This window comes from Aureimonas ureilytica DSM 18598 = NBRC 106430 (assembly GCF_000382705.1).
In the GTDB taxonomy this organism is placed as follows: domain Bacteria; phylum Pseudomonadota; class Alphaproteobacteria; order Rhizobiales; family Rhizobiaceae; genus Aureimonas; species Aureimonas ureilytica.
Window position 1 is genome coordinate 1 of sequence record NZ_ARQE01000001.1, and the last position, 225776, is coordinate 225776.

202 protein-coding genes, 4 tRNA genes, 11 pseudogenes and 1 other annotated feature (1 of these 218 running past the window's edge) are annotated in these 225776 nt (G+C 68.3%); of the genes and pseudogenes, 119 read left to right on the plus strand and 98 right to left on the minus strand.

Annotation, left to right across the window (positions count from 1 at the left end):
• Positions 1-78: 78 nt before the first annotated feature.
• Positions 79-792, minus strand: a complete 714-nt coding sequence (gene bdcA, locus B146_RS0100005) for an SDR family oxidoreductase (protein ID WP_019994348.1) — start codon at positions 790-792, stop codon at positions 79-81.
• Between the two features lie 73 nt (positions 793-865).
• On the opposite strand from bdcA, the gene B146_RS0100010 reads away from it, so the two are divergent.
• Positions 866-1459 (plus strand): TetR/AcrR family transcriptional regulator, encoded by a 594-nt coding sequence (locus tag B146_RS0100010; protein ID WP_019994349.1) that lies wholly within the window; start codon positions 866-868, stop codon positions 1457-1459.
• Positions 1460-1533: 74 nt separating this feature from the next.
• Here B146_RS0100010 and B146_RS24515 read toward each other — a convergent pair.
• From B146_RS24515 to B146_RS0100035, 5 genes and pseudogenes are all read right to left on the minus strand, one after another.
• A pseudogene (locus B146_RS24515) lies at positions 1534-2096 on the minus strand (recombinase family protein).
• A gap of 172 nt (positions 2097-2268) precedes the next feature.
• Positions 2269-3000 carry a Qat anti-phage system TatD family nuclease QatD gene (gene qatD, locus B146_RS0100020; protein ID WP_019994350.1) on the minus strand — a complete coding sequence of 244 codons (732 nt, stop codon included), beginning with the start codon at positions 2998-3000 and terminating at the stop codon, positions 2269-2271.
• Positions 2997-4268 (minus strand): Qat anti-phage system QueC-like protein QatC, encoded by a 1272-nt coding sequence (gene qatC / locus B146_RS0100025; RefSeq protein ID WP_019994351.1) that lies wholly within the window; start codon positions 4266-4268, stop codon positions 2997-2999. Before qatC ends, qatD begins: the two co-directional genes overlap by 4 nt.
• Positions 4262-4936 (minus strand): hypothetical protein, encoded by a 675-nt coding sequence (locus B146_RS0100030; RefSeq protein WP_019994352.1) that lies wholly within the window; start codon positions 4934-4936, stop codon positions 4262-4264. The genes qatC and B146_RS0100030 overlap by 7 nt, the downstream gene beginning before the upstream one ends.
• Before the next feature lie 179 nt (positions 4937-5115).
• Positions 5116-6882 (minus strand): KAP family P-loop NTPase fold protein, encoded by a 1767-nt coding sequence (locus tag B146_RS0100035; RefSeq protein WP_019994353.1) that lies wholly within the window; start codon positions 6880-6882, stop codon positions 5116-5118.
• 432 nt (positions 6883-7314) lie between these two features.
• Between B146_RS0100035 and B146_RS0100040 the strand changes: the two genes are divergently transcribed.
• Complete coding sequence (locus tag B146_RS0100040) at positions 7315-8646, plus strand: DNA cytosine methyltransferase (protein ID WP_019994354.1); 1332 nt, start codon at positions 7315-7317, stop codon at positions 8644-8646.
• A gap of 113 nt (positions 8647-8759) precedes the next feature.
• Here the strand turns inward: B146_RS0100040 and B146_RS27450 are convergent, their stop codons facing one another.
• Positions 8760-10445 (minus strand): recombinase family protein, encoded by a 1686-nt coding sequence (locus tag B146_RS27450; protein ID WP_162141916.1) that lies wholly within the window; start codon positions 10443-10445, stop codon positions 8760-8762.
• A gap of 37 nt (positions 10446-10482) precedes the next feature.
• On the opposite strand from B146_RS27450, the pseudogene B146_RS24525 reads away from it, so the two are divergent.
• Positions 10483-11382, plus strand: a pseudogene (locus tag B146_RS24525) (YifB family Mg chelatase-like AAA ATPase); the annotation flags it as partial.
• 195 nt (positions 11383-11577) lie between these two features.
• Here B146_RS24525 and B146_RS0100055 read toward each other — a convergent pair.
• Positions 11578-12579: an adenosine kinase gene (locus B146_RS0100055; protein ID WP_019994357.1), complete on the minus strand. Its 1002-nt coding sequence runs from the start codon at positions 12577-12579 to the stop codon at positions 11578-11580.
• A 104-nt stretch (positions 12580-12683) separates the two neighbouring features.
• Here B146_RS0100055 and B146_RS0100060 point away from each other — a divergent pair, with 104 nt between their 5' ends.
• On the plus strand, positions 12684-13463 hold the full coding sequence (locus tag B146_RS0100060) for a sulfate transporter family protein (protein WP_019994358.1): 780 nt from the start codon (positions 12684-12686) through the stop codon (positions 13461-13463).
• Here B146_RS0100060 and nth read toward each other — a convergent pair.
• Entirely contained in the window at positions 13393-14115 is a 723-nt protein-coding gene (gene nth / locus B146_RS24530; protein WP_407638535.1) for an endonuclease III, read from the minus strand. The genes B146_RS0100060 and nth overlap by 71 nt on opposite strands.
• A gap of 410 nt (positions 14116-14525) precedes the next feature.
• Between nth and B146_RS0100070 the strand changes: the two genes are divergently transcribed.
• Entirely contained in the window at positions 14526-15017 is a 492-nt protein-coding gene (locus tag B146_RS0100070; RefSeq protein WP_019994360.1) for a DUF2244 domain-containing protein, read from the plus strand.
• A 194-nt stretch (positions 15018-15211) separates the two neighbouring features.
• Here the strand turns inward: B146_RS0100070 and B146_RS0100075 are convergent, their stop codons facing one another.
• Both B146_RS0100075 and B146_RS0100080 read right to left on the minus strand, forming a co-directional pair.
• Positions 15212-15709: a cyclic nucleotide-binding domain-containing protein gene (locus B146_RS0100075; RefSeq protein WP_019994361.1), complete on the minus strand. Its 498-nt coding sequence runs from the start codon at positions 15707-15709 to the stop codon at positions 15212-15214.
• Between the two features lie 203 nt (positions 15710-15912).
• Entirely contained in the window at positions 15913-16596 is a 684-nt protein-coding gene (locus B146_RS0100080; protein ID WP_019994362.1) for a response regulator transcription factor, read from the minus strand.
• Positions 16597-16732: 136 nt separating this feature from the next.
• Here B146_RS0100080 and B146_RS0100085 point away from each other — a divergent pair, with 136 nt between their 5' ends.
• A complete protein-coding gene (locus B146_RS0100085) occupies positions 16733-17236 on the plus strand; it encodes a L,D-transpeptidase family protein (RefSeq protein ID WP_019994363.1) in 504 nt (167 codons plus the stop codon).
• A 61-nt stretch (positions 17237-17297) separates the two neighbouring features.
• Entirely contained in the window at positions 17298-19643 is a 2346-nt protein-coding gene (locus B146_RS0100090) for an FdhF/YdeP family oxidoreductase (RefSeq protein ID WP_019994364.1), read from the plus strand.
• 94 nt (positions 19644-19737) lie between these two features.
• Here B146_RS0100090 and B146_RS0100095 read toward each other — a convergent pair whose 3' ends face one another.
• Complete coding sequence (locus tag B146_RS0100095; protein ID WP_026358193.1) at positions 19738-20631, minus strand: hypothetical protein; 894 nt, start codon at positions 20629-20631, stop codon at positions 19738-19740.
• A 304-nt stretch (positions 20632-20935) separates the two neighbouring features.
• Between B146_RS0100095 and rpmI the strand changes: the two genes are divergently transcribed.
• The 12 genes from rpmI (at position 20936) to B146_RS0100155 (ending at position 33269) form a co-directional block, all read left to right on the plus strand.
• Positions 20936-21136: a 50S ribosomal protein L35 gene (gene rpmI / locus B146_RS0100100; RefSeq protein ID WP_019994366.1), complete on the plus strand. Its 201-nt coding sequence runs from the start codon at positions 20936-20938 to the stop codon at positions 21134-21136.
• 40 nt (positions 21137-21176) lie between these two features.
• Entirely contained in the window at positions 21177-21596 is a 420-nt protein-coding gene (gene rplT, locus B146_RS0100105; protein WP_019994367.1) for a 50S ribosomal protein L20, read from the plus strand.
• A 249-nt stretch (positions 21597-21845) separates the two neighbouring features.
• Entirely contained in the window at positions 21846-22928 is a 1083-nt protein-coding gene (gene pheS, locus B146_RS0100110; RefSeq protein ID WP_019994368.1) for a phenylalanine--tRNA ligase subunit alpha, read from the plus strand.
• Positions 22929-22993: 65 nt separating this feature from the next.
• Positions 22994-23407, plus strand: a complete 414-nt coding sequence (locus tag B146_RS0100115; protein ID WP_019994369.1) for a hypothetical protein — start codon at positions 22994-22996, stop codon at positions 23405-23407.
• Between the two features lie 61 nt (positions 23408-23468).
• On the plus strand, positions 23469-25886 hold the full coding sequence (gene pheT / locus B146_RS0100120) for a phenylalanine--tRNA ligase subunit beta (protein ID WP_019994370.1): 2418 nt from the start codon (positions 23469-23471) through the stop codon (positions 25884-25886).
• A 54-nt stretch (positions 25887-25940) separates the two neighbouring features.
• On the plus strand, positions 25941-26930 hold the full coding sequence (locus B146_RS0100125) for a Gfo/Idh/MocA family protein (RefSeq protein ID WP_019994371.1): 990 nt from the start codon (positions 25941-25943) through the stop codon (positions 26928-26930).
• Positions 26931-27079: 149 nt separating this feature from the next.
• The gene (mepA, locus tag B146_RS0100130; protein ID WP_019994372.1) at positions 27080-28192 is read left to right on the plus strand and encodes a penicillin-insensitive murein endopeptidase; all 1113 of its coding nucleotides are present in this window, start codon (positions 27080-27082) and stop codon (positions 28190-28192) included.
• A gap of 122 nt (positions 28193-28314) precedes the next feature.
• Entirely contained in the window at positions 28315-29337 is a 1023-nt protein-coding gene (locus B146_RS0100135; RefSeq protein ID WP_019994373.1) for a glucokinase, read from the plus strand.
• Positions 29338-29421: 84 nt separating this feature from the next.
• Positions 29422-31236 carry an ABC transporter ATP-binding protein gene (locus B146_RS0100140; protein WP_019994374.1) on the plus strand — a complete coding sequence of 605 codons (1815 nt, stop codon included), beginning with the start codon at positions 29422-29424 and terminating at the stop codon, positions 31234-31236.
• On the plus strand, positions 31233-32048 hold the full coding sequence (dapB, locus tag B146_RS0100145; protein WP_019994375.1) for a 4-hydroxy-tetrahydrodipicolinate reductase: 816 nt from the start codon (positions 31233-31235) through the stop codon (positions 32046-32048). The genes B146_RS0100140 and dapB overlap by 4 nt, the downstream gene beginning before the upstream one ends.
• Positions 32049-32111: 63 nt before the next feature.
• Entirely contained in the window at positions 32112-32732 is a 621-nt protein-coding gene (locus tag B146_RS0100150; RefSeq protein ID WP_019994376.1) for a 2,3-bisphosphoglycerate-dependent phosphoglycerate mutase, read from the plus strand.
• 114 nt (positions 32733-32846) lie between these two features.
• Positions 32847-33269 (plus strand): DUF4864 domain-containing protein, encoded by a 423-nt coding sequence (locus tag B146_RS0100155; protein WP_019994377.1) that lies wholly within the window; start codon positions 32847-32849, stop codon positions 33267-33269.
• A 40-nt stretch (positions 33270-33309) separates the two neighbouring features.
• Here B146_RS0100155 and B146_RS0100160 read toward each other — a convergent pair whose 3' ends face one another.
• On the minus strand, positions 33310-34326 hold the full coding sequence (locus tag B146_RS0100160; protein ID WP_019994378.1) for an aldo/keto reductase: 1017 nt from the start codon (positions 34324-34326) through the stop codon (positions 33310-33312).
• A gap of 151 nt (positions 34327-34477) precedes the next feature.
• On the opposite strand from B146_RS0100160, the gene B146_RS0100165 reads away from it, so the two are divergent.
• Both B146_RS0100165 and ppk2 read left to right on the plus strand, forming a co-directional pair.
• Positions 34478-35374 (plus strand): AraC family transcriptional regulator, encoded by an 897-nt coding sequence (locus B146_RS0100165; protein WP_019994379.1) that lies wholly within the window; start codon positions 34478-34480, stop codon positions 35372-35374.
• 95 nt (positions 35375-35469) lie between these two features.
• Positions 35470-36411: a polyphosphate kinase 2 gene (ppk2, locus tag B146_RS0100170; RefSeq protein ID WP_019994380.1), complete on the plus strand. Its 942-nt coding sequence runs from the start codon at positions 35470-35472 to the stop codon at positions 36409-36411.
• 177 nt (positions 36412-36588) lie between these two features.
• On the opposite strand, the gene B146_RS0100175 is transcribed toward ppk2, so the two are convergent.
• Together B146_RS0100175 and B146_RS0100180 are read right to left on the minus strand one after the other, a co-directional pair.
• A complete protein-coding gene (locus tag B146_RS0100175) occupies positions 36589-40032 on the minus strand; it encodes a S8 family serine peptidase (protein ID WP_019994381.1) in 3444 nt (1147 codons plus the stop codon).
• A 546-nt stretch (positions 40033-40578) separates the two neighbouring features.
• The gene (locus B146_RS0100180) at positions 40579-40899 is read right to left on the minus strand and encodes a hypothetical protein (RefSeq protein ID WP_019994382.1); all 321 of its coding nucleotides are present in this window, start codon (positions 40897-40899) and stop codon (positions 40579-40581) included.
• Positions 40900-41630: 731 nt separating this feature from the next.
• On the opposite strand from B146_RS0100180, the gene B146_RS30150 reads away from it, so the two are divergent.
• On the plus strand, positions 41631-42668 hold the full coding sequence (locus B146_RS30150; RefSeq protein WP_026358195.1) for a methyl-accepting chemotaxis protein: 1038 nt from the start codon (positions 41631-41633) through the stop codon (positions 42666-42668).
• A gap of 133 nt (positions 42669-42801) precedes the next feature.
• On the opposite strand, the gene B146_RS0100190 is transcribed toward B146_RS30150, so the two are convergent.
• From B146_RS0100190 to B146_RS0100215, 6 genes are all read right to left on the minus strand, one after another.
• Entirely contained in the window at positions 42802-43548 is a 747-nt protein-coding gene (locus B146_RS0100190; RefSeq protein WP_019994383.1) for an SDR family NAD(P)-dependent oxidoreductase, read from the minus strand.
• Positions 43549-43603: 55 nt separating this feature from the next.
• Positions 43604-44038, minus strand: a complete 435-nt coding sequence (locus B146_RS0100195) for a MarR family winged helix-turn-helix transcriptional regulator (RefSeq protein ID WP_026358196.1) — start codon at positions 44036-44038, stop codon at positions 43604-43606.
• 117 nt (positions 44039-44155) lie between these two features.
• A complete protein-coding gene (locus tag B146_RS0100200; RefSeq protein ID WP_019994385.1) occupies positions 44156-44824 on the minus strand; it encodes an endonuclease III domain-containing protein in 669 nt (222 codons plus the stop codon).
• A 271-nt stretch (positions 44825-45095) separates the two neighbouring features.
• Positions 45096-45989, minus strand: a complete 894-nt coding sequence (locus tag B146_RS0100205) for a methylated-DNA--[protein]-cysteine S-methyltransferase (RefSeq protein WP_019994386.1) — start codon at positions 45987-45989, stop codon at positions 45096-45098.
• 170 nt (positions 45990-46159) lie between these two features.
• On the minus strand, positions 46160-48328 hold the full coding sequence (locus tag B146_RS0100210) for a TonB-dependent siderophore receptor (protein ID WP_019994387.1): 2169 nt from the start codon (positions 48326-48328) through the stop codon (positions 46160-46162).
• Between the two features lie 260 nt (positions 48329-48588).
• A complete protein-coding gene (locus B146_RS0100215) occupies positions 48589-49392 on the minus strand; it encodes an exodeoxyribonuclease III (protein ID WP_019994388.1) in 804 nt (267 codons plus the stop codon).
• Positions 49393-49595: 203 nt separating this feature from the next.
• On the opposite strand from B146_RS0100215, the gene B146_RS0100220 reads away from it, so the two are divergent.
• The 4 genes from B146_RS0100220 to B146_RS0100235 all read left to right on the plus strand — a co-directional run bounded on the left by B146_RS0100220 (position 49596) and on the right by B146_RS0100235 (position 52026).
• Positions 49596-50477 (plus strand): alpha/beta fold hydrolase, encoded by an 882-nt coding sequence (locus tag B146_RS0100220; RefSeq protein ID WP_019994389.1) that lies wholly within the window; start codon positions 49596-49598, stop codon positions 50475-50477.
• A gap of 76 nt (positions 50478-50553) precedes the next feature.
• The gene (locus tag B146_RS0100225) at positions 50554-50868 is read left to right on the plus strand and encodes an ArsR/SmtB family transcription factor (protein WP_019994390.1); all 315 of its coding nucleotides are present in this window, start codon (positions 50554-50556) and stop codon (positions 50866-50868) included.
• Positions 50865-51254, plus strand: coding sequence for an SRPBCC family protein (locus B146_RS24540; RefSeq protein WP_019994391.1), 390 nt, complete (start codon positions 50865-50867; stop codon positions 51252-51254). Before B146_RS0100225 ends, B146_RS24540 begins: the two co-directional genes overlap by 4 nt.
• A 148-nt stretch (positions 51255-51402) precedes the next feature.
• A complete protein-coding gene (locus B146_RS0100235) occupies positions 51403-52026 on the plus strand; it encodes an ATP-dependent Clp protease proteolytic subunit (RefSeq protein ID WP_019994392.1) in 624 nt (207 codons plus the stop codon).
• A gap of 8 nt (positions 52027-52034) precedes the next feature.
• Here B146_RS0100235 and B146_RS0100240 read toward each other — a convergent pair whose 3' ends face one another.
• From B146_RS0100240 to B146_RS0100255, 4 genes are all read right to left on the minus strand, one after another.
• On the minus strand, positions 52035-52286 hold the full coding sequence (locus B146_RS0100240; protein ID WP_019994393.1) for a hypothetical protein: 252 nt from the start codon (positions 52284-52286) through the stop codon (positions 52035-52037).
• Between the two features lie 174 nt (positions 52287-52460).
• On the minus strand, positions 52461-53117 hold the full coding sequence (locus B146_RS0100245) for an outer membrane lipoprotein carrier protein LolA (protein WP_019994394.1): 657 nt from the start codon (positions 53115-53117) through the stop codon (positions 52461-52463).
• A gap of 247 nt (positions 53118-53364) precedes the next feature.
• The gene (locus B146_RS0100250) at positions 53365-53775 is read right to left on the minus strand and encodes a Cif family virulence factor (protein ID WP_019994395.1); all 411 of its coding nucleotides are present in this window, start codon (positions 53773-53775) and stop codon (positions 53365-53367) included.
• A gap of 35 nt (positions 53776-53810) precedes the next feature.
• Complete coding sequence (locus tag B146_RS0100255; RefSeq protein ID WP_019994396.1) at positions 53811-54017, minus strand: ParD-like family protein; 207 nt, start codon at positions 54015-54017, stop codon at positions 53811-53813.
• 443 nt (positions 54018-54460) lie between these two features.
• Here B146_RS0100255 and B146_RS0100260 point away from each other — a divergent pair, with 443 nt between their 5' ends.
• Positions 54461-55453 (plus strand): GGDEF domain-containing protein, encoded by a 993-nt coding sequence (locus B146_RS0100260; protein WP_019994397.1) that lies wholly within the window; start codon positions 54461-54463, stop codon positions 55451-55453.
• A gap of 202 nt (positions 55454-55655) precedes the next feature.
• Here B146_RS0100260 and B146_RS30155 read toward each other — a convergent pair.
• Positions 55656-57353: pseudogene (locus B146_RS30155) on the minus strand (DNA translocase FtsK); the annotation flags it as partial.
• Between the two features lie 1083 nt (positions 57354-58436).
• Positions 58437-58928, minus strand: a pseudogene (locus B146_RS30160) (DNA translocase FtsK 4TM domain-containing protein); the annotation flags it as partial.
• Positions 58929-59193: 265 nt separating this feature from the next.
• On the opposite strand from B146_RS30160, the gene B146_RS0100270 reads away from it, so the two are divergent.
• Entirely contained in the window at positions 59194-59505 is a 312-nt protein-coding gene (locus B146_RS0100270) for a GNAT family N-acetyltransferase (RefSeq protein WP_019994399.1), read from the plus strand.
• Positions 59506-59644: 139 nt separating this feature from the next.
• On the opposite strand, the gene B146_RS0100275 is transcribed toward B146_RS0100270, so the two are convergent.
• From B146_RS0100275 to B146_RS27460, 4 genes are all read right to left on the minus strand, one after another.
• Positions 59645-61033 (minus strand): ammonium transporter, encoded by a 1389-nt coding sequence (locus B146_RS0100275; protein WP_019994400.1) that lies wholly within the window; start codon positions 61031-61033, stop codon positions 59645-59647.
• Positions 61034-61050: 17 nt separating this feature from the next.
• On the minus strand, positions 61051-61389 hold the full coding sequence (locus B146_RS0100280; protein WP_019994401.1) for a P-II family nitrogen regulator: 339 nt from the start codon (positions 61387-61389) through the stop codon (positions 61051-61053).
• Between the two features lie 258 nt (positions 61390-61647).
• Positions 61648-62517: an acyl-CoA thioesterase gene (locus B146_RS0100285; RefSeq protein ID WP_019994402.1), complete on the minus strand. Its 870-nt coding sequence runs from the start codon at positions 62515-62517 to the stop codon at positions 61648-61650.
• Between the two features lie 194 nt (positions 62518-62711).
• Positions 62712-63896 (minus strand): GGDEF domain-containing protein, encoded by a 1185-nt coding sequence (locus B146_RS27460; protein WP_155897281.1) that lies wholly within the window; start codon positions 63894-63896, stop codon positions 62712-62714.
• A 270-nt stretch (positions 63897-64166) separates the two neighbouring features.
• Between B146_RS27460 and B146_RS0100295 the strand changes: the two genes are divergently transcribed.
• The 8 genes from B146_RS0100295 (at position 64167) to B146_RS0100330 (ending at position 72000) form a co-directional block, all read left to right on the plus strand.
• Entirely contained in the window at positions 64167-65408 is a 1242-nt protein-coding gene (locus B146_RS0100295) for a ubiquinone biosynthesis hydroxylase (protein WP_019994404.1), read from the plus strand.
• Between the two features lie 220 nt (positions 65409-65628).
• Positions 65629-65967: a DUF2849 domain-containing protein gene (locus B146_RS0100300; protein ID WP_019994405.1), complete on the plus strand. Its 339-nt coding sequence runs from the start codon at positions 65629-65631 to the stop codon at positions 65965-65967.
• Positions 65968-66052: 85 nt separating this feature from the next.
• Positions 66053-67744 (plus strand): nitrite/sulfite reductase, encoded by a 1692-nt coding sequence (locus B146_RS24550; protein WP_019994406.1) that lies wholly within the window; start codon positions 66053-66055, stop codon positions 67742-67744.
• Positions 67741-68259, plus strand: coding sequence for a DUF934 domain-containing protein (locus B146_RS0100310; protein ID WP_019994407.1), 519 nt, complete (start codon positions 67741-67743; stop codon positions 68257-68259). Before B146_RS24550 ends, B146_RS0100310 begins: the two co-directional genes overlap by 4 nt.
• Positions 68256-69035 (plus strand): phosphoadenylyl-sulfate reductase, encoded by a 780-nt coding sequence (locus B146_RS0100315; protein ID WP_019994408.1) that lies wholly within the window; start codon positions 68256-68258, stop codon positions 69033-69035. The genes B146_RS0100310 and B146_RS0100315 overlap by 4 nt, the downstream gene beginning before the upstream one ends.
• Before the next feature lie 42 nt (positions 69036-69077).
• Positions 69078-70049, plus strand: a complete 972-nt coding sequence (gene cysD / locus B146_RS0100320; protein ID WP_274532737.1) for a sulfate adenylyltransferase subunit CysD — start codon at positions 69078-69080, stop codon at positions 70047-70049.
• The gene (gene cysN, locus B146_RS24555; protein ID WP_019994410.1) at positions 70049-71821 is read left to right on the plus strand and encodes a sulfate adenylyltransferase subunit CysN; all 1773 of its coding nucleotides are present in this window, start codon (positions 70049-70051) and stop codon (positions 71819-71821) included. The genes cysD and cysN overlap by 1 nt, the downstream gene beginning before the upstream one ends.
• Positions 71821-72000 carry a hypothetical protein gene (locus B146_RS0100330; protein WP_019994411.1) on the plus strand — a complete coding sequence of 60 codons (180 nt, stop codon included), beginning with the start codon at positions 71821-71823 and terminating at the stop codon, positions 71998-72000. The genes cysN and B146_RS0100330 overlap by 1 nt, the downstream gene beginning before the upstream one ends.
• A gap of 13 nt (positions 72001-72013) precedes the next feature.
• Here the strand turns inward: B146_RS0100330 and B146_RS0100335 are convergent, their stop codons facing one another.
• From B146_RS0100335 to B146_RS0100355, 5 genes are all read right to left on the minus strand, one after another.
• Entirely contained in the window at positions 72014-72478 is a 465-nt protein-coding gene (locus B146_RS0100335; protein WP_019994412.1) for a nuclear transport factor 2 family protein, read from the minus strand.
• Between the two features lie 85 nt (positions 72479-72563).
• Complete coding sequence (locus B146_RS0100340; RefSeq protein WP_019994413.1) at positions 72564-72758, minus strand: Trm112 family protein; 195 nt, start codon at positions 72756-72758, stop codon at positions 72564-72566.
• A gap of 132 nt (positions 72759-72890) precedes the next feature.
• The gene (locus B146_RS0100345; protein WP_155897344.1) at positions 72891-73568 is read right to left on the minus strand and encodes an LON peptidase substrate-binding domain-containing protein; all 678 of its coding nucleotides are present in this window, start codon (positions 73566-73568) and stop codon (positions 72891-72893) included.
• Between the two features lie 87 nt (positions 73569-73655).
• Positions 73656-74642 carry a thioredoxin gene (gene trxA, locus B146_RS0100350; RefSeq protein WP_019994415.1) on the minus strand — a complete coding sequence of 329 codons (987 nt, stop codon included), beginning with the start codon at positions 74640-74642 and terminating at the stop codon, positions 73656-73658.
• On the minus strand, positions 74639-75235 hold the full coding sequence (locus tag B146_RS0100355) for a prolyl-tRNA synthetase associated domain-containing protein (RefSeq protein ID WP_019994416.1): 597 nt from the start codon (positions 75233-75235) through the stop codon (positions 74639-74641). Before B146_RS0100355 ends, trxA begins: the two co-directional genes overlap by 4 nt.
• Positions 75236-75554: 319 nt before the next feature.
• On the opposite strand from B146_RS0100355, the gene B146_RS0100360 reads away from it, so the two are divergent.
• Positions 75555-75629 (plus strand) — tRNA-Gly (locus B146_RS0100360).
• Positions 75630-75747: 118 nt separating this feature from the next.
• Here B146_RS0100360 and B146_RS0100365 read toward each other — a convergent pair.
• Positions 75748-76695 carry a LysR family transcriptional regulator gene (locus B146_RS0100365; protein ID WP_019994417.1) on the minus strand — a complete coding sequence of 316 codons (948 nt, stop codon included), beginning with the start codon at positions 76693-76695 and terminating at the stop codon, positions 75748-75750.
• A gap of 105 nt (positions 76696-76800) precedes the next feature.
• Between B146_RS0100365 and B146_RS0100370 the strand changes: the two genes are divergently transcribed.
• Positions 76801-77814, plus strand: coding sequence for a zinc-dependent alcohol dehydrogenase family protein (locus tag B146_RS0100370; protein WP_019994418.1), 1014 nt, complete (start codon positions 76801-76803; stop codon positions 77812-77814).
• Positions 77815-78107: 293 nt separating this feature from the next.
• On the opposite strand, the gene B146_RS0100375 is transcribed toward B146_RS0100370, so the two are convergent.
• The 3 genes from B146_RS0100375 to B146_RS0100385 all read right to left on the minus strand — a co-directional run bounded on the left by B146_RS0100375 (position 78108) and on the right by B146_RS0100385 (position 79757).
• A tRNA-Met gene (locus B146_RS0100375) sits at positions 78108-78184 on the minus strand.
• A 42-nt stretch (positions 78185-78226) separates the two neighbouring features.
• A tRNA-Met gene (locus B146_RS0100380) sits at positions 78227-78303 on the minus strand.
• 203 nt (positions 78304-78506) lie between these two features.
• Positions 78507-79757: an MFS transporter gene (locus B146_RS0100385; RefSeq protein ID WP_019994419.1), complete on the minus strand. Its 1251-nt coding sequence runs from the start codon at positions 79755-79757 to the stop codon at positions 78507-78509.
• A gap of 100 nt (positions 79758-79857) precedes the next feature.
• Between B146_RS0100385 and B146_RS0100390 the strand changes: the two genes are divergently transcribed.
• Positions 79858-80778 (plus strand): LysR family transcriptional regulator, encoded by a 921-nt coding sequence (locus B146_RS0100390; RefSeq protein ID WP_019994420.1) that lies wholly within the window; start codon positions 79858-79860, stop codon positions 80776-80778.
• A gap of 19 nt (positions 80779-80797) precedes the next feature.
• Here the strand turns inward: B146_RS0100390 and B146_RS0100395 are convergent, their stop codons facing one another.
• Positions 80798-81316, minus strand: a complete 519-nt coding sequence (locus tag B146_RS0100395; protein ID WP_019994421.1) for a DUF3617 domain-containing protein — start codon at positions 81314-81316, stop codon at positions 80798-80800.
• Between the two features lie 147 nt (positions 81317-81463).
• Positions 81464-86713 carry a DUF4011 domain-containing protein gene (locus tag B146_RS0100400; protein WP_019994422.1) on the minus strand — a complete coding sequence of 1750 codons (5250 nt, stop codon included), beginning with the start codon at positions 86711-86713 and terminating at the stop codon, positions 81464-81466.
• A 215-nt stretch (positions 86714-86928) separates the two neighbouring features.
• Between B146_RS0100400 and B146_RS24560 the strand changes: the two genes are divergently transcribed.
• The 12 genes from B146_RS24560 (at position 86929) to B146_RS0100460 (ending at position 97616) form a co-directional block, all read left to right on the plus strand.
• The gene (locus B146_RS24560) at positions 86929-87648 is read left to right on the plus strand and encodes a GntR family transcriptional regulator (protein ID WP_019994423.1); all 720 of its coding nucleotides are present in this window, start codon (positions 86929-86931) and stop codon (positions 87646-87648) included.
• A gap of 15 nt (positions 87649-87663) precedes the next feature.
• The gene (locus B146_RS0100410) at positions 87664-88452 is read left to right on the plus strand and encodes a transporter substrate-binding domain-containing protein (RefSeq protein WP_019994424.1); all 789 of its coding nucleotides are present in this window, start codon (positions 87664-87666) and stop codon (positions 88450-88452) included.
• Between the two features lie 82 nt (positions 88453-88534).
• On the plus strand, positions 88535-89206 hold the full coding sequence (locus B146_RS0100415; RefSeq protein WP_019994425.1) for an amino acid ABC transporter permease: 672 nt from the start codon (positions 88535-88537) through the stop codon (positions 89204-89206).
• Complete coding sequence (locus B146_RS0100420) at positions 89203-89862, plus strand: amino acid ABC transporter permease (protein WP_019994426.1); 660 nt, start codon at positions 89203-89205, stop codon at positions 89860-89862. Before B146_RS0100415 ends, B146_RS0100420 begins: the two co-directional genes overlap by 4 nt.
• On the plus strand, positions 89840-90571 hold the full coding sequence (locus tag B146_RS0100425) for an amino acid ABC transporter ATP-binding protein (RefSeq protein ID WP_019994427.1): 732 nt from the start codon (positions 89840-89842) through the stop codon (positions 90569-90571). The genes B146_RS0100420 and B146_RS0100425 overlap by 23 nt, the downstream gene beginning before the upstream one ends.
• Before the next feature lie 116 nt (positions 90572-90687).
• Positions 90688-91584, plus strand: a complete 897-nt coding sequence (locus B146_RS0100430) for a DMT family transporter (protein WP_019994428.1) — start codon at positions 90688-90690, stop codon at positions 91582-91584.
• Positions 91585-91674: 90 nt separating this feature from the next.
• Positions 91675-92601, plus strand: a complete 927-nt coding sequence (locus B146_RS0100435) for a dihydrodipicolinate synthase family protein (RefSeq protein ID WP_051091479.1) — start codon at positions 91675-91677, stop codon at positions 92599-92601.
• Positions 92602-92614: 13 nt separating this feature from the next.
• Positions 92615-93304, plus strand: a complete 690-nt coding sequence (locus B146_RS0100440) for a GntR family transcriptional regulator (RefSeq protein ID WP_019994430.1) — start codon at positions 92615-92617, stop codon at positions 93302-93304.
• Positions 93305-93431: 127 nt separating this feature from the next.
• On the plus strand, positions 93432-94766 hold the full coding sequence (locus B146_RS0100445) for an ABC transporter substrate-binding protein (protein ID WP_019994431.1): 1335 nt from the start codon (positions 93432-93434) through the stop codon (positions 94764-94766).
• Entirely contained in the window at positions 94766-95692 is a 927-nt protein-coding gene (locus B146_RS0100450) for a carbohydrate ABC transporter permease (RefSeq protein WP_019994432.1), read from the plus strand. The genes B146_RS0100445 and B146_RS0100450 overlap by 1 nt, the downstream gene beginning before the upstream one ends.
• Positions 95693-95703: 11 nt before the next feature.
• The gene (locus B146_RS0100455) at positions 95704-96522 is read left to right on the plus strand and encodes a carbohydrate ABC transporter permease (protein ID WP_019994433.1); all 819 of its coding nucleotides are present in this window, start codon (positions 95704-95706) and stop codon (positions 96520-96522) included.
• A 23-nt stretch (positions 96523-96545) separates the two neighbouring features.
• Positions 96546-97616, plus strand: coding sequence for an ABC transporter ATP-binding protein (locus B146_RS0100460; RefSeq protein WP_019994434.1), 1071 nt, complete (start codon positions 96546-96548; stop codon positions 97614-97616).
• Between the two features lie 134 nt (positions 97617-97750).
• On the opposite strand, the gene B146_RS0100465 is transcribed toward B146_RS0100460, so the two are convergent.
• The 5 genes from B146_RS0100465 to B146_RS0100485 form a co-directional block, all read right to left on the minus strand.
• Positions 97751-98839 (minus strand): ABC transporter ATP-binding protein, encoded by a 1089-nt coding sequence (locus B146_RS0100465; protein ID WP_019994435.1) that lies wholly within the window; start codon positions 98837-98839, stop codon positions 97751-97753.
• 90 nt (positions 98840-98929) lie between these two features.
• Positions 98930-100279, minus strand: coding sequence for an alpha-glucosidase/alpha-galactosidase (gene melA / locus B146_RS0100470; RefSeq protein WP_019994436.1), 1350 nt, complete (start codon positions 100277-100279; stop codon positions 98930-98932).
• A gap of 188 nt (positions 100280-100467) precedes the next feature.
• Positions 100468-101781: an ABC transporter substrate-binding protein gene (locus B146_RS0100475; RefSeq protein ID WP_019994437.1), complete on the minus strand. Its 1314-nt coding sequence runs from the start codon at positions 101779-101781 to the stop codon at positions 100468-100470.
• 52 nt (positions 101782-101833) lie between these two features.
• Positions 101834-102706, minus strand: coding sequence for a carbohydrate ABC transporter permease (locus B146_RS0100480; protein WP_019994438.1), 873 nt, complete (start codon positions 102704-102706; stop codon positions 101834-101836).
• Positions 102707-102716: 10 nt separating this feature from the next.
• Positions 102717-103622, minus strand: a complete 906-nt coding sequence (locus B146_RS0100485) for a carbohydrate ABC transporter permease (protein WP_019994439.1) — start codon at positions 103620-103622, stop codon at positions 102717-102719.
• A 209-nt stretch (positions 103623-103831) separates the two neighbouring features.
• On the opposite strand from B146_RS0100485, the gene B146_RS24565 reads away from it, so the two are divergent.
• The 3 genes and pseudogenes from B146_RS24565 to B146_RS28150 all read left to right on the plus strand — a co-directional run bounded on the left by B146_RS24565 (position 103832) and on the right by B146_RS28150 (position 106245).
• Positions 103832-104875: a LacI family DNA-binding transcriptional regulator gene (locus B146_RS24565; protein ID WP_019994440.1), complete on the plus strand. Its 1044-nt coding sequence runs from the start codon at positions 103832-103834 to the stop codon at positions 104873-104875.
• A 276-nt stretch (positions 104876-105151) separates the two neighbouring features.
• Positions 105152-105241: transfer RNA gene (locus tag B146_RS0100495), tRNA-Ser, on the plus strand.
• Positions 105242-105489: 248 nt separating this feature from the next.
• Positions 105490-106245: pseudogene (locus B146_RS28150) on the plus strand (IS5 family transposase).
• 98 nt (positions 106246-106343) lie between these two features.
• On the opposite strand, the gene B146_RS0100510 reads toward B146_RS28150, so the two are convergent.
• From B146_RS0100510 to B146_RS0100525, 4 genes are read right to left on the minus strand one after another with little or no spacing between them, the layout of a single operon-like run.
• Positions 106344-107333, minus strand: coding sequence for an ABC transporter substrate-binding protein (locus tag B146_RS0100510; protein WP_019994443.1), 990 nt, complete (start codon positions 107331-107333; stop codon positions 106344-106346).
• Between the two features lie 21 nt (positions 107334-107354).
• The gene (locus B146_RS0100515) at positions 107355-108158 is read right to left on the minus strand and encodes an ABC transporter ATP-binding protein (RefSeq protein ID WP_019994444.1); all 804 of its coding nucleotides are present in this window, start codon (positions 108156-108158) and stop codon (positions 107355-107357) included.
• 8 nt (positions 108159-108166) lie between these two features.
• Positions 108167-108979: an ABC transporter permease gene (locus tag B146_RS0100520; RefSeq protein WP_019994445.1), complete on the minus strand. Its 813-nt coding sequence runs from the start codon at positions 108977-108979 to the stop codon at positions 108167-108169.
• 26 nt (positions 108980-109005) lie between these two features.
• Positions 109006-110148, minus strand: a complete 1143-nt coding sequence (locus B146_RS0100525) for an aryl-sulfate sulfotransferase (RefSeq protein WP_019994446.1) — start codon at positions 110146-110148, stop codon at positions 109006-109008.
• A 171-nt stretch (positions 110149-110319) separates the two neighbouring features.
• Between B146_RS0100525 and B146_RS0100530 the strand changes: the two genes are divergently transcribed.
• From B146_RS0100530 to B146_RS0100550, 5 genes are all read left to right on the plus strand, one after another.
• Positions 110320-111360, plus strand: a complete 1041-nt coding sequence (locus B146_RS0100530) for a LacI family DNA-binding transcriptional regulator (RefSeq protein ID WP_155897283.1) — start codon at positions 110320-110322, stop codon at positions 111358-111360.
• A 184-nt stretch (positions 111361-111544) separates the two neighbouring features.
• Positions 111545-111597, plus strand: a sequence feature (sul1 is cis-regulatory element that is thought to sense ions involved in sulfur or methionine metabolism; They are found in Alphaproteobacteria).
• Positions 111598-111667: 70 nt separating this feature from the next.
• Positions 111668-113149 (plus strand): SulP family inorganic anion transporter, encoded by a 1482-nt coding sequence (locus B146_RS0100535; protein WP_019994448.1) that lies wholly within the window; start codon positions 111668-111670, stop codon positions 113147-113149.
• Between the two features lie 14 nt (positions 113150-113163).
• Entirely contained in the window at positions 113164-114018 is an 855-nt protein-coding gene (locus B146_RS0100540) for a universal stress protein (RefSeq protein ID WP_019994449.1), read from the plus strand.
• The gene (locus B146_RS0100545; protein WP_019994450.1) at positions 114015-114572 is read left to right on the plus strand and encodes an NYN domain-containing protein; all 558 of its coding nucleotides are present in this window, start codon (positions 114015-114017) and stop codon (positions 114570-114572) included. Before B146_RS0100540 ends, B146_RS0100545 begins: the two co-directional genes overlap by 4 nt.
• 57 nt (positions 114573-114629) lie before the next feature.
• Entirely contained in the window at positions 114630-115829 is a 1200-nt protein-coding gene (locus B146_RS0100550) for an MFS transporter (RefSeq protein ID WP_019994451.1), read from the plus strand.
• Positions 115830-115893: 64 nt separating this feature from the next.
• Here the strand turns inward: B146_RS0100550 and B146_RS0100555 are convergent, their stop codons facing one another.
• Positions 115894-116610 (minus strand): L,D-transpeptidase, encoded by a 717-nt coding sequence (locus B146_RS0100555; protein ID WP_051091487.1) that lies wholly within the window; start codon positions 116608-116610, stop codon positions 115894-115896.
• A gap of 147 nt (positions 116611-116757) precedes the next feature.
• On the minus strand, positions 116758-117090 hold the full coding sequence (locus B146_RS0100560) for a hypothetical protein (RefSeq protein WP_155897285.1): 333 nt from the start codon (positions 117088-117090) through the stop codon (positions 116758-116760).
• 282 nt (positions 117091-117372) lie between these two features.
• On the opposite strand from B146_RS0100560, the gene B146_RS0100565 reads away from it, so the two are divergent.
• The 13 genes from B146_RS0100565 (at position 117373) to B146_RS24580 (ending at position 129915) form a co-directional block, all read left to right on the plus strand.
• Positions 117373-117708 (plus strand): ArsR/SmtB family transcription factor, encoded by a 336-nt coding sequence (locus tag B146_RS0100565; protein ID WP_019994454.1) that lies wholly within the window; start codon positions 117373-117375, stop codon positions 117706-117708.
• 45 nt (positions 117709-117753) lie between these two features.
• Positions 117754-118179: a YeeE/YedE family protein gene (locus B146_RS0100570; protein WP_019994455.1), complete on the plus strand. Its 426-nt coding sequence runs from the start codon at positions 117754-117756 to the stop codon at positions 118177-118179.
• 3 nt (positions 118180-118182) lie between these two features.
• Positions 118183-118641 (plus strand): YeeE/YedE family protein, encoded by a 459-nt coding sequence (locus B146_RS0100575; RefSeq protein WP_019994456.1) that lies wholly within the window; start codon positions 118183-118185, stop codon positions 118639-118641.
• Positions 118638-119438: a sulfite exporter TauE/SafE family protein gene (locus B146_RS0100580; protein ID WP_019994457.1), complete on the plus strand. Its 801-nt coding sequence runs from the start codon at positions 118638-118640 to the stop codon at positions 119436-119438. Before B146_RS0100575 ends, B146_RS0100580 begins: the two co-directional genes overlap by 4 nt.
• 43 nt (positions 119439-119481) lie before the next feature.
• Positions 119482-120387 carry an MBL fold metallo-hydrolase gene (locus B146_RS0100585; protein WP_026358209.1) on the plus strand — a complete coding sequence of 302 codons (906 nt, stop codon included), beginning with the start codon at positions 119482-119484 and terminating at the stop codon, positions 120385-120387.
• A 17-nt stretch (positions 120388-120404) separates the two neighbouring features.
• On the plus strand, positions 120405-120791 hold the full coding sequence (locus B146_RS0100590; protein ID WP_019994459.1) for a rhodanese-like domain-containing protein: 387 nt from the start codon (positions 120405-120407) through the stop codon (positions 120789-120791).
• 118 nt (positions 120792-120909) lie between these two features.
• A complete protein-coding gene (locus B146_RS0100595) occupies positions 120910-121263 on the plus strand; it encodes an ArsR/SmtB family transcription factor (protein WP_019994460.1) in 354 nt (117 codons plus the stop codon).
• The gene (gene arsC / locus B146_RS28155) at positions 121254-122108 is read left to right on the plus strand and encodes an arsenate reductase (glutaredoxin) (RefSeq protein ID WP_019994461.1); all 855 of its coding nucleotides are present in this window, start codon (positions 121254-121256) and stop codon (positions 122106-122108) included. The genes B146_RS0100595 and arsC overlap by 10 nt, the downstream gene beginning before the upstream one ends.
• A complete protein-coding gene (gene arsH / locus B146_RS0100605) occupies positions 122105-122830 on the plus strand; it encodes an arsenical resistance protein ArsH (protein ID WP_019994462.1) in 726 nt (241 codons plus the stop codon). Before arsC ends, arsH begins: the two co-directional genes overlap by 4 nt.
• Positions 122831-122852: 22 nt before the next feature.
• On the plus strand, positions 122853-124163 hold the full coding sequence (locus tag B146_RS0100610; protein ID WP_019994463.1) for an arsenic transporter: 1311 nt from the start codon (positions 122853-122855) through the stop codon (positions 124161-124163).
• Positions 124160-125407 carry an arsenite efflux MFS transporter ArsK gene (gene arsK, locus B146_RS0100615; protein WP_244498137.1) on the plus strand — a complete coding sequence of 416 codons (1248 nt, stop codon included), beginning with the start codon at positions 124160-124162 and terminating at the stop codon, positions 125405-125407. Before B146_RS0100610 ends, arsK begins: the two co-directional genes overlap by 4 nt.
• 311 nt (positions 125408-125718) lie before the next feature.
• Positions 125719-128880, plus strand: coding sequence for a sensor domain-containing protein (locus B146_RS27465; protein ID WP_162141918.1), 3162 nt, complete (start codon positions 125719-125721; stop codon positions 128878-128880).
• Between the two features lie 15 nt (positions 128881-128895).
• Complete coding sequence (locus B146_RS24580; protein ID WP_060577651.1) at positions 128896-129915, plus strand: HD-GYP domain-containing protein; 1020 nt, start codon at positions 128896-128898, stop codon at positions 129913-129915.
• Positions 129916-130286: 371 nt separating this feature from the next.
• On the opposite strand, the gene B146_RS24585 is transcribed toward B146_RS24580, so the two are convergent.
• A complete protein-coding gene (locus tag B146_RS24585) occupies positions 130287-130604 on the minus strand; it encodes a nuclear transport factor 2 family protein (RefSeq protein ID WP_155897289.1) in 318 nt (105 codons plus the stop codon).
• A 38-nt stretch (positions 130605-130642) separates the two neighbouring features.
• On the opposite strand from B146_RS24585, the pseudogene B146_RS28160 reads away from it, so the two are divergent.
• Positions 130643-131151: pseudogene (locus tag B146_RS28160) on the plus strand (IS5 family transposase); the annotation flags it as partial.
• A 79-nt stretch (positions 131152-131230) separates the two neighbouring features.
• Here B146_RS28160 and B146_RS0100640 read toward each other — a convergent pair.
• The 4 genes from B146_RS0100640 to B146_RS0100655 are packed head-to-tail and all read right to left on the minus strand — an operon-like array spanning position 131231 to position 134653.
• Entirely contained in the window at positions 131231-132205 is a 975-nt protein-coding gene (locus B146_RS0100640) for a branched-chain amino acid ABC transporter permease (RefSeq protein ID WP_019994469.1), read from the minus strand.
• Complete coding sequence (locus tag B146_RS0100645) at positions 132202-133110, minus strand: branched-chain amino acid ABC transporter permease (RefSeq protein WP_019994470.1); 909 nt, start codon at positions 133108-133110, stop codon at positions 132202-132204. The genes B146_RS0100640 and B146_RS0100645 overlap by 4 nt, the downstream gene beginning before the upstream one ends.
• Positions 133107-133847: an ABC transporter ATP-binding protein gene (locus tag B146_RS0100650; protein WP_019994471.1), complete on the minus strand. Its 741-nt coding sequence runs from the start codon at positions 133845-133847 to the stop codon at positions 133107-133109. Before B146_RS0100650 ends, B146_RS0100645 begins: the two co-directional genes overlap by 4 nt.
• Positions 133844-134653, minus strand: coding sequence for an ABC transporter ATP-binding protein (locus tag B146_RS0100655; RefSeq protein WP_019994472.1), 810 nt, complete (start codon positions 134651-134653; stop codon positions 133844-133846). The genes B146_RS0100650 and B146_RS0100655 overlap by 4 nt, the downstream gene beginning before the upstream one ends.
• Before the next feature lie 97 nt (positions 134654-134750).
• Here B146_RS0100655 and B146_RS0100660 point away from each other — a divergent pair, with 97 nt between their 5' ends.
• The 5 genes from B146_RS0100660 to B146_RS0100680 are packed head-to-tail and all read left to right on the plus strand — an operon-like array spanning position 134751 to position 138672.
• Positions 134751-135515, plus strand: a complete 765-nt coding sequence (locus B146_RS0100660) for a GntR family transcriptional regulator (RefSeq protein WP_019994473.1) — start codon at positions 134751-134753, stop codon at positions 135513-135515.
• Positions 135512-135883, plus strand: a complete 372-nt coding sequence (locus B146_RS0100665) for a TIGR04076 family protein (RefSeq protein ID WP_019994474.1) — start codon at positions 135512-135514, stop codon at positions 135881-135883. The genes B146_RS0100660 and B146_RS0100665 overlap by 4 nt, the downstream gene beginning before the upstream one ends.
• 5 nt (positions 135884-135888) lie before the next feature.
• Positions 135889-136938, plus strand: coding sequence for an aldo/keto reductase (locus B146_RS0100670; protein ID WP_019994475.1), 1050 nt, complete (start codon positions 135889-135891; stop codon positions 136936-136938).
• Positions 136939-136943: 5 nt separating this feature from the next.
• Positions 136944-137369: a hypothetical protein gene (locus tag B146_RS24590; protein WP_019994476.1), complete on the plus strand. Its 426-nt coding sequence runs from the start codon at positions 136944-136946 to the stop codon at positions 137367-137369.
• A 34-nt stretch (positions 137370-137403) separates the two neighbouring features.
• Positions 137404-138672, plus strand: coding sequence for an ABC transporter substrate-binding protein (locus B146_RS0100680; RefSeq protein WP_019994477.1), 1269 nt, complete (start codon positions 137404-137406; stop codon positions 138670-138672).
• A gap of 45 nt (positions 138673-138717) precedes the next feature.
• On the opposite strand, the gene B146_RS0100685 is transcribed toward B146_RS0100680, so the two are convergent.
• The gene (locus B146_RS0100685; RefSeq protein WP_019994478.1) at positions 138718-140025 is read right to left on the minus strand and encodes an NAD(P)/FAD-dependent oxidoreductase; all 1308 of its coding nucleotides are present in this window, start codon (positions 140023-140025) and stop codon (positions 138718-138720) included.
• Between the two features lie 148 nt (positions 140026-140173).
• Here B146_RS0100685 and B146_RS0100690 point away from each other — a divergent pair, with 148 nt between their 5' ends.
• A complete protein-coding gene (locus tag B146_RS0100690) occupies positions 140174-140917 on the plus strand; it encodes a GntR family transcriptional regulator (RefSeq protein WP_019994479.1) in 744 nt (247 codons plus the stop codon).
• A 64-nt stretch (positions 140918-140981) separates the two neighbouring features.
• On the opposite strand, the gene B146_RS0100695 is transcribed toward B146_RS0100690, so the two are convergent.
• Together B146_RS0100695 and B146_RS0100700 are read right to left on the minus strand one after the other, a co-directional pair.
• Entirely contained in the window at positions 140982-142151 is a 1170-nt protein-coding gene (locus B146_RS0100695) for a pyridoxal phosphate-dependent aminotransferase (protein WP_026358211.1), read from the minus strand.
• A gap of 34 nt (positions 142152-142185) precedes the next feature.
• Entirely contained in the window at positions 142186-142572 is a 387-nt protein-coding gene (locus tag B146_RS0100700; RefSeq protein WP_019994481.1) for a RidA family protein, read from the minus strand.
• A 284-nt stretch (positions 142573-142856) separates the two neighbouring features.
• On the opposite strand from B146_RS0100700, the gene B146_RS0100710 reads away from it, so the two are divergent.
• The 3 genes from B146_RS0100710 to B146_RS0100720 all read left to right on the plus strand — a co-directional run bounded on the left by B146_RS0100710 (position 142857) and on the right by B146_RS0100720 (position 145601).
• Complete coding sequence (locus tag B146_RS0100710) at positions 142857-143984, plus strand: aminotransferase class V-fold PLP-dependent enzyme (protein WP_019994483.1); 1128 nt, start codon at positions 142857-142859, stop codon at positions 143982-143984.
• A gap of 57 nt (positions 143985-144041) precedes the next feature.
• On the plus strand, positions 144042-144839 hold the full coding sequence (locus B146_RS0100715; protein ID WP_019994484.1) for an ABC transporter substrate-binding protein: 798 nt from the start codon (positions 144042-144044) through the stop codon (positions 144837-144839).
• An 87-nt stretch (positions 144840-144926) separates the two neighbouring features.
• Entirely contained in the window at positions 144927-145601 is a 675-nt protein-coding gene (locus B146_RS0100720) for an amino acid ABC transporter permease (RefSeq protein ID WP_019994485.1), read from the plus strand.
• 515 nt (positions 145602-146116) lie between these two features.
• Here the strand turns inward: B146_RS0100720 and B146_RS28165 are convergent.
• Positions 146117-147218 (minus strand): annotated as a pseudogene (locus B146_RS28165) (IS3 family transposase).
• Positions 147219-147540: 322 nt separating this feature from the next.
• Between B146_RS28165 and paoA the strand changes: the two are divergent.
• The 5 genes from paoA to B146_RS0100750 all read left to right on the plus strand — a co-directional run bounded on the left by paoA (position 147541) and on the right by B146_RS0100750 (position 154160).
• Positions 147541-148188 (plus strand): aldehyde dehydrogenase iron-sulfur subunit PaoA, encoded by a 648-nt coding sequence (paoA, locus tag B146_RS0100730; protein ID WP_081630865.1) that lies wholly within the window; start codon positions 147541-147543, stop codon positions 148186-148188.
• The gene (locus B146_RS0100735) at positions 148185-149135 is read left to right on the plus strand and encodes an FAD binding domain-containing protein (RefSeq protein WP_019994488.1); all 951 of its coding nucleotides are present in this window, start codon (positions 148185-148187) and stop codon (positions 149133-149135) included. Before paoA ends, B146_RS0100735 begins: the two co-directional genes overlap by 4 nt.
• A 4-nt stretch (positions 149136-149139) precedes the next feature.
• A complete protein-coding gene (paoC, locus tag B146_RS0100740) occupies positions 149140-151350 on the plus strand; it encodes an aldehyde oxidoreductase molybdenum-binding subunit PaoC (RefSeq protein ID WP_019994489.1) in 2211 nt (736 codons plus the stop codon).
• Positions 151351-151927: 577 nt separating this feature from the next.
• On the plus strand, positions 151928-153751 hold the full coding sequence (locus B146_RS24595) for a PAS domain-containing sensor histidine kinase (protein ID WP_205753716.1): 1824 nt from the start codon (positions 151928-151930) through the stop codon (positions 153749-153751).
• Between the two features lie 16 nt (positions 153752-153767).
• Positions 153768-154160: a response regulator gene (locus B146_RS0100750; protein ID WP_019994491.1), complete on the plus strand. Its 393-nt coding sequence runs from the start codon at positions 153768-153770 to the stop codon at positions 154158-154160.
• A gap of 43 nt (positions 154161-154203) precedes the next feature.
• On the opposite strand, the pseudogene B146_RS28170 reads toward B146_RS0100750, so the two are convergent.
• Together B146_RS28170 and B146_RS28815 are read right to left on the minus strand one after the other, a co-directional pair.
• A pseudogene (locus B146_RS28170) lies at positions 154204-154960 on the minus strand (IS5 family transposase).
• 921 nt (positions 154961-155881) lie between these two features.
• Positions 155882-156292: a hypothetical protein gene (locus tag B146_RS28815; RefSeq protein ID WP_155897291.1), complete on the minus strand. Its 411-nt coding sequence runs from the start codon at positions 156290-156292 to the stop codon at positions 155882-155884.
• On the opposite strand from B146_RS28815, the gene B146_RS0100775 reads away from it, so the two are divergent.
• Positions 156291-157190 (plus strand): polysaccharide deacetylase family protein, encoded by a 900-nt coding sequence (locus tag B146_RS0100775; protein ID WP_019994495.1) that lies wholly within the window; start codon positions 156291-156293, stop codon positions 157188-157190. The two genes, B146_RS28815 and B146_RS0100775, sit on opposite strands and share 2 nt — an antisense overlap.
• 79 nt (positions 157191-157269) lie before the next feature.
• Here the strand turns inward: B146_RS0100775 and B146_RS0100780 are convergent, their stop codons facing one another.
• Positions 157270-157884, minus strand: coding sequence for a helix-turn-helix transcriptional regulator (locus B146_RS0100780; RefSeq protein WP_019994496.1), 615 nt, complete (start codon positions 157882-157884; stop codon positions 157270-157272).
• Between the two features lie 57 nt (positions 157885-157941).
• On the opposite strand from B146_RS0100780, the gene B146_RS0100785 reads away from it, so the two are divergent.
• Both B146_RS0100785 and B146_RS0100790 read left to right on the plus strand, forming a co-directional pair.
• Positions 157942-158676, plus strand: coding sequence for a CoA transferase subunit A (locus B146_RS0100785; protein ID WP_026358213.1), 735 nt, complete (start codon positions 157942-157944; stop codon positions 158674-158676).
• Positions 158676-159317, plus strand: coding sequence for a 3-oxoacid CoA-transferase subunit B (locus tag B146_RS0100790; protein WP_019994498.1), 642 nt, complete (start codon positions 158676-158678; stop codon positions 159315-159317). The genes B146_RS0100785 and B146_RS0100790 overlap by 1 nt, the downstream gene beginning before the upstream one ends.
• Positions 159318-159440: 123 nt before the next feature.
• On the opposite strand, the gene B146_RS0100795 is transcribed toward B146_RS0100790, so the two are convergent.
• The 7 genes from B146_RS0100795 to B146_RS0100825 are packed head-to-tail and all read right to left on the minus strand — an operon-like array spanning position 159441 to position 167388.
• Complete coding sequence (locus tag B146_RS0100795; protein WP_019994499.1) at positions 159441-160619, minus strand: hypothetical protein; 1179 nt, start codon at positions 160617-160619, stop codon at positions 159441-159443.
• 14 nt (positions 160620-160633) lie between these two features.
• A complete protein-coding gene (locus B146_RS0100800) occupies positions 160634-161944 on the minus strand; it encodes an alanine racemase (RefSeq protein ID WP_019994500.1) in 1311 nt (436 codons plus the stop codon).
• Positions 161941-162885 carry an amidohydrolase family protein gene (locus B146_RS0100805; protein ID WP_019994501.1) on the minus strand — a complete coding sequence of 315 codons (945 nt, stop codon included), beginning with the start codon at positions 162883-162885 and terminating at the stop codon, positions 161941-161943. Before B146_RS0100805 ends, B146_RS0100800 begins: the two co-directional genes overlap by 4 nt.
• On the minus strand, positions 162882-163832 hold the full coding sequence (locus B146_RS0100810; protein WP_019994502.1) for an ABC transporter permease: 951 nt from the start codon (positions 163830-163832) through the stop codon (positions 162882-162884). Before B146_RS0100810 ends, B146_RS0100805 begins: the two co-directional genes overlap by 4 nt.
• Positions 163829-164779 (minus strand): ABC transporter permease, encoded by a 951-nt coding sequence (locus tag B146_RS0100815; RefSeq protein WP_019994503.1) that lies wholly within the window; start codon positions 164777-164779, stop codon positions 163829-163831. The genes B146_RS0100810 and B146_RS0100815 overlap by 4 nt, the downstream gene beginning before the upstream one ends.
• Positions 164779-166296 (minus strand): sugar ABC transporter ATP-binding protein, encoded by a 1518-nt coding sequence (locus B146_RS0100820; protein WP_019994504.1) that lies wholly within the window; start codon positions 166294-166296, stop codon positions 164779-164781. Before B146_RS0100820 ends, B146_RS0100815 begins: the two co-directional genes overlap by 1 nt.
• Before the next feature lie 27 nt (positions 166297-166323).
• Positions 166324-167388: an ABC transporter substrate-binding protein gene (locus B146_RS0100825; RefSeq protein ID WP_019994505.1), complete on the minus strand. Its 1065-nt coding sequence runs from the start codon at positions 167386-167388 to the stop codon at positions 166324-166326.
• Between the two features lie 218 nt (positions 167389-167606).
• On the opposite strand from B146_RS0100825, the gene B146_RS0100830 reads away from it, so the two are divergent.
• The 9 genes and pseudogenes from B146_RS0100830 (at position 167607) to B146_RS0100875 (ending at position 174898) form a co-directional block, all read left to right on the plus strand.
• A complete protein-coding gene (locus B146_RS0100830; RefSeq protein ID WP_019994506.1) occupies positions 167607-168275 on the plus strand; it encodes an amino acid ABC transporter permease in 669 nt (222 codons plus the stop codon).
• An 11-nt stretch (positions 168276-168286) separates the two neighbouring features.
• Entirely contained in the window at positions 168287-168937 is a 651-nt protein-coding gene (locus B146_RS0100835; protein ID WP_019994507.1) for an amino acid ABC transporter permease, read from the plus strand.
• The gene (locus B146_RS24605) at positions 168924-169658 is read left to right on the plus strand and encodes an amino acid ABC transporter ATP-binding protein (protein WP_019994508.1); all 735 of its coding nucleotides are present in this window, start codon (positions 168924-168926) and stop codon (positions 169656-169658) included. The genes B146_RS0100835 and B146_RS24605 overlap by 14 nt, the downstream gene beginning before the upstream one ends.
• A 34-nt stretch (positions 169659-169692) precedes the next feature.
• A complete protein-coding gene (locus B146_RS0100850; RefSeq protein ID WP_019994509.1) occupies positions 169693-170475 on the plus strand; it encodes a transporter substrate-binding domain-containing protein in 783 nt (260 codons plus the stop codon).
• 46 nt (positions 170476-170521) lie between these two features.
• Complete coding sequence (locus B146_RS0100855) at positions 170522-170866, plus strand: RidA family protein (RefSeq protein WP_019994510.1); 345 nt, start codon at positions 170522-170524, stop codon at positions 170864-170866.
• Between the two features lie 52 nt (positions 170867-170918).
• On the plus strand, positions 170919-171935 hold the full coding sequence (locus B146_RS0100860; RefSeq protein ID WP_019994511.1) for a succinylglutamate desuccinylase/aspartoacylase family protein: 1017 nt from the start codon (positions 170919-170921) through the stop codon (positions 171933-171935).
• A 27-nt stretch (positions 171936-171962) separates the two neighbouring features.
• Complete coding sequence (locus tag B146_RS0100865) at positions 171963-173078, plus strand: LacI family DNA-binding transcriptional regulator (protein ID WP_019994512.1); 1116 nt, start codon at positions 171963-171965, stop codon at positions 173076-173078.
• A 172-nt stretch (positions 173079-173250) separates the two neighbouring features.
• Positions 173251-173385: pseudogene (locus B146_RS28180) on the plus strand (haloacid dehalogenase type II); the annotation flags it as partial.
• A gap of 178 nt (positions 173386-173563) precedes the next feature.
• Complete coding sequence (locus B146_RS0100875; RefSeq protein ID WP_019994514.1) at positions 173564-174898, plus strand: NAD(P)/FAD-dependent oxidoreductase; 1335 nt, start codon at positions 173564-173566, stop codon at positions 174896-174898.
• Between the two features lie 50 nt (positions 174899-174948).
• On the opposite strand, the pseudogene B146_RS29655 reads toward B146_RS0100875, so the two are convergent.
• From B146_RS29655 to argE, 6 genes and pseudogenes are all read right to left on the minus strand, one after another.
• Positions 174949-175098: pseudogene (locus B146_RS29655) on the minus strand (aminotransferase class III-fold pyridoxal phosphate-dependent enzyme); the annotation flags it as partial.
• A gap of 103 nt (positions 175099-175201) precedes the next feature.
• Positions 175202-176665, minus strand: a complete 1464-nt coding sequence (locus B146_RS0100885) for an NAD-dependent succinate-semialdehyde dehydrogenase (protein WP_019994516.1) — start codon at positions 176663-176665, stop codon at positions 175202-175204.
• 15 nt (positions 176666-176680) lie between these two features.
• Positions 176681-177724 (minus strand): tartrate dehydrogenase, encoded by a 1044-nt coding sequence (locus B146_RS0100890; RefSeq protein ID WP_019994517.1) that lies wholly within the window; start codon positions 177722-177724, stop codon positions 176681-176683.
• Positions 177725-177791: 67 nt separating this feature from the next.
• On the minus strand, positions 177792-178148 hold the full coding sequence (locus B146_RS0100895) for a cupin domain-containing protein (protein ID WP_019994518.1): 357 nt from the start codon (positions 178146-178148) through the stop codon (positions 177792-177794).
• A 29-nt stretch (positions 178149-178177) separates the two neighbouring features.
• Positions 178178-179113, minus strand: a complete 936-nt coding sequence (locus B146_RS0100900; protein ID WP_019994519.1) for a 2-hydroxyacid dehydrogenase — start codon at positions 179111-179113, stop codon at positions 178178-178180.
• On the minus strand, positions 179110-180231 hold the full coding sequence (gene argE / locus B146_RS0100905) for an acetylornithine deacetylase (RefSeq protein WP_019994520.1): 1122 nt from the start codon (positions 180229-180231) through the stop codon (positions 179110-179112). The genes B146_RS0100900 and argE overlap by 4 nt, the downstream gene beginning before the upstream one ends.
• A gap of 280 nt (positions 180232-180511) precedes the next feature.
• Here argE and B146_RS0100910 point away from each other — a divergent pair, with 280 nt between their 5' ends.
• From B146_RS0100910 to B146_RS0100920, 3 genes are read left to right on the plus strand one after another with little or no spacing between them, the layout of a single operon-like run.
• A complete protein-coding gene (locus B146_RS0100910) occupies positions 180512-181378 on the plus strand; it encodes a GNAT family N-acetyltransferase (RefSeq protein ID WP_019994521.1) in 867 nt (288 codons plus the stop codon).
• Positions 181379-181389: 11 nt separating this feature from the next.
• Positions 181390-181572 (plus strand): hypothetical protein, encoded by a 183-nt coding sequence (locus B146_RS0100915; RefSeq protein ID WP_019994522.1) that lies wholly within the window; start codon positions 181390-181392, stop codon positions 181570-181572.
• A complete protein-coding gene (locus tag B146_RS0100920) occupies positions 181569-183035 on the plus strand; it encodes an aldehyde dehydrogenase family protein (protein ID WP_019994523.1) in 1467 nt (488 codons plus the stop codon). Before B146_RS0100915 ends, B146_RS0100920 begins: the two co-directional genes overlap by 4 nt.
• A gap of 243 nt (positions 183036-183278) precedes the next feature.
• Here the strand turns inward: B146_RS0100920 and B146_RS29660 are convergent, their stop codons facing one another.
• Positions 183279-184226, minus strand: a complete 948-nt coding sequence (locus B146_RS29660; protein ID WP_244498143.1) for an autotransporter outer membrane beta-barrel domain-containing protein — start codon at positions 184224-184226, stop codon at positions 183279-183281.
• Positions 184227-184685: 459 nt separating this feature from the next.
• Positions 184686-186527: pseudogene (locus B146_RS29665) on the minus strand (phosphatase PAP2 family protein); the annotation flags it as partial.
• Between the two features lie 495 nt (positions 186528-187022).
• On the opposite strand from B146_RS29665, the gene B146_RS24615 reads away from it, so the two are divergent.
• From B146_RS24615 to cyoD, 4 genes are read left to right on the plus strand one after another with little or no spacing between them, the layout of a single operon-like run.
• Positions 187023-187985 carry a cytochrome ubiquinol oxidase subunit II family protein gene (locus B146_RS24615; RefSeq protein WP_019994525.1) on the plus strand — a complete coding sequence of 321 codons (963 nt, stop codon included), beginning with the start codon at positions 187023-187025 and terminating at the stop codon, positions 187983-187985.
• On the plus strand, positions 187966-190038 hold the full coding sequence (locus B146_RS24620; protein WP_019994526.1) for a cbb3-type cytochrome c oxidase subunit I: 2073 nt from the start codon (positions 187966-187968) through the stop codon (positions 190036-190038). The genes B146_RS24615 and B146_RS24620 overlap by 20 nt, the downstream gene beginning before the upstream one ends.
• On the plus strand, positions 190035-190661 hold the full coding sequence (locus B146_RS0100940) for a cytochrome c oxidase subunit 3 (protein WP_019994527.1): 627 nt from the start codon (positions 190035-190037) through the stop codon (positions 190659-190661). Before B146_RS24620 ends, B146_RS0100940 begins: the two co-directional genes overlap by 4 nt.
• The gene (gene cyoD / locus B146_RS0100945) at positions 190658-190984 is read left to right on the plus strand and encodes a cytochrome o ubiquinol oxidase subunit IV (protein ID WP_019994528.1); all 327 of its coding nucleotides are present in this window, start codon (positions 190658-190660) and stop codon (positions 190982-190984) included. The genes B146_RS0100940 and cyoD overlap by 4 nt, the downstream gene beginning before the upstream one ends.
• A 50-nt stretch (positions 190985-191034) precedes the next feature.
• On the opposite strand, the gene B146_RS0100950 is transcribed toward cyoD, so the two are convergent.
• Positions 191035-191817, minus strand: a complete 783-nt coding sequence (locus tag B146_RS0100950) for an IclR family transcriptional regulator (RefSeq protein ID WP_019994529.1) — start codon at positions 191815-191817, stop codon at positions 191035-191037.
• Between the two features lie 98 nt (positions 191818-191915).
• Here B146_RS0100950 and B146_RS0100955 point away from each other — a divergent pair, with 98 nt between their 5' ends.
• The 9 genes from B146_RS0100955 (at position 191916) to B146_RS30220 (ending at position 204466) form a co-directional block, all read left to right on the plus strand.
• On the plus strand, positions 191916-193370 hold the full coding sequence (locus B146_RS0100955) for an NAD-dependent succinate-semialdehyde dehydrogenase (protein ID WP_026358216.1): 1455 nt from the start codon (positions 191916-191918) through the stop codon (positions 193368-193370).
• Positions 193371-193462: 92 nt separating this feature from the next.
• Positions 193463-194623 carry an iron-containing alcohol dehydrogenase gene (locus B146_RS0100960; RefSeq protein WP_026358217.1) on the plus strand — a complete coding sequence of 387 codons (1161 nt, stop codon included), beginning with the start codon at positions 193463-193465 and terminating at the stop codon, positions 194621-194623.
• 46 nt (positions 194624-194669) lie between these two features.
• Entirely contained in the window at positions 194670-195461 is a 792-nt protein-coding gene (attM, locus tag B146_RS0100965) for an AttM family quorum-quenching N-acyl homoserine lactonase (RefSeq protein WP_019994532.1), read from the plus strand.
• A gap of 256 nt (positions 195462-195717) precedes the next feature.
• Positions 195718-196569, plus strand: coding sequence for a formate/nitrite transporter family protein (locus B146_RS0100970; protein WP_019994533.1), 852 nt, complete (start codon positions 195718-195720; stop codon positions 196567-196569).
• Between the two features lie 338 nt (positions 196570-196907).
• Positions 196908-200414: a flagellin N-terminal helical domain-containing protein gene (locus tag B146_RS29670; RefSeq protein WP_019994534.1), complete on the plus strand. Its 3507-nt coding sequence runs from the start codon at positions 196908-196910 to the stop codon at positions 200412-200414.
• Positions 200415-200674: 260 nt separating this feature from the next.
• On the plus strand, positions 200675-201733 hold the full coding sequence (locus B146_RS24625; RefSeq protein ID WP_162141919.1) for a helix-turn-helix domain-containing protein: 1059 nt from the start codon (positions 200675-200677) through the stop codon (positions 201731-201733).
• Positions 201730-202716 (plus strand): hypothetical protein, encoded by a 987-nt coding sequence (locus B146_RS0100985; protein WP_019994536.1) that lies wholly within the window; start codon positions 201730-201732, stop codon positions 202714-202716. Before B146_RS24625 ends, B146_RS0100985 begins: the two co-directional genes overlap by 4 nt.
• A 175-nt stretch (positions 202717-202891) precedes the next feature.
• The gene (locus tag B146_RS28830) at positions 202892-203053 is read left to right on the plus strand and encodes a hypothetical protein (RefSeq protein WP_019994537.1); all 162 of its coding nucleotides are present in this window, start codon (positions 202892-202894) and stop codon (positions 203051-203053) included.
• 348 nt (positions 203054-203401) lie between these two features.
• Positions 203402-204466, plus strand: a complete 1065-nt coding sequence (locus B146_RS30220; RefSeq protein ID WP_019994538.1) for a methyl-accepting chemotaxis protein — start codon at positions 203402-203404, stop codon at positions 204464-204466.
• A gap of 313 nt (positions 204467-204779) precedes the next feature.
• Here the strand turns inward: B146_RS30220 and B146_RS0101000 are convergent, their stop codons facing one another.
• From B146_RS0101000 to nikA, 10 genes are all read right to left on the minus strand, one after another.
• Positions 204780-205706 carry an ABC transporter ATP-binding protein gene (locus B146_RS0101000; protein ID WP_019994539.1) on the minus strand — a complete coding sequence of 309 codons (927 nt, stop codon included), beginning with the start codon at positions 205704-205706 and terminating at the stop codon, positions 204780-204782.
• A 79-nt stretch (positions 205707-205785) separates the two neighbouring features.
• Positions 205786-206574, minus strand: a complete 789-nt coding sequence (locus tag B146_RS0101005) for an ABC transporter permease subunit (RefSeq protein WP_019994540.1) — start codon at positions 206572-206574, stop codon at positions 205786-205788.
• The gene (gene ssuD / locus B146_RS0101010) at positions 206571-207752 is read right to left on the minus strand and encodes an FMNH2-dependent alkanesulfonate monooxygenase (protein WP_019994541.1); all 1182 of its coding nucleotides are present in this window, start codon (positions 207750-207752) and stop codon (positions 206571-206573) included. Before ssuD ends, B146_RS0101005 begins: the two co-directional genes overlap by 4 nt.
• Before the next feature lie 14 nt (positions 207753-207766).
• Positions 207767-208723, minus strand: coding sequence for a sulfonate ABC transporter substrate-binding protein (locus B146_RS0101015; RefSeq protein WP_019994542.1), 957 nt, complete (start codon positions 208721-208723; stop codon positions 207767-207769).
• Positions 208724-208749: 26 nt separating this feature from the next.
• The gene (locus tag B146_RS0101020) at positions 208750-209277 is read right to left on the minus strand and encodes a flavin reductase family protein (RefSeq protein WP_019994543.1); all 528 of its coding nucleotides are present in this window, start codon (positions 209275-209277) and stop codon (positions 208750-208752) included.
• 185 nt (positions 209278-209462) lie between these two features.
• Positions 209463-210257: a nickel import ATP-binding protein NikE gene (gene nikE, locus B146_RS0101025; protein ID WP_019994544.1), complete on the minus strand. Its 795-nt coding sequence runs from the start codon at positions 210255-210257 to the stop codon at positions 209463-209465.
• On the minus strand, positions 210254-211042 hold the full coding sequence (locus B146_RS0101030) for an ATP-binding cassette domain-containing protein (protein WP_019994545.1): 789 nt from the start codon (positions 211040-211042) through the stop codon (positions 210254-210256). The genes nikE and B146_RS0101030 overlap by 4 nt, the downstream gene beginning before the upstream one ends.
• Positions 211039-211908, minus strand: coding sequence for a nickel ABC transporter permease subunit NikC (nikC, locus tag B146_RS0101035; RefSeq protein ID WP_019994546.1), 870 nt, complete (start codon positions 211906-211908; stop codon positions 211039-211041). Before nikC ends, B146_RS0101030 begins: the two co-directional genes overlap by 4 nt.
• Positions 211905-212849, minus strand: coding sequence for a nickel ABC transporter permease subunit NikB (gene nikB, locus B146_RS0101040; protein WP_019994547.1), 945 nt, complete (start codon positions 212847-212849; stop codon positions 211905-211907). Before nikB ends, nikC begins: the two co-directional genes overlap by 4 nt.
• A 3-nt stretch (positions 212850-212852) precedes the next feature.
• Positions 212853-214421, minus strand: coding sequence for a nickel ABC transporter substrate-binding protein (gene nikA / locus B146_RS0101045; RefSeq protein WP_019994548.1), 1569 nt, complete (start codon positions 214419-214421; stop codon positions 212853-212855).
• Positions 214422-214517: 96 nt separating this feature from the next.
• Here nikA and nikR point away from each other — a divergent pair, with 96 nt between their 5' ends.
• Together nikR and B146_RS0101055 are read left to right on the plus strand one after the other, a co-directional pair.
• On the plus strand, positions 214518-214979 hold the full coding sequence (gene nikR, locus B146_RS0101050; protein ID WP_019994549.1) for a nickel-responsive transcriptional regulator NikR: 462 nt from the start codon (positions 214518-214520) through the stop codon (positions 214977-214979).
• 103 nt (positions 214980-215082) lie between these two features.
• Positions 215083-215901 (plus strand): alpha/beta fold hydrolase, encoded by an 819-nt coding sequence (locus B146_RS0101055; RefSeq protein WP_019994550.1) that lies wholly within the window; start codon positions 215083-215085, stop codon positions 215899-215901.
• Between the two features lie 263 nt (positions 215902-216164).
• Here the strand turns inward: B146_RS0101055 and B146_RS0101060 are convergent, their stop codons facing one another.
• Entirely contained in the window at positions 216165-216788 is a 624-nt protein-coding gene (locus tag B146_RS0101060; protein WP_040408154.1) for an NUDIX domain-containing protein, read from the minus strand.
• Between the two features lie 123 nt (positions 216789-216911).
• Here B146_RS0101060 and B146_RS0101065 point away from each other — a divergent pair, with 123 nt between their 5' ends.
• Together B146_RS0101065 and B146_RS28185 are read left to right on the plus strand one after the other, a co-directional pair.
• Complete coding sequence (locus tag B146_RS0101065) at positions 216912-217667, plus strand: DeoR/GlpR family DNA-binding transcription regulator (RefSeq protein ID WP_019994552.1); 756 nt, start codon at positions 216912-216914, stop codon at positions 217665-217667.
• 248 nt (positions 217668-217915) lie between these two features.
• On the plus strand, positions 217916-218059 hold the full coding sequence (locus tag B146_RS28185; protein ID WP_019994553.1) for a DUF1127 domain-containing protein: 144 nt from the start codon (positions 217916-217918) through the stop codon (positions 218057-218059).
• Between the two features lie 373 nt (positions 218060-218432).
• Here B146_RS28185 and B146_RS24635 read toward each other — a convergent pair whose 3' ends face one another.
• The 6 genes from B146_RS24635 to B146_RS0101100 form a co-directional block, all read right to left on the minus strand.
• Complete coding sequence (locus B146_RS24635) at positions 218433-218750, minus strand: formate dehydrogenase subunit delta (protein WP_019994554.1); 318 nt, start codon at positions 218748-218750, stop codon at positions 218433-218435.
• A complete protein-coding gene (gene fdhF, locus B146_RS0101080) occupies positions 218747-221620 on the minus strand; it encodes a formate dehydrogenase subunit alpha (protein WP_019994555.1) in 2874 nt (957 codons plus the stop codon). The genes B146_RS24635 and fdhF overlap by 4 nt, the downstream gene beginning before the upstream one ends.
• Before the next feature lie 13 nt (positions 221621-221633).
• Positions 221634-223211 (minus strand): formate dehydrogenase beta subunit, encoded by a 1578-nt coding sequence (locus B146_RS0101085; protein WP_019994556.1) that lies wholly within the window; start codon positions 223209-223211, stop codon positions 221634-221636.
• Entirely contained in the window at positions 223208-223693 is a 486-nt protein-coding gene (locus tag B146_RS0101090) for a formate dehydrogenase subunit gamma (RefSeq protein ID WP_019994557.1), read from the minus strand. The genes B146_RS0101085 and B146_RS0101090 overlap by 4 nt, the downstream gene beginning before the upstream one ends.
• 62 nt (positions 223694-223755) lie before the next feature.
• Entirely contained in the window at positions 223756-225417 is a 1662-nt protein-coding gene (locus tag B146_RS0101095) for an OFA family MFS transporter (RefSeq protein ID WP_026358222.1), read from the minus strand.
• Between the two features lie 126 nt (positions 225418-225543).
• On the minus strand, positions 225544-225776 hold the end of the coding sequence (locus tag B146_RS0101100) for a LysR family transcriptional regulator (protein WP_019994559.1). Its footprint extends 694 nt past the window's final position; the window shows 233 of its 927 coding nt (coding positions 695-927); its start codon lies off the right edge, out of view; the stop codon is at positions 225544-225546.

Consider the following 225776-nt stretch of genomic DNA (forward strand, 5'->3'; position numbering starts at 1 on the left):
GGGTGGAAAGGCGACTGTCCGCTTTCCGCCGACCGAGGCAGAAAGCGGACCATTTCCTCACTGGTTGAGGGAGAACTGCTAAGCGCCGAAGGCCCCGTCTATCGTATGCATGGCCCCTGTCACGAAGCCAGCCTCTGGACCGGCGAGCCAGGCGACCATGGCGGCGACCTCTTCGGGCCGGCCGTGGCGTTTGATCGCCATGAAGCCGTGCATGAGGTCCCGCATCGGTCCGTCCGCCGGGTTGGCATCGGTGTCGATGGGGCCGGGCTGCACGATGTTGATCGTGATGCCGCGTGGCCCGAAATCGCGGGCTAGACCCCGGGCCAGCCCCTGAAGGGCCGACTTGCTCAGCGCATAGGAGGCCATGCCGGGCACGGGCATGCGGTCGCCGTTCACCGAGCCGATCACGACGATCCGCCCGTCCGACGGCATGTGTCGCGCCGCCTCGACCGAAGCATGGTAAGGCGCATGGACGTTGACACGGAACAGGCGGTCGATCTCGTCCGGGTCTTGGTCCAGCGCATCGCCGAAGATCGCGAAGCCGGAATTGACGATCAGGACGTCGAGCGGACCGCTTTCGCGCACGGTCGCAATCACCGCGTCCCGGTCGGCGCTGTCGGTTCGAAGGGTACGGCTTCCGGTCTCGGCAGCCAGCACCTCGGCCGCGGCCTGTGAGCCGCTATAGGTAAAGGTCACGGCCGCGCCGTCGGCTGCAAAGCGCCGCACGATCGCGGCGCCGATCCCGCGGCTTCCACCCAGAACCAGAACCGTCTTGCCTTGAAACGTCGTCACGTCCGCCTCCTTGAGGAATAACTTAGGAGTCGCTACATAAATATGGGCCTTTAGGCCGTCAACGAGTTCTGTAATGTCTAATACAAAAATACCCCGGTCCCGCGGACGGCCCCGCGGCTTCGACACGGAGCAGGCGGTCGCGGTCGCCGCCGATCTCTTTCGCGCCCGCGGCTTCGATGCCGTAAGTGTTGCCGATGTCATCGATGTTCTGGGCATCAAGCCGCCGAGCTTCTACTCGGCCTTCGGCAGCAAGCAGGGGCTCTACGCACGGGTGCTGGAACGCTACGCAGCGATGGGAGCAATCCCGCTCGACGATATCCTGAGACAGGACCGTCCCGTGGCAGACAACCTGACGGCGCTGTTGGATGCAGCAGCCCACCACTATGCCGCCGATCCGGAGACAGCCGGTTGTCTTGTGGTGGAAGGCACCCGCTGCAACGATGCGCAGGCCCGCGAGGCGGCTCTGGCCTACAACCTTGCCGTGGAAACACAGATCCGGGACCACATTGCGAAGCGCCATGCAGCGGAAGCGGCGGTCCTGACGGACTTTGTGGCGACGACCCTGTTCGGCCTGTCGGCCAAGGCACGCAGCGGCCACCGTCTCGACCAGCTTCGCACGACGGCACGCCTAGCGAGTTCGGCGATCCGGTCCGCGCTGATGGAGTAGGCTCGGTTCGAACGACCGCTTTTGATCGCCGTGTGTAACGAAGTGGATGTCTGCGAAGGGTCGAAAGCAGCGGTTCAGCGCGACCGCGCGTCGGCGACGATTCGGCTGACGGTGGGCTGCGACACCCCGTAGAGCCGCGCCATGTCCGCCGCCGTTCGCCGGCCCGACACGACGCTCTCAACGATCTCGCGACGTTGAGCCGCTGTGAGCTTCGGGCGCCGCCCGCCGACGCGTCCCTCGGCTCGAGCCTGACGGAGACCGGCAGAGGTTCGCTCGCGGATCATGGCGCGCTCGAATTCGGCGAAGGCGCCGATCATGTGCATGAGCATCCGCCCCGGAGCGGTTGAAGTGTCGATGGCCTCGGTGAGGGAACGGAAACTCGCGCCGGCCGCCTCGACCCGTTCCATGACAGTCAAGGCATCCTTAAGGGACCGCGACAGGCGGTCGAGTTTCCAGACTACGAGCGTGTCGCCCGGCCGCAGGTGATCGAGGAGGCGTTGAAGCTCCGGGCGGTCCCAGCGGCCGCCGGACGCGACCTCCTCGAACACCCTTTCGCACCCAGCCTCGCGCAGCGCGCCCGCTTGGCCATGGTGGACTGATCGTCGGAGGTGGATACGCGGGCGTAGCCGAGGAACATGGTACGGGATGCCTTTCGCAAACGGCCGTTTCCCCATGCGATCGGCAGGGTGCGGTCGCGTCGGGCGTTCGGCCTTTCACAATCCTCTTTCGCTGGCGGCGCATCTTGCAAGAGGTTTGCGAAGCCCCTCTTCGATGCGAAGGCAGGCCGTCCTACTCATCATTCGGATGAGCTACTTCTCGGCCACAATCTTCCGGAAGTTCGACACAAGGCGCGACTGGACCTCTTCCCGACTTGCGTTCCAAAGCTGGGCAAGCCCCTCCACGGTTGCCCAGGCATCCCATGGCTTAGTAGGTTGTCCCTGGTACTGCCCGAATGGCCCGTCGGATTCCGTGAGGACCCGATCCCAAGGCATCGCACGCACGGCTGTCCGTCCACGCTCCCCGAGCAGCACGCTTGGGCCGACGGAGAACCAGCAGCCCATTTCAGCGGCACGCTCCACTTGGCGTTTCGTGCCCACGAACCAATGCAGGATCGGGCGGCCGGCGCTTGGCTCGGCCTCCAGGGCGTCAAGCACGCGGTCGATGGCGCCCCTACTGTGCATGGACATCACCCGCCCACCTGCGAGCGAGCACATTCGGAGGATGTCCCGCAACACCCCGAGCTGGGCATCCATCGTGTCGCGGTGCTCCCGCGATCCGTCGAGCCCAATCTCCCCAACGTAGTCCGTTCGGGGCAGCAGGCGCTCGAACAACGGCAACTCCCGGGCTCGCGCGGCGGCGAGTTCCGGATGCAGTCCGAGCGCCGTCTTGATCCTGCTTCCGTCGGGCGCCAGCGCTGCGGTGCCCTCGAACGCGCTGGGAACAGTCGTCACCGACAGGACGTAGAGGCGCCGTGTGATGCACTCCGCGACCATTCCCGACGGATCGGGATACAGGTCGAGATGGCAGTGCAAGTCGATCAAGGCCAGGCGATCGCGTCGAGGAACGCCTTCACCTCCGCGGTGCCCCTGCGCACCACGTCGACATGGCCACGCCGCAAGTCCGGATCCGTCGGGAGCGGGCCTGCCTCGCTTGCCCAACGTGCCACGTCGCGGCGCTCAAGCGTCGCCGCCGCGAACCTCGCCGCCGCCACGTCCTCGTTCGACGCGTGTTCGGAAAGGTCGTTCGCCCAGTAATCCGTACCGTCCCGCATGCCCGCTGCCTCGAAGGAAGCCCGGCGTATAAGGCATGGCACGCAGCGACCGCAATGTTGGTTGAGGCGTTTTCCCTTCCCACACGAATAGGAGCGGTGCGCGAGCTCGTGGATAAGTTCGTCTCGGCATTCGGCAAGCATCTGCCCCTTAGTCTTGAGGGCGTAGGGCGTGCGAATGCGCGCAGGCAGGCCTACTCCGTCGAGGACACGTTGGAGGGACGAGATGAAGTGCGGGTGCGTCGTCCGCGTGCTGAGGCTCGCCATGCGCCGATGCGTCAGCGGCGCGTTGATCGAGATCAGTCCGTTCTCGGGAACGAAGAGGTCGACCGGCGCCCCATCCCGGGCGAGCGACGCCGCCGCCACGGCCCCGTAGCCGAGGAACAGCATGGATCGTGCCCGTGACGACGGTTCGTACGGCTGCCGCCAGCGCTCCGAGGCACGCGCCGAGAAACGTTCAGCGTCCATGCCGATCAGCCCTGCCAAGGTGCGCTGGACCGACCCCTCCTTCGGCGACGCCTGGCTGACGAGGAGGGGCCTCCGGCCTTCCGCGCGTAGGTCGAGCGCGCCAATCAGGCTGTCGAGGCCGCCGGAGAACAGGCATGCGCAATCCCGGTCTGTCGGCCGGTCTGCGACGGCCGGAGGGCGTGCGCCCCCGCCGCGGAACCTGACGCTCCATATATCGCTCGAAAGGAAGCGAAGAGTGTCCTCGATCGCCCCGGCCTGGGCCGCCCACGGCTCGGGATCGGCAAGCTCGACCTCCAGCGCGATCATGCGCGTCCAGGAGTCGGCTGCTTCCTTGCGGATGACGAAACGGTCGGCGGCATGGACCGCCAGGGCGATGGAGAGGAAGTCCCACGCCAGGACCGACGGGGTTCTCGGGAGTGCGGCCGCCGCTTGGTTAAGCGTGCCGCCGAGGCCGGCGAGTTCAGGGCGACCGATGTGATGCAAGGCAACGCCGACGTCGCCGTGGGCGACCGCGGCCGTCGCGCGCATGGCATTCGGCGTGGCGAGCACGCGGGTAGGGATGCGGGTCACCATGTCGAGATCTCCTCGAGCGCGACCTGCACGGTCCGCGCGACCAACGCGGACATCCGCTGTCCGCTAAGGACAGCTCCCGCGGCGACCAGGATCGGAGCGCCGACCAAGTCGACAACCTCTTTCACGAGAGAGCGGATGTCTGCCTCCCGTTGTGCCGCCGCCACGGGGCCGATCGCGGCCAGGGCCTTGCCGGCGTCGCCTGCGACCTGCGTGAACACGAGCTCTGCCACGAAGGCCAGGGTGGCGGTCTGCACCGCCTCGGCGTCGAGCGCGGCGGGATCGAAGGCCCCCGCGTTGCCTAGCGCTTCCGCGACGGCTACCTCCATCGAAAGGCGGGCTGTTACCTCGTCAATGATGCCGGCCGGCATGAACGCGTCGACGATCGCCGCGACTGCCACGTCCAAAGGCTGTCCCGCGAGTTCGCGGATGTCGATCTGGCCGGCCTCGGGCGGTTCTCCCGCGCCGGCGCGCGCGAGGCCCGCCAGCGCGGATCCACCGGTGCGCGCTGCCCGTGCGACGCGCCGGGCTCCGGCTGGACCGCCCCCAACGGACTTGTTTGCCCATCGGCCCAGGGCCGCCCTGGCATCCGCACGATCGTTCGACGCCCCGAACCTACTCAGCGCCATCCGGAAGGGGCGGAACCGAGCAGGCTCGGCAACCTCCTCCACCTCTTCTCCGTCGACGACGTCGTCGGCCAGCGGGCCGGGGTCGTCGTCCTCCGGCTCGGGGACGGGATCTTCCGGAAGAGGATCCGGTAGCGGCGGAGGTGGTGCTGGGTCTTGGTCGGCCCATGGCGGAACGAGGGGAGCCGCCGGAGGAGCGTCAGGCTTAGAGCGCGAGGTTCCCATCACTTGGTCTCCAGCATGCCGGTCTTGCGAAGGAGGAACTGAATCCCCTTGGTCATCTCGCCGGTGTTGAGGCTGCCAATGAAGGCCTTGAGTTCCGTCTTGGTCTCCGGAAGTGCCTCCGCGATCATCAAGGCGCCGTAGAGGCCCGGGACCGCCGAGGTCCAGTCGGCTTCCCGCATGGTCGCCACCAGCCCGGACATGACGGCGCGCTTGTCGTCAGGCGTCAGGCCGGCGACGATCCTCTTTCCGACCGGGGACGCGATGCCGTCGATCTTGAGCAAGGCATCGATGGCGGTTCGGGCCGCTTCGCTGATGTCCGAGCGTGCCCGCGCCGGTGCCATGACGTCGCGGCTGAGGAAGACGGCCGGCCTCAGTCTCTCGGCGTTCTCGAACGGCGGGTCGAGCTTTCGCCACTCCTCGACGAAATCGGCATGCGGCTCCCACTCTTTGGGCAACGGGGACGGCTTGGCCTTATCCTTGCCGCCCGGCAGGAGGACCTTCTCGACGTCCTTTCCATCCATGATGAGCTGGAACAGCGCGAGCGTTGCCGGACCGTCGGTGCAGCGCTCGAAGATGGCGAGCTTCGCCAAGGTCGCGAAGTCGACGTTCATCTGCCGTTTCGCGGCCAGGGTACGCCGGAGCGACACGGCGTTGAGAAGCCGCTTCACGATGCGGGGGTTGCCCTGGATCTTCGGCGCCGACGCCATCATCGGCGCCAGCCTGTCGGCGATGGCGAGGTTGTCCAAGAGGTCGGGAGGGTTTCCCGCGAGTCCTGCGATCTCGGCCTTCTCGAATGTCTCGTTGCGCCATCCTTCTTGCAGTGCGGAAAGGAGCCGCTCTTGCACGGCGGGCAGGCGGTCGGGCGCGGCTAGGCCGACGAAGAGCGAGTACATGTAGGCTCGCAGGTCCTCCGCCCCGACCCTCGGTACGCGCATCGGCACCTGGATGACCTTATCGAGATAGTCGCGCACGTGGGACGCGTTGGGATCGTCGAAGTGCTTCGCGACCGAATGGCGGATCATATCCTCGTCGGCGGCGATGACGAACGCCGTCTGAGGCATGAACAGGAACAGCCGGATCGCCTCAAGCGTGCCGATCGCGACGTCGGGAAGGCATCGGTCAAGGTTGTCGACGAAGACGACCAACGTCGTCTCTAGCCCCTCTAGCAAGGAGCCGAACTCCTCGCGGAAGGCCACGATCTCCTTTGGCGGCGTCCGCTTCTCGGCGGGCTTGATCAGTTCGCCGAGCCCCTTCCGAGCCTCGGCCGCGTCCTCCTTAGCCGTACCGTATTGCTCCTCGGTCAGACCGCCCGCAAGAGCCGAGGACACTGCGGCGCCCGCCCTCGTCAGGAGGCCCGGGGGGATGCCGAGGGCCATCCCGACGCCGAAGTCGGCGATCATCCCCAAACCACGGAAGTAATTGACCCGTCCCGCGAACTCCTTCGCCTTCTCGACAAGGGTCTTCTTCTCCTCCGCCAACGCGAGAAGCTCGGTGGCGACCACCTCCATCAGGGCGGCACGCGCGTCGTCGAATCCTTGGTACATCCAGGCGTCGAACCTGACGACGACGGCAGCCGCGTCCCCGTCTCTCGGGGCGGGCAGGCGTGCCTCGACGAGCTTCAGCACGGTCGACTTTCCCGTGCCCCACGTTCCGAACACGCCGATCGAGATGGGCAACAGGGATGGAGTGGTCGCGAGGGTGGCGATCTGGTCCGCCACCTCGGTAAAGTTCAGGAAGTCCTGCTCGCTCTCGCTGTCGCGCCACATGATTCGGATTGCCGCTCGGGAATCTAGGTTCGATGATTATACACAACCCACACTCGTAAGCAGCGTGTCGTTTGATCCGTTCGATGCCGTTGCGACAATCAGTTCTTTGTGTTGCAGGGAATCGTTGGGTCGTCCGTTGCGACTCAGGGGTGTGGCACCACAAGGAAGTTGCTCCATCCCTCTGACTAGCTGACCCTCAGTTGCGGAAGGCTACGGCCGTCCCCGTTTTCCAGCCCGAACGGGCCGAAGCCGAAGGCGGAGCAGGCGGAGGGGCGCAGCGCCCCTCAACTGGCGCCGAAGGTGCCCCGGAGCCTGTGCGTCAACGGGGGCGACCGGGTCGTCGGTCACCGACCGTTCACCTGATTCCTTGACCCGAAACGAACGGACCACGCGGTAGGCAACTGTCACGAGCAACAACGTGACGGCGAACCAATGCGGGCAATCGATCTCTTCTGCGGTGCCGGGGGCATGTCCCTCGGTCTGACACGGGCTGGCTTCCAGATCGTCCAGGGGTACGACGCGAACGAGAAGGCCCTGAGGGTCCACGGCGCGAACCTCCGCCGGCCGCTCGATCGGCTTTTCAAGCGCGACCGCCACCGGAAGGCGGACCTTGCGGACCTCCTGACGATGGCGCCCACCATCGCCGCCCTGGAGCCCGACATCATCGTCGGCGGCCCGCCGTGCCAGGACTTCTCCTCGGCCGGCAAGCGTCAGGAGGGACGCAACGCGTCCCTGACGCTCGGCTTCGCCGTGGCGATCATCACCGCAAGGCCCGCGTGGTTCGTCATGGAGAACGTTCCCCGCGCCCGGAAAACGAAGACGTACGCGAAGGCGCGCGCCCTGTTCGTCAAGGCCGGCTACGGACTGACGGAAGTCGTACTCGACGGCAGCCGCTACGGCACGCCGCAGATGCGCAAAAGATTCTTCGCCGTGGGAAGGCTCGGGGAGGCCGACGGCTTCCTCACGTCGGCCATCGCCGAGGCCGCCTCTCCCCGTCGCATGTCGATCCGCGATGCCCTCGGCGACGACGTGGGCGTTCACCCGGGCGGGGACCATCCGCCAGAGGCCCGCGCATTCTTCATGCGGCCCTACACAGGGCATTCGGGCGTCCGGTCGATCGACCTCCCGTGCCCAACGCTCCTGCGCAGTGCGCATGAGGGACCGCAGAACTGGTACACGGACCACGAGCGCGACATGGCGCCGTCGGCACTCGTCGACCCGCTGCCGATGGATGTCCTTTCCCGCATCCAGGGCTTCCCCGCGGACTGGGACTGGCTCGACATCCCGGCGACCAGGCAGAGGATGTTGATGATCGCCAACGCGGTCCCCCCTCCGTTGGCGGAGGCAGTCGGGCGGGTAATCCTCGCACGCGAACGGGGCGAGTCGATCCCGACGACGGAGAAGGCATTCGACGCCTGGCTCCAGAAGGGTCGCAGGGGTCTTACCGGGCAGTCCCTTCGGAACCGGCGGCTGCACCTGAAGCAGGCACGGAAGCTGTTGGGCGGTCGAATCCTTGCGGACCTCGACGCCGAGCTGGCGCTCCTGGAGCGCGCCGAAGGTTTCTCGACGCTGTCGACGAACGCGAAGTCGGACCTGCGGCGCGCATTGCGCTCGCATGCCAAGTGGCGCGCGGAGGTTGCCGCGAAGCGCAAGGCTCGGGCCGAGGCAAGGCTTGAGAAGCTGCGCACGCCTGTCCCGCGCCGCCCGCTCGGCGCGCCTGTCCGCGTTCCGGCGTCGGCGGCATTCCTCGAAGCGGCCGAGTAGGGCCCGGGTCGCCGAACCCCCACCCGGTCCTTCGGACCAGCTCCACCCCTCCCCGCGGGGAGGGGTTCACGCCCCTCGCAGGGGCGTTGCCGGGTGCGGGCGGGTCGCGCCGGCTACGCCGACGCTCTCCGCCCGCGCATCTTCGCAAGGGTACGGAGGTTGCGGGTCTCCTCGTCGGGGTCGGGTGTGTCATCCATGCCGACGAACCCGGACGGGTCCGTGTCGTCGTTGAGCCACATCTGCCAAGCCAGCATGTGGCGGGCGCCGACGATCGCGGGCACGTCCTCGGCGGGGACGCCCGGCCGCGGGGTGAGGTACGCGAGCACCCCCAAGTCGGGATCGAATCGAACCTCGGCCACAAGTTGGCGAAGCTGTTCGGCGAGACGCGTCCTGATCGCGTGCCGGTCGTCGCCCTCCGCTTCCTCCATCGCCCGTGACAGGTCCACGGCCTCACCGAGACGGGCGCGTAGGCCGGGGTCGGCGGCGGCCGTCGCGGCGGCCTTCTCGGCCTCGCGGAGCTCGCGCTGGATGGTCTTGGCCTCCTCGCCGAGCGCCCGGTAGCGGTCGGCCGCCCCGTCGTCCCCGTCCTCGACCAGTCCGAGGAGGCGCTTGCGGCGGCCCTCGACCTCGACGAGGCGAGCGCCGAGGATGGTCACGCGATCGGCCTCGGCGGTGGGCTGCGCGCCGCGGAGGACCGCCCCTGCGTCGAGGTAGGCCAGCCCCCGGAGGAGGCGGCGTTCGATGCGGTCGGCACGCCACCTCGTGCCGTTCTCGCACCCCGCGCCGCGCCGTTGCGTGGCGCACTCGAAGTACGTCCCGCCCTTCGGTGGCGGTCCCTTGTCGATCACGTACATGGACCCGCCGCAGCGGGCGCACTTGCCAAGCCCGAGGAGAAGGTGAGCGACGCCGCGTCCCCGTCGACCGGCTGCGATGCGGCGGCCCTTCGATGCCTGCCGGGCCCGCCAGTAGGTCTCCTCGTCCACGACGGCGGGGTAGTAGCCCCTGATTGGGTTGCCCTCGGGCTGGCGGTTGCCGCCGCGGTGGGTGCCCGAATGCGGCTGGTACTCGCCGAGCGCGAGGCGTCCGCTGAGAATCTTGGCGACGGTGGACGTCTGCCAGCCGATGCCGCCTCGCCATGTCGGGGTTCCGGCCGCGTTGAGCCGAGATACGATCTGCCGTTGCCCGTAGCCCTCGATCGCCATGTGGTAGATGCTGCGCACGATCTCGGCGCGGTCCTCGCGGAGGACGAACTTGCCGTCCTCGATCGCGATCCACTCGGGACAGCGCAGCGTGAGGGGCCGGCCCTCATCGCGTGCCGCGGCCTTCTTCCTTGCCCAGGCGGCCCCAACTCGCTCTCCCTTCGTCCGGGACTCCTCGTGGGCGCGAGCCATCACTGCGATCGACACGATCAGCGGCGTCCAGTCCGTGCGCAGGCGCTCCTCGGAGTAGACCTGACCGTCGGAGAGAGTCACAACAATGACTCCCGCGCGGATCAGGTCGAACAGCCGCGCCGCGGCATCCAGAACAGCCTCTCGGGACAGACGGTCCAAGGACTCGACCACTAAGTACGAGCCGTGCGGGACCTCCCCCGCCTCAACCAAAGCAAGGAATCGCTTGAGGGCGCCGATGTCCCGGTGAGCGCCCTTGTACGCAGATATGCCCAGGTCCCGGAGGCTGTCGTCCAACTCCAGCCCGCGAGCCTGGCACCAGTCCCTCGCCCTAGATAGCTGACGACGGAGTGAGTCGCCGCGTGCCTGCTCCGGCGACGAGAAGCGTATGTAGCTGAAAGCCTTGGGCATCGGTAACCGTCCGTCGGGTTCGATGCTGTTAATGTAGCATACCTTGCTGATGGTCGGCCCGCCCGGATCGGGCAAGTCCATGCTGGCGCAGCGCCTGCCCTCGCTTCTGCCCCCGCTCGGGCCGCGCGAGCTGCTCGACGTCTCCATGATCGCCTCGGTCGCGGGCGAGCTTTCCGAAGGCCGCCTGTCGGCCCGCCGCCCGTTTCGCGCCCCGCACCATTCCGCCTCCATGGCCGCCATGGTGGGCGGCGGGCAGCGCGCCCGGCCGGGCGAGGTCTCGCTCGCCCATCACGGCGTCCTGTTTCTGGACGAGTTGCCCGAATTCACGCCCGCCGTTCTCGACTCGCTGCGCCAGCCGATCGAAACCGGCGAAAGCGTCATCGCGCGGGCCAATCACCGCGTCACTTATCCCGCCGCGTTCCAGCTCGTCGCCGCCATGAACCCGTGCCGCTGCGGCATGGCCGGCGAGCCCGGCCATCAATGCGCGCGCGGCCCCCGCTGCGTGTCGGACTATCAGGCCCGCCTGTCCGGCCCGCTGCTCGATCGCATCGACCTGCGCGTCGACGTGCCCGCCGTCACCGCGCTCGACCTGATCCAGCCCGGCCCCTCAGAAGATTCCGTCACCGTGCGCGCCCGCGTCGAGGCCGCACGCCTTCTCCAGAGCCGTCGCTACGAGGCGCTCGGCCTGCCCGCCGGCACCACCAACGCCCGCTGCCCGCCCGACCGGCTCGAACAGGCCGCTGCGCCCGACCAAGCGGGCGTCGCCCTCCTGCGCGACGCCGCCGAGCGCATGCGCCTTTCGGCCCGCGCCTATCACCGCGTCCTGAAAGTGGCTCGCACCATCGCCGATCTCGCCGGTGCCGAGACGATCGGCCGCCCGCATCTCGCCGAAGCCCTGTCCTATCGCAGCCTGCCGGAGCGGTTGCAGGCGGCTTGAGAGGGTGGCGGGGCTGCCGCCCCGTGCCCCGCCCGGGAAAGACTTCCCGGACCCTTCCTTCCTTTTGGGAACCTTTCCGAGATCGGGGAGGGCCGTTGGCCCTCCCCGATCTCGGACACAGCTCCAAGAGAAGAGGGGTTCAGGGGAAATCATTTCCCCTGACGGGGTGCAGGGGCAGCGCCCCTGCGTCTCCCCTCACGCCCCCAGCAGCGCCCGCGCGCCGGGCAGCTCGACCAGCGGCGCCTGCGGGCGGGGGCCGATCTGGGTGATGATGTGGCCGGCGGCGAGCGCGCCGAGCGCCGCGCTGGTTTCGTGGGGGAGGCCGGCGGTGTAGCCGCGCAGGAAGCCGCTGGCGAAGAGATCGCCCGCGCCGGTCGTGTCCACCAGCGCCTCGACGGCGGTGGCCGGGTAGGCCTTGGCCTCACCGTTCTCGACCACGACGCAGCCGTCCGGCCCGCGCGTGACGATGGCGAGGCGCTTGGTGTCCTCGCCGATCCGGCGGAGGGCCTCGTCCAGATTTTCGGTCTCGTAGAGGGCGAGGGCTTCGGCCTCGTTGGCGAAGACGATGTCGACCGTGCCCGAGCGCATGAGATCGAGGAACTCGGCGCGGTAGCGGTGGACGCAGAAGGAATCCGACAGGGTCATGGCCATCTCGCGCCCGTTGCGATGGGCGATTTGGGCGGCCTGGAGAATGGCGTCCTTGGCGCGCGGCGGGTCCCAGAGATAGCCTTCGAAATAGGTGACGAGACTGTCGGCGACGACGGCCTCCTCGATGTCCTCGGGGCCGAGTTCGACGCAGGCGCCGAGATAGGTGTTCATGGAGCGCTCGCCATCGGGCGTGACGAGGATCATGCAGCGGGCGGTGGGCGGCCCCCCTACCAAGGGTGCGGTCTGGTAGTGGACGCCGAGCGCGCGGATGTCGTGGGCGAAGATCGTGCCGAGCTGGTCGTTCGAGACCTTGCCGAAATAGGCGCCGCGCCCGCCGAGCGAGACGAGGCCGGCGGCGGTGTTGGCGGCGCTGCCGCCCGACATCTCGATGGCCGGGCCCATGCGGTCGTAGATGGCGAGGGCGCGGTTCGCGTCCACCAGCGTCATCGCGCCCTTCTCGATCTCCGCATCGCGCAGGAAGGCGTCGTCGGTGCGCGACAGGATGTCGACGATGGCGTTGCCGATCGTCAGGAGGTCGAAACGGGACATGGGCAGAGTTCTTCGCGCAAAGGAGTGGAGCCTCGCGCCTTATCGCATTGCCGCGAAGCCGAGGCCATCCCATCTTTGGGCGGCGCCCCCTCTGGAGCCTGCCGATGATCCTGCGTGCCGCCTTTCTCGCCCTTCGGGATGTGTTCTCGCCGCCCTTCCGCGCCGTGTTCTGGAAAAGCCTGGGGCTGACGGCCGTGGTGCTGGTGGCGCTCTGGTTCGCGGTGCGCTGGCTGTTCCAGACGGTGGCGATCCCCTTTTTCGAGGGCTTCGCGCCGGACATGCCGGCCTGGGTGAACAATGCCGAGACGTTTGCCGGCTGGGCGGCGGGGCTGCTTCTGGCGCTGCTTCTCGCCTTCCTGATCGCGCCGGTCAGCGCGGTGATCGCCGGCCTGTTTCTGGACGACGTGGCCGAGGTGGTAGAGCGCGATCAATATCCGGGCCTGCCGGTCGGCCGCGCCCTGCCGCTCGGGCGAAGCGTCGTCCTGTCCTTGAAGTTCTTCGGTGTGGTGATCCTCGGCAATCTCCTCGCCTTCGCGCTTCTGCTCGTCCCGGTGGTGAATTTCGGCGCGTTCTTCGTGGTGAACGGCTATCTCCTCGGGCGCGAATATTTCGAGTTCGCGGCGCTGCGCTATCGCTCGGAAGAGGAGGCCAAGGCGCTGCGCAACCGGCATGGGGCGACGATCTTCCTCGCCGGTCTCGTGCTCGCGGCCTTCCTCGCCGTGCCGATCCTCAATCTCCTGACGCCGCTCTTTGCCGCCGCCACCATGGTGCACCTCCACCAGCGCATTTCGCAGCGGGAAACCTCGCCCGAGTTCACCCGCCTGGGCGCGTCGCCCCCGGCGGGAGAGGTTGCGGCCCGGGCGGAGCATCCGGCAGGGCGATGAGCGGGGCCGGCTGGTCGCACCATTTCTCGTCGGCCTGGCAGAGGTCGGCGATGATGCAGTGCTCGCAGTCGGGCTTGCGCGCCTTGCACACGAAGCGCCCGTGCAGGATCAGCCAGTGATGGGCGTGGCGCAGGAAGCCCTCGGGAATGATCCTGAGGAAGCCCTCCTCCACCGCTTCCGGCGTCTTGCCGGGCGCGATCTTGATGCGGTTGCCAATGCGCAGGATGTGCGTGTCGACCGCCAGCGTCTCCTCTCCGAAGGCCGTGTTCATGATGACATTGGCCGTCTTGCGCCCGACGCCGGGCAGCTTCTCCAGGGCCTCGCGCGAGCGCGGCACCTCGCCGCCATGCTCGTCGCGCAGCATTTCGGACAGGCGCTGAACGTTCTTGGCCTTGGTGCGGAAGAAGCCGATCGTCTTGATCGCCTGGCGGATTTCGTCCTCGCCAAGGGCCGCCATGGCTTGCGGCGTCGAGGCGCGGGCGAAAAGGCCGCGCGTCGCCCGGTTGACGCCGGCATCCGTCATCTGAGCGGAGAGCACGACCGCGACGAGCAGCGTGAAAGTGTTCACATGCTCCAGTTCCGAGGTCGGATGCGGGCGCTGCACGGCGAAGCGGCGGAAGATTTCGGCGATCGCGTCGGGCGAATAGGGGATGGGAGGCTGCGCCGCCTCGGCCTTGCGGCGCGTCGCCACCGCCACGCCGGCACCGGCCTTGGCGGGAGCGGCGGCCTTGGAAGCGCGCGTCTTCGCGATGCTTGTTTTGGTCGCTTTGATGCTGACCGAACCCGTCTTGGGCGTTCTGGTCTTGGGCGCACCCGCCCCGGCGGATATGTCGGCCCCCCTCCCCGCCGGCTTGCGGACCGTCTTCGCGGCAGCGCCTTCGGCGCTCGCGCCCTCTGCGACGCGGGTTTTCGTCGCGCCGGGCTTCGCCTTGCGCGCGGGGGCTTTCGGGGACGCGTCGCTGTCTGCCATGATCGACCTTCGGAGCGGAGCGGCGGAACGGCGCCGGGGGCCGCTCGGACCGCCATTTCTTGGAACGAATCCAGCGTGGGAGGCAAGAGCCGATGACGACACGCCCAGCGCAGGACGCCGACGCGCCGCTCTTCGAGGCCCTGCTCGTGCCCTACCGCTCGCTCGGGCGGCGCGGCTTCCATGTCACCATGGCGCTGTTCGGCGGCGCGAGCCTCGTCTCGGGCCTCGCCTTCCTTGCCAACGGCGCCTGGCCCATCGTCGGCTTCTTCGGGCTCGACGTCCTCCTCCTGTGGATCGCGCTGCGCGCGTCCTTCCGCTCCGCCCAGGCGCGCGAGGAAGTGTCGGTGTCGCGCACCGACCTGTCGATCCGCAAGATCTCGCCGCGCGGCGCCGTCAGCGAAACCCATTATTATCCCGGCTGGAGCCGCTTCCTCGTGCGCCGCCATCCCGAATTCGGCGTCACCCATATGAGCGTCACCGGAGAAGGCCGCGCCACTGAACTCGGCGCCTTCCTCAACCCCGACGACCGCGACAGCTTCGCCAAGGCCTTCGGCCAGGCGCTGGCGGACGCCCGGCGGGGGTGAAAGCGTGAGACGCAGGGGCGCCGCCCCCGCACCCCGTCAGGGGACATGATGTCCCCTGAACCCCTCGTTCGTTTGACATGTGTCCGAGATCGGGGAGGGCCAATGGCCCTCCCCGATCTCGGAAAAACGTTCCAAACGAGAGGAAGGGTCCGGGAACTCGTTCCCGGGCGGGGCTCGGGGCGGCAGCCCCGGCTCTATTCCTCGCCGCGCGGCTCGCCGGGCGTGTCGTCTTCGTCGTCGTAGTCGAAGATGTCCTCGAGGGCGAGGATGCGGCTGGCCATGGCGAGGAAGTCGTCGCGGATGCGCTGGTGCATGACGACGGCGATGTCGGGATATTCCTGCAACATGCGGCGGAAGAGCGGGCGGGAAATGCGGATGAAGTCGCAATCGGTCGCGGTGACGGCCGAGGACGGGCGGCGCGTGTCGGCCATGAGGGCCATTTCGCCGAGCAGCGTGCCGCGCCCGACGGTCATGGAAATGCGGCGCCCCTCGCCCTCGCCTTCCACGAGATGAACCTCGCCGGACGCCACGACGAAGCCGGCATCGGCGCGCGCTTCGGCGCGGAAGAGGATTTCGCCCGCCCGAAGGCTGCGATGCTCGGCGCCGAAGGCCAGAAGGCGCAACTGGTCGCGCGAGAGCTCCCGAAACAGGGGCACCTCGCTCAAAACCTCCATGTCGCTTTCCAGGCTCATGCCACGCGGTTCGCTTCTCCCGCGCCACGCGGCGGTGCGCGGGGGCGGGTCTCGAGGACGGGAAACAGTCGGCGGCCAGGGAGACCGCGCTCGTTTCTCCGACATCGCAAGAAATGCGACGGGACGAAAGCCCCAGCCGCACCGGCCGGGGCCGATTGGGGGTCAAAGCCCCGCTCGACGTTTCCCGAAGGCCACAGATGCCTTTACGGCATGAGCTTGTAACCACCAGACTCCGTGACGATCAGCCGGGCATTGGAAGGCTCGGGCTCGATCTTCTGGCGCAGGCGATAGACATGGGTTTCGAGCGTGTGGGTGGTGACGCCCGAATTGTAGCCCCAGACCTCTTCGAGCAGGACATCGCGCGTCACGACGCGGCGATCGGCCCGGTAGAGATAGCGGATGATCGCGGTTTCCTTTTCGGTCAGCCGGATCTTGCCGCCCTTGTCGTCCACGAGAACCTTCTGGCTCGGCTTGAACACATAGGGGCCGACCTGGAAGGTCGCGTCTTCCGACTGCTCGTGCTGGCGCAGCTGGGCGCGGATGCGGGCGAGGAGGACGGCGAAGCGGAAGGGCTTGGTGACGTAGTCGTTGGCGCCCGCCTCGAGACCGAGGATCGTGTCGGCGTCGGCGTCCTGACCCGTCAGGATGATGATCGGCGCCTTGAAGCCGGACTTTCGGAGAACCCGCACCGCCTCGCGCCCGTCCATGTCCGGCAGGCCGACATCCATGATGACGAGATCGGTGAGACCGCCGCGCGCCGCGTTGATGCCCTTGGTCGCGTTGTTCTCCTGGGAGACGATGAACTCCTCATGGAGGGACAGCTGATCGACGAGGGTGGTGCGGAGATCGTCGTCATCGTCCACGATCAGAATGCTGCGTGCGCTCATGAAGGGGTCCTGTTCAGATGACGATGCGGTCGGATTGCCATATTTCACCGGGTTCCGTTTGAAACAATTTGTGAGCGCTATGTCGTTTTTTCCAGTCCGCCCTCGCAGGAAAGCGCGCAAATCCCCTCAGATTCTGGTGCGCACCCTGCCGGGCGCCCCCCAGAAGGGGATTTTCCAGTTCGGATCGTTGCGGCTTCGCTGCGCGCTCGGCAAGGGCGGCGTCACGAGCGGCAAGCGCGAGGGCGACGGCGCGACGCCGCTCGCCTCGATGCGCCTTCTTTCGGCCTATCGGCGGCCGGGCGGGCGCGGCGGCCCGCGCTTCGCGCTGCCGACGCTGCTCACCCATCCCGATGCGGGCTGGTGCGACGCGCCGGGCCACGGCGCCTATAATCGCCCGGTGCGCCTGCCCTTTCCGGCGAGCGCGGAGCGGATGCGGCGCGAGGACCGGCTCTATGACGGGGTCGTGGTGCTCGACTGGAACGTGACGCGCCGCGCCCGAGGGCTCGGCAGCGCGATCTTCCTGCATGTGGCGCGGCCGGGCTTCGCGCCGACGGAAGGCTGCGTCGCGCTCACGCGGCGCGATCTCGACCGGCTGGCCCCGCACTTGAGGCGCGGCATGCGACTGACGGTCCGACGATAGGGCGGAACCTCGCGCGGTCTGGACCTTTTCCAAGGTTGAGACGATGCGACGGAGATCGGCCATGGAACGCAGCGAGCAACAACCCTTCCCGGTTGTCGAACCCTATGACGAGCCGACCGGCGGCTGGGGTTCGGTCAAGTCGTTGGCGGAAAAGAGCATGGCCGAAGGGCTCGCCGTCTCGACCATCTGGAACACCTTGTTCAAGCAGAACAAGCCCGACGGCTTCATGTGCGTGTCCTGCTCCTGGGCCAAGCCCGCCGACAGCCACGCCTTCGAATTCTGCGAGAACGGCGCCAAGGCGACGATCTGGGAGCAGACCAAGAAGCGCACCGACCGCGACTTCTTCTCGCGCCACCGCGTCAGCGAGCTGCTCGACTGGACCGACCACGATCTGGAGAAGCACGGCCGCCTGACGAGCCCGATGCGCTACGACGCCTCGCTCGATCAATATGTGCCGGTGACCTGGGAGAGCGCCTTTCGCGAGATCGGCGCCGAGCTGAACAAGCTCGACCCCAAATCCGTGATCTTCTACGCCTCGGGCCGGGCCTCGCTGGAAACGAGCTACATGTACCAGCTCTTCGCCCGGGTCTACGGCTCGGCGAACCTGCCCGACTCGTCGAACATGTGCCACGAATCGACCTCGGTCGGCCTGCCCTTGTCGATCGGCTCGCCGGTCGGCACGGTGCAGTACGAGGACTTCCAGAAGACGGACATGATGTTCTTCTTCGGCCACAACACGGGCACCAACGCGCCGCGCCTTCTTCACCCGCTCCAGGAAGCGCGCAAGCGCGGCGTGCCGGTCTATACGTTCAATCCGGTCGAGGAGCGCGGTCTCGTGCGCTTCAAGAACCCGCAGGCGCCGACCGAGATGCTGTCCCCCGACGAGGGGACGAAGATGTCGACGGAATATTTCCAGCTGCGCTGCGGCGGCGACATCGCGGCGATGACGGGCATCGCCAAGGCCGTGCTGGCGCTGGACGATGCGGCGAAGGCGTCCGGCGCCCCACGCGTTCTCGATGTCGAGTTCATCGCCGAGCACGGGCACGGGTTCGAGGAATTCGAGGCCTATCTGCGCGCGGCCGACTGGAGCGAGATCGAGCGCTGCTCGGGCCTGAAGCGCGAGGATCTGGAAGAGGTCGGGCGCGTCTATGCCCGCTCCAACGCCGTGATCGCGCATTACGGCATGGGCCTGACGCAGCACCGGCACGGCGTCCAGAACGTGCAGATGCTGGTGAACCTCCTGCTGATGCGCGGCAATATCGGCAAGCCGGGCGCGGGCATCTCGCCTATCCGAGGCCATTCCAACGTGCAGGGGCAGCGCACGGTCGGCATCACAGAAAAGCCGGAACTCGCCCCGCTCGACAAGTTCAAGGCCTTCTACGGGTTCGAGCCGCCGCGCGAGAAGGGCAAGGCGACGGTGGAGGCCTGCGAGGGCATTCTCGACGGTTCGGTGAAGGCCTTTATCGGCCTCGGCGGCAATTTCTCGCGCGCCGTGCCGGAAACCGAGCTGATCGAGAAGGCGTGGCGCAAGATGCGCCTGCATGTGCAGATCTCCACGAAGCTGAACCGCAACCATCTTCTGCCGGGCGAAGTCACCTATATCCTGCCCTGCCTCGGGCGCATCGAGCGCGACACGCAGGCGACCGGCGACCAGACCGTGTCGATGGAGGATTCCACCGCCTGCATCCACGGCTCCAAGGGCTGGCGCCCGCCGGCTTCGCCCGAGCTTCTGTCCGAGCCCAAGATCGTCGCCGAACTCGCCAAGACCACTGTGCCCGGCCGCTCCACGATCCCGTGGGACGATTGGGTGGCCGATTATTCGCGCGTGCGCGACGAGATCGAGCGCGCCTATCCCGACGACTTCAAGGACTTCAACGCGCGCTTCCTCCAGCCCGGCGGCTTCCACCGCGACCTGCCGGCCTGCAAGCGCGTGTGGAAGACGGAGAGCAAGAAGGCGAACTTCCTGGTGCCGGAGGGCTTCGACACCGACCCCGACATCGATGTCGAGGGCCGCGACGTCTTCAAGCTGATGACGCTGCGCTCCAACGACCAGTTCAACACGACGGTCTATGGCTATGACGACCGCCTGCGGGGCATTTCCGGCTCGCGCATGGTGCTTCTGATGAACGCCGAGGACATGCAGCGCCTCGGCCTGCGCGATCAGGACCTGATCGATCTCGAAACCCATGCGGACGATGGCGTCGAGCGGCGCGTCGAGGGCTTGCGGGTGCATTCCTACAAGCTGCCGAAAGGCGATGTCGGCGGCTATTATCCCGAGCTGAACAAGCTGATCCCGCTCTGGCACCACGAGAAGACGGCGCATGTTCCCGCCGCCAAATCCGTGCCGGTGCGCGTGTCGCGCAGCAAGGGCGAGACGGGCGCGACGCGCGCCGCCGAGCCGGCCTGACAGAGCGCGCCCCGCCCTCTCGCGAGAGCGGGCGGGGCGCTTGTGACTTGGCGGAGCGTGCGCCACGCTTCGCCGGGTCGCTGGCCGGGCGAGGTCAGAACCCGGCGTGGGTCTCGCTCGCGCGGCCCGCTTCCGCGCCGACATGGGCGGGGAGCGACAGCCGGGCCGGCGCGCCGCCCGCAAAGGAGCGCAGCGTCACCACGAGATGATCGCGCGCGAAGCCGCTTTCGCCGCGCCGCGACAGGCCCGGCAGGCCGTGCGGCGAGATCACCGTGATCTCGGCGCAGGATTCCCCGCTGCGCGAGGCCATGTCGAAGCTCACGCGGTCGCCCGCGCCGTCGCGCAGCATCTCGCAGGCCTGCGTCAGGGCCAGGAAATTTTCGCCCAGCGCCGGCTGCACCCGCCCTTCGCGCCCGAAGGGGCGGAACAGCGTTCGCGTGTGAAGGAGGTCGTCGGCGGTCATGTTGGCAAAGCGCAGGCGCAGCGTCGGGTCGAGCAGCATGATGCCGTAGGGCAGCGGGTCCCACAGCTCGCTCAGCGTCGCGCCGTCCAGCTCGCCGCCGCCCTGCAGCGCGAGGCAGGTGCGGAAGGCCGGGAGGAGGGTCGGCATCGCGGCGGCCAGTCGCCGCTGCGCCTCGCCGGCGGAACGGCCGCCATCGGCGCGGTTCGACCAGAGCTCGATCCGCCAGACGCCGTGAAGGGTCCGCGCCAGGGTCAGCGAGGCGGCGGAGGACGGCGGCACCGCATGAGGCGAGGCCATGAAGTCGGTCGCCCCGGACACCGCGCTCCACGGATTGAGACGAATCGTCGGCGCGCCGCTGTGATGAGGGTGGAAGGCGATGTGGCAGCCGCCGGGCGCCAAAGGCTCGGCCAGGGCGTGGGCGACCTTGCCCCACAGCCGGACCTCGAAGGTCGCCTCTCGCATCGCATCCGAGAGGGAAGCGAGGCACAACTCGGGCTCGAACGGGACAGTCGCGAAATGGCTCATGAAAACAATCGATTCCACAAGCTCGTTAGCTGCACAACGAGGGGACCACACTCTTGAGACGATAAGATGGGTTATTGGGATATTTTGGCTTGAAAAGTGATCGACACGACCCAGGCAACGATTGGGGTTGCATCCCGTGCGCCTCGCCTTTATAAGCCGCCCGTTCGTATGAACCGGCCGGCAGGGCATGCCGTGCCTGTTCGAATGCTGACGCGACCTTCGAGATCCTTCGATGCGTGGCTGGCACGACCCTGCAAGGGGGCGGCGTCCGGCCTGTTCGCGGTCCTATACCCAGGAGAGCAAAATGCCCAAGATGAAGACCAAGTCGGCCGCCAAGAAGCGGTTCCGCATGACCGCCTCGGGCAAGGTCAAGGCGGGTGCCGCCGGCAAGCGCCACGGCATGATCAAGCGCTCCAACGACTTCATCCGCAACGCGCGCGGGACGATGATCCTCAGCGAAGCCGATACGAAGATCGTCAAAGTCTACATGCCCTACAACCGCTAAGCGGTTCGAAGGCCTCACGATTTTTTAAGGAGACAAGATCATGGCACGCGTCAAGCGGGGCGTTACGTCCCACGCCAAGCACAAGAAGACCCTGAAGGCTGCCAAGGGCTTCTACGGTCGTCGCAAGAACACGATCCGCGCCGCCAAGGCTGCGGTGGACCGCTCCAAGCAGTTCGCCACGCGCGATCGCCGCGCCAAGAAGCGCAACTTCCGCGCTCTCTGGATCCAGCGCATCAACGCTGGCGTGCGCGAGCACGGCCTGACCTACGCGCGCTTCATCGACGGTCTGAACAAGGCCGGGATCGAAGTCGACCGCAAGGTCCTGTCGGACATCGCGATCCACGAGCCCGAGGCCTTCACGGCCCTGGTCGAGCAGGCCAAGACGGCGCTCGCCTACATCAAGGACGGCCAGTTCCCGGGCGCTTACGAGCGCGCCGTGGGCGAGAAGCAGGCCGCCTGATCGGCGCTTGAGCGCTTTTCCAGACGCCTTTCCAAAGGCCCGCCCGGCATCCGCCCGGGCGGGCCTTTTCGCGTGGCGCGCCGGCATCGCGCGCTTTGCGGGCCGAAGGCTTGCGTCGCCCGGTCCGCGCTTCTAGGAAGGCGGCTGAAACGCGTTCGCGCCGCCCGCCCTGCCATAGAGCGCATCCCGGCGCGCCCCAGCCTGCCCGGCGCGGTTTGCCCCGCGCCCGTTCCAAGGAGTTCAACGGCCGTGACGGATCTCGACCAGCTCGAACGGCGCTTCGGCGAGGATATCGACGCCGCTTCCGACGAGGCCGCGCTGGAGGCCGTGCGCCTCAGCGCGCTCGGCAAGAAGGGCGAGATTTCCGAGCTCCTGAAAGGGCTCGGCAAGATGAGCCCCGACGAGCGCCGCGACCAGGGCCCGCGCCTCAACGGCCTGCGCGACCGCGTCCAGGCCCGCCTCACCGAGAAGCGCGACGCGCTGGCGGAGGCTGCCATCTCGGCGCGCCTCGCCGCCGAGCGCCTCGACGTCACGCTGCCGCTGCGCTCCAGCCCCCTGTCGCGCGGGCGCGTCCATCCGATCAGCCAGGTCGTGGACGAGATCACCGCGATCTTCGCCGACATGGGTTTCTCGATCGCCGAAGGGCCGGACATCGAGACCGACCATTACAATTTCACCGCGCTGAACTTCCCCGAAGGCCATCCGGCGCGCGAGATGCACGACACGTTCTTCCTCCAGGCGCCCGAGGGCGGCGAGCGTCGCCTGCTGCGCACGCACACCTCGCCCGTGCAGATCCGCACGATGGAGGCGCAAAGGCCGCCGATCCGCATCGTCATCCCCGGCAAGACCTACCGGCAGGATTCCGACGCGACCCACACGCCGATGTTCCACCAGGTGGAAGGGCTCGTGATCGACAAGTCGGCCAATATCGCCAACATGAAGTGGGTGCTGACCGAGTTCTGCAAGGCCTTCTTCGAGGTGCCCTCGCTCCGGATGCGCTTCCGGCCGAGCTTCTTCCCCTTCACCGAGCCCTCCATGGAGGTCGACATCCAGTGCGACCGCTCCGGTTCCGAAGTGCGCTTCGGCGAGGGCACGGACTGGATGGAGATCCTGGGCTGCGGCATGGTTCACCCCAACGTCCTGCGCGGCGTCGGGCTCGACCCCGACGAGTATCAGGGCTTCGCCTGGGGCATGGGCATCGACCGCATCGCCATGCTGAAATACGGCATGCCCGATCTGCGTGCCTTCTTCGACGCCGACTCGCGCTGGATCGAGCATTACGGGTTCCGCCCGCTCGACCTGCCGACCCTGTTCGGCGGCCTTAGCAGCTGAGCTGACGGGGGCGGTTCGTCCGCCCCGGCAAACTAGACATCGCAACCCGACGAGAACAGGACGCCATGGCCCGGACCGCCGCAGACACCGCCCGCTTCGCCGTCGTGGAGACGATTTCGGTCCTGGCCGGGGGCGTGATCGGCACGCTCGCCACGGCCCTGTTCGGCTGGCTCTTCCTGTCGCTCGACTTTGCCGGCATCGCCACCTCGCCGGGATTCTACGTTCTCGGCGTGGTGACCGTGGCGCTCTTCGCCCTGTTCTACGCCAAGCTGCCGGGCACGCCGGCGACGCTTCTGTCGCTCGGCGTCGGCGTTGCGCTGCCGGTCGTGATCGTGCGCTTCGCCTTCGACCGTTCCGACACGTTCGCGACGCTCGTCGTGCTTGAACTCGCCTTCGCCATCGTGGCGCTGTCGGTCTACCGCTTCGTCCATGCCAGCGGCCTCGTGCGCCGCGCCGCCGACGCGGCGGACGGGCGCTGATCCGAGCCCTTCTTCTTTCGCCGCATTTCCCGCCGCCGTTTCCAATTCCGTTAGGCCCGTCATGAAGTTCACCCTGTCCTGGCTGAAGGACCATCTCGACACCGACGCCACGCTGGAAGAGATCGCCGAGCGCCTGACCTCGATCGGCCTCGAGGTCGAAAGCCTCGACACCAAGGCGGCGCTGCGGCCCTTCACCATCGCCCGCGTGCTCGACGCCAAGCGCCACCCGGACGCCGACAAGCTCCAGGTGCTGAGCGTCGATGCCGGCCCGGACGTCAACGGCGGCAAGCCGCTCCAGGTCGTGTGCGGCGCGCCCAACGCCCGCGCCGGGCTCGTCGGCGTTCTCGGCCTGCCGGGCGCCTATGTGCCGGGCCTCGACGTGACGCTCGGCGTCGGCAAGATTCGCGGCGTCGAGAGCTTCGGCATGATGTGCTCGGAGCGCGAGCTCGAACTCTCCGACGAGCACAACGGCATTATCGACCTGCCCGAGACCGCGCCGGTCGGCACCGCCTTCGCCGACTATGCGGGCCTGTCCGATCCGGTGATCGAGATCAACCTGACGCCGAACCGCCCGGATGCGACGGGCGTCGCCGGCATCGCGCGCGATCTGGCCGCCTCCGGCCTCGGCCGGCTTAAGACGCCCGCCGTCGAGCGCATCGAGGGCGAGGGCGACTGCCCGGTCGCGGTGCATGTCGAGAGCGCGACCTGCCGGGGCTTCGCGCTGCGGCTCGTGCGCGGCGTCAAGAACGGCCCCTCGCCCGAGTGGATGCAGAAGCGCCTGCGCGCCATCGGCCTTCGCCCGATCAACGCGCTGGTGGACATCACCAATTACATCACCTTCGACCGGGGCCGCCCGCTTCACGTGTTCGACGCGAAGAAGGTGACGGGCGACCTCACCGTGCGCGCGGCCAAGCCCGGCGAGGAACTCGCAGGGCTCAACGGCAAGACCTACACGCTCGATCCGAGCGTCTGCGTCGTCGCCGACGAGCATGGCGCCGAGTCGATCGGCGGCATCATGGGCGGCGAGGCTTCGGGCTGCGACGAGACCACCACCGACGTTCTCATCGAATCGGCCAATTGGGAGCCGATCGACATCGCCCGCGCCGGCCGCTCCCTGGGCATCATCACCGACGCGCGCTATCGCTTCGAGCGCGGCGTCGATCCGTTCCTGATCGAGCCGGGCCTCGATCTGGCGACCCGCCTCGTGCTCGACCTGTGCGGCGGCGCGCCGACGCGCCGCACCGTCGCCAAGCTCGCGCCCTTCGAGCCCCGGCAGTTCGACTTCCCCTTCACCGAGGTGAAGCGCCTGACCGGCCTCGAGGTCGAGACCGACAGGCAGATCGCGCTTCTCGAAACGCTCGGCTTCACCGTGGAGCGCGAGGGCGAGGCGCGCGCCCGCGTCACCGCGCCGTCCTGGCGGCCGGATATCGAGGGCAAGGCCGATCTCGTGGAAGAGGTCATGCGTCTCGTCGGCGTGGACCATATCGAGCCGCAGCCCTTGCCGCGCCTGTCCGGCGTCAACGGGCGCATCCTGACGCAGGCGCAGCTGCGCGACCGCGCCGCGCGCCGCACGCTCGCCGCGCGCGGGCTCAACGAGGCCGTCACCTACTCGTTCCTGTCGGCCTCGGCGGCCGAGGCCTTCGGCGGCGGCACGCCGGCGCTGAAGCTCGAAAACCCGATCGCGGCCGATCTTTCGGACATGCGCCCCTCGCTTCTGCCGAACCTTCTTCAGGCGGCGCAGCGCAACGCCCAGCGCGGCTTCGGCGACACGGCCCTCTTCGAAGTCGGCGCGATCTACCGCTCCGTCGAGCCGGACGGGCAGCGGCGCGTGGCGGGCGGCGTGCGTCGCGGCACGGCGGGTCTCGGCGGCGCGGGCCGCGACTGGAGCGGCCATGCGGCCCCGGTCGGCGTGTTCGACGCCAAGGCCGACGCCATCGCCGCGCTGGAAGCGATCGGCGTTCCCGCCGAGCGGCTCCAGTTCGAGACGCCGGCCAGCGACTGGTATCACCCCGGCCGCTCGGGCCGCATCAAGATGGGGCCGAAGACGGTTCTGGCCGAGTTCGGCGAGTTCCATCCGCGCGTTCTGAAAAGCCTCGACCTCAACGGCGCCTATGCCGGGTTCGAGGTCTTCCTGGACGAGGCGCCCGAGCCCAAGCGCAAGGCGACGCGCACCAAGCCGGTGCTGCAACTGTCGAGCTTCCAGCCGGTGCGGCGCGACTTCGCCTTCGTGGTGCCGTCCGAAGTCGAGGCGATCAAGCTCGTGCGCGCGGCCGAGGGCGCCGACAAGAAGCTGATCGGCGAGGTCCGCGTGTTCGATATCTTCGAGGGCGCGGCGCTCGGCGAAGGGCGCAAGTCCATCGCCATCGAGGTGACGCTGAAGCCGGCCGACCGCACCCTGACCGACGAGGATCTCGACGCGGTGTCGAACAAGATCGTCGCCGCCGTCACCAAGGCGACCGGCGGCACGCTGCGCGCCTAAAGCCATCCAAGGCCCGCCCCGCGCGGGCCTTTCTTCATTTCGGGAGGCATAGCCATGTTGCGTTGGGGCATTCTGTCGGGCGCGAAGATCGCGCGCGAGCAGGTCATTCCGGGGATCGTGAAGGCGGAAGGCTGCGTGCTGTCGGCCATCGCCAGCCGCGACCTGTCGCGGGCGGAGGACCTCGCGCGGCATTTCGGCGCGCGCCACGCCTTCGGCTCCTACGACGCGCTTCTGGCAAGCCCCGAGGTGGACGCGGTCTATATTCCCCTGCCGACCAGCCAGCATGTGGAATGGGCGCGCCGCGCGATCGAGGCCGGCAAGCATGTTCTGGTGGAAAAGCCGCTGGCGCTGCGCGCCGAGGACATCGAGCCGCTGATCGCCGCCCGCGACAGAGCGGGCGTGGAGGTGGCCGAGGCCTTCATGGTGCGCTACCACCCGCAATGGGCGCTGGTGCGCGACTGGATCGCGCAAGGGCGCATCGGGCGTCTGCGCCACGTGCAGGGCGCCTTCTCCTATTACAATGTCGATCCCGCCAACATGCGCAACCAGATCGAGCTCGGCGGCGGCGCGCTGCCCGATATCGGCGTGTATCCGGTCGTGACCACGCGGCTCGCCACCGGCACGGAAGCGCTCTCGGCCCGCGCGACGATCGAGCGCGACCCGACATTCGGCACCGACATGTTCGCCGACTGCTCGGTGGACTTCGCGGATTTCCGCCTGAGCTTCTACGTGTCGACGCAGATGGCGGCGCGCCAGACCATGGTGTTCCACGGCACGGACGGGTTCATCGAGGTGGACGGCGCCTTCAATGCCGGGCTCTACGCCCAGAGCGCCGTGCATTGGCACGACCGCTCGCATGGCCGCGCGGAAACCGCCCGCTTCGGCGCGGCGGACCAGTACCGGCTCCAGGCCGAAGCCTTCGCGCGGCGCGTGGCGGGCGGCTCGGACCCCCTGTTCTCGCTGGAGGAGTCGATCCTCAACCAGCGGGTGATCGACGCCTTCTACCGCTCGCACGAGGCGGGCGGCGGCACCGTGGCGGTCTAAGGCGGTCTGAGGCGGTCTGAGGCGGAGCCCTCAAGCGAAGCCCGCCGCTCGCAAGCCCCGGTCCATCCCTTTGCCTTAGTTTCGGCCGATCCGTCCGGCTTGGCTCTGGCCACCGGCGCGTGGCCGGTGCCGGCCCGGAGGGTTTTTGGATGAAGCTTGGATCTCGCCCACGCCTGTCGCTCGCCGCGCTCGGGGTCGTCTCGGCGCTCGCCGGCCCGGCCGCGGCGCAGCCGGCCGCCAAGGATCTGTTCGGCGCCGAGACGAGCCCCAGCGCCGGCCCGGCCCAGAGCATCGGCTTCTATTCCAAAGGGTGTCTCGCCGGCGGCATGGCCATGCCCAAGGACGGGCCGACCTGGCAGGTGATGAAGCCCTCGCGCGACCGCGCCTATGCCCATCCCGCCATGATCCGGCTGCTCCAGCGCCTGTCGGCCGACGCCAAGCGGGAGGCCAACTGGCGCGGGCTTCTGTTCGGCGACATGGCGCAGCCGCGCGGCGGCCCGATGAAGGACGGCCACGCCTCGCACCAGATCGGCCTCGACGCCGACATCTATCTCACCGAAATGCCGACGCGCCGCCTGAGCCCGCACGAACGCGATACGATGCCCCTGCCCTCGGTGATCGACAAGCGCACCAATCGGATCGACCTGTCGCGCTGGCGGCCGGAGATGCTGAAGCTCATCCGCACCGCCGCGCAGGAGCCGGAGGTCGAGCGCATCTTCGTGCATCCCGGCATCAAGGAGCAGCTCTGCAAGACCGCCGGGCGCGATCGCGGCTGGCTCAACAAGGTGCGCCCGATGTTCGGGCACGACTATCACTTCCACGTCCGCATGGAATGCCAGCCGGGCTCGCCCAACTGCAAGCCGCAGGAATCCACCGGCTCGGGCGATGGCTGCGACAAGCTCGACTGGTGGTTCAACGTGGCGCTGCGCCCGCCGCCGCCCAATGCCAAGCCTTGGAAGAAGCCGCCTCCGATCTTCCTGTCGGCCCTGCCCAAGGCCTGCAACGCGGTTCTGAACCAGCCGGCGGGGAAGGGCGGCGCGGTGATGGCCGCCTCGCCCGCGCCGAGCCTCCCCGAGCCGAGCCTGGCTCCGCCACCGCCCGCCGCTGCCCTTGCCCCGGCCCCGGCCGCGATGGCGGACGAGTTCGACGACGGCTCGCAGCGCGCGCCCGCCTTCGCGCCGCAGCCCTCCGCCAGCGCGCCGGCCGCTTCGCCCTCGCCCGCCAAGGCGCTGCCCATGCCGCGCTTCCGCCCGGCGAACTGAAGGGAGCGTTCGAAGGCGCGGTCTGGCCGCGCCTTCGCACCGGCGCGCGCCGCCACCGTCTTTTTCCCGGCATCCTGCGATGCTATGGCTCGGCGTCTTCAAACGATTGAAATCGGTCCGGCATGACTCCGACTCACGAATCCGCCGAAACGCTGAAGTTTCCGATCCTGATCGGCGACATCGGGGGCACCAATGCCCGGTTCGCCCTTCTGGTCGACGCCTTCGCCGAGCCGCGCCCCTTTCCGGTGGTGCAGACGGCCGACTTTCCCAATATCGACGACGCGATCCAGGCCTGCGTCCTCGACAAGACCTCGATCCAGCCGCGCTCGGCGGTTCTGGCGCTGGCCGGGCCGATCCGGGGCGAGGAGATCGAGCTGACGAACTGCCATTGGGTGGTGCGTCCCCGAAAGCTGATTTCCGATCTCGGCTTCGACGAGATCATCCTGGTCAACGATTTCGAGGCGCAGGCGCTCGCCGTGTCCGCCCTGCCGGAAGCCGGCCGCGAGGCGATCGGCCATCCCGGCACGATGGGCGAAGGGGCGCGCGTCGTGCTCGGCCCCGGCACCGGGCTCGGCGTCGCCGGCCTCGTGCGGGCCAAGCGCATGTGGATTCCCGTGGCGGGCGAAGGCGGGCATATCGACCTCGGCCCGCGCACCGCGCGCGACCTCGCGCTCTGGCCACATCTGGAGACGATCGAGGGCCGCGTTTCGGCCGAGCAGGTCCTGTGCGGGCGCGGCCTCGTCAATCTCTACAACGCGCTCTCGCGCGCCGACGGGCGCGAGCCCGAGCCGCATACGCCCGCCAGCGTCACGGCGGCGGCCGGGGCGGGCGACGCGGTCGCGCGCGAGGCGATCCAGCTCTTCGGCACCTATCTCGGGCGCGTCGCGGGCGATCTCGCCCTCCTCTTCATGGCGCGCGGCGGCGTCTATATCGCGGGCGGCATTTTCGGCCATATCGCGCCCTTCGTGGACAAGGCCGCCATGCGCGCCGCCTTCGAGGACAAGGCGCCCCATTCGGCGCTTCTGCGCGAAGTGCCGCTCTTCGCCATCACCCTGCCGCTCGCCGCTCTCGCGGGTCTGGCCACCTTCGCCCGCGCGCCCCGCTTCTACGGGCTCGAGACCGTCAACCGCCGCTGGCGGCGGTGAGACACGCTTCGCACCGCCGCCCGGTAGGCAGGGGCGGCGGCAACGGCTATAGAGCGAGCCGACGATGAACCGGCCGGCCGATCCTTGACGAAGACCAGTCTTTCCCTGTCCGAACCCCGCGAGCGGGGCGAGGCCCTGACGCTCCTGCGCCGCGTGATCGCCGAGAACGGGCGCGAGCATGTCGGCGGCTATGCCGTGGCTGTCCTCTGCCTCGTGGTCGTGGCGCTGACCACGGCCTTCATGGCCTGGGTGATGCGCGACGTGATCGACGAGATCTTCGTCGCCGGCAACCGGGCCGTGCTGTTCACGCTGCCGATCGCGATCTTCCTCGCCTTCTTCCTGCGCGGCATCGCCTCCTATGGGCAGGGCGTCATCCTGGCGCGGATCGGCAACGACGTCGTGGCGCGCTACCAGCGCCGGCTCTTCGCCCATCTGACCGAGCTTTCGGTGGACTTCTTCGGCGACACGCGCTCGGCCCAGCTCGCCGCGCGCATCAACCAGAACGTCTCGGGCGTGCGCGACACGCTGAACCTCACCGTCACCTCGCTGGCGCGCGATCTTCTGACCCTGATCTTCCTGATCTTCGCCATGGTCTGGCAGGACTGGGTCCTGTCGCTGATCGCGCTCACCGCCGGCCCGCCGATCGCCATCATGATCTCGCGCCTGTCGCGCAAGCTGCGCAAGGCGACGCGCCAGTCGATCGACCTCAACTCGCGCGTCCTCGGCTCCATGCAGGAAGCGGCGCAGGGCATTCAGGTGGTGAAGGCCTTCACCATGGAAAAGCTCCTGCGCGCCCGCACGGACGACCTGATCGAAAAGGCCGAGGAGCGCTCCAACCGCATCGCCGTCATCACCGAGCGCTCCGGCCCGATCACCGAGACGGTGGCGGGAATCGCGGTCGCCGCCGTGATCGCCTGGTCGGGCTATCGCTCCATCGTCTACGGCTATTCGCCGGGCTCCATGTTCGCCTTCATCACGGCGCTGCTTCTGGCCTACGACCCGGCTCGGCGCCTCGCCAAGCTCCAGGTGCAGATGGAGCGCGCGCTGGTCAACGTGCGCATGATCTACGAGATCCTCGACGAGACGCCGCGCCAGCCGGACGCGCCGGGCGCCAAGGCCCTCACCGTTTCGGGCGGCGAGATCCGCTTCGAGACCGTCTCCTTCGGCTACCATGCCGACGAGCCCGTCCTGCGCGATCTTTCGCTGGTGGCCCCCGCCGGCAAGACCACGGCGCTGGTCGGCGCGTCGGGCGGCGGCAAGTCCACGATCATCGCCCTGATCGAGCGCTTCTACGACACGTCGGCGGGGCGCATCCTGATCGACGGAACGGATATCGCGACCGTCACCAAGCAGTCGCTGCGCCAGTCGATCGCCTATGTGCCGCAGAGCCCGACCCTCTTCGAGGGCTCGATCCGCGACAATATCCGCTTCGGCCGGCCGGAAGCCTCCGACGCCGAGGTCGAGGAGGCCGCGCGTCAGGCGCAGGCCGAGGAGTTCATTCTCGCCCAGCCGCTCGGCTACGAGACCCCCGTCGGCGAAAACGGCGTGACCCTCTCGGGCGGCCAGCGCCAGCGCCTGTCGATCGCCCGGGCGCTCGTGCGCAACGCGCCGATCCTGCTTCTCGACGAAGCGACCTCGGCGCTCGACACGCGCTCCGAGGTGCTGGTGCAGCGCGCGCTCGAAACCGCGATGCGCGACCGCACCGTGGTGGTCGTCGCCCACCGCCTGTCCACCATCGTCGGCGCCGACCAGATCCTCGTCGTGGATCGCGGCCGGATCGCGGAAAGCGGCACGCATTCCGAGCTCCTGGCCCGGCCGAACGGCCTCTATGCCCGCCTGCACGGCTTCCAGGGCGCGGCGGACGCATCGGAAACGAGAGAACCGGAGACCTTGCCATGAGCGAGCCGATGAAGCTGGTGATCCTCGGCGCTGCCGGTCGCATGGGCCGCACGCTGGTGCGCGTCGTCAAGGAAACCGAGGGCGCCAGGGTCTTCGCCGCCATCGAGCGCGAGGGATCGCTGGCGCTCGGCAGCGATTGCGGGGAACTCGCCGCGAGCGGGCATCTGGGCGTTCGGGTTTCGAGCGATCTCGGTGCCGCGCTCGATGGCGCGGACGGCGTGATCGACTTCACCGCCCCCGCCTCCAGCGTCGCGGTGGCCCGCGAAGCGGCGCGGCGCGGTCTCGTCCACGTCATCGGCACGACCGGCTGCTCGGCCGAGGACGACGCGGCGATTGCGCAAAGCGCCAGCGCCGGCGCGCGGATCGTGAAATCCGGCAATATGAGCCTCGGCGTCAATCTCCTCGCCGTTCTTGCCGAACAGGCGGCACGCGCGCTCGGACCCGATGCGTTCGACATCGAAATCCTGGAAATGCACCACCGCCACAAGGTGGACGCGCCCTCCGGCACGGCGCTGCTCCTCGGCGAAGCGGCGGCGGCGGGTCGCGCGGTGGCGCTGAAGGACACGTCCGTGCGCGTGCGCGACGGGCATACCGGCGCGCGCGAGGCCGGCACGATCGGCTTCGCGACGCTGCGCGGCGGCTCGGTGGTCGGCGAGCATCAGGTGATCCTGGCCGGCGAGGGCGAGCGCATCGAGCTCGGCCATCGCGCCGAGGACCGCGCCATCTTCGCGCGCGGGGCGGTGCGCGCCGCGCTCTGGGCGCGCGGCCAGGCGCCGGGCCTTTATTCCATGCGCCACGTTCTCGGCTTCTGACGCGGCGGTCCACAGCTTATCCCCACCTCGTCCCCATCTCGTCCACCAAGGGAGTTCGCCTTCATGTCCCGCACCCTCGTGCTCGTCCGCCACGGCCAGAGCGACTGGAACCTCAAGAACCTCTTCACCGGCTGGCGCGACCCGGACCTGACGGACCTCGGCGTGAAGGAAGCGAGCGCGGCCGGTCAGCGCCTCAAGGCGGCCGGCCTCCATTTCGACATCGCCTTCACCAGCGCCCTGTCGCGCGCCCAGCGCACGCTGAAGCTCATCCAGGCCGAGCTCGGCCAGGAGGACCTGGAGACGATCCGCGATCAGGCGCTGAACGAGCGCGACTATGGCGATCTGTCGGGCCTCAACAAGGACGACGCCCGCGCCAAGTGGGGCGAGGAGCAGGTCCATGTCTGGCGCCGCTCCTACGACGTGCCCCCTCCGGGCGGCGAGTCGCTGAAGGACACGGGCGCCCGCGTCTGGCCCTATTACATCCACCGCATCCAGCCGCATGTTCTCAACGGCGGCACGGTGATCGTCGCCGCGCACGGCAATTCGCTGCGCGCGCTGATCATGGCGCTGGACGGCCTGACGGGCGAGGAGATCGTCGCGCAGGAACTCGCGACGGGCGTGCCCATCGTCTACAAGCTGAACGCCGATTCCACGGTGGCGTCCAAGGACGTTCTGGCGGGCTGAGCGACGGCGCGGGCGGGGGTCGCGCCCCGCCTCGCCTCCGCCGCGTCAAGATGGCGCTTGCGGGACGCAAATTTGCGGCTGATGCTGACGGCCTTCCCTGGAAGGAGGTATCTCATGCGCCGCGCTTTCCTTGGACTTCTCGCCCTCGCAGCGCTCGCCCTGCCTGGGCTGGCCGCCCCGGCGCTCGCCGACGACGCGGGCGACGCGCGGGCCGCGATCGGCGCGCAGCTCGACGCCTTTCGCGCGGACGACGGAGCGCGGGCCTATTCCTATGCCGCGCCCAACATCCAGCGCCTGTTCCCTTCGCCCGACATCTTCATCGGCATGGTGGCGAAGGCCTATCCCGCCGTGCATCGGGCCCGCAACGTCACCTTCGGCCCCTTGAAGCCGGAAGGCGCGGGGCTTCGGCAGGAGGTCTTCCTGTCGGACACCGACGGTCAGAGCTGGATCGCCAGCTACACGCTGGAGCGCCAGCCCGACGGCTCCCTGAAGATCACCGGCTGCCAGATGCGCAAGGGCAGCGATATCGGCGCCTGAGGGGCGGACCGAAGTCCGCCCCCTGCGCTCTCCGCAGCCCTCAGGCGCGATAGGCGCCCTGGCGCTCCAGCATCCAGCCGGGATATTCGGCCGGCAGGCGCGACACGGCGTCGAGCTTGGCGAGATCGCCCGCATCGAGCTCGACCTTCGTCGCCGCGATATTGTCGGCGAGCTGCTCCGGCCGCTTGGCGCCGATGATGACGCTGGTGACGACGTCCTGATGCAGGAGCCAGCTAAGGGCGACCTGCGCCACGGTGCAGCCCCGGCTTTCCGCCACCTCGCGCATGGCCGCGATCACGGCGCTGCCGCGCGTGCGATCCACCGGCGGGAAGTCGAAGGTCGCGCGCCGCCCGTCCGCCGCCTTGCCCTCGCCGTCGTATTTGCCGGAGAGATAGCCGCCCGCAAGCGGGCTCCAGACCATGAGGCCGATGTCTTCCGACCGGAGCATGGGCGCGATGTCGCGTTCGAGATCGCGGCCGACCAGCGTGTAATAGGCCTGAAGCGACAGGATCGGCGCCAGGCGGCGCATCTCGGCGATGCCGACCGCCTTCATCACCTGCCAGGCCGCCCAGTTGGACAGGCCGAGATAGCGCACATGCCCATGGCGCACGAGCGTGTCCAGCGCCTCCAGGGTTTCCTCGATCGGCACGGCCTTGTCGAATCCGTGGATCTGGTAGAGGTCGATATGGTCCAGCCCGAGCCGCCCGAGGCTCTGCTTGCACTGGGAAAGGATATGGGAGCGCGAGGCGCCGCGCGCGTTCGGGCCCGCGCCCATGGGTCCGAGCACCTTGGTCGCGATCACGACATCGTCGCGCGCGACCCCGAGATTCTTCAGCGAGCGGCCGAGAATGCGCTCGCTCTCTCCGCCCGCATAGACATTGGCCGTGTCGATGAAATTGATGCCGGCGTCGAGCGCGGTCTTCACGAGCGCGTCGGCCTCGCTCTGGCCGAGCTGCCCGATCTGGCTCCACATTCCCTCGCTACCGCCGAAGGTCATGGTGCCCAGGCACAGTTCCGAGACGAAAAGGCCGCTCCGGCCGAGTGAACGCATCCGCATGGCGTGTCTCCTGTGGGAAGTTTCGATGGGGTCGAAGCTAGGGCGCGAAGACCTGGGAGCGCGACGCCGATCCTCTCAAGCTCTTGCCCGATCCTCTCAAAGCGTGCGGGCGGCGGATGCGCGCGGCGCGCCGCTGGCGTAGACAGGGGGCATGACCACGCTCGCCGACCTCGCCCCGCTTCTCGAACGGCAGTTCCTGCGCTTTGGCCGGGAAACCCCGATGGACGGCTTGCTGCTCAGTCTCGCGCGCGAGCCGAGCGGCCTGATCCGCTCGGTCTATCGCCCCTCCTTCTGCCTGGTGGTGCAAGGCGCGAAGGTCTCGATGCTCGGGTCCAACGCCTTTCGCTACCGCGCGGGCGACGGGCTCATCGCCTCGCTCGACGTGCCCGTGACGGCGCGCATCACGCAGGGCACGCCGGACGCGCCCTATCTGGCGCTGAGTCTGGCCATCCCGCCCCAGGAGGTCGCGACGCTTCTCGCCGAACAGGCCGAGGCGCTGGACGCCGCACCCGGCGTGGAGGCGCTCGGGGTCGGGCGGGCGGACCCGGCCTTGTTCGATCCTCTCAGGCGACTTCTGGAGCTGCTCGACAACCCGCGCGACCGGCCGGTTCTGGAGCCGCTCGTCCGGCGCGAGATCGTGTGGCGGCTCCTGCAGGGAAGCTTGGCGCCCCTCCTGCGCCAGATCGGGGCGAAGGACAGCCAGACGGCGCGCGTCGCGCGCGCCTGCGCCTTTATCCGCGCCCATCATGCCGAGCCGCTGCGCGTCGCCGATCTGGCGCGGCTGGCGGGCATGAGCGTGTCCGGCTTCCACCGCCATTTCAAGGCGGCGACCACGCTCTCGCCCGTGCAGTTCCAGAAGCAGGTGCGCCTTCAGGAAGCGCGGCGCCGGCTGATGGCGGCCGAGGAAGTGGCGAGCGTCGGCTATGCGGTCGGCTACGAGAGCGCCTCTCAGTTCAGCCGCGACTATCGCCGCCTGTTCGGCGCGCCGCCCGGCCGCGACGGCGCGGCGATCCGCGCCCGCCTCGTGCCCGAGCCGGCCCTTCCCTGATCTCACCGGGCGCCGACCGCGCCCGCCAAACGGATGTCACCGAGTTGCGGCAGGGTGCCGCGCGGATCGAGGGTTCCGGAAACAAGAGGATCGACATGGACAGCGAAGACCTGAAGCGCGACGCGGCGGCCGGAAGCCAGACGGCGGCCGACTGGCTGCGGGCCGAGATCGAGGATTCGCTGGACGAGGATTACGAGCTGGAGCTTTCGCCCCCGGACCTCACGGGCGAACTCGCCAAGGTCTACAAGAGCGCCCATCCCCAGGCGCTCGACCGGCTCGGCTATTTCCGCGAGCTCCTGCGCCTCCAGTCGGAGCTGATCAAGCTGCAGAACTGGGTCGCCCATCGCAAGGAAAAGGTCGTCGTCCTGTTCGAGGGCCGCGACGCGGCCGGCAAGGGCGGCGTCATCAAGCGCATCTCGCAGCGGCTCAATCCGCGCATCGTGCGCGTCGTCGCGCTGCCCGCGCCGAGCGACCGCGAAAAGACGCAATGGTATTTCCAGCGCTACGTGCCGCATCTGCCGGCGGGCGGCGAGATCGTCCTGTTCGACCGCTCCTGGTACAACCGGGCCGGCGTCGAGCGCGTCATGGGCTTCGCCAAGCCCGACGAGGTCGAGCAGTTCTTCGAGGACGTGCCGGAATTCGAGCGGATGCTGGCGCGCTCCGGCATCCGGCTCGTCAAATACTGGTTCTCGATCACCGACGAGGAGCAGCAGATGCGCTTCATGATGCGCATCCACGATCCCTTGAAGCAGTGGAAGCTCTCGCCGATGGACCTTCAGTCCCGCGTGCGCTGGGAGCAGTACACCAAGGCCAAGGAGGACATGTTCGCCCGCACGAGCATTCCCGAGGCGCCCTGGTACATCGTGGAGGGCAACGACAAGAAGCGCGCCCGCCTCAACTGCATCAGCCACCTCCTGAGCCTCATCCCCTACGAGGACGTGCCCTACGAGGAGATCACCCTGCCCGAGCGTGTGTTCAACCCGGAATACGAGCGCCAGACGCTGCCGAGCGAGCTCTACGTGCCGCAGCGCTACTGACGGGCAAGGGGCGATCCCTCGCCCGCCCGAAACCCGAACGCCCGCAGACAGCCTTGAGGGCTGAGTGAGCAGGAGAGCCGGACGCGGATCGGGCACCCCGATCCGCGTTTCGCGACCGAGCCCGGCGGCCGGGCCGCGAGAAGGACCGGCCGCCGGGCTCGAAGCCTGCGAAGGCGCTTACCAGGAGACGCGCAGCGTGCCGGACACGCCCTGGGCCGTCAGGTTCTCCCGGATTTCGGCGTCGTAGGCCGCCGTGAACGACACGTTCTCGCCGCGCGCGACTTCCAGCGACAAGCCGCCGACAAGGGCGCTGCGACCGATGTCCACGCCCGCCACCGGAAAGCCGACGCCCAGAAGCTGCTGCCGGCTCGTCTGCGTGACCTCGATCAGGTCGGCGCGATAGCCGAGACTGGCGGTCGGCCGCACCAGAACGCCGCCCTCGAAGGTGAAGTCGCGCGTCAGCCCCAGGGAGGCGGTGACATGGGCTTCCTCGAAACTGCGCTGGTCGGTCGAGAGGGCGAAGGCCGAGCCCGCCTCGCTCGTGCCGTCGCGGCGAAAGGTGCGATAGCCGGCGCCGAGCGTCGGCAGAACCGTGGTCTCGCCCAGAGCGAAGGCGCGCGAGATGCGCCCTTCCACGAAGCCGCCGACGCCCTTGTCCCGGCTCGTCAGGCCGGACGTGCCACCAAGACCGAGGCCGACCGAGCGCGCCGTGTCGATCTCCCCGTAGGACAGGCCGGCGGAGCCGCCGTAGTCGAACCCGTTCCTGCCGAGCGATCCATAGAGAGCGCCCGAATAGGTCTCCACGTCGGCCGAACCGGCCGCATAGGACTGGACCTCCTCGCGGCCGATGCGGAACGCGCCGCCCACCCGGCCGTCGTCGATGCCCCGTTCGATGCCGAACGTGCCGCCATAGCCTTTCACGCGATAGGCCGACACATCGGAATAGGAGGTGTCGCCAAGGGTCCAGAGGCGCGTCGCCCCGGCCTGCGTTCCGCCATGAAGCGCATCGGTGGTCTGGCGCATGGCGATCTGGTCGGCCAGGCGGCCGACCGAGCGAACCGCCGTCTGTCCCGCATCCACATGCACCCGGCCCGTGGCCTGTTCGAGACCGCGCTGGAGACTCCCGGCGTCGGCAAGATAGAGCGAGGTGAAGAGGCCGGCGGCAGCGGAGGAGGGCCGGACGCCCGCCGCCGGGCGGAGCGACTGGATCGCCTGACCGAGCGAGCGCGCATTGGCGCTCTGCGCCAGCCCGAGCGCGGCGAGATTGGCGTAGTCGGCGGGCGTCGCGACCAGCGAAAGCGTCTGCTGGCCATAGAGCAGGTCGAAGCGCGAGCCCGGCAGAAGGCCGGCGGCAGGCTGCGCCAGTCCGGAGAAGGACCCGGCGATCCGACCGTTCTCAAGCTGCACGAAGGCGAAGGATTGGCCGAGCGTGGGCGTGAACCGGTTGGTGGCGGAGCCGGTGATGCCGCGAAGAACCGGCTGCAGGATGCCGCTGGCGGTGAAGGTCCGGTTCTGCCCGGCGACCGCGATGCGGTCAAAGCCGCCCGCGCCGACCACGGGAGCCGCGCCGTCGATCTCGATCCGGGTCGTGGCCGTGCCGGTCAGCGTGAGATTGCCGTTCACCGTCAGGAGGCCGGGCGAGCGTCCGGGCGAGAGCGTGCCGTCCACCAGGACATTGCCGTTGACGAGGCCGTTGCCCGACAGGCGAGCGTCCTTGAAGACATGCAGGTTGGATGTCGTCAGGCGGCCATCCACCAGAAACTCGCCGCCGGCGACATCGGCACCGCCGCCGAAGCGGGCGTCTCCGAGAAGCTCAAGCGTGCCGCCCCCTTCCTTTCTCAAGGTGCGGTCGCTCTGCACCGGCAGGGTCCAGACCGTGCGCATACCCGGCGTCTGGCCGGTGCCCACGACATAGGGACCCTTGATGGTCGGATCGAGCGTGGTGGGCCCCGAGTTCAACGCGCGATCGAGGCGCAGGAAGCCGCGCCCGTAAATGGCGTCCGTGCCGCGATCCCCGAGATCCTCGGCCGTTTCCAGAAGGATGTTGGTGATCTGGGCCGGCGTATAGGTCGGAAAGGCCTGAATGAGAACCGCCACCGCGCCCGCCACGTGCGGCGTGGCCATGGAGGTTCCCTCCAGCGCCTTGTAGCTGTCGGTCGAAACGGTGGAATAGATGTTGCGCTGCGTCTCGTTGCCGGCGCCGCCGGGCGCGGCGATGCACCATTCGGCCGCCACGCCGCATGTGTTGGAATAGTCGGCGATCTGCTTGTTGGCGTCGGTGGCGACGACCACGAGAATGCGACCGCGCTGGATGCCGTCCTGCGCCTCGGCCTTGGCCAGAGCCGTCGCGTTCATGTCCGAGAAGTCGGCGGTGTCGGACCCCGTATAGATCTGCGCGCCGGACGAGTTCGTCCGCGACGCGTTGCCGGGCGCGATAAAGGGAAACAGGCCGATGCCGGACGGGCTTTCGGCGGCGATGGGCGCACCCTGTCGATCGTTGCCCGCCGCGATCACCAGAATCTGGCCGGCCTTCAGCGAGGCGCGAACGGCGGTCGCTTCGCTGTCCAGCGAGCCGGTGTTCCAGGTCTTGTCGCCCGGGCTCAGACTGGGGCCGAAGGAGCCGTTGATGACGCGAACCCGATCCTCTTCGGGAAGATCCTTGCCGTTCTGGGTCGCGAGATAGGCGATGGCGGCCGTGGGGTCGGAACCGAGACCGCTTATGGCCGCATCGCAGGCATTGGGATCGCGAAGAACGGCCGGCCCGCACGTCGCCAGTTGGGCGGCGTTGTACTGGACGCCCTTGATCGTGAAATTACCGCCTTCGTCGATCTCGTTCTTATAGAGATCGGCCAGATAGGGCAGAGACCCGACGCTGAGCAGCTTGACGCCGGGGGCGATACCCTGCATCCCCGCGCCGTCGGCGGCCGCTCCGATAATGCCCGCCACGTGGGTTCCGTGACCATCGGGGTCCTCGGTCGCGTTGCCCCGCACGAAGCCGGCGCTCACGTCGTCCTGATCGATGGCCTGGCGCGGATCGAACCAGTGCAGCAAGGACATGGAACGGGCGTCGAGCCGTCCGGCGAATTCGGGATGGACGGAGCCGTCCGGCCGACGGTCGATGCCGGTGTCCACCACCGCGACCGTGACGCCCTTGCCCGTCAGGCCGCGTGCCACCGCCACGTCGTCTCCGATGGCGCCGAGACCCCAGTTGCGCTGGAATTCGGTCAGCGTGGCGAGATCGACATTCGGCTGCGCGCCGGGCGGCAGGGCGCGTGAACCTTCGAGGACCGGCCCAGGCGTAGAGGACGCCATGCCGAGCCGTGCGTGGTCGAGGCCGAGCGCGACCGCACGCGTCAGTCCGTCTTCGAGCGCGGGGCGAAGGCGCCTGGCTTCGCTCAGCACGGCCTCGCCGCGAAACGGCGTCAGCCGCGCGTTCTCATAGGCGGTGGCCAAGAGCGAGGCGTCGCCGGAGGCCGCTGCCTTCGACAGGGCTCGTGAGAGTTCGGGCGAGACGACCGCCGCCGCATCCTGCGCGCGGGCCGGAATGGCGGCGGCGGGCGCCAGGGCGGTGGCGGACAAGAGAGCAACCATCAGGCTGCGGGCGGCGATCTGGCGTGACATCGGTTTCCTTGGGAGCGGCAGGACGGGTGAAAGAAAGGGTCTGAATCCGCCGCCATTCGAGCGGCAGGTGAAGGGCAAGAGGGGGCGTCCCGCCGCGCCCCTGTCGGGACAGGCAGCGGCGCATCCCCACTTGCGGAAGCGTGGCGGGCAGCGTTGCTCGATCCGAGCGCAAGGATGCGCCCGGCTCGAATGGGGACTATCGAATTCTCAGGCGGAAAATACGGTTACATTCCCTAGGGGAATTTAGGCTTTTTGCAATCAGAATTCGATTTAAGATCCTATTTATCAATATAAAATCCGAGAATTCGCAATGATTTCCTGAGGAATCATTCGTCTCATCCTCCCGAAAATCCATCGCCATTCGAATGCACCCGCATCAATTCCGGGGCTCCGAATGGAAAGCCCCCAAGACCGGCAGGTGCGAATTGCCGGACTGTCGCTCGGAACGGGTCCGAAACGTCTGGCATGGCCGCTCGCCCTCACCCTTGGCAGGGGCTCCGAAGGGTTGACCGGGCCCGCCGGCCGGCCCGCCGGCGCCCGACGGCTTCAGCGGCTGTAGGTGTAGGTCGCGATCTTGCAGACGTTGATATTGCGTTTCATCAGGACGTCGCCGTCCTCGAACACCGCCTTGAAGTCGTAGCGGCAGCTTCCGCTGCCGTCGTCGATGTCGATATTGAACGTCTCGCCGTCCTCGATCATGTCGGCGCCGAGAATGTCCTCCTCCCAGTCATCCGTGCTGGTGACGGACGCATAGAAATGCGTGAGCGTCTCGCCGGTCTGGTTTTCGATATCGACGCGGCGGTCCGCGGCCCGGGCGCCGACCGAGAGCCCGAGCACCAGCGCCAAGCCGATGGAGAATGTTCGCATTGCCGACCCCCTTCCAAGAAACCTGCCCGCATGTTCGATGGGCGGCGCGGCGTGTCCAGCCGGCCTGAAGCGTCTGGGACGAAGCGATGGCAGTGTGGGACGCTTTCGCGCGCGGGCGTTGGGCCACGACCCTGCGGCCTGCGCCGCCGGACATTCGGGCGCCTGGTTTCGGGAGGCGGCCGGAGCAGGGCGCCGCGCTCCGCGCGCTCCGCGCGAACCCGCTGCCTCACCCGCGCCGGCCGCCCCGCCCTGGTGGCGATCGGCCGGCCGCAGCTTGCGGACGTGGATTGAGCGTCCGGCCCCGAGGAGCAGAGCGGCGCGAGGACGACGGTCATCGGGCATCGGGCACTCGCGGATCATGTCGGCGACGACCCGGATGCCACGATCTCCCGCAAGAAAGGCCCTGCGTGTCGCTGGACCGCCTGAAACGATCGATGTCGATCAGGACGACCGCGACAGAGGTTTTCGAAGATCCGGCCGATTGTTCCTGTCTGCGGCACGGAGCGGAGCGAGTTGTCGAACATCCGGCCCACCGCTTCGTCTCCTCTTGGCGTTCATTACGGACGGAGATGTTCGCAATCTTGTAAAGCTCGTCCGCCTGCGCCTTTCTGGCGCAGCGAATACAGGTCCGTGTTCCGGCTTTTTTAATGGTAGGCACATAATGTTCGGCCTTCGTAGATTTACCATTCAGAGGCAGAATGCGTTCCTTCTGGAAAACCCCGTCGTCCCCCATGGGCGAACTCGAGGATCTTCGTGAATTCACGGATATCCTGAATGAAACGGGTGGTGTCGGCCTCTGGAACTGCACGATGCCATCAGGCGATCCGGGCGATCCGACCAGTTGCTGGCGCTACTCGAACGAGTATCGCCGCATCCATGGCTACCGTGACGAAACGGATTTTCCCAACATCATGGCAAGCCTGGTCGAGGGTTTTCATCCCGACGACGCCGGAAGGGCATTGGGAGCGTTCGGGGAATATCTGAAAGGCCCCGAGGACGGCTCCCGCTTCTCGATCGAGTATCGGGCGCGCCACAAGGCGGGCCATTACATCTGGCTGCTCGTGACCGGCGGATGCAAGCGCAACGCCGAGGGCGTCGCCGTGCGGGCGGCGGGGACGGTGACGGACATCACCCGAATGAAGTCCGGCCAAACGGACATGGAAGCCTTGCTGCGCCATCAGGCGAGCGCCGTCGAGACGGCGACGAGCGCCGTGGTGCAGATGACGAGCAACATTCGACAGAATGCGGACAACGCGTCGAGCACGATGCAGATCGCCGACGCCGCCGCGACGAACGCGCGTCGCGTGAGCGAAGTCGTTCGGCAGGCCGTCGATGCCATCCAGGAGATCACGGACAAGATCCGTGTCGTGCAGGAGATCGCCCGCCAAACCGATCTCCTGGCCCTGAACGCCGCCATCGAAGCGGCGCGGGCGGGCGCGCATGGCAAGGGCTTCGCCGTTGTCGCCTCGGAAGTGCGCAAGCTGGCCGAACGCTCGCAGGACGTGTCGAAGCAGATCGGCGGTCTGTCGATGTCCACGTCGTTGATCTCGCGAGACGCGGGCGCCATGCTCGAAAAGCTCGTTCCCGAAATCCGCAAGACGGCGGAGTTGATCGGAGAGATCACGGCCGCCTGCCGCGAGCAGACGATCGGGGCCGAACAGATCAACGACGCCATGCACAAGCTCGGCAATGGCTACGATCCCGTCACCGCCGGACAGGGGCAAAGCCCTGCCGAAACGGGTCGCCCCAAGCGCTACGCCCGGGCCTGACCGGAGGCTTCGCGCCTTCAAAGCCGCGCAGGACGCCGGAGCCTCCCGCGTCCTGCGCCCCGATCGGGGAAAGACCCGCTCGCGATGGTCTGCCCCTGACGGGTCGCGGCGAAACCCGACCTTCGAGGCTTCGTCACCACCGGACCGGAACGAGCTCGCCTGCGGGCGAGGAAGCGTAGAAGCCGGCCGTCGGGCCGTAGGCATGGGTGGTCGCCAGGGCGACGGCGGGTCGCGCGCCCACCTCCGGCGCGTGGCCGGCGCCGTTGCCGGTCATGTCGGTCGCGGTGAGACCGGGATCGACCGCGTTCACCTTGATCCCCTCGCTCGCCAGTTCCTTGGCGAGCTTGACCGTCAGCATGTTCAGCGCCGTCTTCGAGGCGCAGTAGCCGCCGAGGCCGACCGTCCAGGTCTCGCTGCGCAGGTCGAGCGCGTCGCCGAGGGAGCTGAGGCCGCTGCTCATCATGACGATCCGCGCCCCCTTCGATCGGCGGAGCAAGGGCAGGAAGCGCTGTGTCACCCGCAGGGCGCCGAGGACATTGGTCTCGAACATCCGGCGGATCTCGTCGAGCGGCTCGGCTTCCAGCGAGGGGGACGAGGCGAACATGAGGCCGGCATTGTTGACGAGAACGTCGAGCCGCCCCTCCGCGTCTTCGAGCACCGCCACGGCCGCCGCCACGCTCGCATCCTCGGTGACGTCGAGGAGTACCGATCGCACATCGAGGCCCTCGCCCCGCAACGCCCGCGCGGCCGCCTCGCCGCGCCCGGCATCCCGGCAACCCAGCCAGACCCTGTGGCCCTCTGCTGCGAGCTGACGCGCGATCGCAAGGCCGATGCCTTTGTTGCCGCCGGTGACGAGGGCGATGCGGGGAGCTGTTGTCATGGCTGGTTTCCTGGTTGGGAACGTCGCCATGCCAATACTACGAACTTCGTATAATTCAAACGTCGGAGTTTTCGATCTTTCGGGCGAGGCGAACGAACTCGGCCCGCTCCTCCGTATCGAGCGACACGAGCATGGCCCGGCACGAGGCCTCGTATCCCTTGACATAGGCGGCGACGGCCTCCTCGCCCTTCGCCGTGATCGACAGCGCCACGGTCCGCCGGTTCGCCTCCGACCGCTCGCGCCGGGCCATGTCCCGCCGCACGAGGCGATCGACCGACGAGGACATGGTGGTCAGCGCGACATGGAGATTTCGGGCGGCGTCGCCGAGCGTGCATCCGGAGTGATCGTTCACGAACAACAGCGTCTGGATGTCGAGGGCGGTCAGCGAACGCTCCAGCGCGGTCGCGGCTTCCGCGACCTTGAAGCGGCGGGTGAATCGCTCGAAGGCGAGCGTCAGTTGTTCGACCTGTTCGGCGGTGGGCTCTGTCATGGCCGTTTGAAGCATCTTCCGACGGGCGAGGCTACCGGCGTGCCACGTCTTCGGCCGAAGTGAAGGCGCTGGCCCGGCCGGATGCGCCGTTCACGAGGGCCTCCCCGCGGCCCTTCCTCAGGGCGCGGCGGGTGCCGGCCCGCCGCCGGTGGCGGAGAAATATCGGCAGAGATCGTTGAGGAAGCAGGTCTCGCAGCGCGGGCGGCGGGCGAGGCACACGCTCTTGCCGAACTGGATCAGCCAGAAATGCCCGTCGCGGCGCGCCCAGTCCGGCGTGTCGCGCTCCAGCGCGGCGGCGGTCTTGTCGGCGGTCTTCTCGGCCGTGAGGCCGGTGCGGTTGCAAACGCGGAAGACATGCGTGTCGACGGCGATCACGTCCTCGTCGAAGGTGAAGCTCATGACGATGTCGGCGCATTTGCGCCCGATGCCGGGCAGGCTCATCAGGCCTTCGCGCGTCTGCGGCACGATACGGTCGTGCTCCTCGATCAAGGCGTGGCACAGGCGCCGGATGCTGCGCGCCTTCATGTTGTAGAGGCCGCAGGGCTTGATGGCGCGGGCGATCTCGGCCTCGTCCAGCGCCAGCATCGCGTCGGGGGTCGTGGCGAGCGCGAAGAGCCCGCGCACGGCGGCGGCGGTGTTGACGTCCCGGCTCTGCGCCGACAGGAGGCAGGAGACCACCGAGCGGAACGGATCGGGCTGGTCCTTCGGACCCTTGGCCGATGGCGTGCGGCCGGGCATGTGCGCGGCGAGCCGGCGAAAGGCCTCCTCGCGCTCAGGCGCGCTCAAGGGGACGGGATCGACTGAAGGGGCGAGGTCGGCGGCCGGCGCATCCGCCGGGCGAGTGGCCGCGCGGGCGCCCGCACCGGCCGCGCGTCTCGGGGTGCGGGGCGGTGCGCCCTTCGCTCTTGCCGCCGCGCCTCGCGCCTCGCCCGCCGCCTTCGCCATCGCGTCCGCCTCCCGATCACGAGGGGAGGACGTGGAGCCGGCCAAAGAGTTCCGGCCCGCGACGATCCGGCGGGGGCGGGCCGGCCAGGGTGGGCCGGTTGGGACGGGCCGATCAGCCGCTCTTCAGGCCGAATTCCCAGCCGAGCATGGCGCGCTTGCGGGTGAGGCCCCAGTGATAGCCGGTGAGCGCGCCGGACTTGCCGACGACGCGGTGGCAAGGCACCACGAAGCTGAGCGGGTTGCGCCCGACCGCCGCACCGACGGCGCGCGAGGCCGTGGGCTGGCCGATGTCGCGGGCCACCGTCGAATAGGTCTCGGCCGCCCCCAGCGGGATGTCGAGCAGCCGCTGCCAGACCCGCACCTCGAAATCCGTGCCGATCAGGACGATGCGCAGGGGCTGGTCGGCGCACCAGCGCTCCGGCGAGAAGACGCGCGCCACATGCGCCGCCGCGCCCTCGTCGTCGCGCTCGGCGCGGGCGCGCGGCCAGCGCCCGAGCATGTCGGCGAGCGCATGATCGTCGCCGCCCCGATCCTCGTCGCTGAAGGCGAGCCCCGCGAGCCCGCGCTCGGTCCAGGTGGCGAGCGTGCGGCCGAAGGGGCCGTGCGCGAACCCGTAGAGCAGGGTCATGCCCTCGCCCTTGCTCTTGTGCGTGCCCGGGCTCACCGCCTCGTGCTTGACGAAGAGATCGTGCAGCCGCGAAGGGCCGCTGAGCCCCACCTCGATCGAGGCGTCGAGAAGCGGCAGGCCCTCGGCGAGAAGGCGGCGGGCGTGATCCAGCGTCACCGCCTGCAGAAAGGCCTTGGGGCTGAGCCCCGCCCAGCGCGCGAGCGCCGCTTCCAGTTCGCCGACGCTCGCGCCGACGCCCTCGGCGACCTCGGCCAGACTCGGCTGGACCTGATACTCCCGCGAGATGAACTCGATCGTCCGGCGCACCAGCGGATAATCGGCGGGCGGGGCCAGTTCCCGGAAGGTCGTATCGCCGGGAATGCGGGCAAGAGCGGTCATGGCGCGGGTTCCTTGGTCTCGCACGACCATGCCCCTGCCGCCCGCGCACCGCCACCCGTTTTCCCGCCCTATGCGTCACCCTGGCCTTGGAAAAAGACGAAGGCGCCGGGGGATCGTCCCGACGCCTTCGCACCCCGCCCGGCTGGAGAGACCCCGGGCGGTTGGGCGTGTCAGAACCGGTAGCGCACCGAGCCGATGACGTTGCGCTCGGGCTCCTTGTAGCAGAAGCCCGAGGAGCAGATCTGCGTGTCCTCGTCGAAGAGGTTGGTGGCGTTCACCTGGAAGCGCAGGCCCTCGACGCTGGGCACATCGTAATGAGCCGTGGCGTCGATGAAGACGCGCGCGTCGTTCTCGAAGCTGTTGGCGTCGTCGCCGAAGCTCTTCGACAGGTATCGAAGCCCGGCCCCGAAGCCGAGCCCCTCCAGCGCGCCCGTCTGGACGGTGTAGTCGCCCCAGAGCGAGACGGTGTGGCGCGGCGTGGAGGAGAGCGTGTTGCCGGTGGTGGTCTGCGTCCCCTCGACGATCTCGACATCGGTATAGGCGTAGGCGAGCGTGACGTTCAGGCCGTCGAGAAGCGTCGCCGTGCCCTCTAGTTCGACGCCGCGCGAGCGCAGCTTGCCGCGCTGCACCTGCTCGTTGGTGCCGGTCAGAGGGTTGACGTCGAAGAAGACGCCGTTCCGCTGGTCGATGCTGAACACGGCGGCGGTGAGAAGCGTGCTCCAGCCGGGAAGGGCGTATTTGACGCCCGCCTCGGCCTGCTCGGCCTCGGTCGGCACGAAGGCCGCGCCCGTGCGGCTCGTTCCGATATTGGGCGTGAAGGCGGTGGAATAGCTGACATAGGGCGCAATGCCGCTGTCGAAGAGATAGGACAGGCCGGCGCGGCCGGACCATTGGGCGTCGCGCTGTTCGGGCGCATCGGTGAGCGCGCCCGGCGCGCCGGAGGCCGTATCGGTCCACACCCAGTCGTGCCGGCCGCCGAGCGTCAGCGTCAGGCGGTCATAGGCGATCTCGTCCTGAAGGTAGAGGCCGAGCTGGGCCTGTTCCTGATCGGCGGCGACGGAATAGGCGGGCGTGGCGATGGGGCTCGCATAGACCGGCGCGGAGAAGCGCAGGGTGGAGGCCGAGCCGTAGCCCTCCAGATTGGTATAGAGCGCGTAGGACGCGTCGACGCCGCCGAGCAGCGTGTGCTTCAGCGGTCCCGTCTCGGCTTCCACCTGAAGCTGCGTGTCGGAGACCGCGCCCTTCAGCGTCTGCTTCACATTGCCCGAGCCGCGCGGCACCAGTCCGTTGACCGGGCCGCCGATCGCATAGGCATATTCGCCATAGACATCGAGCGCCTGATAGCGCGCCTTCTGGCGGAAGGTGACGCCATCCCCGAGCTTCTGCTCCAGCTCGAAGCCGATGCGCCCCTGCGTCTGGTCGAGATCGTTGAAGGACGGATCGCCCGCCGCGACGTCGGTCACGCGGTTGTTCTCGTTGACATAGGCGAAGGTGCCGCCCGAGCGGGAGCGTTGCAATTCGCCCAGAATCGTCAGCGACGTGTCGCCGTCCGGCGCGAAGGTGATGGCCGGCGCGACGCTCAGCCGATCGTCGGAGGCGAAGGGATAGTCGGTGTCGCCGTCGCGTCCGACGGCGGTCAGGCGATAGAAGACGCCCTGCGACGACCCGAGCGGGCCGGAGGCATCGCCGTTCAGCTGGATGCGGCTGTTGGACCCGACCTGCGCCTCGATTTCGCGCGCGGCAGCCATGGTCGGCCGCTTGGAGCGCAGGTCCACGATGCCGCCGGCATTGGACGAGCCGTAAAGGCCGGCCGCCGGCCCTTTCAGGATGGTCAGACCTTCCAGCCCGTAGGGCTCGATGTCGAAGGTCGAGAAGCCGTTGTTGAACTCTCGCAACCCGTCGCGGAAGAGGCCCGTGTAGGTGGCGGGCAGGCCACGGATGAAGAAGGCGTCGAAGCGCGGGTCCAGCCCGTAGGCGCCGATGCGAACGCCCGGCGTGTAGCCCACCGCCTCCTGCAGCGTCTGCGGATTGCGGTCTTCCAGCTGCTCCTCGGTCACGACGGACACCGACTGGGGCACGCGCACGAGCGGCGTGTCGGTCTTGGTGGCCGCGCGCGTCGTCCGGGCGACATAGCCTTCCGTCTGGAAGCCGCTGGCCGAAGCGCCGGCGACGCCGCCGCCTTGCGCCGTCAGCCCCTCGCCCGCTGCGCCCGAACCCTCCACGGTCACCGTGTCGAGCACGACCGTCTCCTGCGCGCCGGCCGGCCCGGCCAGAAGCGAAAGCGTCAGCGCGCTGGCGGTGGCGGCGAACCGAAGACGGGAACGGAGGGTCGAACGCATGGAGACGGGCCTGAACTGTGTCGGCACCCCTCGCGCCGATCGTCCGGTCCTTGCTAAATAAACTTGATTACATGAGTCAACTTATTGCCCGGACGGGCCTCTGCCTGTGAACAAGCGCCGCAAAGCCCTTCGCAGCGGGAAAACGGGACGTGTCCTCGCGCCGGTCGCCGCCGGCGGAAAAGGCCGCCGGCTTGCGGCTTTGCGGGCAGAGATGCAGCGCGGCCACAGGTTCTGGAGCGATTCCAGAGAGTTGGGGACCGTCAGCCCTCCAGCCGGACGATCACCGGCACATGGTCGGACGGGCGGTCCCAGCCGCGCGCCTCGCGCAACACGCGCACGTCGCGCACCATGGCCGGAAGCGTGTCCGAGCCCCAGACATGGTCGAGGCGGCGGCCCTTGTCGGCCCCGTCCCAATCCTTGGCGCGGTAGCTCCACCACGTGTAGAGCTTCTGCGGCACGGGGATGTGATGGCGCACGAGATCGCGCCAGTTGCCCTCATTCAGGATGCGGATCAGCCCCTCCGTCTCGATCGGCGTGTGCGAGACGACCTTCAGGAGCTGCTTGTGGCTCCAGACGTCCTCCTCGTAGGGCGCGATGTTGAGATCGCCGACGAGGATGGAGGCGACGCCGGGCTCGGCGTCGGCGCGCATCAGGCGCATCTCCTCCAGGAAGTCGAGCTTGTGGCGGAACTTCGGATTGATCTCCGGGTCCGGTTCGTCGCCGCCGGCCGGAACGTAGAGATTGTGGATGCGCAGGGGCGTGCCCAGCGCCTCCACCCGCACCGACAGGTGGCGCGCGTCGCCGATCGCGCAGAAATCCTGGCGCAGGATGTCGTGGAAGGGCAGGCGCGAGATCGTCGCCACGCCATGGTAGCCCTTCTGCCCGTGCAGGGCGACGTGCTCGTAGCCGAGGGCGCGGAACGCCTCTTCCGGGAAGAGCTCGTTCGGGCACTTGGTTTCCTGCAGGCACAGGACATCGGGCGCTTCCCGGCGCAGGAACTCCTCCACGATCGGCAGGCGCAGGCGCACCGAATTGATGTTCCAGGTGGCGATGGTGAAGGACATGGGCAGCTTTCGCAGGGTCGGCGGGCTGGGAAGGGCTCGCGAGCGACACGAAAGCCCCTGACGGGACGCGCTCCGAGCGGGTCCCCTCGGCTCTAAGCGATGCGCCCTCGCCTCGCAAGGCAACGGATCGGCGCTCCCATGCGTTGACGCCGCGCGACGGGGCCGGCACTCGGCCGGGCGGGTTGCGAGGGGAGCGGCAGGTCATGTTCGAGGGCTTCGAGACGCGCGAGATCGCCGGCGAGGGCGCGACGCTCTTCTGCCGCATCAAGGGATCGGGCGCGCCGCTTCTGCTGCTCCACGGCTATCCGCAGACCGGCGCCATGTGGGGGCCGGTCGCCGAACAGCTGGCCGAGCATTTCACCACGATCGTCCCGGATCTGCGCGGCTACGGCCGCTCCAGCGCGCCGGAATCCTCGGGCGGCGAGAACTATTCCAAGCGCCACATGGCGCGCGACATGATCGCCCTGATGCGGGCGCTCGGCCATGAACGCTTCTCGCTCGCCGGCCACGACCGGGGCGGGCGCGTCGCCTATCGCCTGGCGCTCGACCATCCCGAACGCGTCGAAAAACTGGCGCTTCTCGACATCCTGCCGACCGTCGAGATGTGGGAGCGGGTGGACGCCGGGCGGATGCTCTCCTCCTACCATTGGGCCTTTCTGGCGCAGCCCAACCCCATGCCCGAGCGGCTGATCGCGAGCGATCCGGTCTTCTATCTCGACCACACGCTGGCGAGCTGGACGCGGGACAAGTCGACCGCCGCCTTCGCGCCGGAAGCGCTCGCCGAATATCGCAAGGGCTTTTCGCGCCCCGGCGGCGCGCACGGCCCCTGCGAGGACTATCGCGCCGGGGCGACCATCGACCCGGCCGACGACGAAGCCGACCGGCAGGCCGGGCGGCGCATCACCTGCCCGACGCTGGTTCTCTGGGGCACGGACGGCACGCCGGCGCGAAGCGGCGACCCGCTCGCCATCTGGCGCGACTGGGCCGACGCGGTCGAGGGACAGGCGATCGAAGCGGGGCATTTCCTCGTGGAGGAAGCCTCGCAGCCGGTGCTCGACGCGCTGATGGCCTTTCTTCGAAAGTAGGCTCCCCCTCCCCTTCGCCGCTGGAAGCGCGAAATCCGCGCTTGCCAATCGTATAAGTCGATGCTTATGTATCGACATGAGCGAGGACGATATCTTCAAGGCCCTTTCGGACCCGACGCGGCGCGCGATCTTCGAGAAGCTCGCGGGTGGACGGCTGAACGCCAGCGCCCTGCGCGAGGGCATGGCGATCAGCCAGCCCGCCATGTCGCAGCATCTCTCGGTGCTGCGCGGCGCGGGTCTGGTGCGCGAGGAGCGGCAGGGGCGCTTCGTCCATTACGAGGTGGACCCGGCGGGGCTCGGCTGCGTGGCGTCCTGGCTCGCGAAATACCGCGCCTTCTGGCCGGCGCGCGTCGACGATCTCAACGCGCTTCTGAAGGAGATGGACCAATGAGCGACGGGCGGGACGGTGCGGCACCGCGGGGTGAGACACAGGAGGACGAGCCGCACGAGGGCGGGGGGGCGCTGGACCTCACCTACGATCTCGACGCGCCGCCCGCGAAGGTCTGGCGGGCGCTCAGCATCCCCGCCTTTCGCGAGCGCTGGCTGCCGGATGTCGCCGATCCCGAGCCGGACGCCGGCTCCGTGGTGCCGGGCGAGGCGCTGCGCTACCGGCTGCGCGAGAGCGAGCCGCCCTTCGAGACCAGCGCCGTCACCTTCCGCATCAGCCCCAACGAGACCGGCGGCACGCGCCTTCGCATTCTCCACGAGCGCGGCAAGGCGGCGCCTCCCCTGATGGCGGCGAACACCAACCAAGCGGCCCGCGCCCGCGTGGCCTGACGCCTTCCCGTCGGGCTCCGTCGCTTCGGCGCCCGCCAAGGCCATTTCGAGAATGGAAGCCTGCTGGCCGATCCGGTTTCCGCCGGACGGGTTCTCCACGCCTGGCTCTTCCCCGCTTCCCCCAATCCAGATCCAAAGGAATTCGCCCATGCGCGAAGCGATGCAACTCGTCCCCATGGTGGTCGAGCAATCCAACCGGGGCGAGCGCGCCTTCGACATTTTCTCGCGCCTCCTGCGCGAGCGCGTCATCTTCCTCAATGGCGAGGTGAACGATCAGGTCTCGGCGCTGGTCTGCGCGCAGCTTCTGCTTCTGGAGGCGGAAAACCCGAAGAAACCGATCCATCTCTACATCAACTCGCCGGGCGGCGTGGTGACGAGCGGGCTCGCCATGTACGACACGATGCAGTTCATCGAGGCACCGGTTCACACGCTCTGCATGGGCACGGCGCGCTCCATGGGCTCCTTCCTCCTGATGGCGGGCGAGGCGGGCGAGCGCTGCGCCCTGCCCAACAGCTCGATCCATGTCCACCAGCCGCTCGGCGGCTTCCAGGGACAGGCCTCCGACATCCTGATCCACGCCGAGGAAACGCGGAAGGTGAAGCATCGCATGACGCGGCTCTATGCCGAGCATTGCGGCCGCACTTACGAGGAGGTGGAGCGCAAGCTCGACCGCGACTGCTTCCTATCGGCCGAGGAAGCGCTCGAATGGGGCTTGATCGACCGGATCGTGGATAAGCGCGTGGCCACGACGCGCGCCGCGGGTTCGGCCTGACGCAGCGCCTACCAGACGCGCCCGTAGCCCCCGCCCGGCACGACGCCGCCCACATAGAACGGGTCGTCGTAGAGACGCGCACGCCGATCGACCTGCCGTGCGAGGTCGATGCGCTGGAGGCAGGCGGCAAATGCGTCCGTGCCGCGCCGGAAGCCATAGTCGGCGCAGCGCGCCTCGTCGGCCGCGCGCCGCGTTTCGGGCGTCACGGTGGTGCAGCCGGCCACCAGAAGCACAGGCAGAACAAGCAGGATCGGACGCATCGTGACGGACTCCTCGGCGAGGCCTCGGCGTCCCCTCCGTGGGAGGACGCCTCGCTCTTCCCAAAGCTCGACGACGGGTCCGAGGTTCCCGGCCCCCGAACGGCGCCGGCAACGCGCGGAGCGCCGCGCCCTTCCCCTCGTTGTTGGCGCGCGTTGTCGGCGCCCAGGCGCGCCTTAGCGCTTGCCGCCGGTCTGGCCGGTGGCGATCTGCGAATAGGGGATGGTGAAGAGATCGTCCTTCACCGATGCGCCGTCCTGGACATTGTAGACCATGACGGTGGTGTCCTTGCCCTGCGCGTCGCGGATCGTCCATTGGCGCAGGTCGTAGGTCGTCGGGTCGAACATCATGGTAATGCGCGACGTGCCGAAGACCGACTTGTCGCCCATCACGATCGTGGTGAGGTCCGCCCCTTCCTTCACGCTCTGGATATTGGCGGCCGACAGGTCGATGCGCTGGTCGAGCAGGAGCTTCAGCGGCGTCTTGGACAGGGGATAGAGGTCCCAGGTGTTGAGCTTGCGGTTGTTCACCGCGACCTGGGAGCCGTCCGAGATGACGCGCACGGGCGAGCCGGAATAGTCGAAGCGGATCTTGCCGGGGCGCTCCAGATAGAACGTGCCCTCGGTCTGATTGCCGGCCGCGTCGAACTGGACGAACTGGCCCTTCATGGAGCGCACGCCCGAGAAATGGTCGGCGACGCGCTGGGCCGTGGCCGTCGCATTGGCCGCCTGCGCGAAGGCCGGGCCGGCGGTCAAGGCGGGGCCGAGCGCGGCGCCGAGAAGCAGCGTGGCGGTCAGTCCGGCCTTGGCGATCCGGGAAAAGCTCGTCGTCATGTCCGTTTCCTTGTTCGTCTCGTCGCGCGCCGCGCCGGGGACGGCCCCTCCCCGTGGCGCTTCGCCTCTCTCGTTCCTTCGCGTCCCGTCTAGCCCATCGCTCTGGCGGCAATGCGGCACGGGCGCTTCGGTGTCCTGGTTTCGAAATGGCGTGGAACAGGCCCGATGCCAAGGCCGGATCGGACGGTTGATGAACCGCCCGGCGACATGAGAGCGTTTCTCAGAGGGTCACATGCGATGCCTGCCGTTAAAGCTGCGCGCCCAACGCGGCCCAGGCGGCCATTTCGCCGTCGGCGATCGTCAGCGAGACGCGCCAGCGCTCATCGCGGCGCAGGATGTAGACATGCTCCCATTGCGCGATCAACGTGTCCGCCTCGCCGAGCATCCGGTAGGCCATGCGCGCCTCGGCGACATCCGGGAAGAGCTCGGAGGCCGACAGCAATTCGCCCGAGGGTCGCACCACGCCTTGCCGGCGATAGAAGTCCATCAGCGTGACGCAATGGTCGCGAAACGCCTCGCGCGGCATCGCGAAATTGCCGCCGGGCGAGGGAAACAGGCCGACCGGCTCCCAAAGCTCGCTCAGCGCCTCGGCGTCGCCCCGCGCGAACGCGTCCACGTAGTCGGCGAAGAAGGCCGCGATTTCGTCCTGAAAGCTCATGACCGTCCGGCCCCGCGTGCGCTCGATGCCATTCGTCAGGCCGCCGTGGCGGACGGATGGGCGGCCTCCGCCGCCTCCATCTGCGCCTTGACGATCTCGTTGAAGGCCAAGGTGGGATTGGCCTCGGCGAGCATCCCCATCTTCATCCAGAACTCGGCCTGCGCGTTGATCGAGCGGCACATGACCGCGCTCGCCCGCCGGACCTGTTCGTGCAGATCGTCATCGATTTTCACGAGACCCATATTGCCTCCCATCCTATATGAATCGTTTATGATCCATATATAGGCGCGTCAAGCGTGGCCTGAGGCCGCGTTGCAGTTGTCAGCGGTCGCGGGCACCCCGCGCGAATGCCGGGGAGATCGAAGCCGTTGACCGAGGCAACCGTCCCGTTCCGCTGCGACCATCGCCTCCCTGACAGGACACGCCTCCGGTCTTCGTTCGGATAAAGGCAACCATCGCCCGCGCTCGGGCTTGCCCGAAGCTTTCCGGCCCAATTCGTTAGCCAGGACATTAACCGCGCGCGTCTATACCTTGGTCGGGTTGATCGGAGGGGCGGATGTTCGTCGGCTTACAGAGGGTCGGTGATTGGCTTCTGCGACTCGGGAGGGAAGAGGATTCGTTTCTCCGCTCCGCGCTTGTTCGAACCCTTGTCGACGATACGTGGCTTGCCCTTTCGACGATCGCATTGACCCAGATCGGTTGGGCGATGGTGATCGCGACGACCGGCAATTTCCTTTTCCTGCTTTTCATGCCCATCGATCTCGCGCTCTGGGTGGGACGCCGACGCCTCAGGCACCGCATCGTCCTTCCGCGTTCGGCGGAAATCGAAACCGCGGGTGCAACGCTTGCCCTTCTCAATGTCGGCTGGTCGGTTCTGGTCGCCACGCAGGTCATCCTTCTCCTGCAGGCCGGCAACCTTCGCGCGCTCGTTCTGGGCATGATGTTGTCGGTCGGGGAGCGGAGCTATACGAGCACGCTTTACGCCGGGTTCCCTCGGCTGACCCGCGCTTGCGCCGCCATTTCCACGCTGGCGCAGATGATCGGCTTGTGGTTGGCGTTCAACCCGCAACTCGTGCCCATGGTGCCGATGGCCGTGGCGCTCAGCCTGGCGTTCCTGCTCCTGGGGCGCCGCGCGCACGCGACTCTTCTGGAGGCCGTCAAGGCGCGGCAGATCGCCCACCGTCAATCGCGTCTGGACCCGCTCACCGGCCTCGGAAACAGGCTGGCCAAGCTGGAACGCCTCGAGGCCATCTGCGAAGCGGCCGGCGCGGGCGAGCGGTTCGGCAGCCTCCTTTATATCGATCTCGATGGGTTCAAGCTCGTGAACGACCGGTTCGGCCATGCCGTCGGCGATCGGGTGCTGGTGGAGGTCGGACGCAGACTGTCGGCCTGTCTGCGAAAGCACGACATCGCCTGCCGAACGGGGGGAGACGAGTTCGCCGTTCTGGTGACGGCGATGGACGAATTCTCCCTGCGGCACCTCGCCTCGACCATCGTGTCCTCGGTTCAGGAGCCGATCGCGATCACCGAGCAAACCAGCGTCAATGTCGGCGCGAGCGTCGGCATCGCCACCACGTCGCCCGAGACGACCTCTCCGGCCTGTCTGATGGAAACGGCCGACGCCGCCCTCTACGACGCCAAACGAAGCGGCAAAGGACGCTTCGTCATCGCCTCGTGACGCCGATCGGACGTCCGGCCTCGGTGGCGAGCGGCCGGACCGGCATAGGCGCGCAGTTCGGCACCGAACGAGCATGTTCGGCACGACGGGAAGGGTCCGGGCGCGTCTCGACGAGCCCCAAACGCAAAAACGGGCGCGATCGCTCGCGCCCGTCCCGTGTTCTCGAAGCTCGCGCCCTTTGCCGGGCGCGCCGCCCTCGCCCTCAGGCGTTGTCCGTCGGCACCAGGATCTCGCGCTTGCCGGCGTGGTTGGCGGGGCCGACGATGCCCTCGCGTTCCATGCGCTCGATGATCGAGGCCGCGCGGTTGTAGCCGATCTGGAGGCGGCGCTGGACGTAGGAAGTGGAGGCCTTGCCGTCGCGCAGGACGATCGCCACCGCCTGGTCGTAGAGATCGGCGCTTTCCTCCATGCCGCCCGCCGAGCCGCCGGACGCGGCGGCCGGAGCCTCCTCGTCCTCGTCCTCCAGGATGGCGTCGAGATATTCCGGCACGCCCTGCGTCTTCAGGTGCTTGACGATCTCCTCCACCTCGTCGTCGCCGACGAAGGGGCCGTGGACGCGCTGGATGCGACCGCCGCCGGCCATGAAGAGCATGTCACCCATGCCGAGCAGCTGCTCGGCGCCCTGCTCCTGCAGGATGGTGCGCGAGTCGATCTTCGAGGTCACCTGGAAGGAGATGCGGGTCGGGAAGTTGGCCTTGATCGTGCCGGTGATGACGTCGACCGAGGGGCGCTGCGTCGCCATGATGACGTGGATGCCGGCGGCGCGGGCCATCTGCGCGAGGCGCTGGACGGTGCCTTCGATGTCCTTGCCGGCCACCATCATGAGGTCGGCCATCTCGTCGATGATGACGACGATATAGGGCAGCGGCGCGAGGTCGAACTCCTCCGACTCGAAGATCGGCTCGCCGGTCTCGCGGTCGAAGCCCGTCTGAACCGTGCGCGAGATCGTCTCGCCGCGCTCCATGGCGGAGGCGACGCGGGCGTTGAAGCCGTCGATGTTGCGAACGCCCACCTTCGACATCTTGCGGTAGCGGTCCTCCATCTCGCGGACCGTCCATTTCAGCGCCACCACGGCCTTCTTCGGATCGGTGACGACCGGAGCCAGAAGATGCGGGATGCCGTCATAGATCGAGAGTTCGAGCATCTTCGGGTCGATCATGATCATGCGGCATTCGGCCGGGGTCATCCGGTAGAGAAGCGACAGGATCATCGTGTTGATCGACACCGACTTGCCCGAGCCGGTGGTGCCGGCCACGAGCAGATGCGGCATCTTGGCGAGATCGGCGATGACCGCCTCGCCGCCGATCGTCTTGCCGAGCGCCAGCGGCAGCTTGGCCTTGGAGCCGGCGAACGTGTCGGAGCCGATCATCTCGCGGAAATAGACGGTCTCGCGGCGCTGGTTCGGCAGCTCGATGCCGATCGCGTTCTTGCCGGGGATCACGGCGACGCGCGCGGCGATCGCCGACATCGAGCGGGCGATGTCGTCGGCGAGGCCGATGACGCGGCTCGACTTGATGCCGGGCGCGGGCTCCAGCTCGTAGAGCGTGACGACCGGGCCGGGGCGCACTTCGATGATCTCGCCCTTCACGCCGAAATCGTCGAGCACGCCTTCGAGCAGCCGCGCGTTCTCCTGCAGGATCTCGGGCGTCAGAGAATTGTCGCGGTTGCGCGGCTTGGGCGGGGCCAGAAGCTCGATCGGCGGCAGGATGAACTCGTCGTTGAGATCGGGATGCCCAAGCTCGGCAAGGCGGGCGCGCGAGGACTGGCGCGACAGCATCTCGGCCGCCGGCTGCATCTGGACGCGCGCCGGACGGGCGTCGATCGCGCTGGCGCGCGGAGCCATGGGGGCCTGCGGCGCGACGCGGGGCTGGGGCGCGGGGGCGCGGGGGGCCTCCGGCTCGGCGCGCTGCGTGGCGCGCTTCAGGCCCGGAAAGGCGACGATGTTGTTGGCGATGAAGCCGCGCCAGCCGCCCGGCTCCTCGGGCTCCGGTTCGGGCTGGTAGCGCCGGTCGGCCTCGATGGCGAAATCGTCTTCGTCCTCTTCGGCGGCGATGCGCTCTTCCAGCGTCGGGCGGCGCTCGTCGCCGAGAGCGGCATGGGTCTCGAGTTCGAAGGGCGCCTCGTCCTGCTCGTCCGCATAGCGCGCGTCGTCATAGCGGGCCGCGTCGTCATAACGGGCTTCCTCGGCGTAGCGGACCTCGTCCTCGTAGGCGTCGCGATAGGCGGCGTCCGTTTCCATCGCCGCCGCATGGGCGTCCGGCTCGGCGACGCGCGCGGCTTCGGCCGCGGCGGCAAGGGCGGCCTCGCGCTGCGCCATCTTGTAGGAGCCGTTCCAGTCCGAGCGGCCATGGCGCACCGTGGCGCGGCTCGTGTCCACCGTGCGGCGGGCCGGCGCTTCGGGCGCGTCGAACACCGGCGGGGCGCTCGGCGCGGCGCGCGTGGCGGAGGGGCGGGCGGCGGCGGGCGGCGCGGACGGGGCGGCGGCGCGGGGCGCGGGCGCGGCGGCCTGCGGCACGAAGCCCTCTTCGGCCTCGTGAGGCTCGAATTCCAGCGGCTCGTCGAACATCGGCGGCTCGTCGAAGCGCGGCGGCTGGACGACGCGGGCGGCGCGGGTTTCGCGGGCCGGCGGCGGGGCGTCCTCGGCGTCCACCGCGCGCAGCGCCTCGCGCAGGCGCGCTTCGGGCGCGGGCGGCATCAAGGGCGCGTCGCGGTCCCAGTCGCGATGGGCGAAGGGATCGTTGCGGCGGCGACGCGCTTCGGCGAGATCGCCGACGCGACGGCCGAGCGCCGAGCGCGCGGAATAGAGCCAATGGCTGGCGGCGCCCGCCAGAAGCTGCATCGCGCCTTCGCGCTCGTCCTCGTCGTGGCGCATGCCGCGATGGGGCTCGGTCTCGTAAGCGTCGGAATAGGTGTCGGAGGGACGAGCCACCAGACCCGCGCCGTTCAGAACGCACCAGCCGGCGGGCAGCGCGAAGAGCGCGGCCAGCACCACGCCGAGCGAGCCCTGCGGATAGGAGCCGGTGACGAGGGCGGGCACCTTGAGAACGAGATCGCCGACGACGCCGCCGAGGCCGATCGGCAGCGGCCAGCCGGCCGGCGCCTGGAGGCAGCCAAGCGCAGCGCTGGCGAGCGCCATGCCGCCGAGCGCCCACCAGGCGCGCGCGCTCGTGTGGCCGACGCGCCGGCCGATCACGAGAAGCAGCCCGCGCGAGGCGAGAAGCAGCGGCAGGAGAACCGCGCCGAGGCCGAGAAGCTGCATGGCGAGATCGGCCGCCACGGCGCCGGAGGCGCCGGCGAGATTGCGCACCGGATTGCCGTTGGCGTAGCTGAGCGAGGGGTCGTCCACCGTCCAGCTGGCGAAGGACACGGCGAGCCAGACGGACGCGGCCAGAAGCGCCAAGCCCATCAGCACCTGTGCCGGGCGGCCGAGCCGGCCGGTGCCCTCTTCCCTTGCGTCGATCGATGCCATCGCCATGCCCTTGAGCCCTGAAGTCTGGCGGGGAAGGCCCCGCTTAAGCCTGCTTGTTCGCGCCTCTTTCGCGGAGGCACGGCCTTGATCGGGCAAGGTAAACAAAGCTGGTTAAAGCGCATTTAACCCTCTTGGCCACGTGCGCTTTCGCCCCTCCCTTGCTCAGCCGAAACACCGCGCGAGCGTCCCTCTTGCCGGCACCGTGATGGAACCGTGGGCGCGCGGCCGACATATCCGACCAGTTCCATTCCAAGCGAGAAGGACAGGACCCATGGAGATCAGGCACGAGGATTTGGGCCGGGGCGGTTTGTTCGTGGCGGGCGAAGGCGAGGACCGGGCGGAGCTGACCTATGCGCCGGCCGGCATCCAGAACTCCCTCATCTTCGATCACACCTATGTTCCCGAGCACATGCGCGGCCAGGGGATCGCCGAGAAGCTGGTGGACCACGCGGTCGGCTATGCCCGCGAAAAGGGCATGACCGTGGTGCCCGCCTGTTCCTATGTGCGCTCGCTGTTCCAGCGCCATCCCGAGCGCTACGGCGACGTCGCGGCGGCCGAGGAGAAGCCGATCGGCCGCATCTGACGCGGCGCGCCGCGCGCCTGCCGCGCGAGGGCGTGGGGGCACGTGCCGCGCGGGGGCGCGTGGCACCGAACGCGAAAAAGGGCAGGCGGATCGCTCCGCCTGCCCTTTTCATGACCGGGGCGAACCCGGAAGCCGCCGATCAGGCGTGGTAGGCCGCCTCGCCATGCGAGGTGATGTCGAGGCCCTCGCGCTCGGCTTCCACGGTCGGACGCAGGCCGATCACGGCGTCGACGATCTTGTAGAGGATCGCCGAGACGATGCCGCCATAGACCACGGTGATGAGCACCGCGACGGCCTGGGAATAGACCTGCGCGCCCATGGTGACGCCTTCCAGATAGCCGCCGCCGCCGAACGCGGTGGAGGCGAAGACGCCGGTGCCGATCGCGCCGACGATGCCGCCCACGCCATGGATGCCGAACACGTCGAGCGAGTCGTCGTAGCCGAACTTCGGCTTCACCACCGCCACGAAGAAGTAGCAGGCGGCCGACGAGATCGCGCCGAGGACGATGCCGCCGATCGGGCCGACCGCACCGGCCGCCGGGGTCACGGCGACGAGGCCGGCGATGATGCCCGACACGGCGCCGAGCATGGAGGCCTTGCCGCGCAGGAGAGCCTCGATGAGCACCCAGGCGACGGTGGCGCCGGCGGTCGCGGTGAAGGTGTTGATCATGGCGAGCGCCGCGCCGCCATTGGCCTCGAGGTTGGAGCCGGCGTTGAAGCCGAACCAGCCGACCCAGAGGATCGAGGCGCCGACCATGGTCAGCGTCATCGAGTGCGGGGCCATGTTGTCACGGCCGAGACCCGTGCGCTTGCCGACCAGGAACGAGCCGACGAGGGCCGCGATGCCGGCATTGATGTGGACGACGGTGCCGCCCGCGAAGTCGAGCGCGGCCACGCCCCCGGCATGGGCGCCGGTGAAGATCAGGCCGTTCGCGTCCCAGACCATGTGAGCGACCGGGAAATAGACGATCGTCACCCAGAGGATGGTGAAGAGGACCACCGCGCCGAACTTGATGCGCTCGGCAAACGCGCCGACGATCAGCGCCGGCGTGATGCAGGCGAAGGTCATCTGGAAGGCGATGAAGACATATTCGGGGATCACGACGCCCTTGGTGAAGGTCGCGGCCATCGTGTCCTTGGTGATGCCGGCCAGGAACAGCTTGCCCGTGCCGCCCCAGAAGGCGCTCGTCGAGCCGCCAAAGGCGAAGGAATAGCCGTAGGTCACGTACATGATCATGACGATGGCGGTGATCGTGACGCACTGCATCAGCACCGAGAGCATGTTCTTGGCGCGAACGAGGCCGCCGTAGAACAGGCCGAGGCCCGGCAGGATCATGAACAGGACGAGGAGCGTCGACACCAGCATCCAGGCGACGTCGCCCTTGTCCATGACGTCGGCGGCGACGGCGGCCGCGGCGGCCGGCACCTGTTCGGGGGCCGGCGCGATGCCGGTCTCCTGCGCGAAGGCGACGACCGGAAGAAGGCTTGCCGCGAGGAGCGCCGGAGCGATGGATTTCACAAAACGCATGGTTCTCTCACAGCCCCTCAAAGCGCGTTCGAGTCGGTTTCGCCGGTGCGAATGCGAACCGCCTGCTCGATGCCGAACACGAAGATCTTGCCGTCGCCGATCTGGCCGGTCTTGGCGGCCGAGGCGATCACGTCCACCGTGCGGTCCACCATGTCGGAGGGCACGGCCACTTCGATCTTCAGCTTGGGCAGGAAGCTGACGGCATATTCGGTGCCGCGATAGATCTCGGTGTGGCCCTTCTGGCGGCCGTAGCCCTTCACCTCGGTGACGGTCAGACCCTGGATGCCGACGGCGGTGAGAGCTTCTCGCACCTCGTCCAGCTTGAATGGCTTGATGATCGCCATCACGATTTTCATGAGCACCTCGAACCTGGAGAGATCGAGCGGTTTTTCGGACCGCCCGACCGGGAAGATGGCTCCCTGCGACCCGGATGGGCCCGACGGGAATATCCTCACCTATCCAAGATGCGTGCCAATTGAGCGACGGCCGGATTTTCGCCAGATTTGTGCGGCGCGAAAGCGCTTTCTGCCACTCGTCTGCTCAGGCCTGGGTTTCTGAGCTCTGAACACATGCCGAAAATTTCGGCATGTGCCTGCCTTTTGGTCGCGACGGATTCAGGCTTTGGGCTCGCGCGGGCGGATCAGCCCTTCCTGTGCCACGGAGGCGACCAGCGTTCCGTCGGCCGAGAACAAGGAGCCGCGCGTCAGACCTCGCCCACCGGACGAGGATGGGCTGTCCTGCGCGTAGAGATGCCACTGGCTGACGCGCAGCGGGCGGTGGAACCACATGGCATGGTCGAGGCTCGCCGCCTGGATGCGCTCGTCGAAGATCGACAGGCCATGGGCGAAGAGCGAGGTGTCGAGAAGGGTCATGTCGGAGAGATAGGCCATGACGGCGGCGTTGAGCGCGGGATCGTCGCCGATATCGGCGGTGACGCGCACCCAGATGCGCTGCTCGGGGGCGAGCTTCTCGCGCGTCAGATAATGATCGGTCGAAACGGGGCGGAACTCCACCGCGCGCGGGCGCATCCAGTAGCGCCGGATCGGCTCGGGCGCGTGGCGCAGGATGTCCTGGCCGAGGCTCTCGCCCGAGGGCAATTCGTCCGGGCCCGGCACGACCGGCATCGCGATCTGGTGGTCGAGCCCCTCCTCCTCGCGCTGGAACGAGGCCGAGAGGGTGAAGATCGCCTGCCCGTGCTGGATCGCGGTGACGAGCCGTGTCGAGAAGGAGCCGCCGTCGCGCAGCCGCTTGGCCTCGTAGATGACGGGCACGCGCGGGTCGCCCGGCCGCATGAAATAGCCATGCAGCGAATGCACCTGCCGGTCGGGCGCGACGGTGCGCTGGGCGGCGACGAGCGCCTGCGCGATCACCTGCCCGCCGAAGATGCGCTGCCAGCCGACATCCGGGCTGGTGCCGCGAAACAGGTTTTCCTCGAGCCGTTCCAGATCGAGCGTCGATACGAGCTTCGCCACCAGATCCTTCATATGCGTCCCTTCCTGCAAGCCATGCCGTCTGGCGGCGAGGCCCCGCGTCGCGCGGCGCCGGCCGTTTCTGTGGCGTTCCTTATGCGACAAGAGGCGGGCGGCCGAAAGGGCGAGGGTTTTACGCCCGGCTTTTGGCGAGCCGGGCCTTTCGCGAGGACGCCTTTTCGCGAGAAGGGGTTTCCGCGAGGTCGGCGTCAGGCCGCGCGTTCGAGGCCGCCGCCGCGCTGCTTGGCTCGGTAGGAGGCGGCATCGGCCGCGCGCAGCATGGGCTCGAGCTCCGCCCAGGCGGCCGGATCGACGCGGTAGCCGTAGCTGAATCCGATCCGCACGGGCGTGTCGCCGAGATCGTAGGGCTCGCAGAGGAACTCGACCAATCGCATGGCGAAGGCTTCCGCCTGTTCCGGATGATCCAGCCTCGGCTGGAGGATCACGAATTCGTCGCCGCCGGTGCGGATCGCGATGTCCCGCTCGCCGAGAAAGGCGTGGAGCCGGTCGGCGACGCGCCGCAGAAGCTCGTCACCCGCCGCGTGGCCCCAGCGGTCGTTCACGGTCTTGAAGTCGTCGAGATCGAAGCAATGCACCGCCGCGAAACCCTCCCCGCCGCCCGGAAACCAGAGCGCGGCCTCCTGAATGGCGAGGCGGTTGGACAGGCCCGTCAGGGCGTCGGTGCGGGCGAGATGCGCCATCTTCATGCGCAGCTCGATCTCCTCGGCGGACACCGCGTAGAGGTGGCGCACGCTCTCGAAACTACCGCCCAGGAAGAACAGGAAGATCACGCCCAGAATGCGGTCGGGCGTGCCGCCGAAGGTCAGGGCGGACACGGCCGCCGGAAAGGCGGCGATCAGGAGCGCGGCGATGGCGAGCTTGGGGCGCAGGAAGATGCGCGCCGCGACGCCCGAGCAATAGCCGAAGACGAGGCCGGTCGCGAGCATGTGGAGCGTGGCGTCCGACTGGGCGAAGAGGCCCGCCGACAGGGCGCCGACCGAGGAGGCCATGGCGCAGGTCGTCGCCCCATGCCCCAGTTCCCAGACCCGCGCCTCCTCCAGCGTGGCGGCCCCCTGGCCGAGACGGCGGCGATGCAGGCCGACGAGCGTCACCTTGGCGGCCGAGGCCAGGCCCCCGAGACAGGTCGCGGTCAGGATCGTGAGCGAGCCGAGCGCCGCATGGGCATAAAGACCGACCGCCAGAATCGTCAGCCCCATGATCGAGCTGGGAATCATGCTGAAGGCGAGCCCGGCGACGAGCGTGGTGTAGAGGCCGCTCGATTCGGGCCGGATGGCGATCGAGCCATGGGGAAGCCGCGAGCGCCCCTTCCTCAGGACGCGACCCAGCAGCCCAAAGGACAGCCGGTCGACCCGGCCCCGCGCATCACTGGTCACGCCTCTATGCCGCCCTTCGTTGACGTTGCGGGAGATGATTTCGGGCTTCTTCAAGCGAAGGTCAACGGCAAATGTTGCGGAAGATTATTACTAAGTCCGTCAAACAAAATCCTTCACCCGATCCGTGGTCGCATTGGGTGAAAGAGCATGGGGTTGAAGGGCGCGGCCACGACGCCACACTTGTCCTTGGTCCGCTGGAGACACTATCACCGGACGAGGGTCGGCCGCCCGCAGGCGCCGCCCTTCTGAATTTCGAACCGGAGCCGCCCCATGTCCGATCCTCGCCTTGAGACCCTGCCCGAGCGCGCCGACATCGTCGTCGCCGGCGCGGGCTATGTCGGGCTCGGCACCGCCGTCGCCATCCGCCAGGCCGCGCCCGAATTGTCCGTGGTGCTGGTGGATGCCGCGCCGGACGGCGTCTGGGAGCGCGACACGCGCGCCTCGGCCATCGCGGCGGCCGCCGTGCGGATGCTGACACGGCTCGGCGTGTGGGAGGCGATCGCGCCGGAGGCGCAGGCGATCCGCGAGATGATCGTCACGGATTCGCGCACCAACGATCCGGTGCGCCCGGTCTTCCTGACCTTCGGCGGCGAGGCCGAGCCGGGCGAGCCCTTCGCCCATATGGTGCCGAACGTCGCGCTGAACGGGGCGCTTCGCGCCCGCGCCGATGAGCTGGGCATTCCCATCCGCTCGGGCGCGGCGGTCACCGGGCTCCAGGTCGGCCCCGCCTCCGTCACGGTGGAAACCGGCGCGGGCGCGATCGAGGCCAAGCTTCTCGTCGCCGCCGACGGCGTGCGCTCGGCGATCCGCGACATGGCGGGCATCCGCACCGTCCACACCGATTACGGCCAGAGCGGCATCGTGGCGACGGTGCGCCACGAGCGCCCGCACGAGGGGCGCGCCGAGGAGCATTTCCTGCCCGCCGGCCCCTTCGCCATCCTGCCGCTCACGGACAACCGCTCCTCGCTGGTCTGGACCGAATCCACGGCCGAGGCCGAGCGCCTGCTGCGGGCCGACGAGATGGTGTTCGAGCTGGAGCTGGAGCAGCGCTTCGGCCTGAAGCTCGGCGCGCTCACCGTCGAGGGCAAACCCCGCGCGTTTCCTCTGGGGCTGACGCTCGCGCGCGACTTCGTCAAACCGCGCATCGCGCTCGCCGGAGACGCCGCGCACGGCATTCATCCGATCGCCGGCCAGGGACTCAATCTCGGCTTCAAGGACGTCGCGGCGCTGGCCGAGACGGTGGTGGAGGCCGCGCGCCTCGGGCTCGACATCGGCGCGCTCGACACGCTGCAGCGCTACGAGCGCTGGCGCCGCTTCGACACGGTGCAGATGGGCGTCACCACCGATGTCCTGAACCGGCTCTTTTCCAATGACAATCCGATGCTGCGGGCCGCCCGCTCCTTCGGCCTGTCGCTGGTGGACCGCGCGCCCTTCGCCAAGCGCTATTTCATCGAGCAGGCGTCCGGCCTCAACCCGTCCACGCCCCGCCTTCTGCGCGGCGAGCCGGTCTGACGGCGCTGCGGCGCGCGCATTGCGCGGCCGGGGCTCGAATGAGCAAAAACATCCGCTTGAGTGGCGCCGAAGGAAATCCTCTTCGGCGCAACCACGCTGGCATTGGATTATTTAGAACGATAACAAGCGAGCCGCGACATCTCTTCGGATGTCGGGAGGTGTCTTCGTGGCCGCCGCGCGATCGGCGGCCGGGAAGGCCGGCAGAAAAGGACCATCGGGAATGGCGAGCGACGTCAAGGCGGGTGCGAAGACCAAGGGGCCGAAGCTCCCCGTCATCATGAGCGCCAACGACCTTCTGGACGGCGACGTCGTGTTCCTGACCCGCGAGGGCTGGAGCCTCGACCCCAAGGCCGCGCTGGTGGCTGATGATGCCGAGACGGTCGCCTTCATGGAAGACGCGGGCGCCAGGGGCTTCAAGGGCAATCAGGTCGTCGATCCCTATCTCGTCGAGGTCACGCTCGACGCGGACGGGCTGCCGGTCGCCACGCATTTTCGCGAGGCGATCCGCCAGAAGGGTCCGAGCATTCTGCCGCAATACGGCAAGCAGGCTGAATTTTAAGCGTTTCGGGATGGGGAGCCCTTAAGCGCTCTCACCACCCACCGGGCGCCCGCAAGAGCGCCGGAACCGATCGAGGACGACAGGCATGTATCGGTACGACGAATTCGACGAGCGCTTCGTGCGCGAGCGCGTCCAGCAGTTTCGCCATCAGGTGGAGCGCCGGCTCGACGGCTCGCTCTCGGACGACGAGTTCAAGCCGCTGCGCCTCAAGAACGGCCTCTATCTCCAGCTGCACGCCTACATGCTGCGCGTCGCCGTGCCCTATGGCACGCTGAACTCCAAGCAGATGCGCCAGCTCGCCCTGATCGCCGAGAAATACGACAAGGGCTACGCGCATTTCACCACGCGCCAGAACCTTCAGTACAATTGGCCGAAGCTGCGCGACGTCCCCGACATCATGGACCTTCTGGCCGATGTCGAGATGCACTGCATCCAGACCTCGGGCAATTGCATCCGCAACGTCACGGCGGACCAGTTCGCCGGCGTCGCCGCCGACGAGGTGGAAGACCCGCGCCCGACCGGCGAGCTGATCCGCCAGTGGTCGAGCCTGCATCCGGAATTTTCCTGGCTGCCGCGCAAGTTCAAGATCGCCGTGACCGGCGCCGAGCATGACCGCGCGGCGATCAAGGTCCACGATATCGGCCTGCGCATCCTGCGCCACGCGGAAACCAACGAGATCGGCTACGAGGTCGTCGTGGGCGGCGGTCTCGGCCGCACGCCGATGGTCGGCAAGGTGATCCGCGACTTCCTGCCCAAGGCCGAGCTGCTCGCCTATCTCGAGGCGATCATGCGCGTCTACAACGCGGAAGGCCGGCGCGACAACAAGTACAAGGCGCGCGTGAAGATCCTCGTCCACGAGATCGGCACGGACGAGTTCAAGGCTCGCGTCGAAGCCGAATATGCTGAGCTCAACGGCCCGACGATCAACGCGCCGGCGGAAGAAGTGGAGCGCATCGCGCGCTATTTCGCGGCCCCCGCCTACGAGACCCTGCCCGAGTCCTCTTCGGTGCTGGAGGCCGCCCGCGCGGCCGACCCGGAACTCGACCGCTTCGTGGAGCAGAACGGCTTTGCGCATCGCCAGCCCGGCTATATCGCGCTGACCGTCTCCTTGAAGCCCATCGGCGGCGTGCCGGGCGACATGTCGGACAAGGAAATGCGCGCCTTCGCCGATATCGCGGAGCGCTATTCGTTTGACGAGTTCCGCGTGACGCACGTCCAGAACCTCGTTCTGCCGCATGTGCGCAAGGACGACGTGCCGGCGGTCTACGCCGCGCTGAAGGCGGCGGGCCTTGCCACCGCCAATGCCGGTCTCGTCACCGACATCATCGCCTGCCCCGGCCTCGATTATTGCGCGCTGGCGACGGCCCGCTCGATCCCGATCGCGCAGGACATTTCCAATCTCTACGCCGACGAGGCCAAGCAGAAGGAGGTCGGTCCGCTCCAGATCAAGATCTCGGGCTGCATCAACGCCTGCGGCCACCACCATGTCGGCCATATCGGCATTCTCGGCCTCGAAAAGTCGGGCCGCGAGAATTACCAGATCACGGTCGGCGGCGACGCCTCCGAACATGCCGCGCTCGGCGAGCGCGTCGGGCCGGGCATCGACGCCGAACAGGTGCCGGGCGCGATCGAAGCGCTGGTCGGCGTCTACATGAGCGAGCGGCAGACGGGCGAAACCTTCATCGACACGGTGAAGCGCGCGGGGCTGGAGCCCTTCAAGCAGGGCTTCACGGCCTATGTCGCGGGCAGCACGGCGGGTGAAGGAGCGCACGCATGAGCCTTCTCGTCACCGCCGCCGGAGAGAAGACCGACGAGTTCACCCCTGTCGAGGACATTGCCGATCTGTCCTTGAGCGAGGGCGCGGTTCTCGTGCCGCTCACCGTCATCGATCAGGCCATTGCCGACCGGCGCAACGCGCCCTTGGGTCTGGCGGTCGCCGGCGACGCGCCGGTCTGCGCCGTCGAGCCCTATTTCGGGCAGGTGGAGCTGATCTCGGTTCGCTTTCCGTCCTTCTCGGACGGGCGCGGCTTCTCGCTCGCCAAGCGCCTGCGCCGCGCGGGCTTTTCCGGTACGCTGCGCGCCAGCGGCCCCCTCATCGCGGACCAGTTCGCCGAGGCGCTCGCCTGCGGCTTCGATGAGGTCTGGCTGCCCGACCAGATGGCCGAGCGCCAGCCTGTTGATCAATGGATGAAGGCCAAGGACATCGTCCGCGACCATTACCAGACGGGCTATGGCGAGGATCAGAGCATCCTGCAGAAGCGCCTCGCCGCCCGCGCGGGAGAGGCCGCATGAGCGCCGAGCTCGCGCAGGAGCTGAACGACAGCTTCGCGGGCCTTAAGCCCAATGAGCGCCTGCGCCTTCTGACGGAGCGCCTGCCCGGCCGCATCGTCTTCACGACCTCGCTCGGCATCGAGGACCAGATGCTGACCCATCTGATCTTCCGAGAGAAGCTGGCGATCGACGTCGTGACGCTCGACACCGGCCGCCTGTTTCCCGAGACCTACCAACTCTGGCAGCAGACGGAAGAGACCTATGGCCGGCGCATCAAGGCGAAATATCCGCAGGCCGAAGCGCTCGAAGAGCTGATCGGCGATCAGGGCATCAACGGCTTCTATTTCGCGCCCGAAATGCGCAAGGCCTGCTGCGGCGTGCGCAAGGTGGAGCCGCTCGGCCGCGCTCTGTCGGGCGCGTCGGGCTGGATCACGGGCCTGCGCCGCGACCAGTCGGCCAATCGCGAGCGGCTCGACTTCGTGTCCTTCGACGGCGCGCGCGGCCTCATCAAGGCCAACCCGCTCTTCGACTGGACGCGCGAGGAAATCCGCGTCTTCACGGTCGACCACGCCGTGCCGGTGAACCCGCTGCACGATCAGGGCTTTCTCTCCATCGGCTGCGCCCCCTGCACCCGCGCCATCCGCCCCGGCGAGGTCGAGCGGGCGGGCCGCTGGTGGTGGGAAGAGGAAACCAAGCGCGAATGCGGCCTGCATGTGGACGAGGCCGGCCTGCCCGTGCGCGCGGAAGACGGCCGCCCCGCCCCCGGCGACAGCGCCTTCGAGACGATTCCCTCCTGATCGGCCCGTTCTGATCGGCTGCTTCTGACTGGCCCTGCCTGACTGGACTGCGCCGACTTATTCCCCTTCTCAGCCGCGCCCGCGCCTGCCGGGCGTCAAAGGTCCCCTGCCATGAAGCACATGACCCATCTCCAGAGCCTCGAGGCGGAGTCGATCTACATCATCCGCGAAGTGGCGGCGACGGCCGAGAACCCGGTGATGCTCTTCTCCATCGGCAAGGATTCGATGGTCATGCTGCATCTGGCGCGCAAGGCCTTCGCGCCGGGCAAGCTGCCCTTCCCGCTGCTCCATGTCGACACGACCTGGAAGTTCCGCGAGATGATCGAGTTTCGCGACCGCATCGCGCGCGAATGGGATCTCGACCTCCTCGTTCACACGAACGAGGAGGGCCTGAAGGCCGGCATCAACCCGTTCGATTCCGGCTCGCGCCTCCACACGGACGTGATGAAGACGGAAGGGCTGAAGCAGGCGCTCGGCAAGTACAAGTTCGACGCGGCCTTCGGCGGCGCGCGGCGCGACGAGGAGAAGAGCCGCGCCAAGGAGCGCGTCTTCTCGCTGCGCTCGGCCGAGCATCGCTGGGAGCCCAAGAACCAGCGCCCCGAGCCCTGGCACCTCTTCAACACCCGTAAGCGCCAGGGCGAAAGTTTTCGCGTGTTTCCCTTGTCCAATTGGACCGAGGCCGACGTGTGGGACTATATCGCGCTGGAAGACATTCCCGTCGTGCCGCTCTACTTCGCCAAGCACCGCCCCGTGGTCTCGCGCGACGGCACGCTGATCATGCGCGACGACGAGCGCATGAAGCTCGCCGAGGGTGAGGCGACATCGGACGAGCTGGTCCGCTTCCGCACGCTCGGCTGCTATCCGCTGACGGGCGCGGTGCGCTCCACCGCCACGACGCTGCCCGAGATCATCGCCGAGATGCGCGCCTCCCGCTCCTCCGAGCGCGAGGGCCGGGTGATCGACCGCGACGGCGGCGCCTCCATGGAAGAAAAGAAGCAGGAAGGGTATTTCTGATGTCCGCGGCACGCCCTTCCTCCGCAGAAGCCGACGCAGCCCTCGACAGCGCCACCAACCGCGCGGCGCTGGCCGAGGACCAGACCTTCGCCGGTCCGGCCCCGGACGACGCGCCGCTCGATGCCTCGCTTGACCCCGCGAAGGCCGCCGACCTGCGCGCGCAAGCCGCTGCCGTGGCCGCCGCCGGCGCCAAGGCCTCGCTCCTGCGCTTCATCACCTGCGGCTCGGTGGACGACGGCAAGTCCACGCTGATCGGCCGGCTTCTCTTCGACACCAATTCCGTCTTCGACGACCAGATGGAAGCGCTTCAGCGCGACTCCAAGAAGTTCGGCACGACGGGCAGCGATCTCGACTTCGCGCTTCTGGTGGACGGGCTCTCGGCCGAGCGCGAGCAGGGCATCACGATCGACGTCGCCTATCGCTACTTCAACACGAAGAAGCGCGCCTTCATCATCGCCGACACGCCGGGGCACGAGCAGTACACCCGCAACATGGCGACCGGCGCGAGCCAGGCCGAACTCGCCATCATCCTCGTGGACGCGCGCAAGGGCATCCTGGCCCAGACGCGGCGGCACTCCTTCATCACCTCCATGGTCGGCATCAAGTCCGTCATCGTGGCGGTGAACAAGATGGACCTCGTGGAGTTCAGCGAGAGCGTCTTCAACGAGATCGTCGCGGGCTACAAGGCGCTGCTCCCCCATCTCGGCTTCACGGATGTGCGCTACATCCCGCTCTCGGCCAAGAACGGCGACAATCTCGCCGAGCGCTCCGCCCACACGCCCTGGTACAAGGGACCGACGCTCTTGGAGACGCTGGAAGAGGTGGAGCCGCAGACCTTTGCGGCCGGCTCGCCGCATTTCCGCCTGCCGGTGCAATGGGTGAACCGCCCCAATCTCGACTTCCGCGGCTTCTGCGGAACGGCGGCGGGCGGGCGCATTTCGCAGGGCGACGCGGTTCTCTCCCTGCCGAGCCGACAGCGCTCCACCGTCAAGGCCGTCTACGGGCCGAACGGGCAGGTGGAGAGCGCCGAGGACGGCGAGGCGATCACGCTGACGCTGAACGACGAGATCGACGCTTCGCGCGGCGACGTGCTCGTCAAGGTCGGCGATCCGATCGCCGCGCATCGCACCCTCCAGGCCGAAATCCTCTGGATGGTGGATCGCCCGCTCATCGCCGGCGGGCGCTTCGTCGCCAAGCTTTCCAGCGCGCAGACGCCCGTCAACGTGCGCTCGCTGGACGAGGCGGTGGACATCCATTCCTACCAGCCGCGCTCGGCCAACGCCCTTCTCATGAACGAGATCGGCCGCGTCACGCTGCAATTCGACAAGCCGCCGGTGGCGACGCTCTATTCGGAAAGCCGCGAGCTGGGCGCCTTCATCCTGATCGACCCGCTCACCAACGAGACGGTGGCGCTCGGCATCGTGACCGGCCTGCCGCGCGTCGAGGACGCGCCCGGCACGGCGGCGCGCTCGGCGCAGGCCGCGAGTCCCGCCGCGCCCCGCTCGCAGTTCGAGCGTGTGAGAGCCGAATGGCTCGGTCCGGCGCTCGCCGCCGATCCCGCGCGCGCGCGCGGCGTCACGATCTTCCGCGCGGCGGCGGCCGTCGCCATCGGCCTCTTCGCGCTGATCCTCGGCCTCGCGCTCTGGAAGGCGGTGCTGCTGGGCGCGCTCGATTTCGCGCTGCGTCCGCTCCTGCGCCGGCTCATGGTGCCGGCCGAGACCGAGGCGGCGCCGGCCGATCCGACCACGGTCCGCGACGGCGAGGGCATCTGATGCGCGGCGCCTCTTCCATGTGCGAAAGCGAGGGCGCGCTCGGCCGCGAGGCCCTCGCCGATCACGCCCGCACCGCGCGCGTCGCCGCCTGGCGCCGCCCGCGCCCGGTTCTGGACGCGGCGCTCCTCGCCGCCTCGCTGCTTCTCTGCACGGCGCTGGTGTTCGGCCCGCTGGTCTGAGGCTTGGGTTCGGTTACAGGCCGAGTTCGCTCAAACCCGGATGATCGTCCGGCCGGCGGCCGAGCGGCCAATGGAACTTGCGCTCCTCCGGCCTGATCCGCACGTCGTTGATCGAGGCGTGGCGGCGCGCCATGAGGCCGGCCGCGTCGAACTCCCAGTTCTCGTTGCCGTGCGAGCGGAACCACTGGTCGCTGTCATCGCGCCATTCGTAGACGAAGCGCACGGCAATGCGCGCGCCCGCATGGGCCCAGACTTCCTTGATCAGCCGGTAGTCCAGCTCGCGATGCCATTTGCGGGTGAGAAAGGCGACGATCTCCTCGCGGCCCGTCAGGAACTCGGCGCGGTTTCGCCATTGGCTTTCAATCGTATAGGCCAGCGACACGCGCTCGGGGTCGCGGCTGTTCCAGGCGTCCTCGGCCATACGGGCCTTCTGGACGGCGGCGGCAAAGTCGAAGGGCGGCAGCGGCGGACGGGACATGGGGCGCGAACCTTTCCGAATGGATCGGCCACGGCTCGGCCGATGGGTGATACGAGAAGGGCCGGCGGGACCGGCCCCGTCTCGTTCAGTCGAGTTCGCGCGCTTCGGACGGCAGCATGATCGGAATGCCGTTGCGGATCGGATAGGCGAGCCGGGCGGCGCGGGAGACCAGCTCGTTGCGCTCGGAATCGTAGCTGAGGCCCGTCTTGGTGAGCGGGCAGACCAGAAGCTCCAAGAGCTTGGGGTCGGGCCGGCCCTTGCGCTCCGCGTCGTCGACCATGCTTATCTCCTCGTGGACGGCCGCGCGCCAGGCATCCTCGCCCCGCGCCGGCCGGCCTCTGTCTTCAAAGTCGGTATCCGATAGCGTCCGGCTCCGCCGGTGCCAAGGGACCGACGGGCCGACATCGAAGGCCTATTGCAGGATCTGCCCGCCGCCGTCCTCGCTGCCCTCGCGGGCCAGCGCGATCTCGGTGATCGCCACCAGCGTTTCGGCGCGGGTGCGCAGGTCCGGCGCTTCCAGAAGCGCCTGCTTTTCCGCCGCGCCATAGGGGGACATCATCGACAGCGCGTTGACCAGCGTCTCGTTGGAGGCTTTGGACACGCTGTCCCAATCGGCTTCCAGCTGGTTGGCCTGGAGATAGGCGCGGAAGCTCTTCAGAAGCGCGTCGCGATCCACCTCCTCCTCGCCCCCGCCGGACGAGAGATCGCCCGCGAACGGCGTGACGCGGCACAGGCGGAAGGGCTCGTCGCTCTCCAGTTCCTCCGACACGCGAAAGCGCGCGATGCCCTGGAGATTGACGAGATAGCGCCCGTCGCCGGTCTCGGTCAGCGAGGTGATGCGCCCCAGGCACCCGACGGCGCAGAGTTCGGGCTCGCCGTCCGGCCGCATGGCGCCGTCGAGGCGCGGCTGGATCATGCCGAGCACCCGCTCGCCCGACATGGCGCTGTCGATCAGCGCGATGTAGCGCGGCTCGAAAATATTGAGCGGCATCTGCCCGCCCGGCAGAAGCAGCGCGCCGGTGAGGGGAAACACCGCCACCGTTTCCGGCAGATCGGCTTCCGAGCGATAGGTGACGTTGCCGGCTTGCACCAATGCATTTCTCCGATTGAACGCCTGGAATTGGCGCGCCGCGTCCCGAACTCAAGAGCCCGAACCGGATGCGGCGCGCGACAAATCCTACCGGAACAGGAGCGAGGACAGGCGGCGGCGCCCTTCCTTCGTGGCGGGGTCCATCGGACCCCAGGCGTCGAAGAATTCGACGAGCTTGCGGCGCGCGCCATCGTCCGCGAAGGTCCGGTCGCGCTTGACGATCTCCAGGAGATGGCCGGCCGCCACGTCCCGCTCGCCCTTGGCCTGCGCGATCAGGGCGAGGTCGAAGCGCGCCTGATGGTCGTCCGGATTGCCCTCGAGCCGCGCCTGAAGCTCGGCCTGATCGCCGAGACCCGCCAGTTCCTCGGCGAGCTTCAGCTTGGTCTTCACCGAGGCGAAGGCCGGGTCGTTCAGCACTTCGGGCGGCATCTGGTCGATCACCGCCTGCGCCCGGTCGGCGTGCCCCGCCGCGAGGAAGCATTCGGCAAGACCCGCGCCGGCCTTGGCGTTCTCGGGGTCGTGCTGGAGCACGGCGGAGTAGAGCTGCGCGGCGCCCGCCGCATCGCCCGCCGCCAGGAACTCGGCGGCCTGCGCGATCGCCTCGTCCATCGGGTCGCCGCCCGCCTCGCCGCCGCCCATCTTCACAAGCCGGTCCACGAAGGCCTTCACCTCGCTCTCGGGCAAGGCGCCCATGAACCCGTCCACCGGCTGGCCGTTGACGAAGGCGAAGACGGCCGGAATCGACTGGACGCCGAGCTGGCCGGCGATCGAGGGGTGATCGTCGATATTCATCTTCACGAGCTTCACCCGGCCGCCCGCCGCGCGCACGACGCGCTCGATCACGGGGGTGAGCTGCTTGCAGGGGCCGCACCAGGGCGCCCAGAAATCCACGAGAACCGGCTGGTTGCGCGATTCGCGGATGACGTCGGCCGAGAAGGCCGCCGTGGTCGTGTCCTTGACGAGATCGCCCCCGGCCTCACCGCCCGGGGCGGGCGCTGCGCCCGCCGGGCCACGGGGCGAAACGCTCTGCCGGCCGAAGCCCGTAAGGCCGGACGCGTAGGGATTGTCGCTCATGGGGTCTGTCCGCTCGCAAGTTCGGCCGCGTCCGCTTCCAGCCGCACGACCAGGGGGTCGTGCGAGACGGCGGCGAACAGGGCCAGGAGATGATCCCGCGCGATCGATGTCGTTCCGCGGTTCGTCAGGGGATGGCAGTTGATGATATCGTGCCCGAGGAGCCGCTCATCAAGAACGAGCGTCACCACGCCGTCCGCATCGTTGACGACGCCGAAGGCAGTGACGGAGCCGGGCTCGACGCCGAGCCGCTCGCGCATCTGCTCGGGCGAGCCGAAGGACAGGCGTCCCTGCGCGCCGATGCGCGTGTGCAGCGTCTTCAGATCGATCGGCGTGTCCTCCTCGGCCACGACCAGAAAGAGCCGGCTCTTCTTGTCCTTCAGGAAGAGGTTCTTGGTGTGCGCGCCTGGGATCGCGCCGCGCAGCTCCTGCGATTGGCCGACCGTGAAGACCGGCTCATGGGCGAGCGTGCGCGTCGGCAGGCCGAGGGCGGCGAAGCGCTCGGCGAGATCGGGCGCGAGCGTGCGCAGGACCGCGTCCGTGCCCGGCGCTCCCCAGCCGTCCCGATTCGCCTCGCCTTGCGTCCCATCGACCATGAATGCTCTCCCGGCGCTCGGATACCCAAGCCCGGTCGTGCCATCGCCACCGACGCGCCGTCAAGCGCCGCGCGGCTCCAGGCCGGGCCCGGCGCACCGCCGCGAAGCCCGGCGGGAGCGGGCGAGAGCGGCGAGTCGCGCCCTCCATTCACAGCCCGCCGCCGGGCAAGGCGCGAAGGGGTTGCGCAAGCCCCTGTTTCCAAACGCCTTTTCCCGCTTTGCGACGCTTCTGCATTTTTCCTATTGCAAAGCACCGAGCCATCGTCCATAAGCCGCTCATCCGCAGCGGACATCAGCGCCGGGGCGGAAACGAGAGCGGGCGGGCGTAGCTCAGGGGTAGAGCACAACCTTGCCAAGGTTGGGGTCGTGGGTTCGAATCCCATCGCCCGCTCCAGTTTTCCTTCACATCATCGATCATCGGTTTCGACGTGGCAGGCTTTCTGCATCTGCGCTCGCGTGGGTCGTTTCCCTGAAATCTCGCAGCGGCGACGCAATGTCGTCGCGCGCGATCGTCACGCCTGCGCTTTGCCCACGGGCGGGCAGAGGGTCCGCAGGCTCGTCGCGTCCGGCAGCTCGGCCGCCAGCGTATCCAGCGCGAGGCGCACGCGGGGCGCAAGAGGCACCGTCTGCGGCCAAAGCGCGTGGCAGTCGAAGACCGTCGAGGGCTCCTCGTCCAGAACGAGAACGAGACGCCCGGCCGCCACGTCGTCCCGGATCAGCCAGCAGGGCAGCCAGGCGAGCCCATAGCCCGCGACGGCCGCGTCGCGGATCGCGCCGAGATCGTCGAAGCGCAGGCGGCTCGGCGGCGTCAGCGTCAGCGCCGGGCCGGCCTCTTGCGGAAACTGCCAGGACAGGACGCGCCCCGCCCGGCCATAGAGAATGGCGCGGTGCCGCTCCAGATCCGCCGGCGTCCCGGGCCGGCCTGCGGCGTCGAGATAGGCGGGCGCGGCACAGACCCGCATGTGCTGATGGGCGATGCGCCGCGCCATCAGGCCGGGCCAGCTCTGCAACGGCCCGTTGCGCACCACGAGGTCGAACCCGTCCTCCACCACATCCACCAGCCGGTCGCTGAAGGCGAGATCGAGCTCCAGCTTGGGATGCGCCTCGGCCATGCGGATCAGGAGCGGCGCGACGCAGACGCGGCCGAAGAGGACCGGCATGGACACGCGCAGCCGGCCCGCCACCTCCCGCCGCCCCGATTCCAGAAGCGCCCGGCCCGCCTGCATCTCGCCGAGCGCCCGCCGGCCATGGTCGAGAAAAAGCTGCCCGTCCTCGGTCAGCGTCAGGGAGCGCGTCGTGCGGTGAAAGAGCCGCACGCCCAGCCGCGCCTCGAGCCGGCCGACGGATTTGGCAACCGCCGAGCGCGACAGGTTGAGCCGCTGCGCGGCCGCCGCGAAGCCGCCCGCATCCACGGACGCGACAAAGGCGGGAAGGTCCGCGAGAAGATCGGTTTCCGCCATGTGATTGTCGCCCCATACGCGCCAGTATGAGGAAGAACTATCGCCACAGGCGCCCGGAGATCAACGCTATCGTTCCGCCATCTCGAACCTTCGGAGACGGTGACGATGCGACATTGGCAGTTGACGGGCTTCGGCCGCGAGAATCTGCGCCTGGAAGAGGCCCCGCGTCCGGCGCCCGGCCCGGGCGAAGTGCTGGTGAAGGTCGCGGCGGTGTCGCTCAACTATCGCGACCGCCTCGTGATCGACAGCGGGATGGGCGCAGCGCTGCCCTTTCCGCTGACGCCGCTGTCGGACATGGCCGGCACGGTGGAAGCGCTGGGCGAGGCGGCGAGCCGCTTCCGGCCGGGCGACCGGGTCCTCGCGACCTTCTTCCCCGGCTGGATCGACGGCCCCGCGCCCGGCCGCGCCGATGCGCTGGACGGGCGCGCGCTCGGCGGCCAGCATCCGGGCGTTCTCGCCGATTACGTCGCGCTGCCGGAGGATTGGCTGGTGCGCGCGCCCGCCTTGCTCGATCTGGCGCAGGCGAGCACCCTGCCCTGCGCCGGGCTCACCGCCTGGTTCGCGCTCGTGGAGCAGGGACGGCTGCGCGCGGGCGAGCGGGTTCTCGTGCAGGGCACGGGCGGCGTCGCGCTGTTCGGCCTGCAGATCGCCAAGGCCCATGGCGCCGAGGTCTTCGTCACCTCGGGCAGCGCCGACAAGCTGGCGCGCGCGAAGGCGCTCGGCGCCGATCACGCGATCGACCGGAGCCGGGAGGACTGGCCCGCCGCCACGCATCGGCTGACCGGGGGTCGGGGCCTCGACCATATTCTGGAACTCGTCGGCGGCGCGCATCTCGCCCGCTCGCTGGAGGCGGTGGCGATCGGCGGCCGCGTGTCGGTGATCGGCGTGATGGAAGGCTTCGATCTCTCGGGCAGCGCGGGTCCCCTGATGATGAAGAACGCGACCGTGCAGGGCATTCGCGTCGGCCATCGGCGGGCGCTGGAGGATCTGGTGCGCGCGGTGGACGCGACCGGCCTGAAGCCGGTGATCGACGCGCGCTACCGGATGGACGAGCTTCCCGCCGCGCTCGACCATCTCGAACGGGGCGCCTTCGGCAAGATCGTCATCGAACTCGACTGAGGTGACGAGCCGGTCGGGGCGAACGGAAACATGCCCTCGCCTCGCCTGCCAGCCGGATCATGCCGAAGGACTCATGGATGCTCTCGGCGCGCCTCTTCTTCAGGGGCGCGCTGCCGCGTGTCGGAAGCAATGGCGCGGCTCTCCAGAGCGTGCACGAATCGAGAAAAGACGGCGTCCGTTCCAGCCGAATCGGACATTCGACATTTCGCCCTGTGAGCGAAGCGATCTGAAACACTTGGGAAGAAAATCGCCGGATCGATCCTCGCTGGCGAGGGGTCCTGGCGGTCTGACAATGGTTGCGGGGGCAAGATTTGAACTTGCGACCTTCAGGTTATGAGCCTGACGAGCTACCGGGCTGCTCCACCCCGCGCCATGTCCCTGCGGCGCCGGTGCCGCGGGTCGTCTCTGTCATTGGTTGCGGGGGCAAGATTTGAACTTGCGACCTTCAGGTTATGAGCCTGACGAGCTACCGGGCTGCTCCACCCCGCGCCATGACCCTTCAGCGTCGCCGCCGTCGGTGATTGGCGATATAGCCGTCTTTGGCAGCTTTGGAAAGGGCCTCATGTCGCTTTTATGAAAAACCGACCTCGTCTCGCCAAACACCAAGGTTTTGCGAGCCCGGCACGTCGCCAATTGCGCAAAAGCATATCGCAGAACCGGAAAAAGGCGAATCCCTTGATTCGCGCCCGCTTTCACGCCGGCTTGAGGCCGCGCGAGAGAAGCGCGCCGAGAAGGGCGAAGCCGGCGGTCAGCGCCCCGATCGCCGGCCAGCCGCCCGCCTGCCAGACCCAGCCGCCCACGGCCCCCGTGACGCTGGCGCCGAGATAGTAGATCAGGAGATAGAGCGAGGTCGCGTGGCCCTTGTCGCCCCGCGCCAGCGCCCCGACCGAGCCGCTGGCGACCGAATGGCCGATGAAGAAGCCGGTGGTGACGAGCGCGATGCCGCAGGCGATGAGCGGGAGCGCGCTGGCGAGCGTCAGGAGCACGCCGGCGAGCATCAGGAGAAAGCCGACCGTCAGGAGCGGCCGCCGCCCGAAGCGATCCGACAGGCGGCCCGCGAGCGAGGAGGACACGATGCCGAACCCGTAGGCGAGGAAGATCAGGCTCACCTCCGTCTGCCCGAGGCCGTAGGGCGCGCCGGTGAGGCGGAAGGTCGAGTAGTTGAACAGCGTCACGAAAAGGCTCGTGAGCAGGAAGCCGATCGCATAGAGGCGCAGGAGCGCGCGGTTGCGAAGGTGCCGGCCCCAGGCGCTCAGGTGGAAGCGGAAGGCGAGCCCGCGTCGCGCCTCGAAATGGCGCGAGGGCGGCAGGAGCGCCAGAAAGCCGAGCGCGGCGGCAAAGCAGATGATTCCGAGCCCGCCCATGGCCCAGCGCCAGGACATGAATTCCGTGGCGACGCCGAGCCCGACCCGCCCGATCATCGCGCCGAAGGCCGTGCCCCCGACATAGAGACCCATCGTGCGCCCGAGATGCGCGGGCTCGATCTCCTCGGCGAGCCAGGCCATGGCGACGGCCGGGACGCCGCCGAGCACGAAGCCTTCCAGCGCGCGCGCCGCGAGCAGCCCGTGCCAGCTCGGGCTCAGCGCGGCGACGAGGTTCAGAACCGCCGCGCCCGCCATGGACGCGAACATCAGGCCCCGCCGCCCGAGCGCCTGCGAGAAGGCGCCCGCAAGAAGGATCGACACGGCGAGGAACCCGGTCGTCAGCGACAGGACGAGCGAGCTTTCCGCCGGGCTGACGCCGAAGCTTGCGGCAAAGGCCGGCAGGAGCGGCTGCACGCAGTAGATCAGCGAGAAGCTGGCAAAGCCCAGGAGAAATAGTGCGAGCCCCGCGCGGCGATGCTCCCGCGTGCCGTGGCGGATGAAGCCGGCCGTGGCGGCGGGCCGATCGGGAACGGCGGGAACGGCGGCGGCGGTGCCGTCGAGACGCAGGGAGGAGGCCATGAACGCGAAACCTTCGCAGCGGATCGGCCCGATATAGAAGCGCCCGCCTTCATGCGTCCAATATATGGAAGAGGCGATTTCAATAGCTTATACGAATGGCATGGAGCTTCGACATATCCGCTATTTCCTCGCGGTCGCGGAGGAAGGCAATTTCACCCGCGCCGCCGCCCGGCTCGGCATCGGCCAGCCGCCGCTGAGCCTTCAGATCCGCGATCTGGAGCGGGAGGTCGGCGCGCAGCTGTTTCATCGCGTGCCGCACGGGGCGGAGCTGACGGAGGCCGGCCGCGTGTTTTTCGAACGTGTCGCCCCCCTGCCCGAGCGCGCGCGTCAGGCGGCGGAAGCGGCGCGCCGCGCCGAGCGGGGCGAAACTGGCACGCTGCGCCTCGGCTTCACCGGCACCTCGGTTCTTCACCCGGTGCTCGGCGCGGCCATCCGCGCCTTTCGGCGGCGCTTTTCCGAGGTGGAACTGGTGCTGGAAGAGGCCAATTCCGCGACGCTTCTGGACGGGCTGGAGGAGGAGCGGCTTGATGCGGCGATCCTGCGCCCGTCCCTGTCGGAAGCGGGCGCGATCCAGGCCTTCGCGCTCGTGCGCGAGCATCTCGTGGCCGCCGTCCCGTCGGGCCATGCGGCGGCGTCCGGCGCCGCGCCGCTCGATCTCGAACGCCTCGCCGGGGAGCCGCTGCTCCTGACGCCCCGGCGGGTCGGCACCAGCCTGCACGACGCGGCGATCGAGGCGTGCCGGCAGGTCGGCTTCGAGCCCGTGCTCGGCCAGTCCGCCCCGCAGATCGCCTCGGTCCTGTCGCTCGTGTCGGCCGAGCTCGGCTTTTCGCTCGTGCCGGACGCGCTGCGCCAGCTCAGCATCGCGGGCGTCGCCTATCGCGATCTCGTCGGCCCCGCGCCGCATGTGGAACTCGCCGTCGCCTATCGCCGGCAGCGGCCCGCAAGGCTCGCGGTGAATTTCGCCGACATGGCCCGCGCCGCCGCGCGCGACCTCGCGGCCGGATCGACGCCCAACGCCTGACCCGGCCGGAAGATGGGTCTTACTGCGCCGGGGCCGGAGCCGGAGCGGTCGGCATCTTCACGATCTGGCCGTCGGGCATGATGATGTCGCCCGGGCTCTGGCCGGCTTCGCAGGGGCCGACATAGGTGGCCTCGATCTCCATCTGCTGGCGCACGGGCTCCTTGGTGTCGGGCACGCCGGTCAGCGTGGTGTCGACCTTCATGGTGATCTTGCTGTTGAAATCGCCGCTGATCTGGCTTTTTCCTGCGGCCGAGATCGTGCCGATCTTGCACTCGGTCTCGCCCTCGTAGCCATCGGCCGTCTTGACCATGGTGCGCTTGGAACAGGCCTGCCCCGCGCCGAAGGCGTTCTGGGCAAGGCCGTCCGTCTTCTCGTCGATACATTGCCGGACCGTCACGTCGCCGTTCGGCGACTGGGTCTTGGTTTCCCACAGGCCGGGCTTGCGCGTCGGCAGCGTTTCGGCCGCGAGCGCCGAGCCGAGCGTCGCGAGGCTCATGACCGTGGAGGCGAGGCAGAGGGAGACGATGCGATGCCGCATGGATGTATCCTGAAACTGCGTGGTCGGAACCACCTGGCAAGGCGAACTTAGGTTCACCCGGGCCGAGGGCAACGGAAAGCCGCCGCGCGGGCGTCCGAGCACGCCTGCGCCTGGGCCACCGCCGCCCTTGCCGCCAGACGGGCGGGATCAGGCCGGCGCGGCGGCGCCCCCCTCCTCGCCCTTGGCGCGCTCCGCCTCGTCCCGCGCGCGGCTTTCCGCCACCAATCCTTTCAGCGCCTGATCGAGCCGCACGGTCGCGCCCATCGGGTCGAACCACCAGTCGGTGGACCAGATGCGCAGGATGCGCCAGCCGAGCCCGGTGAGCACCTGCTCGCGCACCTTGTCGCGGTCGCGGGCCGTGGCCGAGCGGTGATAGGTCGCCCCGTCGCATTCGACGCCGGCCAGAAACGCGCCGGCATGGTCGGGATGGCGGATGGCGAGATCGACGCGGAAGCCGGACACGCCGACCTGCGTCACCACCTGCCAGCCGCGCCGCGAGAGCGACTCGGCCACCGCCGCCTCGAAGGGCGATTCCACGCCGCCGAGCGAGCCCTGATCCGTGGCGGGCAGCGCCACCGCGCCCCGGTCGGCATAGTCGAGGAAGGTTTTCAGATGGCGCACGCCCGCCGCCTTGGAGCGCGACAGGTCGATCGCCTCGGCCTTGATCGAGGAGACGATCTGCAATTCCTGACGGGCGCGCGTCACCGCCACGTTCAGGCGCCGCTCGCCGCCCTCGCGGTTCAGCGCGCCGAAATCCATGGCGAGCTTGCCGGCCGCGTCCTTGCCGAAGGTCATGGAGAAGAGGATCACGTCGCGCTCGTCGCCCTGCACGCTTTCCAGATTCTTGACGAAGACCGGCTCCAGCCGCTCGTCCTCGAAGAACCATTCGAGCGCGGGGTCGTCGCGCCGCTCCTGATCGAGGAGGTCCTGAATCAAGCCCTGCTGCTGGCTGTTGAAGGTGATGACGCCGAGCGTCGGGCGCTTGGCTTCCGGCAGATCGAGCGCGGCGCGCAGGCGGTTCGCGACGTCCTTCGCGATGGCGCGGGCCTCGGCCGGATTGGTGCGGCTCTTGCCCCGGTCGTAGACGGCCTCGGGGAGGTGGCGCAGCGAGACGGCGCGGTCCTGCGTCACCGGCGAAGGGAAGGTGATCAGCCGGTTGTCGTAATAATGATGGTTGGAGAAGGCGATCAGCGATTCATGGCGCGAGCGATAGTGCCAGCGCAGATCATGCACCGGCAGGCCGGAGGCCTTGGCCTCGTCCAGAATGCTTTCCAGATCGCGCTCGAACTCGGGCGCTTCGTCCTCCGCCTCGGTGCGGCCGAAGAAATTGGTCGGTGGCAGCTGCTTGGGATCGCCGACGATGATGGTCTGGCGCCCGCGCGCCACTGCGCCGACCGCATCCCATGTCGTGATCTGCGAGGCTTCGTCGAAGATCACGACATCGAACAAGGCCTGATCGGGCGGCAGATATTGCGCGATCGAGAGCGGCGACATGAGAACGCAAGGCGCAAGCCGGGCGAAGCTTTCCGGCATGGCGCCGATCATCTCGCGGATCGAGCGGCTGGGGCGCTTCAGCTCCATCTGATGGCGCAGGAGGCCGAGTTCAGACTTGCGCGGCACCGATTGCGGATCGGGCAAGCCATGGGTCAGCGCCTCGCGGATGCGCTGCGAGGCCGCCTTGCGCACGAGATCGTCGAGCTTGCGGAAATCGTCGATCGCGTGCTCGTGGCTGAAGCGGCGGAAATCGCGAAGGCGCGGGTCGGCGTCGATGGCGAGCGGCAGCCACCAGCGGGCATAGGAGAGCGCGAAGGCGGCGCGCGCGCCATCCGGCCGCACCGCGCCGGTCTCGAGATCGGCCACGAGCGGGGCCAGACCCTCCGCCAGCGCGCGGCGGCGAATGGCGCACCAGGAGGTCCAATCGCGCAGGAAGCCGCGGCTCGTCTCCAGATCGGCGAGAGCCGCCGACACGCTGTCCAGCGTTTCGCTTTGTTCTGCGCCGAGCGGCACGCCGCCGCTCACCTCGCGCCATTGGCGCTCGGCCTCCAGCCAGCCGGCCTCGGCCTCCACGATCGCGCGGGCGGCCTCGCTGAGCGGGCTCGTCTCGGTCAGCTCCGGCAGCACGCGCAGGAGCGCCGCGACGATGGCACCCGTTTCCCCCGTCGGCTCGCCCAGACGCATGACGGCGGCGCGTAGCTGCTCGGCCGAGACGAGGTTGGCGGACAGGCGCGGAAGATCGCTGTCGATCCCGGCAAAGCCCTTGAGCCGCCCCGCGAGTGGGCTTGCCTGCGCCTGCGCTGTTAGCGCTTGCAGGCGGCGCAGGACCGGCAGATCGGTTTCCGGAACGGGCGTGCCGGAACGGGCATAGGTCTGCAGGAGCTTGGCGACGCCGCGCCGCTTGAACCAAGAAAAGGGCCAGAAGCTCGCCTCGGCCTCGCGCAGGCGGCGGTCGAGATCCTCCACCGGAATGCGCGTCATCTCCTCGCGCTCATAGGTGGCCGAGAGCCGCGATTCTTCGGTGCGGAAGGCGGAGACGGCAGCTTCCAGCGCGCCGAACGCTTCGCGCAGCTCCGCAAAGCCGGGATCGAAGGCGAGCGCGCCCTCGCCCGGTTTCAGCGCGGCCGCCAGCGCGGCGAGGCGGCGCGTTTCGGGGAGGCTGAGAGACCCGGCCGGGGCCATGCCGATGCGGGCGCGAAACGCCGTGGCCTCTCGTGCCAGCGCCTCGGCCGCCTCGCGCGCGGTGCGCGCCTGCGCCAGCAGACGCTCCGCCCAGGCGGAGGTCCATTCGTCCACATCCACCAGCGCGAGGCTCGGGCGCGCTTCGACGGCGGCGATGGTGCGGCCGAGCCCCTCGGCGAGGTCTTCCAGCGCGGCGTAATGGGCGGTCTCGTGCTGGTCCATCGCGGGCCACACGAGCGCGGGCGCATGCTGCTCGGCCCCGCGCAGCGTCACGCCCATGGCGCGATAGGGCGTCCAGCCGCAGCGCGCCTCACGGTGCAGCGCCTCGGCATAGCTGTTCAGCGCGTCGCGCTGCACCTTGAGCCGCCCGTTCAGCTCCACCCAGTCCCCGCTCCGGGCCGCGCCGCTTTCCCAGGCGTTGCGCAACTGGCTGAGGAAATGCCGCCGGTCGGCCTTGGAGGAATGAAGCTCCAGGCAATGCTCACCGAGCCCATGCTCGCGCAGGCGGCGATAGACGACATCCAGCGCGGCGGTCTTTTCCGCCACGAAGAGGACCGTGCGCCGATGCGCGAGGCAATGGGCGATCATATTGGCGATGGTCTGGCTCTTGCCCGTGCCCGGCGGGCCGATCACCACGAAATCCTTGCCCTCGGCCGCCGCCAGCGTCGCGACGATCTGGGAAGAGTCGGCCGGCAGCGGCGTCACGATATCGGCCGGGGCATAGGCGCGGTCGATCTCGCGCGCCTCGCGGAAGGGCACGGGGTCGGCGAAGGCGTCTTCGGGCGTATCGATGAGATGGCGCACGACGCGGTTCTGGCGCAGCGCGTCGGTGCGCTCCGTCAGGTCCTTCCACATCAGATATTTGGCGAAGGAGAAGGTGCCGAGCGCGGTCTCGTCCACTACCTCGAAGCCCGGCACGTCGCGCACCGCCTGACGCATCCGCGACAGGACGTCCGCCACGTCGATGCCCGTTTCGTCAGTGGGCAGTTCGCCCTGGAGCGAGGGCACTTTCAGGCCGAAATCGCGCTCCAAGAACTGAAGCAGGGTCGCGTTGAAGCGGATATCGTCCTCGTGATGCACGAGGCGGAAGGGCGAGGAGGCGCTGCGACGCTCGAGCTTGCCCGGCAGCAGCAGAAGCGGCGCGCGATAGGTGCGCTCGTCCTCGGGCTTCTTCTTCCAGCGCAGAAAGCCGACCGCGATATAGAGCGTGTTGGTGCCGCCCTCGGCCATGTCGCTGCGCGATTGACGAAACAGCGCGGTAAGGCGCGCTTCCAGCGTCTTCTGATCGAGGGTGGAGGCGAGTTCGCCGCGCGCCAAGGCGTCGGCCGCAAAGCGCGCCTGCAGATCCTCGCCGCGCGTTTCGCGAAACAGCGTCTCGTCGCGCTCGCCGACCGGGTTCTGCTCGGGGATGGAGACGAGGCGCATGGCCCCGCCCGCCGCCAGCCGATCCTCCAGTGCGGCGGCGTCCGGGCAGAGGAAGGGCACGGTGGAGCCGGTCTGGCTGAAATTCAGGAGCTTGTTGCGCAAGGAGAGATCGAGGAGCTTGCGCTGCCAGCGATCGATGCGCCCGCCGGGCGTCGTCGGCTTTTCCTCAACGCTCTCCGCCGGCATCGCGCCGAAATCCGGCATGGCGGGCAGAGCCGGCGCGGCGGGCTCGGCACTTGGTCCCGCCTCGCCCGATATGCCTAAGTCGTGCGAGGCGAGCGGCTGGATGCCGCCGCTGCGAGAGCGCGCCACATCCACCGCGCAGACGAAGGCGCGGCGCGCACCCTCGGCCAGGAGCGCCGCGCCATCTCGGCAGGCCTGCTCGAAGCCCATGGCCGGCCGAAAGGTCACGCCCGTCGTCTCGAACACCAGAAGCTCGCGCGCGGCCAGCGCCTTGCGCAGTTCCACGCCGTCCGTCTCCACCGCGCGCGGCAGGGTGCGCTTGGAAAGCCAGACGCCGGCGGCCGCATGGCCCGAAACGAAGACGACCACGGCGTTCAACCCCGCCGCCTCCAGCGCGGCGGCCAGAAGCAGGCTCGTATCGAGACAGGTGGCGAGCCCGTCGCTCAAGGCGCTCGCCGGGCGGCGAATTTTCTGCCCGCGCTGTTCGAAGCTCGCGGGCGGCTCGGCATAATGCAGCCCGAGGCCGGCGACGCTCGTATAAAGCGCGGCGGCCAGCATATAGGCGCGCCTCACATCGCCGCTCTGGTAGCCGTCCATCGCGCCGGAATGGCCGTGGGCCACCAGCATGTCGGCCGCTGCCCGCAGGATCTTCGCGGTGGCCGGATCGTTCGGCATGACGAAGGCGGGCAGAAGCTGGGCCATGTCGCCCGCCCCGCCCCATTCGTCGCGCGCCAGAAGCCGGATCGGATGGGTCGCTTCCGTGAGAACCGCCTCACCCTGGGTCAGGCGAAAGCGAAGCTCGCCGCGCTCGGCCTCGTTCAGCCCCGCGAGATAAGCCGCGTCGAGGTCCACGCGCCGGTCGCTTAAGCTCAGCGTCTCGCCGGCGCCGAGGCGATCGATCGCCCAGTTCTTCGGCCGCAGAAAGGGCGGCACGGAGGACAGTTCCAGCCTCAGCCCGTCGAGCGCTTCCGCGCCGGGATGGTGGATCGAGAGGTTCGAGAGAAGAGGCACGGCGTTCTGGAACGAGGCATAGGTCAGGCTTTCGCGCGCCTCTGCCCGGATGTCAGGAGGCAAGACCTCCCGCGCTTCGATCCCGTCCGTGCTGTCCATCATGCTCGATCGTTCCGACTCAACCATTGGCGCATCCTAAGCCCCAGCGAGGGTTTGAGAAGGGCTCGCGTCGCCGCGCGCCCGTCGCGGTCGGACGCCCGTGGTGATGCAATGCACAAGAAGCACGAAAATTAGGCAGCCAAGGATCGGCTCGGTCCGATGAACCCCACAGCCGCAGAGCTTTTCAAATTGGCACGGCGCTTGCACTCTACACTTGTATGCAAGATCGCCGCAATCCCTCGCCCCCTTCCGCCGCCATCGACACCGCGATTCTGGAGTCGATCCTGGCGCGCCGTCTGCGCCCCGGCCAGCGGCTGGGCGAAGGGGAACTGGCGAGCCTGTTCACCGTGTCGCGCACCCTCGTTCGCGAAGCGCTGATGCGGCTTGCCTCGCGCCATATCGTGGAGGTGCGCCCGCGCCGGGGCTGGTTCGTGGTCGAGCCCTCGTCCGCCGAGGCCAAGCGTGTCTTCGAGGCCCGTCGCGCCGTGGAAGCCGGGCTGATGCGCATCATGCCTGCGCTGGAGCCCGCTCATCTGGCGCTGCTCCAGAGCCATTTGAGCGACGAGCGCGCGGCGATCGTGGCGGGCGATCATCCCCGCCTCGTCTGCCTGATGGGCGACTTCCACATCCGGCTCGGCGACATCGTGGCCAACCCGGTCCTCAGCGAAATCCTGCGCGACCTCACGGCCCGCACGATCCTGATCTCGATGCTCTACCAATCCACGACCCATGCCGAGGAATCGCATCTCGGCCATTGCCGCATCGTCGAGGCGCTGGCGCGCGGCGACCGGCTGGCGGCCTGCGACCTCGCCATCCAGCATCTCGACGAGGTGGAAGCCGGGCTCGATCTCGACATCGCGGCCGACCCTCTCGCCGATCTCCGGCGCTCGCTCGACCCCACGGGCGCCCTTGCCCTTCCCGCCTCATCCCTGCTCTGAAAAGGACCCCGCCTCATGATCCATCGTCGCTCGCTTCTCTCCGCCGGCCTCGCGCTCGCCGGACTCGTCTCGCTCGCCCTGCCAGCCTCGGCCGACGCCCTCTCCGATATCGAGAGCCGTGGCACGCTGCGCGTCGCCGTGCCGCAGGACTTCCCGCCCTTCGGTTCGGTCGGCACCGACATGACCCCGCAGGGCTACGACATCGACATGGCCAAACTCATCGCCGAGAAGATGGGCGTGAAACTCGAACTGACGCCCGTCACCTCGGCCAACCGCGTGCCCTTTCTCCAGACGGGCAAGGTCGATCTCGTGATCTCCTCGCTCGGCAAGAACCCGGACCGCGAGAAGGTGATCGATTTCTCCACCGCCTACGCCCCCTTCTACAACGGCGTGTTCGGCCCGGCCGACGTCGCGGCCAAGGACGTGGCGGAGCTAGCAGGCAAGGTGATCGGCGTCACGCGCGGCTCGGTCGAGGATCTGGAACTGACCAAGGTCGCGCCGACGGACGCCACGATCAAGCGCTACGAGGACAATAACGGCACGATCTCGGCCTTCCTGTCGGGCCAGGTGCAGCTGGTCGCAACGGGCAACGTGGTGGCCGCCGCGATCATCGAGCGCAACCCGCCCAAGCGTCCGGAGCTGAAGTTCCTGGTCAAGAACTCGCCCTGCTATATCGGCCTGCCCAAAGGGGCCGAGGCGCTGAAAGCCAAGGTGGACGAGATCATCGCCGAGGCCAAGAAGGACGGCTCGCTAAACGCCATCGCCCAGACATGGCTGAAGACCGACCTGCCGGCCGACCTGTAACCAGACGCCGACATGAAAGGCAGCCCGGCAGCAAGCCGGGTCGCCTTCGCCATTCCCGCTTCAGCTTCAGAGGCCCGGCCTCATGCCCTATCAGTTCGATTTCTCGTGGCTGGCCGAATATGGGCCGGTGCTGCTTCACGGCGTTCGCGTCACGCTCCAGCTCATTCTGGTCGGCGGCACGCTCGGCATTCTCGTCGGCATCGCCTGCGCCTGGGTCCGCGCGCTCGGGCCCAAAGCGCTGCACTGGCCAGTCTCGGCCTATGTCGAGATGATCCGCAACACGCCCTTCCTGATCCAGCTCTTCTTCATCTTCTTCGGCCTGCCGGGTCTCGGAGTCCAGATGGACGAGATGAGCGCGGCCTATCTCGCCATGACGATCAATCTCGGCGCCTATGCCTGCGAGATCATCCGCGCCGGCATCGAGGCGACGCCCAAGGGCCAGTTCGAGGCCGGCGCGAGCCTTGCCATGACGCGCTGGGAAACGTTCCGCCATGTCGTGCTCGTGCCCTCGCTCCAGCGCATCTGGCCGGCGCTCTCCTCGCAGGTCGTGATCGTGATGCTCGGCTCGGCCGTGGTCTCGCAGATCGCCGCCGAGGATCTGACCTTCGCGGCCAATTTCATCCAGTCGCGCAATTTCCGGGCCTTCGAGACCTATCTCGTCTCGACCCTCATCTATCTCACTCTCGCCATTCTTCTGCGCCGCGCCATGGGGCTTCTCGGCTCGGCCCTCTTCCCCAAGCGGAGGCCCGCATGATCGAGTTCTCGACCTGGGACATCCTGCGCAATCTGCTTCTGGCGGCGCGCTGGACGGTGGTGCTCTCGCTCGTTTCCTTCGCGGGCGGCGGCCTTGTCGGCCTTCTCGTCCTGTTCGGGCGCATCTCGCCGCGCAAGGCCATTCAGCGCGCGGCCAAGGCCTATATCGAGCTTCTCCAGGGCACGCCGCTCCTGATGCAGCTCTTTCTGATCTTCTTCGGCCTTGGCATGTTCGGCGTGGACGTGCCGGCCTGGCTCGCTGCCGGCTCGGCGCTGACGCTCTGGAGCGCGGCGTTCCTCGCCGAAATCTGGCGCGGCTGCGTGGAATCGGTCTCCAAGGGCCAGTGGGAGGCCTCGGCCAGCCTCGGCATGGGCCGGCTCCAGCAGATGCGCCATGTCATCCTGCCCCAGGCGCTGCGCGTCGCCGTGCCGCCGACTGTCGGCTTCTCGGTGCAGGTGGTGAAGGGCACGGCGCTCACCTCCATCATCGGCTTCACCGAACTCTCCAAAGCCGGCACGGTCGTCACCAACGCCACGTTCCAGCCCTTCACCGTTTATGGCCTCGTCGCGCTCATCTATTTCGCGCTGTGCTGGCCGCTGTCCAAGTCCTCGCAGATCCTCGAAAGGAAGCTCAATGTCGCTCATCGCGGTCACTGAGGTCAAAAAGCGCTTCGGATCGAACGAGGTCCTGAAAGGCATCAATCTCGACGTCGCGCCCGGCGAAGTCATCGCCATCATCGGCAAGAGCGGCTCGGGCAAGTCCACCTTGCTGCGCTGCATCAACGGGCTGGAATCGATCGACGGCGGCTCGATCCTGGTGGCCGGCGCGCAGCTTCTGCCCGACGAGACGCATCTGAAGGCGCTGCGGCTGAAGGTCGGCATGATCTTCCAGCAGTTCAACCTCTTCCCGCACCTCACCGCCGGGCGCAACGTGATGCTGAGCCAGAGCGTGGTGAAGAAGGTGCCGAAAGCCGAAGCTGAAGCCATGGCACGCCGGCAGCTGGAGCGGGTCGGGCTGGGGCACAAGTTCGACGCCTATCCCGACGAGCTGTCGGGCGGCCAGCAGCAGCGCGTCGCCATCGCCCGCGCGCTCGCCATGCAGCCCATCGCGCTTCTGTGCGACGAGATCACCTCCGCGCTCGACCCCGAACTCGTGGCCGAGGTTCTGGCCGTGGTGCGCGAACTCGCCGCCGAAGGCATGACGCTGATGATGGTGACGCATGAGATGAAGTTCGCCCGCGAGGTCGCCTCGCGCGTCGTCTTCATGCACGAGGGACGCGTCCACGAGATCGGCCCGCCGGAGGAACTGTTCGGCAACCCCAAGACGCCGGAGCTTCAGCGCTTCCTCGGCCACGGGCAGGCGTGACGCGGCGCGGGCGGAGGCGATAGGGCCGGCTTGCTATTTCGAAGGCCTTCGGGCCAAGAGCGGGGCGTGCGGGATCGACCCGCCCGCATGCCCCCCGATGCCCGAAAGACCCCACCATGACGGACACCCAGCCCCGCCTCGCCGTCAGCCTTCTGATGCTGCTTTCGCTGGCGACGCTCTGGGGCGCGTCCTATTCCTTCATCAAGCTCGGCGTCGCCACCATTCCCCCGGTGACGCTGATCGCGGTGCGCACGCTGATCGCCGGCAGCCTGCTTCTGGTCATCCTTCACCTTCGCGGCCTGCGCCTGCCGACCGACCGGCGCAACACCAAGCGCTTTCTGATCCAGGCGGGGCTGAACACCGTCGTGCCCTTCACGCTGGTCGCCTGGGGCTCGCAGTATGTCGATGCCGGGCTCGTCACGATCCTGAACTCGCTGACGCCCGTCTTCGCCTTTCTGATCAATGCGCTCGTCACCCGGCACGAGGCGGTGACGGGCCGGAAGCTCGTCGGCGTGCTACTGGGGCTCCTCGGCATCTGTCTGGTGATCGGCCCGTCCGCGCTCGGTGGGCTGAACGAGGCGTTGCTCGCGCAATGCGCCATCGTGTTCGCCGCCGTCGCCTATGGCGCGGCCGTCACCTTCGGGCGAACCTTTCGCGATCTCGATCCGATGATGCCGGCGGCGGGCTCGCTCCTTTGGGGCGGGATCGTGCTCCTGCCCTTCAGCCTCGCCTTCGACCATCCCTGGACGCTCACGCCCTCGCACAGCTCGATCCTGGCGCTTCTTGCCCTTTCGGTCTTTTCCACCGCCCTCGCCTTCGTTCTCTACTTCAACCTCCTGTCGCGCATCGGCTCGATCGGCACGACGGCGCAGGCCTATCTGCGCGTTCCCATCGGCGTCGGAATCGCGATGGTGTTTCTCGGCGAAGTGCCGCAGCCGAGCGCCTGGATCGGGCTCGTCTTCGTCATCGCCAGCGTCGTCATGATGACCCTGCCCGCGCGCCGCCGCGCGTGACCGCGCTTTCCGCAGGGGGACGCCAGCGGCGTTTCACGTGAAACAAAAATTAGGAAAGACGCAACGAGTGCAGATTGACAGGTAGCTGACATGTCAGTTACCTGTCACGCCAACGAAGGGGAGGATTTCGTGGGCGATCAGGTTTTTGGATTGTCGGCCGCGCTGGTGACGGTGCTGGACGAGACGGGTTCGATCGACAGCGGCGCCATGGTGCGCCATGCGCGCTGGTGCCTCGATCAGGGCTGCTCCAGCGTCACGCTGTTCGGCACGACGGGCGAGGGTTCCTCGGTTTCGCGCGCCGAGCGCAGCCAGCTCCTCCGCGCCTTCGCGCAAGGCGGCATCGCGCCCGCCCAGACGATCGGCTGCGTCATGGCCAATGCGGCCGACGACGCCACCGAACAGGCGGCCGAGCTTCTGGACAGCGGCGCGCGCGGCGTGCTCCTCGCTCCGCCCTCCTATTTCAAGAACGTTTCGGAAGACGGCGTCTTCAGCTGGTTCGCCCAGGTCCTGTCCGCGCTCGGTGACAAGGCGCGCGGCATCATCCTCTACAACATTCCCTCGGTGACGGCGGTGGAGCTCTCGGTTCCGCTGATCGGGCGCATCCGCGCCGCCTTCCCCAAAGCCATCGCGGGCGTCAAGGATTCCTCGGGCAACTGGCCCTATACCGAGCGGCTTCTCGCCGAGCACAAGGACATCGCGATCCTGATCGGCGACGAGCGCAATCTCGCCGCCGGCGTCCGGCTGGGCGCGCAAGGGGCGATCTCCGGCATGGCCAATCTCCTGCCCGACCGCCTTCTACCGATGATCCGCGAAGGGCGCGACGACAAGGGCGTGCACGACCTCGTCGAGACGATCCTCACCTTCCCCGTGACGCCGGCGGTCAAGGCGCTGGTCGCCCATCGCACGGGCGACGAGGCCTTCGCGCGGGTGCGCGCGCCGCTCGTCCCGACGCCGGCGGAGGGCGCGGCGCGTCTCGGCGCGACCTTTGATGCGCTCAGCGCCTCCAAGGCCGCCTGAGAGGGCGCGGCGGGTGGACGCGGAAGCCGAGCCGGAACTGGCGAAGGGTCGCGGCGGAGACGCTCTCAAGCTGCGCGAGCGCGCCTATGAGAGCATCATCGAAAAGCTGATCGCGCGGGATTTCTCGCCCGGCGAGTTCGTCTCGCAGCGCCAGCTCGTCGCCCGCACCGGCCTGCCGCTCGGCGCGATCCGCGAGATCATTCCGCGCCTCGAATCCGAAGGCCTTCTCGTCACCGTGCCCCAGCGCGGCATCCAGATCGCCCATGTGGACCTGAACCTCATTCGCGAGGCCTTCCAGTTCCGCCTGTTTCTGGAAAAGGAGGCGATCGGCGTCTTCACGGCGCAGGCGAGCGATGCGGCCATCGCAGCCTTGCGCGCCGAGCACGAGGCGATGCTGGCGCTGGCGCTGTCGCGCACGCTGACGAAGGACGAGGAAGCCGAGGCGCAGGCGATCGACTGGCGGCTGCACGACATGTTCATCGACGCGCTCGGCAATTCGATCATCTCGATGGCCTATCGCGTCAACTCGGTGAAGCTGCGTCTCATCCATCAGGAGCGCTATCGCATCGACGGGCGCGTCGTGCCCGTCATGCGCGAGCATCTCCAGGTGATCGCCGCCATCGAAAGCCGCGACCCGGCGCGCGCCACGCAGGCGATCGCCGACCATATCGACAATGCCAGACGATTGGCGCTCACCGTCTGAAGTATTGGCATTATCGCATTATCCGACGGCAAAGCGTGTCCGCTTTACCTGGAAATGCTCGCAAGAGCGCGCCGGGACAGGTCGTTGGAGGACGCCGCCCGGAGCCACAAAAGGGGAGGAAGACCACATGACCCATCGCACGATCGCCCTGTCCCGCCGCCAGTTCCTGGCCGGCACGGCCGCCGCCGGCGCCTTCGCGCTCGCCGGCCTCCGCCCGAGCTTCGCGGCCGGGGTGGACTGGAAGAAGCACGCCGGCACCACGCTGGAAGTGAACCTCACCAAGAACCCGCGCGGCGAGCTTCTGCGCAAGCACCAGGCCGAGTTCGAGGCGCTGACCGGCATCAAGGTCAACGCGGAAGCCACCCCGGAGCAGCAGCAGCGCCAGAAGGCGGTGATCGAGCTGACCTCCGGCAAGCCGAGCTTCGACGTCATCCATATCAGCTTCCATGCCCAGAAGCGGCAATACGAGAAGGCCGGCTGGCTGGCCGATCTCTCGCCCTTCATGGCCGATCCCTCGCTCACCGACGCCTCGCTGACCGAAAGCGACTTCGCCCCCGCCGGCCTGTCCTACGCCAAGGACCGCGAAGGCCGCATCCGCGCCCTGCCCTTCTCCGTGGACTACTGGATCGTCTACTGGAACAAGGAGCTCTTCGGCGCCAAGAACATCGCCTTCCCCGAGACGTTCGAAGCCATGCTGGAAGCGGCGAAAGCCCTCACCGACAAGTCGGCCGGGACCTCGGGCTTCGTCGCGCGCGGCATGAAGAACGCCAACACGCCGGTCTGGACCTCGCTCATGCTCGGCTTCGGCCAGCAGGCGATCGGCCCGAACGGCGCAATTCTCGCCGACGACGAAAAGGCCGTCGAGGCCGCCAAGCTCTACCAGAGCCTCATGACCGAATGCGCGCCGCGCGGCGTCACCGGCTTCAACTGGGCCGAATGCCAGTCCGCCTTCCTGCAGGGCAAGGTCGGCATGTGGTTCGACGGCTGCGGCTTCGCCGCGCCGCTGGAGAACCCGGAACTCTCCCGCGTCGTCGGCAAGGTCGGCTATCATGTCGTGCCCGCCGGCCCGGCCGGTGCCGCCGCGCCGACGCTCGGCGACGGCATCGCGGTGACGGAAGCCTCCACCAAGAAGGAAGCCGCCTATCTCTACTGTCAGTGGGCCGTGTCCAAGGAAATGGGCGCGCGCCTGTTCCAGGCCGGCGCGGGCGTGCCCTTCCGCACCTCCATCGTGGAAGACCCGGAGGTGCGCAAGGGCGTGACCATGCCGGCCGAATGGGCCGACGCGATCGCCGCCTCCGCCAAGGTCAGCCAGATCGCGCTGCCGGTGATCATCCCGATCACCGAGTTCCGCGACGTCTATGGCGTCGCCCTCACCAATCTCCTGGGCGGCGGCGATCCGGCGGCCGAGTTGAAGAAGGCCACCGAGCAGTTCAAGCCGATCCTGGAACGAAGCGAGGCCTGATGAGCGCCGTGATCTCCCGATCCGACGAGACGGGGGCGGCTTCGGCCGCCCCGCGAAAGGCCAAGCGCCTTCGCCCCTTCTACTGGCCCTTCGTCATTCCCGCGCTCGCCGTCACCTGCGCGGTGATTGTCTTTCCGTGGGTCTTCACGGCCTGGATGAGCGCCCATTCCTGGCGGCTCGGCGGCGACACCGCCTTCGTGGGCTTCGAAAACTACGCCCGCCTTCTCACCGACACCCGCTTCTGGGAGTCGATGGGTCACACCCTGTTCTACACGATCCTCTCGGTCGTCGCCCCGCTGGTGCTCGGCACTTTCGCGGCCGTCCTGTTCGATTCCAAGATGCCGCTGCGCGGGGTGCTGCGCGCCATCTTCGTCATGCCGATGATGGCGACGCCCGTCGCCATCGCGCTGGTCTGGACCATGATGTTCAACCCCTCGCTCGGCGTTCTCAACTATCTCCTGTCGGTGGTCGGCCTGCCCGAGCAGTCCTGGATCTACGACCAGTCCACCGTCATCCCCTCGCTGGTTCTGGTGGAAACCTGGCAGTGGACGCCGCTCGTCATGCTGATCGTCTTGGGCGGCCTCGCCTCCTTGCCGCGCGAGCCCTATGAGGGCGCCGAGATCGACGGGGCCAATGGCTGGCAGAAGTTCCGCTACATCACCCTGCCCTTGATCGCGCCCTTCATGATGGTCGCCGTCATCATCCGCACGATCGACGCGCTCAAAAGCTTCGACATCATCTACGCGATGACGCAGGGCGGGCCCGGCACGGCGTCGGAGACGATCAACATCTATCTCTACAACGTCGCCTTCTCCTATTACGACATCGGCTACGGCTCGGCCATCGCCGTCGTCTTCTTCGCCGTCATCATCGCGCTGTCGCTCGTCATGCTTCACCTGAAGCAGCGCGCGAAGTGGAACGATTGAGGCCATCGACCATGACGCTTCGCCGCCAGTTCGACCGGATCGGCCTCTTCTTTCTCGGCCTCGTCCTCGTCTCGCCCGCCGTGTTCTTCTTCGTCTGGATGCTGTCGCTTTCGCTGAAATTCGAGATCGACAACGGCGCCTATCCGCCGATCCTGATCCCCGAGCGCATCGCCTGGGGCAATTACGCCAAGATCTTCCAGGAGAACGACTTCCTCCTTTATTTCTGGAACTCGGTTCTCGTCACCGGCACGGCGACGCTGCTCGCGCTTCTCGTCGGCGTGCCCGCCGGCTACGGCATCGCCCGGCTGAAGGCCGACAAGGCCGCGATCGTCATCATGATCGCGCGCATGACGCCGGGCCTGTCCTTCCTCATCCCGCTCTTCCTCCTGTTCCAGAATGTCGGCCTGCTCGGCACGCTCTGGCCGCAGATCATCATCCATCTCGTCGTTACCGTGCCCATCGTGATCTGGGTCATGATCGGCTATTTCGAGACGACGCCGCTGGAACTGGAAGAGGCCGCGCGCATCGACGGCGCCTCCGCCTGGCAGGTCTTCTCCAAGGTCGCGCTGCCCATCGCCCGGCCCGGCATCGTGGTCTCGCTGATTCTGGCCGTCATCTTCTCCTGGAACAATTTCGTCTTCGGCATCGTGCTCGCCAACCGCGAAACCCGCACCCTGCCCGTCGCCGTCTACAACATGCTCTCCTTCGAGCAGGTGAGCTGGGGGCCGCTCGCCGCCGCCGCCCTCGTCGTCACCCTCCCCGTCCTCATCCTCACCCTTCTGGCCCAGCGCCAGATCGTCGCCGGCCTCACGGCGGGCGCGGTGAAGTAAGCCGAAGAGACAAGGAAAAACCCATGGCCTCCGTCACCATCCGGAACGTCAAGAAGAGCTTTGGCAGCGTCACCACGATCCATGGCGTGTCGATCGACATCGCGGACGGCGAATTCGTCGTCCTCGTCGGCCCGTCCGGCTGCGGCAAGTCCACGCTTCTGCGCATGCTCGCGGGGCTCGAGGAAATCTCGGGCGGCGACATCCTGATCGGCGGGCGCGTCGTCAACGACCTGCCGGCCAAGGAACGGGACATCGCCATGGTGTTCCAGAACTACGCGCTCTATCCGCACATGTCGGTGGCCGACAACATGGCCTTCGCGCTGAAGCTGAAGAGCGTGCCGAAAGCCGAGATCGAGAAGCGCGTGAAGCCGGCGGCCGACATTCTCGGCCTGTCCGCTCTTCTCGACCGCTTCCCGCGCCAGCTCTCGGGCGGCCAGCGCCAGCGCGTCGCCATGGGCCGCGCCATCGTGCGCGATCCGCAGGTCTTCCTGTTCGACGAGCCGCTCTCCAATCTCGACGCCAAGCTGCGCGTCTCCATGCGCGCCGAGATCAAGAACCTCCATGCCCGCCTCGGCACCACCACGGTCTATGTCACGCATGACCAGATCGAGGCCATGACCATGGCCGACAAGATCGTCGTCATGCGCGACGGGCGCGTCGAGCAGGTCGGCGCGCCGCTCGACCTCTACGACCGCCCGGCCAACACGTTCGTGGCCGGCTTCATCGGCTCGCCCTCGATGAACTTCGTGCAGGGGCGCGTCGAGGGCGACGGGTTCGTGACGGGCGATGGCCTGCGCCTTCCCCTCCCCGCCGGGATCGGCGTGGTGCCCTCCGGCGAGGCGACCTATGGCGTGCGCCCCGAGCATGTACGCATCGGCGAGGGCGGCGTGCCGATCCGCGTCGAAGTGGTGGAGCCGACGGGTTCGGAGGTCATGGTCGCCGGCAAGCTCGGGGATCAACCGATCTCCTGCCTCTTCCGCGAGCGCCTCGCGTTGCGCCCCGGCGAGATCGTGCCGGTTCATATCGAGCCGAAGGCGAGCCACCTGTTCGACCGCGCGGACGGCCGTCGCCTGGGCGGCGAAGCGCGGGTCTGATCGACACATAGGCAAGCCCGGCGCGACCTGCCGGATCGGGCTGGGCCGGGCCGGGCCGCATAAGAAATAGGAGGGGCGGTGGCCTGTTCGGCCGCCGCCCCTCCGTGCGACAGGCCTCAGACGCGCGACAGGCCTCAGACGCGCGACAGGCGCACGCCCTCGGCGTCGAAGAGATGCGGCTCCTGCCCGAAGGACAGGGGCAGAAGGGCGCCCTCGCGCGCGGCCGAGCGGTCCGGCGTCGAGAGGATCAGCGGCCGTCCGTCCGAGGTGCGGGCGTGGACGAGAACCGACCCGCCGAGATTTTCCGTGATCTCGACCTTGGCCATCAGCGCCGGCGCGTCCGCGTCGATGCGAAGGGCCTCGGGCCGCACGCCGAGCGTCACCGGCGCGCCGACCGAGACGCGCGAGGCAAGAGCGCCCGGCACGAGCTGGCGCGCCGCGAAGGCCGGCGAGGCGATCTCGACGCCCCGCTCCGACACCGCCTCCACCACGCCCGGCAGGAAGGTCATGCGCGGATTGCCGATGAAGCCGGCCACGAAGAGATTGGCGGGATTGTCGTAGAGCTCGGTCGGCGAGCCGACCTGCTCGACCTCGCCATTGCGCAGCACCACGATACGGTCGGCGAGCGTCATCGCCTCGACCTGATCGTGCGTGACGTAGATCATGGTCGCGCCGATCTCGCGGTGGAGCTTGGCGATCTCGACGCGCATCTGCGTGCGAAGCTCGGCGTCGAGATTGGACAGGGGCTCGTCGAACAGGAAGAGCTTGGGCTTCCTCACGATGGCCCGGCCGATGGCGACGCGCTGGCGCTGGCCGCCCGACAGCTGCTTGGGCCGGCGCTGGAGCAGCGGCTCGATCTGGAGGATGCGCGCGGCCTCGTTCACCCGCGCCTCGATCTCGGCCTTCGGCACCTTGTTGATCTGCATGCCGAAGGCGATGTTGTCGTAAACAGTCATATGCGGAAACAGGGCATAGGACTGGAACACCATGGCGACGTGCCGCTCGGCCGGGTCGGCATGGGTCAGGTCCTCGCCGTCGATCAGGATGTGCCCGTCGCTGGTTTCCTCCAGCCCCGAGATCATGCGCAGAAGCGTGGACTTGCCGCAGCCGGACGGGCCGACGAAGACCACGAACTCGCCCTTCGCGGCCTCGAAGCTCACGCCCTTGATGGTTTCCACCGAGCCGAAGCGCTTGCGGACCTGATCGATCTTGAGAAAGGACATGGGAGTCTCGTCGCCTCGTTGGCCGGTTGGCGTCTTATCGCTCGCCCGGCGGGCCGAAGGCGCCCGCCGGACCGTTGGTCTCGTGCGCGGTCAGGCCCGCGCCCATTCGGGCAGCCACTGCCCGTGGGCGGCGGTGAGCTTGTCCACGAGGCTCCAGATCTGGTCGAGATCGAGTTCGGCGCCCGTGTGCGGGTCCATCATCGCGGCATGGTAGATGTGCTGGCGGTTCTGCGTCATCAGCGCCTTCACCGTCAGCTCCTGCACGTTGATATTGGTGCGCATGAGGGCGGTGAGCTGCACCGGCAGCTCGCCGATGAAGGTCGGCTGGATGCCGTTGGCGTCCACGAGGCAGGGCACCTCGGCGGCGCAATTGTCGGGCAGCGAGGTGATGCAGCCATTGTTGCGCAGGTTGCCGTAGATCACCGAGGGCTCGCCGGTCCAGATCGAGTTCATGATCGAGGAGGCGTATTCGTGGCTTTCCTTCACCTCGATCGTGCCCGAGCCGGTGAGAGCGGCCGATTCTTCCTTCCAATGGGCGATCTGCTCGACGCAGCGCTTGGGATATTCATCGAGCGGAATGCCGTATTTCTCGATGAGGTCCTCGCGCCCCTCCTTGATGAACCAGGGCGTGTATTCGGCGAAATGCTCCGAGCTTTCGGTGACGAAATAGCCGAGCCGCGTGAACATGTCGTAGCGCACCTTGTTGGGGCAGCGCGGGTTCCAGGAGGAGGGCTTGGGAATACGGCCCGCCCGGTAGCCTTCCAGAAGATCGGGATAAAGGTCGCGGAACGAGCCGTCCGGGAGCTTGCGCTCGAACTTGAGATAGAAGGCCATGTGGTTGATGCCGGCGGCGCGGTAGCGCAGCTCCGACACGGGAATGTCGAGATCGCGCGCCAGCTCGGCCGCCGTGTGCTGCACGGAATGGCACAGGCCCACCTGGCGGATGGAAGGGAACTTCTCGGCGATCGCCCAGGTGTTGATCGACATCGGGTTGACGTACTGGAGCAGCACCGCCTCGGGGCAGACCTCCATCATGTCGGCGCAGATCGCCCAGAGATGGGGCACGGTGCGAAGGCCCCGCATGATGCCGCCGACGCCGAGCGTGTCGGCGATGGTCTGGCGCAGGCCGAACTCTTTGGGGATCTCGAAATCCGTCACCGTGCAGGGCTCGTAGCCGCCGATCTGGAAGGCGACCACCACGAAATCGGCGCCCTCCAGCGAACGGCGGCGGTCGGAATGGGTCTCGATCGTGGCCGTGGCGCCCAGCGCCTGCACCAGCTTGCCCGCCACGACCTCGCTCTCGGCGAGGCGCTGGGCGTCGATATCCATCAGCGCGATGATCGCGTTCTTGAACGCGGGGCGGTGCAAGACATCGCCGATGATGTTCTTCATGAAGACGGTGGAGCCGGCTCCGATGAACGTGATCTTGGGGCGTCTCATGGCGTGTCCTCGAAAGGTCTCGGGTCGGAAGATTCAAGAAAATCGAAAAAAGGGCGCCGGGCAGGCGCGGGAGAGCCATCCACCCGGCGCCGGGGGCCTCGGGAGAGCCGGCCCCAAGCAAGGGATCGTCCGGCCCCGCGCGGTCGCGGAGCCGACGGGCCGGGCCGCCGGTCCCGGCCGCGCGGTTCTCAGAACAGGCCGTTGGCCTGCTCGTTGGCCTCTTTCAGGATCGTGGCCGCATCGCCCCGGCCCAGAAGGACGTTCTGGACGGCGGCGGTCAGGATCGAGAAGATTTCCGACCCGTGTTCGGACATCGGGATCGGGAAGGTGGTCTCTGGCGTCGCGACATCGACGAAGGCGGAGACGTCGAGGCCCTTGGCCTTGTGCGCGGCTTCGGCCGCCTTGGTGCCCTCGGGACGGGCGGGGAAGACCACGCCCGATTCGCCGACGATCGTCTGGCATTCCGAGCCGCCGAGATACTTCACCCATTCCCAGGCTTCGTCCGGGTGCTTGGTGCCGGCCCAGATGCTGTCGGCCAGACCGTTGAACATGGACTTGCGGCCTTCCGACCCCTTGGGCACGGGCACGAAGCCGAACTCCACGCCCGAGTCGCGATAGGCGGCGATGTTCCAGGAGCCGTCGGGCACGATCGCGGCCTTGCCGGCGGCGAAGATCGCGGTCGCCTGCAGCATGCCGGTCTGCTCCTGGCTCAGCGACACGCCCTGCTTCAGGGCGAGATCGCGCAGCCAGGACAGCGTCTCGGCAAGGACCGGGCTGTCGTAGTTGTAATGCGTGCCCCAGGACTTATCGATCGGCTTGAACCCGTCGGACGCCGCGAGGAAGCTCCAGCTCGTCTGGCCGATGGCGTCGGCCGTCGAGGTCGCCCAGCCATAGGTCGCGACCTTGGACTTGTCGAAGCCCGCCTCGTCGCCCCGCTTGCCGTTCTGATCGACCGCCAGATGCGCCACCGCCTTGGCGAAGGAGCCGCCGTCCTTGGGGTTCCAGTCGAGATTCTGGAGGTCGGATTCCTTCAGGCCGGCCTCGGCCAGCTTCTTCTTGTTGTAGACGAGGGCGATCGTGTCCCAGTCCTTGGGCAGGCCCCACTGCTTGCCGTCCTTGTTCCAGGTCTCGGCGAGACCGGGCATGTAGCCCTTCATGTCCACCTTGTCGGCGGCGATGCGGTCGGTGAGGTCGAGAAGAACGCCGTTCGACAGGAATTCGGGGAAGCGGCTGACATGGTCGACGAAGACGTCCGGCGCGGTGCCCGAAACGAAGCCGGTGGACAGGGTCGTCCAGTAGTTTTCCCAGCTGTCCTGCTTGATGTCGATCTTGATGCCGGGATGGGCGGCCTCGAACTTCGCCGCGCACTTGCCGTAGACGGGCGCCTGGTTGGCGTCCCACATGGCGTAGGTCAGGGTCACGTCCGCGGCCCGGGCGCCGGGCGCGCCGATCAGCGTCAATGCGGTGGCCGCCGTGAGGGCGCCGGTCAGGTATCGATTCATCGCTTGGTAACCTCCCCTTGAATTGTCCCTCGTCCCGCCTTCGGCGGTCCGCTCATTTCATGCCGCTCGTCTGGAGCGACTCCACGATCTGCCGCCCGAACACCACGAGCAGCGCGATAATCGGCAGGATCGACAGCCCGATGGCCGCCATCAACCCGCTCCAGTCCGGATTGCCCCGGCCCGTCTGGCTCATGAAGTCCGACAGGGCGACGGCCATGACGCGCACGCTCGGATCGCGCCCGACCAGGAAGGGCCAGAAGAACTCGTTCCAGGAATTCACCGACAGGAGGATCGCGAGCGTCGCGATCGGCCCCTTCTGGATCGGCAGCGCGATGCGCCAGAAGATCTGGAACTGCGAGGCCCCTTCGAGGCGCGCCGCCTCGTCCAGCTCCTTGGGCGCCGACAGGAAGAACTGGCGCAGGAAGAACACGGCGAAGGGCGTCATCAGGATCGTCGGCGCGACGAGGCCGGCAAAGGTGTTCAGAAGGCCGAACTGCTTCACGAGGATGAAGTTCGGGATGAAGAGCACCATGCTCGGGATCATGGTCGCCGCCAGGAAGGCGAAGAACAAGACGTCCCGCCCCGGAAAGCGCATCCGCGCGAAGGCATAGCCCGCCATGGCCGAGAAGAAGATCTGCCCCGACACGGTGAGCGCCGTGTAGATCAGGCTGTTGCGCAGCGCGAGCAGGAAGTTGATCGGCGAGGCCTGGAACGCCGTCAGCTCGATGTCGGACGGCAGGCCCATGACGCGCAGGAAATTGCCGATCGTGATGCGGCCCGGCAGCAGGCTGTCGGCGCTCGTGTAGACGTCGGCCGGGTTGGTCAGCGCCAGCTTCAGCGCCATCCAGAGCGGCAAGAGCGAGATGAACACGAACAGCGCGAGAACGAGATAGCCGAGCGCGGCCTGGCCTGTGAGCTTCTTCATCGGGGCCTCCTCAATCCAGGTCCGAACGGTCGGCCCGCAGGAGCCGCATCTGAAGGATCGTGACGAGGATCAGCACCGCGAAGAGCACCACCGAGATCGCCGAGGCGTAGCCCATCCTGTTGAAGCGGAAGGCGTTCTCGTAGATGTACCAGAGCAGGACCCGGGTGGAGTTGGACGGGCCGCCCGCCGTGGTGACGGCCACGACGTCGAAGACCTGAAACGATCCGATGAGGCTCGTCACCAGGACGAAGGCGAGAACGGGGCGCAGCAGCGGCAGCGTGATGCGGCGGAACATCGTCCATTCCCCGGCCCCTTCGAGCTTGGCCGCCTCGTAGAGATGGCGCGGGATCGCCTGAAGCCCGGCATAGAAGAGAAGCGCGGTCAGGCCCGTGTGCCGCCAGGTCGAGATGCCCGCGATCGAGAGCATGGCCTGGTCGGGCGAGGCGAGAAAACCCTGCCGGCCGATGCCGACCACGTCCAGAAAGGCGTTCACGAGGCCGAGGATCGGGTCCAGCATCAGGAGCCAGATCAGCGCGGCGACGACGTTGGAAATGAGATAGGGCGCGATGATCACCGCCCGCAGCCAGACGGCGCGGGCGAGGCGATCGGACAGAACGGCGAGAAGCAGCCCGAGCGCCGTCTGGATCGGAATGTTGTAGAGAACATAGGCGAGCGTGACGCCGGCCGAATGCCAGAAATTGCCATCGCCAAGGAGCCGGGCATAGTTCTCGAGCGCGATGAATTTCGGCGCCCGCATCATGTTCCAGTCCGTCAAGCTGATCTGAACGGCCCGGATCGTCGGGAGAAGATAGAACAGGAGGAAGCCCATGAATGCCGGCGCGACAAACAGGACACCCGTCAGGGTCTCCTTGCGCCGACGCTGCCGACGCGACACGCCGCCCGATGCTTCCGCCACGGTGGCCTCCCAGCTCCGTTACCATCCGACACGTGTAACCTCCCGAATCCCTTCGAGCTAACACGTGTTAGTGTTTGATAGCCGCGCTCGGGTTTTCTTGTCAACCCGCCTTGTTCCTTCTAATACTCAACGAAGGCGAGCCCTTTCGCCGGCTGTGTCGAGCGGGCCGGGGCGGCCCTCCCGCCCGCCTGTCCAACAGAAAGCGTCGCATGGCTTCGAAACGTCTGACCAGCCATGATGTCGCCCGCCATGCCGGCGTTTCGCGCGCCACGGTCTCCCTGGTCCTCAACCGCTCCGAAAGCGTCACGATCGCCACCGAAACGCGCGAGCGCGTGCTGCGGGCGGCGGCCGAGCTCGGCTACAAGCCGAATTCGGCGGCGCGCATGCTGGTGAGCGGGCAGAGCGAGACGATCGGCCTCGTCCTGTCGGACCCTTCGATCCTCCTGGTGGACCAGTTCGTCACGCGCGTTCTCTACGGCATCGAGAAGGCCAATCGCGAGCTCGGCTTCCATGTCCTCGTGGAAGGGCTGGAAAGCGGCGGGCGCGGCGGCACCTACGACAATCTCGTGGAATCACGGCGCATCGACGGGCTGATCGTCGTCAACCCGCGCGCCGACGACGAGGCGCTGATCGCGCTGATCGAAACGGATTTTCCGCTCGTCCTCATCGGTTCGGTGCGCCATCCCGCCGAAGCCTCCGTCACCTTCGGCACCCGTGGGGTTCTGGCCCAGGCGGTGGACCATGTGGTCGGGCTCGGCCACCGGCGCATCGGCGCCATCACCTTCGCCCCGCGCGGCTTCGTGGCCGCCGACGCGCGCCTGCGGGCGCTCGACGCGGGGTTGCGGGCGCACGGGCTCGCCCTGGAGGAGGATGCGATCGAGGACGGCGCGTTCAGCGCGGAAAGCGGCTACGAGGCGGGGCTGGCCCTCCTGCGCCGACGCCCGGACCTCACCGCCATCTTCGCGGGCAACGACACGCTCGCCATCGGCCTGTTGAGCGCGGCGCGCGAATTGAACCGCAGCGTCCCGGACGACCTTTCGATCGTCGGCTTCGACGATCTGCCCTTCGCCCGCTGGCTGACGCCCGCCCTCACGACGATCCGGACCGACGGCGTGCGCCAGGGCATGATCGCCGCCCAAATGCTCTTCGCCCGGCTCAACCGCCGTCCCTTGGACGAGCCGCGCGTGCGGCTGGAGCCGGAGTTCATGCCCCGCGCCTCCACCGCGCCCGCCCCGCGCCCCGCGCGCGGCTGACGCCGCCGCCCGCACGCGCCCCGCGTTCGCGCCCGCCGCAAGCTTGGCGCTCCGCGCCGAGCTTGCGCCCCCCCTTCCCAAGCTTGCACCCCCATTGCCGAGCTTGCGCACCCGCGCCAAGCTTGCGCAAGCCCGACCGCACATGACGGATTTTCGACACGCCTCCGTTTGGCTCTTGCCATCCACCGGCGATTTGATTAAGCACCCACCAACGCCTTCGGGCGTCGACCACACAAGGCGCTCGTCGCCCGCGGCTCCCCGGAGCCGACCTCAAACGGAGAGGTGGCAGAGTGGTTGAATGCACCGCACTCGAAATGCGGCATGCCTGCAAGGGCATCGGGGGTTCAAATCCCTCCCTCTCCGCCATTTGCCTCATCTAAAGCCGTGATTTAGCCGCGATTTCGGCCTTTCAGAAGGTTAGGCAACCCTCACTTTAGCCCACATTTTTCATCGGTTGGTAGTAGGCGTCACAGCACACTGCCGGACGGCCCTTTCCTATGAGGTCTTCCGCAATGTGGGGCCGCGATCCAGAAGTGGGTCGCCTAGGCAGTGCCCCCATAACGGGGTTCAAGATTTTAGGCTGATCTGATTCATCTCCTGAGAAGGAGGTTGGCATGCGTCGCCATGAACTGACGGATCATGGAGTGGTCGGTGATCGAGCCGCTGTTGCCNAGNAACAGCCGAGGCGTGCCTCGCGTGGACGACCGGCGGGTGATCGACGGTATTCTCCGGCGGTTTCGGACCGGCTCGTCCTGGCGTGATGTGCCCGAGCGCTACGGCCCGCGCACCATCCTCTACAATCGCTTCACGCGCTGGCAGGAAGCCGGTGTCTGGGACCGGCTGCTGGAGGCCGTGAGCCGCGCTAAGGACGGCGACATCGTCATGATCGACAGCTCCTGCGTCCGCGTCCATCAGCATGGAGCGGCGGGTAAAAAGGGGGACCTGCCGATCCTCGGCAGGGACGCTCCCGTGGCGGCCTGACCACCAAGATCCATGCCCTGGCGGATGCCGAAGGCCAACCCGTGCGTCTGGAACTCACAGCCGGTCAGGCGGGAGATGCGCCCGTTGCCGCCAATCTGCTCGACGCCGTCGCGCCCGGCGCCATTGTGATCGCCGACAAGGCCTATGACACGGATGGCATCCGCTCCCTTATCGCGACGCGAGGCGCCTGGGCCAGCATCCCGCCGCGCTCGATGCGCAAGGGCACCTTCACCTTCAGCCGATGGGTCTATCGCCAGCGCAACCTCGTCGAACGCTTCTTCAACCGCATCAAGCAAATGCGTGGCCTTGCTACCCGCTACGATCGAAGGCCCGACAACTTCCTCGCCGCCATCAAGCTCGCTGCCGTCCGCATTTGGATCAATGCGTAACGAGTCCGCTGCCTAGCCGAAAGCGGACACGGTATCAGACAGTCTGCCCGCACTGCTCGGAGCGGCGCGAGCCTGCTGCGCCCCTGAAGGGATCCCCGTCATTTCGCTGTGTCGATACTCACGATTGCCGGCGCGACCGCAGCCAGAGGCGCAGGCTCCACGAAGGATCGCAGGGTAGCGGCGCTCGGCGCATCGGCATTCACGACACCGCGTGCCACGATCCAGGCGCCCTCCTCGACCATCAGGTCCACAAGACCGCGATCGAGCCGGGTTCCGATATCGGTGTCGGTCCAGAGCGCCCGCACGGCGGCGGCATCGATATTGCCCTGGACGGTTGCGACGACGGCCTCGGCGGCCGCATCCGGGTCAGCGGCGACACGTCCATCGGCCTCCACCACCGCGCCGAGGAAGCGCGTCACGGCATCGCGCTTGGTGTCCAGCGCGACGGGGCTCGCGGCCACGATATAATGCGGCTCGTAGAGGTCGGAGCGGATTTCGCGATAGTCGTCGCCCAGCGCGCGGGCGGCGGCCGGATAGGCGTTCGGGAAGGGAACGATCGCCTCGACGTCGCCGCGCAGGAGCGCGGGGACGAGGTCGGCCGGCGCGGCGTTGACGATCTCCGCCGTGACACCGGCGGCGCTCAGGATCTTGCCGAGGAGGAAGTCGGTATTGGTGCCGAGCGTGACGCCGATGCGCCGCCCGGCGAGGTCGGCCGGCGCGGCGATGCCGGAGGAGGCCTTCGCGATGACCCGCGAGCCCTCGTAGCGCGCGAGGTCGGCGACGACCTTGAACGGCTGGTCGCGCAGCGCCCCCGTCACGGCCGGCAGCTCGGCCATGGTGGCGAGATCGGCTTGGCCGCCGGTCAGCGCCTCGAAGGCCTCGCGCCCGGAAGCGAAGGTCACGACCGTGACGTCGAGCCCCGCCTTCTCGAACAGCTTCTCGGCCAGGGCGACGTCGATCTGCGGCATCTGCGGGGCGGGCGACCAGGCCAGGGTCAGGCTGTCCTTCGCGAGCGAGGGCGAGGCGGCGAGGGCGATCGCCAGGGCCGAGCCGGCGGCGAGGAACAGGCGGCGGGTCATGCGGACCATGATCGGGGCTCCGAATGGGGTTCAGGCGGTGGGATGGAGGAGATCGACGATCGTCGCCCGGAGGTCGCTCAAGGCCGCGTCGAAGCGGGCGACCGAACGGGGGCGTGGCGTGTCGATGGCGTAGGTCGCCAGGATGCGGCCGGGCGCGCGGGACATGACGTGGACCGTGTCGGCCAGAAGCAGCGCCTCGTCGACATCATGCGTGACGAAGAGAACGGTGGCGCGATGGCGGGCGAGAAGGCGCAGCAGCAGCGCGTGCATGGACAATCGCGTCTGCGCGTCCAGGGCGCCGAAGGGCTCGTCCATCAGGAGAACGCTCGGCTCGCAGACCAGCGTGCGCGCGATCGCGACCCGTTGCTTCATGCCGCCGGAGAGTTGCCCCGGATATTTCTCGCCCTGGCCGGCGAGCCCGACCTCCTCCAGCGCGGCAAGCGCCCGTTCGCGGCGCTGGGCGCGGGGCACGCCCTGATTGGCGAGCGCGAACTCGATATTGCCGCGCGCCGTGAACCAGGGGAACAGGGCATATTGCTGGAAGATCACGCCGACGCCGGGATGGGGCTTCGTTACCTCTTCGCCGTCGATGCGCACGAAGCCGTGCGCCAGCGGCACGAAGCCCGCGACCGCGTTCATCAGGGTGGACTTGCCGCAGCCGGAGGGTCCGATCAGCGCGGTGAAGGAGCCGGGCAGGAGGCGGAAGGAGGTGCGGTCGAGGGCGAGGACGCCCCCGTTTCCGTCGCCGAAGCGGATCTCGGCCTCGAAGACCTCCACGAGCCCAGCGGCGCGCGTCTCGGACCGGGCGGAGGGGGATGCGTCGATCGTGGTCATCGGAGCCCTCACGCCTGCTGCCAGTGGACGATGCGACGGCCGAGCCGGTAGACGGCCGCGTCGATGAGCGCGCCGATCAGGCCGAGTTCGATCAGGAGCGCGAACATGCGGTCGGTGCGGATATACTGCCGGGCCTCCTGCAGCCGGTAGCCGATCCCCGAGGAGGCGCCGGTCAGTTCGGCCGCCACGAGGCTGAGGAAGGCGAGCGCCACGCCGAGCCGGATGCCGGCGAGGATGTGAGGCGCGGCGGCCGGCACGACCACCAGGAAGAACTCGCGCAGGCGCGAGGTCGCCAGCGAGCGCGAGGCGCGGATGTAGATGTCGGGGACGTAATCCATGCCCTGATGCGTGTTGAACCAGACGGCCAGGAACACGGTATAGGCGATGACGAAGTACTTCGACCCTTCGCCGATGCCGAACCAGACGATCGCGACAGGAACGAGCGCGATCGCCGGGATCGGCCGCATCACCGCGAGGAACGGGTTGAGGAGGAGCCGCGCGAGCTTCGTGCGGCCCGTCAGGAGACCGACGAGCACGCCGAGCCCGGCGCCGATGGCGAAGCCGATCGCCGCGCGCGACAGCGAGGCCGCAAGGTCCGTCCACAGGACGCCGCTGCGGGCCATCTCCCTGAAGGCCCGCGCCGTGTCGAGCGGCGTCGGCAGGATGGTGGAGGAGACCGGGGCGAGAACCGTCGCGAGCCACCAGACGCCGATCACGAGCGCGAAGGAATAGAGCGCGCCGCCCGTGCCGAGGCGCGGCACGAAGCGCCGGGTTCGGCGGGTCGGGGTTCCGCTCGCGGGAGCGGCTGCCGGGATCGTCATCGGGTCCTCTCCTTGTCGCGATGCCGTCAGCGCTTCAGCCACGGGATCTGGTCGGCGCTGTAGCGATGGGCGCGGAAGACGCTGTTCTGCAGCCCCGCCGCGTAGTCGCGCGAGCCGTCGTCTGGATACTCGCCGAAGAACGGAATGACGTATTCCCAGACCACGTCGCCCTCCGGCGTCACCTCGAACAGGCGGCCGAAGGCGGACTCGCAGATGAAGGTGTTGCCGTTGGGCAGGCGCTCGGCGCTGCCCATGTAGGGCGAGAAGAAGGCCGGCTTCAGCGGGTCGGTATATTCCCAGACCGTGCGGCCCGAGCGCGGATCGATCTGGACGGCGCGCGAATAGGGCGCGGTGACGCCGGGGCGCAGGTTGCCGTTGTCGAAGCACAGGATCGAGCCGTCGGCCATCTCGATCGGCGTGTGCTGCTGGGCCAACTTGTCGGCGCCGATCCGCCACGCGACGGCCCCGGTCTCGCGCTCCACGGCGATGATCCCTGAGGTGACGCGCAGGCTCATCAGGACCAGGCCGTCGCGGGTTTCCCCGAGCCCGTTGACGAAGGGCCAGTGGCGACGATCGAAGATGGGATGGATCGGATAGTCTTCTGGCGCGAGATGCTCGCCCGCCGCCCAGCGCCAGACCGTCTCGCCCTGCCGGTTCACCTGCCGGATCACGTCGCCCTGGACGATCCCGTCCGGCGCGTCGCGGCTCGCCTCGCCACCGGTGACGCGGGCAGACAGTTCCTTCGAGAGGGGCTCGACCGTGGCGTAGAGGAGGTCGCCGTTCGCGAGCCATTGCGCGTCGTGGTGATGACGCGGATCCTCGAAGCGCCAGACGATCTCACCCTCTGGCGTCGCCTCGTAGAAATCGCCGCCGCGCCAGAGCGGCCAGACAGGATAGGGCCGGAACGGGTCGGGATGGCTGCCGTTGTAGCCGAGATTGCCGTTGGGAAGGATCACCGCGTCGCGCCCTGGGCGGACCGGCATCTGCCAGCGATGGACGACCTCGCCCTCGATATCCACGAGATAGACCGCCCCGCCCCCGGTCTGGGGCGCGAAGAGCGTATAGCCGCCGGCCGAGCGGGCAGGATCGTAGGCGGTGAGGCCGACGGAACGTCGGCGCAGAGTGACCTGATCGGCGGCCGATGGTTCGACGGCGACGGGGATGGACATGGGCGCCCTTTCCAGAGATGCAGTTTACATTGCATGTCGAGCGCGTCGAAAACGCTCTACAACGTTTTTGTACTCATAGCCCCGCCTGGAAACGAGCGTCAATATGCTATAAAATCAATATGAGACGGATGATGATACTTTAATCACGATGCCCACGAAGCGATTGTTCTCTTGAGTAACAAGCAGGCAAAACTCACACCTCGTCGTCCCGCAGGGCGCGCGACCATCGTCATGGTCGCCGAGGCCGCCGGCGTCTCCCCCTCCACCGCCTCCAACGCCATCACGGGCCGCAGGCCCGTGGAGCCCGAGACGCGGATCAAAGTGGAGAAGGCGGCGCTCGACCTCGGCTACCGGCCGAACCTCAGCGCCCGGCGTCTGCGCACCGGCGGGGCGGCGAACATCGCGCTCTTCTCCTCCATGCCCTTCGCGGTGTCCGCAGGCCCCTCGCGCCTCGGCTTCATGATGGAGATCGCCGCCGCCGCCTCGCTCGCGGCGATGGAGCATGGCATTGCGCTGACGCTCGTTCCTCCGATTGCCGGGGCCGACCTCTCGCGGCTCGATCTCGACATCGACGGCGCGCTGGTGATCGAGCCTTCGCGCGACGATCCCTATCTCGCGACGCTCGCCGCGCGCGGCGTGCCCACCGTCGCGATCGGCCGCGTTCCGGGGGGCATGGCGGGGATCGAGGAGGTGGATCTTCAGCCGGAGATCACGGCCGAACTCCTGATCACGCATCTCGCCGAACGCTCCTCGCGCCTGACGCTGGTGGTTGGAGACGTCGATCGCGCCTCCTACGAGGCGACGGAACAGGTCTACCGGAGTTTCGCGGCTCGGACGGGCCAGGAACCCCTTGTGTTGCGCCTGCCCGAGAGCGAGGGCGAGGACGGCGCGGCGCGGGCCTGCGCCAAACTCCTGGCCGCCAACCCGACCATTGACGGCCTGCTCGTTCTGGTGGACGCCTTCGCCACGGGCGCCGTGCGGGCGGCGCGCTCGCTGGGGCGCGCGATTCCGGCCGATCTCCGGATCGCGACGCGCTACAACGGGCTGCGGGCGATGCAGTGCGATCCGCCGCTGACGGCGGTCGACCTCAGGCTGGACGAGGTCGGAGCGCTCGCGGTCCGCAAGCTTCTCTCGACCCTGCGCAGGACCCGCCATGGCAACAAGGCCGCCCCGCCCCAGTCTCTCGTCGTGCGCGCCTCGACTCAAACCTGATCGGTATTCCATTCGGAAGCCGTTGCAACGCGGGATGGCCGCAACCGACCCTTCCAAGACCTTCAAGCAATCGCCTCAACGCTCCGGAAGCGGACGTTCCGCCGGAGCTAGCTGCGCGGCTGCGGCGCAAGTGCCGCCGCGAGGGGTTGTCTTCGCTGCTGAACTCGTGGATAAGGACGGCGAGTTTGGACCCGTTTGATCGGGTGGCTACGCTGGGCGCCGATCCCCCGGCCAATTTGAACCCATTCTGACCGTTGCGTGCCCGAGGGCCGACCGTCGGGTTCACCTCCAAGACTGAAACTCATTTATGCATTTCGAAACACTCCGCAGCGAGTGGTTCGGGAATGTGCGCGCCGACCTCCTCGCGGGGCTGGTCGTCGCGCTCGCACTTATTCCCGAAGCCATCGCCTTCTCCATCATCGCCGGCGTTGACCCGAAGGTCGGCCTCTACGCCTCCTTCACGATCGCCGTCCTCACCGCCGTCTTCGGCGGCCGCCCGGGCATGATCTCGGCCGCCACCGCGGCCACCGCCGTCCTCATGATCACGCTCGTGCGCGACCACGGGCTCCAGTACCTTCTCGCAGCCACCGTCCTCGCCGGCCTCCTCCAGGTCGCGGCCGGCCTCCTGCGGCTTGGCGACGCCATGCAGTTCGTCTCGCGCTCCGTCATGACAGGCTTTGTGAACGCGCTGGCGATCCTCATCTTCATGGCCCAGATCCCCGAGCTGGTGGGCGTGCCGTCCCTGACCTACGCCATGGTCGCGCTGGGCCTTGCCATCATCTACCTCTTCCCGCGCATCACGACCGCGATTCCCTCGCCGCTCGTCGCCATCGTCGTCCTCACCGCGATCTCGCTCGGGTTCGGCATGGACCTCAGGGTCGTCGGGGACATGGGCGAGCTGCCCTCGACGCTTCCCGTCTTCCTCCTGCCCGACATCCCGCTGAACCTCGACACGCTCCTCGTCATCCTGCCCTACTCGGCGGCGGTCGCTGTGGTCGGGCTTCTGGAGTCGCTGATGACGGCGCAGATCGTCGACGACCTCACCGACACCCCGTCCGACAAGAACCGCGAATGCGTCGGACAGGGCATCGCCAACACGGTGACGGGCTTCTTCGGCGGCATGGCGGGGTGCGCGATGATCGGCCAGTCGGTCATCAACATCAAGTCGGGCGGACGTGGACGGCTGTCCTGCGCCTTCGCCGGCGTCGCGCTTCTGTTCATGATCGTGGTGCTCGGCGACTGGGTCCGCGTGATCCCGATGGCCGCCCTCGTCGCCATCATGATCATGGTCTCGATCGGCACCTTCTCGTGGGGCTCGCTGAAGGACCTGACGCTCCACCCGAAGCGCTCTTCGCTCGTCATGCTGGCAACCGTAGTCACCGTCGTGTGGACCCACAACCTCGCCATCGGCGTCGTGATCGGCGTGATGCTGTCGGGCGTGTTCTTCGCCTCCAAGGTTGCCCAGATCTTCCGCGTCACGTCCGAGCTCTCGGTGGAAGGACGCACGCGCACCTACCGCGTCGAGGGCCAGGTGTTCTTCGCCTCGACCGGGCGCTTCGCATCCGCCTTCGACTTCAAGGAGGCGCTCGACCGCGTGGTGATCGACGTCGGCCCCGCGCACATCTGGGACCTCTCCGGGGTGGCCGCGCTCGACCGCGTCATCCTGAAGTTCCGCCGCGAGGGCGCCGAGGTCATGGTCCTCGGCCTCAACGAGGCGAGCGCGACGATCGTCGACAAGCTCGCCGTCCACGACAAGCCAGGCGCCATGGACCGCCTGATGGGCCATTGAGCGAGGAGACCCGCATGACGAAGATCATCGCCTGCATCGACGGCTCGGCCTACGGCGCGAGCGTCTGCGACCACGCGGCTTGGGCCGCGGGACGTCTCGGCGCTCCCGTCGAGGTCGTCCATGCCCTCGGACGCCGCGACACGTCGAGCGCGCCGTTCGACCTCAGTGGCAGCCTGGAGTTCGGCGGCCGCGAGGCCCTGATGGGGGAGCTTGCCGAACTCGACCGCCAGAAGGCCAAGCTCGCCACGACCCGCGGCCACCACATCCTCACCGAGGCCGTCGCCCGGTTGCGGTCCGACGGGGTCGGCGAGGTCACGGAGAAGCTCCGGCATGGCGACGTGGCGGACATGATCACCGACCTCGACGCCGAGACGCGCCTTGTCGTCATCGGCAAGCGGGGCGAGGCCGCCGACTTCGCCAAGGGCCATCTCGGGTCCAACCTCGAGCGCGTCGTGCGGTCGACGACCAAGCCCGTCCTGATCGCGGCCCGCGCCTTCAAGCCCGTCGAACGGGTCATGGTGGCCTTCGACGGCGGGCAGTCGTCCGCCCGGGTGGTCGAGCGGCTGGCCGCCAGCCCGCTCGTCGCGGGGCTGCCGTGCCTCATCCTGATGGCGGGGACGCGAAGCGGAGAGCCGGCGGCCCGCCTTCACGAGGCGGAGAGGATACTGTCGGCCGCCGGCTACCACGTCACGGTCGCCATCGAGGACGGCGAGCCCGACGACGTCATCGCAAGCCGTGCGAAGGCGGACGGGATCGACCTCCTGGTGATGGGCGCCTACGGGCACTCGCGCATCCGCAACCTCATCGTCGGAAGCACGACGACCGCGCTCATACGGTCCTGCGCGATCCCCGTGCTCGTGATCCGGTGATCGCGGCCGGCCATGCCGGGCTGAGCGCTCCGGGCTTCGTGCTCGTGGCGTTCGACGGCGCCAACTGCGACCGCATCCGCAAGTCGCTCGGGTGCCGCATTCCCTTCCCGAGCCTCCTGCGGTTCCTCGTCCCCGGCGGCGAGCCGGTGCGGGCGGTCTACCATCGCGACCTTCGCGACCGCACGGAAGCCAAACGGCTGGATGGGCTCCTGCGCCATCTGGAGCGCAAGGGCTTCGAGGTGCACGGGGCCGGGCCCGACGACATGGGGAACGGTCCCCGCGAGCGGTACGGCACCAACCTCGTGGAACTCGCGGTCGCGGTCATGGGGTTCGCGGACGAAGCGCGCCGCGTCGTACTGGTCGGCGGGGACCGCAAGCTCGTGCCGCTGGCGCAGGCGCTGCGGGAACGCGGCACGCACCTGACGGTGGCGACGGCGCTGTCCGTCCCCGAGGTCATACGCGCGTCGCCGGAGCTTCTGGACGAAGCCAACGAGGTGGTCGACTTCACCGCGCACGTTCTGGCCGCGGCGGACGGCGAGAAACGGAACGACTAGAGATGGCCCCGGCACCCGCCGGGGGCATCGCACGGAAGACAGCACGGAAGGCATGGCATGGGGCGGTTCATCGCCGACAACGCACGGTGGCTGGCGGGCGGCTTCCTGCTCACCCTCTTCTCCTCCTTCGGGCAGACCTTCTTCATCTCGCTGTCGAACCCCGGCATCCGTGAGGCCTACGGGCTGACCCACGGCGAGTTCGGCGGTCTCTACATGCTGGCGACGCTCGGCAGCGCCTTCACGCTGCCCTTTCTCGGCCGCGTCATCGACCGCTACCGCACGACGACGGTGGCGGCTGGGACGATCGCCATGCTGGCGGTCGCGACGGTGGCGATGGGTCTGTCGGCATCGCTCCCGTTCCTCGTCCTGTCGCTCTACCTCCTGCGTCTGTTCGGACAGGGCATGATGACCCAGACCGCCCTGACCGCGACCGGGCGCTGGTTCGCCGCCAACCGCGGCCGCGCCGTGTCCCTCGTCACGCTCGGCCAGCAGGCGGGCGAGGCCTCGTTCCCGTTCCTGTTCGTCCTGGTCGCGGGAGCGATCGGCTGGAGGCAGTCCTGGTTCACGGGGACGGCCGCCCTCCTCTTCGTGGCGCTTCCCGCCGTCTGGCTGCTCCTGCGGCGCGATCGCATCCCGCTGAACGACCCCGTCGCGAAGGTGCGCACGGTCGCCCGGGACTGGACCCTGTCCGAGGTCCTGCGCGACCCGAACTTCTACCTGATCTCGGCGGGCGTGCTGGCGCCGCCGTTCGTCGCCACGACGATCTTCTTCCACCAGGTCTACCTGACGGAGCTTCGCGGCTGGCCGCTGACGCTGTTCGCGGCGGGCTTCGCGGTCATGTCGGTCGCGAACGTCACCTTCACGCTGTTCTCCGGCTGGCTAATCGACCGCCTGTCGGCGGCCCGCGTCCTGCCGATGTTCCTCTTGCCGCTGGCCGCGGCGAGCCTCATCGCCGCCTTCGTCACCGCTCCATGGGCGATCTTCGCCTTCATGGCGCTGATGGGCGTCAGCAACGGCTTCTCGTCGACCTTGTCGGGCGCCATGTGGCCGGAGCTCTACGGCACGAAGCACCTCGGCGCGATCCGCTCGGTCGTGGTGGCGACGATGGTGTTCGCCAGCGCGGCCGGCCCGGGGCTGACGGGATACCTCATCGACGCCGGGGTCGACTACGATCTCCAGCTCGCGGCCATGAGTGTGTACGCGCTGGTCGCGGCCGCGGGCATGTGGGTCGTGTCGCGGCGGATCGCAGGCAAGTGAAGCAGGGGCTGGTCGCCACTCGAACTCGCGGGGCGGCGGGTCCCTCCCGTCGCCCCGCGCCTTCTCACGCGTTGGCCAGGCCAGCGCCGCCATGCTCCATGACGATGATCGGGCTTCCGTTCCGCACGTTGTCGTAGAGGTGGATGACGTCCTGGTTCAGGAGGCGGATGCAGCCCGACGACACGGCCTTGCCGATCGACCATGGCTGGTGCGTCCCGTGCAGGCGGTAAAGCGTGTCGACGTTGCCTTGGTGGATGTAGTGGGCGCGGGCTCCGAGCGGGTTCGTCGGCCCAGGGTCCATGCCGCCGTTGGCGATCGAGTAGGGTCTGAGCTCCGGCTGGCGCTCGACCATGGAGTCCGGCGGCGTCCAGCGCGGCCACTCGCGCTTGTAGGCCATGTGGGCCCGCCCGGACCAGGCGAAGCCCTGCCGCCCAACGCCGATCCCGTATCGCGTGGCGCGGCCAGGCGCGGTGACGTGGTAGAGGTACTTGGCCGCGGTGTCGACGACGAGCGTCCCGACGCGTTCGCTCGTGGGATAGTCGACGTCCTCCTGTCGCCAGAACACCGGATCGACCTTCGACACGTCCACCGCCGGAACGGAGAAGCGCTCGTTCGGAAGAGCTTGGTACATCAGCGGGACGGCGCGGGGCGCAGCCGGCGTAGTCGGTTCTGCGGGAGGACGGCGAGCCGGTGGAGGCGGAGCGACGGCAGGCTTCGGCGTCGCCACGCAACCTGACAGGGCCACGGCGCACAGGCCGGAGAGGAAGGCGCGTCGGGGCATCGGGGACACGGCGGGGCGTTCGGCGGCCGCAGGATCGGCGCCGACCCCGGTTGAGATCACGGGCATGGATGAGAACACTTCGAAGGCGTGAGGGTACGGGCTCGCAGGGCGAGCGCGCCATTCACGCGTGAGACGGGGAATGGGTGACTAGGCCTTCGTTCCCGTGCCCTTCGGCGGACGGTCGAGCCCATCCGGCATCCAGTGCGGCACGGCCTCCTCAACCGCGGGGGGTGGTGCGGGCGTCGCGGCGTCCGGCTCCGTCAGCATGGATACACCGAGGCGGTCGGCAACGACCTTGCAGCCCTGCACCTGCCCTTGTCCGACAAGGGTGACGGCGCTGTCCCGGGCGGTTGTCGACGAGACCGAGACGAACCGCTTGCAGGTTCCGGCATGGGCGCTCGTCGACAGCGCGAGCGTACCCTGGGCCAGGAAGCCCAAGGCCATCACGATCGTCGCCAGCCATCTCGCCCATGCATGCATGGCGCGGACCATAGAGGGCGGCGGAGCGGATGGCCACCGCCGATCGTATCGATCGAGGCTAGGCCGTATGGCTGGGTGCCCAAGACGGGCACCCAGCCATGGGCTGCCGAACCGGAAGGGACGGGACGGTCCGGCAGCCTCCTCGAGACCCGGGATACCGCGAGCGGCGGTCACCGTGTCGATCTCCGGGCCCTGCGGTTGTGAAACGGTGAGCAACACTTCCACCAACCCCACACTCACGACGCCCTTGAACATTAGAGATCACTATATTAGATTTTTCTCATGCACAAGGAGGGCACGCAGGTGGACGGCATGCAGGAGTTCGAAGCCAAGGCGAGCGAGGTCGCCGCCATCCTGAAGGCGGTCGCCAACGAGCGGCGCCTCATGCTCTTGTGCAAGCTCCTCGACATGGGCGAGGCGAACGTCGGCACGCTGGCCGACGCCGTCGGCCTGTCGCAGTCGGCGCTTTCCCAGCACCTCACCGTCCTGCGCGAGCAGGGCATCGTCGCCTACCGGCGTGAGAGCCAGACGCTCTGGTACCACATCGCCGATCCGAGGATCGAAGCGCTCTTCGGGACGCTTCAGGGCCTGTTCTGTCCGCCCAAGAATGGGGTTTAGGTAGCGCCTTCCCCGCCGACGCTTGCCGCCTGAGGAGCCACGACCATGGATCACTTCACTCCCGTGTCCGCCCTCGGTGGCGGCCTCCTGATCGGCCTCTCCGTCGCCATCCTGCTTCTGGCGAACGGGCGCATCGCCGGCATCAGCGGCATCCTCGACGGGGCCTTGAAGATCGGCGGGTCGGAGACTGGGTGGCGCCTCGCCTTCCTGGTCGGGCTGCTGGCTGCCGTCCCTGTGATGGCCCTCGCCGGATACGCCCTGCCGGTCGTGCAGGTGGGGGCGACGCTTCCCATTGTCGCGCTCGCCGGCGTCCTCGTCGGCTTTGGCACGCGCCTCGGGTCGGGCTGCACCAGCGGTCATGGCGTCTGCGGCATCGGCCGCGGGTCGGGCCGCTCGATCGTCGCGACGCTGACCTTCATGGCGAGCGCCGCCGCCACCGTCTTCGTCGTCCGCCACGTCCTCGGAGCCTGACCCATGGCCCGCATCCTCCTCGCCCTTCTGTCCGGCCTCGTCTTCGGCGTCGGGCTCGTCGTCTCGCAGATGGTCGTCCCCGAGAAGGTTCTCGGCTTCCTCGACGTGTTCGGGAACTGGGACCCGAGCCTTGCCTTCGTCATGGGCGGCGCGATCCTCGTCTCCGCGCCCGCTTTCGCCCTTGCCCGTCGCATGGGACGCCCGCTGGTCGCCCCAAGATTCGAGATCCCGACGCGCCGCGACATCGACGCCCGGCTTCTGTTCGGTGCCGTGATCTTCGGCCTCGGCTGGGGGCTCGTCGGCCTGTGCCCGGGTCCGGCGATCGCCGCGATCGGCCTGAGCCCGGTGCCCGCGCTTGTCTTCGTCGCGGCGATGGTCGCGGGCATGCTCCTGTTTCGACTGACGCTGGATCCGAGCGCCGCGGTGGCCTCTGCCGCGCCCGGGCAGGAGGCGGACGCATGACCGCCGCTCCCGTCATGCTCGCCGCCGCGACGGGCTCGGGCGGCCTCGTCGGCCTCGTCCTCGGCCTCTTCGGCGGGGGCGGCTCGATCCTCGCGGTCCCGCTCCTCGTCTACGTCGTGGGCATTGCCTCGCCGCACGTGGCGATCGGAACGAGTGCGGTCGCGGTCGCGGCCAGCGCGCTCGGCAACCTCGTGCCGCATGCGAGGGCCGGCCGGGTGAAGTGGCGCTGCGCCGCCGTCTTCGCCCTCGCCGGGGTCGCGGGCTCGCTGGCGGGCGCAGCAGCGGCCAAGGCCGTCGATGGCGAACGGCTCCTCGCCCTCTTCGGCCTCGTGATGATCGGCGTCGGCCTCGCCATGATGCGTCGCCGAGGCACGGCGGGCGATCCCGCTGTTCGCCTGACCTGGGAGAGCGCCCCCCGCCTCCTGCCGATGCTGGTCGGCATTGGGTTCGCGGTCGGTCTGTTCTCCGGCTTCTTCGGGATCGGCGGCGGCTTCCTGATCGTGCCGGGCCTCGTCCTCGCGACGGGCATGCCGCTGGCCTACGCCATCGGCACCTCACTCGTTGGCGTCGCGGCCTTCGGCGCGGCGACCGCGGGGAGCTACGCCCTCTCCGGGCTCGTCGACTGGCCCGTCGCCGCCCTCTTCGTCGCCGGCGGTCTCGTCGGCGGCTGGGCCGGGACCGCGCTCGGAACACGCCTCGCCAGCCACAAGCAGACGCTCGGCCTCGCCTTCGCCGGCCTCGTCGTTGCCGTCGGCCTCTTCATCGTCGCCAAGGGGTCCGGCGCGCTTCTCGCCTGATCCCCCCATCCGAACCCACACACTCACCGTCATGAGAACCGACATGTCGTCCCCGACACCCGATCGCCTCGCCGGCACGCCCGTCGTCACCGGCTTCTTCGACAAGCGCACGTTCAGCGTCCAGTACGTCGTCGCCGATCCCGAGACGCGGGCCTGCGCTATCATCGACCCCGTGCTCGACTTCGACCCGAAGTCGGGCGCGACCGCCACAACCTCGGCCGACGAGATCCTCGCCTTCATCGAGCGCGAGGGCTTGCGGCTGGAATGGATCCTCGACACGCACCCGCACGCCGACCACTTCTCGGCGGCCGGCTACCTGCACGACCGGACGGGCGCCCCGACGGCGATCGGCGAGAAGGTGCGCGGGGTCCAAAAGCTCTGGCAGGGGATCTATCATATCAAGGGCTGCTGCCCGGCCGACGGCTCGCAGTGGAACCGTCTCTTCGCGGACGGCGAGCGCTTCCGGATCGGCAACCTCGAGGTCGAGGTCCTGTTCACGCCGGGCCACACGCTGGCCTCGATCGCCTACCGGGTCGGCGACACCGTCTTCGTCCACGACACGCTGTTCATGCCGGACGGCGGCACGGCGCGGGCCGACTTCCCCGGGGGCAGCGCGGACGCGCTCTGGGACAGCATCCAGCGCATCCTGGCCCTGCCGGGCAACACGCGCGTCTTCACCGGACACGACTACCAGCCGGGCGGACGAGAGCCGCGCTGGGAATCGACGGTCGACGAACAGCGCCGCACGAACGTCCACCTCGTGAAGGCGCCCACGCGCGAGGCCTTCGTCAAGCTTCGCGAGGACCGCGACCGCGAGCTCGCCATGCCGAACCTCATCCTCCATTCGCTCCAGGTGAACATCCGGGGCGGTCGCCTGCCGGAACCCGAGGACGACGGACGGCGCTACCTGAAGATCCCGCTCGACGCGCTCGAAGGCGCGGCCTGGTGAACGTGAAGGAGAGACCCATGACCATACGAAGTGCGAAGGACGTCGTCGCCGAGGCCCGTGCCGGGGTGACGAGCGTCACGGCCGAGGAGGCGGCCGCCGAGGTGGGTTCGCCCGACACCGTGTTCGTTGACGTGCGCGAGGCCAACGAGGTGGTGAAGACGGGAACCGTCGCGGGGGCCGTCCATGTGCCGCGGGGCCTTCTCGAGTTCCAGGCCGATCCCTCGAGCCCCAGCCACAACCCGCGGCTCGACCCCGCCAAGCGGATCCTCCTGTTCTGCGCCTCGGGCGGTCGCTCGACGCTGGCGGCCAAGGCGCTGGCGGAGATGGGCTACGCCGACGTCGCTTCGGTCGAGGGCGGCTTCCCGGCGCTGGAGAAGGCTGGTGCCAGGACGACCTCGACCTGATCGCGCCCGGCGGGGCAGCTTCCTGCCCGGCCTCGAGGGGACGGATGTCACGCTCGGCAACACCGACGTCCGTTCTTTCTCACTTGAATACTGCAACGATGTTTGCAATATCGTAGGGATGAACGACGACTCAGCCGTTGCCGCCCTGTCCGCCCTCGCTCACGCCGACCGCCTCGCGGCCTTCCGGATGCTGGTTCGGGCCGGCCCGAACGGAATGCCGTCCGGGGAGATCGCCGAGGCGCTGTCCATCCCGCCGACGCGGATGAGCTTTCACCTCGCGACGCTGGAACGCGCCAAGCTTCTGCGCTCGTGGCGAGATGGGCGCCGCATCCTCTACGCGGCGAGCTACGACGACATGCGCCAGCTCCTCGCCTTCCTGACGGAGGACTGCTGTTCGGGGAACCCGGCAATCTGCGGGAACTTCGGCGCCGACCTCCTCGCCCCGTCATGCCCGTCGGAGACATGCTCGTGACCGTCACGATCTACCACAACCCCGCCTGCGGCACGTCCCGCAACACGCTGGAGATGATCCGACAGTCCGGCGAGGAGCCGGAGGTCGTCGAGTACCTGAAGGCTCCCCCGAGCCGCGAGCGGCTGATCGAACTGATCCACGCCATGGGCATCCGCCCGCGCGACCTCCTTCGCGAGAAGGGCACGCCCTACGCCGAACTCGGCCTCGGGAACCAGACGCTGTCCGACGACGCCCTCCTCGATGCCATGATGGCGCACCCAATCCTGATCAACCGTCCGATCGTCGTGACGGACAAGGGCGCCGCGCTCTGCCGCCCTTCGGAGAAGGTGCTGCCGCTTCTCGCCAACCCCGTCGCCACCTTCACCAAGGAGGACGGGGAGACTTGTCGGAGGCACCCCGGCATGATCCCGACGCTCGTCGCGACCGCCGTCGACGATCCGGCCGGCCTCGTCGGCCTCCTGTCCGCGGCGGGGCTGCCGACCGAGGACGTGGCGGAGCCCGGCCGGGTGTTCCTGCGCTACGCCACCGAGGACGGCGAGTTCGTCGGGATCGGCGGCTTCGAACCCCTCGGCGCCGCCGTCCTCCTGCGATCCATCGTCGTCGTTCCCGAGCAACGCGGGCGCGGCGTCGGCGGCGCGATCGCGGCTGACCTGATGCAGCGTGGTCGCGGGCAAGGCGCAGCCGACGCGTTCGCCTTCACGACAGGGGAACGGACCTTCCTAGCGGCGCTCGGCTTCCGCCGCGTCGAACGGACGGAGGCTCCCGCCGCGGTGCTGGCGACCCGGCAGGCCATGGGCCTGTGTTCGGCCTCGGCCGTGCTGTGGCGGAAGGAGACCGCGCGATGACAGACCCCGCCGCGCGCGACCTGCCCTCCGCGGACCTCGACCAGCTTCGCCCGATCGACGTGGACGCGCTCGCCGGCCCCGGCGCACCGACGCACCCGCCGCGCATCCTCGTCCTCTACGGCTCGATCCGCGAGCGGTCCTATTCCCGCCTCCTGTCCGAGGAGGCCGGCCGCCTGCTTCGCTGGTTCGACTGCGAGGTGCGCACGTTCGACCCTCGCGGTCTGCCGCTTCCCGATGGGGCGGAACCCGACCACCCGAAGGTGAAAGAGCTACGCGACCTAGCCGACTGGTCCGAGGGCATGGTCTGGGTCAGCCCGGAGCGCCACGGCGCTATGACGGCCATCATGAAGGCGCAGATCGACTGGATTCCCCTGGCCCTCGGCGCCAAGCGTCCGACGCAGGGCAAGACGCTCGCCGTCATGGAGGTGTCGGGCGGCTCGCAGTCCTTCAACGCCGTGAACCAGATGCGCATCCTCGGCCGCTGGATGCGCATGGTGACGATCCCCAACCAGTCGTCGGTGCCGAAGGCCTTCCTCGAGTTCGACGAGGCGGGGCGCATGAAGCCGTCCGCCCTCTACAGCCGCGTGGTCGACATCTGCGAGGAACTGGTGAAGTTCACCCACCTCGTACGCGGCCGCTCGGACCACCTGACGGATCGCTACTCCGAGCGCGTCGAGAGCGCCGAGAAGCTGTCCGAGCGCGTCAACCAGCGCACCCTCTGATCCTCTTGTCTCCGGACCGTCCATGCTGGCCCTCGCGATCTTCGTCGCCACCCTCGTCCTCGTCATCTGGCAGCCGAGGGGCCTCGGCATCGGGTGGTCGGCGCTCGCCGGCGCTGCCGTCGCGTTGGCGACCGGCGTCGTCGGCTGGGGCGACGTCGGGACGGTCTGGAAGATCGTGTGGGACGCGACGTTCACCTTCGTCGCGCTGATCGTCATCTCGCTCGTCCTCGACGAGGCCGGGTTCTTCACTTGGGCGGCTCTCCACGTCGCCCGCTGGGGCGGAGGCAACGGGCGGCGGCTGTTCCCGCTCGTCGTTCTGCTGGGTGCGGCGATCGCCGCCGTCTTCGCCAACGACGGGGCAGCGCTGCTTCTCACCCCGATCGTGCTCGCCATCCTCCTGCGCCTCGACTTCCCGCCGGCCGGGGCGCTCGCCTTCGTCGTCGCCTGCGGGTTCGTCGCCGACACGACCAGCCTGCCACTCGTGGTGTCGAACCTCGTCAACATCGTCACCGCGAACTTCTTCGATGTGTCCTTCGGCCGCTACGCCGCGGTCATGGTGCCGGTGAACCTCGTCTCGCTGGCGGCGACGCTCCTCGTCCTTTGGGCGTTCTTCCGGAAGGACATCCCGGCGACCTACGACGTGGGCCGGCTCGAAGCCCCCGGCAGCGCCATCGGCGACCCGGCCGTGTTCCGCACCGCGTTCCCGCTCCTCGGGCTCCTGCTCGTCGCATACTTCGTGACGGGGCCGCTCGGCGTGCCGATCGCGTTTGTCACCGGCGCCGCCGCCCTCGTCCTCATGGCGGTCGCGGGACGGTGGTTCACCGGCGGGCGCGGTGCGGTGATCGACCTGTCGAAGGTCCTGCGCGGGGCGCCGTGGCAGATCGTCCTGTTCTCGATCGGCATGTACCTCGTCGTCTACGGCCTCGGGAACGCTGGCCTGACCGACATCGCGGCAGGCGCCCTGCGCTGGCTCGCCGACCGGGGCACGTTCATCGCCACCGTCGGCACGGGGTTCGTAGTGGCGGTGCTCGCCTCCGTCATGAACAACATGCCGGCGACCCTCGTCGGGGCGCTCGCCATCGATCGGGCCGACGTAGGGCCCCTGACCCGCGAGCTCATGGTCTACGCCAACGTCGTCGGGAACGACCTCGGCCCGAAGCTCACGCCGATCGGCTCGCTGGCGACCCTCCTGTGGCTGCACGTCCTCGCGGGCAAGGGGCAGCGGATCACCTGGGGCCAGTATATGAAAGTCGGTCTTGTCCTGACCCCGCCCGTGCTCTTGGCGACGCTCGCCGCCCTCTGGGTGTGGCTGCCGCTCGTCTCGTCGCGGTGAGCAGCCCGCGAGGCCCTTGGGCGGATATCGCCGCCCTCGGGGTCAGCCAGATCGTCGGCTACGGGACCCTCTACTACAGCTTCGGCATCCTCGCCCCCGCGATGGCGCAAGACATCGGGTGGCCGACCGAATGGGTGTTCGGCGCTCTCTCGGTCGCGCTGCTCGCGGGCGGGCTGGTCGCCCCTTGGACGGGGCGCTGGCTCGACCACTTCGGCGCCGGTCGCGTCATGGCCGCGGGCTCCGTCGCGGCCGCCGTTGCGCTGGTCGCCGCTGCCCTTGCTCCCGCTGCCCCCGCCTTCGTCCTCGCCCTCGTCGCCATCGAGGTCGCGTCCACCTTCGTCCAATACGGGGCGGCGTTCCCGCTGCTGGTCCAGCGTCACCCGGAGACGGCGCAGCGGAGCATCCTTACCCTCACCCTGATCGCCGGGTTCGCCTCGACCCTGTTCTGGCCCCTGACGACATGGCTTCACGGGACGATGTCGTGGCGGGAGGTCTATCTCGTCTTCGCGGCCATGAACCTCGCGGTCTGCCTCCCCATCCACCTGTGGCTGGCCCGTCGGCCGAAGGCCTCGGAGCTCCTGGTGGCCGGAATTGAACCTGTTGCCCCCGTCGCCCCGGCATGGGGCCTCGTGCCGCCGCATCTCCGGTCCCGGGCCTTCCTCCTGATGGGGGTCGCCTTCGCCTTCCAGAGCCTCGTGGTCTCGTCCGTTCTGGTCCACATGCTGCCGATCCTGTCCGCGCTTGGGCTGGGCCTCGCGGGCGTCATGGTCAGCGCCGTGTTCGGGCCGGCGCAGGTCGCGGGCCGCTTCACCCTCATGGTGTTCGGGCGGGACCTGTCACCGCTGGCGCTCGCGGTGATCTCCGCAGCCCTTCTGCCTGCCTCGCTGGTCCTCCTCGCGGCCACTGCGCCATCGCCCGTCGGGGCTGCCGTCTTCGCCGCCCTGTTCGGCCTCGGGAACGGCCTCTACAGCATCGTCGGAGGCACCCTGCCGCTCGCGCTCTTCGGGCCAGAGGGGTACGGCGCGTTGCAGGGGCGGGTCACGTCCATACGGCTGATCGTCGGGTCAGCGGCGCCGTTCGCCTTCGCTCTCGCGACGGACTGGATGGGCGTCGGCGGCGGCCTGCTGGTCACGGCGCTCCTCGGCTGCGGGGCGGTTGTTGCCTTTGCCTCCGTCAGACTCCTCGTCAAGGAAGCAGCCTGCGCACCCTCGAACGCGTCGACGGATGTCAGCTCTAACGCGTAACTGCTCCAGAGCGGACAGTCACCTTTCCACCTTCAAAGGCGATCGGCGTTGCGGAAACGGGGATGCTAAGGCGGTCCATCCTCCATCGTCCCATTCGAGACGACGGAGTCTCGTCGTGCGTCCTCCGAGGCTGCAATTCTCAAGCAGCGGTATACGCTCTGATCGCATAGACCAAAAGTCTGACAAGGCTTATTTGCCGTTCCTTTACCAGCAGTCGGAATCATTGGAACGCGATCTACCGATCGTTATGAACCCCTATGCCAAAGATCGGCTCACGCGACTCACGCTTGTATGAGACCGAGGATACGACCGTGCTGCAAGAGATCACCGAGACGCGCCTGATGCCCGCCGACATGAAGGCGCTCGATAAGCTTGTCGCACGCGTGGCAATCGCGCCAGACGGGACGATCCTGCGCACCAATGCCCTGTTTCTGGAACTCTTCGATTATCGCGCCTGGGACCTGGCGGGACGCAGCCGCACCATTCTCCTGCCTGAAGCGACAACGGATGGGGCCGTGGACGGCTGTGGAGGCGAGGACGCCGTGACGCGTGCGATCGAGCGTGGCGAGCCCTACACGGGCGAGGTGCGCCGCGTGCGCCGCGACGGCACGCCCTTCTGGGCCGAAGCCAGCTTCGTGCCCATCCACGATGGGAATGGCGCACTCCAGGAGATCGTCGTGTTCCTGCGCGACATCACCGCCAAGCGGCAGCGCTCGGCCGACGAAGGCGGCCAGATCGCTGCCATCAACACCTCACAGGCCGTCATCCACTTCGCCATGGACGGCACGATCTTGGATGCCAACGCGCTGTTTCTCCAAGCCACCGGCTACGATCTCACGGAAATCCAAGGCCGCCATCACCGCCTATTTGTGGACCCCGCCGAGGCCGCGAGCGAGGAATACGCCGCGTTCTGGAAGCGGCTGGCCGCCGGTCACCACGGCGAGGGCGAGTATCGTCGCCTTGCCAAGGACGGACGTCCGGTTTGGCTGCGCGCCACGTACAACCCGATCCTCGACGTCAACGGGCGCCCCTTCAAGGTGGTGAAGTACGCGACCGACGTCACGGCTGAGAAGCTGCGCCAGGCCGATCACGAAGGGCAGATCGCCGCGATCCACAAGTCGCAATGCGTGGTCAGCTTCGCTATGGACGGCACGATCACGGACGCCAATGACCACTTCCTTCGCGCAACCGGCTACCGGATGGAGGAGATCGAGGGGCGCCATCACCGCATGTTCGTCGATCCCTCCTACGCCCATTCGCTCGACTACGAGGTCTTCTGGAGCGACCTGTGCGAGGGGCACCATCGCGGCGGCGAGTTCAAGCGTCGCGCCAAGGACGGTTCGGAACTCTGGCTGCAAGCGACCTACAACCCGGTGTTCGACCAGGACGGGGTGCCGTTCAAGGTGGTGAAATATGCCACCGCCATCACCCGCGAAAAGCTGCGCCAGGCCGACCACCAGGGTCAGATCGCGGCGATCCATAAGTCGCAGGCCGTTGTGTCCTTCGCCCTCGACGGCACGATCCTCGACGCCAACGACAACTTCCTCCAGCTCACCGGCTACCGTCTGTCGGAAGTGCGCGGCCGGCATCACCGCATGTTCGTCTCAGCCGCCGAGCGTGAGAGTGCGGACTACGCCGCTTTCTGGACGGACTTGGCCGCCGGCAACCACAGAAGCGGCGAGTTCAAGCGTCTTTGCCGCGACGGGCGCGAGGTGTGGCTCCAGGCGAGCTACAACCCGATCTTCGACATGAACGGGCGCGTCTTCAAGATCGTCAAGACCGCGAGCGACGTGACGGCCGAGAAGTTGCGCCAGTCGGACCACGAGGGTCAGATCGCAGCGATCGCCAAGTCGCAATGCGTCGTATCGTTCACGATGGACGGCACGATCACGGACGCCAATGCAAACTTCCTCGAGGCCATGGGCTACACGCATAACGAGGTCGTGGGTCGTCACCACCGCATGTTCGTCGATCCCAGCATGGCCGAGAGCGACCAGTACCGTCAATTCTGGGAGGACCTTCGCCAGGGTCAGTTCTTGTCGTCGAAGTTCCGCCGCACCGCCAAGGACGGTCGCGAGGTCTGGATCCAGGCGAGCTACAACCCGATCCTCGACCTGAACGGTCAGCCCTTCAAGGTCGTGAAGATCGCGACCGACATCACCGCCGATGTGCAGCTCGCCGAAAACCTGACCCGGGCTCAGCGCGAGGTGGTGCAGGACCGCCTGACAGGGCTACCGAACCGCCTCGGCCTGTCGCGCTTCATGGACGAGGCTCTGGCCGAGCCGGACGGAACGCTCTCAGTCCTTTATCTCGATCTCGACCACTTCAAGCCGATCAACGACACTTTCGGACACCATGTCGGCGACCACGTGCTGCGCGAGATTGCGGCGCGTCTCAAGCTCACGTTGTCGGTCGATCAGATGGCAGCCCGGGTCGGAGGTGACGAGTTCGTCGTGGTGGCGCCGAACCTGTCGCGTGAGGCCGCAGCCGAGTTGGCTGGTCGGCTCATCGCGGCGGTCAGCGATCCGATCCGTCACGAGAAAACGAGCCTGACCGTTGGTCTGTCGATTGGCATCGCACAGGCGCCGGTGGACTCGGTGGACGCCGAGGAACTGCTGCGCCACGCCGACGTCGCGCTCTATCGTTCCAAGGGCAGCCATCGCGGCACCCACACGTTCTTCTCGGACGCCGTCTCGTCTGAGGAAACGGTGGCAAGCCGCCACCTAGCCCATGAGATGCAGTTCGGCATCAAGGCTGAGCAGTTCGAGCTCTTCTTCCGTCCCCGCTTCACCGCCGAGGACCGTGTGCTGGAAGCGGTCGAGGCTCAGATCGAGTGGAACCATCCCGAGCGCGGACGCATGACGGCGCCCGCCTTCATGCTGCTGGCGGAGTCGAGCGGTCTCGTGGTGCCGCTCGGCGACTGGGCGTTGCGCGCGGCCACCAAGGCAGCCGCCTCCTGGCCGCTCGTCACCGTATCGGTTCCCGTCTCCTCGGTGCAGATGCTGAGCGGCGACCTTCCGGGCTCCGTCGCTCTGGCCCTACGTGAGACGGGCCTTCCGGCCTCACGGCTCGAGCTACAGATCGCCAAGGGCTTCGGGCGCCTCGACCTAGACCGCATCCGCGCGGACCTCGCCACTTTGCGCGAGATGGGGGTGCGCGTCGTTGTCGAGGGCCAGGTCGTCGGCGAGGACCTGACAAGCGGGCGCGATGGCTGGCCTGTCGATCATGTCCTGATTGACGCCAAGACGCGCAGTGACTTGGAACGCATCGGGCACGCGAGCGTCGCGGAAATTGCGCGCCTGGAACGCACGCTGGGTCTTGGCCGAAACGGCGACAGCCAAGCGGACGATGACGATGCGATCCGCGACATCCTCACGCTTCGTCTTGATCGCAACGCCAAACTCGTGGCCTTCCTGTCAGCCGAGCCGCGTCCTGCGGACGCCATGCGCCGACTCCTCGCGAAGTCCCTTTGAGGCGCAGCCGGACCCATGCTGCTGCGGATTACGATACAACAGGCTCGGGTGGGCATGTTCGTCCACCGCGTCGACGGCAACTGGCTCGATAGTCCGTTCTGGACGCGCAGCTTCAAGCTGGCGCAGCCAAGGGACCTTGTTCGTCTGCGACAGAGTGCCATCACGAGCCTCGTGATCGATCTGTCGAAGGGGGTCGGTCCCTTGAAGGCCTCATCGGCGCTCGCACTTGGCGGGAGCCGGCGCGTCGCCGCACAGCGGGCCGCCCCCACATCCCGCCTCCCGACGTCGGAGGAGCGCGAGCTGCGCCGCGCGGCCGCCATGCTGCACCGGACCACGCGCAAACTGCGCACGCTGTTCGAGACGGTGGGGGCAGGCGACGGGCTCGACACAGCCGTTGTGCACGAGGTCGTCGCCGACATCGAGACGGCGGTGCGCGAGCGCCCGCGCGCGCTTCTGACCATGACGCGGCTGAAGTCGAAGGACGAGTATAGCTACCGCCACTCCGTCGCGGTCTGCGCGCTGGTCACGCACTTTGCTCGGTTCCTCAGCCTCGACGCACAGACCATCCAGAACCTCAGCATCGCGGCTCTTCTCCACGACATCGGCAAGATCACGATCCCGTCCGAGCTCCTGGGCAAGCCGGGTAAGCTGACGGGCGAAGAGATGGCGCTCATGCAAACCCATCCGCAGGCGAGCTACGACCTCCTCCAGGACGAGCGGGACCTGCCCGACTTAGTGCGCGATCTGTGCTTGCATCACCATGAGCGTATCGACGGTCGCGGCTATCCGTCCGGCCTAGCGGGCGCTGCCATCTCGCTGCCGCTGCGCATTCTATCGATCTGCGACGTCTACGACGCCGTGACTTCGATACGCCCTTACAAGGACCCTTGGTCGACCAAGACGGCGCTGGCCCGCATGTCGCGCTGGCACGGCCAGTTCGATCCGGTGCTGCTTCTGCGCTTCTTCCAAAGCATCGGCGTTGCCGAGCAGGACTTACGAAAAGCCGGCGCCGATCTCGGCCCCCGAGCTGCCTGACTAAAACGCGATCCCTCATTCAGTGGGTGCCATTCCACAACAACAACCGCGTCCTACGCGTCCGCTTTCTTTGCCAAGGTCACACGAAGCGGACCGTCGCCTTTCCACCCTGTCCGGTCTCAGGCGATGTAAAATGCGGACGCCCGGAAGCGGTCCATCGGCTTACGACCCTCATAGGACGTACACGTTGTTCCGTCAGGGAATCGGAAGCGGACATTCAAGGTCCGCGTACCTTGGGTTTCCTGGTAACGACGATCCGCTGTTTCCAGCTACCGAGCCCGTAAACGACAGCCTTTACAGGTAGTAGGCTGGAAATGAGGTAGGTGCCAATCACGACTCCGCCCCCGATCGGTTGGCATGGGTAGATTTTATTAGTCAGCGGCAGCAGTCAATTGCGCGACCCAGATCGACTTAATGTTGCGACAATGGAACGATACAATCTTGCCGCCCTCGAGGGGGAAGATGTCGCAGCACGGGACAACGAACGCCTTTCCGTTAGACGGGATGAAACCACCCGGTACTGGAAAGTCCGCCGCTTGGGTCCCCTGCAACCTCAGTTCGACGATCACGACGCCGTGGGCGGTCGAGTAGACCTTCACGAGTTCGCGATGCATGTCAGGGAAGATGGAGACGAGCCCTGCGATCGGCTGACGGACCTCTTCTCCCATCCATCTCTGATCGGATGCCATGTCGAGAAAGTAGCCGTCCCAGTAAAGAGTGAGACGAATTTGTCCGCATTCAAGGAACGGGCTTCGACAGCACGCATATCAAAGCACACCGCTCAGCGTCCGGCGGAAAAGGGGGAAATTCAGCCAAGCGGTCGGCATCTCGCACGACGGACGAACGACGAAAATACATTGTCTGGCCGATGCTGGTGGCCAGATCGTCACCCTTGCCCCAACGCCCGGCAACATCGCCGACATCTCCATGGCTCTTCCGCTCCTTCAGGCCATGAGGCCGACGAAGCGCCTGATCGCAGACAAAGCCTATGATGCCGACAAGTTGCGGACTCGGCTCATTCAACATGAGAATGAGCCGGTTATTCCGGGGGGGGGGGCCGACCGCGATATCGTCTATCCGCTAAACCGCAAGGCCTATCGCCTCCCCAACGTCATCGAGCGCATGTTCGGCAGGCTCAAGAACTGGAAGCGCATCGCAACCCGTTACGACCGCCTCGCCATCAACTATCTCGCCGCCATTGCCCTGATCGCAACGGTCACTCAATGGTTTGGGTGAGTCCCCTACCTTGGGCGATCCCGGCGCGGGCGGCAGGCCTCCCATGCGGCTCAAGCCTATTATGGACCCGGGAGAGACGCTAACGCGTCGCTGGCTGCGCGTCCTCGCCGTCCCGCTTGGCGCGGTGATGCGTCAGAACCTCGGCGAACAGGCCCTTCGGCCGGAGCACGAGGATGAGGCACAGGGCGACGCCGATGAGGACGATCTGGAGGGCGGCGGCGCGGGCCTGGTTTCCGGGATCGACGGCGGCGCCGATCAGGAAGGACGAGGCCGACCAGAGACCCCAGACCACGACCGAGCCGACGACCGCGCCGAGATTGTTGCCCGCGCCGCCGACGACCAGCATGGTCCAGACCTGGAAGGTCAGGGTCGGCAGGTAATTCTCCGGCGCGATGAAGCCGATGAAATGCGCCTGGAGCGCGCCGCCGAGGCCCATGATGCCGCCGCCGATGGCGAAGGCCTGGAGGCGGAAGCGCGTGACCGGCTTGCCGAGCGCGCGGGCCGCCTCCTCGTCCTCGCGCACGGCTTTCAGGACGCGCCCCCAGGGCGAGCGCACGAGCCGTTCCATGACAAACCAGACGAGGCCGAGGACGAGGGCGACGAGCGCGAGGTTGCAGAGGCCGAAGACGAGCGGATCGGCCGCGAAGCCCGCGAAGGGCCGGGGAATGAAGCCGAGGCCGAAGGGGCCGCCGGTCAGCGGCTCGAGGTTCAGCGCGGCGAGCTGCACGGTGACGGCGAAGCCGAAGGTCGCGATCGCGAGATAGTCGGCGCGCAGACGGATGGTCAGCCAGCCGAGCGCCAGCGAGGCGAGGGCCGCGGCCGCGAAGGCCGCAGCCCAACCGACCGGGATCGGCAGCGCGAAGCCACCGATGCGGTCCGCCGCGTCGGGCGCCGTGAGGATCGCCGAGGCATAGGCGCCGATGCCGACGAACCCGGCGATCCCGACGTTGAAGAGGCCGGTCTGCCCCCATTGCACGTTGAGCCCGAGCGCGATCACCGCGTAGCTGAGGGCGATCGTCAGGAAGAAGGCGGCGTAGCCGAGGATCTCGATCATGAGCGCGACCGCCCGAGAAGCCCCTGCGGGCGAAGAAGAAGGACAAGGGTGAGGATCAGGAAGGCGACCGCCGCGCGCCACTGGGCGCCGACCGTCTGCACCGCGAGCGCCTCGCAGAGCCCGACGACGAGCCCGCCCAGCACCGCCCCCGGCACCGAGCCGATGCCGCCCAGGATCGCGGCGGCGAAGAGCGGCAGGAGGAGGTCGAAGCCCATATAGGGGCGGATCTGGACGAGGAGCCCCGCCATGATGCCGGCCGCCGCCGCCAGCCCGCCGCCGAGGAACCAGGCCATGCGCACCACGGCGCGCACGTCGATGCCGGCAAGACGCGCCAGCGCCGGGTTCTCCGACACGGCGCGCATCCGCCGGCCGACCTGCGTGCGGGTCATCAGGAGGTGTACGGCGAGGATCAGGACCAGCGTCGCGCCGAGCATCAGGAGCTGGTCGGGCGTCGCGCGCAGGCCCCAGCCGAAGCGGACGGCGATCTGCAATTCGTTGGTGAAGTAGGCGGGCTGCGAGGTGAAGACGAATTCGAGAAGGCTTCTGAGCGCCATGGACGCGCCGAAGCTCGCGATGACGAGAATGATCACCGCCGACGCCTTGCGGCGCAGGACGCCGAAGAGGATCGCGTCGAGGAGGATCGCCAGGGCGCCGGTCACGAGGATCGCGAGCGGGACGGCGAAAAGGACGTTCCAGCCGAAGGAAAAGCTGCCGATCGGGGCGGAGCCGACGACGGCGCCGAGAAGCCCCGACAGGGCGAGCGCGGCATAGGCTCCGGCGGTTATGAACTCGCCATGCGCGAAGTTGGCAAAGCGCAGGATCGAGTAGGTCAGGGTCACCCCGATCGCGCCGAGTCCGATCATGGCCCCCGCGACGAGGCCGTCGACGACGAATTGCGGGTTCACGGGGCGGCCTCCGAATGGTCGTAGCTTCCGAGAAACAGGGCGCCGAGATGCGGGTCGACGCGCATCTCGGCGGCGGGCGCCACGTGGCGCAGCCGCCCTTCGGCCAGCACCACGCCGCGATCGGCGATCGAGAGCGCGGCCCGCACGTTCTGCTCGACGAGAAGGATCGCGACGCCGGTGCCCCGCACGCGCTCCAGCGTCTCGAAGACGTCGTGGACGAGCTTCGGCGAAAGCCCCGCCGAGGGTTCGTCGAGAATGAGGACGGCCGGCTCGACGATCAGCGCGCGGGCCGTCGCCAGCATCTGGCGCTGCCCGCCCGACAGGGCGCCGGCCAGGAGGCCGGGGCGGGCGCCGAGGTCGGGGAACATCGCGAAGGCGGCGTCGATGCGCGATTGTCGGAGGCCAGCCGGCAGGATGCCGGCGCACAGGCGCAGGTTCTCGAGAATGGTGAGCGAGGCGAAGATGTTCTCCGTCTGCGGCACGAAGGCGAGGCCGTCGGCGACGCGCAGGTGCGCCGGCCGCGCCGTCACGTCGCGCCCGCGCAGGGAGACCCGGCCGCCGAAGGTCGGCACGACGCCGGCGACGGCCTTCACGAAGGTCGACTTGCCCGCGCCGTTCGGGCCGAGCACGGCCACGATCTCGCCGGGGGCGACGTCGAGGTCGACGCCGCGCACGATCGGCAGGCTTTCCTCGTAGCCCGCGACGAGCCCGCGCACGTCCAGGATGGCGGCGCTCAATGGACGCTTCCGCCGAGATAGGCCTCGACGACGCGCGGGTCGGCCATCACCTCGTCCGGCCTGCCTGCGGCCAGCGGCCGGCCGGACGCCATCACGAGGACGCTCGGGCAGAGACGGCGGACCATGTCCATGTTGTGCTCGATCAGGAGGACCGCGATGCCCTGCGCGTTGATCTCGGCGATGCGCTCGATGATGAAGTCGAGAAGCGCCGGGTTCACGCCCGCCGCCGGCTCGTCGAGGAGGAGGACGCGCGGCTCCGTCATCAGCGCACGGGCGAGTTCCAGAAGCTTGCGCTGACCGCCCGAGAGGACGCGCGCCGGGCGGTCGGCGAGATGGTCGAGGGCGAGGAAGCGCAGGAGCGCGAAGGCCTTCTCGCGGGCTTGCGCCTCCTCGCGCCGGACGCGGCCGGGCGCGAGGAGGCTGGCCCAGACCCGCTCGCCGCTCTGCCCCGTCGCGGCGGTCACGACATTGTCGAGGACGCCCATTTCCATGAAGGGCCGCGGGATCTGGAAGGTGCGCGCAAGGCCCCGCCCGACGCGCCCGTGGGCCCCTTCCCCCTCGACGGCCACACCCTCGATGCGGATCGTGCCGCGATCGGGCTTCAGGCTGCCGGCGACGAGACCGAACAGGGTCGACTTGCCCGCCCCGTTCGGCCCGATGACGCCGAGGACCTCGCCCCGATGCACCGTGAAGCCGACGCCGTCCACGGCGACGATGCCGCCGAACGAACGGCTGAGGCTCTCGACCGCAAGGGCCGGCGCGGCCGAAGGATCCGGGGCGGGATGGGGAACCGTCGTAACGGACATGGAATTTTTGATGCTTTGATTTGTGATCAAACTTTACAGCGGCGAGGCTATGAGCCTAGTCTCACGATGACAAGCGAATATTTGAGCAGGTCCGAATTTGCCCAGCGCGTGTGCAGATGCGAAGACGAACAGCCTGCCGGCCGCGCCGCCGCTTGGCGAGCCCGCGGTCTCGCCGCTCGCCGTCCTGCCGCGTGTCGCCCGCGAGACGGTACTCGACCGCGTCTACCGGACGCTGCGCCGCTCGCTGATCGAGGGCGCGTTCGACCCCGGCGAGGTCCTGCGCATCCAAGAGGTCGCCGCCCGGCTGGCCGTCAGCACCATGCCGGTGCGCGACGCGCTCGGGCGGCTGGTTTCGGAGCGCGCGCTCGAAGCCCTGCCCAACCGCTCCATCCGTGTGCCGCTCCTCACCCGCCCGCGCCTCGACGAGGTCGCCCACGCCCGGACCCTTGTCGAGGGCGAGGCGGCGGCCCTGGCCAGCCGGCGCATCGGCGTGGGCGAACTGGGCGAGCTGAAGCGCGAGACGGACGCCTACGACCGGCTGATGACCAAGGGCGGCTCCTATTCGGCTCGCGCCGCCTACAATCACGCCTTCCACTTCACGATCTACCGGGCGGCCGGGTCCGCCGTGCTCCTGCCGATCATCGAGAGCCTGTGGCTCCAGTCCGGTCCGTTCATCCGGGCTGCCGCCGAGATCTACGACGGCGACGACGGCCTCAGTGCCACCCATCACCACCGGCAGATCATCGCAGCGCTGCAGGCCGGCGACCCGGAAGAGGCCCGTCGCGCGGTCGGCGCCGATGTCGGCCGGGCCTTCGACCTTCTGCGTCAGCGCCTGCCCCTGCACGAGGAGACCGGCCGATGAGCGCGCCGACGGACGACCGCTTCGAACTTTTCGACCTGCGGGTCGAGGTCGTCGTGCCGGAAGGCGGGCCCGTCTATTGCGGGGCGAAGCCCGGCGACCATTTCGAGCTGCGCGGCGAGATGCTGCACCTTCCGCCTGGCCAGGGATTCTCGATCTATTCGATCGCGGCGGTGCTGCCGCTGCTCGCCGCCAAGCAGCGCCCGACGCACCGCAACGACTGGATGACCTCCGACGCCGAGGTCGCCTGCCCCGACCCCAACTGCGCGACGCGCCTGCGCATCACGCGCCTGCGCCCCCGCGCCTTCAGCCATGCCGAGACGACGGCGGTGCCCCTGCCCGCCTGCGACTCGCCCGACGTTCGAGGATAAGCCCCATGCAGACCGCCGATCTCGCCGACGGCTACCGCATCTCGCGCGTGATCCGCGGCAACTGGCAACTCGCCGGCGGCCACGGCGCGGTGGACGCGCGAAGCGCCGTCGACGACCTCTTCGCCTTCGCCGACGCCGGCATCACCACGTTCGACTGCGCCGACATCTATACCGGCGTCGAGGACATCATCGGCGCGTTCCGCGCGCGCTACCGCGACGAGCGCGGCGAGGCGGCGGCGAAGGCCCTCCGCGTCCACACCAAGTTCGTGCCCGACCTCGACGCGCTCGCCACCATCGGCCGGGCCGATGTCGAGGCCGCCATCGACACGTCGCTGAAGCGCCTGCGGACCGAGCGGCTCGACCTCGTGCAGTTCCACTGGTGGGACTATGCCGTGCCGCGCCATGTGGAGGTCGCGGGCTGGCTCGACGCGCTGCGCCGGGCCGGCAAGATCGCGCATGTCGGGGGCACCAATTTCGACACGCCGCGCGCCGTGGAGTTCCGGCAGGCCGGCGTGCCGCTCTTCTCCATGCAGGTGCAATACTCGCTCCTCGACCGGCGACCGGAGGCGGGACTTCTGGCGGAGGCGGCGGCGAACGGCATGGCGATCCTGTGCTACGGCACCGTCGCGGGCGGCTTCCTGTCGGACAAGTGGCTGGGGGTGCCGGAGCCGGTGGGAGCCCTCGAGAACCGCTCGCTCGTCAAGTACAAGCTGATCATCGACGAGATCGGCGGCTGGGACCTCTTCCAGGCGCTGCTGGCGGCCCTGCGCGCGGTCGCCGACCGGCACGGGGTCGACATCGCGACGGTCGCGAGCCGCGCCGTCCTGGAGCGGCCAGGCGTCTCGGCCGTGATCGTCGGCGCGCGCAACCGTTCGCATCTGCCGGCCAATCTCGCCGTCTCCGACATGGCGTTCACCGAAGAGGACCGGGCAGCGATCGAAGCGGTGCTCGCACAGGCGAGCCCCGTCCCAGGCGATGTCTACGACCTCGAGCGCGACCGGACGGGGCGGCATGGGGCGATCATGAAATACGGCCTCAACAAGACGGCGGCCTGACGGCGATGCAAGGCGCGCTCGGTCCCCTCGTCGTCCGAGAGATCGTGGAGCGCCACGCTTTCTTCGAGCGCTGGTTCAACGGGCTCGGGGACGACGGGGCGCTGCCGGAGAGCCTCGCGCGCTTCGACTGCGCCTTCCGCCGCGTCGATCCGGCGGGCGGCACGGCGGATCTGGCAGCCCTCGCCGCCTCGCTCGCCGCCCGGCGTGGGGGCCGCGCGGGCGATCCCGTCTCGATCGCGGTCGAGGCCCCCGTCGTCCTCTGGGAAGCCGGCGGCGCGGTTCTCGCCACCTATGTCGAGGTCCAGGGTCCCGCCGCCTCGAAGGAGCGGCACCGCCGCCGCTCCACCGCCCTCTTTCTCGCGGGTCCGAGCGGGGGCCTGCCCCTCTGGCGCCATGTCCAGGAAACCCTTCTCACCCCCGGCGGCGCCTGACGCGCCGGCCGCACATCCCAAGGAGACGCATGTCATGAAGCCCCTATCCACCGGCGCGGCGCTGACGGCGCTCCTCCTCTCGTCGGCCGCGCTCCCCGCCGCCGCGCAGACCAATCCCTGCACCGTCACGGTCGGCGTCGTGATGGAACTGACAGGCCCGGCCGGCGCCTACGGCCAGGCCGGCGCGAAATCGGTCGAGATGGCCTTCCGAGACATCAACGAGGCCGGCGGGGCTGCCGGATGCACGCTCGCCACCGACACGCGCGACAGCCAGAGCCAGGGCAACGTCGCGGTGGATCAGGCGACGCAGCTCGTCAATATCCGCAAGGTGCCGGTGCTGATCGGGGGCATCATCTCCTCGGTCTCGATCCCGATCCTGACCTCCGTCACCGCCCCGGCCGGCGTCGTGCAGGTCTCGCCCGCCTCCTCCTCGCCGACGCTGACGAACCTCGCCACCGAGGGCAAGACGAACGGCGCCTTCTTCCGCACCATCACCTCCGATGCGCTCCAGGGCACGGCGGCGGCGAAATACGCGATCGACCAGGGCCTGAAAAAGCTCGCCATCGTCCACGTCAACAACGACTTCGGCGTCAACATGGTCCGGGAGTTCGAGACCGCCTACAAGGCGCTCGGCGGCACGGTCACGTCGGTCACGCCCTACAACGAGAAGCAGGCGAGCTATACGTCGGAAGCCACCGCCGCCATGACGGGCGACCCGGAAGGGCTCTATCTCGTCAGCTACCCCGTCGATGGCGCGACCATCGCCCGCGCCTGGATCAGCCAGGGCGGGGCGCCGACCTTCCTCCTCAACGACGGCATGAACTCGGCCGACTTCATCAAGGCCGTCGGCCCGCGCTATCTCGACAACGCCTACGGCACCTCGTCGGGCACGAGCCCGACGAAATCGACCGAGTATTTCAACACCAACTACAAGACCTTCTCCGGCGGCATCGACCCGGCCGCGCCCGCCGCCGACCGCTCCTACGACGCGGGCGCGATCGTCGGGCTGGCCATCGCCAAGGCCGGCAAGCCCGAGGCCGCCGCGATCAAGGACGCGATGCGCCAGGTGGTCGATCCCGCCGGCGAGCCGATCTATGCCGGGCCGGAGGAGTTCAGACGAGCGTTGGCGCTCATCAAGGACGGCAAGCCGATCCGCTACGAAGGCGTCATCGGCCCGGTCGAGTTCGACAAGAACGGCGACATCACCGGCCCCTTCCGCCTCTGGCGCATCCAGAACGGCGAGGTGACGACGATCGGCGAGATGTCGGCGGACGAGGTCGCCAAGGTGAAGGCCGGCCAGTAGGAGCCGACCCGGCCGCCCCTTCCTTCGAGGGGCGGCCTTCATTCTTCAAGGCTCGCGGCCGAGCCGCCGGTCCTGCCAGCGCGCTTGGGCGATGGCGAAGGAGGGCGCGAGGCGCGCCATCGGGGCGAAGGGCAGGCGGCGGGCCGGGCCGCTGGGCACGGGCAGCGCCTCCGGCGCAACCCCGCAGGCGGCATCCGCCAGAACCTCGCCGAGCATGGCGGTGAGCGCGACGCCGCGCCCGTTGCACCCGATGCCGCCGAGGAAGCCCGGGCCGAAGGTGAAGACGCGCGGCAGGAAATCGAGCGTCATCGCCGCGCGCCCGGTCCAGACGTGCTCGAGCTCGGGGGCGGCGTCGAGGCGCAGTTCGGTCGCGAGGCGGCGCGCGATCATCCGCCCCATGCGGGCATGGGCGCCCAAGGGAAACATCGACATGCCGCCGCTGATCAGCCGGTTCCCGGCGTCCAGACGATAGGTGAAGAGGTTGGCACGCGTGTCGGCGGCGGGATGGCGGCCGGGCGCGATGCGCCGTGCGATCTCGGGCGCGAGCGGTACGGTGGCGGCCTGATAGACCTGGAGCGGCACGGTGGCGTCGGCGAGGCGCCGCGCGACGCCGGTGCGGAAGGCGTTGGTGCACAGAAGCACCTGGGCCGCGTGAAGGGAGCCGCCCGCGTGGCGAAGCCGCCAGCCGGCGCCGTCCGGCTCTACCGCCTCGACGCCGGAGCCCTCGTGGATCGTGGCGCCCGCCGCCTCGGCCAGCCGGGCGAGGCCCCATGCATAGGCGAGCGGGTTCAGCATGCCCCCGCTCTCGTCGAGAAGCGCCCCCGCGACGCGGCGTGCGCCCGACAGCGCCATCGCCTCATCGCGCTCCAGAAGGCGCACCGGGCGCCCGAGCGCGGCCCAAGCTGCAGCGCGTGCGCGCAAGGTGTCCAGCATCTCGGCGGAATGGGCGAGATGCAGCCATCCCGTCTCCTCGGCCTCGCAGGCGATGGCGCCCTCGCGCGCCGTCTCGAACACGCGGCTGCCGCCGGCCCCGACGAGGCGCAGGAGCGCCTCCCCGCGCTCGCGCCCGAGACGCGCCACGACGGCGGCGGGGTCCGCCTTGGCGAAGTTCGGAACGACGAAGCCGGCATTGACGCCGCTCGCCCCGCTGCCGACCGTTCCGGCCTCCAGCACCGTCACCTGCCGCCCGCGCCGGGCGAGATGCAGCGCGGCGGTGAGGCCGAGGAATCCGCCGCCGATCACGGCGATCTCGCTGGCGCCATCGCCCGGCGGGGGCGGGCGCGGGGCATCGGGCGGCGGTCCGGCGGTTCGCCACCAGAGGGCCCGGCGGTGCTCGGCGTCCTGCGATCCCATCAGCGTTTCCTCCAGAGGCTCGCCGGCCTTGAGCGGCGCTGCCGCCCAGCCGTCCTTGCACGAGGCGCCAAGCCTTCGTAAAGCTCGTTGATCAAACGATCCCCCCGTCCGCGCACGTCCGCCGGACCCTTTTCCCGGAGCCGGCCCGATGCGGCGACCAGCGCCCGTACCCTTCGAGGGCACGCTCCAGCCCGTATCCTCGCGCCGCACGCTGCAGGACGAGGTCCATCACGGCCTCGCCCAGGCGCTGATGGCCGGACGCTTCGATCCCGGACAGACGCTGACCATTGCCGCGCTGGCCGACCAGTTCGGCACGAGCCACATGCCGGTGCGCGAGGCGCTGCGCCGGCTGGCCGCCGAGAACGCACTGGAGGTGTCGACGAGCGGCACGGTGGTCGTCCCTTCGGTCAGCCGCGCCCGCCTCGACGATCTGTGCGACGCGCGCCTCGTGGTGGAGGGCGCGGCGGCCGAGCGGGCGGCGCCGGCGATGACCGCGCCGGTGCTGCGCCGGCTCGACCATCTCGCCCGCGAACATGCCGAGGCGGGGCGCGAGAAGGACGCGGCGGCGATGCTCGCGCGCAACCAGGAATTCCACTTCGGGATCTACGCGGCGTCCGGTTCGCCGGTGCTCATGCAGCTCGCCGGCTCGCTCTGGCTGCGCTTCGGCCCGTATCTGAGGATGCTGACGAAGCAGATGGAGCCGCTCCTCGGGGCCGGCGATATCGAGACCTACACGCGCCACCATCGCGACATCCTCGAAGCGCTGGGCCGCGGGGACGCGGCCGAAGCGGGCCGGCACATGCGCGCCGACATCGCCTCGACACAGACCCTTCTCCAGCCGCTCTGCGCGGTGGAGGAGGCCGCGGAAGCACTTCCAGCGAAAGCCGAATAGGCTCTCGCTTGCCGACAATGCGACAAGGGAGGATCCGGAGTCCGCCCGGTTCACCGGACGGGCTCTAGAGACGATTGAGGAAGGCCCCGATGCGGGCCATGCCCTCTTCCAGCCGCTCGCTCGATTCGGACCCGAAACAGACGCGCAGATGCCCCTCGCCGCCCGCGCCGTAGAAGCTGCCGGCCTCCACCACGACGCCCGCCTCGGCCAGAAGCCGGTCGGCGAGGACCTGGGCGGGCAGGCCGGTGCCCCGGATGTCGGGAAAGGCGTAGATCGTCCCCTCCGGCAGGGCGCAGGTGACGCCCGGCATCTGGTTCAGCCGCTGCACCACGAGGTCGCGCTTGTGGCGGTCCTCCGCGACGAGCCCGTCCAGAACCTCCGGCGGCCCCGTCACGGCGGCGAGCGCGCCGGCCTGGATGAAGGTGTTGACGTGGGTCGCGTCGTTGGCGGTGATCTTGAGGAGGCCCGGCATCGCCCAGCGGGGCGCGGCGAGATAGCCGAGCCGCCAGCCGTCCATGGCGAAGGACTTGGTGAAGGCGAACATCGACACGGTCCTCTCGGCCATGCCGTCGAGCGAGGCGATGGAGACGTGCCGGTTGCCGTCGAAGACGATCTCCTCGTAGACCTCGTCCGACACGACGAGGAGGTCGTGGCGGATCGCGACGTCGGCGAGCGCCTGCAGCTCTTCCCGGGTGTAGACCCGGCCCGTCGGGTTCACCGGGTTGACCAGCACGATCATCCGGGTGCGCGGCGTGACCGCCGCCTCGATCGCCGCCGCGTCGATCGCGAAGCCGCGCGCCGCATCGAGCTTCGCCGTCACCACCCTTGCCCCCGCCAGTTCGATCTTGCCGACATGCTGGGGGTAGTAGGGCTCGAGCAGGATCGCCTCGTCGCCGGGATCGAGCAGTGCCAGGAAGGCGGCGAAGGAGGCGTGGGTCAGGCCGTTGGTGACGAGGATGTCGGACGGGCCGACATCGAGCCCGTTGGCCTCGCGCAGCTTGCCCGCGAGCGCCCGGCGCAGCGCCGGCACGCCCTGGAGGTCGCTGTAGTGGACGTCGCCGGCCCGCAGCGCCCGGATCGTCGCCTCCTTGATATGGGCCGGCGTGTCGGCATGGGGCTTGCCGAGTTCGAGATGGACGAGGTCGCGCCCCTCCCCTTCGAGCGCGGCGGCCTTGGCATACATGCCGAAGCTCTTGGGCGTGGTGGCGGAAATCCGCTGGGCGACGCGTCTCACGGCTTATTGTCCTCTCGGATCGGGGCGAAGCGGATCAGGACCGGCGGCGGAGCGCCGCGACCTCGATCTCGACGAGGATCTCCTCGGCCGGAAAGCCGCAGATGATCGTGGTGTTGGTCGGGCGCGGGTCGCGGAAGGTCGCGCCGAGGATCTCGGAGACGGGCATCACATGCTCGCGCGCGGCGAGATAGACGCGCACCTGCACGACGTCTTCGAGCGTGGCGTCGGCCTCGGCCAGCGCCTCGCCGATCGTCTTGAGGGCCTGGCGCGCCTGCGCCGCCGCGCCGTCCGGAAAGCGCATGGTGGCGGGGTCGTAGCCCGCCGTGCCGGAGACCAGTACCCATTCCCCGTCCACCACCGCGCGGGCATAGCCGGCGATCTCCTCGAACTTCGAACCCGAATAGATGGAGCGTCGCGTCATGGCGGAGGGGTCCTCGGAGGAAGGGCGGGACGGGCATCCGGCGCGATGCGTGGCCGGTGCCGCCACATCGGGGATAACGCCGCGGCGGGGCGCTTGTAAAGTCGTTTGATCAAACGATCGGAGACTGCTAGCGTCTCATTCGAAGCCGTCTTCGGTCCGCCCCCCGTCATCCGCGCGCGGCGCGCCGACGACGCGCCACGACCGATCATCCCCGTTGCAGCCGCCGGACATGCCCGTATGACGCTGAGACCGAACCCATCCTGCCCGACCCCGGCCAGCGGCGCATGAGCGGCTATTTCCTCTACCATTCCATCGGCACCTTCCCCGGCAAGGCCGAGGCGCTGCGCGGGGCGCTGGGGCGCTTCGCCGACGACTGGTCGGCCGAGAACGACGCGCAGTGGCCGACCATGCTGAGCCTGCGCGCGCGCTTCATCGAGACCTGGGCGGGCCTGATCGACGCTCCGGCGGGATCGCTGACGACGACCGAAAGCGTCACCGCCGGGCTCTATGCCCTGATCGGCGCCCTGCCGCGCGAGCGGCTGGCCGGCCGCCGCGTGCTGGTGGCGGCCGATGGCTTCCCGAGCCTCCATTTCCTGCTCCAGGGCCTCGCGCCCCGCTTCGGCTTCACGCTCGACACGGTGCCGCTGCGGCCGGGCGAGCGCTGGGTGCGCGACGAGGACATGCTGGCCGCCTGGGGGCCGGATGTCGGCCTCGCGCTCCTCACCTTCGTCACCTCCACCGCCTCGCACCGCTGCGACATGGGCGCGCTCGCCGCGCACGGCCGCGAGATGGGCAGCCTCACCGTCGCCGACGTGACGCAGGGGATCGGCATCCGGCCCTTCTCGGTGGCGGACGGCGCGATCGACGCGGTGGTCTCGACCTCGCTCAAATGGCTCTGCGGCGTGTCGGGCGCCGGGGTCCTCCAGGTGCGGCCGGACCTCCTCGCGACCTGCCGGCCGGAATTCCGCGGATGGTTCAGCCAGGAAAACCCCTTTTCCTGGGATCTCGACGCCTTCCGCTTCGCGCCCGACGCCCGGCGCTTCGACCAGGGCACGCCCTCGATCCTGCCGGCCGCGGGCTCGCTGCCGGGTCTCGACCATATCCGCTCGCTCGGCCTTCGAACCGTGGCCGCCCAGAACGCCCGCCTGACCGAGCGGATCGTCGCCATGGCCGACGAGGCCGGCCTGCCGCTCGCCTCGCCGCGCGAGGCGGACCGGCGCGGCGGCAGCGTCATGCTGAACCTCGGGGACGCCGCCGCCGGACTCGTCGGCCCCTTGCGCGCGCGCGGCCTGTTCTGCGACGCGCGCGGCCCCGTCCTGCGCCTGTCTCCCGGCCTCGTCACGCAGGAGGCCGACGTCGACCGCCTCTTCTCGGCATTCGAAGACCTCGGCGCCCGTCGCGCCGCCGCTTGATCCCAACCCCTCGTCCCCTCGCCGCACCGATGCGGCGACCGTCATAAGGAGACTTCCATGCTCGACCGGCGCCGCCTCTTCGGTCTTCTCCTTGCCGCCGCGGCCCTCGCGCCGTCGCTGCCGGCCCTTGCCGCCGACCCGATCGTGGTCGGCGCCTATCCTTCCAACCCGCCCTGGGAGTTCAAGAACGACGCCGGCACCTTCGAGGGCTACGAGATCGACGTCGCGACGGAAGCCGCCAAACGCGTCGGCCGTCCGGTCGAGTTCCAGGACCTCGGCTTCCAGGCGCTCTTCGCCGCCACCGCCTCGCACCGCATCGATTTCGCGGTCTCCTCGATCTCGATCACCAACGACCGGCTCCAGAACCAGTCCTTCACCCAGCCCTACTACGACAGCGACGGTACGATTCTCGGCCGCGAGGGCTCGGCGATCGCGAAGTTCGAGGACCTCAAGGGCAAGGTGATCGGCACCGTGTCGGGCACCACCGGCGAGAAGTGGGCCAAGGAGAACGCCGAGACATACGGCATCGCCGAGGTGAAGGGCTACAACGCCCAGCAGGACCTGATGCTCGACATCCAGAACGGACGCATCGACGGCGGTGCGGGCGAGATCGCCGGCTTCCAGTACGCCATGACCAAGATCCCCGGCCTCCAGATCCTGATCCGCATCCCGACGGGCGAGCGCTTCGCGATGATGGCGCCGAAGGACTCGGAGATTCTGCCGGCCGTCAACGACGCCATCTCGGCCATGAAGGCGGACGGGACCCTCGCCAAGATCCACGAGAAGTGGTTCGGCGTCGCACCGGCCGCCGGCACCAGCACGGTCGTCGCCTCCGGCGTGCCCACGGCCCAATAAAGACCCTGCGGCGGCGCGTGGGCTAGGGACGGGGAAGACACCGGACCCGAGGCCCCGCGCCGCCCCTTTTTCGCGCGAGCCGAGACCATGGGGCTGATCGACACCTTCTTCAACACCGCCGTCCTGGCGCGCGCCTTCCCGATCCTCCTGCGCGGGCTCTGGAACACGCTGCTGCTCGGGGCGACGGCGATCGTCTTCGGCTGCCTCGTCGGCCTCGTCGTGTGCCTTGCCCGGCTCTATGCGCCGAAGGTCGTGCGCTGGCTGGCGGTCGGCTATATCGACATTTTCCGGGCCCTGCCGGTCCTCGTCGTCCTGATCCTCCTCTACTACGCCCTGCCCTTCGTCGGCATCCGCCTCTCGTCCTTCGCCTCGGCGGCGATCGCGCTGACGCTCGTCCTGTCGGCCTTCACGGCGGAGGTCTGCCGGGCCGGCATCGAGACCGTGCCGCGCGGCCAGTTCGAGGCGGCGGCGGCCCTCGGGCTTCCCTTCCGCCTGACCATGCGCAAGGTCATCCTGCCGCAGGCCGTGAAGGTGATGATCCCGCCGCAGACCAGCAACTGCGTCTCGGTTCTCAAGGACACGGCGCTGGCCTCCGTCGTCGCCATGCCCGATCTTCTGAAGCAGGCGAACGACGCCCAGGCGATGATGGCCAATCCGACGCCGCTGATCGGCGCCGCCCTGATCTATCTCGCCATTCTCTGGCCCATGGTGCGCCTTGTCTCCTTCCTTGAGATGCGCAGCCGGGGCCGGACAACTCGCTGAATCGGAGCCAGCACAGCGTTTGGTCAAACGTCGAGATACTGGTCTTGTGAATCCTGCGCCATTCGGCCAGCTGGTTCATTCGAGCTTGGGATACTGTCCGCCAGCACCTGCCGCCGCGCTATCGTGGATCGGCTAGAATAAGGGACCCGTTTTTGGCGTGATCGGCGTCCAAACGGAGGCCTGACTCAGATCTGGTGCAGTTTGGCGCCGGGAATGGCGGTGTCTTCTGGGCATCGCTACGATGTCGTGCCGAATTTCGCTTTCAACCGCCACTCCAGCCTGACTCGCCGTTAATCATCAGGAGCTCGTGAACGGCGTCCTGATCGTCACTACCTCGGCGCGAGTACCATCGGCGGCGTGTCCATCCTTCAATCGCCTTTTCCTGGCGGGTTCACAGCCGCTACCACCGGCGCGTCGCTGATCTGCCCCTGCGCGTGGTCAGCCCCCGCTGAGTGGTCCAGCTGTAAAGCTAGTTCAGGGTTGGTTTGGTCCTGACCCGGACTTTGACCCAGGCGTCATGTGAGCTCTCGGGCTTTCTTAAGTTGATCGGCGAACGCGGCCGGGGTCAAGTTGCCCAGGCTCGTATGCGGACGGTGGTGGTTGTCGTCCTCCCGCCAGGCGTCGATCCGGACCCTGGCATCGGCCATGGACAGGAACCAGGAGGCGTTCAGGCGTTCGCTGCGCAGGCGGGCGTTGAAGGCTTCGATGAAGGCGTTGTCCGTCGGCTTTCCAGGCCTCGAGAAGTCCAGCTCGACCTTGTTCAGGTCGACCCACTGGTCGAGCATCCGACCAGCGAACTCGGGGCCGTTGTCCACCCGAATGCTCGCCGGTTTGCCACGAAGGGCGACCAGCCGGTCGAGTTTCTCGGCGATCTGATAGGCCCGGAAGTTCGTCCTCGCACAGGTCGCGAGAGCCTCTCTCGTATGGCAGTCCAGAACCGTCAGGATCCGGAACGGCCGGCCGTCGAACAGCCGGTCCGACACGAAGTCCATCGACCAGACCTCATTGGCGTTCTCGGCCGTGGCCCGACCGATCCGATATCGCGATGACCGGCGGCGCTTCGGGCTGCGCTTGCGGATCGACAGCCTTCCTCGCGGTAGAGCCGGTACAAGCGCTTGTGGTTGATCACCCAGCCCTCGCGCTGGAGCAGGACGTGCAGGCGTCGATATCCGTAGCGGACCCGGCTCGCGGCCAGATCCTTCAACCGCATGCGCAGTGCCGGAGCCGGATCGCGGCGGGACCTGTACCGGTGGGAGGCCCGTCCAAAGCCGTTGGCCTGACAGGCCCGGCGCTCCGACATGGCGAACGCCGCCTGGAAGCGCCGGACTTGCCTCTCGGCGCCGGACGGGCTTCACCATTTTTTTCCAGGGCATCCTGCAGCATCGTCTTGTCCAGGCTGAGGTCGGCGACCAAACGTTCAGCTTGGCGTTCTCCTCCTCGAGCTGCTTCAGACGCCGGATCTCCGACACGCCCATCCCGACGTAGACCTTCTTCCAGCGATAGAACGTCGCTTCGGCGACCCCCATCTTACGGCAGATCTCGCCAACCAGCGTGCCGTTCTCCGCTTAGCCAGAGGGCAAAGGCGATCTGCTCGTTCGTGAACCGTTTCTTGGGCATCGGCTCTCTCCTCTCATCGAGAAATCGTGCCCGAAAATTCTCATGCCGTCCGGACCAGTTTCACGGGTCAGGACCAAGTGTCGAACCCGCGGCCAGTCTGCGTCGCTCGGTGCTACGCATGATCGCATGTCCGTTATCGGCGGTAGTCGGCCGTCCACCTTAGACTAGTTTTAAATTCCGAAGAGGACGGTCGGCTGCATCGGCTCGAGGAAGCCGAGACATGTGCGGATCGGCGTCCTCGAAAGAGCCTCGTGCGAGCGCCACCGCGATCCGCGAACTCCGTTTGAACCCAAGTCGCGGACCCCCAAGCAGCGAGCGATCCATGTCGAGATTTCCAGACCTTGCGTTGAACCGGCGCGACCTCATGACGAGCGCGACGGCCTGCGTCGCCGCCTCGGCCCTGCCGGCATCGGCCTTCGCGCAGTCGGGCGGTCCGGCGGCGCCAAGCGACGAGCCGGTCACATCGGCCGTCGCCTTCACCGTCAACGGGGAGCGCAGGGAACTCGACCTCGACCTGCGCACGACGCTTCTCGACGCGCTGCGCGAGCATCTGAAGCTCACCGGCACCAAGAAGGGCTGCGATCACGGCCAGTGCGGGGCCTGCACCGTGATGGTCAACGGGCAGCGCATCAATTCCTGCCTGACGCTCGCCGTGCTGCACGAGGGCGACGAGGTCATCACGATCGAAGGGCTCGGCACGCCGGAGGCCCTGCATCCGATGCAGGCCGCCTTCGTGAAGCACGACGGATACCAGTGCGGCTACTGCACCCCCGGCCAGATCTGCTCGGCGGTCGCTGTGCTGGCCGAAGTGAAGGCGGGCATTCCGAGCCACGTCACGGCCGACCTGATGGCGGCGCCGCAGGCCACCAACGAAGAGATGCGCGAGCGTATGAGCGGCAATATCTGCCGCTGCGGCGCCTATTCCAACATCGCCGAAGCCATGGCCGAAGTCGCCGGGAGGCCCGCATGAAGTCCTTCACCTTCGAGCGTCCCGCTTCGCCGGCCGAGGCGGCCAAGGCCGCCGCCGCGCGGCCCGACGCCAAGTTCATCGCGGGAGGCACCAACCTTCTCGACCTCATGAAGCTCGAGATCGAGGCGCCGCGCCATCTCATCGACGTCAACCGGCTCGGGCTCGACCGCATCGAGGCGACCGACGAGGGCGGCCTGCGGATCGGGGCGCTCGTGCGAAACACCGCGATGGCGGCGGACAGCCAAGTGCGCCGCGACTACGGCGTTCTGACGCGGGCCGTCATGGCCGGGGCGTCCGGCCAGCTGCGCAACAAGGCGACCACCGCCGGCAATCTTCTCCAGCGCACCCGCTGCCCGTATTTCTACGACACCAACATGGCCTGCAACAAACGCCGACCCGGCTCCGGCTGCGCGGCGCTCGAAGGCTATTCGCGGCTTCTGGGCGTCGTCGGCGTCAGCGATAGCTGCATCGCCACCAACCCGTCCGACATGAATGTCGCCTTGCGCGTTCTCGATGCCGGCGTCGAGACGGTGAACCCCGATGGGCAGACCCGCACGATCCCGATCGCCGACTTCCATCGCCTGCCCGGCGAGACGCCGGAGCGCGACACCGTTCTGGAACAGGGCGAGCTGATCACCGCCGTCACCCTGCCCGCCCCGCTCGGCGGAAAGCACCTCTATCGCAAGGTGCGCGACCGCGCGTCCTATGCCTTCGCCGTCGTCTCCGTCGCTGCCGTGATCCAGCCGGACGGGACGGGCCGCGTGGCGCTGGGCGGCGTCGCGCCCAAGCCCTGGCGCATGGAAGAGGCCGACGGCAGGCTGCGCGAGGGCGCCGGGCCCGCCGCCGCCCGCCTGTTCGCCGATGCGCGCACCACCGAACACAACGCTTTCAAGATTCCGCTGGCGGAGCGCACGCTCGCCTCGGTTCTCACAGAGGCGAGGAGCTGATCCGATGAAGTTCGACACCCCCGCCGGCACCAATCCCATCGACAAGCTGCGCGTCGTCGGCCAGCCGCACGAGCGGATCGACGGGCGCATGAAGGTGACGGGCACCGCACCCTATGCCTACGAGCACCACGACGTCGCGCGGAACGTCGCCTACGGCTACGTCGTCGGCGCCGCCATCGCCAAGGGACGCATCTCGCGCCTCGACAGCACGGCCGCGCGCCGGGCGCCCGGCGTCCTCGCCATCGTGACGCACGAGAACGCGGGCGAACTCGGCAAGGGCGACAAGAACACCGCCAAGCTTCTCGGCGGCCCCGAGATCCAGCACTACCATCAGGCGGTCGCGGTGGTGGTGGCCGAAAGCTTCGAAGAGGCACGCGCGGCGGCTCACCTCCTCGACATCGCCTACGAGGCGACGCCCGGCGCCTTCGACCTCGCGAGCGCCAAGGACGGTGCGCCCGATGCCCCGGCCTCTGACGGGTCGCCGACGCAGACCGGCGCGGGCGACTTCCAGGGCGCCTTCGATGCCGCCCCGGTGAAGTTCGAAGAGACCTACACGACGCCCGACCAGAGCCACGCAATGATGGAGCCGCATGCGTCGCTGGCCGAATGGGAGGGCGACCGGCTCACCGTCTGGACGTCCAACCAAATGATCGCCTGGGGGGCGGCCGATCTCGCCAAGACGCTGAAGGTCGCCCCCGAAAAGGTCCGCATCGTCTCCCCCTTCGTCGGCGGCGGCTTCGGCGGAAAGCTGTTCCTGCGGGCCGACGCGCTGATGGCAGCGCTGGGCGCGAGGGCGGCCGGCCGCCCGGTGAAGGTCGCGCTCTCGCGACCGATCATGGCCAACAACACGACGCACCGCCCCGCCACGATCCAGCGCATCCGCATCGGCGCGCAAAGCGACGGCACGATCACCGCGATCGCGCACGAGAGCTGGTCGGGCGATCTGGAGGGCGGCCAGCCCGAAGTCGCCACGCAGCAGACCCGGCTCCTCTATGCCGGCGCCAACCGCATGACCTCGCTGAAGCTCGCCGTGCTCGACCTGCCCGAGGGCAACGCCATGCGCGCGCCCGGCGAGGCGCCCGGCCTCATGGCGCTGGAGGTCGCGATGGACGAACTGGCCGAGCGCCTCCGTCTCGACCCCGTCGCCCTCCGGATCATGAACGACACGCAGGTCGATCCCGAGGAGCCCTCGCGCCCGTTCTCGCAGCGGCGCTTGGTGGACTGTTTCCGCGAGGGGGCGGAGCGCTTCGGCTGGAGCGCGCGGAACGCCCGTCCGGGTCAGGTGCGCGATGGCCGATGGCTCGTCGGCATGGGCGTCGCCAGCGCCTTCCGCAACAACATGAACATGGATTCGGGTGCCCGCGTCCGGCTCGGACGCGACGGCATCGTCACGGTCGAGACCGACATGACGGACATCGGCACCGGCTCCTACACGATCATCGCGCAGACCGCCGCCGAGATGCTGGGCCTGCCGCTCGATCGCGTGCAGGTGACCCTCGGCGACTCCCGCTTTCCCGTCTCGTCCGGTTCCGGCGGCCAGTGGGGCGCGAACTCCTCGACCGCCGGCGTCTATGCCGCCTGCGTCAAGCTGCGCGAGGCCATTGCGCAGAAGCTTGGGCTCGATCCGAAGGCGGCCGAATTCGTTGGTGGGATGGTCCAGGCCGGCGACCGGCGGATGGCGCTCGCCGAGGCCGCCAGCGGCGGAGACCTCGTCGCGGAGGACACGATCGAGTTTGCGAAGGCGATGTCGAAGGAGAAGCAGCAGTCGACCTTCGGCGCCCATTTCGTCGAGGTCGGCGTCGATAGGGCCACCGCCGAGATTCGGGTACGCCGGATGCTCGCGGTCTGCGCGGCCGGGCGTATCCTCAACCCGATGACGGCGCGCAGCCAGGTAATCGGCGCCATGACCATGGGCGTCGGCGGCGCGCTGATGGAGGATCTGGCGGTGGACAAGCGCCATGGCTTCTTCGTCAACCACGACCTCGCGGGCTACGAGGTGCCCGTGCATGCCGACATTCCACACCAGGAGGTCATCTTTTTGGACGAGATCGACCCCGACGTGTCGCCGATGAAGGCCAAAGGCGTCGGCGAACTCGGCCTTTGCGGCGTCTCGGCGGCGATCGCCAACGCCATCCACAACGCGACGGGCGTTCGTGTAAGGGAATACCCCGTCACTTTGGACAAACTGCTCGAAGGGATGCCCGAACTGGCGTGATCGGTGGTCTATCGACGGGCGCCGGCTCGGACACGGATCATCTCATGTCGAGGCCAACCTCCGGCCACCTGATGCCTGGCGACGTAATCCACTCCCGAGGCGTCGCTCCAGAAAGCCCGAGAGTGGATGACGTTGGCTGACCCAATAGCAATCGGCGGCGGACGCGACGACGTCCGCCGCCGATTGTCCGCTTTTTCCGCATCCGCCTTCGCGAGCAGACTGGCAGCATTCCACCCGAGGTCGCCGACCAGTGCCGGAGAAGCAGACCTCCGGGAGCGGTTCATCCGCTTTCGACCCTGCGAGGACGTTTGTAGGAGGCTATGCGAAGACCGAAAGCGGTCATTGATGCACACTCCAATTCTCACGTTCGCTGGATTGCTCTAAGGTTTGACCTCGTCTAGCAGAAACAAGGGTTTGCCGATCATCGGAAGACCATCAACCCGATGAGATACCTATGCACCGTTTCCCGGCAGGAGATGGCGAACAAGCTCGGCTGATGCGCGAGCACGATTGGAGCGGATCGCCGCTCGGTGCATCGGAGCTATGGCCAGCGTCTCTTCGAATGATCGTCCGTCTGATGCTGGACGCCCGGCAGCCGATGTTCACGGTCTGGGGACCCCAGCAGATCCTTCTCTACAATGAGGAGTTGCTCCCCATCCTCGGCACGAAGCATCCGTCCGCGCTCGGGCGGCCCTTCCTCGAGGTGTGGCGAGAAGTGGCCGACGACATGCGGCCCATCGTTGAGGCTGCCTATTCCGGCGTCGCGACCCACATGGACGATATCATGTTGATGGTCGACCGGAACGGCGTCCGCGAAGAGACGCACTTCAATTTTTCCTTCACGCCGCTGCGTTCCGAGGACGAAAGCGTAGACGGTTTCTTCTGCGCCTGCACCGAGACGACCAAGGCCCATGCCGACGCCCGCGACCTGACGATGCAGCAGGACGCCTTGAGCCGGAGCGAAGCAAAGTGGCGCACCGTCTTCGAGACGCTGCGCGAGGGCTTCCTGCTCGGCGAACTGATCCGGGACGAGTTCGGCCGTGCCGTCAACTGGCGCTATGAGGAGGTCAATGACGCCTGGTATGATCTTGTTGGCATCCCGCGTGGGACCGCGACGGGCCGAACCATCCGAGACGTGGTTCCGGGCGTTGAAGACGAATGGATCTACGAGTTTGCCCGTGTCGTTGAGACCGGCGAGTCGTCACGCTTCACCCGCCGCGTCGGCACGCTTGATCGCTGGTATGAGGGCATGGCCCAGCCAATGGGCGGGGATCGCTTCACCGTGATCTTCGTCGAGGTCACGGACCGCATCAGACGGGATCGGCGACAGGCTACGCTGCTGACGCTGGGCGACGAGCTGCGGGGTCGCTCCGACCTCGATACGATCATCACCGCGGCAGCACGCTGCCTCGCCGACGGTCTCGATGTGGATCGGGTCGGCTCCGGCGTCGTGGATTCGCACGAGGACACGATCGACGTTCGGTTCGACTGGTGCGAGGCCGGCATGCGAAGCCTTGTGGGCCGACACAGTCTCAAGTCGTTTGGCTCATACATCGCCGATCTCCGTCGTGACATGACCGTTTCAATCGACGACGTCCACCTGGATCCACGAACGAGCGGACGCGAAGAAGAGTTCGAGGCCATCCAGACCCGGTCTCTCCTGAATCTGCCCGTAAGCTTTGATGGCCGCCTCTATGCAATCGTGTTCGCCAACACCCGGGAACTCCATTCCTGGACGGACGGCGAGTTGCAGTTCGTTCAGCAGGTCGGCGACCGGGTGCGCGTGGCGCTTGCTCGACAGCGGATGGAGGACGCGCAGCGCGTGCTCACGCAAGAGATGGCCCACCGCATGAAGAACTCGCTCGCCATGGTGCAGGCGATTGCGACCCAGACCCTGCGTCAGGCCGAGACCATGGAAGAGGGGCGCCTCGCGATTGCCTCGCGTTTGGGAGCGCTGGCCCGTGCCCAGGACATCCTGACACTGACATCGTGGGAAGAGGCCGACGTTGGCGATGTGGTCAGGGCGGCGATCGAGCCGCACCGCGTGGGCGGCGACCGGATCACTATTAACGGCTCTTCCTACCGCCTGACGTCGCAGCAGGCCCTCGGACTCAGCCTGGCTATCCACGAATTGGCGACCAATGCCGCGAAGTATGGTGCCCTATCGTCCGATGCGGGCCGTGTCGACATCTCATGGTCGCTGGCGGATGCCGCATTCACTTTCCGATGGATCGAACATGATGGTCCGCCCGTTACGCCGCCGACGCGTCAGGGGTTCGGATCCAAGCTGATTGAGCGGATCGTCGGATCCTACTTCAGTGGAACCGGACGGCTTCAGTACGATCCTGGCGGCGTCCGGTTCGAGCTCGTCGGGGCTGCTGCGCCCTCCCGCATGTCGTAAGGGTGTTGTTTCTCATATGGCCCAGTCCTTCGATCCGTCGCAGTATGCCGTTCTCGTCGTCGAGGACGATCCGTTCATTCTTGCGGAAGCTGTCGACCTAGTAATCGAGGCCGGCTTCAAGGCCTACGAAGCGCGCAACGCCGACGCCGCGATCCGCATGCTGGAGCGCTACTCCGAGATTCGGATCGTCTTCACAGATGTCGAGATGCCGGGTTCGCTGGACGGACTGAAGCTCGCCGCAGCCGTGCGCAAACGGTGGCCGCCCGTGCAGTTCATCGTCGTGTCGGGACGAGTGAAGGTCACCCCCCAAGAGATGCCGGAACACAGCGTGTTCTTCTCCAAGCCCTACGACCCGGATGCGATCCTGCGCACGCTCATGCGGTTCGGCGAGAGGATCGAGCATGGTTGATCTGCGGCAGTCCCGTGATGGTTCCTGCTAGGCAGCGGACTCGTTACGCATTGATCCAAATACGGACGGCAGCGAGCTTGATGGCGGCGAGGAAGTTGTCCGGCCTTCGATCGTAGCGCGTTGCAAGACCACGCATCTGCTTGATGCGGTTGAAGAAGCGTTCGACGAGGTTGCGCTGGCGATAAACCCATCGGCTGAAGGCGAAGGTGCCCTTGCGCATCGAGCGCGGCGGGATGTTGGCCCAGGCGCCTTGCGCCGCGATAAGGGAGCGGATGCCATCCGTGTCATAGGCCTTGTCGGCGATCACAATGGCGCCGGGCGCGACGGCGTCGAGCAGCTTGGCGGCAACCGGCGCATCGCCCGCCTGACCGGCTGTGAGTTCCAGACGCACGGGTCGGCCTTCGGCATCCACCAGGGCATGGATTTGGGTGGTCAGGCCGTCACGGGAGCGTCCCTGCCGAGGATCGGCAGGCCCCCTTTTTTGCCTGACGCCCCATGCTGATGGACGCGGACGCAGGAGCTGTCGATCATGACGATGTCGCCGTCATAGGCCCGGCTCATGGCCTTCTAGCAGCCGGTCCCAGACACCGGCTGCCCGCCAGCGCGTGAAGCGATTGTAGAGGGTGGTGCGCGGGCCGTAGCGCTCGGGCACGTCCCGCCAGGACGAGCCGGTCCGAAACCGCCGGAGAATACCGTCGATCACCCGCCGGTCGTCCACGCGAGGCACGCCTCGGCTGTTCCTCGGCAACAGCGGCTCGATCACCGACCACTCCATGATCCGTCAGTTCATGGCGACGCATGCCAACCTCCTTCTCAGGAGATGAATCAGATCAGCCTAAAATCTTGAACCCCGTTATGGGGACACTGCCTAGGTCAGCGGTGCATCCGTTGCGTCTCGCAAACTCGATGATGTCGGCTGTCAGGGGCGCATCATCGGCTCGCCCCTTCGACACCTTGCGCTGTGTCGATCGATACTGCCCCAGGATCCGGCAAGCCGACCGCTCCGACACGCCGAACTTCCGCACGGTGTGGTCGATGCAAAGCCGGTGCCAGAAGGTACTCACCAGTTTGACCTTAAGGGCTATCCCGCGAGAGCGTGGTGGTACACATGACATCTTCCGCAATGCGCAAAAGTCCTGTGCCACAGGGCTTCCAGCGGCCTGGGCGTAGTATCCCTCCCTCTCCGCCATTTACCCCAAGTAAATATATCTGCTTCCATCTGAAATAGACTTCAACAAAATAGATTCTACACTTGGCTATTTCTTTGTAAGCGGGTAAAATTGGCGGCGTTCGCCGATCTATACAGCTGATACCGTCGAGTATACAAAGCCTTCGAAAGGACCTTCAAACCCGATCAACCCGACAAACGACCAGCCGGTGTGTTGGCCGTGTCGCCCCTCAGATTATCTGAGCGCCGACATGTCGCGCGTAAAATCGAAGGGCCTGCCGCGCGAGATCAAATGGCATGAGTTTTGGGAAATCGAGATCCCAAAAGAGGCCTCCGACGAGGTCTTTCGGGATGGAAGAAGCTGATTTCCGATGACGGTCAGAAAGAGTCCCGCGACACTTTCTCGGGTCACTGCTCCAGATTCACTGAATGACGCTTCGAATGTCGGAGGTGAACCGCCGATCGCTGGCCTCTCGGTCGTTATCACCGTTTTCTCCTCAAGCCAAAACTGACTTTCCTGTCACGGGATTGCCGCCCTGGGTAGTCATCACTTTCAGGATTCCAACGATCGGAAGTCGAAGCGAAGTATCGAATTGGGTTCAGCGTCCGAATTCGTATCAGCCCGTTCCGTCTCCACCATCATTGACCCTTCGGCTGGAAAGAAGACCGGGGATTGCCGACTGGCGGTGGGCTTGCGACCTCCACACGAGGTTTGATCCTGCCCGCCATCGTCCAGCCCTTTCTCGATCTCGAGTTCGGCGTATCCGACATCCGGCGTCTGGTCGGGGACAACGCCGCCGGTCTGCCCGGCCTCGCCTGTTGGGATTCCTGGATTGGCGGCGCGGAACCGCTGCGGCCGCCAGACGTCTAGGACGACCCGGCCGAACCAGGAGGGCGCCGCGAATTGTGGCGCCTCGCCTTGCGGCACGGACCGACCGAGCAGCCCCGTCCAGGATGTCCACATGTCCCCACTTCCGCATCACGGCCGATACGATTACGCGCCCATCCTCGGCCGGGCGGACTATTCCTGGCCGGAGGGGCGTCGCCTGGCTCTCTATCTCGGCGTCAATCACGAGGTCTTCGGGTTCGGGGAGGGCTTGGGCGCGACGCTGGCGCCGGCCAAGACCGAGCCCGACGTCATGAACTTCGCCTGGCGCGACTACGGCAACCGGGTGGGCGCCTGGCGCTTCATGGAGATGTTCGACCGCCTGGACCTGCGCACCACCGCGCTCCTCAACAGCGCGGTGATCGAGCGCTGCCCGGGGCTGGCCGAAGCCTGCCGCGACCGGGGCGACGAGATCGCCGCCCATGGCCGCACCAACGCGGAAGCCGAGGGGGAAATGAGCGAGGACCGGGAACGCGCGATGATCGCGCGCACCCTCGAGGACTTCGCCAGGATCGGCGTCAGGCCACGGGGCTGGCTCGGTCCCTGGATTTCCGAAAGCGACCTGACGCCCGACCTCCTCGAGGAAGCGGGCTTCCGCTACGTCCTCGACTGGGCGCATGACGACCAGCCGACCCGCCTGCGAACGCGCAGCGGCGCGGGGCTCCTGTCGATTCCCTATTCGCAGGAAGTCAACGACATCCCCTCGATCGTCTCGCGCCATCAGGAAGCCGCGACATTCGCGAGCATGATCGAGGACACGGTCGAGCAGCTTCTCGGCGAATGCGAGCGCCGGCCGGTCGTGTTGGGGATCGCGCTTCACCCCTATATCATGGGGCAAGCCCACCGCGCCCTTCACCTGGACCGCGTGTTGACGCGGCTCCGGGAGCGGGACGATCCGCGCATCTGGTGGACCACCGCCGGCGCCATCGCCGATCACCGGGCGGAGGCGACGGGCGAGCCGGGGCGCCCGGCCTGAACGCCGCTGCGGCTCGGCTCGTCCCGCGATGCCGCTGGCTTTGCCGAGCGCTACACGGAGCATCGCGGCGACGAAGCGATCACCCGTTTTCCGCCAGGAACCAGGCGACGAGCTCGGCCGAATTGCGCACGCCGACCGCGCGCGACAGGCGCAGCCGGTGCGCCTCGACCGTGCGCTGCGACAGGCCGATCGCGCCCGCGATCTCGGCATTGGTGCGCCCCTGCGCGACGAGGGCGAGGATCTGCCGCTGGCGTCCCGTCAGCCGCAGCGTCGCGTCCGTCACCGGGCGGTTCAGCGGCTCGAAACAATAGATCGCCTCGGCGAACGGATCGGCCGCCCGGCGCGAGCGGCCGTTGACCCGCGCCCAGAAGCGCCGCCCCGTCGCCCCGCGCATGATGCGCTCGTCCTGAAACACCTGGCCCCCCGGCAGATGGGAGCGCCACATCTCCCCCGTGCGCACGAAATCGTCGAGCTGGGGGTAGAGGCGGGAGAAGCTGGTGTCGACCAGCTCCGCCCGCTCGAAGCCGAACAGCGCGGCGAACTCGGCGTTGCAGTCGCGGATGATGCGATGGGTCGCGAAGACGAGCGGCATGGGCAGCTCGGCCAACGCGAAGCGCGGGGCATCGGACGGGCTGGAGCGGGAGGCGCGCGCGGACATGCCGTAGAAATACGACTCGCCGGGGCGCGGGGGCAAGCTCTAGCTTTCATCCCATCCGGTCCGTTTCGGGCGGCAGGCGACGGGAGGCGAGGCTTGCGGAAAGTGCGTTCGACAGCGGCGGAGGCCCTGGAAGGGGTGCTTCGCGACGACATGGTCATCATGGCCGGCGGCTTCGGCCTGTGCGGCATTCCAGAGGCGCTGATAGACGCGATCCAGGCGTCCGGCGTGAAGGGCCTGACGGTCATCTCCAACAATGCGGGCGTCGACGGGATCGGCCTCGGGCGGCTCCTCGCCACGCGGCAGATCGCCAAGATGATCTCGTCCTATGTCGGCGAGAACAAGCTCTTCGCGCAGCAGTACCTGTCGGGCGAGCTGGAGCTGGAGTTCAACCCGCAGGGCACGCTCGCCGAGCGCATCCGGGCCGGCGGCGCCGGCATTCCCGCCTTCTTCACCAAGACCGGCGTCGGCACGCTGATCGCGGAAGGCAAGGACGTGCGCGAGTTCGACGGCGAATCTTACGTGATGGAGCGCGGGCTCTTCGCCGATCTCGCGATCGTCCACGCTCATACCGGGGATGCCGAGGGCAATCTCGTCTACCGGAAGACCGCGCGCAACTTCAATCCGATGATGGCGACCGCCGCCAAGGTCACGGTGGCCGAGGTCGAGCACATGGTGCCGGTCGGCTCGATCGACGCGGATCACATCCACACGCCCGGCATCTTCGTGCAGCGGATCGTCCACGTGCCGAACCCGGAGAAGCATATCGAGCAGCGCACGGTGCGCCAGCGCGAGACGGCCGGAACGGCGGCAGCGGGGGAGGAAGTCTGATGGCCTGGACGCGCGACCAGATGGCGGCCCGCGCCGCCCGTGAGCTTCAGGACGGGTTCTACGTCAATCTCGGCATCGGCATCCCGACGCTGGTGGCCAATCACATCCCTGATGGCATCGAGGTGGTGCTCCAGTCCGAGAACGGCATGCTCGGCATGGGCCCCTTCCCTTATGCGGGCGAGGAGGACGCCGACCTCATCAACGCCGGCAAGCAGACCATCACCGAACTGCCGATGACGAGCTTCTTCTCCTCGGCCGACTCATTCGCGATGATCCGGGGCGGGCATATCGACCTTTCCATCCTCGGCGCCATGCAGGTGGCGGCCAATGGCGACCTCGCCAACTGGATGATCCCCGGCAAGATGGTGAAGGGCATGGGCGGGGCGATGGACCTCGTAGCGGGCGTCAAGCGCGTCGTCGTCGTCATGGAGCACGAGGCCAAGGGCGAATCGAAGCTCCTTCCCGAATGCACTCTGCCGCTGACCGGCGCGCGCGTCGCCGACCTCGTGATCACCGATCTCGGCGTCTTCACCGTGGAGCGCAAGGGACCGGAGCGGCTGACCTTGATCGAGCTGGCCGACGGCGTGACGCTCGACGAGATCAAGGCCAAGACGGCGGCGCCCTTCGAAGTCGGGCTCTGATCCGGGAGCGCGACCGAGGTCCGCTGTCTCAAAACTCCTCTTCTGGCCTGTCATGGGCCAGACAGGGCAACGCCCCGTATCCGTCCCCTGCCCCTTGCTGCCGGGACAAGACGCGCGGGGCGATCAGCGGGCGAGCGCCTCGCGCACCCAGTCGAGCCGCGCGGCCGGGACGAGGCCGTAATTGTAGAAATTGAGCCCGTCCGCGCCGGCTTCGCAGGCCACCTCGACGCGGGCCGCAAGATCGCCCGCGCCGGTCATTTCGGGATAGAACAGGCGATAGCCGATGCCGAGGAACCGGTCCGGGCCGACCAGCGCGCGGCCGAGCCGCGTGAGATCGGAGACCGATTGCGGCGTGCGGTCGTAGGCGCACAGAAGCAGGCCGTCGAGAAGCCGGGCGGCTTCGGCCAGATCGACGCCGCCCGCCCAGGCTTCCGGCAGGTCGATCAGCACGATCTTCGTCGCCGGATCGGCGGCTTCCGCGATTTCGGCGAGAAGGCTGGTGACGGGCTCGGAGCGCCAGAGCAGGAATTCATGAAGGGCCGGCCAGCGCCGGAAGGCCTCGACGCCGCGCTCGGCGAAGTCGGGAAGCTGCGTCTGCGGCACGGCTCGCTCGCAGGCCTCCGCGATGAAGCGCTGCACCACCCGCCGCGCGCCGACGCTGTCGACGCCCGCGCGCGAGGCGCGCACCTCGCAATGGCGGCAGAAGCAGACCGAAAGCAGGAATTCCTCTTCCGGCAGAAGCCCGACACCGTCCTTCTCGTGGTGATAGCCATGGGCGAAGCCCATGAAATTGGGGCTTTCCAGCTCCAGCCGGTCGGGCTGGTAGCCGCTCGTGATGTCGCGCACCAGCGTCGTGACATAGCGCCGGGCGGCCGGGCTCGACGGGCAGAGGGCGTAGAGGTTCGGATCGCCGAAGGCCGTGCGGGTGATCTCGCCGGGATGCAGCATGCCGAGCCGGGTGTTGTGGAGGCAGACCGTCCAGGCCGAGACGGCGGGGCCGCCCTGCTCGCGCGCGTCGCAAAGGGCGGCCAGCATGTCGCCGCCCTCCTCCAGATTGCGCGCCACGAGCGGGCGGATCGGCGCGCCCTCCCAGAGCATCGGGTCCGGCCGGTAATAGACCGTCCCGTCCTCGGGAAAGTAGGCCTTTCGGCGTGGGCTGCGCGGCTGGAGAAAGCGCCCGGCGTGATAGGAGGTGGCAAGGCTCACCATGTCGAGCCCGGCGCGATCCGTCACGTCCCGCAGGAAGGCCGGCAGACCAACATCCTGAATGTCCCACGGGTAGGTCCAGATCGAGCGCTGCATGATGGCCTCTCTTCTCAGCCGAAGCGCAGCGCGAGAGCGCCCGCGACCCCTCCGTCCTCGCCGAGTTCATAGAGAAGAGCGTGGCGGTCGAGGCAAGTGCAGGGATGCGACAGGCCGAAGGCGATGACGTCGCCCGGGCGGATGTCGCTGCCTGCGCCCAAAGCCACGAAGGCGTGCTGGTCGTTCAGCCTGACAACGCTCGCGTCCTGTGCGCCGGAAATCGCCGCGCCGTCCCGATAGGCTTGCAAGGGGATGGGCAGGCCCTGGTCGATCGCGACATCGCGCAAGCCCATGCCGCAGATGGCAAGGCCGGGCTCGGGGACCGAGAGAACCTCGGCCCAGACGCGCAAGGCCGGCTTGAAGCCCTCGGAGGCCGAGACCGCCTCGCCGCCGACCACGAGCCCGCGCCGCTCGTCTAGCGCCGCCATGCCGCGCTCGTAGATGCCGTGATCATGGAAGAAGATCGCGCCGCTGCGCAGGATGAGCCGCGTCGCCTTGTCCTCCGCCAGAACGTCGCGAAGGCCCGCCATCACGAGATCGAAGAAGACCGAACCGCCCGCCGTCAGGATCAAGGGGCGCTCCGGCCCCACCGCCCGGCGCAGGCTGCGATGAAAGGCTGCGGTCGCCACTATGAGCGCGTCGATGCGCGCGCGCGTTTCGCCCGCGTCAGGGGTCGCCGCCGCGCCCTCGTAAGCGCCGGTCCCGGTGACGCGAAGGCGGGGCGTCTCGGCTTCGAGCGCGGCGCGCAGCACCGCTTCGGCTGCCTCCGCCGTGCGCAGGCCCGCGCGCCCGAGGCCGAGTTCCACGAGGAGGCCGAGAGCCGGCAGATCGTCCCGCTCCCCCCAGGCGGCGGCGTAATGCGCGACGAGATCCGCCGAATCCACGAAGACATGGATTTCGGCGTCCGGGTGGCCTGCCAGCAGCGCGGCGAGACGCCGGGCGGCGGCCGCGCCGCCGATCTCGTTGGCGAGGATCAGGCGCTTCAGGCCCGCCTTCAGCATCACCGAGGCCTGCCGGATGTCGGCGACGGTCGTGCCCCAGGCTCCTGCCTCCACCAAGCGGTGAGCCAAGTCCGGCGACATGGGCGTCTTGGCATGGGGCGCGATCGCAGCGCCGGCCTCGGTGACGGCGCGCATCATCAGCGCGGCGTTGGAGGCGAAGGCCGCGCGGTCGAGCGAAATCAGCGGCAGCGCCATCGCGCCATCCTGCGGACGCCAGCCCTGCGCGCCGATCTCCGATAGCGGCAGGGGCGCATGGCCGGGCGGGAAGCCGCGCATACGATCGTCGACGGTCAGGTCCGTGTCGAAGGGCAGAAGCTGGCTCATGCGGAAGTCCTGTCAGAGAAGGCCGAGCGGTCGAGGCCCAGCCGGTAGGTCCGGTTCGCGGTGTCGAAGAAAAGCGCGGCCTGTTCGCCGATCGTCAGATCGGCGGCGATGGTGCGGAAGGCCTCGTAGATCGCGTCGAACGAGGCATGGAGGCCGGTCACGGGAAAGTCGCTGGCGAACATGGCGCGCTCCGGCCCGAAACAGTCGATCCCATGGCGGATCACCGCGCGCAGGCTCTCCAGCGTCCAATCGGGATCGTAGGCGACGGGGTCGGAGAGCTTCAGGCGCAGGTTCGGGGCGCGGGCCAGTTCCCGCAGGCCATCGGCCCAAAGCCGCATTCCCTCCGCGCTGCGATCGGCCGGGCTGCCGCAATGGTTGAGGACGAAGAGCGTGTCGGGGAAGTCCGCGACGAGGCGCTGCGCCTCCGCCATCTGCGGGGGATAGAGCATGAGATCGAAACTCAGGCTGAGACGGGTCGCCGCCCGGAGCCCCCGCCGCCAATCGGGATCGCTCATCAGGCCGGGGCGCGGGGCGAAGGCTTTGGCGGGGTCGGCGTCCCAACTCACGATGTCCCGAATGCCCGCAACGCGCGGGCGCGCGGCTTCCGCCTCCAGACGGGCCTCGGCGTCAGGATGGGCGAGCGGCACGCGGGCGACGAGGCGACGGGCGATGCGATGGTCGGCCTGCCCCTCCAGCCAGAGCGTTTCACCGAGCGGATCGTCGTCCCGCCAGCCCGCTTCGACATGGACGGTCGCGACGACGTTCTGCCTGTCGGAGTCCCTCAGATAGTCTGAGGGCAGATAGTCGCGCCGGATCGGGTCGATCGAGCCGTAGACCATGTCCTCGCCCTCAGGCCGCGCGTCCAACCAGGGATGGCGCTTTAGCTGGAGGTCCCAGAGATGGTGATGCGGGTCGATGAGAGGCCCGGCATAGCGGCTCATCGGCGCGCCTCGCGCCCGGAAATCAAGAGCAGCGCCAGGATCAGCGAGCCGAACATGATGGAGCGCCAGCCGGGCGAGGCGTTGACGACGGTGATCAGCGCCGTGGTCGTCACCAGAAGAATCGCGCCGGGGATCGTGCCGGCATAGGTGCCGCGCCCGCCCAGGATCGACGTGCCGCCGAGCACCACGGCGGCGATGGAGGTGAGGAGATAGGGCTCGCCGATGCCGGCATAGCCCTGCCGGTTCATGCCGAGCAGCAGGATGCCGGCGAGCCCCGAGAAGAAGCCCGACGCGGCATAAAGCCGAAGGCTGGCGCGCTCGACGCCGAGGCCCGTGAGCTTGGCGGCGAGCGGATTGGCCCCGATCGCCAGAAGCCGCGCGCCGAAGGGCGTGCGATGGATCACGAGAAGGATCGCGGCCGAGACGATCACCCAGAGGATGACGCCCGCCGGCAGGCCGAGGGGGCGCGCCGAGCCGAGCCAGATCACCGCCGGGTTCGAGACCGAGACCGCGCTGCCGCCGGCCACGATGATCAGCAGCCCCTGAAGGAAGGTCGTCATGGCGAGCGTCATGATGATGGGCGGCACGCGTAAGTAAGCCGCGCCCGCGCCGTTGAGGAAGCCGATGCCGGTCGCGAGCCCCAAGGTAGCGACGAGGCCGACGAGCCCGGTCGGGTCGGCGGCGGGCGAAAGCAGCGGCAGGAGGATGGCCGAGACGGTGATGATAGCGCCGACCGACAGGTCGATGCCGCCCGCGATCACCACCAGCGTCTGCCCGGCGGCGGCGATGCCGATCACGGCGCTGAGTTCGAGAAGATAGCGAAGATGCCCCCAGCTTCCAAAGCCCCGGAGCGTCAGGCCCGCACCAATCCAGACAAGGGCGACGAGCGCGAAGGTGAGGAGCCAGGGCTGAGCGATCAGGCGCGGCAGGCGGCGGGAGGAGGTCATGCGGCGCGCCTCCAGGCGAGGAACTCGGGAACCGCGACGGCCCCGACGATGATGAGCCCCTGCGCCACATATTGCGCGACGGGCGGAAAGCCGAGAAAGAACATGACGTTGATCATCACCGTGAGCAGCAGGCTGCCGGCGAGCGCGCCGCGCATCGTGCCGCGCCCGCCCAAGAACCCGACGCCGCCGAGCACTGCGCCCGCGATGGAATTCAGCGTCATCGGCGTGCCGATCACCGGATCGCCCGAGCCCGTCTGCGCGGCGACGAAGAGGCCGGCGAGTGCGGTGAGAAGGCCCGACAGGGCGAAGGCCGCGATGCGCACCCGCTCCACCGGCACGCCGGAGCGGTAGGCGCCGAGCGGATTGTCGCCCGCCGCATAAAGGCCGAGGCCGAGAGGCGTCGCCATAAAGAGCTTCCAGCCGGCGACGACGACGAGCAAAATGACGAAGGCGGTCGGCTGGTGGCCGGCCAAGGCGTCGGAGAACCAGGCGGGAATGAAGCCGCCGGGGCGCGGCAGGACGAGAAGCGCGACGCCGCCGACGATGAAGGAGCCGGCCAGCGTCACGATGATCGCGGGCAGGCGGAACAGGGCGACGATGGCCCCGAACAGGCCGCCGACGCCGAGCCCGACCAAGGCCACGGCGAGGATCGCCCCGAAGGCCCCGAGCGGGCCGGCCATCGTGGTCGCGGCGATGACGGCCCCGAGACTCACCAGCGGCCCGATGGCGAGCGAGATGCCGCCATTCAGCATCAGCAGCGCCTGCGCCATGGTGACGAGGGCGAGCGGCAGCCAGTTCTGCGTGAACTTGGAAAAGCCGGACAGGCCGAGAACGCCGGGAAAGAGCCAGATGTAAACGAGCAGAAGCGCGGCGACGAGCAAGTAGAGTCCGCCGAGGCCCCGATTGCGGCCGCGCTGCACGGCGCGATAGAGCGAGGGGCTGGCCATCAGGCGGCTTCCTTTCCGGCTAGCCCCAAGGCCGCGCCGACGATCGCCTCTTCACTGATCGCCCCGCGTTGGAGCGTGGCGGCGACGCGCCCTTCGCGGAAGACGAAGACGCGGTCTGCGAGGTGGACGAGTTCGGGCGTGTCGGAGGAGAGAAGCACGACCAGCGTTCCGCCAGCCGCGAGGTCTCGCAGCATCCGGTAGATTTCGCGCTTGGTGTCGAGATCGACGCCGCGCGTCGGGTCGTTCAGGAGGAGGATCGAGGGCTGCAGCGGCAGCCATTTGGCGAGCGCCACCTTCTGCTGATTGCCGCCCGACAGCGCCTGAACGGGCCGCGCCGGGTCGCCCTTGATGCCCAAGCGCCGGGCGAGCTCCGCCACGAGGCCGCTCTCGGCCGCCCGGTCTCGCAGCCCGGAGCGGGCGAGACGCGGGATGGAGGGTAGCGTCAGATTGGTGGCGATGGAATGGGCGAGCACGAGGCTTTCGCGCTTGCGGTCGGCCGGAACATAGGCAAGGCCCAGCCGGTTCGCGGCCTCGACGCTGCCGGGCAGCGCGGTGCCGCCCGCCAGCGACACGGCGCTCGCCCTAGCCGGGATCGCGCCATAGAGCCCTTGCAGGAAGTCCTCCTGCCCCTGCCCCACAAGGCCGCCGATGCCGACGACTTCGCCGCGCCGTCCCTCGAAATCGACCTCCCGCGCTGATCCCGCCGAGAAGCCTTCGAGCCGGATCAGCACCTCGCCGGGCGAGGGCTCCCACGCCGGGAAGAGATGTTCGGCCTCACGCCCGACCATGAGCTTCACCAGTTCGTCCGGCGCGACGCCCCGGAGCGAGCGGTCGGCCGTCACCACGCCGTCCTTGAGGATGGTGACATGCGAGCAAAGCGCCATGATCTCGTTGAGGCGGTGCGAGATATAAAGAAGCGCCAGCCCTTCGCCCGCGAGGCGCAGGACGAGATCGGCGAGGATGCCGGCCTCGTGCGCGGAAAGCGAGGAGGTCGGCTCGTCGAGGATCAGAACGCGGGGCCGGCGGAACAGCGCCTTGGCGATCTCCACCATCTGCCGCCGTCCGAGCGGCAGCGCGCCGACCGGCGTCTCGGGCGGTTCGTCGATGCCGACCATCCGGCAGACGCGCTCGACGCCTTCCCGCAGCGCGCGATAGTCCACGAGGCCGAAGCGCCGGGGATAGGCGCCGAGGCCGATATTCTCGGCGATCGAGAGTTCCGCCGTCAGGCTCAGCTCCTGCTGGACCACGGCGATGCCGGCCTTGCGCGCCGCGCCGGGCGAGAAACCCGAGACGGGCCGCCCGTCCAGCACGATCTCGCCCCCATCCGGCGCGAGCGCGCCGGACAGGAGATTGATGAGGGTCGATTTCCCCGCGCCGTTTTCGCCGAGCAGCGCGTGGACGCGGCCGGGCCGAAGGGCGATGTCGACGCCCTTCAGCACGGGGTTGCCTAAGAAGCCGCGATGAACGCCCCGCGCCGCGAGCAGCGCCGGGCCGCCGTGATCCTGTTGTTCGTCCATCGCGCGCCTCCCCGCTTCGCTTGGGTCTTACTGCGCCAGGAGCTTGTCGAAGAGCGCCTTGTCATAGGCCGAGTAGATATAGCCGTCGGCGGGGAACTCGCTGGCGCGGGCGAGATAGGTGTCGATGGTGGAATCGTCGATCACCGGCAGCGGCACCTTGACGAAGGCCGGCACGGGCTTGCCGTCCAGCGCCTGAACCGCCGTGTAGACGGCGAGCGCGCCGAGCCAGTTGGGCTGCATGGTGGCCCAGCCCTTGATGCCCTTTTCCTTCCAGAGTTCGAGGAACTGGCGGGCGTTCTCGCCGGTCGTCGGCACGGGCTCGCGGCCCTGCCGGTCGAAGGCCAGAAGCGCGCCCGCCGACAGCGCGCCGCCGAGTGAGAGAACGCCGTCGATCTCCGGGTTGGCGAAGAGAAGGCTCGTCATCGCCTCCTGCGCCGGGGCGACGTTGTATTCGGTGTTGGTCTCGGTGATGACCTCCAGCCCCTTGTTGGCGTCGAGCACGGGCTGCGCGCCCTTGCGGCGATCATCGCTGACCGAGACGCCCGCCGGGCCGTTCATGATGATGATCTTCCCCTTGCCGCCGAGCTGATCCACCATCCATTGCGCGGCCTTGGAGCCCCATTCGTTGGAATCGGTGTTGATCTTGGCGGTCACCTTGTCGGTATCGACGAGGCTGTCGAAGTTCACCACCGCGATGCCCTTGTCGCAGGCGTCCGAGATCACGCGATCGAGCGCGGTGGAGGAGCCGGCGATCACGACGATCGCGTCCACATTAGCGTCGATCATGGACTGGATCTGCTGGATCTGCGTCTGCGCGTTGCCCTGCGCGTCCGTCACCATCAGGTCCTTGACGCGCCCGTCCTTCTTCAGCGCCTCGACCTCGGTCGTGATCGTGCCTTCGGTCTGCTTCATCCAGGTCGGCACGGAATAGATGTTCGCCCAGCCCACCGTATAGGGCGCCTTGCGGTCGCCCTTGATGCAGTTGGCGGCGGCCTCTGCTCCGCCGGCCCCGAGGAGCGTTGCGGAGAGGCCGAGACATGCGGCCGCGGCGCTGAGGGCGAGGCGGCGGGAAATCGGGGATGGCACTGTCATGAACGTCTCCACGGGGTCGTGATGAGGTTTGCACGAGAAGCTGCTTGACAACGTTATCATCGTGCGGCCAGCTATGACAACGTTGTCACGATGAAAAAATCATCCCGCCTCTTTTCTGGTCAAACGACCGGATCGGCGAGGCCGTGCCCACCCTCGATCCCGTCCCGCCTCCGTGCGGGACCGGGGCCTGTCCCCTCGCCCGCTCGCCCCGAAAGCCCATGAATCGACTGAATTTTTCCCAGCTTTGGCGCTATGACGACGTGCTCTGGCACGGCGTTCTCGTCACGCTTCTCCTGACCCTGATCGCGACCCTGGTCGGGCTCCTCATCGGCGCGGCCTGCGCCAGCGCGGCCCAAAGCCGCTTTGCGCCGCTGCGCTTTCTCGTGCGCGCCTATGTCGAGATCATCCGCAACACGCCGACGCTGATCCAGATTTTCCTGATCTTCTTCGTCCTGCCCTTTGCCGGGCTGCGCCTCCCGCCCGTCTATGCGGCGGCCACCGCGCTCTCGATCTATTTCGGCGCGCACGCCACCGAAATCCTGCGCTCGGGGCTCGCCTCCATCCCGCGCAGCCAGCTGGAAGCTGGCCAGTGCCTGGGGCTGACGCGCTGGGAGGTGTTTCGCCATGTCATCCTGCCGCCGGCGCTGCGCAACGTCTTTCCCTCGCTGACCAGCCAGATCGTGCTTCTGTTTCTGGGCACCTCGCTCGCCTCGCAGGTCTCGGCCGAGGAGCTGTTCCACGCCGCCGGCTTCGTGGAAAGCCGGACCTATCGCTCCTTCGAGGTCTATGCGCTGGTCTGCGGGATCTACCTCGCGCTCGTCCTCCTCATGAAGGGCATGTTCTTCGCGGTGGAGCGTCTCGCCTTCCGCTGGCCGACCGGGCGCTGAGGAGAGACGCGATGCGTGGTTTCACCCTTCAGGACGTCCTCACCATTCTCGCCGCGCTGCGCTGGACGCTCGTTCTCGTCGTCTTGAGCCTCGCCGTCGGCGCGCCCTTCGCGCTGGCTCTCGCGCTCGCCCGCACCGCCCGTGCGAAAGCCTCGCGCTGGATCGCCACGGGCTTTCTCCAGATCGTGCAGGGCGTGCCCGTTCTCGGGCTCATCATGTTCTTCTATTTCGGCCTGCCGGTTCTGACGGGCATCCAGGTCTCGGCGCTCGCCTCCGTCACCGTCGCTTTCGCGCTCTATACGGCGGCGTTTCTGGGTGAAATCTGGCGCGGCGCGATCCAGGCCATCCCTTCCGCGCAATGGGAGGCCGGCGCCTGCCTCGGGCTCACCGGCTGGGAGCAGTTCCGCCATGTGATCGGCCCGCAGGCCTTCCGCTTGGCGTTGCCGGCCACGGTCGGCTTCCTCGTCCAGCTCGTCAAGAACACCTCGCTCGCCTCGATCGTCGGCTTCGTGGAACTGGCGCGCGCCGGGCAGATCGCCTCGGCCGCGACCTTCCAGCCGCTGGCCGCCTATGCCTGCGTCGCCGCGATCTACTTCGCCCTGTGCTTTCCGCTGACCCTCTGGTCGCGCTCGCTGGAGGAACGCCTCGATGGCGCTCGTTGACATCACCGACGTCCGCAAGACCTTCGGCAAGCTCGAAGTCCTGAAGGGCGTCACCCTGCCGATCGAGAAGGGCGAGATCGTCACGATCATCGGCCGCTCGGGCTCGGGCAAGTCCACGCTTCTGCGCTGCATCAACGGGCTGGAGGCGATCGACAGCGGCGAAATCCGCATCGAGGGCGAACTGGTCCACGCACCGACGACGGACCTGCGCAAGCTGCGCCAGCGCGTCGGCATCGTGTTTCAGCAGTTCAACCTCTTTCCGCATTTGAGCGTCGAAAAGAACATCACGCTCGCCCCCGGTCTGCGCGGGCGCGTCGCCAAGGGCGAGCCGGCGCGCGAGCTGGCGCGGCGGGTGCTCGCCCAAGTCGGCCTGGAAGCCAAGATCGACAGCTATCCCGCGCAGCTTTCGGGCGGCCAGCAGCAGCGCGTCGCCATCGCCCGGTGCCTCGCCATGGAGCCGCATCTGATGCTCTTCGACGAGGTGACCTCCGCACTGGACCCGGAACTCGTCGGCGAGGTGCTCAAGGTCATGGAAGACCTCGCCCGGCAGGGCATGACCATGATCCTCGTCACGCACGAGATGAACTTCGCCCGCAACGTCGCCTCGCAGATCGTCTTCATGCACGAGGGCCGCGTCTGGGAGCACGGCACGCCGGCCGACATCTTCGCCGGCCCGAAAACACCCGAGCTCGCCAGCTTCATCGGCGCCTCGCAGCACTGATCCCCCTTTCCCTTCCCCTCAAAGGACTGACCCCATGCGCGCTTTCCGCACTCTTCTCGCCGCCTCGGCCTTTGCGCTCGCCCTTCTTCCCGCCGGCGCGGCCTTCGCCGACAAGCTCCAGGACGTTCTGTCCGCCGGCACGCTGCGCATCGGCGTTCTCGCCGATTCCGCGCCCTGGGGCTTCAAGGACGGGTCGGGCGAGTTGACCGGATTCGACGTGGAACTCGCCAAGCTCATGGCCGCCGACATGGGCGTCAAGCTCGAGATCGTGGAAGTCACCGGCCCGAGCCGCATCCCGAGCCTCCTGTCCGACAAGATCGACGTGCTCATCGCCGCCGCCGGCGCGACGCCGGAGCGCGCGCAGCAGGTCATGTTCTCGCAGCCCTATGTCGCCGTGCAGCTCGGCGTCTATGGCAAGGGCGACGCGCCGGCCTTCGAGAAGCCGGACGATCTGGCGGGCCATTCCATCGCGGTGGCCAAGGGCTCGACGCTCGACGTCTGGCTGACCGACAATGCCAAGGGCGCCAATATCGTCCGCTTCGAGGACGCCCCGAGCGCCATCGCCGCCTTCCGCGCCGGCCAGGTCGAGATGTTCGCCGAAAACAGCGCCATCGCGCTGAACGTCTCGGGCGCCGATGCCGGCGTTTCCCTGAAATTCGCCATTCGCCAGTCCCCCGCCCATGCGGCGGTCGCGCAGGGCGAGCAGAACCTCCTGAACTGGATCAACACCGACCTCTTCTACAACCGCATGAACGGCAAGCTGCAGACGCTGCAGATGAAGTGGTTCAAGGAAGCCGCGCCGCTGCCGACGCTCTGAGCAGCCCCACACGCTTTCTCTCCCCAAAACACGAAGAGACGAACCCATGATCCAGCGTTTTCAGAAGGGCCCGCGCATGTCGCAGGCCGTCGCCTATGGCGGCATGGTGCATATCGCCGGCCAGGTGGCCGACACCCGTAAGGGCACGATCGAGGTGCAGACGCGCGAAGTGCTCGCCAAGATCGAGGCGCTTCTGGCGGCAGCGGGCACCGACAAGTCCAGGCTCGTCGCGGTCAATGTCTTCCTGCCCCACATCACCGATTTCGACGCGATGAACGTCATCTATGACGCTTGGGTCGATCAGAGCGAGCCGCCGGCGCGCGCCTGCACGGAAGCCCGGCTCGCCGATCCCGACCTGCGCGTCGAGATGACCGCGATCGCAGCTCTCTGACCCCCTCTTTCGGCCGGGCGGGCGCGGCGCGCGCTCCCAGGCGGAGGCACCCATGCACACCGGTCTTTTTCATTCGATCGATTTCGAGCGGGACGGCAAGCACCTGTCCCATCTCGGCATTCCCTTTTCGGTCGATCGCTCGCCCTATTATCAGGTCAAAATCCCGATCTGCCGCATCCGCAACGGGTCCGGCCCGCGCGTTCTTCTCATGGCCGGCAACCATGGCGACGAGTACGAAGGCGAAATCTGCCTGACGCGGCTCGTGCGCCGGATCGAGCCCGATATGATCCGGGGCGAACTGACGATCCTGCCCTTCGCCAACCATCCGGCCGTCATGGCCGCGCGCCGTCGCTCGCCGCTGGACGAGGGCAATCTCAACCGCGCCTTCCCCGGAGACCCCTCGGGCACGCCGACCTTCCGCATGGCGCATTTCCTGGAAAGCGAGCTCTTCCCCCGGCACGACGTCGTGGTGGACCTTCATTCGGGCGGCACCTCCATGGAGCATCTGCCCTGCGCCCTGATCGAGCGGCAAGGCCCCCCTGAGCGCTTCGCCCGCGCCTTGGACCTCATGAAAGCCATGGGCCTCGCCTATGGCTTCGTCGCCGAGAACGGCGCGAGCGCGCCGACCTCCATGGCCGGCGCGGCGCGGGCCGGGGCGATCGGCCTGTCGGGCGAGTTCGGCGGCGGGGGCACGGCGACGCGCGACAGCGTGCGGGGCACCGAGCGCGCGCTCGACAATCTCCTGTTGAAACTCGGCATGGTGGAGACGCCGCCCTTCGGCACCGACCCGAGCGCCTTCGAGACCATGACGATCCTTGCGCTGGAGAGCCACGAGCAGGCGATCTTCGCCACGCATCGCGGCTGGTTCGAGCCCGCTGTGGCACTTGGCGACCGGGTGGAGGCGGGCGATCTCGCCGGCTGGTATCATGATTTCGAGCGCATCGACCGGCCGGAAGAGGAGCTGCGCTTCCAGCGCGGCGGCATCGTCCTGTCGCGCCGGCTCCACACCGATTGCCGATCGGGCGATTGTCTGATCCAAGTGGCCCGCATCGTCGGCGAGGCCGGCTAAGGTTTCAACGAGGACGTGCGATCCTTCATGACGGACGGGGCAAGGACTGCGACGGACCAGCGGGAGGCTCCGCCCCTCCCCACCTATGACGAGGTCGTTCGCGTTCGCCCCGCCGCCAAACCCGCGCCGACGAAACGCCACGCCGCGCTGATCGCCCGCCCGCCGCGCATCGAGGATGTCGCGCGCGAGGCGGGCGTTTCGCCCATCACCGTCTCGCGCGCGCTCCGCTCGCCCGGCCTCGTTTCGCCCGCGACGCTGGAGCGCGTGCGGGCCGTCGTGGAAAAGACGGGCTATGTCTCCAACCCGCACGCTTCGGCCCTGCGCTCGGGCCGCTCCAGCGTGGTCGCCGCCTTCGTCTCCAACCTTGTCAGCCAGCAATATCACGAGGCGGCCGATGCCTGCGGCGAGGTGCTGGAAGCGGCGGGCTATCAGCTGATGATCGGCCAGACCTCCTATTCCTACGCGCGCGAAACGGCGGCGGTGCATTCGCTGCGCGCGTTGAAGCCCGCAGCCGTCTTCTTCACCGGCGTCGTGGAACTGGAGGACAACCGGCAATTCCTGCGCGAACTCGGCGTGCCCGTGGTGGAAAGCTGGGCCTTCCCGCGCGATCCCATCGACATGCTGGTCGGCATTTCCAACACGGATGGCGGGCGCATGGCGGCCGAGCATCTCGTCTCGCGCGGGCGTGGCCGCCTCGCCTTTGTCGGGCGCAGCGGCGGGCGCGGGCGGCTGCGGCTGAAGGGCTTCGAGGCGCGGGCACGCGAACTCGGCGCGGAGGTCGTCGTCATCCGCGAGGTCGAGCATGTCCGCTCCATGTCGGAGGGGCACGTCGTCCTGCGCGAACTCGTGGCCTCCGACGCGAAGGCCGACGCCGTGTTCTTCGCCAACGACCTCCTGGCCATCGGCGCGCTTCTGGAAGCCCGCCGCCTCGGGCTCACCGTGCCCGACGATCTCGCGATCCTCGGCATGGGCGACAGCGAATTCGCCGCCCAGATGACGCCCTCCCTCTCCACCATCGCCATCGACGGCGCCGCCATCGGGCGGCGCGCGGGCGAGCTTCTGGCCGGGCGCCTGCTGGAGCGCTCCGGCCCGGCAATCTCGGAACACGTCCCCCTGCGGCTGGTGATCAGGGACAGCACGTAGAGCCCGCTCGCGCCTGATGTCCCCGTGCCGAAAGCGACCCGACAATCGCAATATCCTGCTCGGGCCCGGTGGAAATCGGTGATCCACCCGGCCATTTCGGCACTACCGTCGGCGCGTCGCCCTCCCCCTTTTTCCCGAAGGACCCGCGCGCATGACGAGTTTGCGTCCGAACGACCCGATGTCGGCCCATGATCTCGGCATCAGGAACAAGGTCCGGGTGAACAGGGGCCACGAGCCGGCCACCCCCGACCATGGCCATCCCAAGATCGAGGACATCGGCGGCCTGCCGGGCGTCGTCGGGCTCTGAGAGGACCCGTCTCGCCCTGTCGTCCTGTGCGCCACAGCCGCCGGACGCTCGAAGCCATTGGGCTCCGCCGGAGGGCGCGGGGCCGAGCCGATACGGTGCGGGGTCTGCTCTCGCGTCCCGCCTTTTACCCTCGCGAGGCCGCGCCGGCGGCCTCCCATCCTTTCGAAAGAGGTCCGTCATGCGCATCCACGTGAACCGCGTCGAGGACAGTCCCGCCTTTCCGCAAAGGGTCGATGTGGTGGTGATCGGCGCGGGCATCGTCGGCGCGTCCACCGCCTATGAACTGGCGCGCAAGGGTCTTGCCGTCGCGCTTCTCGAAAAGGGCATCGTCGCCGGCGAACAGTCCGGCCGCAACTGGGGCTGGGTGCGCCAGCAGAACCGCGCCCTGCACGAACTGCCGCTCGCCATGTACAGCCTGCGGCGCTGGGGCGAGCTGGGCGGGGAGATCGGCGCCGATCTCGGCTTTCGCCGCACCGGCTGCCTGTATGTCACCAAGGACGAGGCAGAGCTGGCGCGCTGGGAAGCCTGGAACGCCAAGGCCCGCGCCATGGGGTTCCGCAATGTGAGTCTGACGCAGGCCGAGGCGCGCGAGCGCATGAAAGGCAGCACCACGCCCTGGATCGGCGGGCTCTGGTCGCCCACCGACGGGCGCGGCGAGCCGGGCATGGCGGCCCCCGCCATCGTGGAGGGCGCCAAGGCGCTCGGCGTGTCCCTTCACCAGAACTGCGCCGTGCGCGGGCTCGACATCGCCAACGGGCAGGTGAAGGGCGTGTGGACCGAGCGCGGGCTGATCCGCGCGGACGCGGCGGTTCTGGCGGGCGGCGCCTGGAGTTCGCGCTTCCTGCGCCGGCATGGCATCGACCTGCCCGTCGCCAATATCGAGGGCACCGCCCTGCGCACGACGCCGGCCCCGGAGGTGGTGGAGGCCGGCTGCGTGACGGGCGCGGGCTACGCGCTGCGCCGGCGGCTCGACGGCGGCTACACGATCTCCGTGCCGGGGCACGGCGTCGTCAATCTCGCGCCGCAGGGCATCCGCTATGCCGCGAAATTCCGCGAGATGATGAAGGCCAAGATCGGCAAGAAGATCCAGTATCGGCTCAACGGCCAGTTCTTCAGCGGACCCGACGCCTGGGGCGGCTGGGACTTCGACAAGACCTCGCCCTTCGAGCGGATGCGCATCCTCGACCCCGCCCCGCAGCAGGCGCTGGTGGACGAGGCGATCCGCGCCCTCGTCGCCGACTTCCCGGTCTTCTCGGGCATCGGCGTGGCGGGCGCCTGGGCGGGGCTCATCGACACCTCGCCCGACCTCGTGCCCGTGGTCGGCAATCCGGACGCGGTGCGGGGCCTGACGATCGCCACCGGCTTCAGCGGCCACGGCTTCGCGCTCGGCCCCGGCGCGGGCCGGCTGGCGAGCGAGCTGGCGACCAACGAAACGCCCTTCGTCGAGATCGACGCCTACCGCACCGACCGCTTCACGGACGGCTCGGCGATCAGGCGGCCCGAGATGATGTAGCGCGCTGCGGAAGGGACGGCGGGCGGGCGCAGGCCGCGATCGTCTCCGTCGACCCTGTCCGACGGGAACATCGCGCCCATCGGGCAGGAGCCCGGCGTCAGGCCCTTGGCGAACGTCATGAGGGCCGGCACGAAGCCCTCGCCCGCGAACAGCGAGCCGGTGCGCCCGAAGCCGGTGATGACGTCGTCGGTGACGAACAGATGTCGAGGACGCGGATCGAGCCGCAATACCTCGGAAACGGCGACGCGCGCGGCGGGTCGGCGGAGCGCCCGGCCGGGCGCCCCGCGCGGGGTGGAGGGAGGATCAGGGGGCCTGGCGGATGCCGCCCATGTGGAGGGTCTTCACCTCCAGATATTCCTCGATGCCGAGATGGGAGCCCTCACGGCCGAGGCCGGACTGCTTCACGCCGCCGAACGGGGCGACCTCGGTGGAGATCAGGCCGGTGTTGAGGCCGACCATGCCGAATTCCAGCGCCTCGCCGACGCGCCAGGCGCGCGAGAGGCTTTCGGTGTAGAAATAGGCGGCTAGGCCGAAGGGCGTGCCGTTGGCGATCTCGATCGCCTCCTCTTCGCGCTCGAAGCGGAACAGCGGCGCGACGGGGCCGAAGGTTTCCTCGGACGCCAGCAGCATGTCGCGGTTCGCCTCGCCGATGACGACGGGGCGCGCATATTGCGCTCCCTGCGGCATGGCCACGCTTTCGGCGAGGATGCGGCCGCCCTTGGCCTTGGCGTCGGCCACGTGACGCTCGATCTTCTCGATCGCCGCCGCGTTGATCATCGGGCCGATCGCCACGCCCTCTTCCGTGCCCGGCCCGACCTTCATGCCCCGGACGCGTTCGGCGAGCTTCTCGGCGAAGCGGTCGTAGATGCCGGACTGGACGAGGATGCGGTTGGCGCAGACGCAGGTCTGGCCGCCATTGCGGAACTTCGAGATCAGGACGCCCTCGATCGCGAGGTCGAGATCGGCATCGTCGAAGACGATGAAGGGCGCGTTGCCGCCGAGTTCCAGGCTGAGCCGCTTGATCGTATCGGCCGCCCCGCGCATCAGGAGCGCGCCGACCCGCGTCGAGCCCGTGAACGAGATCTTGCGCACGGCCTCCGATTCCATCAGCGCCTTGCCGATGCCGGTGGGCATGCCGGTGACGATGTTGACGACGCCGGCCGGAATGCCGGCGCGCTCGGCCAGGACCCCGAGCGCCAGCGCCGAGAAGGGCGTGAACTCGGAGGGCTTGATGACGACCGTGCAGCCGGCCGCGAGCGCGGGCGCCACCTTGCGGGTGATCATCGCGTTCGGGAAGTTCCAGGGCGTGATGATGCCGCAGACGCCGACCGCTTCCTTCAGGACGAGAATGCGCCGGTCGGCCGTCGGCGAGGGAATGGTCGCCCCGCCGATGCGCCGGGCCTCCTCGGCGAACCATTTCACGAAGCTCGCGCCGTAGCGGATTTCGCCGCGCGCCTCGGTGAGCGGCTTGCCCTGTTCCATGGTGAGGATCTGCGCGAGGTCTTCCTCGTGCTCGATCATCAGCGCGTGCCAGGCCTCGATCAGCGCGGCGCGTTCGGCATGGGTCTTGCGCTTCCACGGGCCGAAGGCGCGCTCGGCGGCCTCGATCGCGGCCTGCGTCTCGGCCTCGCCCATGTCGGGCACGGTGCCGATCGAGGCTTGCGTGGCGGGGTCGACGACGTCCACCGTCGCGCCCGAGCGGGCGTCGGCCCATGCGCCGCCGATCAGCCCCTGGAAGCGCAGGAGGTCCTTGTCCTTCAACTGCATGTCGTCATCCTTCCGTTAGTTCAAGGCGTCGAGGACGGCCTTGGCGATCGCGTCGGTCTTGTCCTGTCCGGGGCGCGTGCCGATGCCCTGCGCGGTCGCCGCTTCCACCGCGCGCATCACGTCCGCTGCTGCGTCGCGCTCGCCCAGATGCTCCAGCATCATCGCGCCCGACCAGATCGTCGCGATCGGGTTGGCGATTCCCAGATGCGCGATGTCGGGGGCCGAGCCGTGGACGGGCTCGAACATGGAGGGCGCGGTGCGGTCCGGGTTGATATTGGCGGAGGCCGCGAAGCCGAGGCCGCCCTGGATGGCGGCGCCCAGATCGGTGAGGATGTCGCCGAAGAGGTTGGAGGCGACGATGACGTCCAGCGTTTCGGGCGCCATCACCATGCGCGCCGCCATGGCGTCGATATGGTAGGGCGTGACCTCGACGTCCGGATAGTCGGCCGAGATCGCCTGGGTCATCTCGTCCCAGAACACCATCGTGTGCTTCTGGGCGTTGGACTTGGTGACGGAAGCCAGCTTGCCGCGACGCGCGCGCGCCTGCTCGAAGCCGAAGCGCAGGATGCGCTCGACACCGCGCCGGGTGAAGACGGCGGTCTCCACGGCCACCTCGTCGGGCGTGCCGACATGGACCCGGCCGCCCGCGCCCGAATATTCGCCCTCGGTGTTCTCGCGGATGCAGAGGATGTCGAAGCCCTCCTTGCGCAAGGGACCCTCGACGCCCGGCAGAAGGCGGTGCGGGCGGATGTTGGCATATTGCGTGAAGGCCTTGCGGATCGGCAGCAAGAGGCCGTGCAGCGACACGGAATCGGGCACTTCGGCCGGCCATCCGACCGCGCCCAGAAACACCGCGTCGAAGCCACGCAACGTCTCGATGCCGTCAGCGGGCATCATCGCGCCGGTTTCGCGATAGAAGGCGCAGGACCAGGGAAAGCGGGTCGCCTCGAGCGCGAAGCCGCGCGAGGCGGCGGCCCGTTCGAGCACGGTCCAGGCGGTGTCGATGACGGCCGGCCCGATGCCGTCGCCGGGAACGAGCGCGATGCGATGGGTCTTCATGAGGCTCCTCGATGATAGGCGGGACCCGTGGGCGCGGCGGCCATGCCGCCGGCCCGGCGGAGGATCGTTACTCGTAGACGCAGACGTAGATCTTGCGAACCGTCTCGATCGTGCGCCACACGCCGACGAAGCCGGGCTTCATGACGAAGCTGTCGCCGGCGCGGAACGTGTAGGTCGGGCCGTCCTTCTCCACGATCTCGACGTGGCCGGCGAGGATGTGGCAGAACTCGAAGGTCGTGCCCTTGATCGAATGGGTCTCGCCGGGCGTGGCTTCCCAGATGCCGGTCTTGACCTTCTCGCCGTTGGAATCGTCCTGCGCCCAGGTCTTGAAGCTGGGCGAGCCCGAGATCAGGCGCTCGGGCAGGGGAACGGCGGGCTTGGGCTCGAAACTCGGGTTGGTGTCGATCGGAACGATCAGCGACATGGATCAGGTCTCCTGTAAGGGGGATGGGGTCAGTAGCCGCGCGCGCGATCGACGAGGCCGATCATCGGCTCGCCGGAGCGGTGGCGGCGGATATTGTCGATCACGGCACGGGCGGCGGTGCCGGCCTGCGTCACGCTCGCCACATGCGGCGTAACGATCACCTGCGGGTGGCGCCAGAGCGGATGGCCGGCGGGCAGCGGCTCGGGGTCGGTGACGTCGAGCATGGCGGCCGAGAGATGCTTGGCGTCGAGCGCGGCCAGAAGCGCCGAAGCGTCGAGCTGCGGCCCGCGCCCGGCATGGACGAGCGCCGCCCCTTGCGGCAGCCGGGCGAAGAGATCGGCGTCGAGGATGCCGCGCGTTTCGTCCGTCAAGGGCAGGAGGCAGACGAGGATGTCGGTGCGCGCCAGGAAGGCGCCGAGCCCGTCCGCGCCGTGGAAGCTTTCGACGCCCTCCAGGCTACGGGCCGAGCGGCTCCAGCCGGCGAGCGGGAAGCCGAAGGGCTTCAACCGCTCCATCGCCGCCTGCGCGAGCATGCCCTGCCCCAGAAACCCGACGCGCCGCTCCTCCGCCTGCCGGGGCGGCAGGGCTCGCCAGACCTCGGCCTCCTGCTGCGCGCGATAGGCGGGCAAGTCCCGGTGAAGGGCGAGAACCGCCAGGGCGACATATTCCTGCATCATGCGGATGATGCCGTCCTCGACCATGCGCACCAGAGCGACCCTCGGCGACAGGCCGACCGTGTCGAACTGGTCCACCCCCGCCCCGATCGAGAAGACGACCTCCAGATTGCGATAGCGGGCCAGGTCCTGCGGGATGGTCCAGGTCAGGAGATAGCGCACGTCGTCGGCTTCGACGGCGGCGGCGTCGGTCACGAAATCGACCTCGGGCAGATCGGCCGCGAAGGCCGGCGCGAAGACGGCGGCGCGCTCCTGGGTCGAGTTGAACAGGAAGACGGGGCGGACGCTCATGCGCGCAGCCTTTCGCCGAGTCGCAGGATCATCGCCAGACACGCCTCCAGTTCGCCGCGCGTGATGAACTCGTCCGGGCGGTGCGCGCGGGCGATGTCGCCCGGCCCGCAGATCACGGCATCATGGCCCGCGTCCTGGAAGAGCCCGGCTTCCGTGCCGTAGCTGACGGCCTCGATCAGGGGCCGGCCGGTCAGCTCGCCCATCAGGGCGGCGAGCGCGCTCTCAGGCGAAAGCGCCAGCGCGGGATAGGCGGAGAGCTCGCTCCAGCCGACCGAGAAGCCCTCGGCCTCCAGAGCGCCGAGCCGGGCGCGCAGCGGCTCCAGGAGCGCGCGGGGGTTCGCCCCCGCGATGGCGCGCACCTCGACCTCGGCCGTGCAATGGTCGGGGATCACGTTGAGCGCCCGCCCGCCTGTGACGATGCCGACCTGAAGCGTCGAATAGGGCGGCGCGAAGCGCGGGTCGAACGGACCCGCTTCCAGCGCGCGCCCCTCTGCCACCGCTTCGCCCAGCACGCCGACCATCGCATGGACGGCGTTGAGCCCCTGGTCGGGACGCGAGGAATGGCCGGACCGCCCCTTCACCTCCAGCCGCGCCGCCGCCTTGCCCTTGTGCGCGAGCACGGCCTGAAGACCGCTCGGCTCGCCGACGAGAACGCCGAGCGGCTTGGCGCAGAGCTTCGGCAGTTCGGCGATCATGTGCGGCACGCCGCGACAGCCCGCTTCCTCGTCATAGGAGAAGGCGAGATGCAGGGGGCGCCGGAGCGGCGTGGCGGCGAGCATGGGGAGCGCTGCGAGGGCGCAGGCGAGAAAGCCCTTCATGTCCGTCGTGCCGCGCCCGTAGAGGCGATCGCCCTCGCCCCGCAGCGTGAAGGGATCGGCGCTCCAACCGCTTTCGGTCGCGGGAACGACGTCGGTGTGGCCCGACAGGACATAGCCCGGCACGTCGGCCGGGCCGATCGTCGCGAAGAGATTGGCCCGGTCGCCTTCCGGCCCCGGAAGCACATGGACCACGGCGCCGTGGGACCGGCAATATTCGACGATCCAGTCCGTGATCGGCCCGTTGGGCGTGCCGACGACGGACGGAAAGCCGACCAGCGTCGCCAGAATGTCCTCCACCATATCAGCGCCTCCATTGGGAATGGGCCAAGGGTAGAGAAACGGGCGGGCCGTTCGTGCCGTAGATCGGGGAAGTTCGGAGGAAGATACCGAAAGCCGCCCGGTCTGCGGTAGAACCTTCGGCCTCTCCCGGATCACCCTACGACCCGAACCACATCGCCCGGGTTCTCGCCCTCCCGGAAGGGCCGGACCCGCCGCTTCCTCCCATCGAGCGCATGGGGCCGACGCAGGTCGCCGCAGCCCCTCTGCCTCGCAAAACGCATCGGAAAGGCGGGAACGCCGCATGGAAACCGCCAGCCGGGATCGCGACATCGCGACGGACGACGTCGCACTCGTTCCCTTCTCCACCCGCCATCTGCCGGGCGCGCACAAGCTGTCCGTGGATCTGCGCTGGCCCTATCGGATGGAGGATTGGGACTTCGCCCTGCAGGTCGGCCGGGGCTTCGTGCTGGAGCGCCAAGGCGAGGTGATCGCCACCGCCGCCTGGTTCCCCTATGGGCCGGATTTCGCGACGATCGGCATGATCATCGTATCGGGCGCGGCGCAGGGGCGCGGCTATGGCGCCAAGCTCATGGACGCGCTTCTCGACGCGGCCGGGCCGCGCGTCCTGCTTCTCAACTCGACGCCGGAAGGCCAGCCGCTCTACCTGCGGCGCGGCTTCGAGCCCGTGGGCACGATCCACCAGCACCAGGGCCTTCTGTCACGCCGCGTCGAGGCCCCCTCGCCAGACGTCGTGCGCCCGATGGAAACAACCGATCTCGGCGCGGTCCTGCGTCTCGACGAGGAGGCGACCGGCGCCCCGCGCCGCCTGCTTCTGGAGCGGCTTCTCGACGCCGGCGAGGCGCAGGTTCTCCTGCGCGACGGTGCGGTCGCGGGCTATGCCGTCTCGCGTGTCTGGGGACGCGGCCATGTCGTCGGCCCCGTCATCGCCCCCTCGGCAGAGGACGCGCGCCTCCTGATCGAGGCCGCCCTGTCGCGGCTCGAAGGGTGCTTCGTGCGGATCGACACGGAGCTGGACACCGGCCTCTCGCCCTGGTTCGAGGAGATCGGCCTGCCGCAGGTCAGCGACGCGCTGATCATGGTTCGCGGCACGATGCCGCCGCGCGGGCCGGCCCGCGTCTTCGCGCTTTCCAACCAATCCCTGAACTAGGACGCGCCGGCATGTCGCATGCCTGCCGTCCCGGCACCCTGCCGCCCCCGCGCTCCCGTTGGGCGCGGGGGCGCAGGCAGAACGCCACGGAGGTCGGCCGCGCGGCGCGGCCCGCCATTCCCGGCCCTTTCGGCAAGCCCTGGTTCCTGCCGATCGTCGGCGCCTATTCCCGCATCAAGGACCGTTTCCAATGATCGATCCCGTCCGGCATCTCGAAGAATCGGGCCATCTCTCGCGCTTCTACATCGACGGCATCTGGGTCGAGCCGCAGGGCCGCGAGCGGGCCGGCGTCGTCGATCCGGCTTCCGAATCCGTGATCGCGGAGATCCCGCTCGGCTCGGTCGCGGATGCGGACCGCGCCGTTCGCGCCGCCCGCAAGGCCTTTGCCGGCTGGTCGCGCACGGCGCCGGCCGAGCGCGCGGCGCTCCTGTCGCGCGTCCACGCGCTGGTTCTGGAGCGCGCCGAGCTGATCGCGCAGGCGCTGACCGGGGAGATGGGCGCGGCGATCTCCTATGCGCGGCAGGCGCAGGTGCCGCTTGCCGTCGAGCACCTGCGCGTGGCGCGGGACAATCTTCTGGACTTTCCCTTCGTCTCGCAGCGCGGCACCACGGCGATATGCAAGGAGCCGATCGGCGTCTGCGCGCTGATCACGCCCTGGAACTGGCCGCTCTACCAGATCACCGCCAAGGTCGGCCCGGCGCTCGCCGCCGGCTGCACCGTGATCCTGAAGCCGAGCGAATTGTCGCCGCTGAGCGCCCTCCTGTTTGCCGAGATCATGGACGAGGCCGGCTGCCCGCCGGGCGTCTTCAACCTCGTGCACGGGTCCGGCCCGGTGGTCGGCGAAGCCCTCGCCTCGCACGAGGAGGTCGACATGATCTCGATCACCGGCTCGACGCGGGCCGGCGTCCTCGTGGCGCAGGCCGCCGCGCCGACGGTGAAGCGCGTCGCGCAGGAGCTCGGCGGCAAGTCGCCCAACATCGTCCTGCCCGACGCCGATCTCGCCCGCTGCGTGCCGCTCGGCGTCGCCTCGGCCATGCGCAATCTCGGCCAGTCCTGCAGCGCGCCGACAAGGATGCTGGTGCCCCGCGCGCGCTTGGCCGAGGTCGAGGCGCTGGCGGCCGAGACGGCCGAGGGCTTTGCCGTCGGCGATCCCCAAGACGAGGCGACGACGCACGGCCCCATCGCCAACCGCGCCCAGTACGAGCGCATCCAGACCATGATCGAGGCCGGCGTCGCGGAAGGCGCCAAGCTCGTCACCGGCGGGCCGGGGCGGCCGGACGGTCTGGACAGCGGGCTCTTCGCGCGGCCGACGATCTTTTCCGACGTGCGCCCCGACATGGCGATCGCGCGCGAGGAGATTTTCGGGCCGGTGCTCGCCATCCTGCCCTATGACAGCGTGGAGGAGGCGATCGAGATCGCCAACGACACGATCTACGGCCTCGGCGCGCATGTGCACGGCGCCGATCTCGAGCAGGCCCGCGCCGTCGCCGCCCAGATCCGCGCGGGGCAGGTCCATATCAACGCGCCGGCCTGGGACCCCCAGGCGCCCTTCGGCGGCTACAAGCGCTCCGGCAACGGGCGCGAATACGGGCGCGAGGGCATGGAAGAATATCTCGAAACGAAATCCGTCCTCGGTTTCTACCCGAACCCCGCCTGACGAGAGCGCGCCCATGGTCCCGTCCGGGTCGGAAGCCCGGACGCGGGAGCTCGTCTTGGACGAGGCGGCCTTGTCCAGCCCGGCCTTGGGTGCGCCCCGGCGCGCCTGTCGCCGGCATCGCGCGGCAGGACCTTTCTATCGGCCGCTTCCTTCTCGCCGCCTCCCGAGCGCACGCCATTCCCGCCTCGGGCTGACTTTGAGGCCGGCGGCGCGCTCGCCCGAGCCCGCCGCCGGCCGACAGGGTCAGAAGCGGATGTTGAGATCCGCCCGAACGCCGTTCGACGAGGCGTCCTTGGCGAACTCGCCGCGATAGGACACGCCGAGCGTCGCGGCCTTGCCGAGATCGACCCCGAGGCCGAGCGACAGGCGGGCGGCATCCTCGGCGATCGGCGCGCCGACGACCGTGAAGCCGCCGCCATCGCGGAAGCTCAAGGACCGGTCCGGCGTCGTGTCGCCGAAGGCATGGACCCAGCCCGCCATGGCCTTCCACGTCACCTCCGTGCCCTGAACGGCGAAGGTGCCGCCGGTGCGCAGACCCAATGTCGTGAAGGTCGCGTCCTCCGTCTGATCGGAGGCCGACAAGGACGCCGCCCCGCCCCGTTCGCGGAAGCCGTCCGAGGACAGGGTGACATGGGACAGGTTGGCGAAGGGTGAGAGCGTCAGGCGCGGATCGATCTGGAAGGCGTAGCTGGCTTCGCCGAAGACCTCAGCCGATCCGGCATGATAATCGCTGGTCAGCTTGTCGGAGAAGCTGCCGAGAGAGACCGAACGCTGCGCGTCGATCTCGTTGTAGCTGTAGGCTCCGCCCGCCTTCAGCGACAGATTGCCGAGATCGACCTCGCCGTAGAGGCCGGCATGATAGGTCGTGACGTCGGCCGCGCCGCGAGGCGTGTCGATCGCCGAGCGCCCCCAGCCCGTGACGATTCCGAGCGTCCAGTCGTCGCCGACATGGCCGTTCGCGCCGACCAGGACGCCGCCCTGATCGGCATGGACCGACGCTGCGTTGGCATCGCCGCCGAGACGGGTCCGCGTGCCGTAGCCGGACAGGAAGGCGCCGGTCTCGCCGCTGGCGAGGCGATCGAGAACCGTGTCGGAGACGACATGGGCATCCGTCAGAAGCAGGGACTGGACGCTCGCATGGGCTTCGCCGGACAGCTGGTCGAAGGCCTGGCGCGCCTGCGCGTCGCTCATGAAGAGAACGGCGTTGTAGAGCGGAAGGCTGGCCGAGCCCGCAGACGGGTTCAGCGCGCCGAGCGCGGTCGCCGCCGCGCGCTGGTTGGCGGTGTCGGCCGCATCGGCGAAGGGCCGCGCGCCGAACGTCGTCAACTGGAGATCGACGCTCGCCGGGCCGTAGAGAAGCCGCGACTTGAGGAAGCTGGAATCGATCGCGAGCGAGCCGAACTGGCCGTTGACCCGGCCCGCCGTCAGGAGGCTGTAGGTCTGGCCGCCGGCATAGCTCGCGGTGCGGTCGAGCGTCGCGACCCGCAGCGCCGCGCCGTTCAGCGCCGCCGTGCCGCTGACGACCGTGCGATCCGACGTGCCGTTGCTGGCGATCTCGACATCATAGGTCGAGCCCGGCGCCAGGGTCAGACTGCCGTTGACCGTGATCGTGCCGACCGAATTGCCGGGCGCCAGATGGCCGCCCTCAGTGACGGTCAGGCCACCGAGCGTGGCATTGCCGCCGAGCGTCGCGTCGCGGCCGACCGTGACCGCGCCGCCCCAGGGGCCGTTCAGCGAAAGACGACCGCCATTGACCAGCGTCGCGCCGGTGAAGCCCGACCCGTCGCCGCGATAGGTGAGCTGCCCCGCGCCGCGCTTCTCGAACGTGCCGGTGCCCGAGAGCGTGTTGCCCATCGTGCCGTCGGCGGGGGTGTTCAGGCTGACCTGCCCGTTCGCGTCGATCTGGATCGGCCCCGTGCCGAAGGCGCCGCCATTGGTGCCGACGAGAAGGCCGTCGCCGACCCGCGTGCCGCCGGAATAGCTGTTCCGGCCGGTCAGCATGAGGGTGCCGGTGCCGAGCTTGGTCAGCTTGCCCGCGCCGCCGATGTCGTTGCGCCAGGCGTCGAAGGCGTTGAACCCGTCGAGGCTCTTGTCCATCGTGACGGCGACGTCAGCGGGAAACGCGCCGTAGCCATCGGCCGCCGCGAAGATGTTGAGACGCCCGTATCCTTCCGGGTCGTTCATCAGGGGATAGCCGGAGGGCAGCGCCGTGGTCGCCAGCACCGTGCGGCGCTGGTCGGCATTCAGATAGGGCAGACGCGTTTCCAGGAGCACTTCGGCGCCCTTGGGAACGAAGGCCGGCTGATCCGTCGCCGCGATCGGGGCGAAGCCGTAGGTCAGGCGGTCGCGCACGAAGGCGGCGTTGGCGTCCCGGCTGGCGAAGCGGTCGGCGGCGAGATCGGCCGCATGGGCGGCGACATAGAGATCGCTCGCCGTGGTGGAATTGGTTTCCTTCCTCAGCCAGGCCTGCGTCTGCCGATAGGCCTGCTGCTTCAGATCCTGCCAGGCGACACCGTCCTCGCCATTGGGCCGGTTGAGATTGTAGACGGCGGACGCCGTGCCGAGCATCCGGCCGCCGATGACGTCCAGCGGCGAGTGCATGCCGGCCACGATGCGGTTGTCGCCGAGGCGCACGGCGCGCGTCACCATTTCCTGGAAGCGCTGCGGCACGAGATAGGCCATCGCCAAGGCGTCGCGCCAGGCTTCCGCCGTGTGGCCGCTCGGAAAGCCGCCGTCCGTGACGGGCGAGGCGCTCTTGGCCGGCACCAGCGTCGGCAGGAGCGCGACGTCGCCGGACCAGCGGAAGGGGCGGCCGTACTTGAAGTAACGCTTGGCGGGCTCCGTCGAGGCGTTGGCGCCGACGCCGTTCACGAGATCGACGGCCAAGCCGAGATCGCCGTTGCCGCCGCTCGTGCCGATGCCGGCATTGTTGCCGCCGTCCTCGTATTTGCGCGACGTCGCGTCGGCCGCGACGCCCGTGATGGTGGTCGTCTGCTTCGTGCCCTGGACCCAGGCCCTGGTGAGGGGCCCGAGCCCGTCCAGGAGGCTGATGGCCTTGTTGCGACGGTCGTCGAGATAGGCTTCCGCCGCCTGATCGGCCGTGCGGTTGCGCGTGGCATCGATCACGGTCTGGATGTTGTGGGCGTGGACGGCCTGATCGAGAAGGATGCCGTCGGTCGGGCTGCGGGGGATGCCGTCCCAATCCGTCGGCGCGACGGCCGGGAATCCGTCCCGGGCCGGGGCCGACGTTCCTGCGTCCACGAACGGGGTGCGCGGCTGCCAGATGTCGAGGAAACCGCTCAGCAACCGGACGGCCGCGTTGGTTTCCTTGGTCGCGAAGCGGGCATCGCCCCGCTGGTTGGTCGCGCCCGTGTCGACGAAAGCAGGAACGGCACGGTTCAAATGGGCTTGCTGAGCAAAGGCCGATACGGGGACCGCCCCAAAGACGGCGGTCAGCGCCGTTGAGACGAACAGATTTTTCAGGGAGGGCATTTATCAGCCTGCAATACTAGACGGTTGTTGGCACAGGGAGCCACGGCCCGCGCTCCATGCCCGTCGCTCATAAAATCTTCGTGACAGCCCTTGTGAAAACGAACGGGATTAACGGGTTGTTCGAAAAATCTGGTGCGCCGGCGCCGGGGCCAGGATGACGCCGTGCCCATCTCCTCGACGTCACGGCGGGATCGGCCCTGCCCGAACCGGGTTGGAGTCGCGCTTTTCGCGGCGCGAAGCGCGTCGCGGGAGGCGTGCCGGGTCCGACATCGGACGGTCGGATCGAGGCTTCGGCGCCGGCTCGGTTTTCACCCGTTCGGCCATTGTCCCGGCCTGCGGCGCCTCAATATAGCGATCAAAACGAGATGACAGGGTCGTGATGGGCAGGATCGTTCGGGTCGCGGACAAAAGCGTGGAACGCGCGTCGCCCCTCCCGGGCAGGCGCGCGGCATGATGCGGGTGCCGAGAGGCTCGCGGAAAGCGGAGACCGTGGCGATGCCGCATCGGAGGCCCGTCGCCCGTCGATGGACGGGCCGCCTCGCGGCGCTCGCCCCGCTGGCGCTGCTCGCCGGCTGCGGGTCGGGCATCAGCTTTCTCGATCCGCACGGGCCGGTGGCCGCCACGCAGCGCGACCTCTTCTTCGAGGTGACGGCCTGGATGATGGTGGTGGTCGTGCCGGCCATCCTTCTCGTGCCCTTCGTCGCCTGGCGCTACCGGCGGAGCGCGACGCGCTCGACCTACAAGCCCGACTGGGGCTTTTCCTGGTCGCTGGAAGCGCTGGTCTGGGGCGTGCCGATCGTGCTCGTCTGCATCCTGGCGAGCCTCATCATCGGCAAGGCGCGCTCGCTCGATCCCTATGCCGCGCTCGCCTCCAACCAGGTGCCGCTCGACGTCGAGGTGATCGGCCTCGATTACAAATGGCTCTTCGTCTACCCGGAGGAGAACGTCGCCAGCATCGGGGTTCTCCCGCTGCCCGTCGGCCGCCCGGTGCGCTTCCGGCTGACCAGCGACACGGTCATGCAGTCCTTCATGATCCCCGCGCTCGGCAGCCAGATCTACGCCATGGCCGGCATGGTGACGGAGCTGAACCTCATGGCCGACCGGCCCGGCGTGCTTCTCGGCCAGAACACGCAGTTCAACGGCTTCGGCTTCCAGGGGCAGAAGTTCGACGCGCTCGCCATGCCGCCGGCCGATTTCGCCCGCTGGATGGCAGAGGCGAAGGCCGGCGACCGGCCGCTCGACCAGAGCGCCTATGCGATCGTGTCGCAGAAGGGGCAATTGGCGGACCTGCGCGCCCGGTTCCAGTTCGACCCGGCCAAGGGCCTGATCTTCTCCAGCGTCGATCCGACGCTCTTTTCCACCGTCGTCGCCCGCTACCGGCCCGATGCCGCCCATCGGCATCAGACCGACGAGACGCCAGCCCATTCGAACGGGGATCATGCCCATGCCGACCAGTGAGGGATGGTGGCCGCTCGTCTTCGGCCGCCTGTCCTACGACGCGCTGCCCTTCTACAGCGGCATCGCCACCGCCGCCGCGTCGCTCGTCGTCGTCGGCGCAATTTCCGTCGTCGTGCTCATCACCTGGCTCGGGCGCTGGGGCTGGCTCTGGCGCGAATGGCTGACCAGCCTCGACCACAAGAAGATCGGGATCATGTATGTGATCCTGTCCCTCGTGATGCTGTCGCGCGGCGTGGTCGAGGGCTCGATGATGCGCGCGCAGCAGGCGATCGCGCTCGACAATCCCGGCTATCTCCCGCCTGAGCATTTCGCCCAGCTCTTCTCCACCCACGGCTCGATCATGATCTTCTTCATGGCCATGCCGTTCCTGACCGGGATCATCAATTTCGCCCTGCCGATGCAGATCGGCGCGCGCGACGTGTCCTTTCCGCTCCTCAACTCCATCTCGCTCTGGCTGACGGCGGGCGGCGCGGGCCTGATGATGGCCTCGCTCGTGATCGGCAAGTTCTCGACGGGGGGGTGGAGCGGCTATCCGCCCTATACGGACGCGAGTTTCAATCCGGGCGTCGGGCCGGACTACTGGATCTTCGCGCTGACGCTCGGCTCGATGGCCTCCACCATGACCGGCATCAACGTGGCGGTGACGATCTACAAGAAGCGCTGCGGCGGCATGAGCCTGTTCCGCATGCCGCTCTTCTGCTGGACCTCGCTCTGCACGGCGATCCTGATGATCTTCGCCCTGCCGCCGCTGACGGTCGCCACCGGCCTCCTCGCGCTCGACCGCTACATGGACATGCATTTCTTCACCAATGGCGGTGGAGGCAACATGATGAACTTCGCCAACCTCTTCTGGCTGTTCGGGCACCCGGAGGTCTACATCCTGATCCTGCCCGCCTTCGGCGTGTATTCGCAGGTCATCTCCAACTTCTCCTCCAAGATGCTCTATGGCTACGACGCGCTGATCATCGCCACCATGTGCATCGCGGTCCTGTCCTTCACGGTCTGGGTCCACCACTTCTTCACGATGGGCCAGAGCGCCGATCTGAACGCCGCCTTCGGCGTCGCCACGATGACGATCGGCGTGCCCACGGGCGTGAAGATCTTCGACTGGATTCTGACCATGTTCCGGGGCCGGGTGCGCTTTTGCGTGCCCATGCTCTATTCGCTCGCCTTCATGGTCCTCTTCACCGTGGGCGGCCTCACCGGCATTCTCCTCGCCAATCCGGCGATCGACTTCCAGGTGCACAACACCGTGTTCCTGGTCGCCCATTTCCACAACATGCTGATCCCCGGCCTCCTCTACGGGATGCTCGCGGCCTACACCTACTGGTTCCCCAAGGCCTTCGGCTTCCGGCTGGACGAGGGGTGGGGGCGCGTGTCCTTCGGCTGCTGGGTGAGCGGCTTCTGCCTCGCCTTCCTGCCGCTCTACCCGCTCGGTCTCATGGGCATGCCCCGCCGCACGCAGGAATTCTTCGAGCCCGAATACCTGCCCTATACGATCGTGGCGGGCATCGGCGCCCTGCTTCTCCTCGCCGCGCTCGCCAGCCTCTTCGTGCAGCTCGTGATCTCGATCCGCCGCCGCGAGGACCTCGCCGTGCCCGCCGGCGATCCCTGGAACGGGCGCACGCTGGAATGGGGCATCCCCTGCCCGGCGCCGGAGTATAATTTCGCGGTCCTGCCGCTCGTCTCCTCGCGCGACGCGTTCCACATGGCCAAGCTCGACGGCACGGCCTATCCCCGGCACCGCTTCTATTCCGACATCGAGATGCCCCGGAACTCCATGACCGGGATCGTCTTCGGCCTGTCGCTCGCCGCCACGGGCTTCGCGCTCGTCTGGTATGTCTGGTGGCTGGCGATCCTGGGGCTCGTGGTGGCGCTCGGCGCGGTGGTCGCGCGCTCCTTCGTGCTTGACACGATGCGCGTCATTCCGGCCGAGGAGGTGCGCCGACAGGACGAAGCCTGGCTCGCCCAGGTGCATCGCCTGCCGCCCGTCTCGCGCGACGAGGAAACCACAAGCGTGAACATGGGTCTCGCGGAGCCGGCCGGCATATGAGCAAGCTCAGCCTGCATCGCCATCCGGGCCTCAATCTCGGACACACGGACCCGCAAGCGCATCGAGAGGCCGAGGAGACCGTCTTCGGCTTCTGGGTCTTCCTGATGAGCGACCTCGTCCTGTTCGCGCTCCTGTTCGCCACCTACGCCACGATGCTCGGCGCGACGGATGGCGGGCCGGGGCCGAAGGACGTGTTCGAGATCGGCGGCGCGGCGCTCGAAACGGGCGTCCTCCTCCTGTCGAGCCTCACCTTCGGCATGGCTTCGATCGCCATGAAATACGACGAGGCGCGCGGCCGGCTGACGCTCTGGCTCGCGGCGACGCTCGGTCTCGGCCTCCTCTTCCTCGGACTGGAGCTGCGGGACTTCGCGACCATGGCGAGCCAGGGCGCCGTTCCCTCGCGCAGCGGCTGGCTCTCCGCCCTTTACGCGCTGCTCTCGACCCACGGCCTGCATGTCGCGGCCGGCTGCGTCTGGATCGCGGTGATGATCGTGCAGATCCAGGTCTTCGGGCTTCGCCAGGAGGTGAAGCTGCGCATCCTCCGGCTCGGCCTGTTCTGGCACCTTCTCGACATCGTGTGGATCGGCATCTTCTCCGTCGTCACGCTCGGAGGCCTCGCATGAGCCAGACACCGGAGGAGCGGGAAGCGGAGAAGGCCAGCGAGCTGCGCTCCTACTTCATCGGCTTTGCGGCTGCCGTGGCGCTGACCGCGCTTCCCTTCACGCTGGTCGCCCTGGGTGCGGCCAGCGCCTCGACGCTCTGGTGGACGATCGGGCTCTGCGCCCTCGTTCAGGTGGTCGTCCATTTCCGCTTCTTTCTCCATATCGGGTGGCGGCGCTCGACCCGCGACGACCTTCAGCTGATCCTCTTCACCACGCTCATCATCCTCCTGATGGCGGGCGGCACGATCTGGATCATGGGCAATCTGCACGCCCGCATGATGTGAGGAATGGGGCGGCACGTCCCGCCCATGTCGTTTCGCCGGCGGCGGCCGGCTCAGTGGCCGAGACGCCGGGTGATGGTCTCGGCGGCGTTTCGAATGCGGGTGCCGAGCTGTTCGAGAAGCGCGACGCTCGCCTCGCCGCGGATCAGGCTGACGGCGAGGCCGGCGACGACGCGGCCGGAATGGTCCCGGATCGGCGCGCCCAGACAGATCATGCCCTCGCGCACCTCGCCATCGTCGATCGAATAGCCGCGCTCGCGCACGGCGTCGAGCTCGGTGCGCAGCCGGTCGAGCGAGGCGACGCCGCGCGGCGTGAGCGGCGCCGGCCAAGCCTCGGGCTCGGCGAAGAGGCGGGTGAACTCGGCGCCCGGCAGCGCGGCCAAGAGCGCCTTGCCGGTCGCCGTATAGGGCGCGGGCAGGCGCATCCCGATGCGGAAGGTCAGGCCCAGCGGATCGCCGCTGTCGCGGCAGGCGAGATAGACGACCTCGCGCCCGTCCAGGATCGTCAGCGTGATCGTGTGCCCGTCGAGATCGCCTTCCTCCGCGAAATAGCGCTGGAACTCGCCGGTCAGACTGGTCTGGCCGAGAAAGCCGCTCGCCCAGCGCATCAGCCGGGGGCCGAGGCGAAAGCGCCCGTCCGCGCCGCGCACCACCAGTTCGAACTCGGTCATGGTCGCGATCAGGCCATGCGCCGTGCTTTTGGGAATGCCAAGCTCGCGCGCGATATCGGCCGCCGTGACCGGCTCCGAGGCGCGGCCGAGAAGGTCCAGAACCTCGATGGCGCGCCGGAGCGCGGGGGCGGCGCCGGCCGTGCGGCCTTCGGAAGAGTGCGACATCGGCTTGACATCACCCGTAGCTGGGAACAGACTTGTTCAGGATATAGAACATGGTTCAATTAGATGAACCATGTCGGATGGAGACACGGGAGATTTCCTTGGTTCAGCTCCGCTCCCCCGCGCTTCTGCGGGAAACCTGCCTGATCGACGGCGTCTGGTCGACCGCTTCCGACAACGCGGTGATCGAGGTTCGCGATCCCGCCGACGGCTCGCTGATCGCGAATGTGCCCTCGCTCGGTGCGGGCGAGATCGAGCGCGCGGTGGTGGCCGCGCGCCGGGCCTTCAAGACCTGGTCGGCGCTCGCCGCGCAGGAGCGCGCCAGGATCCTGCGCCGCTGGTTCGAGCTGATCGTGGCCAATGCCGACGATCTCGCCGCCTTGATGACGGCCGAGCAGGGCAAGCCGCTGGCCGAGGCGCGGGGCGAGGTTCTTTATGCCGCCTCCTTCATCGAATGGTTCGCCGAAGAGGCCAAGCGCGTCTATGGCGAGGTCATTCCCGCGCCGCAGGCCGACAAGCGCCTCGTGGTCCTGAAGCAGCCGGTCGGCGTCTGCGCGGCGATCACCCCATGGAACTTCCCCGCCGCCATGATCACCCGCAAGGCCGCCCCGGCGCTCGCGGCGGGCTGCGTCATGATCGTGAAGCCCGCCGAACAGACGCCGCTGACGGCCCTCGCACTCGGCGTTCTCGCCGAGGAAGCCGGCATTCCCGCCGGCGTGCTGCAGATCGTGACCGGCGCGTCGCGCACGGTGGGCGGCGTGCTGACCGGCAGCGACGTGGTGCGCAAGCTCTCCTTCACCGGCTCGACCGAGGTCGGGCGCATTCTGATGGCGCAGTGCGCGCCGAGCATCAAGCGCCTGTCGCTGGAGCTTGGCGGCAACGCGCCCTTCATCGTCTTCGACGATGCCGATCTCGACGCCGCCGTGGAAGGCGCGATCGCCTCGAAATACCGCAATGCCGGCCAGACCTGCGTCTGCGCCAACCGGCTCTATGTCCAGGCCGGCGTGTTCGACGCCTTTGCCGAGAAGCTCGCCGCGAGGGTCGCCGCGCTTCCCGTCGGGCGCGGCACGGAGCCGGGCGTCCTGATCGGTCCCCTGATCGACGAGGCGGCGGTGGAAAAGGTCGAGAGCCATCTCGAAGACGCGCTCGCCAAGGGCGCGCGCCTCGTCACGGGGGGCAAGCGCCACAAGCTCGGCGGCCTCTTCTTCGAGCCGACCGTGCTGGTGGGCGCGACATCGGACATGCGTGTCGCGCGCGAGGAAACCTTCGGCCCGGTCGCGCCGCTCTTCCGCTTCGAGACCGAGGAGGAGGTGATCGCGCTCGCCAACGACACCGAATTCGGCCTCGCCTCCTATTTCTACACCGAGAATGCCAAGCGCGCGTGGCGCGTGGTGGAGGCGCTGGAATACGGCATGGTCGGCCACAACACGGGGCTGATCTCCAACGAGGTCGCGCCGTTCGGCGGGGTCAAGCAGTCCGGCCTTGGGCGGGAAGGCTCGCATCACGGCATCGAGGAATATCTCGAGGTCAAATACTGGTGCTCGGCGCTGCGCTGAGACGCGCCGGGACCGTCATCCGTTTCGAGGCGCTGCCACCGGCCGTTCGGACCGGGCGGAACCGCGCCGGGCCCATCGGTTGGGAGGCTTTCATGACCATCAGCAGTTTCGAATTTCGCACCGTGCCGGCCCTCCAGGTCGAATGGTCGGGCGCGCAGCGTCTCGGCCAGCGCCTCGCCGAGCGCTTCGCGGCGCGGCGCGCCTGCCTCGTCACCGACGCCGGGCTGGTGAAGGCGGGGCTGATCGCCCCGATCGCGGCCGATCTCCAAGCCGCCGGCTTCACCGTCACGATCTTCGACGCCGTGGTGGCCGATCCGCCGGAAGCGGTGCTGCTCGACGCCGTGGCTCAGGCCAAGGCGGCGGCTTGCGACATCGTGGTGGGTCTCGGCGGCGGCTCCTCGCTGGATGTGGCCAAGCTCGTGGCGGTTCTGACCGTCTCCGATCAGCCCCTCTCCGCGCTCTACGGCATCGGCAATGTGAAGGGCTCGCGCCTGCCCCTCGCGCTGGTGCCGACGACGGCGGGCACGGGATCGGAGGTCACCAACATCTCGATCCTCACCACCGGCGAGACCACCAAGATGGGCGTCGTCTCGCCCCAGCTCTATGCCGATTACGTGCTGCTCGACGGCGAGCTGACGGTCGGCCTGCCGGCGATCCACACGGCGGCGACTGGCATCGACGCCATGGTCCATGCGATCGAGGCCTATACGAGCCGGCACAAGAAGAACCCGCTGTCCGACGCGCTGGCGCGCGAGGCGCTGCGGCTTCTCGGCGCGAACCTCGTGGCCGCCTGCCGCGACGGCTCGGACCGCGCCGCGCGCGAGGCCATGCTGCTCGGCGCGATGCTGGCGGGTCAGGCCTTCGCCAATTCGCCGGTCGCCGCCGTCCATGCGCTGGCCTATCCGCTGGGCGGCCATTACCACATCCCCCACGGTCTCTCGAACGCGCTGATGCTGGGGCCGGTGCTGCGCTTCAACGCGGCGGCCGCCGCACCGCTTTATGCCGAGCTGGCCGATGTTCTCGGCGTGCCGGGCACGGGCGAGGCCTCCACGCGCGCCGACGCTTTTGTTGCCGCCATGCAGAGCTTGATGGACGAGAGCGGCGCGCCGCGCCGCCTGCGCGATGTCGGCGTGTCCGAGGAGAGCCTGCCGCTTCTGGCAAGCGACGCCATGAAGCAGACGCGGCTTCTCGTGAACAATCCGGTCGAGGTGACGCAAGCCGATGCGCTCGCGCTCTACCGCCAGGCCTTCTGACAGGCCCCGTTCGACAGCCCCAGCCCCTATCTCGAGGAGGAAACCGATGACGGACATCCGGCTCTACATGCTTCAGTCGGGAACGCTGAAGTGTAAGGTCCACAACATCAAGATGAACCAGGGGGTCGGCGCGGATTACGAGATCCCCGTTCCCTTCTTCCTGATCACCCACCCCAAGGGCCACACGATCATCGACGGCGGCAACGCCATCGAGGTCGCCACCGATCCGCGCGGCCATTGGGGCGGCATCTGCGACGTCTATTGGCCGGTGCTGGACAAGGATCAGGGCTGCGTCGATCAGGTCAGGGCGCTCGGCTTCGACCCCGCCGACGTGCGCTATGTCGTGCAGTCGCATCTCCATCTCGACCACACCGGCGCGATCGGGCGTTTCCCCAACGCCACGCATATCGTCCAGCGCTCGGAATACGAATACGCCTTCACGCCGGACTGGTTCGCGGCGGGCGGCTATATCCGCAAGGATTTCGACAAGCCAGGCCTCAAATGGCTGTTCCTCAACGGCGAGGCGGACGATCACTACGACATCTATGGCGACGGCACGCTGACCACGATCTTCTCGCCGGGCCATGCGCCGGGGCACCAGTCCTTCCTCGTGCGCCTGCCGCAGTCGGAGCCCATGCTTCTGACGATCGACGCCGCCTATACGCTGGATCACTGGGAGGAAAAGGCGCTTCCGGGCTTCCTCGCCTCGACCGTGGACACGGTGCGCTCCGTGCAGAAGCTGCGCAACGTCGCCGAACGGGAGGGCGCGACGGTTGTCACCGGCCACGATCCCGACGCCTGGCCGGGCTTCAAGAAAGCGCCCGACTACTACGCATGAGGGCTCCTCGTCCCGCCTTCCCGTGAAGGCTTCGCCGCGCCGCCCGCCCGGCGCGGCGCTCCTTCGCCGGCCGCCTCCCGTCTCGGCGACGGGAGGCAGGCTTCCAGCGGGTCCGAAGCCAGCCAACCAATCAAACCGTTGCCGCCTCGCTCGCCAAGCCGCGATCCCACGTTGCCTCTCCAGGAAAGACGCATGGGGCTTCCGGCGATGCGCGCGACGAGCATGGCCGGGAGCCCTCCAGCGATGAGGGCCTCACATGGTCGAACAGGATGCGAACCGGCTGACGCCCGCGGCCTCGGCCGATGACCTGACCTCGGGCGAGCGGCAAGCGGTGGACCACCAGAGCCGGCCGAGCGCGGCGCTGATCCACGAGACGATCCGCGCCGAGGGCGAGCGGGAGCTGGAGCGCAGCGGCTTCGCGCTCATGATGTCGGGGCTGGCGGCGGGCCTGTCGATCGGCTTCTCCGTGGTGGTGCCCGCGATCCTGATCGTGGCGCTGCCCGACAGCTCCTGGAAGCATCTCCTGACCTCGCTCGGCTACACGATCGGCTTCCTGATCGTGGTTCTCGGCCGCCAGCAGCTCTTCACCGAAAACACGCTGACGCCCGTCCTGCCGCTCCTGCGCGCGCCGAGCTGGCACCGCTTCGCGCTGGTGCTGCGCCTGTGGGGCATCGTTCTGGCTTCCAACATCGCGGCGACCTGGGCCTTCTCGGCGGTGCTCGCCCACACATCCGTCTTCGAGCCCGAGATCCGGGCGGCGATCGCCGAGTTCTCCGCCTCCACCATGGCCTCGCCCTTCGGGACGATGTTCCTGAAGGCGGTGTTCGCGGGCTGGCTGATCGCACTCATGGTCTGGCTGATGCCGGCGTCGGGCGATTCCAAGCCCTTCGTCATTATCGTCGTGACCTATGTCGTGGCGATGGGCCATTTCGCCCATATCATCGCGGGCTCGGTGGAAGCGTCCTATCTCGTCCATGTGGGCGCCGCGACGCTCCAGGACTACGCCTTCACCTTCTTCCTGCCGACGCTTCTGGGCAACATGCTCGGCGGCATCGCGCTCGTCGCCTGCTTCAACTTCGGCCAGGTCGCGCCCGAATTGCAGGACTGAGACGAACCGGGCGCCCTCTTCCGCCCTTCGCCTTCCCCGCTCCACCCCCTCGCTCCCCGAACGGGCGCCGCGCTTCACCGCCCAGCGCCCGTTCGAGCCTGCGCGCCGGATTCTCAAACCTTTCCAAATCGTTAACGAAATCGCCCGGTGAGACGCGGTGCGACCTGAATGAGACGCCATAAGTCTAAATATAAAATTAAAATCAAGTACAAAATTAGGTTTTGAGCAAGATTCCCAGCCGATTATTTGGTCAGAAGCAGCCGATTCCCAAGCAACAGCATGATGCTGCCAAGTATTGCTTCATGTCCTTTTCCGATTTGGATCTACAGGACACTCAAATGACCAGCGTTAATACCAACATTGCCGCCATCACCGCGCTCCGTAACCTGCAGCAGACGCAGTCGCTGCTGGAAGGCACGCAGAACCGCATCTCGACCGGCCTCAAGATCGGCGAAGCCAAGGACAACGCCGCTTACTGGTCGATCGCCACGACGCTGCGCTCCGACAACAAGTCGCTCGCGACCGTCAAGGACGCGCTCAGCCTCGGTTCGGCGACGGTGGACACGGCCTATCAGGGCCTCAACAAGGCCAAGGACGTTCTCGACGAGATCAAGTCCAAGCTGACCGCCGCGAGCCAGGACGGCGTCGATCGCTCCAAGATTCAGACGGAAATCGCCGAGCTGCAGAAGCAGCTGAAGTCGATCGCCAATTCCGCGTCCTTCTCGGGCGAGAACTGGCTGTCGGTGAACTCGGACCTGCCGTCCTTCAACGCGAACAAGAACATCGTCTCGTCCTTCTCGCGCGATGCGAGCGGCGCGGTGACGCTCGGCTCCATCGGCATCGACATCAGCGACGTGAAGCTGTTCGATTCGGCCGGCGGCGGCAAGGGCATCCTCGACAAGGCCGTTGCCCTGAAGGACGCGAACGGCGTCGCCCTGACCGTCGGCGGTCAGAACGCGGCCCCCGATCCGAGCGTCACCGCGCTCACCTTCTCGTCCACGCCCGCGACCGGCGTCGCCGCCGAAGGCATGAAGGGCGGCCAGGCCACGCTCGGCACGCTCAACCTCGCCTCGGTCACGGATGGCGACCAGCTGCGCTTCAGCCTCAGCGTCGACGGCCGCAGCGGCATCGTCAACGTCAAGACGTCCGACATTCTCGCGGCGAACGGCAATCTCGCGACCATCACCGGCACGCTCCAGACGGCCGTGAACTCCGCGCTCGGCGACAACATGGCGACGGTGGCGATCGACGCGACCACCAAGGCCGTCACCATCACCTCCAACAGCTTCGGCACGAACTCGACCGTCGCGGTCGGCGAAACGCAGACCGTCAACGGCGACGGCACGGTGACGGCGCTCGCCGGCCTCCTCACCGCCGCCTCGCTGCCCGCGCCGACCTCCGGCACCGGCACCAAGGCCGCCGCCGAACTCGGCACGTTCGTGCCGGCCGGGGCGACCGCCAAGGCCGAGCAGACGCTGCTCGCCACCGCTGGCAACTACAGCATGACGGCGGGAACGGCCACGCAGGTCCTGACCGGCTTTAACGCAGGTGCACCGGCGAGCGGCACGTTCACGTTCGACATCAAGCTCAACGGCGTAACGACGACCGATATCACCGCCACGTTCGGCGACGGCGCCGCGACCCAGGACGAAACCGCGGTTGCCAACGCCCTCCAAAGCGCGCTCGACGATAAGTTCACTTGGACATCGCCCAGCCAGCGCAAGGTGACGGTCTCGGGCGACACGGCGGCGCACACGATCACATTCACGACGGTCGACGGCGGCGCGTCGCAGAGCGTGAGCGTGTCCAATCTCCGCGGCCCGAACCGGATGGGCACGTCGGTCGGCGCCGCCACGCCCGGCACCGGCGGCATCAACGTCGGCGACAAGATCACCTTCGAGGTGACCTACGGCACCACGACGAAGCCGGTCAGCATCACGATCACAGCAGATGACATGGACGGCACCAACGGCTTGACCCCTTGGGCAACCAAGAACAAGCCGACCGCCGCCGAGCTGCAGGCCCTCCTCCAGAAGAGGATCGACACGGCTTTCGGTAGCACGAAGTTCAACGGAAAGACGGACGGCACGGGCTACAGTCAGGGCGACATCATCCTGTCGGCCGATCTGACCAAGCTCTCGACCAAGAACGCCGTCGGCAGCCTCGACAACATTCAGCTGACGAACGTCAAGCTGACCCAGAACGGCACGACCACCAACGGTCTCGCCGGCATCGCAGGCACCAACGCCCCCGCCAGCGGTACGGGCTACCGCATCCAGGGCGGCGACTCGATCAGCTTCAAGGTCCAGTACGGCACCGACTGGAAGGTCGTCACCAGGAACTTCGTCGCGGCGGACTTCACGGGGAGCGGCGCAGCCGCGGGCTGGGCGACGCCGGGCCAGCCGACGGCCGAGGAACTGGCGGCCGTCCTCCAGAAGGCGGTGAACGATGAATTCGCCGGCTCGTACTACAATAAGGTCAACAGCAACCCCGCTGGGCTCTACGTCGACAATGACATCAAGCTGACCGTCGATGCCAGTGGCAAGATCGGCGTCGAGACCAAGAAGACCGGCAAGGACATGGCGGTCGGTATTTCCGAACTGAAGGCCGACATCGCCGGCACGACCGTGGCTGCGGAGAAGCTCTTCGGCCTCGATGTCCAAACCAAGTCGATCGACCCCGCCACCGGCAATGCCACCACCAGCGGCACGGTCGGCTGGGGTACCGCGACAGCGGCCACATTCGCCATCGGCACGTTCGACAACACGGACCTCACCGGCGCCGACACGATCAGCTTCAGCCTGAACGTCAACGGCACGGTGAAGGACGTCTCGATCAAGACGGACGGCTTCCTCGGCGGCTCCGGCAATCTGCCCTACGACAAGAGCCGCTTCCAGGCGAAAATGCAGGCCGCGCTCGACACGGCCTTCGGCACCAGCGACGCCACGAAGGTGACCTTCAACGTCGAAGATGCCGACGCTGGCAACAAGATGACGCTGACGACCAAGGCGGAAGGCGCCAACGCGTCCATCGCCATCTCCGGGGTCCAGGCGTTCGACGGCGACAACGTCACCACCTCGAGGGCGGGCCTGACCAACATCACCAGCGCCACGCCGGTGGCTCTGGGCTCCAACGGCACGAGCGGGTCGATCGCCTCGCTCACCAGCACCGGGACCTTCACGGGTCCGCAGACGCTCGGTGACAGCGACAAGATCTCGCTCGACGTGACGGTGGACGGCACGACGAAGCGGATCGACATCGACAAGGACCGCGTCAACGCCGCTCTCGGCCGACGCGACGGCAAGATCGGCGACGCGGCGGCCTATGCCACGGTGCTGAACTCGGCCTTTGGCGACGCGACAAGCGGCTTCGGCCCCGGCGTGCTCAACGCCACGGCGAGCGGCGACACGCTCAGCCTCGGCAAGGTCGCGGCCGGCGGAAGCCTCGCCATCTCCGGCGTGACCTCCTCCTCGGGCGTCGCCGACACGGTGTCGATCGAGACGCTGGACATCAGCGACGCGAAGCTCCGCACTCTGGGCGTCACCAGCGCGAACCAGAACAAGGTCTTCGCGGCCTATATCTCCGCGGTCAACGACGCGATCAACAACGTGACCACGGCGGCCTCGAACCTCGGCTCGCTGGCCAAGCGCATCGACCTCCAGCAGACCTTCGTCAGCACGATGATGGACACGATCGACAAGGGCGTCGGCAAGCTGGTGGACGCCGATCTGTCGGAAGAGTCCACCCGCCTCCAGGCGCTGCAGACCAAGCAGCAGCTCGGCGTGCAGACGCTCTCGATCGCCAACCAGTCGGCCCAGAGCATCCTGGCCCTGTTCCGCGGCTAAGCGCCCGGAACCGCCGGACCTGCGAAACCGACCGTCGCGGCCTTTGCCGCGGCGGTCTTTGCGTGGCGCGCCTTCCCTTCCGACAGCGGTCAACACCCGTCTGGAGGCCCCATCCGAAAATGCGCGCAGTTTTTGTCATTTGCGGCCTAACGAATCGCGCTCATAAGCATCTGAGCTTTCGAATCAATAACGAGCCACGGCAAAACCCGTAAATCGAACTTACCATTCTCGCATCACAAGTTCACCGCAGAGAGTTCATGATGAAGTCTCCCGTTGCATGCACCGACATCTCGCATGTCGGCGCGATCTGCCCCAACGTCAGCAGTCGAATCTGGAACGAATGGCAGGACCACATTTCGCCGTTCTTCGACCTGTGCCGGAGAGACGAAACCGATCTCTCCAAGCCGATTTCCATGCGAAGCTATCATTTGGGTGGTATCCTGGTCGGCGACGTCGTCGCCCCGGCGCAGGACCTTCTGCGCGAGGCGCGCAAGACGGCGCGCCAGGGCGTCGACCATGTTCTCCTGCAATTCTACACGAGCGGGCGCAGCCAGCTGCAAGCGCGGCAGGACGTCGTGGCGACCGGCGGCCAGATGGTTCTCTACGATCTCTCGCAGCCCATCACCGTGCGCTCCGACGAGGCGGTGGACGCGCTCAACATTCTCCTGCCGCGCGCCGCCCTCGACCGGCAGAACCTGCGCGTCGAAGCGCTGCACGGCACGGCGACGGATTTTCGCGCCGACGCGGTCGGACAGATCGCCTTCAACATGCTGCAAGGCATTCTCGGCAACGCCGAAAGTCTGACCTCCCACCATCTTCCGGCCTTGAGTGAGGCGGCCTCGCGCCTCTGCGCCTCCTTCCTGGAAGGCCACGATGCGGGCGAGGGCGGCGAAGACCTGCGCGCGCGCGTCGAGATTCGCAGCTTCATCCGCGACAATCTCAGCGAAATCGAGCTCGGGCCGGAGCTTCTCCAGCGCCGCTTCGGCATGTCGCGCGCCACGCTCTATCGCGAGTTCGCCGGCGAGGGCGGCGTGCGGGCCTATATTCGCGAGCGCCGCCTCATGGCCGCCCTGCGCCTGTTGACGCGCCTGTCGCCCAAAGGCCGGCGTCCGCGCGTGTCCAGCGTCGCCTACGCGGTCGGCTTCGAGGACGAGAAGTCGTTCAGCCGCGCCTTCCGGACCCGGTTCGGCTTCCTGCCGAGCGAGGTGCGCGCCGGAGACGCGGGGCCGGACAATGGCGACGGCGGCGCCGATGTGCTCTTGTCCTGGATCACGGACCTGACCGGCCAACCCGAGCAGATGGATGGTATGACGGGATGAAGACCGCATCTCGCCGGACGGAGCGGCCGGCCGGTGGCGAGGAATCGAATCGCGGCTTCGACCTCTCTCCGACGCCGGCCCCCGGCGCGGGAATCGCAGAGGTCGATGGCGACATCGCGCTGCGCCCCCCCGAAGACATTCTGCAGAACCCTCGTTTCCCGGCCGTTCGAGAGCGGCAGATTCGGACGACGCTGCAAATCTACAGCTCGAGCGTCTTTCCAGGCCGCCTTTCCGTGGACGCCTGGCGCGTCCTTCTGATCGGCCATATCCTGGGAATGGCCTGCGAGGACATGAGCGGAGGCGACGCGGCGACGCCGACCGAACTCAAGAGGCGCATGGGGTTACACGGCCTCATCGGCCCCCGCCAGATCGATGTCTATCTGAACCGTCTCGTCGCGACAGGCGATCTGGAGATCGCGGTCAACCCGGCCGACCGGCGGATGCGCCTTCTGCGCGCCCTTCCGCCGCTGGTGAACTGGTACTGGTCGTTCCTGGACATCTACCAAGCGTCCTACAGCACCCTGTTTCCGGAACGGAACTTCGACCTGATCCCCCGTCGGAAGGCGAGCTTCCTGCCCTTCATGGCGCGGGTCGGCGGGGACGAGCGCTGCATGACCGAGGTGATGAACGCGCTGACCCGAGATCCGGTCCTTGCCGCCTTCTCGGCGCGCGGCGGCGCCTCGCTGGTTCTCTATGCCGCGCTCCTTCTCGAATCGCAGCGGCCGGATCAGGGTCTGCGCGAAGCCGATCTTCTCGCCTATGGCATCGAGTTCGGTCGTTCGCGCTCGCATATGCGCAACCTCATCACCCTGGCGATCGAAAGCGGCTTCATCGAGGAGACCGGCCGGCGGCGTCAGCTTCTTCGCACGACCGAGCGCCTGCGCGCGACGATGGACCGCTATATCGCCGATACGATCCGCATGAGCGAAAACACCTATCGGCGGGCCGAGCGCCAGTATCTGGCGAGCCGCGCCGCCGGCTGAGCCCGCGCGGCGGCTCGAAGGGCCGCCCCTCATGACGCGCGCGCTCGCGCAGACGTGAGGCCCCGCCTCTTGGCGAAGGGCGCCCGCGTCGCGATATCCCGGGGTGGGTGCAGGTCCATCGGGGGCCGGCAGGTCATTCGCGCTGGTCGGGCCGCCAGCGAGGGAGACCTCCCGCATGTCGATCGCTGACCTCTTCGTCATCGGCGTCGTCGCCGTTCTGTTCGGCTTCGTCCTGTTCGCCAACATCCATCACCAGCGGCGCACGCTGCGGCAGCGCAAGGCGGAGGCGAGCCGCGAGCTGTCCCGCTCGAACCTCGCGAGCGAACGGCGCACCTGACGCCACGACACGCTCACTTTCGCCCTTCAGAGTCCGGGCGCCGTCCGGCGTCCGGCCGCCCGCAGCCGAGATTTCTCAGCCGGACGGCCTCCGCGCGCCTCGCTTGCGCCCGTGGGCATCCCCCTCTTGCTCCCGGAGCCTGTCCGCAAGGACCACGCCCTGCCCGATCGAGAGACGAGACCGGCCTTCGCCCTCCGATTCGCAAAACGGCCGAGGGACGTTAAGAAAAGCGCTTCTGCGATCATCCATTCTTTTCGGGATGCGAGTGAATTTCCGTAGCAATGCAAGAGAACAGAAACAGGTTCCCGCCTAAATACATTGGAAAATGGGTGATATGGCGGACTTATTATGTCGTTTGGATTTGGCAAGAACAAGATCAAGACTCTGGAAGCCCGCGTGGCGGAGCTGGAGCAGCGCCTCTATCTCCTGGACGAGGATTGCGGCGTCGGCCTCTGGGACGCGGTGATCGTCGATGGCGATCCGGCCTCGCCCAACAGCCGCTGGTCCTGGTCGATGGAATTCCGCCGCCTTCTCGGCTTCACCAATGTCGAAGAATTCCCCAACGTGCTGCAGGCCTGGATGGACCGCGTCCATCCCGAGGACGGCCCTTTCGTGTTCGGCGCCTTCGGCGACTTCCTCATGGATAAGACCGGCAAGACCGAATACGAGGTCGAGTATCGCATCCGCATGAAGGACGGCAGCTATCGCTGGGTCGCGGCGGTCGGCGGCTGCCTGCGCGACGACAAGGGCAATCCGATCCGCACCTGCGGCGCGGTGCGCGACATCCACTCGCAGAAGCTGCTTCAGGACCAGCAGGCCCAGATGCAGGCCCATCAGGCGCGTGCGACCGTCGCCGCCTCCGCCGCCATGGAGGAGATGGCCGCCAATATCGCGCAGAATGCCGACAACGCCAACCAGACCGACAAGATCGCCCAGCACGCCTCCGAAAACGCGCTGCGCACCGGCAAGACCGTCGCGGAAGCGGTGACGGCCATGCGCGTCATCGCCGAGAAGATCCAGGTCGTGCAGGAAATCGCGCGCCAGACCGACCTTCTGGCGCTGAACGCGGCGATCGAGGCGGCGCGCGCCGGCACGCATGGCAAGGGCTTCGCCGTGGTCGCCTCCGAGGTGCGCAAGCTCGCCGAGCGCTCGCGCATCGCCGCCGCCGAAATCGGCTCGCTCTCCACCTCCACGGTGCAGATTTCCGAGCAGGCGGGCGACATGCTCACCGCGCTGATGCCCGATATCGAGCGCACGTCCGAACTCGTTCGCGAGATTTCCTCCGCCTGCCGCGAGCAGAATATCGGCGCCCAGCAGATCAACGAAGCGCTTCATGCGCTGGATCAGCACAATCTGGTCGGCCAGAACGCCGCGTCGACCGAGAAGGGCGCCTCGCTCCGCCTCGTCGCCTGACGCCGCGACAGGCGCGGCGCTTCGACCCACCCCTTGGCCCGCGCCTTGGCCGGCGCCGCCGAAAGGCGCCGCGTCCGACACCCTGTTTCTCCGCCCTTGCCGAGCCCTCGGCAAGGGCGCTTTCGTCTGGAAAGAGCGTCCCCGCGCTAAGAGCCCGTCCGGAACGTCACCGGCGGAGGATCGCCGAGGAATTATCGTCGCGATCGAGGCGCCGAACGCAGTCGATGCGAGGTCGGCATCGGCGAGGATCGGCAACGAGGAGGGCGGCGAAAAGACCCGGCGAGCCGACCCGGCGGACTTTTCGGACGGGCTCTCAGGCGGGCTCGCGCAGGAGCCGGTCCAGAATGCGGCTTTCGATGCGCGCCGCCTCGGGGTCGCCGTGCCGGCGCGGGCGGGGCAGCGCGATCCGCTCCTCATAGGCGATCCGCCCCGCTTCCATGAGGACGACGCGGTCGGCGAGCCGCACGGCTTCCGAGACGTCATGCGTGACGAGAACCGCCGTGAAGCCTTCGGCCTGCCAGACGGTTTCCAGAAGCGACTGCATCTCGATGCGCGTCAGCGCGTCCAGCGCCCCGAGCGGCTCGTCCAGCGCCAGGAAGCGCGGGCGGCTGACCAGCGCGCGGGCGAGCGCCACGCGCTGGCGCTGGCCGCCCGACAGAACCGAGGGCCACTCCCCGCCCCGGCCCGCAAGGCCGACGGCGGCAAGCGCGTCCTGCGCCCGCGCCTCGCGCTCGGGGGCCGGCACGCCGCGCGGCACGCCGAGCGCGACATTGCGAAGGATGCTCTGCCAGGGCAGGAGCCGGGGCTCCTGAAACATCAGCCGCGTGGTCGGCGCCGCGCTCCCGTCCGCTCCGCGCAGTTCGACCGCGCCGCTGTCGGCCCGCTCGAGATCGAGGAGAAGGCGCAGGAGCGTGGACTTGCCGCAGCCCGAGCGCCCGACGATCGCCGTGAATTCGCCCGGCGCGATGTCGAGATCGAGCCCGGCGACGACGCGCTTGTCGCCGAAGCGCTTCTCGACCTCCGACAGGGTCAGCCGCGCGCCGCCGGCCCGGGTCTCGGGGCGGGGCGCGTCCAGGGCGCGGCGTTGGGCGACGGCCTCCCGCTCGGGCAGGGCCTTGCGCTCGCGCGAAACGTCGCGCTCCCGTGAAGCATCGCGCTCCCGCGAAACGTCGCGCTCCCGCGAAACGTCGCGCTCGGGCGAAAGGAAGCGCGAGCGCGGGGCGGAGAGGATGGCGTCCATGGATCTCTTCCGTTCTGACTGTCTTGCGGGTCGTGCGACGACGGCGCCTGGCCGGCGGGAGGCCGCCGCGGCAGGCCCTTCAGGCGGCGTGGGCAGGGTGCCAGGCGAGCGTCCGGCGCTCGGCGGCGCGGGCGACGATGTCGGCGAGCTTGCCGAGCCCGGCATAGATCAGGATCGCGAGCACCACGATGTCGAGCTGCATGAACTCGCGCGCCTGCATGGCCATGTAGCCGAGCCCTTCGGAGGCCGAGATCGTTTCGGCGACGATGAGCGTCAGCCACATGATGCCGAGCGCATAGCGCACGCCGACCAGGATCGAGGGGAGCGCGCCCGGCAGCACCACGCGGCGGAAGAACTCCCAGCGCGTGAAGCGGTAGACGCGCGCCATCTCGCGCAGCTGCGGGTCGACCGAGCGGATGCCGTGGAACGTGTTGACATAGACCGGGAAGAACACGCCGAGCGCGACCAAGAAGAGCTTGGCCTCCTCGCCGATGCCGAACCAGACGATGACGAGCGGGATCAGCGCCAGATGCGGCACGTTGCGCACCATCTGCAGCGTCGTGTCGAGAACGCTTTCCGACACGCGCGACAGGCCGTTGGCGAGGCCGAGCAGGAAGCCGACCGAAGCGCCGATCGCAAAGCCGCCGAGCGCCCGGCCAAGGCTGACGAGAAGGTTCGTCCAGAGCTGACCATCGCCCGAAAGCGTCACCGCCGCCTCGCCGACCGCGAGCGGCGAGGGCAGGACGTTGCGCGGAATCCAGCCGAACGAGGAGGCCGCCTGCCACAGGAGAAGCGCCAGCAGCGGCACGGCGAAGGGAAGAAGGCGCTGGGCCAAGGCCGCGCCGCGCCCGGACCGGGCCGCGCTCATAGCGAATGCCCCGCGCCGATGCCGGAGCGCGAGGCGAAGCCGCCCCGGTCGCCGCTCGCGGGGAAGGCGCCCTCTCCCCAATTGCCGGTTCCGCGCCCGAGGGCCGGAAACAGGAGATCGGCGACGTTGTAGGCTTCCTCCAGATGCGGATAGCCCGAGGCGATCACGGTATCGATGCCGAGCGCCTGATATTCGCGGATTCGCGCCGCCACCGTCTCGGGATCGCCGACGAGCGCGGTGCCCGCGCCCTGGCGCACGAGGCCGACGCCGGCCCAGAGATTGGGCGAGACCTCCAGCCGGTCGCGCCGGCCGCCGTGAAGCGCGGTCATGCGGCGCTGGCCGACGCTGTCGCTCTCGCTCGCGAGGCGCGCCTGCGCCGCCGCGATCGTCTCGTCGGTGAGATGCGAGATCAGTCGGTCCGCCGCCGCCCAGGCTTCGGCCTCGGTTTCGCGCACGATGAGATGAAGGCGGATGCCGAAGCGCATCGTGCGGCCCTTGGCGCGGGCCAGCGCCCGCACGCGCTCGATCTTCTCGGCCACCTGCGCCGGCGGCTCGCCCCAGGTCAGATACATTTCGCACTGGTCGGTCGCGAGGTCGAGCGCGGCGTCCGAGGAGCCGCCGAAATAGAGCGGCGGATGCGGACGCTGAACCGGCGGAAACAGCGTGCGCCCGCCCTTGGCCCAGAGATGCCGCCCCCGGAAATCCACCTCCTCGCCCGCCATCAGCGCGCGCCAGATGCGCAGAAAGTCGTCGGCCTGCCGGTAGCGCTCGTCATGGGCGAGGTCGATCCCGTCGCCGGCGAGTTCCTTCGGATTGCCGCCGACCACGACGTTGAGAAGGAGGCGCCCTTCGCTCAGCCGGTCGAGCGCGGCGGCCTGCCGGGCGTAATGGGCGGGCGTCGCGACGCCGGGGCGGATCGCCACGAGATATTTCAGCCGCCGCGTGAAGGGCGCGACGGAGGCGGCGGTGATCCAGCTATCCTCGCAGAACTGGCCGGTCGGCAGGAGAACGCCGTCATAGCCGAGCCGGTCGGTGGCGACCGCGATCTCGCGCAGATAGGCGTTGTCGGGCTGGCGGTTGCCCCGGTCGGAGCCGAGATAGCGCCCGTCGCCCGACGTCGGCAGGAACCAGAAGAAGTCGAGCGGGCGCGTGGCGGCCGCTTGTGTCAGCGTGTCCATGGGTCGGGCCTCGTTCAGCTCTGCGACGCGCGCCAGACGCGCGAGGCGACGTCGATCGGCTTGGGAATGAGCTTCAGCGAGGCGAAGCGGTCGGCCACCGCCTGCTGCTGCGCGACGATCTCGGGCGTGACCGGCGACGCCCGGAACTCGCCCCGCTCGGCCGTGCGCTTCTGGATCGCGACCGGCACGCCGGTCGCGGCCGAAAGAGCCTCCGCCACGCCGTCCCGGTTGGCCTCGGCCCAGAGACCGGCTTGGCCCAATGCGTCGATGCCGGTCTGCACGATGTCGGGATGGCTCCTGGCAAAGCGCGCATTGGCCAGGAAGAAGGAATTCGTGGTGCCGAGAATCGCCTCGCCGTCCGCCAGGACGCGCGCCCCCTGGTTCAGCTCGGCCCCGGCATAGAACGGGTCCCAGATGCTCCAGGCGTCGATCGAGCCGGTGGCGAAGGCCGCGCCCGCATCGGCGGGACTGAGAAACACCGGGGTCACGTCCTTCAGCGTCAGCCCCACCTTTTCCAGCGCGACGACAGCGACATTGTGGGCGCTGGAGCCGCGCGTGAAGGCGAGCCGCTGGCCCTTGAGATCGGCGAGCGACCGGATCGAACTCCTCTCGGGCACGAGGATCGCCGAGTTGCGCCCGCGCGAGGGGAGCGCCGCGACATAGACGATGTCGGCGCCGGCGGCCTGCGCGAAGATCGCCGGCGTGTCGCCCGTCGTGCCGAAGTCGATCGAGCCGACATTCATGGCCTCCAGGAGCGGCGGCCCGGCCTGGAACTCCACCCAGTTCACCGCGATGCCGCGCGGCTCCAGGGCCTTTTCGATCAGGCGCTGGTTGCGGGCGACGACGAGAAGGCCGCTCTTCTGGAACCCGACATTGAAGGTCTTGGGTTCGTCGGCCCAGCTGGGCCGCAGGCCGGTGGAGAGAGCGAGGCCGGCCAGCGCGGCGCTGCCGAGAAACTGACGACGGTTCATGAGGCGATCCTGCGCTAAAGGGCGGGTCAAAGGGCGGGAAGCGGTTCGCTCGAAGCGTAGGCGCCCCGGCCGTAGAGAAGCGACGGGCGCTCGCCGCCGATCAGCACGGTCTCGACCGCGCCGAAGAACAGCGCGTGGCTGCCGTAATGCACGACCTTGTCGACGCGGCAGTCGATCGCCGCCAGCGCGTCCACCAGCGCCGCGGCGCCGGTGGAAAGATCCAGCCAGTCGGCCCCCTCGTAGCGCGCCGCGCCCTGGTGTCCCGTGAAGCCCGAGAAGCGCTCGGCGACGTCCTGTCGGTCGGCCGAAAGCAGATTGACGCAGAAGATCCCGCTTTGCTCGATCGCGGCGAAGGTGGAGGACGCGCGGTTCACCGAGACCAGCATGGTCGGCGGGTCGAGCGAGAGCGAATGGGCGGTGGTGACGGTCGCGCCGGTGCGCGCGTCTCCTTCCCCGCTGGTGACGACGCAGACCGCACCTGTGAAGCGCCGCAGGGCCTCCTTCAAGGTCGCGGTCCGGTTCGGCTGATAGGTCTGGGCGGGCTGGTGATACATCCGAGCGCTTCCCTCGCGTTTCGATCTGGCCCGAAGGCTAGACCGGACGCGAGGCCGGCGAGAGGATTTATCTACTAATTTTGTAGGTAATCCTGGAAGGGATGGCCCGCTCGGCAGCCGGTCCGGGGGATCGGATCATCCGGCGGCGCCGATCCGTCCGCTCTCTCCGGCGGCCGTGCGGCGGGTCAGGCCGAGCGGCGCACCGGCATGGCCGGCAGGACGGCTTCCTTGAGCGCGCGCCCGGCGGGCGAGGCGAGCTTCAGGGGGCGGGAGACCGGCGCTTCCTCCACGATGCGGCCCGCCTCCATCACGAGAACGCGCGAGCAGAAGCGCTCCACCAGGCGCAGGTCGTGGGTGACGAAGAGATAGGCGACGCCCGTGTCGCGCCGCAGCGCCTCGAACAGGTCGAGCATCTGGATCTGCAGATGCAGGTCGAGATTGGACACCGCCTCGTCGAGAAGGATGAGCTGGGGTCCGGGCGCGAGCGCGCGGGCGATGCAGACGCGCTGCAACTGGCCGCCGCTCATCTGCGCGGGCAGCTTGCCAGCGTCGGCGGGCTCCAGCCCGACGCGCTGGAGAAGCCGGGCGATCGCGGCTTCCCGCTCGCGCTCATCGAGGCCGAGAAGATGGCGCAGCGGCTCGTCGAGGATCGCCCCGACCGTCGAGCGCGGGTCCACCGCGCCCACCGAATCCTGAAACACCATCTGCACGGCGCGCCGGAAGGCGCGCAGCTCGTCCTTGCGCAAGGCCGCCAGAGAACGCCCCTCGAAGCGGACCTCGCCCTCGTCCGGGCGCTCCAGCCCGACGAGCAGCCGCGCGAGCGTGCTCTTGCCGCAGCCGCTGCGCCCGAGGAGGGCCACGCTCTCGCCGGCCGCGATGCCGAGCGACACGCCCTCCAGCACCGGGGTCCGGCGCGAGGGGCCCATGAGCGAAGCGCGTCGATAGGCGCGCGACACGGTCACGGCGGACAGAAGCGTCATGAGGCCGGCTCCAGGCCGTAGAGGGAAAGATGGGCGTGAACGAGCCGGCGGGTCGCGGGATGCGAGGGGCGGTAGAACAGGTCCATGACCGGCCCGGTCTCCACGATGCGCCCGGCCTCCATCACGGCGACGCGGTCGGCGAGCCGCGCCACGACGCCCATGTCATGGGTGACGAGGAGAATGCCGAGGCCCCGCGACGTCTTCAGCCGGTCGAGAAGGTCGAGGATTTCGCGCTGGACCACGAGGTCGAGATCGGTGGTCGGCTCGTCCGCGAAGAGAAAGGGCGCGCCCGTCAGGAGCGCGAGCGCGATCATCATGCGCTGAAGCATCCCACCGCTCATCTCGAAGGGATGGAGGGGGAGGATGCGCTCGGCATCCGCCAGCCCCGCATCGGACAGCGCGGACGCGACGAGCCCGTCCCATCGCGCGCGATCGACGCCCAGCGCGCGCAGCGTTTCCTCGGCATGGGCGCGCATGGTGCGCACCGGGTTGAAGGCGCTGCGCGGGTTCTGGAGGATGGTGGCGACATGCCGGCCGCGCAGCTCGGCCCCGGTCCGCGCGACGCCCTCCAGCGCGACCGTGCCGCCCTCGCGCCAGGTTCCCGGTGGCAGGACATCGAGCGCGGCGGCGCAGGTCAGCGACTTGCCCGAGCCGCTGGCCCCGACCAGCGCCAGAACCTCGCCGGCCTGGAGCGTCAGATCGACCGCGTCCACGAGCGCGAGCGTCTCGCCCGCGCGGCGCGTGCGCACGCCGAGGCGGATGACGTCGAGGCGAAGCGCGGTCAATGCGAGTGCTCCATGCGCAGATGCGGGTCGAGCCGGTCGCGGATCGCATCGCCCAGGAGGTTGAAGGCCATGACGCTGACGAAGAGCGCGAGGCCCGGCCAGACCATCAGGTGCGGCTCGGTCCAGACGAACTGGCGCGCGTCGTTCAGCATCACGCCCCATTCGGCGGTCGGCGCGGCGACGCCGAGCCCCAGAAAGGACAGGCCGGAGACATGCAGCATGATGTGGCCGATATCGAGCGTGGCGAGAACGGCGAGCTGCGACAGGGTGGCGGGCAGGAGATGGGCCGCGAAGATGCGCAGACGCCCCGCCCCGGCGAGGCGCGAGGCCAGGATGAAGTCGCGATGCTTCAGGGACAGGACGATGCCGCGCACGAGCCGCGCGTACCAGGCCCAGTGCGACAGGGCGATGGCGATCACCACGTTGACGAGTCCGGTTCCGAGCATCCCCACCATGAAGAGCGAGAGGACGAGGGTCGGAAAGGTGAGGAACACGTCGGCGCAGCGCATGATCCACTGGTCGAGGCGTCCGCCGACGAAGCCCGCCAGCCCCCCGATCGCGATGCCGAGCGCGAGGATCAGCGACAGCGCCACCGCGACCGAGCCGAGCGACACGCGCGCGCCGACGAGAAGCCGGGCGAGGATGTCGCGGCCGAGATGATCCGTGCCGAACCAATGCGCCGCGCTCGGCCCCTGAAGGCGCGCGGCCAGATCGACCGCGTTCGGATCGTAGGGCGAGAGAATGGGGCCGAAGATCGCCGCGAGGACGAGGAGCGCGACCAGGACGAGCGCGACGCGCCCGCTGCCCCGCAATGCCAAGCGGCGGCGCGCCGGCGACCGAAGGGGGGACAAGGCGATCTCGCTCATTCCACGCCCTCCGCCGAGAGCCGGATGCGCGGGTCGGCATAGGCATAGGCGATGTCGACGAGGAGGTTGCACAGGACGAAGATCGTGACCATCAGCAGCGTGAAGCACTGGATCACCGGATAGTCCCGGTTGAAGATGGCCGAAACGGCATAGCGCCCGACGCCCGGCCAGCCGAAGATGCTTTCCACGATCAGCGTGCCGCCGATGAGTTCGCCGATATGCATGCCCGTCGCGGTGACGATCGGCAGAAGCGCGTTGCGCAGCACATGCGCGCGCTCGACCCGGCGCTCCGACAGGCCCCGCAGCCGCGCATAGGTGACATGGCGCTGCCCGGCCGCCTCCAGCATGGAGGCGCGCAGGAGGCGCGCGTTGATCGCCAGCGACATGAGCGCGATCGAGAGGGCGGGCATGATCATGTGCGACCAGCCGCCCCGCCCCATCGCCGGCAGCCAGCCGAGGTGGATGGAGAAGAAGAGAACGAGCAGGAAGCCCAGCCAGAAATTCGGCATGGACACGCCGAGAAAGGCGACGAGGCGCACGATCTGGTCGGGCAGGCCATTGCGGTGGCGCGCCGCCCACATGCCGAGCGGAACCGACAGGCCGAGCGTCAGGAGAAGCGCGAAGCCCGCGAGCTGGAGCGTCGCGGGCAGGTAATGCAGGAGGTCCGGCAGGACGGGCCGCTGCGTGGCGTAGGACACGCCGAAATCGAGGCGCAGCGCGTCGCCGAGCCAGGCGAGATATTGAACCGCGAGCGGCCGGTCGAGCCCGAGAAAGGCGCGCGCTTCCTCCAGTGCCTGCGGCGTCGGCGGCAGGCGCGACAGGCGCAGATAGTCGAGCGCGGGGTCGCTCGGGCCCAGCCGCAGGAGAAGGAAGATGATGAGCGAGGCCGCGAGCAGCATCGGCACCAGAAGGAGAAGGCGGCGCAGGATGAAACCGGCCATGGCTCAGCGCGCCTCCGGCCGGATGGACTCGAAGGGAATTTCGCTCGCGAGCGCGCCGAAGGGAATGGGGCCGAGTTCGGGGCGGGCCACGACCATGGCGTTGACGAAGGTCAGCGGCAGATAGACCGCCTCCTCGTGCAGCCTCGTGAGGATGTCGCGATAAAGGGCCTGGCGCTCCGTCTCGTCGGTGGAGACCAGCACCTTGCCGATCTCGGCATCGATCCGCGCCTTGTCGGGCAGGCCGAGCTGGGCCTGATAATCGGCATGGGAGGGCACGCGCATGGAGGAGAGGAAGGCGTGCGGATCGTAGGGCGCGCCCCAGGTGCGGTTGACGATCATGCCGAAGCGGCCGTCGCGCTGGCGTGCGTAGAGGCTGCTTTCCTCCTCGCCCACCAGGGTCGCGCGAATGCCGACCGCCGCCAGATCGGCCTGCACGATCTCGGCCATGGATTTGAGAACCGCGTCGTTGCCGATGAAGCAGAGCTCCACCTGGAGCGGCTCGCCGCCGCGCGAGCGCGTGCCGTCCGCGCCTTCCGTCCAGCCCGCCTCGTCCAGAAGGCGCTTGGCGAGCGCGGGATCGTGGCGATAGGGCGCAAGACCGAGATCGGCATAGGGAACGCTCGGCGAAAACAGCGTGTCGGCGCGCGTCTGCGTGCCGTAGAGCACGGTCGCGATCATCGTGTCCTTGTCCACGGCATGGTTGATCGCCTTGCGCACGGCGAGGTCGCGCGTCGCGCCCCGGTTGGTGTTGAGCGCGAAGACGCGCGTTTCGACCGGCGGCGAAAGCGCGGTGGTGAAGCGGCCCATGGCCTTGAAGCGCTCGAACGTGTCGGGCGAGATCGGCCCGTCCGTGCCGTAGATCAGGTCGATCTCGCCGGTTTCCAGCGCGACGGCACGCGTGTTGGGGTCGAGAATGACCTTCACGTCCACCTCGTCGAGCGCCGGCTTTTCGCCCCAATAGCGCTCGTTGCGCCGGAAGAGGTCGTGCTCGCCGAGCCGCGTTTCCGCGAGCACCCAGGGGCCCGTGCCGATCGGCGCCTCGATGCCCTCCACCGTGCCGCCCTTCACGAATTGCGAGGGCGCGACGAAGCGGAAGGGCCTCGGCAGGGCGAGTTCCTCCAGAACCGGGTAATAGGGCTCGCGCAGCGTCAGGCGCACGGTCAGCGCGTCCAGCGCCTCGGCGCGCTGGATCTGGTTGGCGAGTTCCAGCCAGGCGTGGCGCGCGCGGTTGGCGAGCACCGCCTCCACGTTTGCGACCACGGCGGCGGCGTCGAACGCCTCGCCATTGGAAAAGGTGACGCCCGGCCGCAGGTGGAACGTATAGACCCGGCCGCCCTCCGACACGTCCCAGGACTGCGCCAGCCAGGGCTTCACCGTGCCGTCGCCGGTGAACTTCACCAGGGGCTCGTAGACCATGCCTTGCGCGAACATCTGGTTGGGCGAATAGAGATGCGGGTTGAGCGGACCGACATTGACGGGCCAGGAGAAGCGCAGGCGCTCCTGCGCGGGCGCGACGGAGGCCGAGCCGACGAGGAGGCCGAGCGCGAGGGCGAGGGACGAGACAAGGCGCACGATCGTATCCGGGCTTCCAAAAGTATGAACTTTCGTAGAAGTCATCATACTTCGGATTCGTCCAGCCCTTTTCGCGCCGCAACACGGGATGACGACGTGCAGAGAATCACGATCACCGTCGATGACGAGCTGATGGCCGAGCTGGATCGCATGATCGAGGCGGGCGGCTATCCCAACCGATCCGAGGCGATCCGGGACCTGACGCGCCTCGGCCTGCGCGACGCGGCGGCGGCGGCCGGCGAGATTCGGGACTGCGTCGGCGTCCTCAGCTATGTCTACGATCACGAGGCGCGCGATCTCGCCCGTCGCCTGACGACCTCGCACCACCACCATCACGACATATCCGTCGCCTCGCTGCATGTGCATCTCGACGCCGACCAATGCCTGGAGATCAGCGTCTTGAAGGGCCGCTCGGACGAGCTGCGCGAGTTCGCCGACACGATCGTCTCGCAGCGCGCCGTGTCCTATGGCGAGCTGAAGATCGTGCCGCAGCCCCGCCACACCCACGCCCACACCCACGCCGCCCATGGCGAGGCGGACGGGCATGACGAGGCCTGAGCGAAAGCCGATCGACGACGGGAGCCGGAGGGCGACGGTTTAATTCTGGAACATGCGGCGGCTCATGCGGTTGGGGGCAGACCCAAGCAAAAGGAAGCGACGCATGGCCACTATCGAATCCAAGGACGGCACGCAGATCCACGTCAAGGACATGGGCCAGGGCCGGCCGGTCGTCCTGATCCATGGCTGGCCGCTCACCGGCGACATGTTCGAGTACCAGACCCTCGCCCTTCTCGAGGCCGGCTTTCGCGTCGTCACCTATGACCGGCGCGGCTTCGGCCAGTCCGGCCACCCCGCCAGCGGCTACGATTACGACACGTTCGCCGACGATCTCGCCGCCGTTCTGGACGGGCTCGACCTCAAGGATGCGGCGCTCGTCGGCTTTTCCATGGGCGGCGGCGAGATCGCCCGCTATCTCGGCCGCCACGGCGCGGCGCGCATCTCCAAGGCCGTGCTCGTGTCCTCGGTCGCCGGCTATCTCCTGAAGGACGACAGCAATCCGGACGGCGTCGACGCCAGCGTCTTCGAGGACATGAAGGCGCAGATCCGCAAGGACCGCTTCGCCTTCCTCCAGAGCTTCGCGAAAAGCTTCTACGGCGTCGGCGTCCTGTCGCGGCCGGTCAGCCAGGGCGTTCTCGACTGGAGCTTCGTGCTCGGCGTCATGGCGAGCCCGCTCGCCACGATCCGCTGCGTCGACGCCTTCGGCAAGACCGACTTCCGCCCCGACTTCCGCGCCTTCACCATTCCGACGCTGGTGATCCACGGCACGGGCGACGACACGGTCCCGATCGGCCCGACCGGCCACGCCGCCGCCAAGGCGATCCCCGGCGCCAAGCTGATCGAATACGAGGGCGAGCCGCACGGCCTCTTCGCCACGGTGCCCGACCGCCTAAACGAGGACCTCCTCGCCTTCCTGCGCTGACCTCGCGGCTTTCGGGAGGGGGCGCCCCGCCCCTTCCCTTCGGCCTACGCCCCGTCCACCCCGCCTGAGAGCCGGGGACGAAACCTCCGGGCGGAGGATGGTCGAGAGATTTTCGCCCCTAGGCGATGAGCGAAGCGCAGTCGATGCGAGGTCGGCATCGGCGAGCATTCGCGACGGTCCGGAGGACGGGCGAGACACGTGGCTCGCCCTCGGACGGCGAAAAGATCCGACCAGCCGACCCCCGCGAGGTTTTGGTCCCGGTTCTAAGCCGCCTGCCGGGCGGCCGGCCCCGCCTCGCCCGCCGATGCGGGAAACAGGTGGAGCGCGGCATATTGCAGGAGCATGATCGTCTTGCCGTCGCGGATCGCGCCGGATGCGACCATGGCGAGCGCCTCGTCGATGCTAAGTTCCAGAACCGCGATATCCTCGCCCTCGGCTTCCAGACCGCCGCCGGCTGCGCTCCGGTCGCCCGGCTCGTAGGCGCCGACGAAGAAATGCAGCCGCTCCGTCACCGAGCCGGGGCTCATGAAGGCGTCGAAGACGGGCCGGACCTCGCGCACGCGAAACCCCGTTTCCTCCTCGGTTTCCGCGCGGATGCGCGCTTCCGGCTCGGCCCGGTCGAGAAGCCCGGCGGGCGCCTCGATCAGGAGGTCGTCATGCCCGTTGACGAAGGCGGGATAGCGGAACTGCCGGACGAGGATCACGGTGCGCCGGGCGAGATCGTAAAGGAGGATCACCGCCCCGTTGCCCCGGTCGTAGGTCTCGCGCGACTGCTGCTGCCAGCTGCCGTCGGCGCGCTGGAAGGACAGCCGCGTCTTCTTCAGAAGGAACCAGTCGTCGGACAGGACGGTGACGTCCTCGACGCGAATGCGATGGGCGATGCTCACGAGACCCTCTTTCGTCGAACCCGCGCGGATCCCTTGTCCCGACGCGGCGATGGGCGTAAGCATTCGTGCAGCCTCGTGCAGAGTCAAGAAATTTCGTGCAACACAGGGATCGGGGGAGGGATCATGCTGACCAGCGAGCGCAAGGCGCGAATCCTCGACCTTTTGCGGCGGGACGGGCGACTGGTGGCCAAGGCCTTCAGCCAGGAACTGGGCCTGTCCGAGGACACGATCCGCCGCGATCTGCGCGAGCTGGCCGGCGAAGGCCTGCTCCAACGCGTTCATGGCGGCGCCCTGCCCGCTTCGCCCGCCGTCGCGGATTTCAAGGCGCGCGAGGAAACCGGCTCGGCGGCCAAGATGGCTCTCGCCCGCGCGAGCGCCCGGCTGATCCGCCCGGGGCAGATCGTGTTTCTCGATGGCGGCACGACCAATGTCCATCTCGCCCGCCATCTGCCGGATGATCTCAGCGCCACGATCGTCACGCACAGCCCGAGCGTCGCCGTGGAGCTTGCCCGGCATCCCCTGGTGGAGGTGGAGCTGATCGGCGGGCGCCTGTTCAAGCATTCGGTGGTCGCGATGGGCGCGGCGAGCGCCGAGGCGATCTCGCGCATTCGCCTGGACAGCTACGTCATGGGCGTCACCGGCCTTCACGCCGACACGGGCGCGACCACGGGCGACGGCGAGGAAGCGGCGATCAAGCGCCTGATCGCGCGTCAGGCCGCGGAAACCATCGTGCTCGCGACGCGCGAGAAGCTCGGCGCCGCCTCGCCCTATCGCATCCTGCCGCTCGCCGAGATCGCGACGCTGGTGGTCGAACCGGGCCTGCCGGCCGATCAGTTGGCGCCTTTGCGCGCAGCGGGGATCGACCTGATCGAAGCCTGAGGGATCGGGCGATGCGTGGGGCCGCGAGTGCCCGAACCCTCCATGGTCACGCGCCCTCCGCATCGCTTCGCACCCATGCGATCATCGCATGGCTCGACTGCAAAACTTCGATATCCGTCCAGCGCAAGGCTCCTCTTCGAGCTTTGCGCTACTCCCGAATGCGCGGGGCGCGTAGGTTCTGCCCATCGGAAGAACAAAGAAACACCGGCCACCACCGATGAGAGGCCGGGATCGAAAAGGAAAACCCCATGTCCCTCGCTCGCTCCTTCAGCAACTGGCGCCAGTATCGCAACACGGCTGCCGAACTGAACCGCCTGTCGCAGCGCGAACTCTCCGACCTCGGCATCTCGCGCGCCGACATCCCGGCCATCGCCCGCCAGTCGGTCCGCTAACAGTTTCACCCTTTCGCCTTCGCCGGTCCTCCCCCGGCCGAGGCGTTCAAGCCGAACGGTTCCTCCCACCGCCGGCTTACCCCTGACGCCCTTGCCGGTCCTCCCCCGGCAGGGGCGTTTTTCGTTGGGGACGGTCGAGCTGCTCAGGTCCTCGCCGTCCTCACGACGGCCGGGACCCGGCCAGCCGGTCGGCGAGGCGCCGGAGACCATCGCTTTTCGTTGGGCGACCTGTGAACCCGCTCGGGAATTGGGCGGGCTGGTCGAAGAATTCGTCGCGTGGCCTCGGCGCCGAACCCGACGACTCGCCCGCGCGCAGGACCGGTTGGGGGCGAGGGACGATCTTTCGGCCGTCCATCGCCCGCCTTTGCCGCTCTCAGCCCGCGTCCGAGCCCCGCTCCGTGCCGACCGAGATGCCGCCGGCCGCTTGGAGCCGCTTGCGCGCGGCTTTCGGCGGGCGGGCGCGCAGGGATTCCAGCCCTTCCTTTGCCAGGGGGCGCAGGCCTTCGCCGCCCGCGTCGAGATGGTGGAAGATCATCTCGCGCATGCGCGGCGTCCAGAAGGCCGCGACATGGTCGGCGATCCCCAACACGCCCGGTTCATGCGCCTGGCTCTCGAAGAACTGCGAGACCTGATTGACCATGATGACGAGGCGCTCGGCCTCGCCGCCATGCGTTCCCTCCGCGCCGCTCATTCGGCGGGCTCCGCCTGCGCCACGCGGCGCGAGGTTTCCGCGAAGGAGTTGTAGCGCTCCTGCCAGTCCGTCGGGCCGTTGGAGGGCGAGACCTGCACAGCCGTCACCTTGTATTCCGGGCAGTTGGTGGCCCAGTCCGAGTAGTCCGTCGTCACGACGTTCGCCTGCGTCAGGGGGTGGTGGAAGGTCGTATAGACGACGCCCGGCGCCACGCGATCGGTGATCTTCGCGCGCAGCGTCGTGTCGCCGGCCCGGCTCGCCACCTTGACGAAGGCGCCCTCGCGGATGCCCCGCTCCTCCGCGTCATGCGGGTGGATTTCGAGGAGGTCCTCCTCGTGCCACATCACGTTCTCGGTGCGCCGGGTCTGCGCGCCGACATTGTACTGCGACAGGATGCGGCCCGTGGTGAGGAGCAGCGGGAAGCGCGGGCCGACCTTCTCGTCCGTCGGCACATATTCGGTGACGACGAAGAGACCCTTGCCGCGCACGAAGCCTTCCATGTGCATCAGGGGCGTGCCGAGCGGGGCCTTCTCGTTCACCGGCCATTGCAGCGATTCCGCCTCCAGCCGTTCGTAGGAGACGCCGGCAAAGGTCGGGGTGAGCGCCGCGATCTCGTCCATGATCTCGGACGGGTGGCTGTAATTCATGGGGAAGCCGAGGGCGTTGGCGAGCAACTGGGTGATTTCCCAGTCGGCATAGCCGTTCTTCGGCTTCATCACGCGGCGCACGCGCTGGATGCGACGCTCGGCATTGGTGAAGGTGCCGTCCTTTTCGAGGAAGGTCGAGCCCGGCAGGAAGACATGGGCGTGGACGGCGGTCTCGTTCAGGAACAGGTCCTGCACCACGACGCATTCCATCGCAGCCAAGCCGGCCGTGACATGGCGCGTGTTGGGGTCGGACTGGAGGATGTCCTCGCCCTGGATGTAGATGCCCTTGAACTCGCCCTCGACGGCGGCGTCCAGCATGTTGGGAATGCGCATGCCCGGCTCGTCGTCGAGTTCGACGCCCCACATGGTCTCGAACAGGGCGCGCGCCGTGTCGTCCGACACGTGGCGATAGCCCGACAATTCGTGCGGGAAGGAGCCCATGTCGCAGGCGCCCTGCACGTTGTTCTGGCCGCGCAAGGGGTTCACGCCGGCGCCGCGCTTGCCGATATTGCCGGTGGCCATGGCGAGGTTGGCGATCGCCATGACGGTGGTCGAGCCCTGAGAGTGCTCCGTGACGCCGAGACCGTAATAGATCGCGGCGCGCCCGCCGGTGGCGTAGAGCCTTGCGGCGGCGCGAAGGTCGTCCGCCGGCACGCGCGTCATCGGCTCCGTGGCTTCCGGCGAGCGCGAGGCGTCGGAGACGAACTCGGCCCAGGCCTGGAAGGCTTCGAGGTCGCAGCGCTCGCGCACGTAGGCCTCGTCGATCAGCCCTTCCGTCACGATCACATGCGCCATGGCCGTGAGCACCGCGACATTGGTGCCGGGGCGCAGCGGCAGGTGGTGCGCGGCCTCGACATGGGGCGTCTTCACGAGGTCGATGCGGCGGGGGTCGATGACGATGAGGTCCGCCCCTTCGCGCAGGCGCTTCTTCATGCGGCTGGCGAAGACCGGGTGCCCGTCCGTCGGATTGGCGCCGATCACGAGGATGACGTCGGCTTCCTCGACGGAATCGAAGTCCTGCGTGCCGGCCGAGGTGCCGAGCGTCGTCTTCAGGCCATAGCCCGTCGGCGAGTGGCAGACGCGCGCGCAGGTGTCGACATTGTTGTTGCCGAACCCGGCGCGGATCAGCTTCTGGACGAGAAAGGTCTCCTCGTTCGTGCAGCGCGACGAGGTGATGCCGCCGACGGAATTGCGCCCGTATTTGCCCTGGATGCGCTTGAACTCGGAGGCCGTGTGGGCGATCGCCTCCTCCCACGAGACCTCGCGCCAGGGCTCGGACGTGGAGGCGCGGATCATCGGCGAGGTGATGCGCTCGCGGTGGTTGGCATAGCCATAGGCGAAGCGGCCCTTGACACAGGAATGGCCGTGGTTCGCCTTGCCGTCCTTCCACGGCACCATGCGCACCAGCTCTTCGCCGCGCATCTCGGCCTTGAAGGAGCAGCCGACGCCGCAATAGGCGCAGGTCGTGACCTTGGAATGCTCCGGCACGCCCATGGCGACGACAGACTTCTCCATCAGCGTCGCCGTCGGGCAGGCCTGCACGCAGGCGCCGCAGGAGACGCATTCGGAGGAGAAGAAATCCTGCCCCTGGCTCGGGCTGACGCGGCTGTCGAATCCTCTGCCGGCGATCGTCAGCGCGAAGGTGCCCTGCACCTCCTCGCAGGCCCGCACGCAGCGCGAGCACACGATGCACTTGGAGGGGTCGTACTGGAAATAGGGGTTGGAGAGGTCCTTCTCCATGAAGAGCGGGTTCGGGGCACCGTGCTCATGGGGGTGGACATGGTTCTCGCCATGCTGGCCGTAGCGCACCTCGCGAAGGCCCACTTCCCCGGCCGTGTCCTGAAGTTCGCAGTCGCCATTGGCCGAGCAGGTCAGGCAGTCCAGCGGGTGGTCGGAGATGTAGAGCTCCATGACGCCCCGGCGCAGCTTCGCCAGCCGGTCGGTCTGCGTCTTCACCACCATGCCTTCCGCCACCAGCGTCGTGCAGGAGGCCGGCGTGCCGCGCATGCCCTCGACCTCGACGAGGCACATGCGGCAGGAGCCGAAGGGCTCGAGGCTATCGGTCGCGCAGAGCTTCGGGATCTTGGTGCCCATCTCGGCGGCCGCGCGCATCAAGCTCGTGCCGAGGGGAACGGAGATCGTCTCCCCGTCGATGGTGAGGGTCACGTTTTTGTCGGCGTGACGGGCGGGCGTGCCGTAATCGGTTTCGGGAACGAGAGACATGGGGACGTCCTCCTTATTCCGCCGCCTGGAGACCGGCCGGCAAGCGGCGGGCATCGAGGTCGAAATCTTCCGGGAAATGGGTCATGGCGCTGGTCACGGGATAGGGCGTGAAGCCGCCGAGCGCGCAGAGCGAGCCGAACTTCATCGTGTCGCAGAGATCGGCGAGCAGCGTGAGTTCGGCGCCGACCGGCTGGCGCGCCTCGCGTTTGGCGAGGATGCGGTCCACCGTCTCGACGCCGCGCACGGCGCCGATGCGGCAGGGCGTGCACTTGCCGCAGCTTTCCGCCGCGCAGAACTCCATGGCGAAGCGGGCCATGTGGGCCATGTCGACCGTGTCGTCGAAGACGGTGATGCCGCCATGGCCGATCAGGCCGTCGCGCTTGGCGAATTCCTCGTAGTCGAAGGGCGTGTCGAAGAGCGAGGGGGGAAAGTAGGCGCCGAGCGGGCCGCCGACCTGCACGGCCCGCACCGGACGGCCGGACGCCGTGCCACCGCCGATCTCGTTGACCAGCTCTCCGAGCGTGATGCCGAAGGGCACCTCGACGAGGCCGCCATACTTCACGTTGCCGGCGAGCTGCACCGGCATGGTGCCGCGCGAGCGCCCCAAGCCGAGCCGCTCGTAGGCTTCCGGTCCCTCAGAGAAGATCGCGGGGACGGCGGCGAGCGACAGGACGTTGTTGACCACCGTCGGCATGCCGAACAGGCCCTGAAGCGCGGGAAGCGGCGGCTTGGCGCGCACGATGCCGCGCTTGCCCTCGATGGAATTGAGGAGCGAGGTCTCCTCGCCGCAGACATAAGCGCCCGCGCCGACGCGCACCTCCATGTCGAAACCGAGCCCGGAGCCGCCGACCGACGCACCGAGCCACCCGGCGCGGCGCGCGCCGAGAATGGCCTCTTCCATCGCCTCGATCGCGTGGGGGTATTCGGAGCGGATATAGATGTAGCCGTAGGTCGCCCCGACCGAGATTCCGGCGATGGCCATGCCCTCGACCAGCCGGAACGGATCGCCTTCCATGGTCATCCGGTCCGCGAACGTGCCGGAATCGCCCTCGTCGGCGTTGCAGACCACGTATTTCTGATCGGCCACGGCGCGGCGCACCGTGTCCCATTTGATGCCGGTCGGGAAGCCCGCGCCGCCGCGACCGCGCAGGCCCGAGGCCGCCACCGTCTTGACGCGCGCCTCGGCATCCATCCCGAGCGCGGCTTTCAGGCCGCGCCAGCCGCCATGGGCGGCGTAATCGCTTTCCGAGCGCGGATCGACCACGCCGCAGAGCGCCATGGTGGAGCGGGTCTGGCGCGCCAGGAACGGATGTTCCTCCGGCCGCCCGATGCAGAGCGGATGCGCGCCGCCTTCCAGAAAGCCGGTGGCGAGAAGCGAGGCGACGTCGCCCGTCGCGACGGGGCCGTAGGCGATGCGCCCCTCCGGCGTTTCGACCTCGACCAGCGGCTCCAGCCAGTGCATGCCGCGCGAGCCGGTGCGCACGATCTCGATGGCCTGACCGGATGCGGCCAAGGCGGCGGCGACCTCGTCGGCCCCGACGGCGACGGCGGCCGCGTCGCGCGGCACGAAGATGCGGATGGGCGTGCTCATCGGATCGCCTCCTCGATGATGGTGGTGAGCCGGTCTTCCGACAGGCGGCCGTGGAGCTTGCCGTCCACCATGGCGGCGGGGGCGACGGAGCAGAGGCCGAGGCAATAGACCGGCTCCAGCGTCGCCGCGCCGTCGCCCGTCGTGCCGTCCATGGGCACGCCGAGAAGCCGCTCGGCGGCGGCCTGCAGCTTGCGCCCGCCCGCCGCCTGACAGGCCTCGGCGGCGCAGATCTTGACGACGGTGCGACCCGCCGGCTGGCGGCGGAAGTCGTGATAGAAGGTCAGAACGCCGTGCACGTCGGCGCGCGAGAGGTTCAGCGCCTCGGCGATCACGGGCACGGTGGCGTCGTCCACCATGCCGAACTCGGCCTGGACGTCGTGAAGGATCGGCAGGAGCGCGCCCGCCCGGTTCTTGTGGGCGGCGATGATCTCATCGAGCCGTTCGCGGTCGAAGGGTGCGGAGCGCCGTGCGGAATCGAGCATGTGGGTCTCCCGAAAGGATCAGGGGCCGGCGCGGGTGGAGCCGCGCCGGCCGGGACTTGGCTCTAGAAGAGGGCTGTCGCCTTCATGAGCGTGATGTAGACGCCCCAGAGGAGCGGCAGGCCGACCGCGAGCCAGGCGATCACGGCCGGGCCGCTGACGCCGCCGCGTCCGATGCCGTAGTCGCCGCCGACGGGCATCGCGGTGGCGCCGACGGTGGCGAGCTTCGGCTTGGCCGCGCCCTTGGCCTCCTGGCGCATCTGCCACTTCTCCGCCACCGGCCGCACCAGGAGGTTGGCCACGAAGCCGACCGCCAGCAGCGCCGCCATGGTGAAGAAGATCGGCTGATAGACGGCTTCGCGCGGCACGCCGGACGCGATCTGCGCGTCGCGGATATTGCCGGTGATGAGACCGCCGAAGATGCCGGCCAGCGACCATGCGGTGAGCAGGCGACCATGGATGGCGCCGACGAACTTGGTGCCGAACACGTCGGCCAGATAGGCCGGCACGGTGGCGAAGCCGCCGCCATACATGGAGGCGATCACGCAGAAGGACGCGACGAAGACGAAGAGAAGGCTGCTCGACGCCGCGAAGGGGATCAGCACGGCGTAGAGCGCGATGCCAAGCGCCAGGATCACCGCATACATGGTCTTGCGGCCGAGCTTGTCGGAGAAGGACGCCCAGAAGAAGCGCCCGCCGATGTTGAACAGCGAGACGAGGCCGACGAAACCGGCACCGACCGCTGCGGCTGCCGTGCGCTGCTCGGGCGTGAAGTTCAGGAAGGCGACGCCGTCCGCGCCGATCAGGCGGCCGCCGAAGATTTCCTGCAGCATGGGCGAGGCGACGCCGATCAGGCCGATCGAAGCCGTCACGTTGATGAGGAGCACGGTCCAGATCAGCCAGAACTGGGGCGTCTTGTGCGCGTCCTTCAGATGCACGTCGCCGGTGGCGATCATGCGGTTGCCGGTCGCAGCGGGCGGCGTCCAGCCGGCGGGGCGCCAGTTCTCGGGCGGCACGCGGTAGCCGAGCGCGCCAGCCACCATGAAGACGAAATAGCCGGCGGCAAGAACCAGGAAGGTCTGCCAGACGCCGACGCCTTCCGCATTCGCGAAATGGCGCATCAGGATGTCGGCCAGGGGCGAGCCGATCATCGCGCCGCCGCCGAAGCCCATGATCGCCATGCCGGTCGCCATGCCGCGCCGATCGGGAAACCACTTGATCAGGGTCGAGACCGGCGAGATGTAGCCGAGCCCGAGGCCGATGCCGCCGATAAGGCCGGAGCCCAGCCACATCAGCCAGAGCTGGTGAACGTAGATGCCGAGGGCCGAGATCACCATGCCGCCGCACCAGCACACGGCCGCGACGAGACCGGCCTTGCGCGGACCCGCCCGCTCCAGCCAGCCGCCCCAGATGGCGGCGGCGGCGCCGAGCACCACGAAGAACAGCGTGTACATCCAGAGGAGGTCCGACACGCGCCAGTCGCACGTCGTCGTGAACAGGGCGGTGGCGAGGGTCATGCCCTCGCAGGCGACGGCCTGGCTGACGCCGAGGGCGCGCGACAGGGGCAGCCAGAACACCGAGAAGCCGTAGGCCATGCCGATGCACAAGTGAATGGCGAGCGCGCAGGGCGGGATCAGCCAGCGGTTGAAGCCGGCTTTGGCGACCGTGTTCTCACGGTCGAGAAACCCCACGCCCGGTGGTCGCGCTGCGTCGGCGGCTGAACTCATCGATCTCTCCCCCAAATGGCGACGAGGCTTCGACCCTCCGGTCGTGCCCCTCTTATCCGGGGAAGGTCGAGGCAAAATTAGAACGAGTCAAACATAGGCGGATCAATCGCTGATAGGACTTATCTATCAAAGCGCCGTTTCGGGCTGTCGCAGCGGTTCGATGCGACGGCGGAATTCGGCCGAGCGGACCGAGGCGAGCACGGCGCGCGTCAGCGCGGACATCGGATGGCGATCGAGCACCACGAGGCCCACGGCCTGCGGCGGCGACGGATCGTCGAAGGGAAGAACCAGGATCGCGGGGTCGCGCTCGGCGCTGCGGGCGTGGGGATGGGGCAGGATCGAGGACAGGCCGCCGAGCC

Excerpts from the sequence above, each read along its gene's own strand:
- B146_RS0100710 (WP_019994483.1), top strand. The coding sequence starts at position 142,857 with ATGAGCGGCTATTTCCTCTACCATTCCATCGGCACCTTCCCCGGCAAG.
- B146_RS0100875 (WP_019994514.1), top strand. The coding sequence starts at position 173,564 with ATGCGCATCCACGTGAACCGCGTCGAGGACAGTCCCGCCTTTCCGCAA.
- B146_RS0100245 (WP_019994394.1), bottom strand. The coding sequence starts at position 53,117 with ATGACGACGAGCTTTTCCCGGATCGCCAAGGCCGGACTGACCGCCACG.
- attM (WP_019994532.1), top strand. The coding sequence starts at position 194,670 with ATGACGGACATCCGGCTCTACATGCTTCAGTCGGGAACGCTGAAGTGT.
- B146_RS0100410 (WP_019994424.1), top strand. The coding sequence starts at position 87,664 with ATGATCCATCGTCGCTCGCTTCTCTCCGCCGGCCTCGCGCTCGCCGGA.
- B146_RS0101090 (WP_019994557.1), bottom strand. The coding sequence starts at position 223,693 with ATGCTCGATTCCGCACGGCGCTCCGCACCCTTCGACCGCGAACGGCTC.
- B146_RS0100165 (WP_019994379.1), top strand. The coding sequence starts at position 34,478 with ATGACCACGCTCGCCGACCTCGCCCCGCTTCTCGAACGGCAGTTCCTG.
- B146_RS0100175 (WP_019994381.1), bottom strand. The coding sequence starts at position 40,032 with ATGTCACGCCAGATCGCCGCCCGCAGCCTGATGGTTGCTCTCTTGTCC.
- B146_RS24585 (WP_155897289.1), bottom strand. The coding sequence starts at position 130,604 with ATGGCATCCGATCAGAGATGGATGGGAGAAGAGGTCCGTCAGCCGATC.
- B146_RS24635 (WP_019994554.1), bottom strand. The coding sequence starts at position 218,750 with ATGAGCGGCGCGGAGGGAACGCATGGCGGCGAGGCCGAGCGCCTCGTC.
- B146_RS0100090 (WP_019994364.1), top strand. The coding sequence starts at position 17,298 with ATGGAACGCAGCGAGCAACAACCCTTCCCGGTTGTCGAACCCTATGAC.
- B146_RS0100590 (WP_019994459.1), top strand. The coding sequence starts at position 120,405 with ATGACCATACGAAGTGCGAAGGACGTCGTCGCCGAGGCCCGTGCCGGG.
- B146_RS0100585 (WP_026358209.1), top strand. The coding sequence starts at position 119,482 with ATGTCGTCCCCGACACCCGATCGCCTCGCCGGCACGCCCGTCGTCACC.
- B146_RS0100680 (WP_019994477.1), top strand. The coding sequence starts at position 137,404 with ATGAAGCCCCTATCCACCGGCGCGGCGCTGACGGCGCTCCTCCTCTCG.
- B146_RS0100960 (WP_026358217.1), top strand. The coding sequence starts at position 193,463 with ATGACCATCAGCAGTTTCGAATTTCGCACCGTGCCGGCCCTCCAGGTC.
- B146_RS24580 (WP_060577651.1), top strand. The coding sequence starts at position 128,896 with ATGCTGCTGCGGATTACGATACAACAGGCTCGGGTGGGCATGTTCGTC.
- B146_RS0100010 (WP_019994349.1), top strand. The coding sequence starts at position 866 with ATGTCTAATACAAAAATACCCCGGTCCCGCGGACGGCCCCGCGGCTTC.
- B146_RS0100575 (WP_019994456.1), top strand. The coding sequence starts at position 118,183 with ATGGCCCGCATCCTCCTCGCCCTTCTGTCCGGCCTCGTCTTCGGCGTC.
- B146_RS0101065 (WP_019994552.1), top strand. The coding sequence starts at position 216,912 with ATGCTGACCAGCGAGCGCAAGGCGCGAATCCTCGACCTTTTGCGGCGG.
- B146_RS0100685 (WP_019994478.1), bottom strand. The coding sequence starts at position 140,025 with ATGGGATCGCAGGACGCCGAGCACCGCCGGGCCCTCTGGTGGCGAACC.
- B146_RS0100055 (WP_019994357.1), bottom strand. The coding sequence starts at position 12,579 with ATGTCCCGTTTCGACCTCCTGACGATCGGCAACGCCATCGTCGACATC.
- B146_RS0100690 (WP_019994479.1), top strand. The coding sequence starts at position 140,174 with ATGCGGCGACCAGCGCCCGTACCCTTCGAGGGCACGCTCCAGCCCGTA.
- B146_RS0100300 (WP_019994405.1), top strand. The coding sequence starts at position 65,629 with ATGGCGAGCGACGTCAAGGCGGGTGCGAAGACCAAGGGGCCGAAGCTC.
- B146_RS0100425 (WP_019994427.1), top strand. The coding sequence starts at position 89,840 with ATGTCGCTCATCGCGGTCACTGAGGTCAAAAAGCGCTTCGGATCGAAC.
- nikB (WP_019994547.1), bottom strand. The coding sequence starts at position 212,849 with ATGGCCGGTTTCATCCTGCGCCGCCTTCTCCTTCTGGTGCCGATGCTG.
- B146_RS0100280 (WP_019994401.1), bottom strand. The coding sequence starts at position 61,389 with ATGAAAATCGTGATGGCGATCATCAAGCCATTCAAGCTGGACGAGGTG.
- B146_RS24565 (WP_019994440.1), top strand. The coding sequence starts at position 103,832 with ATGGCTTCGAAACGTCTGACCAGCCATGATGTCGCCCGCCATGCCGGC.
- B146_RS0100315 (WP_019994408.1), top strand. The coding sequence starts at position 68,256 with ATGAGCGCCGAGCTCGCGCAGGAGCTGAACGACAGCTTCGCGGGCCTT.
- B146_RS0100420 (WP_019994426.1), top strand. The coding sequence starts at position 89,203 with ATGATCGAGTTCTCGACCTGGGACATCCTGCGCAATCTGCTTCTGGCG.
- qatC (WP_019994351.1), bottom strand. The coding sequence starts at position 4,268 with ATGGTGACCCGCATCCCTACCCGCGTGCTCGCCACGCCGAATGCCATG.
- B146_RS0100610 (WP_019994463.1), top strand. The coding sequence starts at position 122,853 with ATGCTGGCCCTCGCGATCTTCGTCGCCACCCTCGTCCTCGTCATCTGG.
- B146_RS0100455 (WP_019994433.1), top strand. The coding sequence starts at position 95,704 with ATGACGCTTCGCCGCCAGTTCGACCGGATCGGCCTCTTCTTTCTCGGC.
- B146_RS0100220 (WP_019994389.1), top strand. The coding sequence starts at position 49,596 with ATGTTCGAGGGCTTCGAGACGCGCGAGATCGCCGGCGAGGGCGCGACG.
- B146_RS0100515 (WP_019994444.1), bottom strand. The coding sequence starts at position 108,158 with ATGACCACGATCGACGCATCCCCCTCCGCCCGGTCCGAGACGCGCGCC.
- B146_RS24615 (WP_019994525.1), top strand. The coding sequence starts at position 187,023 with ATGCCGCATCGGAGGCCCGTCGCCCGTCGATGGACGGGCCGCCTCGCG.
- B146_RS30150 (WP_026358195.1), top strand. The coding sequence starts at position 41,631 with ATGGGCGAACTCGAGGATCTTCGTGAATTCACGGATATCCTGAATGAA.
- B146_RS0100735 (WP_019994488.1), top strand. The coding sequence starts at position 148,185 with ATGAAGTCCTTCACCTTCGAGCGTCCCGCTTCGCCGGCCGAGGCGGCC.
- B146_RS0100915 (WP_019994522.1), top strand. The coding sequence starts at position 181,390 with ATGTCGCATGCCTGCCGTCCCGGCACCCTGCCGCCCCCGCGCTCCCGT.
- B146_RS0100920 (WP_019994523.1), top strand. The coding sequence starts at position 181,569 with ATGATCGATCCCGTCCGGCATCTCGAAGAATCGGGCCATCTCTCGCGC.
- B146_RS24550 (WP_019994406.1), top strand. The coding sequence starts at position 66,053 with ATGTATCGGTACGACGAATTCGACGAGCGCTTCGTGCGCGAGCGCGTC.
- B146_RS0100240 (WP_019994393.1), bottom strand. The coding sequence starts at position 52,286 with ATGCGTCCGATCCTGCTTGTTCTGCCTGTGCTTCTGGTGGCCGGCTGC.
- B146_RS0100135 (WP_019994373.1), top strand. The coding sequence starts at position 28,315 with ATGACTCCGACTCACGAATCCGCCGAAACGCTGAAGTTTCCGATCCTG.
- B146_RS0100035 (WP_019994353.1), bottom strand. The coding sequence starts at position 6,882 with ATGTGGCGCGACAGCGAGAGCGAGCAGGACTTCCTGAACTTTACCGAG.
- B146_RS0100560 (WP_155897285.1), bottom strand. The coding sequence starts at position 117,090 with ATGCATGCATGGGCGAGATGGCTGGCGACGATCGTGATGGCCTTGGGC.
- nikE (WP_019994544.1), bottom strand. The coding sequence starts at position 210,257 with ATGACGCTTCTGTCCGCCGTGACCGTGTCGCGCGCCTATCGACGCGCT.
- B146_RS0100355 (WP_019994416.1), bottom strand. The coding sequence starts at position 75,235 with ATGGTCGATGGGACGCAAGGCGAGGCGAATCGGGACGGCTGGGGAGCG.
- B146_RS0100250 (WP_019994395.1), bottom strand. The coding sequence starts at position 53,775 with ATGAGCTTTCAGGACGAAATCGCGGCCTTCTTCGCCGACTACGTGGAC.
- cyoD (WP_019994528.1), top strand. The coding sequence starts at position 190,658 with ATGAGCCAGACACCGGAGGAGCGGGAAGCGGAGAAGGCCAGCGAGCTG.
- nikC (WP_019994546.1), bottom strand. The coding sequence starts at position 211,908 with ATGAGCGAGATCGCCTTGTCCCCCCTTCGGTCGCCGGCGCGCCGCCGC.
- B146_RS0100555 (WP_051091487.1), bottom strand. The coding sequence starts at position 116,610 with ATGCCCCGACGCGCCTTCCTCTCCGGCCTGTGCGCCGTGGCCCTGTCA.
- B146_RS0100465 (WP_019994435.1), bottom strand. The coding sequence starts at position 98,839 with ATGTCCTTTCTCAAGATCGATCAGGTCCGCAAGCGCTTCGGCTCGGTG.
- B146_RS28185 (WP_019994553.1), top strand. The coding sequence starts at position 217,916 with ATGTCCCTCGCTCGCTCCTTCAGCAACTGGCGCCAGTATCGCAACACG.
- B146_RS0100860 (WP_019994511.1), top strand. The coding sequence starts at position 170,919 with ATGCACACCGGTCTTTTTCATTCGATCGATTTCGAGCGGGACGGCAAG.
- arsH (WP_019994462.1), top strand. The coding sequence starts at position 122,105 with ATGACAGACCCCGCCGCGCGCGACCTGCCCTCCGCGGACCTCGACCAG.
- B146_RS0100180 (WP_019994382.1), bottom strand. The coding sequence starts at position 40,899 with ATGCGAACATTCTCCATCGGCTTGGCGCTGGTGCTCGGGCTCTCGGTC.
- ssuD (WP_019994541.1), bottom strand. The coding sequence starts at position 207,752 with ATGGACACGCTGACACAAGCGGCCGCCACGCGCCCGCTCGACTTCTTC.
- B146_RS0100835 (WP_019994507.1), top strand. The coding sequence starts at position 168,287 with ATGCGTGGTTTCACCCTTCAGGACGTCCTCACCATTCTCGCCGCGCTG.
- B146_RS30220 (WP_019994538.1), top strand. The coding sequence starts at position 203,402 with ATGTCGTTTGGATTTGGCAAGAACAAGATCAAGACTCTGGAAGCCCGC.
- B146_RS0100580 (WP_019994457.1), top strand. The coding sequence starts at position 118,638 with ATGACCGCCGCTCCCGTCATGCTCGCCGCCGCGACGGGCTCGGGCGGC.
- B146_RS24595 (WP_205753716.1), top strand. The coding sequence starts at position 151,928 with ATGCTGGACGCCCGGCAGCCGATGTTCACGGTCTGGGGACCCCAGCAG.
- B146_RS29660 (WP_244498143.1), bottom strand. The coding sequence starts at position 184,226 with ATGAGCGACGCGCAGGCGCGCCAGGCCTTCGACCAGCTGTCCGGCGAA.
- B146_RS0101005 (WP_019994540.1), bottom strand. The coding sequence starts at position 206,574 with ATGAGCGCGGCCCGGTCCGGGCGCGGCGCGGCCTTGGCCCAGCGCCTT.
- B146_RS0100640 (WP_019994469.1), bottom strand. The coding sequence starts at position 132,205 with ATGATCGAGATCCTCGGCTACGCCGCCTTCTTCCTGACGATCGCCCTC.
- B146_RS0100855 (WP_019994510.1), top strand. The coding sequence starts at position 170,522 with ATGATCCAGCGTTTTCAGAAGGGCCCGCGCATGTCGCAGGCCGTCGCC.
- B146_RS0100665 (WP_019994474.1), top strand. The coding sequence starts at position 135,512 with ATGAGCGCGCCGACGGACGACCGCTTCGAACTTTTCGACCTGCGGGTC.
- B146_RS0100595 (WP_019994460.1), top strand. The coding sequence starts at position 120,910 with ATGAACGACGACTCAGCCGTTGCCGCCCTGTCCGCCCTCGCTCACGCC.
- B146_RS0100900 (WP_019994519.1), bottom strand. The coding sequence starts at position 179,113 with ATGAGCGTCCGCCCCGTCTTCCTGTTCAACTCGACCCAGGAGCGCGCC.
- B146_RS24540 (WP_019994391.1), top strand. The coding sequence starts at position 50,865 with ATGAGCGACGGGCGGGACGGTGCGGCACCGCGGGGTGAGACACAGGAG.
- B146_RS0100890 (WP_019994517.1), bottom strand. The coding sequence starts at position 177,724 with ATGAAGACCCATCGCATCGCGCTCGTTCCCGGCGACGGCATCGGGCCG.
- B146_RS0100790 (WP_019994498.1), top strand. The coding sequence starts at position 158,676 with ATGGCCTGGACGCGCGACCAGATGGCGGCCCGCGCCGCCCGTGAGCTT.
- B146_RS0101085 (WP_019994556.1), bottom strand. The coding sequence starts at position 223,211 with ATGAGCACGCCCATCCGCATCTTCGTGCCGCGCGACGCGGCCGCCGTC.
- B146_RS0101015 (WP_019994542.1), bottom strand. The coding sequence starts at position 208,723 with ATGAACCGTCGTCAGTTTCTCGGCAGCGCCGCGCTGGCCGGCCTCGCT.
- B146_RS0100510 (WP_019994443.1), bottom strand. The coding sequence starts at position 107,333 with ATGGTCCGCATGACCCGCCGCCTGTTCCTCGCCGCCGGCTCGGCCCTG.
- B146_RS0100395 (WP_019994421.1), bottom strand. The coding sequence starts at position 81,316 with ATGCGGCATCGCATCGTCTCCCTCTGCCTCGCCTCCACGGTCATGAGC.
- B146_RS0100330 (WP_019994411.1), top strand. The coding sequence starts at position 71,821 with ATGCGCGGCGCCTCTTCCATGTGCGAAAGCGAGGGCGCGCTCGGCCGC.
- B146_RS0100195 (WP_026358196.1), bottom strand. The coding sequence starts at position 44,038 with ATGACAGAGCCCACCGCCGAACAGGTCGAACAACTGACGCTCGCCTTC.
- B146_RS0100895 (WP_019994518.1), bottom strand. The coding sequence starts at position 178,148 with ATGTCGCTGATCGTTCCGATCGACACCAACCCGAGTTTCGAGCCCAAG.
- fdhF (WP_019994555.1), bottom strand. The coding sequence starts at position 221,620 with ATGTCTCTCGTTCCCGAAACCGATTACGGCACGCCCGCCCGTCACGCC.
- B146_RS0100750 (WP_019994491.1), top strand. The coding sequence starts at position 153,768 with ATGGCCCAGTCCTTCGATCCGTCGCAGTATGCCGTTCTCGTCGTCGAG.
- B146_RS0100520 (WP_019994445.1), bottom strand. The coding sequence starts at position 108,979 with ATGACGATCCCGGCAGCCGCTCCCGCGAGCGGAACCCCGACCCGCCGA.
- B146_RS0100910 (WP_019994521.1), top strand. The coding sequence starts at position 180,512 with ATGGAAACCGCCAGCCGGGATCGCGACATCGCGACGGACGACGTCGCA.
- B146_RS0100850 (WP_019994509.1), top strand. The coding sequence starts at position 169,693 with ATGCGCGCTTTCCGCACTCTTCTCGCCGCCTCGGCCTTTGCGCTCGCC.
- B146_RS28830 (WP_019994537.1), top strand. The coding sequence starts at position 202,892 with ATGTCGATCGCTGACCTCTTCGTCATCGGCGTCGTCGCCGTTCTGTTC.
- B146_RS0100825 (WP_019994505.1), bottom strand. The coding sequence starts at position 167,388 with ATGACAGTGCCATCCCCGATTTCCCGCCGCCTCGCCCTCAGCGCCGCG.
- B146_RS0100820 (WP_019994504.1), bottom strand. The coding sequence starts at position 166,296 with ATGGACGAACAACAGGATCACGGCGGCCCGGCGCTGCTCGCGGCGCGG.
- cysN (WP_019994410.1), top strand. The coding sequence starts at position 70,049 with ATGTCCGCGGCACGCCCTTCCTCCGCAGAAGCCGACGCAGCCCTCGAC.
- rplT (WP_019994367.1), top strand. The coding sequence starts at position 21,177 with ATGGCACGCGTCAAGCGGGGCGTTACGTCCCACGCCAAGCACAAGAAG.
- B146_RS0100815 (WP_019994503.1), bottom strand. The coding sequence starts at position 164,779 with ATGGCCAGCCCCTCGCTCTATCGCGCCGTGCAGCGCGGCCGCAATCGG.
- B146_RS0100205 (WP_019994386.1), bottom strand. The coding sequence starts at position 45,989 with ATGACCGCTCTTGCCCGCATTCCCGGCGATACGACCTTCCGGGAACTG.
- B146_RS0100795 (WP_019994499.1), bottom strand. The coding sequence starts at position 160,619 with ATGCAGCGCTCGATCTGGACCTACCCGTGGGACATTCAGGATGTTGGT.
- melA (WP_019994436.1), bottom strand. The coding sequence starts at position 100,279 with ATGAGACGCCCCAAGATCACGTTCATCGGAGCCGGCTCCACCGTCTTC.
- argE (WP_019994520.1), bottom strand. The coding sequence starts at position 180,231 with ATGGTGGAGGACATTCTGGCGACGCTGGTCGGCTTTCCGTCCGTCGTC.
- B146_RS0100700 (WP_019994481.1), bottom strand. The coding sequence starts at position 142,572 with ATGACGCGACGCTCCATCTATTCGGGTTCGAAGTTCGAGGAGATCGCC.
- B146_RS0100075 (WP_019994361.1), bottom strand. The coding sequence starts at position 15,709 with ATGAGCCTGGAAAGCGACATGGAGGTTTTGAGCGAGGTGCCCCTGTTT.
- B146_RS0100275 (WP_019994400.1), bottom strand. The coding sequence starts at position 61,033 with ATGCGTTTTGTGAAATCCATCGCTCCGGCGCTCCTCGCGGCAAGCCTT.
- B146_RS0100340 (WP_019994413.1), bottom strand. The coding sequence starts at position 72,758 with ATGGTCGACGACGCGGAGCGCAAGGGCCGGCCCGACCCCAAGCTCTTG.
- B146_RS0100950 (WP_019994529.1), bottom strand. The coding sequence starts at position 191,817 with ATGTCGCACTCTTCCGAAGGCCGCACGGCCGGCGCCGCCCCCGCGCTC.
- B146_RS0100095 (WP_026358193.1), bottom strand. The coding sequence starts at position 20,631 with ATGAGCCATTTCGCGACTGTCCCGTTCGAGCCCGAGTTGTGCCTCGCT.
- pheT (WP_019994370.1), top strand. The coding sequence starts at position 23,469 with ATGAAGTTCACCCTGTCCTGGCTGAAGGACCATCTCGACACCGACGCC.
- B146_RS0100480 (WP_019994438.1), bottom strand. The coding sequence starts at position 102,706 with ATGAAGAAGCTCACAGGCCAGGCCGCGCTCGGCTATCTCGTTCTCGCG.
- B146_RS0100365 (WP_019994417.1), bottom strand. The coding sequence starts at position 76,695 with ATGGCGGAAACCGATCTTCTCGCGGACCTTCCCGCCTTTGTCGCGTCC.
- B146_RS0100715 (WP_019994484.1), top strand. The coding sequence starts at position 144,042 with ATGCTCGACCGGCGCCGCCTCTTCGGTCTTCTCCTTGCCGCCGCGGCC.
- B146_RS0100810 (WP_019994502.1), bottom strand. The coding sequence starts at position 163,832 with ATGACCTCCTCCCGCCGCCTGCCGCGCCTGATCGCTCAGCCCTGGCTC.
- paoA (WP_081630865.1), top strand. The coding sequence starts at position 147,541 with ATGTCGAGATTTCCAGACCTTGCGTTGAACCGGCGCGACCTCATGACG.
- mepA (WP_019994372.1), top strand. The coding sequence starts at position 27,080 with ATGAAGCTTGGATCTCGCCCACGCCTGTCGCTCGCCGCGCTCGGGGTC.
- B146_RS0100070 (WP_019994360.1), top strand. The coding sequence starts at position 14,526 with ATGACGACACGCCCAGCGCAGGACGCCGACGCGCCGCTCTTCGAGGCC.
- B146_RS0100255 (WP_019994396.1), bottom strand. The coding sequence starts at position 54,017 with ATGGGTCTCGTGAAAATCGATGACGATCTGCACGAACAGGTCCGGCGG.
- B146_RS0100285 (WP_019994402.1), bottom strand. The coding sequence starts at position 62,517 with ATGAAGGATCTGGTGGCGAAGCTCGTATCGACGCTCGATCTGGAACGG.
- B146_RS0100160 (WP_019994378.1), bottom strand. The coding sequence starts at position 34,326 with ATGCGGATGCGTTCACTCGGCCGGAGCGGCCTTTTCGTCTCGGAACTG.
- B146_RS0100215 (WP_019994388.1), bottom strand. The coding sequence starts at position 49,392 with ATGTCCTTCACCATCGCCACCTGGAACATCAATTCGGTGCGCCTGCGC.
- B146_RS0100670 (WP_019994475.1), top strand. The coding sequence starts at position 135,889 with ATGCAGACCGCCGATCTCGCCGACGGCTACCGCATCTCGCGCGTGATC.
- B146_RS0100655 (WP_019994472.1), bottom strand. The coding sequence starts at position 134,653 with ATGTCCGTTACGACGGTTCCCCATCCCGCCCCGGATCCTTCGGCCGCG.
- B146_RS0100460 (WP_019994434.1), top strand. The coding sequence starts at position 96,546 with ATGGCCTCCGTCACCATCCGGAACGTCAAGAAGAGCTTTGGCAGCGTC.
- B146_RS0100445 (WP_019994431.1), top strand. The coding sequence starts at position 93,432 with ATGACCCATCGCACGATCGCCCTGTCCCGCCGCCAGTTCCTGGCCGGC.
- B146_RS0100805 (WP_019994501.1), bottom strand. The coding sequence starts at position 162,885 with ATGAGCCGCTATGCCGGGCCTCTCATCGACCCGCATCACCATCTCTGG.
- B146_RS0100830 (WP_019994506.1), top strand. The coding sequence starts at position 167,607 with ATGAATCGACTGAATTTTTCCCAGCTTTGGCGCTATGACGACGTGCTC.
- B146_RS0100270 (WP_019994399.1), top strand. The coding sequence starts at position 59,194 with ATGGAGATCAGGCACGAGGATTTGGGCCGGGGCGGTTTGTTCGTGGCG.
- B146_RS0100450 (WP_019994432.1), top strand. The coding sequence starts at position 94,766 with ATGAGCGCCGTGATCTCCCGATCCGACGAGACGGGGGCGGCTTCGGCC.
- B146_RS0100525 (WP_019994446.1), bottom strand. The coding sequence starts at position 110,148 with ATGTCCATCCCCGTCGCCGTCGAACCATCGGCCGCCGATCAGGTCACT.
- ppk2 (WP_019994380.1), top strand. The coding sequence starts at position 35,470 with ATGGACAGCGAAGACCTGAAGCGCGACGCGGCGGCCGGAAGCCAGACG.
- B146_RS0100295 (WP_019994404.1), top strand. The coding sequence starts at position 64,167 with ATGTCCGATCCTCGCCTTGAGACCCTGCCCGAGCGCGCCGACATCGTC.
- B146_RS24560 (WP_019994423.1), top strand. The coding sequence starts at position 86,929 with ATGCAAGATCGCCGCAATCCCTCGCCCCCTTCCGCCGCCATCGACACC.
- B146_RS0100970 (WP_019994533.1), top strand. The coding sequence starts at position 195,718 with ATGGTCGAACAGGATGCGAACCGGCTGACGCCCGCGGCCTCGGCCGAT.
- B146_RS24590 (WP_019994476.1), top strand. The coding sequence starts at position 136,944 with ATGCAAGGCGCGCTCGGTCCCCTCGTCGTCCGAGAGATCGTGGAGCGC.
- arsC (WP_019994461.1), top strand. The coding sequence starts at position 121,254 with ATGCTCGTGACCGTCACGATCTACCACAACCCCGCCTGCGGCACGTCC.
- rpmI (WP_019994366.1), top strand. The coding sequence starts at position 20,936 with ATGCCCAAGATGAAGACCAAGTCGGCCGCCAAGAAGCGGTTCCGCATG.
- paoC (WP_019994489.1), top strand. The coding sequence starts at position 149,140 with ATGAAGTTCGACACCCCCGCCGGCACCAATCCCATCGACAAGCTGCGC.
- B146_RS0101095 (WP_026358222.1), bottom strand. The coding sequence starts at position 225,417 with ATGAGTTCAGCCGCCGACGCAGCGCGACCACCGGGCGTGGGGTTTCTC.
- B146_RS27450 (WP_162141916.1), bottom strand. The coding sequence starts at position 10,445 with ATGCCCAAGGCTTTCAGCTACATACGCTTCTCGTCGCCGGAGCAGGCA.
- B146_RS0100720 (WP_019994485.1), top strand. The coding sequence starts at position 144,927 with ATGGGGCTGATCGACACCTTCTTCAACACCGCCGTCCTGGCGCGCGCC.
- B146_RS0100400 (WP_019994422.1), bottom strand. The coding sequence starts at position 86,713 with ATGATGGACAGCACGGACGGGATCGAAGCGCGGGAGGTCTTGCCTCCT.
- B146_RS0100190 (WP_019994383.1), bottom strand. The coding sequence starts at position 43,548 with ATGACAACAGCTCCCCGCATCGCCCTCGTCACCGGCGGCAACAAAGGC.
- B146_RS0100415 (WP_019994425.1), top strand. The coding sequence starts at position 88,535 with ATGCCCTATCAGTTCGATTTCTCGTGGCTGGCCGAATATGGGCCGGTG.
- B146_RS29670 (WP_019994534.1), top strand. The coding sequence starts at position 196,908 with ATGACCAGCGTTAATACCAACATTGCCGCCATCACCGCGCTCCGTAAC.
- B146_RS0100040 (WP_019994354.1), top strand. The coding sequence starts at position 7,315 with ATGCGGGCAATCGATCTCTTCTGCGGTGCCGGGGGCATGTCCCTCGGT.
- B146_RS0100225 (WP_019994390.1), top strand. The coding sequence starts at position 50,554 with ATGAGCGAGGACGATATCTTCAAGGCCCTTTCGGACCCGACGCGGCGC.
- B146_RS0101020 (WP_019994543.1), bottom strand. The coding sequence starts at position 209,277 with ATGTATCACCAGCCCGCCCAGACCTATCAGCCGAACCGGACCGCGACC.
- B146_RS0100800 (WP_019994500.1), bottom strand. The coding sequence starts at position 161,944 with ATGAGCCAGCTTCTGCCCTTCGACACGGACCTGACCGTCGACGATCGT.
- B146_RS0100155 (WP_019994377.1), top strand. The coding sequence starts at position 32,847 with ATGCGCCGCGCTTTCCTTGGACTTCTCGCCCTCGCAGCGCTCGCCCTG.
- B146_RS24605 (WP_019994508.1), top strand. The coding sequence starts at position 168,924 with ATGGCGCTCGTTGACATCACCGACGTCCGCAAGACCTTCGGCAAGCTC.
- B146_RS0100540 (WP_019994449.1), top strand. The coding sequence starts at position 113,164 with ATGACGAAGATCATCGCCTGCATCGACGGCTCGGCCTACGGCGCGAGC.
- trxA (WP_019994415.1), bottom strand. The coding sequence starts at position 74,642 with ATGAGCGACAATCCCTACGCGTCCGGCCTTACGGGCTTCGGCCGGCAG.
- B146_RS0100430 (WP_019994428.1), top strand. The coding sequence starts at position 90,688 with ATGACGGACACCCAGCCCCGCCTCGCCGTCAGCCTTCTGATGCTGCTT.
- B146_RS0100310 (WP_019994407.1), top strand. The coding sequence starts at position 67,741 with ATGAGCCTTCTCGTCACCGCCGCCGGAGAGAAGACCGACGAGTTCACC.
- dapB (WP_019994375.1), top strand. The coding sequence starts at position 31,233 with ATGAGCGAGCCGATGAAGCTGGTGATCCTCGGCGCTGCCGGTCGCATG.
- B146_RS28815 (WP_155897291.1), bottom strand. The coding sequence starts at position 156,292 with ATGTGGACATCCTGGACGGGGCTGCTCGGTCGGTCCGTGCCGCAAGGC.
- B146_RS0100550 (WP_019994451.1), top strand. The coding sequence starts at position 114,630 with ATGGGGCGGTTCATCGCCGACAACGCACGGTGGCTGGCGGGCGGCTTC.
- B146_RS0100865 (WP_019994512.1), top strand. The coding sequence starts at position 171,963 with ATGACGGACGGGGCAAGGACTGCGACGGACCAGCGGGAGGCTCCGCCC.
- B146_RS0100060 (WP_019994358.1), top strand. The coding sequence starts at position 12,684 with ATGATCCTGCGTGCCGCCTTTCTCGCCCTTCGGGATGTGTTCTCGCCG.
- B146_RS0100775 (WP_019994495.1), top strand. The coding sequence starts at position 156,291 with ATGTCCCCACTTCCGCATCACGGCCGATACGATTACGCGCCCATCCTC.
- B146_RS0100565 (WP_019994454.1), top strand. The coding sequence starts at position 117,373 with ATGCACAAGGAGGGCACGCAGGTGGACGGCATGCAGGAGTTCGAAGCC.
- B146_RS0100985 (WP_019994536.1), top strand. The coding sequence starts at position 201,730 with ATGAAGACCGCATCTCGCCGGACGGAGCGGCCGGCCGGTGGCGAGGAA.
- B146_RS0100080 (WP_019994362.1), bottom strand. The coding sequence starts at position 16,596 with ATGAGCGCACGCAGCATTCTGATCGTGGACGATGACGACGATCTCCGC.
- B146_RS0100150 (WP_019994376.1), top strand. The coding sequence starts at position 32,112 with ATGTCCCGCACCCTCGTGCTCGTCCGCCACGGCCAGAGCGACTGGAAC.
- B146_RS0100335 (WP_019994412.1), bottom strand. The coding sequence starts at position 72,478 with ATGTCCCGTCCGCCGCTGCCGCCCTTCGACTTTGCCGCCGCCGTCCAG.
- B146_RS0100570 (WP_019994455.1), top strand. The coding sequence starts at position 117,754 with ATGGATCACTTCACTCCCGTGTCCGCCCTCGGTGGCGGCCTCCTGATC.
- B146_RS0101055 (WP_019994550.1), top strand. The coding sequence starts at position 215,083 with ATGGCCACTATCGAATCCAAGGACGGCACGCAGATCCACGTCAAGGAC.
- B146_RS0100940 (WP_019994527.1), top strand. The coding sequence starts at position 190,035 with ATGAGCAAGCTCAGCCTGCATCGCCATCCGGGCCTCAATCTCGGACAC.
- B146_RS0100885 (WP_019994516.1), bottom strand. The coding sequence starts at position 176,665 with ATGCAGTTGAAGGACAAGGACCTCCTGCGCTTCCAGGGGCTGATCGGC.
- B146_RS0100475 (WP_019994437.1), bottom strand. The coding sequence starts at position 101,781 with ATGAATCGATACCTGACCGGCGCCCTCACGGCGGCCACCGCATTGACG.
- B146_RS0100390 (WP_019994420.1), top strand. The coding sequence starts at position 79,858 with ATGGAGCTTCGACATATCCGCTATTTCCTCGCGGTCGCGGAGGAAGGC.
- B146_RS0100235 (WP_019994392.1), top strand. The coding sequence starts at position 51,403 with ATGCGCGAAGCGATGCAACTCGTCCCCATGGTGGTCGAGCAATCCAAC.
- B146_RS0100535 (WP_019994448.1), top strand. The coding sequence starts at position 111,668 with ATGCATTTCGAAACACTCCGCAGCGAGTGGTTCGGGAATGTGCGCGCC.
- B146_RS0100370 (WP_019994418.1), top strand. The coding sequence starts at position 76,801 with ATGCGACATTGGCAGTTGACGGGCTTCGGCCGCGAGAATCTGCGCCTG.
- B146_RS0100435 (WP_051091479.1), top strand. The coding sequence starts at position 91,675 with ATGTCAGTTACCTGTCACGCCAACGAAGGGGAGGATTTCGTGGGCGAT.
- B146_RS0100125 (WP_019994371.1), top strand. The coding sequence starts at position 25,941 with ATGTTGCGTTGGGGCATTCTGTCGGGCGCGAAGATCGCGCGCGAGCAG.
- B146_RS0100210 (WP_019994387.1), bottom strand. The coding sequence starts at position 48,328 with ATGCGTTCGACCCTCCGTTCCCGTCTTCGGTTCGCCGCCACCGCCAGC.
- B146_RS0100115 (WP_019994369.1), top strand. The coding sequence starts at position 22,994 with ATGGCCCGGACCGCCGCAGACACCGCCCGCTTCGCCGTCGTGGAGACG.
- B146_RS0101000 (WP_019994539.1), bottom strand. The coding sequence starts at position 205,706 with ATGGACGCCATCCTCTCCGCCCCGCGCTCGCGCTTCCTTTCGCCCGAG.
- B146_RS0100385 (WP_019994419.1), bottom strand. The coding sequence starts at position 79,757 with ATGGCCTCCTCCCTGCGTCTCGACGGCACCGCCGCCGCCGTTCCCGCC.
- B146_RS24620 (WP_019994526.1), top strand. The coding sequence starts at position 187,966 with ATGCCCATGCCGACCAGTGAGGGATGGTGGCCGCTCGTCTTCGGCCGC.
- B146_RS24625 (WP_162141919.1), top strand. The coding sequence starts at position 200,675 with ATGAAGTCTCCCGTTGCATGCACCGACATCTCGCATGTCGGCGCGATC.